The sequence below is a fragment of the Nakamurella deserti genome (assembly GCF_003260015.1).
Lineage (GTDB): Bacteria > Actinomycetota > Actinomycetes > Mycobacteriales > Nakamurellaceae > Nakamurella > Nakamurella deserti.
Window position 1 is genome coordinate 2,755,416 of record NZ_QCXS01000002.1, and the last position, 183,400, is coordinate 2,938,815.

General features: G+C 72.6%; 162 protein-coding genes and 1 tRNA gene (1 of these 163 running past the window's edge). 74 read left to right on the top strand and 89 right to left on the bottom strand.

What is annotated here, in order from left to right; genetic code table 11:
* The 3 genes in view from DB033_RS12600 to DB033_RS12610 are tightly spaced (each overlapping or abutting the next) and all read right to left on the bottom strand, a layout consistent with a single transcriptional unit that may run on beyond the window.
* A protein-coding gene (locus tag DB033_RS12600; protein ID WP_205843787.1) for a DUF885 domain-containing protein crosses the window boundary here: on the bottom strand, nucleotides 1-354 show its beginning. 1,296 nt of this gene lie to the left of the window's left edge; the window shows 354 of its 1,650 coding nt (coding positions 1-354); its start codon is at nucleotides 352-354; its stop codon lies off the left edge, out of view.
* Nucleotides 351-1,355, bottom strand: a complete 1,005-nt coding sequence (locus tag DB033_RS12605) for an LLM class flavin-dependent oxidoreductase (RefSeq protein ID WP_205843788.1) — start codon at nucleotides 1,353-1,355, stop codon at nucleotides 351-353. Before DB033_RS12605 ends, DB033_RS12600 begins: the two co-directional genes overlap by 4 nt.
* A complete protein-coding gene (locus DB033_RS12610) occupies nucleotides 1,355-1,717 on the bottom strand; it encodes a TIGR04076 family protein (protein WP_111766981.1) in 363 nt (120 codons plus the stop codon). Before DB033_RS12610 ends, DB033_RS12605 begins: the two co-directional genes overlap by 1 nt.
* A 114-nt stretch (nucleotides 1,718-1,831) precedes the next feature.
* On the opposite strand from DB033_RS12610, the gene DB033_RS12615 reads away from it, so the two are divergent.
* Nucleotides 1,832-2,668 (top strand): alpha/beta fold hydrolase, encoded by an 837-nt coding sequence (locus tag DB033_RS12615; RefSeq protein ID WP_111766982.1) that lies wholly within the window; start codon nucleotides 1,832-1,834, stop codon nucleotides 2,666-2,668.
* Nucleotides 2,669-2,707: 39 nt separating this feature from the next.
* Here DB033_RS12615 and pdxA read toward each other — a convergent pair whose 3' ends face one another.
* Entirely contained in the window at nucleotides 2,708-3,718 is a 1,011-nt protein-coding gene (gene pdxA, locus DB033_RS12620; RefSeq protein WP_111766983.1) for a 4-hydroxythreonine-4-phosphate dehydrogenase PdxA, read from the bottom strand.
* Nucleotides 3,715-5,124, bottom strand: coding sequence for a four-carbon acid sugar kinase family protein (locus DB033_RS12625; protein WP_157970661.1), 1,410 nt, complete (start codon nucleotides 5,122-5,124; stop codon nucleotides 3,715-3,717). Before DB033_RS12625 ends, pdxA begins: the two co-directional genes overlap by 4 nt.
* Nucleotides 5,125-5,367: 243 nt before the next feature.
* On the opposite strand from DB033_RS12625, the gene DB033_RS12630 reads away from it, so the two are divergent.
* The 10 genes from DB033_RS12630 (at nucleotide 5,368) to DB033_RS12675 (ending at nucleotide 15,751) form a co-directional block, all read left to right on the top strand.
* A complete protein-coding gene (locus tag DB033_RS12630) occupies nucleotides 5,368-7,032 on the top strand; it encodes an ABC transporter substrate-binding protein (RefSeq protein ID WP_111766985.1) in 1,665 nt (554 codons plus the stop codon).
* 3 nt (nucleotides 7,033-7,035) lie between these two features.
* Nucleotides 7,036-7,968 (top strand): ABC transporter permease, encoded by a 933-nt coding sequence (locus tag DB033_RS12635; protein ID WP_111766986.1) that lies wholly within the window; start codon nucleotides 7,036-7,038, stop codon nucleotides 7,966-7,968.
* 114 nt (nucleotides 7,969-8,082) lie between these two features.
* The gene (locus DB033_RS12640) at nucleotides 8,083-9,066 is read left to right on the top strand and encodes an ABC transporter permease (protein ID WP_111766987.1); all 984 of its coding nucleotides are present in this window, start codon (nucleotides 8,083-8,085) and stop codon (nucleotides 9,064-9,066) included.
* 156 nt (nucleotides 9,067-9,222) lie between these two features.
* The gene (locus DB033_RS12645; protein ID WP_111766988.1) at nucleotides 9,223-10,134 is read left to right on the top strand and encodes an ABC transporter ATP-binding protein; all 912 of its coding nucleotides are present in this window, start codon (nucleotides 9,223-9,225) and stop codon (nucleotides 10,132-10,134) included.
* Nucleotides 10,131-11,048, top strand: coding sequence for an ATP-binding cassette domain-containing protein (locus DB033_RS12650; protein WP_111766989.1), 918 nt, complete (start codon nucleotides 10,131-10,133; stop codon nucleotides 11,046-11,048). The genes DB033_RS12645 and DB033_RS12650 overlap by 4 nt, the downstream gene beginning before the upstream one ends.
* Nucleotides 11,049-11,137: 89 nt before the next feature.
* Entirely contained in the window at nucleotides 11,138-12,115 is a 978-nt protein-coding gene (locus tag DB033_RS12655) for an aldo/keto reductase (RefSeq protein WP_111766990.1), read from the top strand.
* Nucleotides 12,112-12,921 (top strand): HpcH/HpaI aldolase family protein, encoded by an 810-nt coding sequence (locus tag DB033_RS12660; protein ID WP_111766991.1) that lies wholly within the window; start codon nucleotides 12,112-12,114, stop codon nucleotides 12,919-12,921. Before DB033_RS12655 ends, DB033_RS12660 begins: the two co-directional genes overlap by 4 nt.
* On the top strand, nucleotides 12,918-14,114 hold the full coding sequence (locus DB033_RS12665; protein ID WP_205843789.1) for a sialidase family protein: 1,197 nt from the start codon (nucleotides 12,918-12,920) through the stop codon (nucleotides 14,112-14,114). Before DB033_RS12660 ends, DB033_RS12665 begins: the two co-directional genes overlap by 4 nt.
* A 24-nt stretch (nucleotides 14,115-14,138) precedes the next feature.
* On the top strand, nucleotides 14,139-15,062 hold the full coding sequence (locus DB033_RS12670) for an AEC family transporter (RefSeq protein WP_111766992.1): 924 nt from the start codon (nucleotides 14,139-14,141) through the stop codon (nucleotides 15,060-15,062).
* A 17-nt stretch (nucleotides 15,063-15,079) separates the two neighbouring features.
* The gene (locus tag DB033_RS12675) at nucleotides 15,080-15,751 is read left to right on the top strand and encodes an SDR family NAD(P)-dependent oxidoreductase (protein ID WP_111766993.1); all 672 of its coding nucleotides are present in this window, start codon (nucleotides 15,080-15,082) and stop codon (nucleotides 15,749-15,751) included.
* 478 nt (nucleotides 15,752-16,229) lie between these two features.
* Here DB033_RS12675 and DB033_RS12680 read toward each other — a convergent pair whose 3' ends face one another.
* On the bottom strand, nucleotides 16,230-16,721 hold the full coding sequence (locus DB033_RS12680; protein WP_111766994.1) for a DUF1453 family protein: 492 nt from the start codon (nucleotides 16,719-16,721) through the stop codon (nucleotides 16,230-16,232).
* A 353-nt stretch (nucleotides 16,722-17,074) separates the two neighbouring features.
* On the opposite strand from DB033_RS12680, the gene DB033_RS12685 reads away from it, so the two are divergent.
* The 3 genes from DB033_RS12685 to DB033_RS12695 all read left to right on the top strand — a co-directional run bounded on the left by DB033_RS12685 (nucleotide 17,075) and on the right by DB033_RS12695 (nucleotide 20,209).
* Nucleotides 17,075-17,683, top strand: a complete 609-nt coding sequence (locus DB033_RS12685; RefSeq protein WP_111766995.1) for a TetR/AcrR family transcriptional regulator — start codon at nucleotides 17,075-17,077, stop codon at nucleotides 17,681-17,683.
* A gap of 161 nt (nucleotides 17,684-17,844) precedes the next feature.
* Nucleotides 17,845-18,549 (top strand): GntR family transcriptional regulator, encoded by a 705-nt coding sequence (locus DB033_RS12690; RefSeq protein ID WP_111766996.1) that lies wholly within the window; start codon nucleotides 17,845-17,847, stop codon nucleotides 18,547-18,549.
* Between the two features lie 205 nt (nucleotides 18,550-18,754).
* Entirely contained in the window at nucleotides 18,755-20,209 is a 1,455-nt protein-coding gene (locus DB033_RS12695; RefSeq protein ID WP_111766997.1) for a mannitol dehydrogenase family protein, read from the top strand.
* A gap of 63 nt (nucleotides 20,210-20,272) precedes the next feature.
* Here DB033_RS12695 and uxuA read toward each other — a convergent pair whose 3' ends face one another.
* The 5 genes from uxuA to DB033_RS12720 form a co-directional block, all read right to left on the bottom strand.
* The gene (gene uxuA, locus DB033_RS12700) at nucleotides 20,273-21,394 is read right to left on the bottom strand and encodes a mannonate dehydratase (protein WP_111766998.1); all 1,122 of its coding nucleotides are present in this window, start codon (nucleotides 21,392-21,394) and stop codon (nucleotides 20,273-20,275) included.
* Between the two features lie 61 nt (nucleotides 21,395-21,455).
* On the bottom strand, nucleotides 21,456-22,121 hold the full coding sequence (gene eda, locus DB033_RS12705) for a bifunctional 4-hydroxy-2-oxoglutarate aldolase/2-dehydro-3-deoxy-phosphogluconate aldolase (RefSeq protein WP_111766999.1): 666 nt from the start codon (nucleotides 22,119-22,121) through the stop codon (nucleotides 21,456-21,458).
* On the bottom strand, nucleotides 22,118-23,077 hold the full coding sequence (locus tag DB033_RS12710; RefSeq protein ID WP_111767000.1) for a sugar kinase: 960 nt from the start codon (nucleotides 23,075-23,077) through the stop codon (nucleotides 22,118-22,120). Before DB033_RS12710 ends, eda begins: the two co-directional genes overlap by 4 nt.
* Nucleotides 23,074-24,102 (bottom strand): L-idonate 5-dehydrogenase, encoded by a 1,029-nt coding sequence (locus tag DB033_RS12715; protein ID WP_111767001.1) that lies wholly within the window; start codon nucleotides 24,100-24,102, stop codon nucleotides 23,074-23,076. The genes DB033_RS12710 and DB033_RS12715 overlap by 4 nt, the downstream gene beginning before the upstream one ends.
* On the bottom strand, nucleotides 24,099-25,502 hold the full coding sequence (locus DB033_RS12720) for an MFS transporter (protein WP_111767002.1): 1,404 nt from the start codon (nucleotides 25,500-25,502) through the stop codon (nucleotides 24,099-24,101). The genes DB033_RS12715 and DB033_RS12720 overlap by 4 nt, the downstream gene beginning before the upstream one ends.
* A gap of 424 nt (nucleotides 25,503-25,926) precedes the next feature.
* Here DB033_RS12720 and ald point away from each other — a divergent pair, with 424 nt between their 5' ends.
* From ald to DB033_RS12740, 4 genes are all read left to right on the top strand, one after another.
* On the top strand, nucleotides 25,927-27,051 hold the full coding sequence (gene ald / locus DB033_RS12725; RefSeq protein WP_111767003.1) for an alanine dehydrogenase: 1,125 nt from the start codon (nucleotides 25,927-25,929) through the stop codon (nucleotides 27,049-27,051).
* Between the two features lie 473 nt (nucleotides 27,052-27,524).
* Nucleotides 27,525-28,733: a GNAT family N-acetyltransferase gene (locus DB033_RS12730; RefSeq protein ID WP_111767004.1), complete on the top strand. Its 1,209-nt coding sequence runs from the start codon at nucleotides 27,525-27,527 to the stop codon at nucleotides 28,731-28,733.
* Nucleotides 28,720-29,922, top strand: a complete 1,203-nt coding sequence (locus tag DB033_RS12735) for an MFS transporter (protein ID WP_205843790.1) — start codon at nucleotides 28,720-28,722, stop codon at nucleotides 29,920-29,922. Before DB033_RS12730 ends, DB033_RS12735 begins: the two co-directional genes overlap by 14 nt.
* 52 nt (nucleotides 29,923-29,974) lie before the next feature.
* Nucleotides 29,975-30,343: a hypothetical protein gene (locus tag DB033_RS12740; RefSeq protein WP_111767006.1), complete on the top strand. Its 369-nt coding sequence runs from the start codon at nucleotides 29,975-29,977 to the stop codon at nucleotides 30,341-30,343.
* A gap of 142 nt (nucleotides 30,344-30,485) precedes the next feature.
* On the opposite strand, the gene DB033_RS12745 is transcribed toward DB033_RS12740, so the two are convergent.
* Entirely contained in the window at nucleotides 30,486-31,148 is a 663-nt protein-coding gene (locus DB033_RS12745; protein WP_111767007.1) for an FMN-binding negative transcriptional regulator, read from the bottom strand.
* Between the two features lie 46 nt (nucleotides 31,149-31,194).
* The gene (locus DB033_RS12750) at nucleotides 31,195-31,629 is read right to left on the bottom strand and encodes a hypothetical protein (protein WP_111767008.1); all 435 of its coding nucleotides are present in this window, start codon (nucleotides 31,627-31,629) and stop codon (nucleotides 31,195-31,197) included.
* 75 nt (nucleotides 31,630-31,704) lie between these two features.
* Between DB033_RS12750 and DB033_RS12755 the strand changes: the two genes are divergently transcribed.
* The gene (locus tag DB033_RS12755; protein WP_111767009.1) at nucleotides 31,705-32,001 is read left to right on the top strand and encodes a hypothetical protein; all 297 of its coding nucleotides are present in this window, start codon (nucleotides 31,705-31,707) and stop codon (nucleotides 31,999-32,001) included.
* 117 nt (nucleotides 32,002-32,118) lie between these two features.
* Nucleotides 32,119-33,222, top strand: a complete 1,104-nt coding sequence (locus tag DB033_RS12760) for a pepsin/retropepsin-like aspartic protease family protein (RefSeq protein ID WP_111767010.1) — start codon at nucleotides 32,119-32,121, stop codon at nucleotides 33,220-33,222.
* Nucleotides 33,223-33,288: 66 nt separating this feature from the next.
* On the opposite strand, the gene DB033_RS12765 is transcribed toward DB033_RS12760, so the two are convergent.
* The 3 genes from DB033_RS12765 to dcd all read right to left on the bottom strand — a co-directional run bounded on the left by DB033_RS12765 (nucleotide 33,289) and on the right by dcd (nucleotide 37,227).
* Nucleotides 33,289-34,296: an aldo/keto reductase gene (locus DB033_RS12765; RefSeq protein ID WP_420814064.1), complete on the bottom strand. Its 1,008-nt coding sequence runs from the start codon at nucleotides 34,294-34,296 to the stop codon at nucleotides 33,289-33,291.
* Nucleotides 34,297-34,298: 2 nt separating this feature from the next.
* Nucleotides 34,299-36,500 carry a (Fe-S)-binding protein gene (locus tag DB033_RS12770; protein ID WP_240615855.1) on the bottom strand — a complete coding sequence of 734 codons (2,202 nt, stop codon included), beginning with the start codon at nucleotides 36,498-36,500 and terminating at the stop codon, nucleotides 34,299-34,301.
* A 145-nt stretch (nucleotides 36,501-36,645) separates the two neighbouring features.
* Complete coding sequence (gene dcd, locus DB033_RS12775; protein WP_111767011.1) at nucleotides 36,646-37,227, bottom strand: dCTP deaminase; 582 nt, start codon at nucleotides 37,225-37,227, stop codon at nucleotides 36,646-36,648.
* Between the two features lie 109 nt (nucleotides 37,228-37,336).
* Here dcd and DB033_RS12780 point away from each other — a divergent pair, with 109 nt between their 5' ends.
* The 5 genes from DB033_RS12780 (at nucleotide 37,337) to DB033_RS12800 (ending at nucleotide 40,342) form a co-directional block, all read left to right on the top strand.
* Nucleotides 37,337-37,558, top strand: coding sequence for a hypothetical protein (locus DB033_RS12780; protein ID WP_111767012.1), 222 nt, complete (start codon nucleotides 37,337-37,339; stop codon nucleotides 37,556-37,558).
* A 114-nt stretch (nucleotides 37,559-37,672) separates the two neighbouring features.
* Entirely contained in the window at nucleotides 37,673-38,191 is a 519-nt protein-coding gene (locus tag DB033_RS12785) for a gamma carbonic anhydrase family protein (protein ID WP_111767013.1), read from the top strand.
* Between the two features lie 3 nt (nucleotides 38,192-38,194).
* Nucleotides 38,195-38,587 (top strand): CidA/LrgA family protein, encoded by a 393-nt coding sequence (locus DB033_RS12790; RefSeq protein ID WP_205843791.1) that lies wholly within the window; start codon nucleotides 38,195-38,197, stop codon nucleotides 38,585-38,587.
* 5 nt (nucleotides 38,588-38,592) lie between these two features.
* Entirely contained in the window at nucleotides 38,593-39,282 is a 690-nt protein-coding gene (locus DB033_RS12795) for an LrgB family protein (RefSeq protein ID WP_205843792.1), read from the top strand.
* Nucleotides 39,283-39,286: 4 nt separating this feature from the next.
* The gene (locus DB033_RS12800; protein WP_111767015.1) at nucleotides 39,287-40,342 is read left to right on the top strand and encodes an extracellular catalytic domain type 1 short-chain-length polyhydroxyalkanoate depolymerase; all 1,056 of its coding nucleotides are present in this window, start codon (nucleotides 39,287-39,289) and stop codon (nucleotides 40,340-40,342) included.
* A 4-nt stretch (nucleotides 40,343-40,346) separates the two neighbouring features.
* Here the strand turns inward: DB033_RS12800 and DB033_RS12805 are convergent, their stop codons facing one another.
* From DB033_RS12805 to DB033_RS12820, 4 genes are all read right to left on the bottom strand, one after another.
* On the bottom strand, nucleotides 40,347-41,546 hold the full coding sequence (locus tag DB033_RS12805) for a cysteine desulfurase-like protein (protein WP_111767016.1): 1,200 nt from the start codon (nucleotides 41,544-41,546) through the stop codon (nucleotides 40,347-40,349).
* Between the two features lie 32 nt (nucleotides 41,547-41,578).
* Nucleotides 41,579-42,760, bottom strand: a complete 1,182-nt coding sequence (locus DB033_RS12810) for an acetyl-CoA C-acetyltransferase (RefSeq protein ID WP_111767017.1) — start codon at nucleotides 42,758-42,760, stop codon at nucleotides 41,579-41,581.
* 546 nt (nucleotides 42,761-43,306) lie between these two features.
* The gene (locus tag DB033_RS12815) at nucleotides 43,307-43,930 is read right to left on the bottom strand and encodes a hypothetical protein (protein WP_111767018.1); all 624 of its coding nucleotides are present in this window, start codon (nucleotides 43,928-43,930) and stop codon (nucleotides 43,307-43,309) included.
* Between the two features lie 66 nt (nucleotides 43,931-43,996).
* Complete coding sequence (locus DB033_RS12820; protein ID WP_111767019.1) at nucleotides 43,997-44,764, bottom strand: mechanosensitive ion channel family protein; 768 nt, start codon at nucleotides 44,762-44,764, stop codon at nucleotides 43,997-43,999.
* Between the two features lie 669 nt (nucleotides 44,765-45,433).
* Here DB033_RS12820 and DB033_RS12825 point away from each other — a divergent pair.
* Nucleotides 45,434-46,675, top strand: a complete 1,242-nt coding sequence (locus DB033_RS12825; protein WP_111767020.1) for an MFS transporter — start codon at nucleotides 45,434-45,436, stop codon at nucleotides 46,673-46,675.
* Between the two features lie 69 nt (nucleotides 46,676-46,744).
* Here the strand turns inward: DB033_RS12825 and DB033_RS12830 are convergent, their stop codons facing one another.
* Nucleotides 46,745-47,575 (bottom strand): alpha/beta fold hydrolase, encoded by an 831-nt coding sequence (locus tag DB033_RS12830; protein WP_111767021.1) that lies wholly within the window; start codon nucleotides 47,573-47,575, stop codon nucleotides 46,745-46,747.
* A 196-nt stretch (nucleotides 47,576-47,771) separates the two neighbouring features.
* Here DB033_RS12830 and DB033_RS12835 point away from each other — a divergent pair, with 196 nt between their 5' ends.
* A complete protein-coding gene (locus tag DB033_RS12835) occupies nucleotides 47,772-50,030 on the top strand; it encodes a helix-turn-helix domain-containing protein (protein WP_111767022.1) in 2,259 nt (752 codons plus the stop codon).
* 16 nt (nucleotides 50,031-50,046) lie between these two features.
* On the opposite strand, the gene DB033_RS12840 is transcribed toward DB033_RS12835, so the two are convergent.
* Nucleotides 50,047-50,418: a hypothetical protein gene (locus tag DB033_RS12840; RefSeq protein ID WP_157970662.1), complete on the bottom strand. Its 372-nt coding sequence runs from the start codon at nucleotides 50,416-50,418 to the stop codon at nucleotides 50,047-50,049.
* Nucleotides 50,419-50,611: 193 nt separating this feature from the next.
* Nucleotides 50,612-52,339, bottom strand: coding sequence for a PHA/PHB synthase family protein (locus DB033_RS12845; RefSeq protein ID WP_205843793.1), 1,728 nt, complete (start codon nucleotides 52,337-52,339; stop codon nucleotides 50,612-50,614).
* A gap of 153 nt (nucleotides 52,340-52,492) precedes the next feature.
* On the opposite strand from DB033_RS12845, the gene DB033_RS12850 reads away from it, so the two are divergent.
* Nucleotides 52,493-54,505, top strand: coding sequence for a sugar phosphate isomerase/epimerase and 4-hydroxyphenylpyruvate domain-containing protein (locus tag DB033_RS12850; protein WP_111767024.1), 2,013 nt, complete (start codon nucleotides 52,493-52,495; stop codon nucleotides 54,503-54,505).
* Here DB033_RS12850 and aroQ read toward each other — a convergent pair.
* Both aroQ and DB033_RS20965 read right to left on the bottom strand, forming a co-directional pair.
* Nucleotides 54,471-54,923, bottom strand: coding sequence for a type II 3-dehydroquinate dehydratase (gene aroQ, locus DB033_RS12855; protein WP_111767469.1), 453 nt, complete (start codon nucleotides 54,921-54,923; stop codon nucleotides 54,471-54,473). The two genes, DB033_RS12850 and aroQ, sit on opposite strands and share 35 nt — an antisense overlap.
* Nucleotides 54,924-55,114: 191 nt before the next feature.
* On the bottom strand, nucleotides 55,115-55,387 hold the full coding sequence (locus DB033_RS20965; protein ID WP_170315533.1) for a hypothetical protein: 273 nt from the start codon (nucleotides 55,385-55,387) through the stop codon (nucleotides 55,115-55,117).
* 126 nt (nucleotides 55,388-55,513) lie between these two features.
* On the opposite strand from DB033_RS20965, the gene DB033_RS12860 reads away from it, so the two are divergent.
* Nucleotides 55,514-57,754: an FUSC family protein gene (locus DB033_RS12860; protein WP_170315534.1), complete on the top strand. Its 2,241-nt coding sequence runs from the start codon at nucleotides 55,514-55,516 to the stop codon at nucleotides 57,752-57,754.
* Nucleotides 57,755-57,835: 81 nt separating this feature from the next.
* Here DB033_RS12860 and DB033_RS12865 read toward each other — a convergent pair whose 3' ends face one another.
* Nucleotides 57,836-58,582 (bottom strand): SDR family oxidoreductase, encoded by a 747-nt coding sequence (locus DB033_RS12865; protein ID WP_157970663.1) that lies wholly within the window; start codon nucleotides 58,580-58,582, stop codon nucleotides 57,836-57,838.
* A gap of 647 nt (nucleotides 58,583-59,229) precedes the next feature.
* On the opposite strand from DB033_RS12865, the gene DB033_RS12870 reads away from it, so the two are divergent.
* Nucleotides 59,230-59,303, top strand: a tRNA-Gly gene (locus tag DB033_RS12870).
* 222 nt (nucleotides 59,304-59,525) lie between these two features.
* Here DB033_RS12870 and DB033_RS12875 read toward each other — a convergent pair.
* From DB033_RS12875 to DB033_RS12885, 3 genes are all read right to left on the bottom strand, one after another.
* Nucleotides 59,526-59,819, bottom strand: coding sequence for an antibiotic biosynthesis monooxygenase family protein (locus DB033_RS12875; RefSeq protein ID WP_111767027.1), 294 nt, complete (start codon nucleotides 59,817-59,819; stop codon nucleotides 59,526-59,528).
* Complete coding sequence (locus DB033_RS12880; RefSeq protein WP_111767028.1) at nucleotides 59,816-60,082, bottom strand: hypothetical protein; 267 nt, start codon at nucleotides 60,080-60,082, stop codon at nucleotides 59,816-59,818. The genes DB033_RS12875 and DB033_RS12880 overlap by 4 nt, the downstream gene beginning before the upstream one ends.
* A 105-nt stretch (nucleotides 60,083-60,187) precedes the next feature.
* A complete protein-coding gene (locus DB033_RS12885) occupies nucleotides 60,188-60,721 on the bottom strand; it encodes a DinB family protein (protein ID WP_111767029.1) in 534 nt (177 codons plus the stop codon).
* 118 nt (nucleotides 60,722-60,839) lie between these two features.
* Here DB033_RS12885 and DB033_RS12890 point away from each other — a divergent pair, with 118 nt between their 5' ends.
* Nucleotides 60,840-61,466, top strand: coding sequence for a DedA family protein (locus DB033_RS12890; RefSeq protein ID WP_157970664.1), 627 nt, complete (start codon nucleotides 60,840-60,842; stop codon nucleotides 61,464-61,466).
* Between the two features lie 45 nt (nucleotides 61,467-61,511).
* On the opposite strand, the gene DB033_RS12895 is transcribed toward DB033_RS12890, so the two are convergent.
* A complete protein-coding gene (locus DB033_RS12895; RefSeq protein ID WP_157970665.1) occupies nucleotides 61,512-63,206 on the bottom strand; it encodes a bifunctional 3'-5' exonuclease/DNA polymerase in 1,695 nt (564 codons plus the stop codon).
* A 173-nt stretch (nucleotides 63,207-63,379) separates the two neighbouring features.
* On the opposite strand from DB033_RS12895, the gene DB033_RS12900 reads away from it, so the two are divergent.
* Nucleotides 63,380-65,245: an acyl-CoA dehydrogenase gene (locus tag DB033_RS12900; protein WP_111767032.1), complete on the top strand. Its 1,866-nt coding sequence runs from the start codon at nucleotides 63,380-63,382 to the stop codon at nucleotides 65,243-65,245.
* A 62-nt stretch (nucleotides 65,246-65,307) separates the two neighbouring features.
* Here the strand turns inward: DB033_RS12900 and DB033_RS12905 are convergent, their stop codons facing one another.
* The 4 genes from DB033_RS12905 to DB033_RS12920 all read right to left on the bottom strand — a co-directional run bounded on the left by DB033_RS12905 (nucleotide 65,308) and on the right by DB033_RS12920 (nucleotide 72,187).
* Nucleotides 65,308-65,949, bottom strand: a complete 642-nt coding sequence (locus DB033_RS12905) for a winged helix-turn-helix transcriptional regulator (RefSeq protein ID WP_111767033.1) — start codon at nucleotides 65,947-65,949, stop codon at nucleotides 65,308-65,310.
* A gap of 2 nt (nucleotides 65,950-65,951) precedes the next feature.
* On the bottom strand, nucleotides 65,952-66,386 hold the full coding sequence (locus tag DB033_RS12910; RefSeq protein ID WP_111767034.1) for a VOC family protein: 435 nt from the start codon (nucleotides 66,384-66,386) through the stop codon (nucleotides 65,952-65,954).
* 147 nt (nucleotides 66,387-66,533) lie between these two features.
* The gene (locus tag DB033_RS21675; protein ID WP_111767035.1) at nucleotides 66,534-70,646 is read right to left on the bottom strand and encodes a glycoside hydrolase; all 4,113 of its coding nucleotides are present in this window, start codon (nucleotides 70,644-70,646) and stop codon (nucleotides 66,534-66,536) included.
* A gap of 608 nt (nucleotides 70,647-71,254) precedes the next feature.
* A complete protein-coding gene (locus DB033_RS12920) occupies nucleotides 71,255-72,187 on the bottom strand; it encodes a LysR family transcriptional regulator (RefSeq protein ID WP_111767470.1) in 933 nt (310 codons plus the stop codon).
* Between the two features lie 72 nt (nucleotides 72,188-72,259).
* Between DB033_RS12920 and DB033_RS12925 the strand changes: the two genes are divergently transcribed.
* The 5 genes from DB033_RS12925 (at nucleotide 72,260) to DB033_RS12945 (ending at nucleotide 76,215) form a co-directional block, all read left to right on the top strand.
* Entirely contained in the window at nucleotides 72,260-73,255 is a 996-nt protein-coding gene (locus tag DB033_RS12925) for a DMT family transporter (protein ID WP_111767036.1), read from the top strand.
* 188 nt (nucleotides 73,256-73,443) lie between these two features.
* Nucleotides 73,444-74,169 (top strand): septum formation family protein, encoded by a 726-nt coding sequence (locus DB033_RS12930; RefSeq protein ID WP_111767037.1) that lies wholly within the window; start codon nucleotides 73,444-73,446, stop codon nucleotides 74,167-74,169.
* Entirely contained in the window at nucleotides 74,166-74,885 is a 720-nt protein-coding gene (locus DB033_RS12935) for a hypothetical protein (protein WP_111767038.1), read from the top strand. The genes DB033_RS12930 and DB033_RS12935 overlap by 4 nt, the downstream gene beginning before the upstream one ends.
* Before the next feature lie 146 nt (nucleotides 74,886-75,031).
* Nucleotides 75,032-75,793: a hypothetical protein gene (locus DB033_RS12940; RefSeq protein WP_111767039.1), complete on the top strand. Its 762-nt coding sequence runs from the start codon at nucleotides 75,032-75,034 to the stop codon at nucleotides 75,791-75,793.
* Nucleotides 75,794-75,966: 173 nt separating this feature from the next.
* A complete protein-coding gene (locus DB033_RS12945; RefSeq protein ID WP_111767040.1) occupies nucleotides 75,967-76,215 on the top strand; it encodes a DUF4287 domain-containing protein in 249 nt (82 codons plus the stop codon).
* 10 nt (nucleotides 76,216-76,225) lie between these two features.
* Here DB033_RS12945 and DB033_RS12950 read toward each other — a convergent pair whose 3' ends face one another.
* Complete coding sequence (locus DB033_RS12950) at nucleotides 76,226-76,762, bottom strand: CGNR zinc finger domain-containing protein (RefSeq protein ID WP_111767041.1); 537 nt, start codon at nucleotides 76,760-76,762, stop codon at nucleotides 76,226-76,228.
* A gap of 88 nt (nucleotides 76,763-76,850) precedes the next feature.
* On the opposite strand from DB033_RS12950, the gene DB033_RS12955 reads away from it, so the two are divergent.
* On the top strand, nucleotides 76,851-77,843 hold the full coding sequence (locus DB033_RS12955; RefSeq protein ID WP_111767042.1) for an EamA family transporter: 993 nt from the start codon (nucleotides 76,851-76,853) through the stop codon (nucleotides 77,841-77,843).
* Nucleotides 77,844-77,868: 25 nt separating this feature from the next.
* On the opposite strand, the gene DB033_RS12960 is transcribed toward DB033_RS12955, so the two are convergent.
* From DB033_RS12960 to DB033_RS12980, 5 genes are all read right to left on the bottom strand, one after another.
* Nucleotides 77,869-78,357, bottom strand: a complete 489-nt coding sequence (locus DB033_RS12960) for an SRPBCC family protein (protein ID WP_111767043.1) — start codon at nucleotides 78,355-78,357, stop codon at nucleotides 77,869-77,871.
* Nucleotides 78,354-78,719, bottom strand: a complete 366-nt coding sequence (locus tag DB033_RS12965) for an ArsR/SmtB family transcription factor (RefSeq protein ID WP_111767044.1) — start codon at nucleotides 78,717-78,719, stop codon at nucleotides 78,354-78,356. Before DB033_RS12965 ends, DB033_RS12960 begins: the two co-directional genes overlap by 4 nt.
* Nucleotides 78,720-78,853: 134 nt before the next feature.
* Nucleotides 78,854-80,065, bottom strand: coding sequence for a saccharopine dehydrogenase family protein (locus tag DB033_RS12970; protein WP_111767045.1), 1,212 nt, complete (start codon nucleotides 80,063-80,065; stop codon nucleotides 78,854-78,856).
* A gap of 121 nt (nucleotides 80,066-80,186) precedes the next feature.
* Nucleotides 80,187-81,233, bottom strand: a complete 1,047-nt coding sequence (locus DB033_RS12975; protein ID WP_111767046.1) for a LacI family DNA-binding transcriptional regulator — start codon at nucleotides 81,231-81,233, stop codon at nucleotides 80,187-80,189.
* Nucleotides 81,234-81,270: 37 nt separating this feature from the next.
* Nucleotides 81,271-81,576: a hypothetical protein gene (locus tag DB033_RS12980; protein WP_111767047.1), complete on the bottom strand. Its 306-nt coding sequence runs from the start codon at nucleotides 81,574-81,576 to the stop codon at nucleotides 81,271-81,273.
* Between the two features lie 202 nt (nucleotides 81,577-81,778).
* Between DB033_RS12980 and DB033_RS12985 the strand changes: the two genes are divergently transcribed.
* Entirely contained in the window at nucleotides 81,779-84,778 is a 3,000-nt protein-coding gene (locus DB033_RS12985; protein ID WP_111767048.1) for a fibronectin type III domain-containing protein, read from the top strand.
* A gap of 10 nt (nucleotides 84,779-84,788) precedes the next feature.
* On the opposite strand, the gene DB033_RS12990 is transcribed toward DB033_RS12985, so the two are convergent.
* The 4 genes from DB033_RS12990 to DB033_RS13005 all read right to left on the bottom strand — a co-directional run bounded on the left by DB033_RS12990 (nucleotide 84,789) and on the right by DB033_RS13005 (nucleotide 87,807).
* Entirely contained in the window at nucleotides 84,789-85,058 is a 270-nt protein-coding gene (locus DB033_RS12990; protein WP_111767049.1) for a type II toxin-antitoxin system antitoxin, read from the bottom strand.
* Nucleotides 85,059-85,061: 3 nt separating this feature from the next.
* Complete coding sequence (locus DB033_RS12995) at nucleotides 85,062-86,039, bottom strand: SPFH domain-containing protein (RefSeq protein WP_111767050.1); 978 nt, start codon at nucleotides 86,037-86,039, stop codon at nucleotides 85,062-85,064.
* 82 nt (nucleotides 86,040-86,121) lie between these two features.
* Nucleotides 86,122-87,204 (bottom strand): Gfo/Idh/MocA family protein, encoded by a 1,083-nt coding sequence (locus DB033_RS13000; protein WP_111767051.1) that lies wholly within the window; start codon nucleotides 87,202-87,204, stop codon nucleotides 86,122-86,124.
* 57 nt (nucleotides 87,205-87,261) lie between these two features.
* The gene (locus tag DB033_RS13005) at nucleotides 87,262-87,807 is read right to left on the bottom strand and encodes a hypothetical protein (RefSeq protein ID WP_111767052.1); all 546 of its coding nucleotides are present in this window, start codon (nucleotides 87,805-87,807) and stop codon (nucleotides 87,262-87,264) included.
* Nucleotides 87,808-88,315: 508 nt separating this feature from the next.
* Between DB033_RS13005 and DB033_RS13010 the strand changes: the two genes are divergently transcribed.
* The gene (locus tag DB033_RS13010) at nucleotides 88,316-89,728 is read left to right on the top strand and encodes a dihydrolipoyl dehydrogenase family protein (protein ID WP_111767053.1); all 1,413 of its coding nucleotides are present in this window, start codon (nucleotides 88,316-88,318) and stop codon (nucleotides 89,726-89,728) included.
* Between the two features lie 137 nt (nucleotides 89,729-89,865).
* Nucleotides 89,866-90,720 carry an SDR family oxidoreductase gene (locus tag DB033_RS13015; RefSeq protein WP_111767054.1) on the top strand — a complete coding sequence of 285 codons (855 nt, stop codon included), beginning with the start codon at nucleotides 89,866-89,868 and terminating at the stop codon, nucleotides 90,718-90,720.
* A gap of 112 nt (nucleotides 90,721-90,832) precedes the next feature.
* Here DB033_RS13015 and sthA read toward each other — a convergent pair whose 3' ends face one another.
* The 3 genes from sthA to DB033_RS20970 form a co-directional block, all read right to left on the bottom strand.
* Nucleotides 90,833-92,251, bottom strand: coding sequence for a Si-specific NAD(P)(+) transhydrogenase (gene sthA, locus DB033_RS13020; protein ID WP_111767055.1), 1,419 nt, complete (start codon nucleotides 92,249-92,251; stop codon nucleotides 90,833-90,835).
* Nucleotides 92,252-92,419: 168 nt separating this feature from the next.
* Nucleotides 92,420-97,627 (bottom strand): Ig-like domain repeat protein, encoded by a 5,208-nt coding sequence (locus DB033_RS13025; protein ID WP_157970666.1) that lies wholly within the window; start codon nucleotides 97,625-97,627, stop codon nucleotides 92,420-92,422.
* Between the two features lie 425 nt (nucleotides 97,628-98,052).
* Nucleotides 98,053-98,202 carry a hypothetical protein gene (locus DB033_RS20970; protein WP_170315535.1) on the bottom strand — a complete coding sequence of 50 codons (150 nt, stop codon included), beginning with the start codon at nucleotides 98,200-98,202 and terminating at the stop codon, nucleotides 98,053-98,055.
* A 402-nt stretch (nucleotides 98,203-98,604) separates the two neighbouring features.
* On the opposite strand from DB033_RS20970, the gene DB033_RS13030 reads away from it, so the two are divergent.
* On the top strand, nucleotides 98,605-99,249 hold the full coding sequence (locus DB033_RS13030) for a TetR/AcrR family transcriptional regulator (RefSeq protein ID WP_111767057.1): 645 nt from the start codon (nucleotides 98,605-98,607) through the stop codon (nucleotides 99,247-99,249).
* Between the two features lie 178 nt (nucleotides 99,250-99,427).
* Nucleotides 99,428-99,841, top strand: a complete 414-nt coding sequence (locus tag DB033_RS13035; protein WP_205843795.1) for a DUF1707 domain-containing protein — start codon at nucleotides 99,428-99,430, stop codon at nucleotides 99,839-99,841.
* A 16-nt stretch (nucleotides 99,842-99,857) separates the two neighbouring features.
* Here DB033_RS13035 and DB033_RS13040 read toward each other — a convergent pair whose 3' ends face one another.
* Genes DB033_RS13040 through pdhA form a run of 3 tightly spaced genes read right to left on the bottom strand, consistent with a single transcriptional unit; the run spans nucleotide 99,858 to nucleotide 103,632 of the window.
* Nucleotides 99,858-101,399, bottom strand: coding sequence for a dihydrolipoamide acetyltransferase family protein (locus DB033_RS13040; RefSeq protein WP_111767059.1), 1,542 nt, complete (start codon nucleotides 101,397-101,399; stop codon nucleotides 99,858-99,860).
* The gene (locus tag DB033_RS13045) at nucleotides 101,396-102,373 is read right to left on the bottom strand and encodes an alpha-ketoacid dehydrogenase subunit beta (RefSeq protein WP_111767060.1); all 978 of its coding nucleotides are present in this window, start codon (nucleotides 102,371-102,373) and stop codon (nucleotides 101,396-101,398) included. The genes DB033_RS13040 and DB033_RS13045 overlap by 4 nt, the downstream gene beginning before the upstream one ends.
* The gene (pdhA, locus tag DB033_RS13050) at nucleotides 102,373-103,632 is read right to left on the bottom strand and encodes a pyruvate dehydrogenase (acetyl-transferring) E1 component subunit alpha (protein WP_111767471.1); all 1,260 of its coding nucleotides are present in this window, start codon (nucleotides 103,630-103,632) and stop codon (nucleotides 102,373-102,375) included. Before pdhA ends, DB033_RS13045 begins: the two co-directional genes overlap by 1 nt.
* 187 nt (nucleotides 103,633-103,819) lie before the next feature.
* On the opposite strand from pdhA, the gene DB033_RS20730 reads away from it, so the two are divergent.
* Complete coding sequence (locus DB033_RS20730) at nucleotides 103,820-104,632, top strand: SRPBCC family protein (protein ID WP_170315536.1); 813 nt, start codon at nucleotides 103,820-103,822, stop codon at nucleotides 104,630-104,632.
* A gap of 124 nt (nucleotides 104,633-104,756) precedes the next feature.
* Here DB033_RS20730 and DB033_RS13060 read toward each other — a convergent pair whose 3' ends face one another.
* Both DB033_RS13060 and DB033_RS13065 read right to left on the bottom strand, forming a co-directional pair.
* Nucleotides 104,757-105,947, bottom strand: coding sequence for a 4-hydroxybenzoate 3-monooxygenase (locus DB033_RS13060; protein ID WP_111767061.1), 1,191 nt, complete (start codon nucleotides 105,945-105,947; stop codon nucleotides 104,757-104,759).
* Nucleotides 105,948-106,321: 374 nt separating this feature from the next.
* The gene (locus tag DB033_RS13065) at nucleotides 106,322-107,536 is read right to left on the bottom strand and encodes an ROK family transcriptional regulator (protein ID WP_170315537.1); all 1,215 of its coding nucleotides are present in this window, start codon (nucleotides 107,534-107,536) and stop codon (nucleotides 106,322-106,324) included.
* Nucleotides 107,537-107,643: 107 nt separating this feature from the next.
* On the opposite strand from DB033_RS13065, the gene xylA reads away from it, so the two are divergent.
* Both xylA and xylB read left to right on the top strand, forming a co-directional pair.
* Nucleotides 107,644-108,831 carry a xylose isomerase gene (xylA, locus tag DB033_RS13070; RefSeq protein ID WP_111767062.1) on the top strand — a complete coding sequence of 396 codons (1,188 nt, stop codon included), beginning with the start codon at nucleotides 107,644-107,646 and terminating at the stop codon, nucleotides 108,829-108,831.
* 13 nt (nucleotides 108,832-108,844) lie between these two features.
* Nucleotides 108,845-110,215: a xylulokinase gene (xylB, locus tag DB033_RS13075; RefSeq protein WP_111767063.1), complete on the top strand. Its 1,371-nt coding sequence runs from the start codon at nucleotides 108,845-108,847 to the stop codon at nucleotides 110,213-110,215.
* Nucleotides 110,216-110,322: 107 nt separating this feature from the next.
* Here the strand turns inward: xylB and DB033_RS13080 are convergent, their stop codons facing one another.
* The 4 genes from DB033_RS13080 to DB033_RS13095 form a co-directional block, all read right to left on the bottom strand.
* The gene (locus DB033_RS13080; RefSeq protein WP_111767064.1) at nucleotides 110,323-112,506 is read right to left on the bottom strand and encodes an MMPL family transporter; all 2,184 of its coding nucleotides are present in this window, start codon (nucleotides 112,504-112,506) and stop codon (nucleotides 110,323-110,325) included.
* A gap of 401 nt (nucleotides 112,507-112,907) precedes the next feature.
* Nucleotides 112,908-114,782: a phosphoenolpyruvate carboxykinase (GTP) gene (locus DB033_RS13085; protein WP_111767065.1), complete on the bottom strand. Its 1,875-nt coding sequence runs from the start codon at nucleotides 114,780-114,782 to the stop codon at nucleotides 112,908-112,910.
* A 450-nt stretch (nucleotides 114,783-115,232) separates the two neighbouring features.
* The gene (locus DB033_RS13090) at nucleotides 115,233-116,603 is read right to left on the bottom strand and encodes a TldD/PmbA family protein (RefSeq protein WP_111767066.1); all 1,371 of its coding nucleotides are present in this window, start codon (nucleotides 116,601-116,603) and stop codon (nucleotides 115,233-115,235) included.
* Between the two features lie 49 nt (nucleotides 116,604-116,652).
* Nucleotides 116,653-118,191, bottom strand: coding sequence for a TldD/PmbA family protein (locus DB033_RS13095; RefSeq protein WP_111767067.1), 1,539 nt, complete (start codon nucleotides 118,189-118,191; stop codon nucleotides 116,653-116,655).
* A 132-nt stretch (nucleotides 118,192-118,323) separates the two neighbouring features.
* On the opposite strand from DB033_RS13095, the gene zwf reads away from it, so the two are divergent.
* From zwf to DB033_RS13125, 6 genes are all read left to right on the top strand, one after another.
* The gene (zwf, locus tag DB033_RS13100) at nucleotides 118,324-119,820 is read left to right on the top strand and encodes a glucose-6-phosphate dehydrogenase (RefSeq protein WP_170315538.1); all 1,497 of its coding nucleotides are present in this window, start codon (nucleotides 118,324-118,326) and stop codon (nucleotides 119,818-119,820) included.
* 84 nt (nucleotides 119,821-119,904) lie between these two features.
* Nucleotides 119,905-120,975: an alpha/beta fold hydrolase gene (locus DB033_RS13105; protein WP_111767068.1), complete on the top strand. Its 1,071-nt coding sequence runs from the start codon at nucleotides 119,905-119,907 to the stop codon at nucleotides 120,973-120,975.
* On the top strand, nucleotides 120,972-121,937 hold the full coding sequence (locus DB033_RS13110; protein WP_111767069.1) for an alpha/beta hydrolase: 966 nt from the start codon (nucleotides 120,972-120,974) through the stop codon (nucleotides 121,935-121,937). Before DB033_RS13105 ends, DB033_RS13110 begins: the two co-directional genes overlap by 4 nt.
* A 66-nt stretch (nucleotides 121,938-122,003) precedes the next feature.
* On the top strand, nucleotides 122,004-122,660 hold the full coding sequence (locus tag DB033_RS13115; RefSeq protein WP_157970668.1) for an LON peptidase substrate-binding domain-containing protein: 657 nt from the start codon (nucleotides 122,004-122,006) through the stop codon (nucleotides 122,658-122,660).
* A 214-nt stretch (nucleotides 122,661-122,874) separates the two neighbouring features.
* Nucleotides 122,875-123,831 carry an ABC transporter ATP-binding protein gene (locus DB033_RS13120; RefSeq protein WP_111767071.1) on the top strand — a complete coding sequence of 319 codons (957 nt, stop codon included), beginning with the start codon at nucleotides 122,875-122,877 and terminating at the stop codon, nucleotides 123,829-123,831.
* A gap of 4 nt (nucleotides 123,832-123,835) precedes the next feature.
* Nucleotides 123,836-124,585 carry a hypothetical protein gene (locus tag DB033_RS13125; protein ID WP_111767072.1) on the top strand — a complete coding sequence of 250 codons (750 nt, stop codon included), beginning with the start codon at nucleotides 123,836-123,838 and terminating at the stop codon, nucleotides 124,583-124,585.
* 69 nt (nucleotides 124,586-124,654) lie between these two features.
* On the opposite strand, the gene DB033_RS13130 is transcribed toward DB033_RS13125, so the two are convergent.
* The 10 genes from DB033_RS13130 to DB033_RS13175 form a co-directional block, all read right to left on the bottom strand.
* Nucleotides 124,655-126,163, bottom strand: a complete 1,509-nt coding sequence (locus tag DB033_RS13130; RefSeq protein WP_111767073.1) for an aldehyde dehydrogenase family protein — start codon at nucleotides 126,161-126,163, stop codon at nucleotides 124,655-124,657.
* Nucleotides 126,164-126,203: 40 nt separating this feature from the next.
* Nucleotides 126,204-127,298, bottom strand: coding sequence for a LacI family DNA-binding transcriptional regulator (locus DB033_RS13135; RefSeq protein ID WP_205843796.1), 1,095 nt, complete (start codon nucleotides 127,296-127,298; stop codon nucleotides 126,204-126,206).
* Complete coding sequence (locus DB033_RS13140; RefSeq protein ID WP_111767474.1) at nucleotides 127,295-128,491, bottom strand: fumarylacetoacetate hydrolase family protein; 1,197 nt, start codon at nucleotides 128,489-128,491, stop codon at nucleotides 127,295-127,297. The genes DB033_RS13135 and DB033_RS13140 overlap by 4 nt, the downstream gene beginning before the upstream one ends.
* A 26-nt stretch (nucleotides 128,492-128,517) precedes the next feature.
* Nucleotides 128,518-129,318, bottom strand: coding sequence for an enoyl-CoA hydratase/isomerase family protein (locus tag DB033_RS13145; RefSeq protein WP_111767074.1), 801 nt, complete (start codon nucleotides 129,316-129,318; stop codon nucleotides 128,518-128,520).
* A 1-nt stretch (nucleotide 129,319) separates the two neighbouring features.
* Complete coding sequence (locus tag DB033_RS13150; protein WP_111767075.1) at nucleotides 129,320-130,444, bottom strand: type 2 periplasmic-binding domain-containing protein; 1,125 nt, start codon at nucleotides 130,442-130,444, stop codon at nucleotides 129,320-129,322.
* On the bottom strand, nucleotides 130,441-131,733 hold the full coding sequence (locus DB033_RS13155; RefSeq protein ID WP_111767076.1) for a CaiB/BaiF CoA transferase family protein: 1,293 nt from the start codon (nucleotides 131,731-131,733) through the stop codon (nucleotides 130,441-130,443). The genes DB033_RS13150 and DB033_RS13155 overlap by 4 nt, the downstream gene beginning before the upstream one ends.
* 87 nt (nucleotides 131,734-131,820) lie before the next feature.
* Nucleotides 131,821-132,957, bottom strand: coding sequence for an aldose 1-epimerase family protein (locus DB033_RS13160; protein WP_111767077.1), 1,137 nt, complete (start codon nucleotides 132,955-132,957; stop codon nucleotides 131,821-131,823).
* Nucleotides 132,942-133,682 carry an SDR family NAD(P)-dependent oxidoreductase gene (locus DB033_RS13165; protein WP_111767078.1) on the bottom strand — a complete coding sequence of 247 codons (741 nt, stop codon included), beginning with the start codon at nucleotides 133,680-133,682 and terminating at the stop codon, nucleotides 132,942-132,944. Before DB033_RS13165 ends, DB033_RS13160 begins: the two co-directional genes overlap by 16 nt.
* A 31-nt stretch (nucleotides 133,683-133,713) precedes the next feature.
* Entirely contained in the window at nucleotides 133,714-134,628 is a 915-nt protein-coding gene (locus tag DB033_RS13170) for a sugar phosphate isomerase/epimerase family protein (RefSeq protein WP_111767079.1), read from the bottom strand.
* Nucleotides 134,629-134,771: 143 nt separating this feature from the next.
* Nucleotides 134,772-135,872 carry a Gfo/Idh/MocA family protein gene (locus tag DB033_RS13175; protein WP_205843797.1) on the bottom strand — a complete coding sequence of 367 codons (1,101 nt, stop codon included), beginning with the start codon at nucleotides 135,870-135,872 and terminating at the stop codon, nucleotides 134,772-134,774.
* A gap of 159 nt (nucleotides 135,873-136,031) precedes the next feature.
* Here DB033_RS13175 and DB033_RS20735 point away from each other — a divergent pair, with 159 nt between their 5' ends.
* The 6 genes from DB033_RS20735 (at nucleotide 136,032) to DB033_RS13205 (ending at nucleotide 142,599) form a co-directional block, all read left to right on the top strand.
* Nucleotides 136,032-137,111, top strand: coding sequence for a substrate-binding domain-containing protein (locus DB033_RS20735; protein WP_157970669.1), 1,080 nt, complete (start codon nucleotides 136,032-136,034; stop codon nucleotides 137,109-137,111).
* Nucleotides 137,112-137,186: 75 nt separating this feature from the next.
* Complete coding sequence (locus tag DB033_RS13185; protein ID WP_111767082.1) at nucleotides 137,187-138,671, top strand: sugar ABC transporter ATP-binding protein; 1,485 nt, start codon at nucleotides 137,187-137,189, stop codon at nucleotides 138,669-138,671.
* Nucleotides 138,668-139,666: an ABC transporter permease gene (locus DB033_RS13190; protein WP_157970670.1), complete on the top strand. Its 999-nt coding sequence runs from the start codon at nucleotides 138,668-138,670 to the stop codon at nucleotides 139,664-139,666. Before DB033_RS13185 ends, DB033_RS13190 begins: the two co-directional genes overlap by 4 nt.
* A gap of 5 nt (nucleotides 139,667-139,671) precedes the next feature.
* Nucleotides 139,672-140,655, top strand: coding sequence for an ABC transporter permease (locus tag DB033_RS13195; protein ID WP_157970671.1), 984 nt, complete (start codon nucleotides 139,672-139,674; stop codon nucleotides 140,653-140,655).
* Nucleotides 140,656-140,741: 86 nt separating this feature from the next.
* On the top strand, nucleotides 140,742-141,695 hold the full coding sequence (trmB, locus tag DB033_RS13200; protein ID WP_205843798.1) for a tRNA (guanosine(46)-N7)-methyltransferase TrmB: 954 nt from the start codon (nucleotides 140,742-140,744) through the stop codon (nucleotides 141,693-141,695).
* Nucleotides 141,696-141,750: 55 nt separating this feature from the next.
* A complete protein-coding gene (locus DB033_RS13205) occupies nucleotides 141,751-142,599 on the top strand; it encodes an SDR family oxidoreductase (RefSeq protein ID WP_111767085.1) in 849 nt (282 codons plus the stop codon).
* Nucleotides 142,600-142,634: 35 nt separating this feature from the next.
* Here DB033_RS13205 and DB033_RS13210 read toward each other — a convergent pair whose 3' ends face one another.
* Nucleotides 142,635-142,994, bottom strand: a complete 360-nt coding sequence (locus DB033_RS13210) for an ArsR/SmtB family transcription factor (RefSeq protein WP_240615857.1) — start codon at nucleotides 142,992-142,994, stop codon at nucleotides 142,635-142,637.
* Between the two features lie 86 nt (nucleotides 142,995-143,080).
* On the opposite strand from DB033_RS13210, the gene arsM reads away from it, so the two are divergent.
* The 4 genes from arsM (at nucleotide 143,081) to DB033_RS13230 (ending at nucleotide 146,719) form a co-directional block, all read left to right on the top strand.
* Nucleotides 143,081-143,911, top strand: a complete 831-nt coding sequence (gene arsM / locus DB033_RS13215; protein WP_111767087.1) for an arsenite methyltransferase — start codon at nucleotides 143,081-143,083, stop codon at nucleotides 143,909-143,911.
* A complete protein-coding gene (arsB, locus tag DB033_RS13220; protein WP_111767088.1) occupies nucleotides 143,908-145,044 on the top strand; it encodes an ACR3 family arsenite efflux transporter in 1,137 nt (378 codons plus the stop codon). The genes arsM and arsB overlap by 4 nt, the downstream gene beginning before the upstream one ends.
* Before the next feature lies 1 nt (nucleotide 145,045).
* Nucleotides 145,046-145,456, top strand: coding sequence for an arsenate-mycothiol transferase ArsC (locus DB033_RS13225; RefSeq protein ID WP_111767089.1), 411 nt, complete (start codon nucleotides 145,046-145,048; stop codon nucleotides 145,454-145,456).
* 192 nt (nucleotides 145,457-145,648) lie between these two features.
* Complete coding sequence (locus DB033_RS13230; RefSeq protein WP_111767090.1) at nucleotides 145,649-146,719, top strand: ArsO family NAD(P)H-dependent flavin-containing monooxygenase; 1,071 nt, start codon at nucleotides 145,649-145,651, stop codon at nucleotides 146,717-146,719.
* A 31-nt stretch (nucleotides 146,720-146,750) separates the two neighbouring features.
* On the opposite strand, the gene DB033_RS13235 is transcribed toward DB033_RS13230, so the two are convergent.
* Nucleotides 146,751-147,920: an MFS transporter gene (locus DB033_RS13235; protein ID WP_157970672.1), complete on the bottom strand. Its 1,170-nt coding sequence runs from the start codon at nucleotides 147,918-147,920 to the stop codon at nucleotides 146,751-146,753.
* A gap of 129 nt (nucleotides 147,921-148,049) precedes the next feature.
* Here DB033_RS13235 and DB033_RS13240 point away from each other — a divergent pair, with 129 nt between their 5' ends.
* The gene (locus DB033_RS13240; RefSeq protein ID WP_111767092.1) at nucleotides 148,050-148,595 is read left to right on the top strand and encodes a hypothetical protein; all 546 of its coding nucleotides are present in this window, start codon (nucleotides 148,050-148,052) and stop codon (nucleotides 148,593-148,595) included.
* A gap of 9 nt (nucleotides 148,596-148,604) precedes the next feature.
* Here the strand turns inward: DB033_RS13240 and DB033_RS13245 are convergent, their stop codons facing one another.
* From DB033_RS13245 to ilvA, 7 genes are all read right to left on the bottom strand, one after another.
* Nucleotides 148,605-149,363: a LamB/YcsF family protein gene (locus DB033_RS13245; protein ID WP_205843799.1), complete on the bottom strand. Its 759-nt coding sequence runs from the start codon at nucleotides 149,361-149,363 to the stop codon at nucleotides 148,605-148,607.
* An 8-nt stretch (nucleotides 149,364-149,371) separates the two neighbouring features.
* Nucleotides 149,372-150,367 carry an aldo/keto reductase gene (locus DB033_RS13250; RefSeq protein ID WP_111767093.1) on the bottom strand — a complete coding sequence of 332 codons (996 nt, stop codon included), beginning with the start codon at nucleotides 150,365-150,367 and terminating at the stop codon, nucleotides 149,372-149,374.
* Between the two features lie 205 nt (nucleotides 150,368-150,572).
* Nucleotides 150,573-151,889, bottom strand: coding sequence for an NAD(P)/FAD-dependent oxidoreductase (locus DB033_RS13255; RefSeq protein WP_111767094.1), 1,317 nt, complete (start codon nucleotides 151,887-151,889; stop codon nucleotides 150,573-150,575).
* Nucleotides 151,890-152,138: 249 nt separating this feature from the next.
* Nucleotides 152,139-153,002, bottom strand: coding sequence for a sugar phosphate isomerase/epimerase family protein (locus DB033_RS13260; protein WP_111767095.1), 864 nt, complete (start codon nucleotides 153,000-153,002; stop codon nucleotides 152,139-152,141).
* Nucleotides 152,999-154,381, bottom strand: coding sequence for an NAD-dependent malic enzyme (locus tag DB033_RS13265; protein WP_111767096.1), 1,383 nt, complete (start codon nucleotides 154,379-154,381; stop codon nucleotides 152,999-153,001). Before DB033_RS13265 ends, DB033_RS13260 begins: the two co-directional genes overlap by 4 nt.
* Nucleotides 154,382-154,516: 135 nt before the next feature.
* Entirely contained in the window at nucleotides 154,517-155,983 is a 1,467-nt protein-coding gene (locus DB033_RS13270) for a protein adenylyltransferase SelO (RefSeq protein WP_111767097.1), read from the bottom strand.
* Nucleotides 155,984-156,016: 33 nt separating this feature from the next.
* On the bottom strand, nucleotides 156,017-157,270 hold the full coding sequence (gene ilvA, locus DB033_RS13275) for a threonine ammonia-lyase IlvA (protein WP_420814065.1): 1,254 nt from the start codon (nucleotides 157,268-157,270) through the stop codon (nucleotides 156,017-156,019).
* 332 nt (nucleotides 157,271-157,602) lie between these two features.
* Here ilvA and DB033_RS13280 point away from each other — a divergent pair, with 332 nt between their 5' ends.
* Both DB033_RS13280 and galE read left to right on the top strand, forming a co-directional pair.
* A complete protein-coding gene (locus DB033_RS13280; protein ID WP_111767098.1) occupies nucleotides 157,603-158,412 on the top strand; it encodes a DeoR/GlpR family DNA-binding transcription regulator in 810 nt (269 codons plus the stop codon).
* A gap of 105 nt (nucleotides 158,413-158,517) precedes the next feature.
* A complete protein-coding gene (galE, locus tag DB033_RS13285; protein WP_111767099.1) occupies nucleotides 158,518-159,477 on the top strand; it encodes a UDP-glucose 4-epimerase GalE in 960 nt (319 codons plus the stop codon).
* Nucleotides 159,478-159,486: 9 nt separating this feature from the next.
* Here galE and DB033_RS13290 read toward each other — a convergent pair whose 3' ends face one another.
* Nucleotides 159,487-160,488 carry an NAD-dependent epimerase/dehydratase family protein gene (locus DB033_RS13290; protein WP_157970673.1) on the bottom strand — a complete coding sequence of 334 codons (1,002 nt, stop codon included), beginning with the start codon at nucleotides 160,486-160,488 and terminating at the stop codon, nucleotides 159,487-159,489.
* A 115-nt stretch (nucleotides 160,489-160,603) separates the two neighbouring features.
* Between DB033_RS13290 and DB033_RS13295 the strand changes: the two genes are divergently transcribed.
* Nucleotides 160,604-161,047: a GNAT family N-acetyltransferase gene (locus tag DB033_RS13295; protein WP_111767478.1), complete on the top strand. Its 444-nt coding sequence runs from the start codon at nucleotides 160,604-160,606 to the stop codon at nucleotides 161,045-161,047.
* A gap of 29 nt (nucleotides 161,048-161,076) precedes the next feature.
* A complete protein-coding gene (locus DB033_RS13300) occupies nucleotides 161,077-162,114 on the top strand; it encodes a hypothetical protein (protein ID WP_157970674.1) in 1,038 nt (345 codons plus the stop codon).
* On the opposite strand, the gene DB033_RS13305 is transcribed toward DB033_RS13300, so the two are convergent.
* The 5 genes from DB033_RS13305 to DB033_RS13325 all read right to left on the bottom strand — a co-directional run bounded on the left by DB033_RS13305 (nucleotide 162,098) and on the right by DB033_RS13325 (nucleotide 168,427).
* Nucleotides 162,098-163,750, bottom strand: coding sequence for a glycoside hydrolase family 13 protein (locus DB033_RS13305; protein WP_111767102.1), 1,653 nt, complete (start codon nucleotides 163,748-163,750; stop codon nucleotides 162,098-162,100). The genes DB033_RS13300 and DB033_RS13305 overlap by 17 nt on opposite strands.
* A gap of 55 nt (nucleotides 163,751-163,805) precedes the next feature.
* Nucleotides 163,806-164,825 (bottom strand): LacI family DNA-binding transcriptional regulator, encoded by a 1,020-nt coding sequence (locus DB033_RS13310; protein ID WP_111767103.1) that lies wholly within the window; start codon nucleotides 164,823-164,825, stop codon nucleotides 163,806-163,808.
* A 46-nt stretch (nucleotides 164,826-164,871) separates the two neighbouring features.
* Nucleotides 164,872-165,810, bottom strand: coding sequence for a carbohydrate ABC transporter permease (locus tag DB033_RS13315; RefSeq protein WP_111767104.1), 939 nt, complete (start codon nucleotides 165,808-165,810; stop codon nucleotides 164,872-164,874).
* Nucleotides 165,807-166,844 carry a carbohydrate ABC transporter permease gene (locus DB033_RS13320; protein ID WP_111767105.1) on the bottom strand — a complete coding sequence of 346 codons (1,038 nt, stop codon included), beginning with the start codon at nucleotides 166,842-166,844 and terminating at the stop codon, nucleotides 165,807-165,809. The genes DB033_RS13315 and DB033_RS13320 overlap by 4 nt, the downstream gene beginning before the upstream one ends.
* Before the next feature lie 101 nt (nucleotides 166,845-166,945).
* The gene (locus DB033_RS13325) at nucleotides 166,946-168,427 is read right to left on the bottom strand and encodes an ABC transporter substrate-binding protein (protein ID WP_111767106.1); all 1,482 of its coding nucleotides are present in this window, start codon (nucleotides 168,425-168,427) and stop codon (nucleotides 166,946-166,948) included.
* A gap of 309 nt (nucleotides 168,428-168,736) precedes the next feature.
* On the opposite strand from DB033_RS13325, the gene pdxY reads away from it, so the two are divergent.
* The gene (gene pdxY / locus DB033_RS13330; protein ID WP_111767107.1) at nucleotides 168,737-169,669 is read left to right on the top strand and encodes a pyridoxal kinase; all 933 of its coding nucleotides are present in this window, start codon (nucleotides 168,737-168,739) and stop codon (nucleotides 169,667-169,669) included.
* Nucleotides 169,670-169,889: 220 nt separating this feature from the next.
* Here pdxY and DB033_RS13335 read toward each other — a convergent pair whose 3' ends face one another.
* Entirely contained in the window at nucleotides 169,890-170,516 is a 627-nt protein-coding gene (locus DB033_RS13335; protein ID WP_111767108.1) for an SIMPL domain-containing protein, read from the bottom strand.
* Between the two features lie 289 nt (nucleotides 170,517-170,805).
* On the opposite strand from DB033_RS13335, the gene DB033_RS13340 reads away from it, so the two are divergent.
* A complete protein-coding gene (locus tag DB033_RS13340; protein ID WP_111767109.1) occupies nucleotides 170,806-171,684 on the top strand; it encodes an extracellular catalytic domain type 1 short-chain-length polyhydroxyalkanoate depolymerase in 879 nt (292 codons plus the stop codon).
* A gap of 66 nt (nucleotides 171,685-171,750) precedes the next feature.
* Here the strand turns inward: DB033_RS13340 and DB033_RS13345 are convergent, their stop codons facing one another.
* From DB033_RS13345 to DB033_RS20740, 4 genes are all read right to left on the bottom strand, one after another.
* On the bottom strand, nucleotides 171,751-172,497 hold the full coding sequence (locus DB033_RS13345) for an SDR family oxidoreductase (RefSeq protein WP_157970675.1): 747 nt from the start codon (nucleotides 172,495-172,497) through the stop codon (nucleotides 171,751-171,753).
* 110 nt (nucleotides 172,498-172,607) lie between these two features.
* Nucleotides 172,608-174,383: a PHA/PHB synthase family protein gene (locus DB033_RS13350; protein WP_111767111.1), complete on the bottom strand. Its 1,776-nt coding sequence runs from the start codon at nucleotides 174,381-174,383 to the stop codon at nucleotides 172,608-172,610.
* 33 nt (nucleotides 174,384-174,416) lie between these two features.
* Nucleotides 174,417-174,809 (bottom strand): helix-turn-helix domain-containing protein, encoded by a 393-nt coding sequence (locus DB033_RS13355; protein WP_111767112.1) that lies wholly within the window; start codon nucleotides 174,807-174,809, stop codon nucleotides 174,417-174,419.
* A gap of 213 nt (nucleotides 174,810-175,022) precedes the next feature.
* Nucleotides 175,023-176,036: a hypothetical protein gene (locus tag DB033_RS20740; RefSeq protein WP_157970676.1), complete on the bottom strand. Its 1,014-nt coding sequence runs from the start codon at nucleotides 176,034-176,036 to the stop codon at nucleotides 175,023-175,025.
* Between the two features lie 331 nt (nucleotides 176,037-176,367).
* On the opposite strand from DB033_RS20740, the gene DB033_RS13365 reads away from it, so the two are divergent.
* Both DB033_RS13365 and DB033_RS13370 read left to right on the top strand, forming a co-directional pair.
* Nucleotides 176,368-176,565 (top strand): hypothetical protein, encoded by a 198-nt coding sequence (locus tag DB033_RS13365; protein WP_111767113.1) that lies wholly within the window; start codon nucleotides 176,368-176,370, stop codon nucleotides 176,563-176,565.
* A 100-nt stretch (nucleotides 176,566-176,665) separates the two neighbouring features.
* Complete coding sequence (locus tag DB033_RS13370; protein ID WP_157970677.1) at nucleotides 176,666-177,595, top strand: hypothetical protein; 930 nt, start codon at nucleotides 176,666-176,668, stop codon at nucleotides 177,593-177,595.
* Between the two features lie 49 nt (nucleotides 177,596-177,644).
* On the opposite strand, the gene DB033_RS13375 is transcribed toward DB033_RS13370, so the two are convergent.
* Both DB033_RS13375 and DB033_RS13380 read right to left on the bottom strand, forming a co-directional pair.
* A complete protein-coding gene (locus DB033_RS13375; RefSeq protein WP_111767115.1) occupies nucleotides 177,645-178,547 on the bottom strand; it encodes an MSMEG_6728 family protein in 903 nt (300 codons plus the stop codon).
* A gap of 44 nt (nucleotides 178,548-178,591) precedes the next feature.
* A complete protein-coding gene (locus DB033_RS13380) occupies nucleotides 178,592-179,218 on the bottom strand; it encodes a TetR/AcrR family transcriptional regulator (protein WP_111767116.1) in 627 nt (208 codons plus the stop codon).
* Nucleotides 179,219-179,290: 72 nt separating this feature from the next.
* On the opposite strand from DB033_RS13380, the gene DB033_RS13385 reads away from it, so the two are divergent.
* The gene (locus tag DB033_RS13385; protein WP_205843800.1) at nucleotides 179,291-180,118 is read left to right on the top strand and encodes an alpha/beta fold hydrolase; all 828 of its coding nucleotides are present in this window, start codon (nucleotides 179,291-179,293) and stop codon (nucleotides 180,116-180,118) included.
* A 45-nt stretch (nucleotides 180,119-180,163) separates the two neighbouring features.
* On the opposite strand, the gene DB033_RS13390 is transcribed toward DB033_RS13385, so the two are convergent.
* Nucleotides 180,164-181,180 (bottom strand): LacI family DNA-binding transcriptional regulator, encoded by a 1,017-nt coding sequence (locus tag DB033_RS13390; protein ID WP_205843801.1) that lies wholly within the window; start codon nucleotides 181,178-181,180, stop codon nucleotides 180,164-180,166.
* A 185-nt stretch (nucleotides 181,181-181,365) separates the two neighbouring features.
* Between DB033_RS13390 and DB033_RS13395 the strand changes: the two genes are divergently transcribed.
* Entirely contained in the window at nucleotides 181,366-182,817 is a 1,452-nt protein-coding gene (locus DB033_RS13395; protein ID WP_111767117.1) for a sugar porter family MFS transporter, read from the top strand.
* 93 nt (nucleotides 182,818-182,910) lie between these two features.
* The coding region (locus tag DB033_RS13400) for a sugar phosphate isomerase/epimerase family protein (RefSeq protein ID WP_157970678.1) at nucleotides 182,911-183,400 on the top strand (490 nt) is incomplete at its 3' end.

Sequence of the window (183,400 nt, forward strand, 5' to 3'; positions counted from 1 at the left end):
TTCCCAGTCATCAGGGGTCCCGGCGGGGAGATCATCGAAGGTCTCCCGGATCAGGTGCACCGGAGTCGCCAGCGGAGCCAGCAATCTCGGGGTGAATCCGCTGTCATACAGAGCGATCTCGCTGGCGGTGCGCTCGGCCAGCGCGGCCGCGAGCGTGCGGTCGGCGATGTCGCCGGGCTCCACCGCGGCCAGGGCGGCGTGCGCCCGGCGGGCGGCCTGCTCCCGGCTGTCGACGGCGTCGGGTGACGTCTGCGGCACCGACCATGCCGGTTCGCGGCCGACGAGGGCCGCCGCGTCCCCGTCGGTGGCGGCGAGGTCGGCCAGGTAGCGGTCGGCCACCGCGGCCGCGGTCACGAGCGCCACTCCGCCAGCGCCGGCAGGACGGCCGTCCCCAGCAGCTCCACACCGCCGAGATCGGTGAGACCGTGCGGCGTTCCGAATTCGACCCGGGCGGCACCGGCTTCGAACAGTCCGGCCGCCTGTGCCGCGACGTCGTCCGGGGCGCCCGCGAAGGCGAAACGGTCCAGCACGTCGTCCGGGATGAGCGCGCCGGCGGCGTCGGCGTCACCGTCGCGGAGGGCGCTGCGCACACCGGTCAGCAGCTCGTCGGCCAGGTCCACGGTCGGGTCGAGCGCGCCGACGACGTCGAGGTACATGGCGACCTCGGTACGAGCCCGGCGGCGTGCCGCCCGCCGGTCCCGGTCGACCACCGTCACCGCACCGGCCACCACCCCCACCGCGTCCGGCGTCCGGCCCGCGGCGACCGCGCCGGCCGAGAGCCGCTGCCGCATCACGCCGACCATGTCCGGGTTGGCCGAGCCGCCGATCTTGACCTCGTCGGCGTACCGGGCCGCCACCGCCGACGCCTTCGGTCCCCACACCCCGAACAGCAGCGGCATTCGCGGGCGGCGCCGCGGGAACGCGAAGCCGAAGCCGGGCTCGATGCCCAGAACCGCGCCGCGGTAGCCGGTGTCGTCACCGGCGAGCAGCCGCCGGATGATCTCGGCGCTGTCGGCGAGCCGGTCCAGGCCGTCGGCGGTCGAGATGCCGACCCGGTCGAGCCAGGAGCCGCGGGCCAGCCCGACGTATCCGCGTCCGTCACTGGCGATGTCGAGAGCGGCCGCCTGCCCGGCGATCTCGACGGGGTGGGTGGTGAACGGGTTCCAGCAGGCCGCGCCGATCCGGATCCGTCGGGTCGCCGCCGCGATGGCGGTCAGCGCCATCAGCGGCGGCTGGTAGCCCAGGTCGGAGAACACGCTCATGCCGTCGAAGCCGAGTTCCTCGACGCGTGCCGCGAGCCGGGCGTAGTCACCCGCGGTCTTGTCGGTCTGCACGGCGATGCTGACGGACCCCATCAGGTCAGCTCGTCGGTGAGGTGCTCGACCAGCGGCCCGCGCTCGATCCGCATGATGAGCCGCTCCTCCGGGTCGGGGCAGGCCACCTCGCTGTCCCGGCTCATCCAGTCACCCGGATCGGTGGCTCGCTGCTTGGCGGCGATCATCGGCAGCACGCACGAGAGCGCGTAGAAGCAGAAGTGGCCGCCGTTCTCCACCCGGAGTTGGTTGCTTCCGGTCACGGTGAAGGCGTCGCCGGGCCGGTGGCCGCAGACCGAGCGGCCCTCGATGCGGTCGACGACGACCCGCAGGTCGTGCAGCGCGGTCACCGCAGCGGTGGATGGATCGGGGGCCGGAGCGGGTACCGGGTCAGGTCGGGACATGCGCCCACCCTAGGAGGCCGATCCCGGCCATCCGCGGGCGGGACCGCACCGAACCACCACCACCGGACTGCAGCAGCGTCGGTCCGGATCGCACCACCGACGGAAGGCACACCCATGCCCGAGATCACCGCGCACCACGGCCTGTTCAAGAACACCGACCTGCACGTCGACGACACCGGCGGCCCCGGCCGTCCGGTCGTCCTCATCCACGGCTGGCCGCTCTCCGGCGAGTCGTGGAAGAACCAGGTACCCGCCCTGGTCGACGCCGGCTACCGCGTCGTCAGCTACGACCGGCGGGGCTTCGGCCGCAGCGACAAGCCGCTGACCGGCTACACCTACGACACCCTGACCGAGGACCTGCACACCCTGCTCACCGAGCTCGACCTGACCGACGTCACCCTGGTCGGATTCTCGATGGGCGGCGGCGAGGTCGCCCGCTACTTCTCGCTGTACGGCGACGAGCGCCTGCACAGCGTCGTCTTCGCCTCCGCCGTCCCGCCCTTCCTGATGCAGGGCGAGGACAACCCGGACGGCCCGTTGACCGCCGCGGCCGCCGCCGGGATGAGCACCGGCCTGGCCAAGGACGAGGACGCCTTCTACGACCGGTTCACCACCGAGTTCTTCTCCGCCGACGGCGTTCTCAAGGTCACCGAGGAGCAGCGCCAGGAGGCACTGGCGCTCGCGCACCAGGCCGACAAGCGGGCCGCGCTGGCCTGCATGGAGGCCTTCGGCACCACCGACTTCCGGGAGGACCTGACGAGGGTGACGGTGCCGACCCTGGTCATCCACGGCAGCGCCGACGCCACCGTGCCGTTCGAGGGGTCCGGGCAGCGCACCCACGCCGCCATCCCGGGCAGCGAGCTGCACGTGATCGACGGTGCGCCGCACGGTTGCACGGTCAGCGACGCCGACGAGTGGAACCGCGTCGTCATCGGGTTCCTGGCACGGTGATCCGGGCGGGCGCCCGGTCCCCCCGGGCGCCCGCATCCGTCAGGCGACCGCCGGTTCCGGCGCCATCTCGACGGCCTGGCGCAGCGCCTCGAGCATGCTGCCCGGATCGGCGATGCCCTTCCCGGCGATGTCGAAGGCGGTCCCGTGGTCCACGGACGTCCGGATGACGGGCAGCCCGACGGTGATGTTGACGCCGGCCTCCAGACCCAGCACCTTCACCGGGCCGTGCCCCTGGTCGTGGTACATCGCGACCACCAGGTCGTAGTCACCGCGGCCGGCCAGGAAGAAGGCGGTGTCGGCGGGAACGGGCCCCCGGGCGTCGATCCCGTCGGCCTGGAGCACCTCGATGGCCGGGGTGATCTTCTCGGCCTCCTCGCCACGGCCGAACAGGCCGTTCTCGCCGGCGTGCGGGTTGATCGCGCACACCGCGATCTTCGGGTTGCTGATGCCGGAGTCGACCATCGCCCGGTGGCCGCGGCGCACGGTGCGCTCGACCAGGCCCGGCTCGATCTTGGCAATGGCGTCGATGAGCCCGATGTGCGTGGTCACGTGGATGACCTTGACCTTGGGCGTGGACAGCATCATCGACACCTCACCGGTGCCGGTCAGCGCGGCCAGCAACTCGGTGTGCCCCGGGTAGAGGTGGCCCCCGGCGTGCAGCGCCTCCTTGTTCAGCGGCGCCGTGCAGATGGCCTGCACCTTGCCCGACATCGCCAGTTCGGAGGCGATACGGATGTACTGGAACGCGGCGTCACCGGCGATGGGCGACAGCACGCCGAACGGGAGGTCCGCGGGGATCAGGTGCGGGTCGATGACGTTGATGCGGCCCGGCGTGAACTCGGCCTGCCCGATGTCGTCGATCTCGACGAGCGTCACCGCGCCCGTGAGCCCGCACAGGTCGGCGGCCCGCTGCAGCCGGGCGGTGTCGCCGATGACGACGCAGCGGGCGTTGTCGACGACCTCGGTGGCCAGCAGGGCCCTGACGACCACCTCCGGGCCGACGCCGGCCGCATCGCCCATCGTGACGGCGATGAAGGGGTTCTTGGTCATGCGGACTCCTCGGGAGGGTGGGGTGGAGCGTCTTCACGGATGGGACGAGCAAGGGGGCCGACCGGCGGGACTGCGGCGGTCGCACCGACCACGGCGCGGACGGCGGAGACGAGGTGGCGCAACGAGTCCCGGTCGCCGAAGCTGCCCGGTCGGGTGGCGACGGCGCGGCCGGCGTCGTCACGGCACACCACGGCACCGTGGTGGACCTGCGACAGTGGCCGGAGCCTGGTGACGCCCAGGCGGTCGAGGACCGCACGGGCGGTCTCACCGCCGGTGAGCACCAGCCCCGCCGCCCGCTCCGCGGTGGCGGCGACCACGTCGGTCAGCGCGCGGGAGATGGTGCGGGACGCGGTCGCGTCCACGGGACCGGTCGCGTCCACGGCGACCACCACCTCGGGGCCGTCGGCGGCCGCGATGCGCGCCGCGAGGGCGTCGCGCACCGCGGGGTCGCCGGCCGCGGCGATCAGCTCGGCCGGGGACAACAGCACCACGGTCGACCCCGGCCCGAGAGCGGCCAGCTGAGCGGCGATCCCGGGTGCGGCACTGCCGACGACGGCGAGCACGGTGCCCCCGGCACGCCGACGGCCGGTGGTGTCGGAGCCGGCCCGAGCGGTGGTGTCAGCCGTGTTCTGCGCGTCGGCGGCGGCGGTGTGGTGGGCGGCGTCCGGTCCGGGCGACTGCGGTCGCGCGGCCAGGGTGCGGGCGGCGGCCGCGGTGATGCCGGCGCTGCCGACCAGCACCGGGCGGTCCAGGTGCGCCACGGCCGCCGCGATCCGGTCGAGGTCGTCGTCGGTCTCCGCGTCGCACACCGGAACCGCTCCGGCGGCGAGGATCTCGCCGATACGGGTGTCGAGATCCCCGCCCCGGACGGTGTCCAGGGTCAGGGTCTCGGTGTTCATCGGTGCGAGGGCGTGCGCGACCGTGAGCGGCCCTGGGCCGACTTCGGCGCGCCACACGTCGGTCTCGTGCAGCAACCGGTCACCCACCCACACCCGCCCCGCGCGGACGGTGCGGCCGGCCGCCGGGAGCGCCGGCGCCACGACGAGATGCGGACGCGTGTCCCGGACGGCCTGGAGTTCGGCGGCCACGTTGCCCCGCAGCAGGGAGTCGATCTTCTTGACCAGGACCGGGACCCCGCCCAGGGTGGCCATCGCGTCCGCCACCCGCCCGGCGGCGACGTCGCCGGCGACCTGGCGGCTGTCGGTGTCCACGACGTGCACGTCGACCGGACCAGCCGGGGCGGTCGGGTGGGCCGGGCCCGCGGGACGGGCCGGATGGGCCACGGCAGCCGCTCCCGCTCGCGCACCGAGACTGACGGTGATGCGCGTTGTGCGCAACAAGAAGCCCGCTGCGGACTCGACGGCACCGGACAGGTCGTCTGCGATGACAGCGATGGTGGGCGTCACGCGGGACCTCCTGTCAGCGTCGATCGGAGTGGAGAGGCGGTATAACGACTCGGTAAAGGGGGTCAGGTGCGGTGGAGCCCCTGCCGGGGACGGAACACGGACCTGCACGGTCCGCTGCACGTCTTGCGTGGAAAACGCTACGGCACTTGCGCATTGTGCGCAAGGGTGTGATGATGGACGCATCACGGCAATGGGGCCCGTCCGGGTCGGCCGTCCACACTCACATCTGATGGGTAGGTTTCGATGACTTCCACTGATCCGACGGCCGTGAACACCACGAACCCGTTGCTGTCGCGCCGGTCCCTGCTGCGCTACGCCGGCCTCGCCGGCGCCGGCGCCCTGTTGGCCCCGACCCTCGTCGCCTGCGCGGGTGCCACCGGCACCACCCCCAGCTCGACCCCCAGCGCCGCGGCGGCGACGGGCTCGGCCACCGGCGGCGGCGCGGCCGGCGGCACCGGTGTCCTCAACATCGCGCTCAACCGCAACCTGGTCAGCCTGGACAACAAGCTCAACCAGTTCGACGCCGCGGTCACCGTGCAGCGGGCGGTCCGCCAGGCGCTCACCGCCATCGGCGACGACCTGAAGCCGCAGCTGGTGCTGGCGGAGTCGTTCGAGGCCACCAGCCCGACGGTGTGGACGGTCAAGCTGCGCTCCGACATCAAGTACAGCGACGGCACTCCCGTCACGGTCGAGGACGTCGAGACCGCCCTGAAGCTGTACTTCGAGGTGCCCGCCGGGTACGTCGCCACCCAGTTCACCGAGCAGCCGGCCTTCGCCAAGGTCGACGACACCACGTTCACGCTCACCACCAAGGTCCCGGTCGTGACGCTGGACAGCTCGATGAGCAACATCCTCATCACGCCGGCCGCGGCCAACAAGGCGGAGGAACTGCAGACCGGCGTCGGCACCGGCCCGTTCGTCGTGGCGTCCGCCGACTCCGGCACCGGCACCTACAAGCTCACCCCGAACCCGAACTACTGGGGCACCGACAAGGCGCAGGCCTCCGAGGTCAACGTCAGCTACAACGAGGACGAGTCGAGCCGCGTCATCGCCCTGGAGACCGGCCAGATCGACGTCATCGACACCATCACCCCGGACTCCGCCACCTACCTCAAGGGCAAGGACGGCATCGAGGTCATCGAGACCCCGGGCACCCGGCTGATCCACCTCTTCTACAACTTCCGGTTGCCGGCCGACCACCCGATCTCCAACCCCAAGGTGCGGGAGGCGCTCTCCTACGCCGTGGACAGCGAGACCCTGATGTCGACGCTGATGAGCGGTCAGGTCTCCAGCGCCGAGGGTGTGGTGCCCAAGACGCTGGCCGGGTTCGCCCAGACCGGCACCTACTCCTACGACCCCGAGAAGGCGAAGTCGATGCTGGCCGCGGAGGGCGTCAGCGACCTGAGCCTCGTGGTCATCTGGGAGGAGTCGGAATTCGCCGGCGCCGCCCAGGTCATGGAGGCCCTGGTCACGATGCTGGGCGAGGTCGGCGTCACCCTGCAGCTCACCCAGATCCCCAAGGGTGGCGAGATCGCCGCCTGGCGCTCGGGCGAGAAGTCCGGTGACTGGCACATCCTCGGCAACGGCTACGGCAACCAGACGGGTCTGGCGTTGACCAACCTGGTCGGCATGTACGCCGGCACCGCGGAGAAGGAGGCGAACAAGGAGAGCTACCACGGCTTCGTGTTCCCCGAGATCACCGAGGTCATCGCCGCCGCCGGTGCCGAGTCCGACGAGACCAAGCGCGATGCGCTGCTCGCCGACGCCCAGGAGAAGATCTGGGCGGAGTGGCCGGCGATGTGGGCCTGGACCCCGAACAACGTGCTGGCCAAGCGCACCACGGTCGGTGGGCTGAACCTGCGGGCGATCAACTCCTACGACCTGTCCTCCGTGACGGTCTCGAGCTGACCCATGGCCCGGTACCTGCTCAAGCGGCTCGGTCAGAGCCTGCTGACGGTGTTCCTCACCGTCACCACGGTCTTCGTCCTGCTGCGGCTGCCGGGCGGCGACATCGCCTACAACTACGCACCTCCCAACCCGACGCCGGCGCAGCTGGACACGGTGCGCCGTGCGTTCGGGTTGGACCAGAGTGTGCTCAGCCAGTACTGGACGTTCCTCACCAACCTGGTGCAGGGCAACGTCGGTGACTCGTTCAAGTTCCGCGAGTCCGCCCTGACGGTGGTGCTGGACCGACTGCCCTACACCATCACGCTGGCGGTCGCGGCGATCGTGGTCACCGCGATCGTCTCGATCCCGCTGGGTGTCTGGATGGCGCGGCGCAACAACACCGCCCGCGAGACGACGGCGAACATCTTCACCATCGCCGGACAGTCCATGCCGGACTTCTGGATCGCGTTCATGTTGATCATCGTGTTCTCGGTCAATCTGGGCTGGTTCGACTCGTCCGGCTTCGCGCAGACCTCGTCCATCGTGCTGCCCACCATCACCATCGCCATCCTGCAGATCGCGCTGATCAGCCGGCTCGTGCGCCGCGAGATGGTCAGCAACCTGCAGGCCCCCTTCGTCAACATCGCCCGGGCCCGCGGGGTCAGCGAACGGAGACTGACCTGGGGCTACGCGTTTTCCAACTCGGCCATCCCGGTCGTCACCGCACTGGGCACCCGGTTCGCCGCCATGCTCAACGGTGTCGTGATCGTCGAGGTCGTCTTCCAGTGGCCCGGCGTCGGATCGCTGGTCGTGGAGGCCCTCAAGACCCGGGACCTGCCCCTCATCCAGGCCACCGTGCTGGTCACGGTCATCCTGGCGCTGATCGTGCAACTCGCCGTCGACCTGTTGTACCCGGTGATGGATCCGCGCGTCCGACTGGGAAAGGCCGCCCGATGAGGACCGCACGACGACACGAGCGCAGCCAGGCCCGCAGTGCGCGACGAACCGGGTGAGAGGACGCCGCCTGATGACGAACCCCCCGTACACGCCGATCCTCCGAGGAGGGCACCGATGAGCACCGCTGACATCAGCCCGCAGGTCACCGAGGATCCCGATCTCGGCCGGCCGATCACCGACCCGGCCGCGGCCCCGTCGACGTCGGCCCTGCAGGGCCGCACCGAGCGCCCCTCCGTGGTGTCGAAGAAGCAGCTGAAGCAGTCGGGCGCGGCACGTAAGAGCCGCTACGCCTCGATCAAGATGTGGATCGGCGCGTTCTGCGCCGGGGTGGTCATCATCCCCGTGGCGCTGGCCCGGGTGCTGCCGCTGAGCGACCCGACCAAGACCAACCTGCGGGAGTCGATGCTGCCGCCGCTGACCGGCGGGCACCTGTTCGGCACCGACAAGAACGGCCGCGACCTGCTGGCCCGTGTCCTGTTCGGTGGCCAGACCTCGCTGCTGATCGGCATCCTCGCGATCGTGGTGTCGGGCATCGTCGGCATCTGCGCCGGTGCCGCGGCCGGCTACTTCGGCGGCTGGGTGGACACCCTGATCTCGCGGTTGCTCGAGGCGCAGATGGCGCTGCCGCTGCTGCTGATGCTGCTGCTGGTGGTCGCCCTGTTCGGTCCGTCGATCCCGGTCATCACCATCGTCATCGCCTTCGCGCAGTGGCCCGAACCCGCCCGTATCACGCGCGCCCTGGTGCTGGTGGAACGCGAGAAGCCCTACGTGGCAGCGGCGCGCGTGCTCGGACTGAGCCGGCTGCTGATCATCCTGCGCCACATCATCCCGAACATCCTGAGCCAGGCGATGGTCGTGGTCTTCCTGCTGCTGGCCCAGGCCGTGCTGCTGGAGAGCTCACTGTCGTTCCTCGGCGCCGGCGTGCAGCGGCCGTACCCGACCTGGGGCGGCATCATCGCCGACGGTCAGGGCCAGGTCGTCCTCGGCGGCTGGTGGCTCGTGACGATCCCCGGTCTGATCATCGCCCTGCTGGTGATCGGCGTGAACCTGCTCGGCGACGGTCTGCGTGACCGCAGCCGCAAGCTCAAGGCGGCCTGACATGCGAGTCGACGACAGGGCGAGGACACGAGCGAGCGCCCGATGGCGCCGATCCGATGAGGACATGAGCGAGCGCCAGCGAGCGAGGGCCGGAATCGGTGAGAAGCCGAGCAACGGGCACAGCGAGCGAGGCCCGGAGCACCGAGGAGCGAGCCGATGAGCACAGTCCTGAGCACCGAGACCGATTCCAGCGCCCCCGTCCTCGACGTGCGGGAACTGCAGGTCGAACTGATGACCAACCGCGGCGTCATCCGCGCGGTGGACGGGGTCTCGTTCTCCATCCACCGCGGTGAGACCGTCACGCTGATCGGCGAGTCCGGTTCGGGCAAGTCCACCACCGCCATGGGCATCCTGCGGTTGCTGCCCGACGAGCTGGCCGTGATCTCCGGCCACGCGACGATCAAGGGCCACGACGTGGTCGGCAGCCGCAAGGAGATCGACCAGCTCCGGGGCCGTAGCGTCGCGCTCATCCCGCAGGATCCGATGACCGCGCTGAACCCGATCCGCACCGTCGGCCGGCAGATGGTCGAGGCCATCCGCATCCGCCGTCCCGAGCTGAGCAAGGCCGCGGCGTCCGACCGGGCCTTGGAGCTGCTCACCCAGGTCCACATCCGGGAGCCGCAGAGTCGGCTGAAGGCCTACCCGCACGAACTGTCCGGCGGCATGCTGCAGCGCGTGCTGATCGCGATGGCCATCTCCGCCGAGGCGGAGCTGCTGGTCGCCGACGAGCCGACCTCCGCGCTGGACGTCACCGTCCAGGCCGGAATCCTCGACCTGCTGCTGGAGCTGCAGGAAACCACCGGCGTGGCGATCATGATGATCACCCACGACCTCGGCGTCGCCCGGCTGATGAGCGACCGCATCCACGTGATGCGGGCCGGGAAGTTCGTCGAGAGCGGCGAGGCCGAACAGATCGTCGACTCCCCCGCCGAGCCCTACACCCAGGCGTTGCTGGCCGCCATCCCGGACCTCGGTCCGTGGAACGACCCGGCGCTGGAGCACCCCGAACTCGCGGCCGAGGCCGCCGCGGCGGCCGTCCGCGCGCACGCCCAGGAGGCTTCGGTATGAGCACCCCCCTGCCCGCCGCCGCACCGGCCGACAACCTGCTGACCGTCGAGGACCTCGTCGTCGAGTTCCCGGTGGCGGCCGGCACCTTCCGCGCCGTGGACCGGGTCAGCTTCACCGTTCCCCGCGGCGGCACGCTGGCCGTCGTCGGGGAGTCCGGCTGCGGCAAGTCCACGATCGCCCGCACGCTGGTCCGGCTGAACAAGCCGACCTCGGGCACCATCACGTTCGACGGCCAGGAGATCGGCGGTCTGACCGAGAAGCAGCTGCGGCCGATCCGGCACCGCATCCAGATGGTGTTCCAGGATCCCTACGGCAGCCTGGACCCGCACCTCACGGCGCAGCAGATCGTCGCGGAGCCGATCCGGATGCGCGGCGGTGCGAGCAAGAGCGACATCGCCGCGAAGGCGGCGCATCTCATCGAGCGGGTCGGTCTGCCGATGACCGCGCTGGCCCGCAAGCCCGCCGAGTTCTCCGGCGGCCAGCGGCAGCGCATCGGCATCGCCCGGGCGCTCGCGTCCGAGCCGGACCTGCTGGTCTGCGACGAGGCCACCAGCGCGCTGGACGTCTCCGTCCAGGCCCAGGTGCTGGACCTGCTCGCCGACATCCAGCGCGAGACCGGGCTGACGTACCTGTTCATCTCACACAACCTCGGCGTGGTGCGGGCGATCTCGCAGCAGACCGTGGTGATGCGGTCCGGCCGCATCGTCGAGTCCGGACCGACCGACCAGGTGCTGTCGTCGCCGCGCGAGGAGTACACCCAGCGGCTGCGGCGGTCGGCGCTGGAGCCGTCCACCATGCTCGGGCGCAAGCCGAGGGCCGTGGTCCGCGCGATCGCACTGGCCCGCGCCGCCGAGAACGAGACGCTGGCCGCGGAGGACGCCGCCACCGCCGTCACCACCGCCAAGGCGTCCTGAGCGCCCTGACCACCCGCCGGTCCCCGACCGGCGGACTCGACGTCGCGCCACGACCCCGGGGTCGCGGTACGACAGGAAACGAGGACCGAATGAAGTACCTGGATCTCGCCGGTGTTCCGGTGCGGCAGTCCCAGCTCGTGCTGGGCACCATGACGTTCGGCGACACCGCCGACGCCGACCTCGCCCAGCGGATGGTCGACGCGGCCCTCGCCGCGGGCGTCACCTCGCTCGACACCGCCAACGGTTACGCCGGCGGGAAGTCCGAGGAGATCGTCGGTGACCTGCTCAAGGGCCGCCGCGACAAGGTCGTGCTGGCCACCAAGGCCGGCATCTACGAGGGCGACGCCGGCGGTGCGCCGCTGTTGTCCGCCCTGGGCCTGCGGCGCTCGCTCGAGGGCTCGCTGCGCCGGCTCGGCGTCGACGACGTCGACGTCTACTACCTGCACAAGCCCGACCGCTCGGTGCCGCTGGCCGAGACGCTCTCCACGCTGGCCGATTTCGTCCGCGAGGGGACCGTCCGGTCCATCGGCGTCAGCAACTACTCCGCCTGGCAGATCGCCGAGATTCTGCAGATCTGCGACGAGGTCGGGGCGCCGCGACCGGTGCTGGCCCAGCAGATGTACAACCTGATCGCGCGTCGCCTCGAGGACGAGTACGTCGAGTTCTCGATGACCCACGGTGTCGGCACCATCGTCTACAACCCGCTCGGCGCGGGGCTCCTGACCGGCCGGTACTCCCTGGACACGCTGCCGACGGAGGGCCGGTTCGGCTCCGCGGCGATCGCCGGGATGTACCGCGACCGGTACTGGAACAAGGAGAACTTCGAGGCGGTGGACAAGCTCTCGCGCATCGCCGCCGACCTCGGCGTCGGCCTGCCGGAGCTCGCCATCCGCTGGTTGCTGTCCAAACCGGTGGTGACATCGGTCCTGATCGGAGGATCCAGAGTGGAACAGATCGAGGCGACCATCGCCGCGGCCGACAACGGCCCGCTGCCCGACGACGTCATCACGGCGTGCGACCAGGCGGGCGAGCCGCTCAAGGGCACGATGCCGGCGTACAACCGATGACCGGCGGCGGATACGAGGCGGCGACCTCGCAGGTGTCGTCGGTGCACCAGTCGTTCGCGGCCCGGTTGCGCAACCGCGAGCAGATCGTCGGATACTGGATCACGCTCGACTCACCCGTCTCCACCGAGCGGATCGCGCGGCTCGGCTACGACTACGTCGCCTTCGACGCCCAGCACGGGCTGCTCGGCTACAACGGGCTGCTGACCGGCCTGATGGCCGTCGACGCCGGCCAGCGGGCCGTCGGCGTCGTCCGCGTCGGCAGCAACGACCTGTACCAGATCGGCCGGGCGCTGGACGCGGGCGCCGCCGCGGTCATCGTGCCGCTGGTGGACAACGCCGAGCAGGCCGCCGCCGCGGTCAGCTACACCCGGTACGCACCGGGCGGGCTGCGCTCGTACGGCCCGATGCGCTCCGCGCTGCGGATCGGCCCCAACCCGGCCGACGTCCAGGACCAGGTCGCGGTGATCGCCATGATCGAGACCGCCGACGGCCTGGCCAACGTGGAGAGCATCTGCGCCACGGCAGGTCTCGCCGGCGTCTACATCGGACCGTCGGACCTGACGCTGTCGTTGGGTGGTACCAGCTCCACCGACACCTCGGTGTCCGAGGAGTTCGAGGCGGCCCTGACCCGGGTGCGGGAGGCGGCGGCCGCCGCGGGCATCGCGGCCGGCATCCACAACCCCACCGGTGAGGCCGCCGCGAAGCGGCTGGCGCAGGGCTTCACCTTCGTCTCGGTGGCCTCGGACCTGACCCACCTGGAGCTGATCGCCAAGAGTCATCTGGGCGCCGCGCGGGGCGGGCAGTGACCGCCGCCGCGACGCTGCCCGGCACGACCGACGGGGTCGTCCGCGACGCCGGTCCGGGCCGCCGGGAGGCCTACCTCCCCACGGCGACGGTGCAGAGCCACGCCGCGAACCTGATGCAGCTGCCCGACGGCACCCTGGGGTGTGTCTGGTTCGGTGGTACCCAGGAGGGCGTGCCCGACATCTCCGTCTGGTACTCCCGTCTCGTGCCGGGCTCGGATCGGTGGACGCGACCCGAGCAGCTCTCGGACGACTCCACCCGCTCCGAGCAGAACCCGATCCTGTTCGTCGCCCCGGGCGGCGACGTCTGGCTGATGTACACGGCGCAGTTCGCCGGCAACCAGGACACCTCCGAGGTGCGGTGCCGCGTGTCCACCGACGGTGGCCTGACCTTCGGCCCGGTCCGCACGATGATCCCGGCCGGTGCCGGCGGCGGCGTCTTCGTCCGGCAGCCGCCGGTCGTGCTGCCGGACGGCCGCTGGGTGCTGGGCGTCTTCAACTGCGTCAGCGTGCCCGGCGAGCGGTGGGTCGGCAACGTCGACACGAGCTCGGTGTACAGCTCCGCCGACCAGGGTGCGACCTGGACCGAGACGCCGGTGCCGGACAGCGTCGGCGCCGTGCACATGAACCCGGTGCCGCTCGCCGACGGCGACTTCCTCGCCGTCTACCGCAGCCGCTGGGCCGACCACGTCCACGCCAGCTGGTCGACCGACGGGGTGCAGTTCTCCGCGCCGGTGCCGCTGGCGCTGCCCAACAACAACAGTTCGGTGCAGGCCGTGGCACTGGCCGACGGCCGGGTGGCGATGGTGTTCAACAACTCCAGCGCCGCCGACGCCACCGACCGGCGGGTCTCGCTCTACGACGAGATCGACGACGACGGCCTGGCCGACGTGGCCGAGCCGCAGGTCCTGACCGACGCCGGATCCGCCGAGCGGACGGCGTTCTGGGGTGCACCGCGGGCCCCGATGACGCTGGCGATCTCCTCGGACGGGGGCCGGACCTGGCCGCTGATGCGCGATCTCGAGGTCGGCGACGGCTACTGCATGACCAACAACTCCCGGGACGGCCTGAACCGGGAGTTCTCCTACCCGTCGATCCGGCAGGGCGACGACGGTTCGCTGCACATCGCGTTCACCTACTTCCGGCAGGCGATCAAGTACGTGCACGTCGACCTCGACTGGATCGATCAGGGCTGAGGTCGACACGAGGACGAGCGCGACGTGGGCGGCGTCCTCAGCGGTTTCGCGGTCATCGGGACGGTGGTCGGGATCGGCTACCTGCTCGGCCGGTGGTCGGTGCTCGGCCCGCACGGCCGGGACGTGCTGTCGGCGTTGACCTTCAACGTCGCCAGCCCGGCCCTGCTGTTCCAGCTGATGTCCGCGTCCGATCTCGGCGTGATGCTGTCCACACCGCTGCTCGCGCTGGTCATCAGCACGCTGGTCTGCGCGGCGGTGTACGCGACGGTCGGGGCGGTGCGGCGCTGGGGCGTCGGCCGCACCACCATCGGCGCCCTGCTGGCCTCCTACGTCAACTCGGGCAATCTCGGCATCCCGATCGCGGTCTACGTCCTCGGTGACGCGACCCTGGTGGCGCCGGTGATGCTGTTCCAACTCGTCGTCTACACCCCGATCGCGCTGACCGTCATCGACGCCGCGCAGAGCGGGGCACGGCGCACGTCGATCTGGAAACTGCTGTCCACGCCGCTGCGCAATCCGGTGGTGATCGGCGCGTTCGCCGGGGTCGTCGTGTCGGCCACCGGAGTGCCGTTGTGGCATCCGCTGGCCGACGCGGTGGAGCTCATCGCCGCGATGAGCGTGCCGGCGATGCTGCTGGCGTACGGCATCTCGCTGCGCGGCGCGGAGGCCCCCGGGCGCGGCGGCAACCGCGGGCCGCTGTGGCTGGCGGTCGGGCTCAAGACCGCCGTGCAACCCACGGTGGCCTGGCTCATCGGGTCCCTGGTGTTCGACTTCGACGCCCGCACCCTGCTCGGGGTGGTGGTGCTCGCGGCGCTGCCCGCCGCGCAGAACATCTTCACCTACGCCTGGCGGTACGACACCTCGCTCACGTTGGCCCGCGACGGCATCCTGCTCACCACCACCCTCGCCCCGATCGCGCTCACCGCGGTCGCGGCGCTGCTCGGCTGACCCCTCGGAGGCCCTCCTTGACCGACACACGCACCCTGGTGACCGGGGTCAGCTCCGGCATCGGCCGGGCGATCGCCGAGCGGCTGATCGCCGACGGCCGCCGGGTCGTCGGGATGAGCCGACGTCGCGGCGACCTGCCCGGCGACCACCTGGCCGTCGATCTCACCGACACCGCGGCGGTGCGGACCGCGACCGCCGACCTCGGCCCGCTGGACGCGATCGTGCACGCGGCCGGGTTACAGCACTCGGCCCGGCTCGGCGCACTGGACGACGCGGCGTTCACGGCCATGTGGCAGGTGCACGTGGCCGCCGCGGCGGCGCTCGCCGACAGCGCGGCGGCGTCGGTCGTCGACGGCGGCCGGATCCTGCTGATCGGCTCCCGCACCGCGGTCGGCGTGGCCGGCAAGAGCCAGTACGCCGCGACGAAGGCGGCGCTGCAGGCGATGTCGCGAGCCTGGGCGGCCGAGTTGGCGCCACGACGCGTCACCGTGAACGTGCTCGCGCCGGGGCCGACCCGCACCCCCATGCTCGACGATCCGCACCGGGCCGCCACTCCCCCGCTGTCGCCGCCGCTGGGCCGGCTGGTCGAGCCCTCCGAAGTGGCCGACTACGCGGCGTTCCTGCTCGGCCCGGGCGGGGCGATGATCACCGGCCAGCACCTGGTGATCTGCGGGGGCGCGTCGCTCTAGGGCGCGCGACCGGCAGCCGGTCGAGGCGTCGGTGGCGGACGGCCCGCAGGACGGCCCGCAGGACGGCCCGCAGGACGACCGCGACGACGACCGCCGTGCTGCCGAGGGCTCTGGGTAGCCGATCCGCTGGACGTCGGGGAACGGGGTGAGGTACCGGCCACCGGCCGGCTCCGGACGAGGGTGCAGGCGATCCAGGCGGCCGGCCCGGCGAAGGCCCAGCTGACGGTGCGGCGGTCCGGCCGCGTCCGGGGCGGAGGAGCCGTGCCTGACGAGGGACGCCCGGGGCGATGTCGTGGAAGCCGCGACTGGCCACCCGTTGCCCACCGTCCGGGGCAGGTCGTGGATGAGCACCGGTTCGGAGACGAGCCCCGTCACGATGAGTGTGAGGAGAGCGCGAACCCCGGGACACGCCAGAACCCCCGGTACCACCGACGGGACGCCCGTCCGTGGCGCTGGATGCGGTCAGCAGGTCATCGGGTCATCGGGTGACGCCCGCGATTCCGCCCGCGGGCTGTTGCGCGGCGAGGCGCTGGGCGCGGCGGTGGATGAGCTGGGCCTGGATGGCCATCATGACCGCGAGCATCAGCAGGACCTCGCCGATCCCGCCGTTCTCGCTGACGTGGGCGAAGTAGGCGACGGTGCCCAGCACGAACTTCGAGGCGATCAGCGCGAGGAACAGCGACACGGTCAGCGTGGTGCCCTGGCTCCAGATCCGGCCGTCCTCGACCCAGAGCCGGGTGAGACGGCCGCGGACCTGCCCGACGATCAGGCTCAGCAGGAGGCTGATGACCAGGAACGTCACGGCGAGGCCGGTCGGCGGCAGGTGCAGGCCGCCGCTGATCACCCCGGCGACGCCGTAGATCAGCGCCAGCGTGAACCGGGTGCGGGCGACGACCTGGTGCCGGCGGGTCTGCTGGTACACGGCGTAGCCGGTGAGGGCGAGGACGCCGAGCAGTTCGTAGATCGACATGGCAGCTTCCGGGTGGCGGGTGGGCGGCGCCGCGCGCTGCGGTGTCGCGTGTGTCGCGGTGGTGGCCCCGGCCCCGCCGGCCGGGACCGACGACGTTGACCGAAGGGTGTTTAGGTTAGCAACCGCGGGCGCCGGCGGACAGAGGCCGATGCGACCTGCGACCCGGCTGACGCACGCGTGCACCGCGGGGGACCCGCCGACCACGGACGACTCCGGCGCTGGGCCTGCCGGCGGGGCCGGACAGCCGTCGGAGTCGGCTTGGATGGGGTCATGCACCGTGACGCCGCCCGCGCTCCCACCGCTCGGGCGGCGCGCCCGCTCCGCCGTCCCGGGCCGGCCGCCGGTGGTCGACGGTGACCGCGGACGGGTCGGGAACGCCGCGGCGACGGCGCAACCCCCGGGGACGCGGTGGCCAGCTGGCCGAGGACATCCTCGACGCCGGCCGGCAGATCATCGAGGAGACCGGCGACGAGGCGCGGGTGACGCTCAGCGAGATCGCGCGCCGGCTGGGCATCGCCGTGCCGTCGATCTACGACCACTTCCCGGGGGTCGGCGAGATCTGCCGGCAGGTGGTGGTCCGGGCGTGGGCCGAGCACGATCGGGCCGTGACCGCCGGTGATCCCGGCGCGCCGCCGCGCGAGCAGATCCGCGACTTCGCCCACGCCTACGTCGCCTTCGCCCGGGAGCGGTGGGGTCTGTACCGCGTGCTGCACTCGCGGTCGTCGCCGTCGGCGATCGTGGAGGTCGGCGAGGCAGCGCTGGCCGGCTTCTCGCGGTTGGTCGACGCGGTCGCACTGGTCCTCGCCGTCGACGCGCGCTCGGCGCAGGCCTGGGACGCCGCGGTGGGGCTCTGGATCCAGCTGCACGGGATCGCCAGCCTGCCACCGGTGCACCCCCGCTTCCCCTGGCCCGACGACGACCGTCTCATCGAGGCCGCCCTGCGCCGGTCGTGTGTGGACTGACCGACCGCCGTCCGCACCCGGGCAGCCGGACGCGGGCGGGGAGCAGCCCGGGCGGAGCCGTCGGGCGGACGCCGGCGTACCGCGTCCCGGCGGCGGACGGCCCCGCTCCCACCCTCCCGGGCGCCGCCTGCACATCAGCGCTGGCGTACTAAATTGACGGGATGGCCGGCGCTTCCCGCAGCAACCGACGGATCGTCTACGAGACGCTCCGCCGCAGGATCCTGACCCTGGAACTCCCGCCCGGGGCGGCACTCTCGGAGAACGAGCTGGCCGCCGGACTGGGCGTCTCCCGGACGCCGATCCGCGAGAGCCTGATCCTGCTCGCCGACGAGGGCCTGGTCCAGGTCTTCCCCCAGGTGGGAACCTTCGTGTCCCGGGTCGACGCGGCCAAGGTGGTCGACGCCCAGTTCATCCGGGAGGCCATCGAACTCGCCTCGTTGGAGGACATGCCCGACGAGCCGGATCCGGACGCGGTCGCCCGGCTGCGCGCCAACCTCGCGCAGCAGCACTCCCCCGACCTCCCCGTGGAGGACTTCTTCGCCCTCGACGAGCAGTTCCACCAGGGACTCCTGGGCCTCAGCGGGCACGCCAGCGTCTGGCCGACGGTCGTCGCGGCCAAGGGACACCTCGACCGCGCCCGCCGACTGGGGCTGCAGGCCAACGAGTCGACCATCCGCTTCGCCGACGAACACGCCGCCGTGCTGGACGCGGTGCTCGCCGGCGACCGACCCACCGCCCAGGACCGCCTGCGGGTGCACCTGCGGTCGGTGTTCGGTGACATCGAGACCATCCGACGGCGCTCGCCCGAACTGTTCGCCGTCTCCGACGCGGTACCCGTCCGGCGGAGCGTCGCCGTCTGGGAGTGATCCCGCGCGGTTCGCCGCCTCCGACGCGGTACCCGTCCGGCGCAGCGTCGCGATCCCGACGACTTTTCAGTGGCAGGGCTGGCCCCCACTTGTATACTAGCTCTGTATATCTCACGCGCCCTGCGCGATCCGGCGCGAGACCCTCGACGACGAAGGTGGACATGACCCGCACCCCTCGACGCCCCGCAGCGACCCGGCGCCCGGCATGACCCCCGCGCTGGGCCTGGCCGCCCTCTCCGCGCTGACCACGGCACAGCGGCCGCTGGTCGACCCACGCGAACTCCGCTCCCGCGTCCTGCACATCGGACTCGGCGCCTTCCAACGGGCCCACCAGGCCGTCTACACCGAGGCCGCGACGGCCGCCGCCGGTGTCGGCTGGGGCATCGCGGGCGTCGCCCCCGGATCGGCGGCCACCGTCGAGGGCCTCCGGGCGCAGGACAACCTCTACAGCGTCACCGATCTCGCCCCCGACGGGGCCAGCACCCGTGTCGTCGCCGCCTTCACCGAGGCACTCCGGCTGCAGCCGGACGCCGACCGCGTCCGGGCGCTGTTCACCTCCGACGACCTCACGACGGTCACCCTCACCATCACCGAGAAGGGCTACCACCGCCGCGGCGACACCGGCGGTCTGGATCTGACGTCGGCGGCGATCGCGGAAGACCTGGCCCGCACCGCCGACGACAGGTCCGCGCACACCGTCGTCGGGGCGCTCGCCGCCGGGCTCGTCGCCCGGTACCGGGCCGGCGGCGCACCGATCGACATCGTGTCCTGCGACAACATGACGGCCAACGGGGCCGCCACCGCGCGGGCGGTCCGCGAGTTCCTGACCGCCTCGTCGTTCGCCGACCGGGACGCCGTGCTCGCCTGGTCGCAGACATCCGTCGGCTTCCCGAACACGGTCGTCGACCGCATCGTGCCGACCACCACCGACGACGACCGCACCGCCGTCGCGGCCGCCCTGGGGGTGACCGACCGGATCCCGGTGGTCGGAGAGCCGTACCGGCAGTGGGTGCTCGAGGACTCCTTCGCCGCACCCCGGCCCGCCTGGGAGCTCGCCGGCGCGGGCTTCGTCGACGACGTCGCGCCCTATCAGCTGATGAAGTTGCGGATGCTCAACGGATCCCACTCGGCCATGGCCTATCTGGGGCTCGCCGCCGGCTGCCGGACGGTGGCCGACGTGCTCTCCACGTCGTGGGGCGAGAAGCTCGTGCGCGGGCTGGCCGCCGAAGTCGCCCCGACGCTGCCCGGCGCCCTGGACGTCCCGGCCTACACCGACGCACTGGTGGCCCGGTTCTCCAACCCGTCGATGCGGGACCAGCTGCGCCGCATCGGTTGCGACGGCTCCCTCAAGGTCGGTGAGCGCTGGTTCGGGGTGCTGCGCCGGCTCGGTGCGTCCGGTGCGCCGGTGTTGACCCTCGCGCTGGCCGGATGGGTCAACGCGACCCGCCCCGCCGCCGACGGCGGGCAGTGGTTCGGCACCACCGACCCGGCGGGTACCGCACTGGCCGAGAACTGGCGCGACGCCGACGATCCCGTAGCCGTCGTGGCCGCCCTGCTCCGCACCGCCGGCGCCGACGACCTCGCCGGCGACGCCGAGCTGGTCCGCACGGTCGCCGCGCTGCTGCCGGCCGTGCAGGCCGGGCGCATCGACCTCCCCTGACCGGGGCCGGAACGACGGAGGGCGCGCACTCCGCGGAGTGCGCGCCCTTCGGATGTCGGCGGATCAGCCGCGGTGGTTCACCGTGTCCCAGACCCCGAGCAGGTACTGGATGCCCAGCGCCCGGTCGTAGAGGCCGTACCCGGGACGTGGCCGCCGCGTGGTGTTCTCGTCCCACAGATGGCGTCCGTGGTCGGGCCGGATGTACCCGGTGTAGCCCGCCTCCGCGTAGGCCTTCATGATCCCGACGGTGTCGACGCTGCCCTCGCACGCCCGGTGCGCCACCTCGGTGAAGTCGCCGTTGTCGAAGTGCTTGATGTTGCGGACGTGCGAGAAGTGGATGCGGTCCATGTAGGTCTTCACCGCGTCCACGGCGTCCTGCTCCGGGTTGGCCGAGAACGACCCCAGGCACAGCGTCAGCCCGTGGTACGGACTGTCGTTGAGCGACAGCACCGTCGCCAGATCCTTCTTCGACGACACCACCCGGGGCCAGCCGAAGAGGTCGAACGGCGGGTCGTCCGGATGCACGCCCATCTTGACGCCGAACTCCTCGCACGTCGGGATGATCGCGTCCAGGAAGTACCGGTAGTTGCGGTACATGTCGTCGTGGGTGACGCCCTCGTACGCCGCGTTGAGCTCGCTGAACCCGGCCAGCCGCTCGGGCTCCCAGCCGGGCAGGGTCAGACCGCCGGCGTTGAGCTCCATCTCGGCGATCAGGCTCTGCGGCGACATCTTCTCCACGACGGCCTTCTCGTAGAACAACGCCGTCGAGCCGTCCGGCAGCGGGTGCCAGAGGTCGGTGCGCAGCCAGTCGAAGACAGGCATGAAGTTGTAGCAGACCACCCTGACCCCGGCCCGTCCGAGCCGCTGGAGAGTGGTGATGTAGTTGGCGATCGCCTCGTCGCGGCTGATCCCGAGGACGGTCCTGCCGAGTTTGATCGACTCGTGGACGTTGACCGACTCGACGACCTCCGCGTCGAAGGTGCGGGTCACCCCACGGGCTGCGGCCGCGTCCGTGATCGTGGTGATGCGCCGCATCTCGGCCTCGATCTCGGCGGTCTCCCACACTTCGCCGGCCGCCTTGTGGTGCAGGCTCCAGACGATCGTCTCGACCCCGGGGATCTGCCGGATCTCGTCCAGCGTCACCGTGTCGTTGCCCTCGCCGTACCAGCGGAAGCCCATCTTCATCGTCGTGTTCCTCGCAGTCTCGGGTTCCGCCGCGTCGTCGCGACGGGAAGGTCGGATGGCGTCAGGACGCCGCGACGGCCGCAGCGGCCGTGTCGACGGCGGCCCGGGACCGCCGGGTGATCTCGGCCCAGTCGCCCGCCCGGATCAGCGCCGGGTCGACCATCCAGCTGCCGCTGACCGCGGGAACGCAGTCCAGGCCGAGGTAGTCGGCCATGTTCGCCGGGCTGACCCCGCCCGACGGCAGGAACTGCAGCCCGGGGAACGGCGCCGACAGTGCCTTGATGGCGGCCGGCCCGCCGAGCAGCCCCGCGGGGAAGAACTTGACCACGTCGAGGCCGAGGTTGACCGCGGTCATCAGCTCGGACGCGGTGGCCACCCCCGGCAGCGCCGGGACCGAGAGCTCCCCGCACCGCTGGACGACCGGGGTGAAGAGACCGGGGCACACCACGAACCGGGCGCCCTGGTCGACGACCCGGTCGACGTGCGCGGGGGTGAGCACCGACCCGGCGCCGACGGTCAGCTCCGGCAGCGCCCGCCCGGCCAGGCCGATGGCGGCCAGTCCGGCGGCGGTGCGCAGGGTGATCTCGATGCCGGTGATGCCACCGGCCAGCAGTGCCTCTCCGAGCGGAACGGCGTCCTCGGCGCGGTCGAGGACCACGACGGGCACGACGGGACAGCCGGCGAGCAGGTCGGTGGAGGTCGGTGCGGCAGGTTCGGTGGTGGTCATCGGACGACGTCCTCGAGGTGGGAGCCGAGTCGTTGCAACTCGTCTCGGGTGGGCAGGCCCTCCCAGTCGCCGGGCACGCGGCAGACCGCGCCGCCCAGCTGGTTGCCGCGTCGCAGGCAGACGTCGACGGGACGGCCCCCGGTCAGGGCGCTGAGGTAGCCGGCGACGAACGCGTCCCCGGCGCCGACCGGGTCGACGACCTCGATCGGCTCGGCCGCGGCGCGGAGCGTGGCGCCGTCGGTACGGGCCAGCGCACCGGCCGCACCGAGCTTGAGCACCACGGTCGCCGGTCCGAGGTCGGCCAGCCCGGCGGCGAGCGCGTCCTCACCAGCGGATCCCGACGGAGTCCCCAGCACCAGCTCGGCCTCGGTCACCCCGGCGAAGACCAGGTCGGCCTGTCCGCAGAGCGCGCGCAGCACCTCGGCGGCCCGCTCGGTCGACCACAGCGCGACCCGGTGGTTGACGTCGAAGGACACGAGAGTGCCCGCGTCGCGGGCGATCCGGATGGCTTCCCGCACGGTCTCGAGTGCGGTGGGACTGAGGGCCGCGGTGATGCCGGACAGGTGGAGTACCTGCGCACCGGCGATCAGCGGCGTGTCCAGGTCCGCCGGCGAGAGCCGGGACGCGGCACTTCCGGCACGGTAGTAGCGCACCCGCACCGGAGTGCCGTGCAGGTGTTCCTTGACCATCAGTCCGGTGGGTGCCGTGGTGTCGACGGCGGCCACGACACGGACGCCCTCGGCCCGGATCTCCCGCGTGACCATCGCCCCGAAGGCGTCGTCGCCGACCCGGCTGATCCAGGTGACCGGCACGTCCAGACGGGCCAGTCCGATGGCGACGTTGGACTCGGCGCCGCCGATGCCGATGGGCAGCTGCGTGCCGCCCCGCAGGTGCCGGCCCGAGGGCGCCGTCAGCAGCGCCATCGTCTCGCCGAGGGTGACGACAGCGGCCGTCATGCGGACAGCCGGAGCAGTACCTTGCTGCTGCCCGTCGTCCGGTCGCCGGCGACGGCCAGGGCGGTCGCCGCCTCCTCGATCCCGAAGGTGTGGGTGATCAGCGGTGAGACGTCGATCCCGTTATCCAGAGCGACGACGGCGTCGGTGATCTCGTCGACGAAGCGGTACGAGCCGAGCCAGCTGATCTCGCGGGTGACCAGGTCCCCCAGCACCGCGGACACCGCGGAACCGGGGAGGTTGCCGACCTGGACCAGCGTGCCGCCGCGGGCCGTCGCGTGCAGCACGGCGCCGAGGGCACCGGCCGCACCGGACGCCTCGAAGACGAGTTCGGAGTCCGCCGGGAGGATCTCGCCGTCGGCGAGGTTGACGGTCTTGTCGGCGCCCATCGCCCGGGCGACGGCCAGCGACGACTCGGACAGATCGGCGGCGGTGACCCGGGCGGCGCCGCGGTACTTCGCCGCGGCGACGACCAGACTGCCGATCGGGCCCGCCCCGTTGACCAGGACCTCCCGCCCGGTCAGGTCACCGGCCCGGGACACGGCGTGCAGCGCCACGGCCAGCGGCTCGGCGAGCGAGCCGTGCCGGGTGCTGACCGTCTCGGGCAGTACCCGGACCTGTGCGGCCCGGACGACCTTCAGGGAGCTGAAGCCGCCGTCGGTGTGCGGGTCGAACGCCGCCGACCCGCAGTAGCGCACCTCGGGGTACAGATTGGTGCGACCGGCGATGCGCTCGGGCAGGACGTGGTCGCCGACCAGGGTGGCCGGATGCACGGTGACCGCGGCGCCCACCTCGAGCCCGGCGACGCCGGGTCCGAGAGCGGCGACGCGACCGGCCATCTCGTGGCCGAGGACCAACGGCTGCCGCAGCACCGCGGTGCCGGAGGAGCCGTACCGGTGATAGGCGAGGTCGGAGCCGCAGATGCCGCCCCACTCCATCGCGATCAGCACCTCACCCGGTCCGGCGACCGGATCGGGCAGGGTGTCGACACGGACGTCACCGGCCCCGTGGACGACGACGGCTCTCATACCGCGTCCTCGAGCCGGACCAGGTCACGACCGCGGGTCTCGGGCGCGAGCCAGGCGGTGACGAAGGTGATGGCGGAGTAGACGACGAGCATCGCGGCGATCGGCCACCACGAACCGGTGACCGCGGTCAGGGTCGCGGCGAGCAGCGGGCCGATGGCGGTGGCCAGGATGCCGCCGATCTCCTTGGCCAGCGCGAGCTGGGTGAACCGGGTGCGGGAGCCGAACATCTCCGCCATGGTCACGCTCTCCAGCGAGAACAGGCCCAGCACGCCGATGTTCAGCGCGATCACCATCGCCAGCAGCAGCGAGACGTTGTCGCCGCTGGTGACCATCAACAGCAGCGGGAAGGCCAGCACGGCGGTGGTCAGGCTCAGCGCCATGTACATCGGACGGCGGCCGAAGCGGTCACCGAGGATGCCGACGACGGGGACGGTGATGAAGCCGACGAGCGAACCGTAGAGGATCGCCTCGGTGGCGACGGCGCGCTCGATGAGCAGCGTGGTGGCGATGTAGCCGACCAGGAACGTCTGGATCAGGCCGGAGTTGCCGGCCTGGCCGAACCGCAGCCCCAGGGCGATGAAGAACGCCTTGCCCTTGCGCTGCTTGAGTCCGGCCTCCAGGACGCCGGCGTGGGTCGCGGCGGCCTGCGCCTCGAGCTCCTGACGGGTCAGGGCGACGCCGTCGACGACGTCGGGGCGCTCCTCGAAGACCGGGCTCTCCTTGAGGTTGGTCCGCAGCCAGAGCGCGAAGATCAACAGCACGAAGCTCAGCAGGAACGGCAGGCGCCAGCCCCACGACAGCAGCTGCTCCTCGGTGAGGATGCTCAGCAGCAGCGCCCACAACCCGGACGCGGCGAGGGTGCCGGAGTTGGTGCCGAGGGAGACGAGCGAGGCGACCAGGCCGCGGCGCCTGACCGGCGCGTACTCGGCGAGCATGACCGTGGCACCGGCGATCTCGGCGCCGGCCCCGAAGCCCTGCACCAGCCGCAGCGCGACCAGCAGGATGGGCGCCAGGATGCCGATGGTCGCGTAGGTGGGCAGCACGCCGATCAGCGTGGTGGAGCCGCCCATCAGCGCGATCGTGATGAACAGGACCTTCTTGCGGCCGATCCGGTCGCCCATCCGGCCGAAGTAGACGGCACCCGCGAGGCGGGCGACGTAGCCCACGCCGTAGGTGGCCATCGCCGCGATCAGGCCGATGGCCGGGCTGACGTTGGGGAAGAAGATCTTGTTGAACACGATGGCCGCGGCGAGCGAGTAGAGCTGGAAGTCCATGAACTCCATGGCGGTGCCCAGCCAGCCGGACACCGCCGCCTTCGTCAGGTCCTTCGTGCTGCGATGCGCTGAACCGTCTGCCGGCGGGTCCCCGGCGCCGTGCTGGCGTGACTCTGCCTGGGTCATTTCTGTGCTCCTTTGCGCAGGACTTCTGTGGATGCGACCGCCACCGCCACGTCGTGGTGGGGAGGGGGCCGGGAGCTCTCGCTCGGTGTCCGACTGATGGGTCCAGGGACGCCCACCGGATCGGCCGGACGGCGGGTATCGCTGTATGCGGCACTAATATACAAGTGTCCGTCGGCCAGAGGCAAGACCCAGTTCGACGACGGAGCCCGGGCCGTCCGACGCGGTGGGCCGAGGTCGCGGCCGAGGTCGGTGCCCGTCGACCGTGGTGCTCCGCCGTGAGACCAGCCGGTCGCGGCAGGCGGCGACCGCGTGGGCGCCCGCACGGCCCGGAGGGCAGGATGCAGCCAAGCCCCGTCGGCGCGGTCGGATCCCGACCGGTGGGGAGGCCCGGCGCGCGCCGCCACCGACCCGTGAAGGAGTTCCCGTGTCAGCACTCATCGTTGGTGTCCCGAAGGAGATCAAGGACAACGAGAACCGGGTCGCCGTCCAGCCCGACGGGGTGGCCGAACTGGTCCACCACGGGCACCGGGTGCTGGTGGAGACCGGCGCCGGGAACGGCTCCCGCTTCCCCGACGCCGAGTACGCCGCCGCCGGCGCCACCGTGGTGGCCACCGCCGACGAGGTGTTCACCGGCGCCGACCTCATCGTCAAGGTCAAGGAACCCATCCCCGCCGAGTACCACCGCTTCCGCGACGGCCAGCAGCTGTTCACCTACCTGCACCTGGCCGCCGACCGGGAACTCACCGACTTCCTCCTCGAGCGCCGCATCGACGCCATCGCCTACGAGACCGTGCAGACCCCCGACCGCAAGCTGCCGCTGCTGACCCCGATGAGCGAGGTCGCCGGCCGGCTCGCCGTCCAGGCCGCCGCCCATGCCTTGGAGAGCCCCGCCGGGGGCGCCGGTCTCCTGCTCGGCGGCGTCCCCGGCACCCCCGCCGCCAAGGTCACCATCATCGGCGGCGGCGTCTCCGGCACCGAAGCCGCCAAGATCGCCATCGGCATGCGCGCCATCGTCCGCGTCTTCGACACCAACCCCAGCCGCCTGGCCTACCTCTCCGACATCTTCGAGGGCCGCGTCGACCTCGTCACCCCCAACCGCGCCCGGATGGCCGCCTACATCGCCGACTCCGACGTCGTCATCGGAGCCGTCCTCGTCCCCGGCGCCAAAGCACCCAAACTCGTGTCCCGCGAGATGGTGGCCAGCATGCGACCCGGCAGCGTCGTGGTCGACATCGCCATCGACCAGGGCGGCTGCATCGAGACCAGCCGCCCCACCACCCACTCCGACCCGACCTACGTCGAGGAAGGGGTCGTGCACTACTGCGTCGCCAACATCCCCGGCGCGGTCGCCCGCACCTCCACCCTGGCGCTGACCTCGGCGACCCTGCCCTACCTGGTCAAGGTCGCCGATCTGGGCATCGCCGGTGCGGCCACCGCGGACCCCGCGCTGAGCCACGGACTGTCCACCCTGCGCGGACACCTCGTCACCGAACCCGTCGCCGCCGCCCACGGCATGCCGTACACGGACGCCGCGGACGTCCCGGCATAGGTCCCGGGACGGGTCACGCGCGATGGTGGCCCCCAGCTCGCCACGCTCCGGCAGGTCGATGCGGTGGCGCAGGTGCCCGACGCGTCCGGCACCGGCCCGGCCACCGGCGGCGTCGGGCCCGGGTCGGTGCCGGACCCTCGTCCGACGCCACCTGGACCGGACACCGCGTCCGGTCGGAAGGGGCACCGCCCGACCACGTCACCACCGGGGCCGGGTGCCCCCGATGACCGGCGCCGCCTCGGCGGGCAGTCGCGCGAGCCGGGGCCGGATCGGGTCGCGCCGGTCGATCAGGTTCCGACGACGACGGTGCGCAGACGCGGGCGGGTTCCGTCGACGGTGCCCGCCGGGAGCATCGGTCGACGGTGAACCGGCGGCTGCCCCCACCGACCGGACCGCGTCCCGTCCGTGGGGCCGGTGGCACCCTTCCCGCCGCGTAGCGTGACCCCGACCGACCACGGCGGAGAGGACGCACCATGACCCAGGCGACCGGCAGCGCCCGCACGCTGCGCAAGCTCACCCCCGGCGACTTCGACCGCACGATGGCGCTGGGGCTGGAGGCGTTCGGCGACCTGCCGCCCGGCATTCCGCGACCGACCGCGGAGCGCGTCTTCGCCGAGGGCCGCGACTCGTGGGGCGTCTTCGACGGGGAGCGGCTGCTGGCCCGCGTCGTCGGGCTGCGCCGCGCCTCCTGGTGGGGTGGCCGGGAGCTCGCGATGTGCGGCGTCGCCGGGGTCACCGTCGCCGCGGAGCACCGGGGCGAGGGACTCCTGCACGACCTGTTCGCGGCCCTGCTCAGCGAGGCCGTCGACCGCGGCGACGTGCTGTCGGCGCTGTACCCGACCGCCCCGGGCATCTACCGGCGCAACGGCTACGAGCTGATCAGCTCCTACGACCTGGTCGAACTGCGCACCGCCGACCTGACGACCGTCCGGGCCCCGGCCGGGGTGGGCACCCGCCGCGCGACCCTCGACGACATGCCCGTGGTCCGCGCGGTGTACGACACCTGGGCCGCCGCCCAGAACGGTCCGCTCACCCGGCGCGGCCTCACCTTCGCCGCCACCGACCGTGAGCTGCTCGATGACGTCACCGCCGTCACCCTCGCCGTCGACGCCGACGGAACGGTCGTCGGATACCTGTCGTGGAACCGTGGCACCGGCTACGACGACACCGCCGTCATCGAGGTCGACGACCTGATCGCCCTCACCGCCGACGGCTACCGCGCCCTCTGGCGGATGCTGGGCACCTTCGCGCCCGTGGCACCACATGTCCGGCTGTGGACCTCCGGCGACGACACCGCCCGGCTGGTGCTGCCGGCCGCCCGCTGGACGCCGGTGGACCGCCGCCCCTACATGCTGCGCATCCTCGACGTCGCCGCCGCCCTCGCCGTCGTCCCCGGCGGCACCCCCGCCGAGATGACCTTCGACGTGGTGGGCGACGGCGTCGCCGGTACCGACGGCGGCTACCGGGTCCGGCGCGACGCCGACGGCACCACCGCCACCCGCGTCGACGCCGGGTCCGATCGCCCGACATTGACCCCGAACGGTCTGGCCCTGCTCTGGACGGGATCGCAGAACGCGGCGAGCCTGCGGTTCGCCGGCCTGCTCACCGGCCCCGCGGACACGGACACCCGGCTCGACCTCCTCGCGCTGCACCGGCCGCGGCACGTACGTGACTACTTCTGAGCCGTTCCGCCGCACCCCGGTCGGCCGGCAGCCGGCGTTCGTCGGCCTGATGTTGTTCGCGCTCGTACTGCGCGGGCCGTTCGTCGTCGTCTCGACGGTCAGCACCGACCTCCGCGAGGACCTGCAGCTGTCGGCCACCGCCATCGGACTGCTGACCAGCCTGCCGGTGCTGTGTTTCGGCCTCGCCGCGCCGGGCGCGTCGCGGCTGATCGGTCGGATCGGCGTCGAACGGTCGATCCTGCTGTCGCTGGCCGGGGTGTTCACCGGGGTCCTGGTGCGCTCGGCCGGCGGTGTCGCCCTCGCCGTCGTCGGGACCGTGCTGATCGGGGTGGCCATCACCATCGGCAACGTGGTCAGCCCCGTCCTCATCGGCCGGGACTTCCGGCGCCAGCCCGCCGCGGTCACCGGCAGCTACACCGCGGCGCTCAACATCGGGTCGATGATCACGCTGTCCGGCGGCGGCGCGCTGTTGGAGGCGTGGGGGTGGCGCGGCACCCTGGCTGTGTGGGCGGTCCTGCCGGTGATCGCGGTCGCGCTGTGGATCCCCCTGGCCCGCCGCCGCGCCGCCCTCCCCGCCCCGGCCCGGCCGGCCACGTCCGACCGGCCCGCGGTGCCGATCGGCACGTTGCTGCGCCGCCCGACCACCTGGATGCTCACCCTCGCGTTCACCGGCCAGGCCTTCGCCTACTTCGGGTTGACCGCCTGGCTGCCGACCCTGCTGGCCGACGAGCAGGGCATGAGCCGGGCGGGGGCGAGTGCCGCCTCGTCGGTGTTCCAGATCTGTGCGGTCCTCGGCGCCGTCGCCACCCCGGTGCTGATCAACCGGACCGGCGGGCCGTTCACCGCCTTCCTGGTCAACGGGGTCCTGTGGATCTCGCTGCCGCTCGGGCTGCTGGCCGACCCGGACCTGTGGCTGCTGTGGAGCGCGCTCGGCGGCATCGCCCAGGGCGGCGGCTTCACCGCGGTGTTCACCGTCGTCGTGCTGCGGGCGACGAGCCTGCGGGAGAACCGGCAACTGTCGGCCGTCGTGCAGACCGGCGGCTACGTGATCGCCAGCGTCGGGCCGGTGGTCATCGGCGGGCTGCACGAATCCACCGGCTCGTGGACGCCGCCGCTGCTCGCCGCGGCGGCCTCACTCGCCGTGCTCACCGTGCTGGGCGCGGCGTCGAGCCGGGGACTGCGGCGCTGACCCGGCGGGGCACGCACGCCAGGGGTGCGACGGACCGTCGTACAGTACGACCGTGCAGCCCCTCGAGCCGCTCGGCCTGACCGAACTCCTCCGCGGCCGGCCGCAGTTCGCCGTCTTCACCTCGCGGAGCCAGATCGCCGCGGCGCTGTGGGACTTCGGTGAGGACGGCCTGGCGGCGCGGGCGCTGTCGTTCGACGACTCCGAGCTGGCCGCGGTGGAACGCATCGCGTCCTGGTACGAGCACCCCGGTTATCCGTTGCCGGTCACCGGGCGGGTGACCCACCGGCACGTCGGCGCGCTCGCCGCGGTCACCTTCTGCGAGGGACGCGTGCGAGCACTCGCGCGGAGCCGCCGCCGACCGGAACGGAACCGCCCCGCCGCCTACACCCCGCTGCCCCCCGACCCCGGCCGGCTGATCTGACGCGTCGGCGGACGACCACCCCGACCCCGGCCGGCTGATCTGACGCGTCGGCGGACGGCCTCCCCGACCCCGACCCCGACCCCGGCGCCGACCCGGCGCCGTCGCCGCTCGCCGTTCGCCGGGCGGCCGGTGACCGCCACGATCAGCGGTCCGGGACCGCCTCGGGGGCCCGGCTCTCCGGGCCGTCCAGCCGCGACGCCATGATGCGGCCGATCTCGGCCGCGTCCGCATCGTCCTCGCCGGCCAGGCCGTCGGCCACCCCGCGCCGGTCGGCCGCCGAGCGGTTCTGGCTGTACTTCTCCTTGCCGATCACCCCCTCGACGGTGATCTCGACGCCGACGATGGCGCGCAGCTGACCGGTGATGTAGCGGTCGGGGGCGTCGGCGCTGCTCCACGGATCGGGGCGCGACGCCTCGTGCCGGGTGACGAGCTCGTCGACCGCCTGCCGCAGCCACTCCGGGTCGTGGTGCACCCGGGCCCGTCCGGTGAGCTGCACCGCGGCGTAGTTCCAGGTCGGGACGACACGGCCGTGCTCGGCCTTGGCGGGGTACCAGGACGGCGAGACGTAGGCCTGCGGACCGGACACCACCAGCAACGCCGGGCTGTCGTCGGCGATCTCGCGCCAGTGCGGGTTGGCCCTGGCGAGATGGCAGACGACGGTGTCACCGGTCCAGATCACCGGCAGGAGCGTGGCCCGCGGGTACCCGTCGGCTCCGACCGTGACGAGTTGCGCGGAGCCGACCGCGGCGACCATGGCCCGGAGGGCGGCCTCGTCGTCGAGGGCGTTGAAGTGCGGGACGTACATCGGTCGGCCTCTCCAGTGGTGGGACCCGTCGATTCTCCCACCGGAGTCAGCCCGAGAGCAGCCGTGCCGCCCGGGCGGCGACCGCTGCGTGGACGGCACGGTCGACGGCCGGCGCGGCGGGGTCGAGCAGTCCCGGACCGCCGCGGAGGGCGTCCCCGTCACGGTGCGGCGCGAGATTGACGTGCAGGTGCGCGACCCGCTCGCCGAAGACGTACGCGTAGGTCAGGTCGGCCCCGGCCGCGTCGCGCAGGGCCCGGGTCGCCCGGGCGAGCGCCGGACCGAAGGTCGCCGCCTCCGGTCCGTCCAGGTCGGTGATCGCCGGGATGTGCCGTCGGCTCTCGAGGTGGGCGAACCCCGGGACCGGTCCCGCCGTCACGGCGGACAACCGCCAGTGCGCGTCCTCCCACAGCCGGACGCGGCCGAAGTGGGCGTCGGCGAGGGCGGGGCGACACAGCATGCACACCTGTCCACCGTCGGCCATCGTCGGAGTCTGCCACCCGGGGACCGTCCGCGGCGCCGCGTAGCCTCGGACGGACCACCAGCGAAGGAGGGCCCGATGTCGGCCACCGAGGACCACGGAACCGGAGCGGGCCGCCCCGACGGACCGGACGCCGAACTCACCACCGTCGGGCAGGACAGCGCCGGCGAGGAACTCGGCCGGACGGACTGGACGGTCCCGACGATGGACGACATGCGGGCCAAGATCGACGCCCGCTCCGCCACCGCCGCCGGTCAGGCCGAACTCGACGAGCTCAGTGGCGCCGGTCGGCAGCAGGCGATGACCGCTGACGAACGCGACAAGGCCGCACAGGACCGCCTCGCGGCCATCCGCGCCGCGATGAAGGACGACTGACCGGCCCGGCGTTGTGGCGGCCGCCACGGCACGAAGTCGCCGAACACCCTGCCCGACCCGTCGACAGCTGTTTACTCTCAGCCTGTCAATGACAACTGTGAGTAATTGGGGTCGGCCATGAGGCGACGTACGAGAGGCATCACCGGACTCCTGGCGGCGGTCCTGCTCGGCGCCTGTGGCACGACCGCCGACACCGGCACGGCCGCGTCCATCGGGTCCGCCACCCCCGCTCCGGCCGGCACTCCCGGCACCACACCGGTGGCGGCGAACGCCGCGGACGTCTCGCCCGCTCCCGCATCCGCGGCCCCCGCCACCGCCGGCCCTGCCGAGGCGGCGACGTCGGGCACCGCCACGGCCCCGCTGACCGTCCCGGTCACCACGGTGGACGACGCCAACGGACTGCCCCGGGTGGTCGTGGAGATCAGCGTCGGTGGTGGCGCCCCCGTGCCGGTCATCCTCGACACCGGCTCGTCCGGCCTGATGATCGACGCGAGCGTCCTCGGGTCGGACGTCGACACCAGCGGTGCCGTCCCGTTCACCAAGAACTACGTCAGCAGTTCGATCCAGGGTTCGGTCGTCCAGGCCCCGGTGAGCATCGGCGGGGTCAGCACGCCGGCGATCGGCGTCGTGGCCTACCAGAGCTCCCAGGGCGCCAACGACCAGCTCACCGGCGGTATCGCCAAGGGGCTGATCGGCATCGCGTCCGAGGGGCAGACCGGTACCGCCGCACCGGTCTGGTCACCGAGTCTGCAGCTGCCGGCTCCGTACGACACCATGTCCACCCTCGAGGTCGCCACCAGCGATGCGGGGACGTGGACGCTCGGGCCGGTGCCCTCGGCCGCGGACGCGGTGACGGTTGCGCTGACCGCGGTGACCGGTGCACCCGACAACGCCGGCCGGTGGGGCAAGGACATGAACCTGTGCTGGACGTTCGCGGGCGGGTCCCCCGCCTGCGGGGCCACCGATCTGGACACCGGCGCCCAGGACCTGCTGGTGAACAGCGACGTCGCCGGGGTGTCCCCCGCCGCTGGTCAGGCCGTCACCGTCGCCGCGAGCCAGGGCGGAACTCCGCTGTGGACCACGACCACCGGGCAGGCCCTGACCGGCGTGCACCAGGCGAGCCTGGGGACCACGCAGTTCAACACCGGGCTGTCGTTCTTCTTCGACCACCTCGTGACGTTCGACTACGGGCAGGGCCGGGTGCTGCTCAGCCCCCGTTGACCTCCCGCTCCGACACGCCACTGCCCCCGTCGCCGGACGGCGACGGGGGCAGCACCGTAGGGAGACCTACCAGCGGGGGTGGATGTCGGCGCGCAGCTTCTCGTCGTAGACCCTGCGGACGGCGTCGCCGAACCCGGCCGGCAGCTCCGACCGCCCGGCGGCGGCGTTGCGCTGCGCCTGCGAGGGGTTACGGGCGCCCGGGATCACCGTGGTGACTCCCGGCTGCTCGATGATCCAGCGCAGCGCCGCCTGCGGCAGCGGCACGTCGTCGGGCAGCGCCGCCTTGAGCTCGTCGACGGCGGCCAACCCGGTCTCGTAGTCGACCCCGGAGAAGGTCTCGCCGACGTCGAACGCCGCGCCGTGACGGTTGTAGTTGCGGTGGTCGTTCTCGGCGAACGCGGTGTCGCGGGAGTACTTGCCCGACAGCAGGCCACTGGCCAGCGGCACCCGGGCGATGATCCCGACGCCGGCCTCGGCGGCGGCGGGCAGCACCTCGTCCAGCGGCTTGAGCCGGAACGCGTTGAGGATGATCTGGATGCTGACCACGCCGGGCCGGGCGATGGCCTTCAGCGCCTCCTCGGTGGTCTCGACCGAGACGCCGAACCCGGCGATGGCCTTCTCCGAGCGCAGCTCGGCGAGGGTGTCGAACACCGGGTCCATGTCGTAGACGGCCGGCGGCGGGCAGTGCAGCTGCACCAGATCCAGGGTGTCCATCTGCAGGTTGGTCCGGCTGCGCTCGACCCAGGCCCGCAGATTGACGTCGGTGTAGGTGTCGGCCACGAACGGGTCGGCGCGGCGGCCGACCTTGGTGGCGACCATGATGTCGCCGGCGGCGTCCCCCAGCTCGGCCCGGAACCGGGCGATCAACTGCTCGCTGCGACCGTCGCCGTAGACGTCGGCGGTGTCGAAGAAGGTCACACCCTCTTCGTGCGCGGCGCGCAGCACGGCCAGCGCGTCGTCCTCACTGACGTCGCCCCAGTCGGCGCCGAGCTGCCAGCAGCCCAGACCGACCACCGAGGCGTCGGCGTGCCAGGCCCCGGACAACTTCAGCCGGCCGAAAGTGCGTTGTTGCAAGCTCACGCGGTGGTTCCCTTCATCGAGGCCAGCAGCATGCGGGCCACGTCCATGGTCTCTGTCGTGTCACTGGCCTGCCCGGTGCCCTGCCGGTTGGTGATCCCGTCGTTGAGCATGATCGAGCAGAACGGGCAGCCGGTGATGATCTTCCCGTCGCCGCCGTCCGGTAACACCGACAGCGCCTCGTCCACCCGTTCGAGGTTGATCCGCTTGCCGGTCTTCTCCTCCATCCACATCCGCGCGCCACCGGCGCCGCAGCAGAACGAGCGGGCGCTGTTGCGCGGCATCTCGGCCAGCGTCGCGCCGGTCGCCTCGATCAGCTCCCGCGGCGGGGTGTAGACGCCGTTGTGGCGGCCCAGGTAGCAGGGGTCGTGGTAGGTGACGGTGCCCGTCTTCGAGCCCACGGCGCGGTCGACGGGGGCGACGGCGACGAGCTTCTTGTCGCGGACCAGCCGGTTGAGCAGCTGGGTGTGGTGGACCACCTCGTACTCACCGCCCAGTGACGGGTATTCGTTGAGCAGGGTGTTGAAGCAGTGCGCGCAGCTGACGACGACCTTGCGGCGGGTCCGCTCACCGAACGCGGCGTTGATGACCTCGACGTTCTGCTGGGCCATCATCTGGAACAGGAACTCGTTCCCGGCGCGGCGGGCGGGGTCGCCGGTGCAGGTCTCCTCGGTGCCCAGCACCGCGAACGTCACGCCGGCCATGTGCAGCAGCTCGGCGACCGCGCGGGTGGTCTTGCGGGCCTTGTCCTCGAACGCCCCCGCGCAGCCCACCCAGAACAGGTACTCGGTCTCGTCGTCGAGTTCGCCCTGCACGACCGGCACGTCGAAGTCCAGGCCCTTGGCCCAGTCCATCCGGTCCCGGTTGTTCTGGCCCCACGGGTTGCCCTTGTTCTCCAGGTTCTTGAACAGGCCGCCCAGCTCGGTGGGGAACTCGGACTCGATCATCACCTGGTAGCGGCGCATGTCCACGATGTGGTCGACCTGCTCGATGTCCACCGGGCACTGCTCCACGCACGCGCCGCACGTCGTGCAGTCCCACAGCACCGACGGGTCGATGACGCCGTCCAGGTCGGCGCCGGCGACCAGCGGCCGCTCGGCCTCCAGCAGGGCCGCCGCCGGCACCTTGGCCAGCTGCTCCGCGGTGCCGGTCTCGTTGCCCTCGGCGTCCTTGCCGCCGCCGGCCGCCAGGTACGGGGCCTTGGCGAAGGCGTGGTCGCGCAGCTGCAGCATGACGATCTTGGGGGACAGCGCCTTGCCGGTGTTCCACGCGGGGCACTGCGACTGGCAGCGGCCGCACTCGGTGCAGGTGTTGAAGTCGAGCCAGCCCTTCCACGAGAAGTCCTCGACCTTGCCGGCGCCGAACGTGTCGGTCTCCGGGTCGGCCTCCTCCAGGTTGAGCACCTCGCCGCCCGACATCATCGGCTTGAGCGCGCCCAGCGCCACGGCGCCGTCGGGCTCGCGCTTGAAGTAGATGTTGAAGAAGGCGGTGAAGCGGTGCCAGGCGATGCCCATGGTCAGGTTCCGGGCGATGACGATCGCCCACACCATCGACACCAGCACCTTGACGAACGCCACGACCGAGATCGCCGCGAGCGACGCCGGCAGGACGGCGCCCAGCGCGTGCGAGATCGGCGCGGCCCACACCGGGTAGGGCAGCAGGCCGTTCGCGTCTTTGAAGCCGCGGATCAGGAAGATGCAGACCCCGATGGTCGCGATGACCGACTCGACGAAGTACGCCTGCGCGAAGTTCGACCCGACGAACCGGGACTTGCGCTCCGCCACCCGCGGGTGGTTGCGCTGCCGGACCACGATCAACGTGCCGATGCCCAGGATGGTGGTGAGCGCGATGAACTCGACGAACAGCCCCCACAGCGCCCAGTGCCCGATGATCGGCAGCTCGTAGTCGGGGTAGAACGTCTCCCCGACCGCCTCGACCAGCGTCAGCACCAGCGCCCCGAAGCCCACCATGACGAACCAGTGCGCCACCCCGACGATGCCCCATTTCAGCATCCGGGTGTGACCCAGCGACTCGATGAGCACGCGCTTCAGGCGGGGGCCGACCGGTCCGTTGCGGGTCGGGTCGGGTGCGCCCAGCTGGACCGTCCGCATCATCTTCCAGGCGGCCCGGCCGAGCATGGCGAAGCCCACGATGATCAACACGATCGCCAACGGCGCCAGGATGTAGGACAACAGAGTCACGAACGACGACCTTCCGGCAGCACCGGCGGGGCGGACGCCGGCGGTGATCGGCGTCCGGACGCTCCCGGGTCGGGAACGGACGGACGCACCTGATCACGACCGTACCCAGTCGCCGGGCCCGCTCCCACCGCGTGGCGGCGGCCGGTCAGCGGGCCGTGGAGTCCCGGCGGAAGTTCAGGAACGCCCGGGACGGCGTGGGGCCGAGCTGGCCCTGGTAGCGCGAGCCGTACACGGTCGATCCGTACGGGTGCAGAGCGGCGCTGGTCAGCCGGAACAGGCACAACTGACCGATCTTCATCCCCGGCCACAACGTGATGGGCAGGTTGGCCACGTTGGACAGCTCCAGGGTGATGTGGCCGGAGAAGCCGGGGTCGACGAAACCGGCGGTGGAGTGCGTCAGCAGGCCCAGCCGGCCCAGCGACGACTTGCCCTCGAGCCGGCCCGCGAGGTCGTCGGGCAACGACACCGACTCGAACGTCGAGCCGAGCACGAACTCGCCCGGGTGCAGCACGAACGGGTCGTCCCCCTCCGGCTCGACCAACGAGGTGAGGTCGTCCTGCTGCTGGGAGGGATCGATGTGGGTGTACCGGGAGTTGTTGAACACCCGGAAGAAGCGGTCCAGCCGGACGTCGATGCTGGACGGCTGGATGAGCGTCGGGTCGAAGGGGTCGATGCCCAACCGCCCGTCGTCGATCTGGGCCAGCAGGTCACGGTCGGACAGCAGCATCGTCGGAGCATAAGGGGCGTGGGCTGCGCGATCGTTACCCGGTCACAGGGCGGTGCGGCCGCCGCGCGGGTAGACACGAGGTCAGACAACCCCTCCCGAAGGAGCTGCCGTGTTCGCCCGACTTCTCGCCCGCATCGTCGTCCTCGCTGTCGTCTGCGGCCTGATCGGCCTGGCCGTGGGCCTGGTCGGCAAGTACGCCCTGGACTGGTCGACGTTCGAGAACCCGTTCTGGGCGGTCGCGGTCGGCGCGGCGGTCGGCGCCGTCCTCGGGGTCGTCGCCTCGATCCGGGTCGAATCGGCCCGCAGGCGCGCAGCGGCACCGCGGCGGTGATCCGGTGCGGGCCGCGCCGCGGCCCGGCGGTCGAATCGGCCCGCAGGCGCGCAGCGGCACCGCGGCGGTGATCCGGTGCGGGCCACGCCGCGGCCCGGTGACAGGATCGACGGCATGAGCACCGTGCTGACCTTCGACGGGCACACCCCGCAGATCGATCCGGACGCCTGGCTCGCCCCGACGGCCACGGTCGTCGGGCAGGCGACGATCGCGGCCGGTGCCAGCCTGTTCTACGGTGCCGTCGTCCGCGCCGACACCACCGCCATCACGGTCGGGCGGCGCACCAATCTCCAGGACAACGTGGTCGTGCACGCCGACCCGGGACACCCGGCGGTCATCGGCGACGACGTGACGGTCGGGCACGGCGCCGTCCTGCACGGCTGCACCGTCGAGGACGGTGTGCTGATCGGGATGGGGGCGATCGTGATGAACGGTGCGGTCATCGGCACGGGTTCGCTGGTCGCGGCCGGCGCGCTGGTGCTGGCGGGGTCGACCGTGCCGCCGCGCAGCCTCGTCGCCGGATCGCCGGCGAAGGTCCGCCGCGAGCTGTCCGACGCCGAGGTCGCCGCCGCCGTCGACAGCGCCGACCGGTACCTGGCCGTCGCCGCCCGGCACCGCGCCGCCGCCGGCTGAGCGGTGCATCCCGACCGCCGGGTCACCGTGGCCGGCTGGCTCGGGTCGTTCGCGGTGCTCGTCGTCTTCCAGCTGCTGGGGACGGCTGTCGTCGCGCTGACGGGGGTGGACCTGCCCGGCACCGTCGTGGGGCTGGCGCTGCTCGGGCTCGCCCTGACGGTCGGCGCACGCGGCCGTACCTGGCGCCGGCAGCGGGTCGAACCGGCCGCGGACACCCTGCTGGAACTGCTGCCGCTGCTGTTCGTGCCGGCCGGGGTGGGCGTCGTGGCCTACCTGCCGGTGCTGGGCGACCATCTCGGCGCGGTGGTCGTCGCGCTGGTGCTGTCGTTCGCGGCGACGCTGCTGACCACCGGCGGGATCCTGGAGCTGCTGGTGCGTCGCCGGGCGAGCGGGTGAACGCGGTGACCGGCTCGCCGGTGTTCGGTACCGGGCTGACCGTCGGGGTCTACGCCGGAGCGTTGTGGCTGCACCGCCGCTGCGGACGGCACCCGCTGCTCACCCCGGTGATGGTGACGATCGTCGTGGTCGCGCTGGTGCTGCAGGCGATCGGCGTCGACTACGCGACGTACGCCGCCTCCGCGGCCCCGGTGAGCATGCTGCTGGGGCCGGCCACCGTGGCGCTGGCCCTGCCGCTGGTCCGGGCCGGCCGGGGCCTGCAGGCGGACTGGCTGCCCGTGCTCGTGTCGGTCGCGGTCGGCTGCCTGGTCGGGATCGGCTCCGTCTGGGTGCTCGCGTCGGTACTCGGCGCCGACGATCCGCTCGTGCTGGCGCTGCTGCCGAAATCGACGACGACACCGTTCGCCATCGGTCTGGCCGAGGCGATTGGCGGGCCGGCACCGTTGGCCGCGGTGTTCGCGATCGCCTCCGGGGTGGTCGGCGCGGTCGTGGGTCCGTCGCTGCTGGACCTCGTCCGGGTGCGCGACCCCCGGGCCCGGGGACTGGCCATCGGGGTGTCGGCCCACGGCATCGGGACGGCCCGGGCGCTACAGGAGAGCACCACCACCGGCGGCTGGTCCAGCGCTGGGATGGTGCTCAACGCGTTGGCCACCACTGCGGTGCTGCCGGTGCTGGTGCACCTGATGCGGGGCTGACCGGGTGGCCCGACGCCGGAAGTCCCTGTTCGCGGCGATGCTGCCGACCCCGAAACGTCGCCCCACCCGTCGCAACGCCGCAGCGCCGAAGGTCCCCACGATGGCGGTGTTCACGCCCGGTGGATCGTCCCGGCCGGCCGCGGCGAGCCGACCCGGCGGTAAGGGCAGTTGGACCGAACACCGCCATCTCGGTCCGGCCGGCACCCGCGGCTACGCCCTCTACATCCCGTTCGGACTGCACCGGGCCACGGTCGCTCCGCTGGTGATGATGCTGCACGGCTGCACGCAGACCCCGGCCGAGTTCGCCGCCGCCACCCGCTTCAACGTCCTCGCCGACCGGCACGGGGTGGTGGTCGTCTATCCGCACCAGACCGCGACCCACAACCTGAACCGCTGCTGGAACTGGTTCGACCCGCGGCACCAGTCCCGGCTGGCCGGTGAGCCGGCGATCCTGGCCGGGTTGGCCCGTTCGCTGTTGACCGACAGCCGCTTCACCCTCGATCCGACGCGGATCTACGTCGCCGGGATCTCCGCCGGTGGCGGGATGGCGTTGACCCTGGGCGCGACGTTCCCGGACGTCTTCGCCGCGGTCGGCGTGCACTCCGGTCCGCCGTTCAAGTCGGCCTCCGGCGGGCGCGACGCGCTGGCCGCGATGGCCGGCCGCACCGCGCTGCCGGGCCTCGGCGAGATCCCCGCCCGCACCCTGGGACTGCCGCCGACCATCGTCTTCCAGGGCACCCGGGACACGACCGTGCGGCCCGCCGCCGCCGAGCAGGTCACCGCCCAGTGGCTCGAGGTGTCCGACGCCGCCGCCGGCCCGGGCGACCCGCGCCGGGTGGCCCGCACCCGGACGACGACGAGCACCACCGGCGGCCGCACCGCCACGGTGACCCGTTGGTACTCCGCGCGGGGCCGGACGGTGCTGGAGAGCTGGCTGGTCTCGGGGCTCGGTCACGCCTGGTCGGGTGGGCTCGCACAGGGGTCGTTCAGCGATCCGGTGGGGCCTCGGGCGACCACCCAGCTGTGGCGGTTCCTGTCGACGCAGCGGCTGGGCAGCTGAAGCGTCAGCCCAGGAAGGCGCGGAGCCCGTCCAGCAGCCGCTGCACGTCGTCGCGGTCGGTGTAGGGCGCGAGGCCGATCCGCAGCCCGCCGGCGAGCCCGAGCCCGAGCGCCTTGGACGGACCCATCGCGTAGAACGAGCCGGCCGGCGCGTTGACCCCGCGACCGGCGAGGAAGCGGTGGGCGTCCCCGGGATCACGGCCGTCGAAGGTGACGAGCAGGGTCGGCGTGCGCCGCGCCGCGCGGGAGTACAGGGTGACGCCCGGCAGCCCGGCCAGCCCCTCCTCCACCACACGCCGCAGACCGTCCTCGTGGCGCTCGACCGCGGTCATCCCGGCCACCACCCGCTCCCGCGGCGTGCCCGTGCCGCCACCGAGTCCGGCGAGCACCCCGATCGCCGCGGTCGTGCCGGCCAGCAGCTCGTAGGGCAGGGTGCCGAGCTCGAACCGCTCGGGGACGGCGTCGGAGGAGGCGAGCAGCTTGTCGGGACGCAGGCTCTCGAGCAGGGCGGGCCGACCGGCGAGAATGCCGCAGTGCGGGCCGAGGAACTTGTACGGCGAACAGGCGAACAGGTCCGCGCCGAGCTCGGCGACGTCCACCGGGGCGTGCGCGGCCAGATGGACCCCGTCGACGAAGAACAGGGCGCCGACCGCGTGCACCCGCTCGGCGATGCGGGCCAACGGTGGCCGGGTGCCGATCAGGTTGGACGCGCCGGTGAGCGCGACCAGCCGGGTCCGCTCCGAGAGCACCTCGGCGACGTGCTCCTCGGTGAGCTCCCCGGTCGCGGCGTCGAAGCCGGCGAACCGGACGACCGCGCCCACCGCCTGGGCGGCCAGCACCCACGGCCGGACGTTCGCGTCGTGGTCAAGCGTGGAGACGACGACCTCGTCGCCGCGGTGCCAGGTGCGCGACAGCGTGCGGGCCAGGTCGAGGGTCAGCGCGGTCATGCTGCGGCCGAAGACGATGCCGGCCGGATCCGCGCCCAGGAGGTCGGCAGCGGCCTGGCGGGCGTCGACGACCACGGCGTCGGCGCGGCGTTCGGCCTCGGTGACCCTCCCCCGGTTGGACAGGCCCGCGGTCATCGTCCGGGCCACCGCGTCTGCCACTGCCGACGGCACTTGCGAGCCGCCGGGCCCGTCGAAGAAGGCGGTGCCGGCGGCGAGGGCCGGGAATCCGGCACGGAACGCGCTCACGTCATAGGTCATGGCCGCCGACCCTACCGGCGGCGCCGGAGCGCTCAGCCGACGCTGAGGATCAGGGCCTCGCCCTGGCCGCCGCCGCCGCACAGCGCCGCCGCACCGAGGCCGCCGCCCTGCTCCTTGAGGGCGTGCGCGAGGTGCAGGACCAGGCGCGTGCCCGACGCTCCGAGCGGATGCCCGACGGCGATCGCGCCCCCGTCGACGTTGACCCTCTCCGGGTCCACGCCCAGCGCCCGGGTGCTGGCGATACCGACGGCGGCGAACGCCTCGTTGATCTCGATGGCGGTCAGGTCGGTGGGGACGACGCCCTGCCGCTCGCAGGCCTTGGCGATGGCGTTGGACGGCTGCAGCTGCAGCGTGGAATCCGGGCCGGCGACGGTCGCGTGCGCGCCGATCTCGGCCAGCCAGGACAGGCCGTGCTGCTCGGCGTAGGCGCGGCTGGTGACGACCACGGCGGCGGCGCCGTCGGAGATCGGCGAGGCCGAGCCCGCGGTGATGGTGCCGTCCTTGCGGAACGTGGGCTTCAACCGGGACAGCGTCTCCACGGTCGTGTCGGGGCGCACACCTTCGTCGTGGCTGACGGTGATCGGCTCGCCGCGACGCTGCGGGACCTGGACCGGGACGACCTCGGCGTCGAAGCGCCCCTCCTTCCAGGCCAGCGCGGCCCGGCGGTGACTGGTGGCGGCGAACTCGTCCTGGTCGGCGCGGCTGACCTGGTAGGTGTCGTTGGCGTCCTCGGTGAGCTCGCCCATCGACTTGTCGGAGAAGTAGTCCCACAGGCCGTCACGCTCGAGCGCGTCGTGCATGGCGACGTCGCCGTAGGTGAGCACCGACGGCAGGACGTGGGGCGCCTGGCTCATCGACTCCATGCCGCCGGCCACCACGACGTCGTAGTCGCCGGACCGCACCAGCTGGTCGGCCAGCACGATCGAGTCGACGCCGGACAGGCAGACCTTGTTGATGGTGATGGCGGCGGTGCTCATCGGGATGCCGGCGTTGACCGCGGCGATGCGGGCCGGGTTCTGCCCGGTGCCGGCGGCGACGACCTGGCCCATGATCACGTAGTCCACGGCCGCGGCGTCCACCCCTGCGCGCTCGAGAGCGGCGCGGATCGCGGCGGTGCCGAGGTCGGCGGCCGTCAGCGACGACAGTCCTCCGCGGTACTTGCCGATCGGGGTACGCGCACCGGCGAGGATGACGGAGGGGGACGGAGCGGTCATGACGGTCCTTCGGGGTCCGAGACCGGCGGCGGCCGATCAGGAGGGACGGTGCGGGAGCGCGGGCGGCGGAGAGCGCCGGGTCGGACGGCCCGGCCGGGAGCGGGTCGGCCACCATCCTGACGGGCGGCGGGAGGGGGCGGAACGGCCCACCCAGCGGCGATCGATGGTGACCGGCCGGTCGACGTCCTCGGCACGGGGTGATGCTTCATCGTCGATGATACCCGTCGGTAGCCGCGTTCATCGCGGTATCGGCCGACCGGGCTACTGGAAGCACGTCACTACTCCCCGACGGACCTGACGGCCGGATCGGTTACCGAGCAACGACTCTGACCGCAGGAGGCGGCGTGTCCGGGTTCCGGTGCCCGTTCCCCGCCGTCCGGCGCTGGCACTACTGAGGAGTACCCAGCACGGACTCCGTGGCTGCCCCCGGAGCCACCACCGGGGCCCGACCCCGCGGTGCCGCCCCCGCCGGGCCGGCCCACGACGACCGACGACCCGCCGGCCGCCCACTCGGGACGGCCGACGGGTCGCCGGGACCTCTTGCGATCAGGCGGACAGGCCGGCCCTGTCGATCGCGCGGTGGTAGCGCATCCCGGCCGCGCCACCCACGATGCCGCCGAGCAGGGTGACCACCACGATGGCGACCAGGGCGATGATGCCGGCGGTGCCGAGGGTTCCCTCGTCGATGGGCAACCGCGGCAGGTTCAGCGACGTCAGCACGTTGTAGCGGCTGCCGAACACGGCCGCGGCGATGGCGACGACCACCGCGACGACGATGCCCCAGATCCACACGGCGACGCCCTGCTTGACGCCGTTGAAGCGGGCCATCCGGCCGGCGACGTAGCCGCCGGCGACGTAGGCGAGGAACAGGACCACCAGCAGCGCGATGCCGCCGACGAGACCGATGGTGCGGGCCGCTCCGGTCGCCTGCTGCGCCTGGTTCGCCGCGTCCTGCACGGTGGTGTCACCGGCCAGGCTCAGCCCGACGCCGGTGGCGGCGAGCACGGCGCCGAGGATGGCGGTGATGCCGGCGGCGGTCAGCCAGCCGAAGAAGGCACTGCCGAATCGCATGCCGCCGAAGCGGTCCTCCTGGCGGGCCTGCACGGCTGCGGGATCGATGCGGGCCGGTGAGACGGTGGAACGTGCGTCCTGAGCGGACGGTCGGGTCATGGGGACTCCTGGAGCGAGCGGCCGGACGGGCCGGGGTTCGGACGAGGTGGGGGGAACGAGCTCCGGTCAGCGACCGGACGGGCCGGCGGACCGGCCGTGGTCGCTCACCGCGGAGCGCGCCCGGTCGGCGGTGCGCTCGGCGATGTCCTTCGCACCCGGCGCCGAGGCGGCGTGGGCCCGCAGCTTCGGCGCTTCTTCCTCGGCCCTGCTCAGGTAGCCCTCCCAGCGCTGCTGCATGGGCTTGATCAGCCCGCCCCCCGCGCCGACGACGATGACGCCGCCCACGGTGGCGAGGATGGCGACGAGCACCGGGGTGGTGACGGTGGTGGCCACGCCGATCTGGTTCAGCGCCGCCACGACACCCAGGAAGAGGATGAAGATGCTGGCCAGGTTGGCGACGGTACGGCCGTAGGACAGGCCGCCGATGGTGCCCTGGATGAGCGTCTTGACCGCGGCGGCGATCGCGGCGGCGACGACCACGATGATGATGGCGACGACGAGCGACGGCAGGAACGCGATGATCCGGGTCAGCAGGTCACTGATCGGGTTGGCCCCGAACACCCCGAACGCCAGCTGCAGAACGAACAGGGCCAGCGCGTAGTAGACGATCTTGGCGACGATGTCGCTGGCGTCGAGCGTGCTGCTCGCGAGCGCCTTCTTGATGCCGCCGCGCTCGACCGCACGGTCGAAGCCGACGCGCTCGAGCACCTTGTCGACGGCCTTCGAGATCGCCTTCACGACGAGCAGACCGATGATCAGGATGGCCAGGAAGGCCAGCAACCGGGGAACGAAGGTGATGACGGCGTCGAGGCCGTTCTGCAGTGACTCTTGCACCGGGACTCCTGGGGGACGGGGACAGCAGGGGACGCGCCGTCGGGGTGACGGCGTCGCATGAACAGGGGGTACGGCGGGGAACGGTCATCGAGCGCGCCGTCGGGGTGAGGGCGTCGCATGAGCAGCGGGTACGGCGGGGAGCGGCGATCGGGCGAGCCGACCACCACCGCCGCCGGCGCGGAACTCCCGACGAACGGGGCCCGACCGGAACGGACGCCTGTTCGCCGACAGCACCGGGAGGGGCCGTCGTCGACGACGGTCCTGGCGCGGCTCCGGTGCCACGGTGTCGAACGGTGCGACCGGACGCGCCGTCGACACCTCATCTCTAACCGGACGAGTGACGACACAACCCGAGGCCGGTCCACTACGTAGTAAGACAACCCGTTTGCCCTGCCAGTCGGCGCACAAGGGTCATCCACACCGGCGGACGATTCGATTCGCACGCATGGAGTTGTCGCTGCGTCAGTGACCGCGTCGCCTTTTGCCCGCATCGGAGGGTTCCGTCGGCCCCGACGGGAACAACCATGCGGTGTGCAACGTTGCGCTCTGCACTGCGGCTCCGGCCGCCGTCACGCGGACGTCCGACCACGACCGTCCATCCACGACCACGCCCACCGGCGCGCGGGTCCACACGTCGTCCGGTCCACCGGACCGGGTCCGAGGAGACCGATGACCACGCCGACGCCCGTGTCGATCGCCGCCCCGTCCGATGCCACCCCGGCCCGCCGGCTGGGCCACGCCCGGGCCTTCGTCGCGATCGCCGCCGTCTTCGTGCTGTTCATGGCCGCCTCGAGCGCACCCTCGCCGCTGTACGTGGTGTACCAGCAGCTCTGGCAGTTCTCCGCGACCACGCTCACGCTGATCTTCGCCGTGTACGTGGTCGGCCTCGTCGCCTCCCTGCTCACGCTGGGCGCCCTCAGCGACCACATCGGCCGGCGTCCGGTGCTGGCGGCGGCGATCGCGCTGGAGGCGATCTCGCTGGCGCTGTTCGCCGTGGCCGGCGACGTCGGCGTGTTGCTGGTCGCCCGGGTCCTGCAGGGCATCGCCACCGGCGCCGCCATGACGACGCTCGGCGCCGCGCTCATCGACCTCAACCCACCGCACGCGCCGCGCCGGGCCGGCGTGGTCAACGGGGTGGCGCCGCTGGCCGGCCTGGCGATCGGCGCCCTGGGTTGCGGCGCGCTCGTCCAGTACGGCCCGGCTCCGACGCATCTGGTCTACGAGTTGCTGCTCGGCGGCATGGTGCTGGCGGCCGTCGCGGTCGCGATCCTGCCCGAGACGTCGGCCCGGCGCCCCGGGGCCCGGCACTCGCTGATCCCCAGGCTCGGGGTACCGCCACTGATCCGCAGTCATCTGATCGCCCTGGTGCCGATCCTGCTGGCCAGCTGGGCGCTGGTCGGGCTGTACCTGTCGCTCGGACCGTCGATCGCGTCGGGCCTGCTCGGGTTGCGGTCGCACCTCATCGGTGGGCTCGTGGTGACGTTGTTCTGCGGGACGGGCGCACTCACCGCCTTCGCGTTCCGCGCCGCCGATCCGCGTCCCGTCCAGCTGTGGAGCCCGGCACTGCTGACCGTGGGCACCGCGATCTCGCTGGTGGGCGTGCAGACCGGCACGGTGTGGGCGGCGGTGGCCGGCACCGTCGTGGCCGGTCTCGGTTTCGGCGGCTCGGCGCTGACCAGCTTCTCGACCCTGGTGAGACTGGCCGCCCCCGAGCAGCGCGGCGAGTTGCTCGCGGTCGCGCTGGTGATCTCCTATGTGGCCTTCAGCGTGCCCGCGGTGATCGCCGGTCTGGCGAGCACCGCGTACGGCCTGCACCCCACCGCGGTGGTCTACGCCGGCGTCGTGATCGGCTTCAGCGCACTCGCCCTGGTGGCCAGGATCATCCGCGGCCGGCGCGAGCGACGGGACTGACATGCCCGCCCCGCACCGCGCCGGCGCCCGGACCCGTGGGCCCGGGTGCCGGCGGTCGGCCGGGACGGCTCAGGAGGCGAAGAACGCCAGCAGATCCTGGTCCAGAGCCTGCTGGTAGGGACCCGCGATGCCGTGCGGGGCACCCGGATAGACCTTGAGCTGCGCCTGCGGCACCAGCTCGGCCGTCCTGCGGGCCGCGGCGGCGATCGGCACGATCTGGTCGTCGTCGCCGTGCGCGACGAACATCGGGGTGCCGCGCTCGGCCAGGATCTCCAGGTCCGCGGTGAAGTCGGTCTCGGAGAACGCCTTCACGCAGTCGTACGCGCCGGCCAGACCGACCTGCATGCCGAGCCGCCAGAACTGGTCGCGGTCGGCCTGCGGGATGATCGAACCCTCGCGGTTGGTGCCGAAGAACGCCGCCGACAGCTCCTGGTAGAACGCCGACCGGTCGCCGAGCACCCCCGCCCGGATGTCGTTGAACGCCGACAGCGGTGTGCCCTCCGGGTTCGCGTCGGTCTGCACCATCAGCGGCGGCACGGCACCGGCCGTGGCGACCTTGGCCACCCGGGCCTCGCCGTGCCGGGCGGCGTACCGGACGACCTCGCCACCGCCGGTGGAGTGCCCGACGACGATGACGTCGGTCAGGTCCAGCGCCTCGACCAGCGCCGCGAGGTCGGCGGCGTAGGTGTCCATGTCGTTGCCGGTCCAGGTCTGCTCGGACCGGCCGTGGCCGCGACGGTCGTGGGCGATGGCCCGGTAGCCGGCGTCGGCGGCGAGCTTGAGCTCGACGTCCCAGGCGTCGGAGTTCAGCGGCCAGCCGTGGCTGAACACGACCGGCCGACCGGCGCCCCAGTCCTTGTAGAACATCTGGGCGCCGTCGGGCAGGGTCACGTAGGGCATGGAGCTCCTCGGTTCGGTGGGGTCCCGACCGGGAGCTGCGTGCGGACGTCGATCGTCCGGCGGCCGTGGTGGCGCCCGGAGCGGGATGACCGTCGGTGGTCGACGACAATCCAACGTGCCGCGACGCCGCCGCACCACGAACAACCGCACGAACAACTGGCGTCCGTCCCGGGCGCGCCGCTGAGAGGAGGCACGGATGGAGGACGACACCGCCGGTGGGTTCGGCGCGCTGCTCCGCCGGCTCCGCCGGGAGCGGCACCTCACCCTCGAGCACCTCGCGGGGAAGGCGCAGATCAGCGACCGCGCGATCAGCAACATCGAGCGCGGACGCAGCCGCGGTCCGCAGGCGCGCACGGTCGACGCCCTCGCCGACGCGTTGGGGCTGGACGCATCCGAGCGCGCGGCGCTGCTCGCCGCGGCCGCGGCCGGCCGGGTCCGGCCGTCACCGGTCCCCACCGGCCGCTGTGTGCTGCCCGATCCGGTCGCCGACTTCACCGGCCGCACCGCGGAGCTCGCCACGGTCGCGGGGATCGTGGCCGACCGGGACCGGCGGGCCGGCCACCCGCGGGCCGTGGTGATCTCCGGCGCGGCGGGCCTGGGCAAGACCTCGCTGGCGGTGGCCGCGGCGCACCACGTCGCCGGGGCGTTCCCGGACGGGGTGCGCTACCTCGACGTGCGGGGACTGGACGCCGCACCGTTGCCGCCCGATCGCATCCGGTGGTTGCTGCTGGGCTCGCTGGGGGTCCCCGACCGGCACGTCCCGACCGATCCGACCGGACAGCGGGACGCTCTGCGCGGCGCCCTGCACGACCGCCGGATGCTGCTGGTGCTGGACAACGTCGCCGACGAGGCGCAGGTCCGCGACGTCATCCCGGATGCGGGGCCGTCGCTGACCCTGATCACCAGCCGGCGGCTGCTGTCGGGTCTGGACCACACCCACGGGATCCCGCTGACCGGCCTGAGCACCGGCGAGTCGGTGGCGCTGCTCCGCGGCATCGTCGACGGCGACCCCGATCCGGCCGTGCTGGCCGAGATCGCCCGGCTGTGCGGACACCTGCCGCTGGCGCTGCGCATCGCCGGCAACCGGGTGCACGCCCGCCCGGGCTGGACGGCCGAGGCGCTGGCCGCCCGGCTCGCCGCGGAGACGTCGCGGCTGCAGCGGCTCACCGCAGGAGACCGGCAGATCTCGACCGCGTTCGCCCTGTCCTACCGGCAGCTGAGCCCGGCGGCGGCGGCGGCGTTCCGCGGACTGTCGGCGATCCACGGCCCCGAGTTCGGGGTGGGTTCGGCCGCCGCGGCGCTCGGTCTGGGTCCCGACGACGCCGAGACGGTGCTGGACGAGCTCCTGGAACTCGGGCTGCTGCATCCGGTCCCTGGCGACCGCCACGGATTTCACGACCTGTTGCGGCTCTACGCCCGGGATCGCGCGGTGGCCGAGGACCCACCGTCGGTGCGGGCGGCCACGGTGTCGGCGCTGGACGACTGGCTGTTGGACACGACCGTGCACGCCGGACGATGGTTCGAGCCGGGACACGGCCGCGGGCCCGCCGTGCCCGACGACCGGGCACCACTGCCGTCGGCGGCGGCCGCGGAACGGTGGCTGGTCACCGAGCGGCCGCATTGGCTGGCCGCCCTGCACGCCGCGGCCGCGGCCGGTCGGCACACCCGGGTGGTCGAGGTCGTCGAGGCGCTGCACTGGTTCTCCGACCGCAGTTACAGCGACCGGACCTGGTACGACGTCTTCCGGCTCGGTGCCGACGCCGCGATCGCGCTGGGCGATCCGCTGCTGTCGGCGGTGCACCTGAACTACCTGTCGTGGGCCGAGTCGATGTGTCTGGGCGAGCACGCCACCGCCGTCGCGACCGCGGAGCGGGCGGCCGCCCTCGCCCGCCGGATCGGTGACGGCCGGCAGGAGGCCTGGGCCTGGCTGTACGCGGCGTTCGCCGCCCGCCGCGACGGCGACGGCCGCACCCTGCGCGACAACGGCGACCGCGCCGCCGCGCTGTTCCGCCGGGTCGGCGACGCGGAGGGCTGGTCGCAGGCCAGGCTCTGCAGCGCGGCCGGCCGCCGGATGCTGGGTGAGTCGACGGCGGCACTGGAGGTGCTGGCGGAGCTGCTCACCGCGACGGCCGACCCGGCCACCGCGCCCGCGCCGGGGGTGGCCCGGCACACCGTCGTGCAGGCCGAGCTGATGGCGGGCTCGGTGCTGGCCGACGACGGGCGGTGGGCCGCGGCCGCGGACCGCTTCGCGGCCGCGTTGACCGCCGAGGACGGCGACGGGAGTCCTCTCATCCGGGCGCGGCTGGAGGACGAACTCGGGACGGCGCTGCTGCACCTGGGGCGTCCCGAGGGAACGGCCCACCTGGACCGGGCGGCGGTGTTGCTGGCCGGCGCGGGCGAGACGGCGGCCGCCGACGCCGTCCGGGAACGCCTCTCCCGGTGGCGGCCCGCCTGAGCGGCGGGGCGCAGCCTCAGACGGAGGCTTCGCGCACGTCCGCGGCGATCGTGTCGGGGCCGGCCTCGCCACGGTGCAGCGCGAACACCGCGGCCGCGATACCGGTGACCACCTCGGCGTCGTCGATCCGGGTCAGCAACCGGATGGCGGTCGTCCCGTCGCTGGCCAGGTGCAGGAACCGGTTGATCGGGACCACCGACCAGCCGCCGGCGCGCAGGTGCGCGGTGACGTCGCGGCGTTCGGTGAACGTCCAGTCGCGGGGGTAGAGCAGCATCCCGGTGCCGGTGTCGGGCTCGAGCAGCCAGGACCCACGGGCTTCGAACCCGGCGGCGGCCGCGTCCAGCGGTGCCATCGCCCACCCGGGTCCCTCGGCGGCGGGTCCGGTCACGGCGAGCTCCAACGAAGAGTGCGGCAACGTATTCCTGACGTGGGCGGGCGGACGGTGTCGACCGCTACATCGCCCGCCGCCCGCCGGTCGTTACCGAATCACCCCGAGGAGTCCGTGGCGATCTGCGTCACGCCGGAACGGCCGACCCCGACCGGGGGAAGGACCGCCCGTCCGGAGGATTCCGGGATTCCGATCAGGTGTGCACGTAGGTGCCCGGAGCGTCACCCGACGGCGGGTGCGCGGCGCTGCCGAGCTGCGGCGGCGGCACGGACGGGCCGGCCGACGCACGGCCCCATTCCGTCCAGTCCTCCCACCACGACCCCTCCCGGCGGGTCGCCGCGGCCCGCCACTCCCCCGGCGTGCCGGGCAGCTCGGCGTCGGGATCCACGACCTCGTGCCAGGCCTTCGGTCCGGGCGGGCTGACGATGCCGGCGATGTGGCCGCCGTTGCCCAGCACGAACCGCACCGGGCCGCTGACCAGGTTGACCGTCTCGTACGCGGCCTCCCACGGCACGATGTGGTCGTTGATCGCGCTGACCACGTAGGTCGGCACGGTGATCGCGGACAGGTCGATGCGCCGACCGGCCAGTTCCAGCGTTCCCCGCGCGAGGTCGTTGCGCACGTAGAAGTGGCGCAGGTAGAAGGCGTGCATGGCGGCGGGCATCCGCGTCGAGTCGGCGTTCCAGGCGAGGATGTCGAAGGCCGGCGGCTGCTGGCCCATCAGCCAGTTGGAGACGACGTAGTTGAAGATGAGGTCGTTGGCCCGCAGCACGTCGAAGGTGCCGGCCATCGACTCGCCCTCCAGCACCCCGGTCCTGGCCATCTTCTTCTCCAGCCGCTCCACGGTGCGCTGGTCGGTGAACGCCTTGAGCGCGCCGGGCTCGCGGTAGTCCAGCATCGTGTTCAGCAGGGTCAGGGTGCCCACCCGGGAGTCACCGGCGCCGGCCAGCCAGGCCGCGGTGACGGCGGTCATCGCGCCGCCCAGGCACAGCCCCACGATGTCGACGGTGGCGGCGCCGGTGATCTCGCAGACCACGTCGAGGGCCGCCTGCGGACCGTGCACCAGGTAGTCGTCCATCGTGGTGGCGGCCATCTCGCGTGAGGAGTTGCGGTAGCTGATGGCGAACACCGTCCGGCCGTGGCGGACGGCCCACTCGATGAAGCTGCGCTGCGGCGCGAGGTCCATGATGTAGTACTTGTTGATCCAGGGCGGGCTGCACAGCAGCGGTACCGCCTGCACCTCGTCGGTCTGCGGGGCGTACTGGATCAGCTCCATCAACGCGTTGCGGTGCACCACCCGGCCGGGGGTGCACGCGAGGTTGCCGCCGACGGTGAAACCCGAGGTGTCGACCTGCCGCGGCCGACCGCCGTGGTGGACCAGGTCGTCCAGGAACGTCCGGGTGCCCTGCACGACGCTGGCACCGCCGGTCTCGAACGCCCGGATCAACGCGGCCGGGTTGGTGGCCAGGAAGTTGGTCGGGGCCAGCGCGTCGATCAGCAGATCCACCATGATGCGCGCCTTCCGGGCGTCGTCGGCGTCGATGTCGGCACCGGTCACGACGTCCCGGGCGAACTCGGCGCCGGCCAGGTAGGCCAGCCGCAACGCGTAGAACGCGGGGTTGGCGTCCCAGGCGACGGCGGCGAACCGGCGGTCCCGGGCATCGACGGCCACCGGCGGCTGTGCGTCCTGGCCGAGGAAGCGGCGGGTGGCGGTCAGCGGGATCCGGGCGAGCCGGCTGCCCAGCGACAGCGCCGCGCGGGCCGGACCCACCGGGTGCAGCGCGGCGGCCCGCAGCGCGCTCGTCAGCGCGGCGCGCAGGCCGGCGGCGTCGGAGTCCTCGAACAGGTCGGTCTCGGGGGCCAGCACAGCGGCGGCCCGTTCGGCGAGCTCCCGGGTCATCTCGAGCGGGTCGGTCGGCATGGGGTCAGTCTGACGCCTGCCCCGGCCGGTGCGCACGGCGACGGACCCACGCCGGTGCGTGCCGACCGGTGGTCGGCGGCCACCGCACGCCGCCACCGCGACATACTGGGTCCGCAACGCAGCCACCGGGGGACGGACGACGGAAGAAGGCGGATGTCCACGACGACGCGACCGGCCGGCGCGACGCCGCCGCCGGTACGGACCTGGCGCAACAGCATCGCCACCGTCTGCATCTCCGGCACGCTCGAGGACAAGCTCGCGGCGGCCGCGGCGGCCGGGTTCGACGGTGTCGAGATCTTCGAGCCGGATTTCATCGGCTCGCCGCGCTCGGCCGCGGAGGTCCGCTCCCGCTGCGCCGATCTCGGCCTCGGCATCGACCTGTACCAGCCGTTCCGTGACTTCGACAGCACCGACCGCGACCGGGCCGCGCGCAACCTGCGCCGGTTGCACCGCAAGTTCGACGTGATGGAGCAGCTCGGCGCCGGGCTGATGCTGCTCTGCAGCAGTGCCGCCGACGACGCCGTCCGGGACGACGACGCACTCACCGAACAGCTGGCGGTGCTCGCCGCCGCGGCCGGCGAGCGGGGTCTGCGGGTCTGCTACGAGGCGCTGGCCTGGGGCAGCCACGTCGACACCTACCAGCACTCGTGGCGGCTGGTCGAGGCCGTCGACCATCCGGCGCTCGGTGTGTGTCTGGACAGCTTCCACATCCTGTCCCGCGGCTCCGACCCGGCGGGGATCGAGGAGATCCCGGCGGACAAGCTGTTCTTCCTGCAACTCGCCGACGCCCCGCACCTGACCATGGACGTGCTGCAGTGGAGCCGCCACCACCGGCTGTTCCCCGGTCAGGGAGCGTTCGACCTGCCGGCGTTCCTGCGGCACGTCATCGCCGCGGGGTACACCGGGCCGTTGTCGCTGGAGGTCTTCAACGACGTGTTCCGGCAGGCCGAGCCGCAGCGGGCGGCCGTCGACGCCCTCCGGTCGCTGTTGTTGCTGCAGGAGCACGCCGTCGGCCGGCTCCCCTCCGGGCCGCGCGCACCGGTCGACGTGCCGCCGGCACCCCCGTCGCCGCAGCTGGGCGGGTACGCCTTCGTCGAGCTCGCGGTCGGGGCCGGCAGCGGGCCGGCGGTCGCCAACGCCCTCGCGGCCCTGGGCTTCCAGCACGCGGGCCGGCACCGGACCAAGCCGGTGCAGCTGTGGCAGCAGGGCAGTGCGCGCATCCTGCTCAACGCCGGTGGACCCGAGGTCGACGGGCCGGTCGACGGCGGCGGCCCCGGACACGGCGCCGCCGTCGCCGCCATCGGCGTCGAGACCGCGGACCCGGGTGCGGCTCTCGCCCGCGCCCGGGCGCTGCTGGCCCCCGTGCTGTCGCGGACCCGCGGCCCGGCGGAGGCCGACCTGGCCGCGGTGGCCGCACCCGACGGCACGGAGGTGTTCTTCTGCCGCACCGGCGCCGCGGCCGTGGACGGCTGGCTTGCCGACTTCCCGCCGGTCGCCACCAACGGGGGCGGGCCCGACGGGCCCGGCGGGCCCGGTGACGGTGACCTGGACGGCATCGACCACATCGCCTTGACGCAGCCCTACGACCGTTTCGACGAGGCGACGCTGTTCTACCGGGCGGTGCTGGGGATGCAGACGCGGATGAACGTCGAGATCGCCGCGCCCTACGGGCTCGTCCGCAACCGGGTCGTCGCGGATCCGGCCAACCGGGTGCGGGTGTGCCTGAACGTCTCGGTGCTGCGGCGCGGGGCGGACTGGCGGCCCGGGGTCGTGGAGCCGCAGCACGTGGCGTTCACCACCCGGGATGCGCTGGGCGCCGCGGAGGCGGCCCGGGAGGCCGGCGCACCGCTGCTCAGGGTGCCCGACAACTACTACGACGACCTGGACGCCCGGCTCGAGCTGCCCGCCGAGGTCCTGCAGCGGATGCGGCGGCTCGGGGTGCTCTACGACGAGGGCCCCCAGGGGGCGTACCTGCACTTCTACACCGAGGTGCTCGGCGGCCGGGTGTTCCTCGAGGTGGTGGAGCGGGTGGCCGGTTACACGGGGTACGGCGAGAGCAACGGGCCGATCCGGATGGCGGCGCACCGGGCCCAGCGGGAGTCGCGGCCCAGCGACGGCCGTGACGGCCGAGCTACTGAGCGCGAGTCAGCTCGTACAGACCGGTGATGGCCAGCGTGTAGCCCAGCACGCCGAAGCCGACGACGACGCCGGCCGCCACGGGCGACACCACCGAGTGGTGCCGGAACTCCTCCCGGGCGTGCACGTTGCTGATGTGGGTCTCGATCACCGGCAGCTGCACCGCCTCGATGGCGTCGCGGATCGCGTACGCGTAGTGGGTGTGTGCGCCGGGGTTGTAGACCGCCCCGATGGACTCGCCGCGCTGCACCGCCGCCCCCGTCTCGTGGATCCAGTCGATCAGCCGGCCCTCGTGGTTGGACTGCCGGAACACCAGCTCCAGCCCGAGCCGACCGGCGTGCTCGCGGCAGCGGTCTGCGACGTCGGCCAGCGTGGTGTGCCCGTACACCTCCGGGCGCCGCGTCCCGAGCAGGTTGAGGTTGGGTCCGTTGAGGACGGTGACCGACAGTCGGCCGGTAGCGGAGGGCGCCACGGCGGCGGGCGCGGTGGTCGCGGCCGGTCCGGTGCTCACGGAGTGCTCGGGCGTCTCGGGGTTATCGGGGCTCTCGGGGTTCTCGGGCGTCACAGTGGTCCATCCTGCGGCATCGGGACCTCCGCCGGATGCCGGGCGCGGGACGGGTGTCCCGCGCCCGGCCGGGGTCAGCCCTTGAGCTGGCGGGTCATGGTGGAGAAGAACACCTCGGACGTGGCCCGCACGAAGTTGGCGTGCGTGGTCGCCAGGGTCGTGGCGAGCTCGTTGCCGGTCTGCCTGGCCGCCTGCTCCTCGAGGTCGAGCATGTTGGCGAGGACCTTCTCGTAGCCCTCCAACCAGGCCAGGCCGTTCTTCTTGGCCTGCTCGACCACCTGGTCGCTCAGCTCCTGGACACGCTTGGTCGCGGCTTCCATCTCGGCACTCATGTCCGGCATGGTCATGGGAACTCCTTTCGTGGGGCCTTCCCCGGCGGGCGCCGGTGTGCGGTGCGGGACCGCCCTCCCATGATGACGCCGCCGCTGCGAACCCGCTCCGCCGCCGCCGCGCGGGCAGACGAGAATGAGCCGGTGACCAGCCCCGTGGACCAGGCCCGTACCCGGGTGCGTGCGGGCGTGGGAGCCGGCCTGGACCGCGTGGTCCAGGAGGTCCGCGACGCCCGGGACCGCTTCGTGGCCTCCGACCCGGGGCGGGCCCGGCAGCGCATCGCGGTCCGGGTGTTCGTCGCGGTCGGCAGCACCCTGCTCGTCGAGTGGGCGCTCGCGGCGTTGCTGCGGCAGCCGCCTCGACTGCTCATCCTGTTCGGCGGCGTGCTGGCGATGCTGCTGGCCACCGGGGTGAAGGACGCCGGCCGTCGCGGCGCGGCCGTCACGGTGCTGATCGGCACCGGTCTCGCGCTGCTGTCGGCGTCCATCGGTGTGCTCATCGCGCCACACCACCTGGCGTCCCTGATCGGCTTCGTCTCGATCTCGTTCCTGGCGGTGTGGCTGCGCCGCTTCGGCCCCCGGTGGTTCGCCCTGGGTTTCGTGTTCTGGCAGAGCTACTTCTTCACCCTGTTCCTGCAGGCGCCGCGGTCCGAGCTGCCGGTGCTGTGGGTGGCGCTGCTGGTCGCCGCGGGATGGGTGGGCCTGCTGCTGGTGACGGTGCTGCACCCCGATCCCCGGCGCACCCTGGACCGCACGGTCGTCGCCCTCCGCGCGCGGGCGCGGGCCGCCATCTCGGCCGCCCTGGACGTGCTCGACGAGCCCGACAACGCCCGGACGCTGCGCCGGCTGAGGCGACAGCTGGTACAGGTCGACGAGGTGGCGTTGCTGCTGGACGGCCAGCTCGCGGAACCGCGGGCGTTGCCGGCCGGGGTGCCGCCGGGCCGGCTGCGCCGGTGGACGGTCGACGTGCAGATCGGGTTGGACGCCGTCTGCGGAGCCGTCCGCGACATCGCCGCCCGACGGGACGCCCTGCCGGCCGCCGCGGTGGGTGACGTCCGTGCCGTGCTGACCGCCCTGGGCTGGGGCGACCGCGCGGGCGCCGACCGGGTGGCGCACGCCCTGGCCGCGCCGGACGGCCGCGACGTGCCGGCGCTGCGCCGGCTGGGCAGCGCCGCCCTGTTCCTGCTGGACACGGTGGGTGCCTGGGACTCCGGTGCGCTCACCGACCCGGCCAGAACGGACGGCTCCCCCGATCCGCTCGACGTCGAGGAGGACGATTTCGAGCCGGCCGTGACGCTCGTCGGTGGGGCACTGCCCGGCTCCGCCTCACTGGCCGAGCGTTCCCTCGACCAGCCAGACGCGGCGCGGTTCGCCCCCTCCCGCTGGCGGCTGACGACGCGGCAGGCGGTGCAGGCGGCGGTGGCGGCGGCGCTGGCCATCGTGGCCGGCGAGCTGATCTCGCCGCAACGCTTCTACTGGGCCGTCATCGCCGCGTTCGTGGCGTTCGCCGGCGCGGCGACGTCCGGCGAGACGGTGTCCAAGAGCGCGTCGCGGATCCTCGGGACGGTGCTCGGGCTGTTCGGTGCGGTGGCGCTGGGCGAGGTCACGCGGGGACACCCGGTGTGGGCGGCGCTGGCCGTGCTGGTGTGCATCGCGGCGGCGTTCTTCGTGCAGGTCGTGTCCAACAGCGCGATGGTCTTCTTCTTCACGGTGATGCTGGGCCAGCTGTACACGCTGCTCGGCACGTTCTCCGACCGGGTGCTGATCCTGCGTCTCGAGGAGACCGCGGTCGGCGCGTTGATCGGCATCGGGGTCTCCCTGCTGGTGCTGCCGACGCACAGCCGGGCGACGCTGCGGGTCGCGCGGCAGACCTTCTTCACGGCCCTGGCCGATCTGCTGGACGCGTGCGGGACGACCCTGCGCGGGGAGCCGGTCGACCGCTCGGCGCTGACGTTGACCGTGCTGGTGGAGGACGCCGGCCGCCAGGTGGTGCGCGCCCGCAAGGCACTGACCCGCGGACGGCTGTTCGGCGCGAACCGCCTGGAGCTGCGTCACCGGGTGTCGGTGCTGGGCGCGTGCGGGGCCGCGGCGCGGGCGTTGGCCGCCGCCATCCTGGACCGGGGCCCGGACCCCGCGCTGGCCGCCGTGTGTGCAGAGCTCGCGGAGGCGGCGCGTGAGCTGGCCGCGGCTCCGACGCTGCGCGGCACCACCCCGCCCGGGGACGGCGAGGCCCGGCCGGGCGACGGAGTGCGGGTGCTCCTCGACGCGGTGGCCTCCGCCACGGACGGGCGGCGGGATCCCGCGTACCGGGCCGCGGCCCGGCTGAACGAGGCCCTGGAGCTGCTGGGGCCGCGGTCGGCCCGGGAGACGGTGCCGAGTTCCTGAACCACCCGACGTCCGGCGGCCGGAACGACAGAGGGCCCCGGGGAACGATTCCCCGGGGCCCTGTCCGTGGCAGGCCCGGTGTTACAGAGCCATCCCGCCGTTCACATCCAACAGATGCCCCGTCACGAACGACGCATCATCACTGCACAAGAACGCCACCGCACCCGCGATATCCCCCGGCTGACCCGCCCGACCCAACGGATTCGCCGTCATCACCGCCTGCGCCGCCTCCGGCATCGCCGCCGTCATCGGCGTCTCGATGAACCCCGGCCGAACACCGTTCACCGTCGTGTCAAACCGCGCCAACTCCAACGCCCCCGACCGCACCAGACCCACCACACCCGCCTTCGCCGCGATGTAATTCATCTGACCCAGATTCCCCGCCTTCGCCACCACCGACGACACCAACACCACCCGACCCGGCACCCCCGGCGTCCGCAACCACGGCGCCGCCGCCCGCAACCCGTTGAACACCCCCGTCAGATTCACCGAGATCACCCGATCCCAGTCATCCTCACTCAACTTGTGGAACATCCCGTCCCGGGTGATCCCCGCATTACCGACATAGGTGTCCAGACCCCCCATCGCCCCCGCCGCCGCCGCGAACACCTCACCCACCTGCTCACGATCAGTCACATCACACCCGAACCCGAACACCTCACCCCCGGTCTCGGCTGCGATTCGCTCCGCCGTCTCCTTCGCCCCGACATCGTTGACATCCAGGATCGACACCACCAGACCCTCCGACGACAACCGACGCGCGATCGACGCACCGATCCCCTGCGCACCACCGGTCACCACAACCCTGGACACACTGAACGCACTCACGACGGAACTCCTCTGGAAAGGGGGGAAACGGGAAGAGGGAGGGGTCGGACGCATTCGCGACCCTCTCGACACCGCCCATGGTGCATCCGCCGGGAGCGGTGTGGCAAATCTGACACGCTATTTCTCCGGGGCCGAGATGCGTTGGCAGCGGGACGATTCCACTGCGCGACGGCCCGAGGGGCGGTTCCGCGGGTCACCGGCGAAGTGTCCGATCGTCAGTAACCGGTCCACCGACGGGGTCACGCGACGCCGCCCTGCCGGAGGTCCGGGCCGGTCGGGAACGACGTCGGACGGCGCGCCACGAGAGCGCGACAGGTGGCGGTCGACGCCCTCGCGGCGGTCGATCCAGCCGCAGGGCCGGGATCGGCGGTGATCGGAAGTTGCGGTCCCCGGTGGCGATCCAGCGTCGTCGGGCGACGCGAGCCACCGGGCCGGAGCGGGTGACCGACCCACGGCACCCAACGGGTCGCCCCACGGAGGCCGAACGGCCCGACCGGCAGATTTTTTCAACCGGTCGGGCCTTGCGTTCAACCGCTCCGGATACGACTGAATCGCCACTACCTAGCTACCCAAACCTCTCCGGGCCAACCACCGACCGGCAGATTGGTGAACGGGGGCCGCTCTGCTAGCGTCGAGGCGCAGATCCTGCGGGTGTAGTTCAGTGGTAGAACTTCAGCTTCCCAAGCTGATAGCGCGAGTTCGATTCTCGTCACCCGCTCCATGCCGTTCCGCCGGTCACCGTCGGGCCGGTCCTCCCGGTACGCCGGACGGCCATCCGAGCGCCCTGTCCAGTGACCGACGACGTCGCGTCTCCCCTGCCCGACGACGTCGCGCGCGACTCCTCCGGTGGCAGCGGCACCGAGAAGCCCTGTGCCGTCGGCCATCCGGATGGCCGCAGCGGGTGAGCCGCGGTCAGTTGTGGGGCGGCGGTGGCGCCGCCCGCTCAGGCCGGTACGTCGACGAAGTGTCCGACCTCCGGGAACGGCCGGTAGAAGCGGTGCAGCAACGCCTTCCACCGCTGGTACTCCGGCGAGCCGCGGAACCCGACGGTGTGGTGCTCGAGGGTGTCCCACTCGACGAGGAGAATAAACAGGTGCGGCGCCTCCACCGACCGTGCGAGCCGGACGGCGCGACACCCGGGCATCCCGACGATGATCGGCCGCGCCTGCGCGAAGGCGGCCAGGAATTCCTCCTCCCGCCCCGGGACGACCGGCAGCACCGCGTGTTCCAGGATCACCGGTCGGTCCGGCGCCAGCCGATCCAGTTGCTGCGCGACTCCATCGGCGCGACCCTCAACCGGCTCGCCCGGAGGAACAGCACCAGCAGCAGCGCGGTGCCGGCGACATAGGCCACGGTCAGGATCCAACCCGGGACGCTGGTGCCGCCGCTGGCCAGCAGCACCACGACGCCGAAGACCCCGGGGACGGCCAGGAACAACCAGGCGCAGCCCAGCGCCTGCCGCCGCGCCCGCAGCTGGTCCACCCGGATGTCGTCGCTCATGGCCGCGACGCTACCGGCCGGCCCGCGGCGACGGCACGGACCTCACGGAGCACACGCGCCCGCACGGACCGCACCGACCGCACCGACCGCACCGACCGCACGGGGTCAACCCTGCACGTCGACGAGGTGGTGCACGCCGTCGTGCAGGAAGTACCAGGCCAGCGTCTCCACGGTGAAGACGCTGCCGTTGCTGCGGCGGCCGGTGCGCTCCCAGGCGTCGTCGGGCACCGCCGCGAACGCGTCGGAGATCGCGTTGCCCGCCTCGATCAGCTCCGTCCGCACCCGGTCCGGATCGGCCTCCCAGTACCGCTGCTCCACCGCGGTCGCATCCTGATCCCAGTTGGCGAAGGCGGGGTCGTCCTCGGTGAGCATCCGCCGCAACCGCTCTCCGAACACCCGGTACACGTCGCGGACGTGACAGGCGTACTCGAGGTCGGACCACACGGTGGGGGCCGGCCGGACCCGGACGTCGTCCCGTCCGAGCACGGCCGACCACCGGTCCAGATGACCACGCACCAGCACCGGCACCGCCGCGTGCGGGGTGTCGGCGCGGTAGCCGCAGTCCGGGCAGGGGGCGTCCAGCACCCAGGTCCAGTCCTTCTCGTCCGGGGGCGGCACGGCCGGGGTGTCGTTGCTCATGTCGGCAGCCTAGAGCCGCTCGAGTAAAGCCCAGGCAAAGGAAGGTCGGTACGCTGGCGGATTCCACCGTACGAACCGGACCGCCGAGGCAGGCCGTCCCGGAGCAGAGGGAGCCGTGGTGCTGGACGGGATCACCGCCTGGGCCGAAGCCCTGATGGGCATGCCGTGGATCTACCTGATCATCCTCGGCACCGCCGTCGTGGACTCGTTCCTGCCGCTGATCCCGAGCGAATCGCTGATCATCGCGGGCGGCGCGTTCGCCGCCACCCAGGACGACCCGAACCTGTGGCTGCTGGTCCTGGCCGGTGCGTGCGGCGCCTGGATCGGCGACAACGTCTCCTACGGCATCGGTCGCTGGGGCACCGGGCCGGTGGTGCGCTGGTCACTGCGCGGCCACCGGCGTGAACGCAGCTACCGGTGGGCCCGCCACCACATCGAGCGGCGCGGCGGCACCGTCCTGGTGCTCGCGCGCTACCTGCCCGCCGGCCGGACCGCCACCACGATGACGATGGGCGTCGTCCGTTGGTCGCACCGTCGGTTCCTGGTCTTCGACGCGATCGCGGTGTCCGCCTGGTCACTGCAGGCCGGCGTGCTCGGCTACCTGGGCGGGCGGATCTTCCAGGACAACCCGCTGCTGGCAACCGCCCTCGGCATCGGGGTCGCCGTCGGGCTGGTCTTCGTCATCGAGCTGGTCCGACGGATCCGGGGCTCCCGGCAGGCCCGCAGCGGCGTCCCCGTCGGCTGAGCCGCGCCCGCTGAGCACCCGACGCCCGGGCCCGGGGGTCGTGGGCTACTTGGCGTCGGCGTAGCAGCGCACCACGGTGGGGCGGACCGGCACCCGCCAGCCCCCGGCGGCGTGCGGGAACACCAACCGTCCGGCCTCCGCGGCGGTCGCGGCGACCAGCGCGGCGACGTGCCCGGCGTCGGCCTCGGCGACGTGCACCATCAGCTCGTCGTGCTGGAAGAACACCAGCTCGGCCGCCGGCACCTGCGCGGTCAGATCGCGCCGCAGGCACGACAACCAGACCGCCGCCCAGTCCGCGGCCGACCCCTGGATGACGAAGTTGCGGGTGAAACGGCCCCAGGCCCGGGCGGTCTGCCGACCGCGCTGTTCCTCGGCCGGCGAGGCGTCGGGGGCCGCACCGCGGTCCACCGTCGCCCACCACTGCGGCCCCGGCCGGTTCGAGGTCCGGCCCAGCACGGAGCTCACCAGCCGGCCCTGCTCGCCCCGGCGGGCGGCCCGTTCGACGTGGTCCATGGCCACCGGGAACTGCTGGAACAGAGTGCCCAGGAGCTGACCGGCGGCTCCGGACGTGGCGCCGTACATCGCGCCGAGCATGGCCATCTTGGCGTTCTCGCGGCGGCCGGCGAACCCGACGTCGGCGAGGGCGGCATAGAGATCGTCGGCGGCGGCGAGCGCACCCAGCCGCTCGTCACCGCTCACCGCGATGAGCACCCGGGGCTCCAGCTGGGCCGCGTCGGCGACCACGAGGACATGACCCGGGTCGGCGATGACCGCGCGCCGCACGACCTTGGGGATCTGCAGCGCCCCGCCACCGCGGGTCGCCCAGCGCCCGGACACGACCCCGCCCGCCACGTAGTCGGCACGGAACCGACCGGCGCGCACCCACTGCTGCAGCCAGTTCCAGCCGTTCGCGGTGAACAGCCGGTGCAGTTCCTTGTAGGCCAGGACGGGCGCGACCGCCGGGTGGTCGAGCTGCTGCAGCGTCCACGAGCGTGTGCTGTCGATGTCGAACCCGGCCCGCCGGAACGCCGCCCGCAGGTCGGTGGCGGAGTCGGGATTGACCGGATGGCCGAAGGCGGCACGGATGTCGTCGGCCAGCCGCACCATCACCGCCGGCCGCTCCCCCGCCGCGGGCCGGGGCCCGAGCAGTCCGGAGAGGATGTCGGAGTGCACGCCCACGTCCCACGGCATGCCGAGGTGACCCATCTCGGCCGCGACCAGGGCACTGGCCGACTCCGCGGCGAGCAGCAGCCGCAGCGCCGCCGGATCGACGTCCACCGCCTCGCCCGCCGGCGAGCCGGCGGCCGCGGCGAGCCGGTCCTGCTGGTCGCGGTGCGCGGCGAGCAGGTCCCCGGGGGTGGCGGCCGGATTGACCGGTCCGTCGTCGAACAGGCCGGGTTCGGCGGCCGGGGCGAGGGCGACGTCGGGCGGTGCGGGTCGGCCGTCCCGTCGTGCGAGCACCGCGGCCGTCGACACCGGCTCGCCGTACCGGCCGGCCCGGGCGATCAGCACCCGCTCGTGCTGGGTGATGTCGACGCACCGGTGCAACCGCACCCCGGCCGCCAGCAGACCCGGGTACACGACGGCGGCCGCGTCCCACAGCCACCGTGGGCGCTGCTCCCGCTCGAGCGTGGCGACGTCCGCGGCGACCACCGGGACCACGGCGCCCGAGGGGACACCCGCGTCGTCGGCGCACTGGACGGACCAGCCGGGGCCGGAGCGGGAGAGGGCGGCGAGCACGCCTGCATGCTGCCACCCGCCACCGACACCGCGACGCACTCCGATCGGGTCTTGCGTCGGTTACCCGCCGGTAATACCGTGCAAGTTACTGGCCGGTAACCCACGGGCGGTACCGCTGCGCCGGAACGGTCGGTCGTGTCCGGGCGGCCGAACCCGACGCTGGAGCGTGCGCGATGTCTGACCGAAGCGGGTCCCACTACAAGAGCAATCTGCGTGACCTCGAGTTCAACCTGTTCGAGGTCTTCACCGACGACGTCCGGATGGGCCGCGGCCCGTTCCAGGAGATGGACCCGGAGACCGCCCGCGGGGTGCTCACCGAGCTGGAGACGGTGGCCACCGGCCCACTGGCGGCGTCGTTCATCGACGCGGACCGGAACCCGCCGGTGTTCGACCCGGCGACGCACAGCATCCGGCTCCCGGAGTCGTTCAAGAAGAGCTACCAGGCGATGATCGACGGTGAGTGGTTCCGCCTCGAAGCCCCTGCGGGCGCGGGAGGTCTCGGTGCGCCGCCGTCACTGCGCTGGGCGGCCGCCGAGCTCGTGATGGGCGCCAATCCGAGCGTCTTCATGTACCAGTCCGGGCCGGGGATGGCCAAGGTGCTCGATCAACTGGGCACCGAGGAGCAGCGCCGGCTCGCCTCGATCATGGTCGAGAAGCACTGGGGCTCCACGATGGTGCTGACCGAGCCGGACGCCGGCAGTGACGTCGGGGCGGGCCGGACGAAGGCCACCCGGCAGCCCGACGGCACCTGGCACCTGGAGGGCGTGAAGCGGTTCATCACCTCCGGCGACCAGGACATGACCGAGAACATCGTGCACTTCGTGCTGGCCCGCCCGGCGGGAGAGGGCATCGAGAGCCGCCCCGGCACCAAGGGTCTGAGCCTGTTCGTGGTGCCCAAGTACCGGTTCGACTGGACGTCCGGCGAGCTCGGCGAGCGCAACGGGGTCTTCGTCACCGGCGTCGAACACAAGATGGGGTTGAAGGTCTCGACGACGTGCGAGCTGTCGTTCGGTCTGAACGGCGCGCCGGCCGTCGGCTACCTGCTCGGCGAGGTGCACGACGGGATCGCCCAGATGTTCCACGTCATCGAGTACGCCCGGATGCTGGTCGGCACCAAGGCGATCGCGACGCTGTCCACCGGGTACCTCAACGCGCTGGAGTACGCCCGGCAGCGGGTGCAGGGCGCGGACCTGACCCGCGCGGCGGACAAGAACGCGCCGCGGGTGACGATCATCCACCACCCCGACGTGCGGCGGATCCTGATGCGGCAGAAGGCCTACGCCGAGGGCCTGCGGGCGGTGTACCTCTACACCGGCACCTGGCAGGACCGCATCGCCTGTGCCGACATCGACGGCGTCGACGTGGGTCTCGCGACCCGCGTCAACGACCTGCTGCTGCCCGTCGTCAAGGGCGTCGGCAGCGAGCGGGCCTACGAGAACCTGGCCCTGGCGTTGCAGGTCTTCGGCGGTTCCGGCTACACGCAGGACTACCCCATCGAGCAGTACATCCGGGACGCCAAGATCGACACCCTGTACGAGGGCACCACGGCGATCCAGGCGCAGGACTTCTTCTTCCGCAAGATCGTCCGCGACCAGGGTGCCGCGCTGGGGGTGGTGGCCGGTGAGATCGCGGCGTTCGTCGGGACCGCCTCGGCCACCGCGGACGGCCGGCAGAAGGAGGAACTGGCGCTGCTGGCCACCGCACTGGACGACGTGCAGCAGATGGTCGCCTCGATGGTCGGTTGGACGATGGCCGCGGCGAAGCAGCCGGCGTCGGTCTACAAGGTCGGCGAGCACGCGGTGAGCCTGTTGATGTCCGCCGGCGACCTGCTCATCGGCTATCTGCTGGTGCGCCAGTCGCTGGTGGCGCAGGCCGCGCTGGACGCGGGCGCCGCCGGCCGTGAAGCGGACTTCTACACCGGCAAGCTGGCCTCGGCCCGCTGGTTCGCCCGCAACGTGCTGCCCGAGCTGACCGCGCGGCGCGCCGTGGTGCAGGCCGCCGACCTGTCGCTGATGGAGGTTCCCGAAGCGGCCTTCTGACCCCGACGTTCCGGCCCGCCGCCCGCGACGGGCGGCGGGTCGTGTCGCGTTCCCGGAGTACGTCAGGCGGCCAGCCGGAAGGTGCTCGCGAATCGGTCCAGCAGGTCGCCGCGGCCGCCGAGCACGGTCACGGCTCCGCTGGCGATCGCGCGGTCCGGGGCGAGATGGCCGGAGATGATCCGGTACAGACCGGCGTCGGCGGCGACGGCGAGGTCGACCGGACCGTCCCCGGAGGTCACGGAGAGCTCGGCGCGATCGACCCGGATGTGCAGTGCGGCGGGACCGAGGTGCGCGGCGTAGGCGGTCGGCGGCAGCGTCAGCGACACCTCCGGCCGGAAGGCGCTCCGCAGGTCCATGGTCATCGACGCGGGCGTGATGATCTGCTCCTCCCGTGGGTCCTCCATGGCCCGGAAACCCCAGGCTCCGAGCGCCAGTACGACCGGCTCCAACTCGCGCCCGTAGGGCGTCAGCTCGTAGACGATCACCCGGGAGCGGGGCGCCCGCCGCAGCACGCCGGCCGCCTGCAGCTCCTTGAGCCGGGTCGCGAGGATGTTGGTGGGGATCCGCGGCAGTCCGGCGGCGAGCTCGCCGTAGCGGCGGGGCCCGACCAGCAGGTCCCGGACGATGAGCATCGCCCAGCGTTCCCCGACGAGCTCCATCGCGCGCGAGATCCCGGAGTACTGGCGGTATTCGCGCGGCGGCACGGTCAGCCCTGCTGTTCGGCGAACGCCGCCGGTCCCTGCGCGGCGGCGACCGGATCCATCCAGCCGAAGTCGATCGGGTTGCCGTCGGGGTCGGTGAGGCCGGACTGGTACATGAATCCGAAGTCCTGCGGCGGCCCCACCCGGTTGCCGCCGGCGGCGAGTCCGGCGGTGACCGCGGCGTCGACCTCCTCGCGGCTGTCCAGGAAGATCGCCGTCGACGAGGCGGGGTTGACCGCCGGGTCGCCGATCGGCAGCTCGGTCATGGTCTGGAAGAAGTCCCGCACCAACAGCATGAAGTAGCTGTGGTCCTCCTCGACGACGACGCAGGCGGCGTTGTGGTCGGTGAACTGCGGGTTCACCCGGAAACCGAGGGCCGTGTAGAACGCTTTCGCGCGTTCCAGATCGGTCACCGGCAGGTTGACGAACATCGAGGTCATGGTGGCTCCTCCGGTCGGTTCCGTGGTGGTGTGCGATGACACTTGCAAAAAGCAAGTTCGACGTCAAGACCGGGCCCCTCGGCGGACACGACAGCGGCCCGCCTCCCCTGCCGAAGCAGGAGGGACGGGCCGCGTGACGTAGGGACTTCAGGGTACGAGCGTGATCTTCACCGTCGCCGTGAGGTTCCCGCCGGTGGCGGTCACGGTCTGGACCCCGGCGCCGGCCGACGCCGGCAGGGTCACGGTCACCTTGGCGGTGCCGTTGACGTCGGTGAGCACCGAGGCCAACGGGCTGTCGCCGACGGTCAGGTCGACCGTCGAGTAGCGGCTGAAGCCGGTCATCGTGAACGTGACGATCGATCCGACCCTGGGCTTGGCCACATTCGACTTCACCGTCGTGGCCGGGTCCGGGTTGACCGTGGCCGTGGTGCTCCGGGAGGCGCCGACGTTGCCGGCCACATCCGTCGCCCGGTACTCGATCGAGTAGGCGCCGACGGTGGACAGCTCGACCCGGTCGCCCGTCGTCCAGCCGCCGCCGTTCATCCGGTACTCCGTGACCGGCGAGCCGGACACGGCGTCGGTCGCGGTGAACTGGAGGGAGACCGGGTTGCGTGGGGTGCCGGAGCGGGTGGACGGTGACGCGATCAGGCCGACCGCCGGTCCGGTCCGGTCGATCTTCACGGTGGCGACCGCCTCCGACCCCGCCACCACCAGCGACGACCGGAGAAGTCGGGTGGACAACCGGTTCTCGCCCTGCGTCGAGAGCGTGAACGCGGTGCCGTAGGCCTTCCAGCTGCCGTCTCCGAGCTTGTACTGGATCTTCGTGCCGGCCGGCCCGGTGAGCCCGACGATGACGTTGGAGCGGTACCAGCCCTGCTCGGTGGCCGGCATCGCGGCGGTGAGGGCCACCGTCGCCTTCTCCGCGGGGGCCACGAAGGTGACCTGGTAGGACTTCGTGGTGGTGCCGTCCTCGGCGGTCACGACGACCGTCGCGGTGGGGGCCGCCGCGGTGGCCTGGGTGACCGACACCCGGCCGCGGGAATCGGCGGCGGTGGCGGTGACGGTCGGCGGGGTCGCCGCCGCACTCTCGACGCGGTACGTGGTGGTCGCCGGATCGAAGCCGGCCACCGGCGCGCCCGCGACCCGGATGACGCCGGCGTCGGCCAGGTTCGCCCGGGCGGGCACGGCCGCGTTGATCTGCGTCTCCGACACGACCATGTGGGTGTTGGGGGTGGCGGTGAGCACGAACCGCACGCCGGTGGCCCGCACCCCGCCGAGCGGCAGCGTGGCGGTGGGGGCGGCCCCGTCGGTCGGCACCACCGTGGTGACGGTGCCGCCGGTGGCGGTCCACTGTCCGGCCGGGGTGCGGTACTCCGCGCGGACGGTGGCCGCCCAGCTGCTGCCGCCGTCCCGGAAGAACGTCATCACCGCGTCGGACAGCAGCTGCTCGCCGAAGAGGTAGGTGAGGGTGTCCGTCGTGCGTTTGGTGCCCGACAGCCAGTTCGACCAGCCCTTGTCGGTGAGGTCGCCGTTGCGGGTGCGGTCGACCGGATAGCCGTTCTCGGTGTAGGTGGCCGAGGCGGTGGTGGTCGGGGCGGTCGCGGTGTTGGACGTGGTCGGGGCGGTGACGACGACCCGCAGCGTGGCCGGGAGGCCGGGCGCCCCGGTGGTGTTCGAGGCGGCGGTACCGGGCACCAGGACGACGCCCGGCTGGGCGAGGGCGGCGTCCGTGACCGGCGTGAAGTCCCAGGTCACCGCGGTCGGGTAGGACGCGGAGCCGTCGGCGGTGCGGGCCGCAACCGTGGTCGGTGCCGCGGCGGTGACGCCCGCCGCCCCGGCCCCGGCGTAGGTGGTCACGCTGACGGCGTCCGTGCCGGTGAAGCTGCCCACCTCGACGGTGGCGGTGACACCGGTGAGGACGGTGCCGAAGACGTCCGTCGCCGCGCCGGACACGGTGCGCACCCCGGGGGAGGTCCAGTCCAGGCCCGCGGTGTTCCAGGTGACGGCAGCCGGCGCGCCGGGGCCGTCGGCGTAGAGCGGGGTGATCGTGGCGGGCAGGGTCGGGGCCGTTCCCGGTGGGGTGGCGATCCGGATCGGAGTGACGCCGGTCGGGGTGGTGGCGCGGACCCGGAACAGCTGGTTGGCGCCGTTGTTGGAGCCGTAGATGCCGACGGAGGCACCGCTCACCGTCGACTGGCCGTTGACATCCAGGCTCTTGGCCTGCCCGACGTTGACCAGGCTCCAGGTGATGCCGTTGGTGGTCGTGCCGATCCACTGCGCCGCGGGGGTGGTGCGGGCGGCGGCGACGGAGACGGCGCCGAGCTGGGTACCGGCGGCCTGGGCGGACAGCACGCGTCCGTCGGCGGCCTGCACGAGGTAGCGCTCGTCGGAGGTGCCGCCCCCGGTGAGCCGGGTCACCGTCCACTGCTGCGGGCCGGCCGCGCCGGCGGTGGTGCCGGGGGTGGTCATCGTGGTGGCCGTGCCGGCGGCTCCGGGCGCGGCGGCGGTGAGGGCGTTGCCGCTCTGCACGCCGACGAACTGGAAGCGGCCGTCGGACAGCGTCGCCGCACCCGCGGCGGCGCCGGTGGTGTCGCTGACCAGGAAGGTGGTCACGGACTTCGCCGGGACGGTCAGGGTGGCGGTCTTCGTCGCGGCGTCCACCGCGACCGGGGTGCCCTGGATCAGGGCGTTGGAGCTCGGGGTGGCCGCGGGCGACTCGGTGGTGACGACCGGGGTGACGGTCGCGCCGGCACCGACGGTGCCGAACTTGCGCAGGTCGACGGTGACGGTCTCGGCGACGGCGTTGTTGTTGCTGTGCACCATCACCACGCCGGAGCCGTCGGCCTTGACCGCGGAGGTGGTCTTGGTGTCGTCGGTCGGGATGATGTGGTCGCCCTCGCCGATGTAGTGCGTGAAGTTCCGGGTGGTGTCGTACTTGGTGTTGCTCGCCAGACGGCAGGTCGGGTCGGCCTCACCGGCGGCGATCCGGCGTTCGGACAGGCCCGCGGCGTTGCAGTCGAAGTCGATGAAAACGCTGCCCCAGTTGAGCTTCTCGGTGCGCTGCATGTTGTAGTAGTCCTCGACGGGCTGCCAGAACACCCAGGCCGACGGCTCGAGCTCGCGCAGGTCGTCGGTGATGCGGCCGGCGAGGCCCAGGCCGTTCTCGATGGAGGTCGGGTTCCAGCCCGCGCCGCCCCAGTTGCCCTCGACCTCGCTCATCCAGAGGCTCTTGCCGTTGGCCTTGGCGATGTCGCGGGCCTGCGGGCGGTCGGCGGTGCCGTAGGTGTGCACGTTGAGCTGGGCGACGGCCTGCCGGGCGGCGTCGGTCCAGCCGTACCAGTCGGTGACGAAGATGGACGGGTTGGTCTCGTCGGGTCCGGAGACGACGGCAGGCGTGGTGGTGCCCGGTCTGTCGAGCTCGGCCTTCATCGCCTCGAGCAGCGTGGCCTGCAGGCCCGGGCCGGCGTGGGCACCTTCCTGCCGACAGCAGCTGGGCGTGCCGTTCGCGCCGAGGTCGGTCCCCCAGTACGGGGTGTTCGGCTCGTTCAGCGGGTCGATCGAATCGAAGGTGATGCCCTCGGTCTGCTCGATGTGCTCGCTGACCGTCTTCAGGTAGGCGGCGAACTTCGCGGCCGCGGCCGGCTTGATCTGGTCGGCGGAGGAATTGAAACCACCGGTCACGTAACCGCTCTCGGTCATGAAGTAGGGCGGCGAGTTGCTGAACGCCTCCCAGCGGTCGACCCGGTCCTTGATGGCTGAGATCCACCAGCGCTGGTTGGCGTCGGCGTCGAAGTCGTAGGCGGCCGGGTCGGCGGGGTCCCAGGCGGCCAGGTAACGGTCACGGTCGGCGTAGCCGGAGGTGATGGGTCCCTGTGCGTCGGCGGCGGCGTAGTCGGGGTTCCACCAGCCGGGCACCGCGCCGCCCTTGCGGAAGTAGTCGTCGCCGACGTCGGTGGCGTTGCCGCCGCCGATGTTGTAGCGGGCGATGTTGAGGTTGAGGCCGTCGTCGCCGAACACCATGTCCGCCAACTGGTTCCGCAGCGCGTCGGGGTAACCGCCGGTCGCGTTGGCGAACCACACGAGGCTGGTGCCCCACCCCTGGAAAGCGGGACCCCGGTAGGCCGGGTTGGGCGTCAGGGTGACGGCCACGGTCGGATCCGCGGCATGCGCGGGAAGGACGGGCCCGAAGGTCAGACCGGCGACCGCGGTGATGGCCGCCGTCGCACCTCTGAACGCCCGGGTGAATCGACGTGACGTCATCAAATCCTCTTCCGTCATTGGAAAGGGCCCTGCACGGCGGCGGTTGCGCCTCGTGTTTGCGTTCACATCATGGGTGGTGACGTAAACATAAGTCCAGAGCGCTGACCCAAGTGCGGCCGAACGGGGCAGGGCCGCCACGGCCGGGCGATACTGGAGCGCCGGACCACCGGGCCGGACGACCGACGAGGAGGCCCGCGGGGTCGCGCGGACGGCCACGTCGAGGCGGAGCGGGAAACGCCGCGCCGCGAGCGGCTCCGCGACAGGTTCGACGTCTTCGCGACACGTCCGGGCAGCCGCAGCTGTCGCGAAGTGGACGCAGCTGTCGCGAAGCGGCCGCAGCTGTCGCGAAGCGGACGCCGCTGTCGTTGACTGGACCCGGCTGGCGCTGTCGCAAGGCCGACGCAACCGCCGCGACGCCGACGCAGCCGCCGCGAGGCGGACGCAGCCGTCGCGAGGCGGACGCAGCCGTCGCGAAGGGGACACAGCCGTCGCGAAGCGGACACAGCCGTCGCGAAGCGGACGCAGCCGCCGCGAGGCGGACACAGCTGCCGCGCAACGAAAGTCGGGGGCGGGCGGACCACCTCCGCGCCACCCCGGTCGCGACCGGATCAGCCGGAGTGCCCCTGGACGGTGCGGAGATCGTCGAGGTGTTCACCGACCGCGGCGAGGAACGCGGTCAGCGCGGGACTGCGCGGACCCTCCCGGGTGTAGGCCAGCAGACGCCGGTGCAGCCGCGCTCCGGCGATCGAGCGGAACGCCAGGGTCGGGTCGTGGGTCGGGAGGGTCAGCGCCGGCAGCAGCGCGATCGCGCCGGCGCTGCGTACGAGGGCCAGCTGGATGTCGGCGTCGGTGGCCTGGTGGCGCACGTCGGGCTCGTAACCACCGAGTGCCCGACAGGTGCCGACGACCATGGCGTGGTGCCCGGTGCCCTCCGGCGAGGTCACCCACTGCTGGTCGCGCAACGCCGCCGGGGCGATCGGGCCCGACCCCGCGGCGAGGGGATGGTCGGGCGCGAGCACCAGATGCAGCGGCTCGTCGTGGACGGACTCGCAGGACAGCCCGGCCGGCCGCGGGCGGGGGTGGCCGTCGTACTCGTCGCTGATGGCGATGTCCATCGCACCGAGCCGCAGCTCCGGGAGCGCCTGCTCGAGTTCGAGTTCGGCGACCTCCCACCGCACCCGCGGGTGCCGTGTCCGCAGCTGCGCGACGGCCGGCACCAGCAGGCGGCGGGTGACCGACTGCAGACCGCCCGCGCGGACGGTGCCGCGCACCTCGCCGCCGAGTCCGGCCAGTTCGACCGCGGCGGCGTCGGCGGCGGCCAGCAGCGCCCGCGCGTGGTCGGCGAGCAACCGGCCGGCCTCGGTCAACCGGACGTTGCGACCCGCCTTCTCGAAGAGCGCGGTGCCGACCTCGCGTTCGAGCACGGCCAGCTGCTGCGACACCGCCGACGGACTGAAAGCCAGCGCCGAGGCCACCGCACCGAGCGTGCCCCGCTCCTCGAGTTCGCGGAGCAGTCGCAGACGGTGCAGATCGAAGATCATGCACATCAGCTTACCTTTGACGTGCACGATTCGTCGCTTGACCTGATCGGTCGACCACCCCAGGCTCGGGTCATGGGTCTGCTGTGGTGTCTGGTGTCCGCCGCGTGCTTCGGCGCGATGGGCGTGTTCGGCAAGCTGGCGTTCGCGGCCGGGGTGTCTCCGGACGCGCTGCTGCTGATCCGGTTCACCCTCGCGGCGGTCATCCTGGGGACGGCCGCGGCGCTGCGTCCGGGGCGGCGTCGCCGGTCCGGTGCCGCCCCGTCCGGGCGGCGGGCCGGGCGCCCGGCCGCCGTCGTGGCCGTGGCGATCCTGCTGGGTGCCGTCGGCTACGCCGCGCAGGCCGGGCTGTACTTCGCCGCCCTGCAGCGGATGGACGCCTCGCTGCTGTCGCTGCTGCTCTACACGTATCCGGTGATGGTGACCGTCGCCGCGGTGGCCCTGGGGCGGGACCACCTGACCCGGCGACGCACCGTCGCCCTCGTCGTGGCGTCCGCGGGCACCGTGCTGGTGCTGGTCGGCGCCGGTACCGGACGCCTCGACGGGTGGGGCGCCCTGCTCGCGGTCGGCAGCGCCGCGACCTACACGGTCTACATCCTGGTCTCCGACACCGTGGTGGACCGTCTCGCCCCCGTGACACTGTCCGCGCTGGTGATGGCGGGTGCGGCCGGGACGTTCGGGATACGGGCGGTACTCACGGGCGGTGTGGAGCTCGGCTTCGGCCCGGCCGGCTGGGTGTGGCTGGCCGCGATCGCGGTGGTCTCGACGGTGGTGGCGATGCTGGCGTTCTTCGCCGGCCTGCAGAGCACCGGACCGTCCACCGCGGCCATCCTGTCCACCTTCGAACCGGTCGTGACCACCACCCTGGCCACCCTCACGCTCGGCGATCAGCTGACCCCGTTGCAGCTGGTCGGCGGCCTGCTGGTGCTCGCTGCCGTCGTGGTGCTGCAGCTGCGGACCGCGCGTCCGACTCCGCCGCGCGCCCCCGGCACGCCGCGCGTCGACCGCGCGTCCGGGGCCCCGGCGGCCGGAGACGGCGGCCCGGGCACGTCGGTGGCCGGCTCGCGGTGAGCGCTCCGGCGCACCCTGCGACCGGGCCGGGACCTCCGACCGGGATCCGTACGGGGTTCCGTACCGGACGGGCACGATCCCGTACCCGGTACGGTGCCGCTCCCGAGAGCCGCTCCATACCGTCGATCCCGTCCTGAAACGCCGCCGGAGCACCACGACCGGCCACCCTCTCCCTGGAGTCGTCGACGATGCCCAGCAGCACCCGCACCTCCCTCCCCGCGGCCGCACCGGTGCGCCGCCACCGCTTGGCCGGGGCCGTCGTGGCCGCCGGCCTGACGTTGTTCCTCACCGGCTGTGGCAGTGGCCCCGACCCGGCCGATCCCGCCGCCGGGGCGGCCGCCGAGGTCGACGTCGTCGAGGCCGTCCAGAGCCTGGACGCGGCCTTCGGCACCGCTGACGCCCCGTCGCCGGAGGAGGCCCGCCGGGAGTACGAAGCCTGGCTCGCCGGGAGGACCGCCGCAGCCGACCCCACCGACCCGGCCTCCGGCGACCCCGCGTCCCACCCGAATGGGGCCACCGAGCGCCCCGGCGAGACCGCACCGCAGCCGGCCACGGCGCTGGCCGTCGGCGACTGCCTCGACCACCTCCCGACCGGGGCCGAGGACACCGCCGCCGACATCGCCGCCGTTGATTGCGCCGGTGAGCATCTGGTCGAGGTGTACCGGGCGGTGACGCTCGCGCCGCTCGGCCCGGACTACCCGGTCTTCACCGACCTCGTCGAGGTCACCCAGGAAGGGTGTGGGAACGGTTTCCTGGAGTACGTCGGCGGCACCGTCATCGACACGGCCGTCGCCTTCGACGCGGTCACTCCGTCCAAGGACAGCTGGGCGGACGGCGACACCACCGCTCTGTGTTACGCCTATCCGGTATCGCTGGCTCCGTTCACCGGCACCCTGCAGGGATCGTCGCAGTGAGCGCCGGCATCCGGTCCGCGTCGATCCCGGAGGTCCGTCCGGAGTCCCCGGCGCACCACTCCACCCTCGTCGGACGTTCCCTGCACGCCCTCGCGCTGGGCGTCGCGATCGGCGGTGTCGTCGGCATGGTCGCCGATCCGCGGGGGCGGTACGTGCTCGCCTTCGTCGTCGGCTTCGTCCTCTGGCTCCTGCTCACGCTTGTGCGCACCGTCGCGGCGGTCCGCGCCACGTCGCCGGCCCCGGTGGGTCGGGGCACCGCCGCACCGGCGGAGGCGGCGCTGGCGCGGGTCGAGTCCCTGCGCCGTACCGGGTTGGAGCTGAACGGACAGCCGCAGTGCGACCTGCTGCTCGTGGTGAGCCCCCCGCCGGGACACGGCGCGGCGTACGCGACCACCACGCGGGCGATCCTGGACGTGGTGACGCTGGCCGACCACCGGCCGGGGGCCGTCGTCGTCGTCGCGCGACCCGACCCGGCCCGGCCCGACGTCCGGCTGATCGCGGAGCCCCCCGCCGACCTGGCGGCGGCCGCGCGGGCCGAGGCGCGACTCGAGCCGGGCGAGGGGACCATCCCGCCGCTCGACCGGGTGCCGGTGCGCGAGTCCACCCGGACCACCGCGACCGGCTTCCGGGCGCCGACGGCAGGGTCGCTGCTGTGGGCGCTGCTGCTGACCGCCGGCGCGGCCGGCGCGGTGCTGCTGCCCACGCTGATCGGATGACCCGGACGGGTGGTCGGGCCCCCGAACGGCGGTGCGGGTCGAGGTCGTCGATGCCGTCGCCGAGGCCCGGGGACCCACTGTTGCCAGTGGTGTGACCCACCCGTATTGTCCGGTTTTCCATCGTGTGTGTGTCCTGAGGAGGACCTGTGAAGTCAAAGCTGCTCGCGTCGATGATCGCCGCGACGGTCGCCACGGTCGGATCGGTGCTCGTCGCCGCCCCGGCATCCGCTGCGGTCGCTGTCTACCAGCCCGCCTACACCGACGACATCTACGCCGTCAGTGACGGCACCACCACCCAGCTCACGCTGGACGAGTGGCTCGCTCTCGGCGCTCCGGCACCGCAGCCGGCCCCCACGGTGTACGTGAAGTACAGCTGGGACGACACCGTCTACGCGATCAGCACCTTCACCCCCGACGCGAAGATCATCAACTCGATCAACAGCGCGGAGTGGGCCCGCGCGGGCTGGCCGGCCCCGACCGTCGCCGGGTTCATCGCGGGCACCCTGATCTACCAGTGGGGCAGCTCCCCCGAGCTGTTCGCCGCCTTCCCCAGCGAGGACGGCAGCGGCAGCATCCACAAGCTCACCTACAACCAGTGGGCCAAGACCGGCTTCAAGACGCCGGAGCTCGCCGGACCCGGGTTCTTCACGCTGGCGTGGGTGGACACCCCCGGTATCGCGTTCCAGGCCGTCGATCAGCAGGCGGCCGTGGAGATCAGCTACGACGAGTGGTCGCTGCTGGACTTCCCGACCCCGGCCGCGGTCGACCGCATCGCCGGTGACGGCTTCTTCCAGGTCGCCGGTAGCGCCGACATCGTCTACAGCGGACCGACACTGACCGACTACACGCTCTCCTACGAAGAGTGGGAGGCCGCCGGGTTCCCGCAGCCCGAGGTCATCAACGGCTGAGTCGGGCCCCGCATCACCACCGGAGCCGCCGCGATCCGTCGCGGCGGCTCCGGCGCGTCCGGCGCCGGTTCGCGCGGTGGCCGGTGGCGTCCGGTCCCCGCGCACGACCACCTGCGCCCAAGTGGCCGGAAGGCCGACGTCCGGCGGGACAGGGCCGTGGCTATCGTGAGCCGATGCCCCCGAGCCGCGTCACCGCTCCCGTTCAGCCGACCGACGGCACCTCGCTCCCGGGGCCGGCGTCGTACTTCCCGTCCATCGAGAAGACCTACGGCCGCCCCGTCCAGGAATGGTTGGACCTCGTCGTCGACAGACTCGGCAGCGAGCGGCACATGGCCGTGGTGTCCTGGCTGAAGTCCGAGCACGGGATGGGTCACGGCCACGCCAACGCGGTCGTCGCGTACGTGAAGAAGGCGCTGGGCTGACCCGGCTCGCTCAGGCTCCGGCCGAGCGGGAACGGTAGGCCCGCACCGCCGCCCGGTTGGTGCAGGTGAGGTCGCAGTACCGCTTCGAGCGGTTCCGCGACAGGTCCACCAGCACGTTCGTGCAGTCGTCGTTGCCGCAGATGCGCAGCCGGCCGAGTTCGTCGGCGCGCACCACGTCGACCAGCGCCATCGCCGCCTCCACGGCCATCCGGTCGGCCAGCGGTGCGGTGTCGGAGGTGGCGTGCAGGTGGTAGTCCCACCGGTCGTGGCGCACCAGTTGCGGCAGCGCCCGGAACTCGGCGAGCAACTCGTTGACGAGCACCACCACCGCGTCGCGGTCCGAGGTCCAGAACCGCCGCAGCCGGGGCCGGAGTGCCTGCACCGCCGCGAGTTCGGTCGCGCCCCGCCGACGGCTGCCGGTCCAGCTCCACCGCTGGACGAAGGCGTCGAGGGCGTCGACGTCGGGTAGCTGCTCGCCGTCGGCGCCGGAGTTGACCAACGCGGCCAGCGCCGCCAACGACAACTCGGTGTCATCAGTGAAAACCATCTTGACTCCTGCCCGCGGCGACCTCTACCGTCATCAGCATAGGTGCATCTGACTGATGACACACGGGGGCGACCGAGAGGGTGCCGCAATGGCGAACCGAGACAGCGCTGCGGTCGGACTGGTCTTCGCGGTGCTGTCGGCCGCGTCGTTCGGGACCTCCGGCACCTTCGGCAGCTCGCTGATCACCGCCGGCTGGTCGCCACCGCTGGTCATCCTCATCCGCATCAGCCTCGGCGCCCTGGTGCTGGCCCTTCCCGCCGCACTGGCGCTGCGCGGGCGCTGGCGACAGGTGTGGGCGAGCCGGCGCACCGTGGTGCTGTACGGCGTCCTGGCGGTGGCCAGCGCCCAGGTCTTCTACTTCAACGCCGTCCAGCGGCTGTCGGTCGGAGTGGCGTTGCTGCTGGAGTACCTGGGCGTCGTACTCGTGGTGGTCTGGATGTGGCTGCGGCACGATCGCCGGCCGCACCGGTTGACCGTGTGCGGTTCGGTGCTGGCGCTGGTGGGGCTGGCGCTGGTCCTGGACCTGCTGGGCGGCACCCGGATCGACCTCGTCGGCGCCCTGTGGGGACTCGGTGCCGCCGTCGGCCTGGCGGCGTTCTTCGTCATCTCGGCCCGGTCCGACGACGCCCTGCCGCCGGTGGCGATGGCCGCGCTCGGGATGGGCGTCGGCGCGGTGGTGCTGCTGGTGCTCGGCCTGGCTGGCGCCCTGCCGTTCCGGGCCGGCGGGTCCACGGTGGTGCTGGCCGGCGCCACCGTCGCGTTCTGGGTGCCGTTCATCGGGCTGTCGGTCGTCGCCGCCGCGTTCGCCTACGCGGTCGGAGTGGTCGCCGCCCGCCGTCTGGGCGCGACCGTGGCGTCCTTCGTCGGGCTCACCGAGGTGCTCTTCGCGGTGCTGTTCGCCTGGTTGCTGCTCGATCAACTCCCCGGACCGATCCAGTTGGTCGGCGGGGTGTTCATCGTCGGCGGGGTCGCCGTGGTGCGCATCGACGAGTTGCGCCGCGACCGCCGGGCCGCGGCCGTCCTGGTCGGGCCGCCCGGGTCGGCCGCGCCCGCTTCCGTCCGTCCCGGGGACCGGGAATGACGGCACCCGCGCGGCCCGGCGGCCGTCAGGCGTGGGTGGCGCGGGCCGGGTCGGTCACGTAGGCGGCGAGGTTGCCCAGGGTCTGCTGCCCACCCTCGACGGCGTGGTACTTCTCGACCGCCTCGTCGCGGAACTCCCTGCTGGGGAACACCGTTCGCATCTCGAGGTGGGTCGCCCCACCGTCGGCGGTCAAGGTCAGCACCGACTCGAACGCGTTCGGGTCGTCGCGGGACTCACCGTGCAGCAGGGCGATCCGCTGCGGGGGCGCGATCTCGGTCCAGGTGATCCACTCCTGGTAGTCCGTCCCGTCCGGCCCGTGCAGCACGAAATCCCAGTGGCCGCCGACGGTGAAGGCGAACCCCCGCGTGGTGGTGGTGAAACCGTCCGGACCCCACCACCGGGACAGGTGCCGCACCTCGGTGAACGCTTGGAACACCCGCTCCCGGGGGGCGTCGATCCGCCGCGAGATGACGATCTCGCGGTCCTGGGTGGTCGATCGGGCCGCTGTACTCATGAGTGCTCCTCGTCGGTTGGTGGTGCCGTGGTCGACGTGCGTCCGAGGTCCCGGACGTAGGCGTCGAGTCGGTCGAAGCTCGCGTTCCAGTACCGCTCGAACCCGCCGGTCCAGGCGTGGACCGGCTGCAGCCCGCCGGCGTCGAGGCCGTAGAGGCGCTGCCTGCCCGCCTGGCGGTCCCGGACCAGCCCCACCTCCCGGAGCACCCGCAGGTGCTTGGAGGCTCCCGGCTGGGTCATGCCGAGCTCGTGGGCCAGGTCCGTCACCGAACCCTCCCCCGCCCGCAGCAGGACGAGGATCTCGCGGCGCTGGTGTTCGGCGATCGCGTTGAAGACGTCGGTCGTGGTCGCTGCTCGTGCCATGCCGCTATCATATTCCCATATCGGCATGCGTCAAGGGTCATCCCGGATAGCCGGCGGGACGGATACGCTCCAGGAATCCGAAACGGCAGCGGGACCAGGGTTTTCCAGCGGACGCCGGGGTCCGCGCGGGCCCGTCAGCCGGTCGGCTGCACGGTGAACGTGAAGCCCGCGGCGCGCAGCCGCTCCGTGAGCGCGGAGCCCATGGCCACCGCCGGGGTGAGTACCCCGCTGCGGTCGGGCAGGTCGTCCTGGGCCAGCGACAGCCCCGACTGGGCCAGCATGACCGACGTCGCCGCGTAGCCGGGATCGCCGGGTGCGGCGACGGTGCCTGTGTAGCGGGCGCCCGTGGTCGTGACCGCCCGCAGCTCCAGCCGGAACGAGCCCGCCTGCTGGGCCTGCGGGCTGGGACCTTCGCCGGGGTCGGGCAGGATCCGGTCCAGCAGCGGTCGCACCACCGGCGTCCGCAGCCCCGCCGCCACCGCCGCCGTACCCAGCGCCACCCCGCCGGCGAGCACGGGTGACCACGGCGCACGACCGGTCCGGACGGCCTCGGCGTAGCGCAGCTCCCGACCCCAGGCGTGGCCGAGCAGCGCGTTGGAACGCCGGACCACGCGGGTGTTGAACGGCGCCATCACGAACGGCGCCGTCCAGGTGCCGTCCTCGAGCCGGCGGGCCAGGAACGCGTCCGGCTGCGGGCCGAGATCGGGTTCGGCGTCCCGATCCGGACTCAACAGGTACGGGTCCGCGAGCCGCCGGGCCAGCGCGGGGTCGCGACGCACACTGTCGACCTGTCCGCGCAGCGAGTCGACGGTGCCGCCACTGACGCCACCGGCGGCCGCGACGACCATCAACAGCACCTCGGACAGCTCTCCGGCGCCGTCGGCCGCGGCCCGTTCGGCGACCATCTGCACGCCGAGATCGGACGGCACGGAGTCGAAACCGCAGGAGTGCACGATGCGCGCGTCGCTCGTCCGGGCGAGAGTGTCTGCGGTGTCGATGCTCTCGCGGACGAAGAGCGCCTCGCCGGTCAGATCGCCGTACGCGGTGCCCGCTCGGGCGCAGGCGAGCACCAGGGGCAGTCCGTGCCGCGCGTACGGCCCGACGGTGGTCAGCACCACCCGGGTGGAGCCGGCGAGGTCGGCCAGGGCGGCCGGGTCGCCGGAGTCGGTGACGACCACCGGCCAGTCGACCCCGAGGTCGTCGGCGACCGCGACCAGCCGCTCCCGGGAGCGTCCGGCGAGCGCGATCCGCAGCTCCGTGCGCGCCTCGGCGAGCCGCCGGGCCACCAACCGCCCGACGAAGCCACTCGCCCCGAACACCGCCAGGTCGTACTCACGATCGCTCACCGGCCCAGGCTACGAGGGCGGGCGCCCGGACATCCGCCGCCCACCGGCCGACGCCTCGCGGGGTACCGGAGGGATCGCGCACTGCGGGCGTCCCGGTGACCGCACCTCGCGGTCGGGGCCGTCAGCGGGGTGCCGGACCGGTGCTGCCCCGGACGACGAGCCGGGTGGGGATCAGCCGGTGTTCGCGGCCGGCGACGCCGGTGTCGATCTGGTGCACGACCATGGCGACGAGCTCCCGGCCGATGGCCAGGAAGTCCTGGGCGACCGTGGTCAACGGTGGCCAGAGGTAGGCCGCGACCGGAATGTCGTCGAAACCGACGACCGACACCTCGGCCGGTACCGCCCGGCCGTGCTCGCCGAGCGCCCGGATCAGCCCGGTGGCCATCTCGTCGTTGGCGCAGAAGACCGCGGTGACCGTGTCGTCGGCGGCGATGAGCAGACCCTGCTCGTAGCCCGACCGTGCCGTCCAGTCGCCCTGGAACACCGGCGGCGGCTCGACCCCGGCCCTGCGCAGCGTCCGCCGCCACGACTCGCTGCGCATCTCCGCGGGACGGGACCCGACCGGACCCGCGAGATGGTGCACCGTCGGATGCCCGAGTTCGAGCAGGTGCCGCACCGCCCGGCGGCTGCCCGCGGTCTGGTCGGATCCGACACCGGGGTGGTGACCGGTGAAACGTGAGTCCGACACCACCACCGGCAGCCGGGCCGGGAACGACACCGCGGCCGCCGGGTAGGTCTCGGCCCGGATGATGATCAGCCCGTCGAGCGCCTGGTTGTTCAGCCGCACCACCGCGTCGCTGACGTCGTCGGCCGAGGGGGTCTCCAGATCCACGAGGGTGACCGTGTAACCGGCCTGTTGGGCCGCCTCGACGACCGCCTCCACCGTCTTGGCCTCCCCCGTGCGCCCGAGCTGGTGGGCGATCAGGCCGATGGCACCGAAGCTGCCGTTGCGCAGTGCCCGCGCCGCGCGGTTGGGCGAGTAACCGAGCTCGGCCATCGCCGCCAGCACCCTGGCCTTCGTCTGCGGACGCACCTTGTCGGCGCCGGTCGAGACCCGCGAGACGGTCTGCGGTGAGACCCCGGCGAGGGTGGCGACATCGGCGATCGACGGACCGGGCCGACGGCGGCGGCCCGGTCCCGGCCCCCCCTGGTCGCCGGCTGTCGTCATCCAGGGAGCATAGGAGACGCCTTACGGCGCGGTCCGCTCAGCCGGCGTCCCCCGGCCCGCGGGCGGCCAGGACGATGGCGGTGACGGCGGCGGTGAACCCCTGCTCGGCGAGGGCGCCCTGGCGTCCGCGATGGTGCGCGCGGCGGGCGCGGCACAGTTCGAGCCGGAGCCGGCCCGATCGCTGTGGATCGGATCGCTGCAACGCCGCCAGTTCCCGGAGGGCGAGGAGCAGGATCTCCACCGCGACGGCGGACGGCGCGACGGTCACCGGGGACGGCGCGACGAGGGCCGGGGACGGCGCGACGGTGACCGGGGACGGCGGGACGAGGGCGGCGACGGGCATCCGGGAAGCGTTCCACGCCTTGATGAATCAGCCGTGAACGGCGTCTGCACGGCCGGATGCGGCGACCGGCGGGTGCGGCGCAGTCGTGCACTGCGCCGATCGGGTGCACTTCGGTGAGGTGCTCACGAAACGTAGCGGACGGCGGGATCGGCGGGCGATAGTCAGCGCCGAATGTCCCTTTTCTCCAGGTCTGGATCCGACGATGCGGCTCTTCCGTGTGTTCCTCGCTGTGCTGTTGACGGCGACCGCCGTCAACGTCGTCTCCGTGGTCCGGGCACCCGATGCCGGGGCCGCCGTGCCGGCCGCGTTCTCCGACACGCTGGTCGCGTCGCTGAGCTACGCCCTCGACACCGCCGCCCGCCCCGACCGGTCACTACTGGTGGCGACCAAGTCCGGTGTCGTGCGGACCGTGCGCAACGGCGCCCTGGTGAGCACACCGGCGCTGGATCTGACCGCCAAGGTGTGCAGCAACTACGAGCGCGGGCTGCTCGGCATCGCCACCGATCCCACGTCGGCGACCTACCTCTGGGCGTTCTACACCGCACGCGACGCGGGGGGCACCTGCGCGGCCGCCTCCGGCGCCCCCAACCCGTCGACCGCACCGCGGAACCGGGTGTCTCGCTTCACCTTCCGGTCGGACGGCACCGTCGACCCGGCGTCGGAGCGGGTGCTGCTCGACGGCATCTTCTCGACCTCCGGCTACCACAACGCGGGTGACCTGGAACTCGGCAAGGACGGGAACCTCTACATCTCCACCGGCGACGGCCAGTGCGACTACCTGGGTGGTCCGGCCAACCCGGGCGGCAGCGGCTGCAACGGCGCCAACGACACCGCCCGTGACCGCAACGTGCTCAACGCCAAGGTCCTGCGCATCACCCGCGACGGCGGCATCCCGACCGACAACCCGTTCACCGGCGCCGGAACCGCGCGGTGCGCGACCGGGCCGTCGGCGCCGGGGACGATCTGCCAGGAGACGTGGGCCTGGGGCCTGCGCAACCCGTACCGGATGGCCTTCGACCCGAACGCGACCGGAACGTCCTTCCGCATCAACGATGTCGGTCAGGACGTCTGGGACGAGATCGACCAGGGCAGCAAGGGCGCCGACTACGGCTGGAACGTCCGCGAGGGTCACTGCGCCCAGACCGGCCCCGGCACGGCCTGTAGCGGGTTGCCGACCCCGACGGGCTTCACCGACCCGGTGTACGACTACGACCAGAGCGACGGCTGCGCCTCGATCACCGGCGGCGCCTACGTGCCCAACGGCATCTGGCCGTCCCAGTTCACCGGCAGCTACCTGTTCGCCGACTACGTCTGCGGGAAGATCTTCGCCCTCGCCCCGGACAACCGGACCCGGACGGACTTCGCCACCGGGATGGGCGCCGTGCTGTCGATGTCGTTCGGCCCGGACACCGCCGGCAGCGGGACCGCGCTGTACTACACGGTTCCCGACGGACTGCGCAAGATCAGCTACACCGCGGCCGCCAACCGGGCACCCACCGCACGGATCACCGCCGCCCCGGCCGCCGGTACCCCCCGGGCGTACACCTTCGACGGCTCCGCGAGCTCGGATCCCGACGGCGGCGCTCTCAGCTACACCTGGGCGTTCGGTGACGGCACCCCCACGGTGACCACCTCGACACCGGGGACCAGCCACACCTACGACCGCGACGGCACTTTCACCGCCACCCTGACGGTGACCGATCCGGGAGGGCTGACGAACACCGCCGGCACCACGCTGCAGGTTGGCGACGACGCACCGGTCCCGACGATCGTGGCACCCGCGGCCACGGACCTGTTCTCGGTCAACAGCAGCTACACCCTGCGCGGGACCGCCACCGACACCGAGGACGGCACCCTGCCCGGGTCCTCGTTGAGCTGGACGGTCATCAAGCACCACGACACCCACACGCACCCGGTGCTCGGACCGGTCACCGGCGCGACCGCCACCATCACCGCACCGCCGCCGGAGGACCCGTCGTCGACCACCACGACGTTCCTCGAGATCCGCCTGACCGCCACCGATTCCCGCGGGGCCAGCACCACCGTCACCCGGGAGTTCCGCCCCCGCACGGTGCCCGTCACCGTGGTGACGGCCCCGGCCGGGCTGCAGGTCACGGTGAACGCCACGCCGGTCAAGGCGCCCAGCACCTTCACGTCCTGGGCGGCGTGGGCGGTGCCGGTGGCGGCGGCCGCCCAGAACGACAGCACCGGCCGGCCCTACACGTTCACCCGATGGTCCGACGGCGGCGCCGCCGCCCACGCGTTCGCCACCCCCGCGGCGGCGGCCACGCTCACCGCGACCTTCACCGCAGCCGGCCCGGCGTCGCCGACCGCGGTGACGGCGCAGCAGACCGCGGCCGGGACCGCGACGCTCACCTGGTCGCCGCCGCCGGTGGCGACCGGGGAGACGATCACCGGGTACCGGGTGTCGCGGGACGGGAAGGACAGCACCGGCTACGGCGCCTACAGCACCGTCGTCCCCGCGACCCAGCGTCAGTTCTCCTTCGGACGGTTGGTGACCGGCAGCGCCTACAACCTGACCGTGCAGGCGGTGACCGCGGCGGGCACCAGCGCGACCCGGGGCGGCGCGGTGACCGTCCGCGCCTGGACGGCGCCGGTCGCCCCGACCGCCGTCACGGTCGCCCCGACCACCACGGCGGGGTCCGCCGCGATCACGTGGTCACCGCCCGCCGACACCGGGGGGCAGCCGGTCACCGGGTACCGGGTGTCGCGCAACGGCACCGACAGCACCGGCTACGGCGCCTACAGCACCGTGGTGCCCGCGAGCCAGCGCTCCTTCACCTTCGGCCGCCTGGTGCCGGGACAGACCTACACGGTCACGGTGGCGGCGGTCACCGCCGCCGGGACCTCGCCGGCGCACGGTGCACAGGTGCGGGTCGGCACCGGGGCCGGGATCCCGGCCCCGCGGCAGGTCTCGGTCGTGCAGGTCTCGTCCACCAGCCAGAGCATCAGCTGGCAACCGCCGACCGTGCCCGCGGGCACCACGATCACCGGCTACACGGTGACCCGGGACGGCAAGGGCGCCACCGGTTACGGCCCGTACACCACAACGGTTCCGGCGTCGCAGCGCTCGGTGACGGTCACCAACCTGGTCCCCGGGACGACGTACACGATGACGGTCAAGGCGAACGTCGGGAGCACCGTGGCGGGCGTCGCCTCCGGCGGCGTGCTCATCCGCTGATCGCGGCGGCTCAGTTCACCTTCGCGCCGCCGCCCTCCACGAGCCCCGGCGGCTCCGGGGACGGTTTGCGGGGCCGTCCCCGGCGCGGCACCGGACCGGCGTCGCCCGGCAACCGGCCGGCGTCGGACAGCGCGCGCCGCAACAGGAGTTCGACCTGGGCGTTCAGGCTGCGCAGATCGTCGGCGGCCCATCGGGCGAGGGCGTCGTGCACCGCGGGATCGAGCCGCAGCAGGACGGCGTGCCGCCCCGGGCCGCGTGCCGGCGGCTGTGCGTCGGCCACCGGTCAGGTGTAGAGCGAGCCGGTGTTGACCACCGGCTGGGCCCGCTGGTCGCCGCACAGCACCACCAGCAGGTTCGACACCATGGCGGCCTTGCGCTCTTCGTCGAGGCGGACGACGTCGTCGCGTTCGAGGCGCTCCAGGGCCATCTCCACCATGCCGACCGCCCCGTCGACGATCCGCTCCCTGGCCGCCACCACCGCGCCCGCCTGCTGACGCTGCAGCATCGCGCCGGCGATCTCGGGGGCGTAGGCCAGGTGGGAGATCCGGACCTCGACCACCTCGAGGCCGGCCACCGCGACACGGGCCGCCACCTCGTGGGCGAGTTCGTCGGAGACGACGTCGGTGGAGCCGCGCAGCGAGGTGCCGTGTCCGTGCTGGTCGTCGTAGGGGTGCGTGGTCGCGACGTGCCGCAACGCGGCTTCGGACTGGACGGTCACGAAGTGGGTGTAGTCGTCGACGGCGAACACCGCCCTGGCCGTGTCGGCCACCTGCCAGACGACGATGGCCGCGATCTCCACCGGATTGCCGTCGGCGTCGTTGACCTTGAGCCCGTTGGTCTCGAAGTTGCGCACCCGCACCGACACCCGCCGGTGGGTGCTCAAGGGCACCGTCCAGACCAGGCCGGTGCGCCGGATGGTGCCGATGTAGCGGCCGAAGAACTGCACGACGCGGGTCTCGCCGGGGGCCACCACCACCAGTGGCGACGCGGTGACCAGTGCCAGCACGACGAACACCGCACCGCCCAGGATGCCGGGGAGCCCGTGCCCGCCGCGGTTGCCGGTCACGATCCCCGACGCCAGCAGCCAACCGCCGATGCCGAGCATCGCCAGCGCGACGAGCAGGGCGAGGAAGCCGCTCACCGCCCAGGCCCGACTCTCGGTCACCTCGACCCGGGTTCCGTCATGGCCGACCGGGGCGGTGGCGGGTGGTTCGGCGATGGGGTCCCTGGTGACGTGGGTCGTGGGATCGAGGTGCACCATGACGGCCTCCTGTCGGTCGGCGGACGCTGAAGTGATATCTATGTGATATCACTTTGATCCGCCGTCCGCCACCGGGCCGGGGTCAGCGGGCCGCCCATGCCTCCGTCCCGGTGCGGACCGGCCGACCGGTGCGCACCGCCTCGTCGACGGCGAGCGCGACCAGCTGGTCCTGGCACGCCTCGGCCAGGGAGTAGGGGCCAGGTCCGTCACCCACCGCCCAGCGGGCGCTGTCCCGCAGGACGGTGGCGATGGCGATCTCCTCGTCCATCCAGCGCTGCCCCAGGAACGGATTGCGCCACAGCACCTGTCCGTCGAAGGACAGGTGTTCGGTGTCGTGCCCGTCGAGGTTGAGGTCCTGACCGAGCTGTGACCGGGAGATCGACGAGTGCAGGACGGTCCGCGGCGCGGCCAGCCGGACCACCGTGTCGTCGGCGAGTTCGCCGGCACTGCCGCGGACGACCACCCGGCGCAGACGCAGCCGGTTGTGCCACTGGTTGTCGGTGAAGTCGTACAGGCCCGAGCGGCCGTCACCGAAGTCGACGGTGGCCAGGGTGGTCCCGGCGGGGCGGGGTCGCGGGTCATCGGTCCATCCCGCCCGGTTCAGCGGATCGACCAGCGGCGCGGTGAAACGGACGCCCCGCACCTCGGTCGGCCCGGTGCCGACGCCCAGGAACCCACGCATCATTGCGACGGCGTGGTAGTCGTGCGTGGACGAGACCTGCACCGAGGTGGGTTCGCCGATCGTGCCGCGGCGGACGAGCTCCCGGCGGGCGGCGTGACCCGGCATCATCAGGTACTGCTCGGCGACCTGGACGCCGCGGGTGGCACCGACGGCGGACCACAGGGCGCGGAGTCCGTGCAGGTCGGGCGCCGGCGGCGTCTCGCACAGCACCTTGACCCCGGACAGCGCGAGATCCTCGACCACCGCGGCGTTCTCGGACTTGCCCACACAGACGACGACCAACGCGGGCCGCTCGTGGCGGACCAGCGCGGCGGGCGACAGATGGGCGGGGACGCCCCACCGGGCGGTGGCGGCGGTCGCCGCGTCCGGCCGGCGGGCGGCGATGCCGACCGTGCGGAGGTCGGGCAGGGCGGCGGCGATGCGGAGGAAGAACTCCGCCCGCCACCCCGTCCCGACCACTCCCAGGGTCACCGGTCCGCTCATGGCACCTCTTCCGCGTCGGGGACGCGCCGAACGGTACCGGCGGCCGGCGAGGCCAGGTCAGCCGGTGACGCGCTTGACCAGTCCGGACAGCACCGCGGTGGAGCGCTGCTGCTCGCCGGCGATCGCGCTGATGACCACGAGCGCACCGGTGAGCGCGGGAATCGCCCACTGCAGCGCGCTGAGCTGCGACTGCGCACCGGCCACCTCGGGCGGGGTGGCGGCCGAGGGCGTGGTGCCGTCGGTGACCGGTACCGCACCGTGCTTGTCGATCTTCTTGCCGAGCACGCGGGCGTAGGCGGTGGCACCGAGGGCGGCGACCGTGGTCACCGTCTTCACGACGGCCATGGTGCCCACCCCCTTCTGGTTGGCCACGCGGCTGCTGTTGCCGGCGAGCTGGCCGACGCTGCCGACCAGGTGGGCGCCGATGGCGGCGGCGTTGACCGGCGTCCAGCGGTCCCAGCCGGCGTTGGCGACCGCACCGGAGTCGGCGCGCGACGTCGTCTCGGCCGCTGCGGCGTTGAGGGCGACGGCGTTGCTGAGGGTGCCACCGAACCAGGCGGCGAGGCCGACGTCGTGGAGGATGCGGCTGACGGGGTTGACCATGTGGAGCTCCCTGGATCTGGGGAATGGATGATCCGTCCGCAGTGCAGCCGTGACGTGAACGCCTGCGGTTGCGCACACCTGCTGTGTCGGCGACGGCTGCGCAGCGGCAACCGGTCGACGCAGGACCGGTGCGGCGGACGTGGACCCGGGTTCGGGGCCCGGAGCGACCGCCGGGCGGCCGCTCTGGTGTGGGTGGTGCCCACGTCCCGCGCGGAGGAAACCCACGGCACGCCCGGACGGCGCGGTCGACGGCGGTTCCGGCACGGGGTCGCGGCGGACCGGACGCCGAGCCGCCCGCCGACGCCGCCCCGACGCCGACCCATGGGCCCCGGCGGGTCGATACGGGGAACCGTCCCGCCGAGCCGCCCGCCGGCGCCGGCCCCGAGCCCGTCCGGTGGCTGTGCGGCACCGTCCGCGGCCTCACTCCGCCGCCGCCGGATCACCGGATCCCCCGGGGCCGCCGGCGGCCCGGTGCCGGTCGGCACCGGCCCTGGAGCAGACTGGGGCCATGTCCGACAGTTATGACGTGATCGTGATCGGTGCCGGCCCCGTGGGCGAGAACGTCGCCGACCGCGCCGTCCAGGGCGGCCTGACCGCCGTCATCGTGGAGAACGAACTGGTCGGCGGTGAGTGCTCCTACTGGGCGTGCATGCCGTCGAAGGCGTTGCTCGGGCCGCCGTTGGCGCTGGCCGCGGCGCGGGCGATCGACGGCGCGAAGCAGGCCGTGACCGGCTCGCTGGACGTCGAGGCGGTGCTGGCCCGCCGGACCTGGTTCACCGGCGACGGCGACGACAGCGGTCAGGTGCAGTGGCTGGAGAGCGCGCACATCGATCTCGTCCGCGGCCACGGCCGGCTCGCCGGCGAGAAGACGGTCGAGGTCACCACCCCCGACGGGAGCGTCCGGACGCTGACCGCCCGGCACGCGGTCGCGGTCTGCACCGGGACCACCGCCACGGTCCCGCCGATCGACGGGCTGGCGGACGCGCGACCGTGGACCAGCCGGGAGGCCACCAGCGCGAAGACGGTGCCGGCGTCCCTGGTCGTGGTGGGCGGTGGCGTCGTCGCGACCGAGATGGCCACCGCCTACAGCTTCTTCGGCAGCAAGGTCACCATGCTCGTCCGGTCCGGGCTGCTCGCCGGACTCGAGCCGTTCGCGGGAGAGATGGTCGCGGACTCCCTGCGCGAGTTGGGCGCCGACCTGCGGCTGGGCGTCTCCCCCACCGCCGTCCACCGCGACGGCAGCGGCGTCCACGTCACGCTGGACGACGGCTCGACGATCGACGCGGCCGAGATCCTCGTCGCCACCGGCCGCACCCCCGCCACCTCCGACGTCGGCCTGGACACGGTCGGCCTCCCCGCCAAGGGCTACCTCACGGTCGACGACACCCTGCGCGTCGACGGTCTGGACTGGCTCTACGCCGTCGGCGACGTCAACGGCCGGGCGCTGCTGACCCACCAGGGCAAGTACGAGGCCCGGGCCGCCGGCGACGTCATCGCCGCCCGGGCGGCGGGCGCCGCGGTGGACGACGCCCCCTGGGGGAAGCACGTCGCGACCGCCGACCACGCCGCCGTCCCCGCCGTGGTGTTCTCGCATCCGGAGGTCGCCTCCATCGGTCTGACCGAGGCCAAGGCCCGTGAGAAGTACCCCCACGTCAGGGTCGTCGACTACGACCTCGGCCAGGTCTCGGGCTCGAAGCTGCACGCGGACGGCTACCGCGGTCAGGCCCGGATGGTCGTCGACACCGACCGCGAGGTGGTCGTCGGGCTGACCCTCGTCGGCGCCGAGGTGGGCGAGATGATCCACGCCGCCACCATCGCGGTCGTCGGCGAGGTGCCGATCAGCCGGCTCTGGCATGCCGTCCCGTCGTACCCGACCATGAGCGAGATCTGGCTGCGTCTGCTGGAGAGCTACGGTCGCTGACCGCGCGTCCTGACCACGGATCACCGCACGCCCGACGTGTGACGGCGGTCACCGGCAGCCCCGGAACAGGCGTCGTCGCGAATTGTTGAACGCTCATAGAGTGCTGAACGCACAGCACCCAGAGCGAGAGGACCGCCATGACCATCGTCGTCACCGGAGCCACCGGACACCTGGGCCGCCACACCGTCGAGGCCCTGCTCGACCGGGGAGTGCCCGCGGGCGACATCGTCGCCACCGGTCGCAACACCGATGCGCTGGCCGCCCTCGCCGAGCGCGGCGTGCGCACCGCCGTCGCCGACTTCGCCGACCCCGCCTCGTTGAAGGAGGCCTTCGCCGGCGCCGACGCCGTGCTGCTGGTGTCCGCCGACGTCCCGGGCACCCGGGTGGAGCTGCACCGCAACGCCGTGGAGGCCGCTGCGGCCACCGGTGTGCAGCACCTCGTCTACACCAGCGCGCCGAACGCCCGCGAGACCGAGCTGATCCTGGCGCCGGAGCACAAGGCGACCGAGGAGATCATCGAGGCGTCGGGCGTTCCGGCGACCATCCTGCGCAACGGCTGGTACACCGAGAACTACCTGCCCACCGTCGAGCAGGCCCGCGCCACCGGCCAGCTCGTCGCCAGCGTCGGTGAGGGCCGGGTCGCCAGTGCGTCGCGCCGCGACTATGCCGAGGCCGCCGCGGTCGTGCTCACCACCCCCGGTCACCAGGGTGCGGTCTACGAGCTGTCCGGCGACACCGCGTGGCACTTCGACGATCTCGCCGACGCCATCGGCCAGGTCGTGGGCCGCCAGGTCGAGTACGTCCGCGTGACGCCCGACGAGCAGCGCGCGGCGCTGATCGCCCACGGCCTCGACGAGGGCACCGCGGGCTTCGTGGTCGCCCTGGACGGCGACACCCGCAAGGGCCTGCTGGGTGTCGTGACCGGCGACCTGTCCCGCCTGATCGGCCGTCCCACCACCCCGCTGCTCGAGGGCCTGCGCGCCGCCGTGTGACCACCCGCGCCCGACCCGGGCATCCCGGACTCCGGTCCGGGGGCTCGGGGCGGGCGGGTGCGCGGCGGGCGGCTCCGCGCCGCCCCCGGCGGCGAGGCGCAGCGGCCCGGGCTCAGAAGACGAAGCCGCTGGTGACCCGCTCGATGTTGCGCATCTTGTTGACCGCGTCCAGCGCCGCGACCTTGTACGACTCGGCGAGCGTCGGGTAGTTGAAGACGGCGTTCACCAGGTAGTCGACGGTGCCCTCCAGCCCCATCACGGTCTGGCCGATGTGCACCAGCTCGGTGGCGTTGGTGCCGAAGACGTGCACCCCGAGCAACGTGCGGGTCTCCGCGTGCACCAACAGCTTCAGCATCCCGTACGAGTCGCCCAGGATCGCGCCGCGGGCGAGCTCGCGGTACCGCGACACCCCGACCTCGAACGGCACGTTGCCCTCGGTGAGCTGCTCCTCGGTCGCCCCGACGTAGGAGATCTCCGGGATCGTGTAGATGCCGATGGGCTGCAGGTCGCCGAGCTTGTCGCCGACCGGCTCACCGAAGGCGTCGTAGGAGGCGCGGCGCCCCTGTTCCATGGCGGTGGCCGCCAGGGCCGGGAAGCCGATGACGTCACCCACCGCGTAGATGTGGTCGACCCCGGTGCGGAAGTGCTCGTCGACCGTGATCCGGCCGCGGCCGTCCGCGGACAGTCCGGCGAGATCGAGGTTCAGCTCGTCGGTGACGCCCTGGCGGCCGGCGGAGTAGAGCACCGTGTCGGCCGGGATGCGCTTGCCGGACTCGAGGATGGTCAGGGTGCCGCCCTCGTGCTTCTCGACGGTGCGCACGCTCTCGCCCATCCGGAACGTCACCGCGAGGTCGCGCAGCTGGTACTTCAGCGCCTCGACGATCTCCAGGTCGCAGAACTCCAGCATCCGCGGCCGCTGCTCCACCACCGTCACCTTGGTCCCGAGAGCGGCGAACATCGACGCGTACTCGATGCCGATGACCCCGGCGCCGACCACCACCATCGAACGCGGGATGTGTTTGAGGTTCAGGATCTGGTCGGAGTCGACGATGGTGGCGCCGTCGAACTCGACGGTGGCCGGCCGGGCCGGCCGGGTACCGACCGCGATGACGACCTTGTCGGCCTTGACGACCTTCTTCTCGCCCTCGGCCTCCTCGATCTGCACGGTGTGCGGATCGGTGAAGGAGGCGGTGCCGGTGTAGAGCGCGACCCGGTTGCGCGACAGCTGGCTGCGGATCACGTCGGTCTCACGGTTGATGACGTGGTTGGTCCGGGCCATCAGATCGGCGATGGTGATGTCGTTCTTGAGGCGGTAGGCCTGCCCGTACATCTCCCGCTGGCTGAGACCGGTCAGGTACATCACGGCTTCGCGCATCGTCTTGGACGGGATGGTGCCGGTGTTGATGCAGACCCCGCCGACCATCAGGGGGCGCTCGACGATCGCCGCCCGCTTGTGCAGCTTCGCCGCGGCGATCGCCGCCTTCTGCCCGGCTGGCCCGGATCCGATGACGACCAGGTCGTACTGTTCCATCGCGTTGTTCCCCTCACGGCGGTGGCTGCCGCTGCAACCGGGGGCATCGTCACACATCGGTGTGACCACCGGGTGAAGACGACGATGTCCGCCGGGGACGCGCCCCGACACCCGACCGGCCCGGCACCGACGGGGTGGTCGGTGCCGGGCCGGTCGGAGCCGCTCGGATCAGTGGCCGCGGGTCCCCGGTCGACGTCGGGAGCCCAGCAGCAGCAGACCGCCGACGACCAGCAGCAGCGCGCCGCCGGCGATGCCGCCCGACAGCGACGTGCCGGTGTAGGCGAGTGGCTGGTGCGGGATCAGCGGGTTGGATCCGCCGCCGGCCGGCACCACCGGGGTCACCGGGGTCACCGGATCCGGTACGTCGGTGGTGACGGTCAGCCGGGTCACGGTCTCCGACGGCGCGTAGTTCCCGTCGCCGGCGTACAGCACCTGGACGTCGTAGTCACCCGGCGGCAGCGCGGTGCTGGCCTGGCAGGTGCGCTCCGGCAGCGCGACGGTGCACAGCACCACCCCGTCGACCACGAACGTCACGGTGCCCGTCGCGTCGGCGGGAACGTCAGGCCCCACGGTCAGCGTGGTGGTGCCACCGCTGACCACCGGACCGGTCGCCCCGCCCACGACGGCCACCGTCGCCCGGGTCACCTGGAACGTCGTCGTGGTGGCGGACGGCAGGTACCGGGCGTCGCCGGAGTAGCGCGCCGTCAGCGTCACCGGGCCGACCGCGCCGGCCACGAGACCGGCGCACCCCGAACCGTCACCGAGATCGATCACGCAGACCACGCCGTCGCCGTCGGTGATGGTGACGGTGCCGGTGGCGTCGGCGGGCAGCCCGGACACCGTGGGCACGATCGCGCCGCCGTAGGCGGCGTCGGGCACCGTCAGCGCCACCGCGGTGGGCGCCGGCGACACCGTGAACGCGACGTCGGCCGATGCGGGCAGGTTGTCGCGGTCGCCGGAATAGGTGGCGACGTAGGCGTAGGCACCCGGTTGCAGGCTCGCCAGCACCTCCGTGCAGCCCTGTCCGGTCACCACGTCCACCGTGCACACGACCTGGCCGCCGGCGGTGACGGTGATCGTGCCGGTGGCGCCCTCCGGCAGCCCGGACACCACCGGAACGGGGACCGTGCCGTAGGCCACGTCGGCGACCGCGACGGTGAACGAGGTCGCCCGCGGCGCGACGGTGAACGAGGCGGTGGCCCGGGAACCGGCGTGGTTCCCGTCGCCGCTGTACTCGGCGACGACCGTGTAGTCCCCGGCCCGCAGACCCGCGACGGCCAGGCATCCTTCGCCGTCGGCGGCGTCGAACTCGCACAGGACACCGGTCGGCCCGGTCAGGGTGACCGTTCCCGTCGCGCCCGCCGGGATCCCGCCGATCCGCGGCGCCGCCTCCTCGCCGAAGGTGAGATCGGCGACGGTGAGGCTGATGTCGGTCGGCGCCTGCTCGACCACGAAGAGTCCCGCCGCGGAGGAGCCGAGGTGATCGGCGTCGCCGGACCAGACGCCGGTGACCGGGTAGCTCCCGGCGTCGAGGTCGGCCGGCACCGCGCAGTCGGGCTGGGTCGAGACGTCGGCGATGGTGCACAGCACCCGGTCGCCCGAGGTGAAGGTGGCCGAGCCGGTGGCATCCACGGGCAGTCCGGTGAGCGCGAGGGTGGTGCCGGCGCCGTAGACCGGGCTGGTGTCGGCCACGACGACGGTGACCGCGCTGGTCGCCTTGTCGACGCCGAGGGTGACCGCCGCACTCGTCGCGGCGGTGTAGGAGCCGTCCCCGCTGTAGGCGGCGACCACCGGGTAGACGCCGGCCGGCAGGTCCGCCGGCGTCAGGCAGGCCGCCGCGGCGGTCACGTCGGCGACGGTGCACAGCACCCGGTCACCGGCGGTGAAGGTGACCGAGCCGGTCGCACCCGACGGCAGCCCCGTGACGCTGAGGGTGGTCGTGTCGCCGAACGTCACGGCCGGGCGGCCCGGCGAGACCACCGGCACGACGGTCGCCCTGACGACCCGGAACGCGGTCCCGGCGACGGCGGGCGCGTGGTTCGGGTCGCCCCCGTACACCGCCTCGACCGCATGGTCACCCACCGGCAGGCCACCCGTCGCCGTGCAACCGGTCGAAGTGACGACATCCTCGACGGTGCACAGGGTCCGGTCACCGGCCCGGAAGACGACGGTGCCCGTGGCGCCGGGCACGAGGCCGACGAAGGACAGCACCGTCGGGGAGCCGAACGGGATCTCCGCCGGAGTGACCGCCGCCGCGAAGTCCGGGCTCGGCGCCGGGACCACGGTGACCACGGCCTCCGCCGAGGATCCGAGGTGGTCGGCGTCGCCGCTGTAGGTGACCGACACCGGGTAGGTGCCCACCGCGAGACCGGCGTCGCCGAGGCAGCCGGTCCGCTCCGAGGTGACGTCGACCGTGCAGCCGGCGCCGGCGCCGGCGTAGGTGACCGTCCCCGTCGCGCCGCTCGGCAGGCCGGTGAACCAGACACCGACCGGGGTGCCGTAGGTGGTCTGCGCCGCCGACACCGCCGCCACCACCTGCGTCGCCGCCCGCAGCACGGTGAACGCGGTCGTCGCCGTCGCCGGCGCGTGGTTGCGGTCGCCGGAGTAGGAGGCCTGCACCGGGTACGGGCCGGCGGGGAGGTCGGCCGTGGTGGCGCAGCTCGCCGCGGCCGTCACGTCGACGATCTCGCACAGCACCGACGTGCCGCTGCGGAAGACCACCGCACCGGTGGATCCGTTGGGCAGGCCGGAGAACGACAGCGTCACCGGCGAGCCGTACACCGGTTCCGCGTCCGAGACCCCGGCGGCGAAGGACGGGACCCCCGCGGGCGTGACGTCGAAGGACGTCGTCGCGGTGGAGCTCTCGTGGTCGGCGTCGCCGGAGTACACCGCGGTGACGTCGTAGGCGCCGGCCGTCAGCGTGACCGGGGTGGCGCAGCCGGTGCCGGCCGTGACGTCGACCGTGCAGAGGGCCACGTCACCGGCGGTGAACACCACCGTGCCCGTCGCGCCGGCCGGGACCCCCGAGTAGCTGACGGTGGTCGCGGTGCCGAACGGCACCGCGGCGTCGCTGACGCCGGCGGCGAGCACGGTCGGGTACGGCGACACGGTGAAGGACGTCTCGGCGGTGGACCCGAGGTGACGGCTGTCCCCGGAGTACGTGGCCAGCACGGGGTAGGACCCGGCGGGCAGGTCGGCGGGTGCGACGCAGTCCTGGTCGGAGGTCACGTCGGCCACCGTGCAGAGCGTGGTCTCCCCCGCGGTGAACACCACGCTGCCGGTCGCTCCGGCGGGCAGGCCCGCGAAGGACACCAGGGCGGCGGTGCCGAACACGACCGGGTCCGCGGCCACCGCGGCGGTGATGTCGGTGGCCGCCCGCACCACGTCGAAGGCGAAGGGGGCGGCGGTCGCCCCGGCGAAGCGGGTGTCGCCGGCGTACTCGGTCGTGACCCGGTAGGTCCCCGGCTCGAGTGCGGCGGGTGCGGCGCAGCCGGCGCCCGCGGTGATGTCGGCGATGGTGCACAGCACGGTGCCGTCGGCCGCCCGGAAGCTCACGGCCCCGGTGGCACCGGACGGTGCGATGGACGCGGTCAGGGTCTGGGCGGTGCCGTACGGAACGGAGGCGGAGCTCGCCGCCCCGGTGACGACCGTCGCGGCCCGGCCGACGGTGAAGGTGGTCGTCGCGGACGCGGCCGGATACCTGGCGTCCCCGGCGTAGGTGGCGGTCACCGGATAGGTACCCGGCAGCAACGTCGACGACGGTGTGCACCCTGTCGCCGGCAGTGCGACCGTGCACAGCTCGGTGGTCCCGCTGCGGAAGACGATCGTGCCGGTGGCGTCGGACGGCAGCCCGATGCCGCTGAGCGTGGTGGCGGTGCCGTAGGACACCGACGCGGGCGTCGCCGAGGCGGTGAAGGCGACGACGCTCACCGTCCGGGTGGCGGTCTGCGGGTTGGCGTCCGTCGAGGACACCTTCGCCGTGATGACCGGCGACGACCCGGCGGCGGCGCCGACCGTCACCGGGATCTGCAGGGTGGGCAGCGCCGCACCCGCGGGGATCGGCGTGGCGGGGGTGTAGCGGCAGCTGACGACCTGGCCGGTGGTGGTGCAGACGTAACCGGGGGTGGTGGGGTTGGTCGGGGTGAGCCCGACCGGGAGCGTGGTCGTGACCGTGGCCGGCTCGCGCTCCACGCCCTGCGCCGGGTCCAGGGACGGGGTGACGGCGATGGTCGCTCGGCCGCCGGTCAGGAGACGCCCGCCCTGGTCGTCGTCGACGGCCAACCGGTACGACGGCAACTGTCCGGTCAGCGTGGTGGCGCTGAGCCGGTTGATCTCGTGGATCTCGGTGGAACCGCCGGTCGACGCCGACCACCCGAAGGTCAGCTGATACGGCAGACCGGTGGCCGGGTCGTAGTACGACGCCGGGAAGCCCAGTCCGGCCAGGGTGGTGGCGGTCGGAAGCGGCCCGGTGAGCAGCTGGCGGGGCGCGCCGAGCGACGTCCACGACACGAGCCAGCTACGGGCCGGCACGGTGAGGCCGCTCGCCGTGGTGGCCGGCACCGGGTCCGGGTTCAGGGCGACCTGGACGGGCACGGCCGCCGGACGGGGGCCCGCCGCCAGGCGGTCCAACCGACCCGAGGACGTGGCGGTACCGAGGATGCAGTACCCCCGGTTGCCGTTGCCGGGACCGCGGACGGTGACGTTCTGCGCCGAGAACGAGCTGCTGGCACAGTCCACCCCGCCGAAGGCGGAGTTGCGGAAGTTGCCGAAGACGTCGAGCCCGAAGCCCATGTACCCGAAGCTGACCCCCTGCTGGCCACCGCCGGTGGCGCTGTACCCGAGGGAACCGCCGGCCGGCCCGGTCACGACCGGCGGGCTCGGATTCGTCGGATCGGTCGCCGCGAGGACGAACGCGATGCCGTCCGCCCCGCTGCCGCTGTACTGGTAGGTGTTGAAGACGACGTCGATGCCCTCGGTCGTCGGGATGCTGGTGCTGTTGTAGACGGTGCCGACCTGGCCGGTGGCGTTGGTGGTGAGCCGCAGCGTGCCGGAGCCCGGCGCGTCGATCGCCGGCGACGCACAACCACCGATGGGCAGCTGGGTCGCGTCCGTGCCGGCGGTCAGGCAGGCGCGCGTACTCGAGCCCTCACCCACGACCCGCCAGTTCGGTGACGCCGTCGTCGCGTCGGCGAAGTTGTCCGCGCCCAGCGGCGTCACCGTGACGGCGGCGGCGCTCGCGAGCGGGGTCGAGATCAGCACCGTGCTGCCGACGAGGGCGAGGACGGCCGCGAGGGCCGCTCCACGGCGTACGGAGGAACGGGCGGGACCGGGCGGCCTCGGACGCATCGACGCGAACTCCACTTCGGGACTGGTCACCGTCCACCGGAGCTCTGAGCGCGTCCGGGAGGCAACTGACTGTAGCTGCCTGAGTGCGCAGCGTCTCGACAGTAGCTCAACCAACACGCTCAGTTACTGAGCTGTCCGGGCGGTTCTCCGTCGTGGCGGGCGTCACCCGTTACCTCGAAAAGCCCATCGACGGACGGGTTCCGGTCACCGTCAGTGAGAACCGGGACGACCCCGTCGGGACATGGAATCCCTGGTGGGGGCGGTCGACGACGCTCCCGGGAGTGCGCAGCGCCGCCGGGACAGAGAAAGACCCCGGGCTGCTGCCACGTCGGGGGTCTGGCAGCAATCCGGGGTCATGCTCTCTATCGCCGTCCCCCCGCCGGGCGTTACACACGGTCAGGAGAACTTCCGGCGCACCTCGCCGCGGCCGCCGGGTCACGACCGAGGCCAGGTCGTCAGTCGAAGATCCGACCCTGACGCTGGGCGATCACGATCAGCTCGTCACGCATCGACGCCGTCGGAGCGGAGTCGATCGCCCGGGTCACCAGGCGACGGGTACGGGACGTCTCACGGCGGCTGCGAATGGCCTTCGCGAGGTTACTCATTCAAAACACCTTCTCTGCTCGATCCGCCCGGCCGGGCGGGGGCGCCGTCTGATGACGACTGGTTCTCTCGTTGCATTGATACAGACGCCCCAGTACCCGCAAAGATGCCCGATTCGTCGATGAAGTGGCTCACACGCCGTCGATCGTCCGGCGGCGGCGCCTCCGGACGCCAGATCCCGGCGTCCGGTCCGGGTGAGTCCGTAGCCGACGGGTGCCCCCGCAGCGGCCGGCCACCCGGTCACGCGGTCCGGCGCCCCAGCCGGCGGCAGCCCTTCGGCGCCACGGCGGCACGGCCGGCTCCCCCGGGGACGCCGCACCCGCCCAGCCGGGTGTCGCCTCGCGGCGCCGCCCGGGCCCGGAGGCCGAGTTGACTGCACCGGTGCCGGTCACGACCATCGCCGCATGACCACTTCCGCGACCCCGCCGGGCGGACGCCGGGCTCTGGTGGCCGCCGCTCACGCCGAACTCGCCGAACACGGCCGCTCCGCGATCAGCCTGCGGGCGGTCGCCCGGCGGGCCGGCGTCTCCCACGCCGCACCCAAGCACCATTTCGGCGACCGGGCCGGGCTGCTCACCGCGGTGGCCACCGACGGCTTCGACGCGCTCGCCGACACCCTGCGACGGATCCTCCCCGCCGAGGGCCCGCCCACCGCGGCGACCCTCGCCGAGCTCGGCCGCGCCTACATCGACTTCGGCCTCGCCCATCCCGCGCTGTTCGACCTGATGTTCCGACCCAGCGAGCTGCGCGGCGACGACCCGGACCTGATCCGGGCCGAGCGCGCGGCGATCGGGGTGCTCAGCGACACCGTCGCCGGACTCGCTCCGGACGCACGGGCGCCGGGTACGTCACCGGACGCACCGTCGGCGGCGGCGCTGAGCAGTTGGGCCCTGGTGCACGGCCTGGTGGTACTCACCCGCGACGGCGCCCTGCCCGGCATCGCCGGCGTCGCCGACCCAGCGGCCGCCGCCCGACTCGCCCACGACCTGCTGCTCAGCAGCGGCACCGCCGCCACGGTCGCACCACCCGACCCGCCGCTCGTTCCTTGACACTGTCAATCCACCGCCGCACACTGGGTGACACCACCCGTCGACGGAGGTTCCCATGTGTGGACGACCGCACCAGCACCCGGCCCCGTTCGCCTCAGCTGGTCCCGACCGGGCACCGGGCGACACCCCGCCTCCGGCGGCAGCCGACCGCGCCGGTGCGTCCGCACCCGGTGCCGGCGTGCGGCGACACATCCGGATCGGTGATGCGCAACGTCGCAGCACGGACGCGGTCCTGGCGCAGGCGATGGCGTCGGGGTACCTGACCTGGGACGAATGGCACGACCGGACGGCGTCCGTGCGCACGGCGACCACCGTCGGCGCACTGGATGCGGTCACCGCGGATCTCCCCGTCGACAGGCTCCGCCGGCAGGACCCGGTCGCGCGGTCCGAACGCACCGCCGCCACCCGGCGTGACCTCCGCACCCGCACCGCGGGCTGGCTCGGTCTCGCCGCGCTGCTGATCACCATCTGGCTCGCCGTCGCCATCCCGACGGGCGCCTGGTACCCCTGGCCGGTCTGGCCGATCCTCGGCACCGGCATCGGCCTGGTGTCACACGTGCTGCCGGCCCGCGCCGCCCTGCGCAGCAGCTGACCGGCACCGGCCGGCGTCACCAGGCCAGGGCGAGACCCGGATCGGTCAGCAGGGCGCCGACGTCGGACAGGAACCGCGCCCCCTGCGCGCCGTCGACCAACCGGTGGTCGAAGGTGAGCGAGAGCTGACAGACCTGCCGGACGGCGAGCTCACCGTCCACCACCCAGGGAGCGGCCTTGACGGCCCCCATCGCCAGGATGCCCGCCTCCCCCGGGTTGAGGATGGGCGTCCCGGCGTCGATACCGAAGACGCCGATGTTGGTGATGGTGAAGGTGCCGCCGCTCATCGCCGCCGGCGAGGTGCGCCCCGCCCGCGCCGTCTCGACGAGGTCGGCGAGGGCGAGGGCGAGCCCGTGCAGATCCAGCGCGTCGGCGTCCCGGATGTGCGGCACCACCAGCCCGCGGGGCGTGTCGGCGGCGATCCCGAGGTTGACGTAGTCGGAGAAGACGATCTCCTGGGCGGCCTCGTCCCAGTGCGCGTTGAGGTCGGGGGCGCGGCGCAGGGCGAGGCAGACCGCCCTGGCCGCGAAAACCAGCGGGGTCAGCTTCACGTCGGCGAACTCGCGTCGGTCCCGCAGCCGTTGACGCAACGCCATCAGCTCGGTGACGTCGATGCTCTGGAAGACGGTGACCTGGGGCGCGGTGAAGGCGCTGCCGACCATGGCGGCCGCGGTGGCCTTGCGGACGCCCCGGATCGGCACCCGGGTCTGGCGGGAGGTGTCAATGCCGGACCGCGGCGGGGCGGCTGTCGCCGGGGCCGGGGTGACCGGCGCGGCGGCCTGCCGGACGTCGTCCCGGGTGATGACGCCACCGGGGCCGCTCCCGGTCACGGTGTGCAGGTCGACGCCCAGCTCACGGGCGAGCAGCCGGACGGGCGGCGCCGCCAGCGGCACGCCCCGGGTGGGTGCACCGGCCACCGCGGGTGCCGCCGGGGCCGGGTGCGGATCGGTCGCGACCGGAGCGGGCCGGGCGGGGGCCGGAGCGGGCCGGGCGGGGGCCGGAGCGGGCGGGACGGCCGGGGCGGACGACGACGCAGCGGGAGCGGCCGGCGCCACCGCGGCCGGTCCGACCTGCGCCGACGCGGCGGCCCCGTTCACCGGCGCCGTTCCGGGCACCGGCGCGGCAGCGGGGGTACGGCGCGGACGTCGACCGGACGCCGCTCCCGCCGACACGAAGCCGACCAGGGTCGCGATCCGTCCGTCGGCGGTCATCTCGCCGATCTTGGTGCCCGCCTCGTCGTCGCCCGGTCCCGCCGCGGCGGCGCCGGCCGGACCGGTGGCGACGGCCGCGACCGGTGTCGCCGGGTCCGACCCCGGATCGGTGTCGATGGTGATGATGGGCACGCCGACGTCGACCGTCTGTCCCGGGGTGACCAGCAGTGACGTCACCCGGCCGGCGTACGGCGACGGCAGCTCGACCGCGGCCTTGGCCGTCTCGATCTCGACCAGGATCTGGTTGACACCGACCTCGTCCCCCGGCGCGACCCGCCAGTCGAGGATCTCGGCCTCGGTGAGGCCCTCCCCGACGTCGGGCAGCGCGAAGGTCTCGACGTGACTCACCGGTACTCCAGACTGCGGTCGACCGCGTCGAGGACGCGGTCCAGGGTGGGCAGGAACTCGTCCTCGAGCTTGCTCGGCGGGTACGGGACGTCGAGGCCGGCGACCCGCAGCACGGGTGCCTGCAGCGAGTAGAACGCCTCCTCGGTGACCCGCGCGGCGATGTCGGAGGTGATCGAGCTCTCCCGCGGCGCCTCCGACACGACGACGAGATGCCCGGTGCGGCGGACGGATTCGACCACCGGCGCGAGGTCCAGCGGCGACAGCGCACGCAGGTCGATGACCTCCAGCGAGCGGCCCTCGGCGGCGGCGGCCTCGGCGGCGGCGAGGGCGATCGACACCGACGGGCCGTAGGTCACGACCGTGCAGTCGCTGCCCTCCCGACGCACCCGGCTGGTGAACCAGTCGCCCTGATGGTTCGCGGTCTCGACCTCGGCCTTCTCCCAGTAGCGGCGCTTCGGCTCGAGGAAGACGACCGGGTCGTCGGACGAGATGGCCTGGCGCAGCATGTGGTAGCCGTCGGAGGCGTTGGAACACGACACCACCCGCAGACCGGCGATGTGGCAGAAGAACGACTCCGGCGACTCCGAGTGGTGCTCGACCGCCCCGATGCCGCCCCCGAACGGGATCCGGATGACCAGCGGCACCGTCCAGGCGCCGCCGGAGCGGAAACCCATCTTGGCGACCTGCGAGATGATCTGGTCGAAGGCCGGGAACACGAACCCGTCGAACTGGATCTCCACCACCGGGCGGTACCCGCGCATCGCGAGACCGACGGCGGTGCCGACGATCCCGGACTCGGCCAGCGGGGTGTCGATGACCCGGTCCTCGCCGAAGTCCTTGTACAGCCCGTCGGTGATGCGGAAGACGCCGCCGAGCCGCCCGACGTCCTCACCCATCACGAGAACCTTGCGGTCGGCGGCCATCTCGTCACGCAGGGCGGTGTTCAGGGCTTTCGCCAGGGTCATCGTGGCCATCAGTGCCGACCTCCCGTGCGGTCCCCGCCGGTCGTCGCGTCGGTGTCGGCGAAACCGGCCAGGTACTCCTCGAACGCGGCGCGCTGGGCCTCGACCTGCGGGTGCGGCGTCGCGTAGACGTGGTCGAACATCACCGACGGCGACGGCGCGGGCAGGTTGACCACCCGGGTGCGGAAGTCCGCGGCCAGCGCGTCCGACTCGGCGGCGACGGCCTCGAAGAACGCGGCGTCGGCGAGGCCGTTGCGCGCCAGGTAGGCCTTGACCCGCTCGATCGGGTCGAGCAGCTTCCAGGCCTGCGTCTCGTCGGCCATCCGGTAGCGGGACGGGTCGTCGGAGGTGGTGTGGGCGTCCATCCGGTAGGTGAACGCCTCGATCATCACCGGCCCGTTGCCCGACCGGCATTCGTCGAGCGCCCAGGCGGTGACGGCCAGACACGCCAGCACGTCGTTGCCGTCGACGCGGATCCCCGGGAAGCCGTATCCGGCGGCCCGCTCGTACAGCGGCATTCGCGCGACCCGGTGGATCGACTCCGAGATGGCCCACTGGTTGTTCTGGCAGTAGAACACCACCGGGGCGTTGAACGCCGCCGCGAAGACCATTCCCTCGTGGACGTCGCCCTGGGACGTCGCCCCGTCGCCGAAGAACGCGATGGTGGCCTCGGCGGTGTCCTCGTCGCCCATGGCGCCGTCCAGGCGCTGGCCCATCGCCCAGCCCACGGCGTTGATCACCTGGTTGCCGATGACGATCGCGTAGGAGTTGAAACGCTTCTCGCGCGGGTTCCAGGATCCGAAGTCGATACCGCGGAAGATCGACGCGATCTCCACCGGCGGGATCCCGCGGCAGTGCGCGACACCGTGCTCGCGGTAGGACGGGAAGGCCATGTCCTGCGGCCGCATGGCGCGACCGGCACCGATCTGGGCGGCCTCCTGACCCAGCAGCGGCGCCCACAGGCCGAGCTGCCCCTGGCGCTGCAGGGCGTTGCCCTCGCGGTCGACGCGACGGACCAGCACCATGTCGCGGTACAGGTCGCGGACCAGGTCGGGGGTGACGTCGAGCGGGAACCGGTCGGAGGGGGTGTACTCACCCTCCGGGCTGAGCAGGGAGAAGATGCCGGGGGCACTGACCGTGGCGCGCAGACCGGCCATCACCTCGTGGGGTTGCGGCAGTGACGAGGTACCGGCCGCCCCCCGTGCGGCAGCCGCACTGGCGGTCGCGGTGCTGTCGGTGTCGGTGGTGTGGGTGGACGGCTGCGATGGCATGGACCTCTCCTCAATTCCTCCCATAGTGGCACGGATCAGGGGGCGGGGTGACCTGCGCCACCCCGACTGTCGGACCCGCGACGGTCGGGATATGCGCAGGTCGGGCGACGCCGTCGCGACCGGCGACGGGACCGTCACGCCGTGCTGGCGGGGCCGGCCATACCGGCGACCTCTACGATCATCGCCAGTGCCGGCCACCGATTCCGGCGGCACGTCGATCACCGTCTCGTCTGCGTCCTGGAGGTTCGTCGTGGAACTGGAACACCGCTTCGAGCTGCCCGTGGGGGTCGACCGGGCGTACCCGGCGCTGACCGACCTGGACCTGGTCGCGCAGTGCTGGCCGGGGGCCACCCTGGACAAGGCCGAGGGCGACACGTTCTCGGGCTCGCTGAAGATCAGGATCGGTCGCATCCCCCGGACGTTCAAGGGCACCGGACGCTTCGTCGAGCGCGACAGCGCTGCCCACCGCGCGGTCATCGAGGCGACCGGCGGCGCCACCCGGTCGGGCAGCTCGGCGACCATGCTGGTGAACGCCTCGGCCACCGCGGTGACGCCCAACCGCACGGCGGTGGTGCTGCTGACCACCCTGTCCATCACCGGCCGCGAGTCGTCCTTCAGCCGCCAGGTGATGATCGACGTCGGCAACGAGTCGGTGACCCGGTTCGCCGAGGCGATGGCGCAGAAGCTGGCCGGCAAGTCCGCTCCCGAGGCGGAGCTGCTCAGCGTCCTCAACCCCGACGAGGTCGCGGCCGAGGTGGTCGCCGACGAGTTCGAGGAGCCGGTGCAGCCGGCCGCGGAGGCCACCACCCCGCTCGGCGGGCTGCCGGCCGACGCACCGCGGGCGACGCACGCCCCGGCTCGGTCCGCCGGCGGCGGCAGTCAGCCGGTCGAGGTGCTGACCGCGGCCAAGGGACCGTTCCTGCAGCAGATCGCTCCGGTTATCGGAGCCGTCGTGCTGGCCGTGCTCATCCTGCGCAAGAAGCCGAAGAAGCAGGTCTGACCGGTCGCGCCGGCGGACCGTCTCCGCCGGGGTGAGCCCGACCCCCGCGCCTCGGAGCGCCGCTCGACCGGAGGCCCTGCCGGGATGCCCGGGGTGCGCTCGAGCGGCGACTCGAGCGGACGGCTCAGCCGGTCGGCCAGCCCGTGTAGCCCTCCGCGAGGTAGCGCGACCCGGCCTCCGACGACGTCACCGCGTCCAGTTCGCCGAGCTGCCGCCGCAGGTCGAAGGCGTCCGCCCCCGCCGGGGTGTGCAGCATCGTGGTCATCCAGTACGAGAAGTGCTGTGTCTTCCACACTCTGGCGAGAGCGCGCTCGGTGTAGCCGTCCAGTCGGTCCGGGTCCCGCTCACCGACCGCCGCCGCGAGATGCTCAGCCAGCACGCGCACGTCGGCCAGGGCCAGGTTGAGCCCCTTGGCCCCGGTGGGCGGGACGGTGTGCGCGGCGTCGCCGGCCAGCAGCAGGTTGCCGTACCGCATCGGCTCCTGGACGAAGCTGCGGAACGGCAGCACCGTGCGCTCCAGGATCGGCCCCTCCTGCAGCCGGAACCCGTCGGGTCCGGCGAGGCGCCGTTGCAGTTCCTCCCAGATCCGGTCGTCGGGCCAGTCGGCCACGTCGGTCGCCGGGTCGCACTGCAGGTACATGCGTTGGACGGTGTCGGTGCGCCGGCTGATCAGCGCGAATCCTTGGTCGGAGCGGGCGTAGATCAGCTCCGGGGCGCTCGGCGGCGCCGCGCAGAGGATGCCCAACCAGCCGAACGGATACTCCCGGGCGTAGCGGCGGCGGTCCGTCTCGGGGAACAGGTGCCGGGTGACGCCCCGGGATCCGTCGGCGCCGACGACGTAGTCGCAGGAGATCTCCCGGCGGACCCCGTCGGCGTCGGTGAAGGCCATCCGCGGACGGTCGAGGACGTCGGTCACCTCCGTGTCGGCGACCCCGAAGCGGACGTCGCCGCCGTCGCGGTCGGCGGCGTCGGCGAGGTCGAGGAACACGTCGGTCTGCGGATAGAGCCAGACCGACGTTCCCGCCAGTGCCGTGAAGTCGATGCGGTGACTCTCCCCGCCGTAGCGCAGGTCGATGCCGCGGTGTTCGTGCCCGTCGGTCAGCACCCGGTCCGACACCCCCGAGTCGACCAGCAACCGCGCACTGTCCCGCTCGAGGATGCCGGCGCGGTGGGTGGTCCCGATCTCCGTCCGCGGCCGGGTGTCGATCACGACGGAGTCGATGCCGTCGCGGCGCAGCAGGTGGGCGAGCATCAGTCCGGCGGGGCCACCGCCGACGATGCCGACGGCGGTCCGGGACGGGGACGGCGCTCTCATGACGGCGACCGTACGGCCGGCCGGTCGCGACCGTCGAGTCCGGACTCCCGTCCGGCGGTCAGGGTCGACGGATGCCGGCCCACCGCCGCGGGCCGCGGCCGACGGATGCCGGCCCACCGCACCGGGTGTGCGGTCGCCGGCCGGAGGGGTGGTGGCGACAGGTCAGCCGGGTGCCGCGAGCCGGGGCCGGGCGCCGCGGTGCGCGCCTCCTCGACCGGCGGGGCCGTGCCGAGGGGTGGACGGCGAACGCGGGCCGGCGGTCGACGGGCGACGGGCCGGGCGGCCCGGGTCGGCGGTCGACGGGCGGCGGGCCGGGCGGCCCGGGTCGACGGGTTACGGGTGACGGGTGACGGGCGAGAAGGCCGCCCCGGAGCTCAACGTTCGATCCAGGCCAGCGGGTCGCGGACGATCTCGGACCGTATCGACAGCGCGGCCCCGGCGAGGGCGGCCCCGCTGGTCACCAGCGCCGGCCGCACGGCGACCGGCGCCCACGCGTCCCACAGCACCCGGCTCCGCAGCTGCTGTTGCAGCGGCTCCCGCAGGTGGTCGACCAGCGCGGCGAAAGTCCCGCCCAGCACGACGGTGTCGACGTCGAGCAGGTTCACCGCGGTCGACAGGGCCAGGCCCAGGGCGTGCCCCGCGGCCTGCAGGGCGGCCACCGCTCCCGGCGCGCCGCGTCCGGCGAGGGCGCTGAGCTCCCCGACCCCGCGGTCGATGGGCAGCCCGGCCCGGCGCCGGAGGGCGTCCGTGCCGGCGTACTGCTCCAGGCACCCGCTGGCCCCGCACCCGCACCGCGGACCCGCGGGATCGACCAGGGTGTGGCCGATCTCGCCGCTCCAACCGTGGCTGCCGGCCACGATCCGGCCGTCCCGGACCAGGGCACCGCCGATGCCGATCTCACCCGAGACGTAGAAGAAGGAGGTCACGCCGGACTCCCGCAGCGCCCGCGCCTCGGCCTGTGCGGCCAGGGTCGCCTCGTTGGCCTGCACGACCCGCAGTCCCGGCCGGTCCAGCAGCCCGCTCAACGCCCCCACCACGTCCACGTCCCGCCACCCCAGATTGGGCGCGATCCGCAACCGGCCGGCTCCGCTGTCGACGAGTCCGGGCAGGGCGACGCACAGTCCGGCGACCGGCAGGTCGGCCGCGGCCGCGGCCACGACGTCCCGGCACAGCGCGGCGAGGGCGGCCAGTACCGGTGCCGGATCGCTGGACCGGTGGTCGCCGGGCACGATCCGCTCGCCGAGCGTCGCGCCGGTCAGGTCGACCACGCGCACGGCCAGGTGATCGACGTCGATCTCCGCCCCCACCGCGGCCAGCGTCCCGGCGGCCGGCACCAACGGAGCCGCCGGGCGGCCGGCGGAGACGGCGCGCACCGTGGGCAGCACGGTCACCAGCCCCGCCGCGAGCAACCGGTCGGTCAGCGCCGACACCGTCGCCCGGGTGAGGCCCGTCAGCTGGGCGAGATCGGCCCTGGATGGTGGCGTCGTGCTGTCCACGACGGCGGCGAGCAGCACTCCGAGGTTGTGGGCGCGCAGCGACGCCTGGCGGGCCGGGCTGCCGGGCGACAGGCTGCGCGCACTCTCGGTCATCTCTTGACCCTAGACGGGCAGGTGTATATGTTCAACGGACTGACAAATTGGTCGGCCATCCTCCGGACCGCCGGCCTCCGCCCAGAACCGTGACAAGGATGTCCGCCATGAGCCCCACCCCCACCCGCGACGACCACTTCTCCTTCGGCCTCTGGACCGTCGGCTGGCAGGGTCGCGACCAGTTCGGTGACGCCTCCCGGACCGCCCTGGATCCGGTGGAAGCGGTCGAGAAGCTCGCCGCCCTCGGCGCCTGGGGCATCACCTTCCACGACGACGACCTGATCCCGTTCGGTTCCGACGCCGCCACCCGCGACCGGATCCTGGGCAGCTTCCGACAGGCCCTGAGCGCCAACGACATCGTCGTGCCGATGGTGACCACCAACCTGTTCTCGCACCCGGTCTTCAAGGACGGCGGGTTCACCTCCAACGACCGTGGCGTGCGCCGGTTCGCGCTGTCCAAGGTGTTGCGCAACGTCGACCTGGCCGCCGAGCTGGGGGCGGCCACCTTCGTCATGTGGGGCGGCCGCGAGGGTGCGGAGTACGACGGGTCCAAGGACCTGTACGCCGCGCTGGACCGCTACCGCGAGGGTGTCGACACCGTCGCGTCCTACATCAAGGCCAAGGGCTACGACCTGCGGATCGCGCTGGAGCCCAAGCCCAACGAGCCCCGCGGCGACATCCTGCTGCCGACCGTCGGGCACGCGCTGGCCTTCATCGCCACGCTCGAGCACGGCGACATCGTCGGCGTGAACCCCGAGACCGGCCACGAGCAGATGGCCGGCCTGAACTACACCCACGGCCTCGCGCAGGCGCTGTGGGCGGGCAAGCTGTTCCACCTGGACCTCAACGGCCAGCGGTCCATCAAGTACGACCAGGACCTGGTCTTCGGACACGGGGACCTGCTGTCGGCCTTCTTCACCGTCGACCTCATCGAGAACGGCTTCCCGGGGGGCGGCGCCCGCTACGAGGGTCCGCGCCATTTCGACTACAAGCCGTCGCGCACCGAGGACTACGACGGGGTGTGGGCGTCGGCGAAGGCGAACATGGCCACCTATCTGCTGCTCAAGGAGCGGGCGCTGGCGTTCCGCGCCGACCCCGAGGTGCAGGAGGCCCTGGCGGCCTCCGGCGTGCTGGACCTGGCCACCCCGACGCTGGGTGCCGGGGAGACCGCCGCCGACCTGCTGGCCGACGCGTCCTCCTACGACGCCTACGACGCCGACACGTCCGCCGAGCACGGCTTCGGCTTCGTGCACCTGAACCAGCTGGCCGTCGAGCACGCGCTCGGCGCCCGCTGACCACTCACCGCTGATGTCGGATTCGACGCTGGTCGCGGGGATCGACTCCTCCACCCAGTCGGTGAAGATCCTGCTCGTCGACGCCGCCGACGGGACGGTGGTCGACGAGTCGTCGGCACCGCACCCCGGCGGTTCCGAGGTCGACCCGGCCGCCTGGTGGACCGCGCTCCGGGCCGCCGACTCCGGTCTGCTGCGCCGGGCCGCGGCGATCGGGGTGGCCGGTCAGCAGCACGGCATGGTCTGCCTCGACGGAGCCGGTGCGGTGGTGCGCCCGGCCCTGCTCTGGAACGACCTCCGGTCCGCCGACGAGATCCCGGCTGTGGTCGAGCATCTGGGCGGACCGCAGCGGTGCGCCGACGCCATCGGCTCGGTGCCTGCGGCGTCGTTCACGGTGACCAAGCTCCGCTGGCTCGCCGCACACGAACCGGCCGCCGCCGCCCGCACCGCGACGGTGGCGCTGCCGCACGACTGGCTGACCTGGCAGCTCACCGGAGCCCCGGTGGGCGGGGTCACCACCGACCACGGTGACGCCTCCGGGACGGGCTACTACTCCCCCGCCGACCGCGCCTGGCGACCGGACGTCGCGGCGTGGGCGCTGGGTCACGAGCCGGCCCTGCCCCGGCTGGCCGACCCGGGCGCGGTCGTCGGCGAGACGTCGTGGGGGGCGCTGCTGTCCGCGGGCACCGGCGACAACATGGGGGCAGCACTGGCTCTCGGGCTCGGCCCGGGCGACGTCGCGGTGTCGATCGGCACCTCGGGGACGGCGTTCTGCGTCACCGACACCCCGGCGGCCGACCCGTCCGGTGAGGTGGCCGGGTTCGCCGACGCCACCGGGCGCTACCTGCCGCTGGTGTGCACGGTCAACGCCTCGCGGATCCTGTCGGTGGTGGCCGGCCTGCTGGGTGTGGACTTCGACGGGCTGACCGCGCTCGCGTTGGCGGGTACGCCGGGCAGTCACGGGTTGACCCTGCTGCCCTACCTGGACGGCGAGCGCACCCCGAACCGACCGGACGCGACCGGCGTCCTGAGCGGGATCACCTCGGCCACGACCCGGGAGGATCTCGCCCGGGCGGCGGTCGAGGCCCTGCTGTGCTCGCTGGCCGACGCGGTGGACGCCCTCGGCGTGACGCCGCGGCGGCTGGTGCTGATCGGCGGCGGCGCCCGCAACGCGGCCGTCCAGCAGCTCGCACCGGGCATCTTCGGCACCGCCGTCGAGATCCCCGCCCCGGCCGAGTATGTCGCCCTGGGCGCCGCCCGGCAGGCGGCCTGGGCACTGACCGGCACGCTGCCGGAGTGGCCGGTCGTCGGTGGCCGCCGTGTCGAGGGCGACACCGCCCCGGAGGTGCGCCACCAGTACGGCCGGCTCCGCGAGAACCTCGCCTGATCCGTCCGCGCCCGGGGCGGGGAACGACCGCGTGCGGTCGTCCTCGGTCCGGGACGGCGGGCCGGGCGAGCGTCCGGCGGACGCCGCCGGGAGCTCGGTGACGACGGTCAGCGCAGTGCGCCGACCGGCTGCGGACGTCCGTCGTCCACAGCGGCGTGCTCCTGCAGCGCCGAGCCCTCGACGTCGAGCACCGGGAGCCACCGCAGCCAACCCGGCAGCCACCACGCCTTCTCGCCCAGCAGCGCCAGCGCCGCCGGGACCAGCACCATCCGGACGACGAACGCATCGACCAGGATGCCCACGGCCAGCGCGAAGGCGATGGACTTCAGCGTCGGGTCGTCGCCGGAGGCGAACCCGGCGAAGACCCCGAACATGATCAGCGCGGCGGCGACCACGACCGGCGCCGCCTGCCGGAAACCGTTGCGGATGGCGGCGACCGGCGCGTCGCCGTGACCGTGGGCCTCGTGCATCCGCGACACCAGGAACACCTGGTAGTCCATCGCCAGCCCGAACAGGATGCCGATGACCAGGATCGGGGCCAGCGCGATCAGCGGCCCGGTGGTGGTGACGCCCATCAGGCCGGCGAGCCAGCCCCACTGGAAGACCGCGACCGCCGCGCCGAGGGCGGAACCGAGGGTCAGCAGGAAACCGAGGACGCCGACCAGCGGAACCAGCAGCGACCGGAAGACCAGCACCAGCAGGATGAACGCGAGACCGACCACGAGCACCAGATAGACGGGGAGCGCGCCGTCGACGGCCGCGGTCACGTCGACGCTGACCGCGGTGGTTCCGGTGACCGAGACGGTGACACCGGGCGTTCCGGCGAGGGTGTCGCGCAGGGCGCCCACCAGCGTCTCGGTCTCGGTCGTGCTCGGTCCGGACTTCGGGACGACCGTGAGCAGCGCGGCGGTCCCGGCCGCGTCGGGGACCGGGGGTGAGACCAGGGCGACGTCGGGCAGCGCGGTGATGGCGGCCGTGGTGGCGGTGGCCGCCGCGGCGGCACCGGCACCCTCGAACAGCACGGTGAGCGGGCCGGTGAAGCCGTTCCCGAACGCGCCGGTGAGGAGCTGGTCGGCGCGGGCCTGCGTGGTGTCGGCCTCGGCGGCGGGCACCAGCGTCGTCTGCATCGACAGCACCGGCACGCTGAGGACACCGAGGGTGGCGACGGTCAGCACGACCGCGAGCACCCGGTGGCGGGTCACCCCCTGGACCCACCCGGCGAGGACACCACGGTCCTTGCGGATCGGCGCCGAGGCCCCGGCGGTGCCGGTGCGCTCCCGTTTCGGCAGCGCCCGGCGCCCGAGGAAGCCGAGGGCGGCGGGAACCAGGGTGACGGCGACGAGGACCGCGACGACGATGGTCGCCGCGGCCGCCAGGCCCATCTGGGTCAGGAAGGGGATGCCGACCACGGCCAGACCCGCCAGCGCGATGACCACCGTGACGCCGGCGGTGACCACCGCGGAGCCCGCGGTGCCGACCGCGGTCGCGATCGCGGCGCCGACGTCGGAGCCGTGCCGCAGCTCCTGACGGAACCGGCTGACGATGAACAGCGCGTAGTCGATGCCGACGGCGAGGCCGAGCATGCCGGCCAGCGCCGGGGTCGTGCTGGCGAGGTCGATGAACCCGGTCGCGATGGTGATCCCCGCGACGCCCAGGCCGACGCCGACCCCGGCGGTGAGCAGGGTCATCCCCGCGGCGACGAGCGAGCCGTAGGTGAGTGCGAGCACCAGCAGCGCGACGACGATGCCGAGCGATTCGCCGACCGGCTGGTGCGCGGGCCCGGCGGCGACGGCCTGTCCGGTGACCTCGGCGGTGAGGCCCGTGGTCCTGGCCTGGTCGACGGCGGCGGTCAGGGCGTCCTGGTCGCTCGCGCTGACGTCGCCGGCGGCGGCGACGAAGGTGACTGTGGAGTACGCGGTGGTCCGGCCGGGATCGATCGCCGGCGCGGTGGGCGACAGCGGGTCGCTGGCCGCGACGACGCCGGGCAGCTTGCCCAGGGCGTCGACGACACCGGCCACCTTGGCGGCGTTGTCGGGCGTGGTCAGCGTCTGCCCGGCGGGCGCCTGCAGGACGACGGTGGCGGTCGCTCCCGAACCGGTGCCGAACTCGGAGGTGATCCGGTCCAGCGCGATGGTGGATTCCTGGCCGGGGATCGAGAAGGTGTTCGACGTCGTCCCCGCCAGCGTCGTGGCGCCCACCGAGGCCGCGATCAGCAGGAACAGCCAGACGAGGACGACCGCCAGGCGGTTGCGGTGCGCGAACGCGCCGAGTCGGGAGAGCAGGCGAGCCATGGGTTCAGGCCTCCGGGGAAGGGAACAGCGCGGAACGACGCGGGATCTGGCGGGGCACCAGGTACCGACCGGCCGGCCGCCTTCGGCCCGCCCGTCACGGAGGAGACGCCGTCGGTCACGTTCCGTCACGCGAGACCGATCGGTTCCTCACCCGGTGACCGGCACGCCGCGCCCGCGGCCGCGGTCACGGCCGGAGTCGTCGGCGACCGGCCCGCGGGTCCGGATCCGAGCGCCCGGGCTCCCGCGACCGGCCCGGAACGCGCGAAACCGGGCCGACGACGGTGTCGGCCCGGTTTCGCGGGTCACGTGTCCGGGCCGACGACGGTGGCGGCCCGGTCACGGGTGGGGGGTGTGTGTCCGGAGCGGCGGCGCTGACGCCCCGGGTCACGACACCCGGCGGGCTACTCTGCCAGCCGGGACTCCAGTGCCGCCAGTTCCTCGCGCAGCGCGCCCGGAACCGTGTCACCCAGGAACTGGAACCACTCCTTGATGAGCGGTACCTCGGCGCTCCACTCGGCCCTGTCGACCCGGGTCGCCTGCTTGACCTGCGCGGAGGTCAGGTCGAGTCCGTCGACGTCGAGGCCACCGGGCGTGGGGATCTTCCCGATGGCGGTGGGCTCCGCGTCGGCGGTGCCGTCGAGACGGTCGACGATCCACTTCAGCACGCGGGAGTTCTCGCCGAACCCGGGCCACAGGAAGCCGCCGTCGGCGTCGCGACGGAACCAGTTGACGTAGAACACCTTCGGCAGCAGCGCGGCGTCGGTGCGGTCGGCCATGCTCAACCAGTGGTCCAGGTAGTCGCCGGCGTCGTAGCCGATGAACGGCAGCATCGCCATCGGGTCGCGCCGCACCACACCCACCGCGCCGGTCGCGGCCGCCGTCGTCTCCGACGACAGGGTGGCGCCCATGAACACGCCGTGCTGCCAGGAGTAGGCCTCGGCGACGAGCGGGATGGTGGTCTTGCGGCGGCCGCCGAAGATGATCGCCGAGATCGGCACGCCCTGCGGCGAGTCGTACTCGTCGGCCAGGATCGGGCACTGCGTGATGGGCGTGCAGAACCGCGAATTCGGGTGCGCGGCGGGCTGTCCGGCCGAGGGCAGGGTGTTGCCGTCGGTATCGAGGCCGGAGGGGGTCCACTCCCGACCCTTCCAGTCGGTGAGGTGCGCGGGCGCCTCCTCGGTCATGCCCTCCCACCAGACACCGCCGTCGTCGGTGGCGGCGACGTTGGTGAAGACGGAGTTGCCGGCGGCGATGGTGCGCATCGCGTTCGGGTTGGTGTGCCATCCGGTGCCCGGCGCCACCCCGAACAGGCCGAACTCGGGGTTGGTGGCGTAGAGCCGGCCGTCCTCGCCGAAGCGCATCCAGGCGATGTCGTCACCCAGCAGCTCGGCCTTCCACCCCGGGATGGTCGGCTCGATCATCGCCAGGTTGGTCTTCCCGCACGCGCTGGGGAACGCCGCCGCCACGTAGCGGACGTCGTTCGTCGGCCCGGTGAGCTTGAGGATCAGCATGTGCTCGGCCAGCCAACCCTCGTCGCGCGCCATCGCCGAGGCGATCCGCAGCGAGTAACACTTCTTCCCCAGCAGCGCGTTCCCGCCGTACCCGGAGCCGAACGACCAGATGGCGCGCTCCTCGGGGAAGTGCGAGATGTACTTCGTGTCGTTGCAGGGCCACGGAACGTCCTGCTCACCCTCGCCCAGCGGGGCGCCCAGCGAGTGCAGCGCCTGGACGTAGGGGCCGGTGCGCTCGATGACGCGCAGCGCCTCGGTGCCGACACGGGTCATGATGCGCATCGAGCCGACGACGTACTCGGAGTCCGTCAGTTCCACGCCCAGCTTCGGGTCGGCCGCGTCCAACGGGCCCATGCAGAACGGGATGACGTACATCGTCCGGCCGGCCATGCACCCGCGGTAGAGCTCGGTCATCAGCGACTTCATCTCCGCCGGTGCCATCCAGTTGTTGGTCGGACCGGCGTCCCGCTCGGCGACCGAGCAGATGAACGTCCGGTCCTCGACCCGGGCGACGTCCGTGGGATCGGACTCGGCCAGGTACGACCCGGGGATGGTCTCCAGCTCGGTGAAAGTCCCTGCCGCGACCAGCTTCTGCGCCAGGGTCCGCCACTGCTCCTCGCTGCCGTCGACCCAGACGATCGCCGCCGGCGTCGTCAGCGCGGCGACCTCGGCCACCCACTGCGCGAGTCCCTCGTGGGTGGTGCCGGTGACGGCGGGTGCCGGGGCGTTCGCGGTGGACTGGGGCGAGGCGATGACAGCGGTCATGGCGAAGGTTCTCCTCGGTGGCGGGGGTACGGGATGGCGTGCCCGACGTCGTCGGCGGGGGAGCGGGAGGTCCGGGCGGTGTTCTACCGGAGGTGATGAACGACCTAACCACGTCGAATGGCGCACCACGATGCCTGAATATGTCGGACAGCCCACAGAATCGAGAAAGTAGATCGATTCAGAACGTCATGTTCGATTTTGTTTGTTCGCTTTCGTTTGATCTTGGGCTGGGATGTCCGACCTGCGGTAACGACTGTGGGCCAGCTCGCAGTCACACATCAACGACCACAACGGACACAAGTCGGCGCCCGTCGGTCATCCTGTGGCAGCATCCCGTTCACCATCTTTGTCAGGACAAAGAATGGGCACGCCGAAATGCTCGCGGATTCTCGCGGGCCATTCGGGAATGATCCGGAATCATTTCCGGATCGTGGGTGGGCCGGGACCGGCTCAGCGGGCCTGTGACACCGAGGACATGTTGAACCCGTCGACCCGCACGGCGGGCATGGATGTGCGGGTGAACCAGTCCGACCACTCGCGCGGCAGTGTCCGCTCCGACGCGCTGACCTGCCGCGCCTGCCGGAGGACGTCCAGCGGCGACATGTTGAACCGGAAGTTGTTCACCGCGCCGACGATCTCGCCGTTCTCCACCAGGAAGACGCCGTCCCGGGTCAGTCCGGTGAGCAGCAACGTCATCGGGTCGACCGTGCGGATGTACCAGAGCGAGGTCAACAGCAACCCACGTTCGACTCCGCGGACCAGGTCGGTGGGCGACAGCGCCGGGTCGCCGCCCGTCAGCAGCAGGTTGTCGGCGGGCGGCCGGAACGCCGCACCGTATTCGCGCGCCGATGCCCGGGTGTGGATCAGGCCGCTGATCACCCCGTCGGAGACGAGCTCGGAACGGTCCACCGGCGCGCCGTTGTCGAACACCGAGACCTCGTCGCCCGACCCGGCCGCGACCACGAACGGCGCCGACCGGATCGGATCCACGGTGGGATCGGAGAACAACGTCAGCGGCAGCCCGGTGAGCCGCTCCCCCAGCTTGGTACCGCCACCGGGGGCCGAGAACGCGGAGCGCCCCTCGTACGCGGGCCGCGCACCGGCCGACCACGCCTGGTAGATCAGCAGATCGGCCACCGCGGTGGGCGGCAGCACGGTGTCGTACCGGCCCGCCGGCAGGTCGATCGCCCGCTCGGCCCAGCCCAGCCGCTCCGACAGCGCATCGGCCAGCCCGGCGACGTCCACGTCGGTGAAGTCGTCGGTGGACCGGCCCGCCCACGCCGAGCGGGCCAGATCGGCCGACTTGGCGTTGACCTCGACGGTGCCCGTGGGCTGGACCCAGCGCCGGCGCAGACCCGTCGACGACCCCAGGTACAACGTCGCCGTCTCGTGCCGGGCGAACCCGTAGAGGATCTGACCACGGCTGGTGGCCGCGTCGAAAGCCGTTGCCAGCGAGGGGATCAAGGTGTCGTAGACGCCGAACCCGGACGGCGCCGGCGGCAACCCGAAGTCGTCGTCGGCGGACCCGGTGACCAAGTCCGACGCGTCCCGGGCCGGACCGGCGTCGCGGGCCGACCGCTCCGCGGCACGGACGGCCGCCTCGATGTCGGCGGGGTCGGCGGACGTGGACTCGACGGTGCCGGCGGACTCCCCCACCACGGCCACCACGAACCAGCTCAACGCCTCGGTGGCGCCACTGGTGGTCACCGTGTTGTTGGCCCACCGGATGTTGGCCGTCCGGAGGCTGGTGACCACCACGATGCAGCCGTCGGTCCGGGACGCAGCCAGCGCGCGTTCGACGATCTCCTGGGGGGTGCTCACGGCCGGCTCACCTTCGTCTGAATGGGTCACTGCTCGACTCCCGGCCCGCTCACGCGGCACCTTCCTCGACGGTGTTGAGCACGTTGATCCCGCGGAACCGGGCCGACGGAGTGCCGTGCGACACCGCGGCGACCTGGCCCGGCTGCCCCTTCCCGCAGTTGAAAGCACCGCCGAGCACCCACGTCTCGGGTCCACCCACGCCGTCCATCGACCCCCAGAAGTCGGTGGTGGTGGCCTGGTAGGCGACGTCCTTGACCTGGCCGGCGAGCTCGCCGTTGCGGATCCGGTAGAACCGCTGCCCGGTGAACTGGAAGTTGTAGCGCTGCATGTCGATCGACCACGACTTGTCGCCCACCACGTAGATGCCGTCCTCGACGTCGGCGATCAGGTCGGCGGTCGAACCGCCGTCGGGGCTCGGCGCGAGCGAGACGTTGGCCATCCGCTGGATCGGGGTGTGCCCGGGCGAGTCGGCGAAGGCGCAGCCGTTGGACCGGGGCAGACCGAGCCGGCGGGCGAAGACGCGGTCGAGCTGGTAGCCCACCAGCGTGCCGCCGCGGATGATCTCCCACTGCTGGCCCGCGACGCCGTCGTCGTCGAAGCCCACGGTGGCCAGCCCGTGCGGGACGGTCCGGTCGCCGGTCACGTTCATCAGAGCGGAGCCGTAGGCGAGGCTGCCCAGCTGGTCGGGCGTGGCGAAGGAGGTCCCGGCGTAGGCGGCCTCGTAGCCGATCGCCCGGTCGTACTCGGTGGCGTGACCGATCGACTCGTGGATGGTCAGCCACAGGTTCGACGGGTCGATCACCAGGTCCGTCCGGCCCGCCACCACGGTCGGCGCCTTCGTCTTCTCCGCGAGGTGGCCGGGCAGCGTGGCGATCTCGGCGTCGAAGTCCCAGCCGCCCGCGCCGGTGACGTACTCCCAGCCGCGGGCCGTCGGGGGTGCCGTCGACGCCATCGTCTCGAACGCACCGGAGTCCGGATCGACCGCGACGGCCTCGAGCTCGGGCTGCACCCGGACCCGCTGCTGGGTGGTCACGGTGCCCGCGAGGTCGGCGTAGAACTTGTTCTCCTTGACCAGCTGCACCGCGGCGGTGGCGTGCGCCACCCCGTCGGCCGCGGCGAGCCGCTCGGTCCGGTCGATCAGCAGCGCGACCTTGTCCGCGGTCGGGATGCTCCACGGATCGATCTCGTAGGCGCTGACCCAGCTGACGTCGGCGTACACCGGCTCGTCCGCCCGCTCGACACGCTCCCCGACCACCGATCGCAGCGCCCGCGCGACCTCGACGGCCTGCCGGCCGGCGGCGCGGACCGCGTCCGGGTCCAGCCGGTGGCCGGCGGCGAACCCCCAGGTGCCGTCGACGACGACCCGCACCGCATAGCCGACGGTGACACTGTCGGCGGCCGTCTCGACCTGACCGTCCCGCACCGAGATGTGCTGCGAACACAGACGTTCCAGCCGGAAGTCGGCGTGCTCGGCGCCGGCGGCCCGGGCGGTGGAGAGGGCGGCGTCGGCGAGCCGGCGGAGCGGCAGGGCCAGGAACTCCGGGTCGACGTCGTGCTGCGAGGGCGTGCGGGGACGGTCGGGAGCCACGGACCCACCCTAGCCACCGCGTCCCGGCCCGGCGCGGCGGCGACACCGGGCGGCGGCCCCGGACGGCGGACCGGGCACCGGCGTGCCCAACCCCGGGAACCCGGACCGCCGTCCAGGTGGGACCATCGGTACATGGCTGAGATAACCGCGCAGACGATCGCCTACCCCGCCCTCGGATCGCGGCCCTCGCGCCGGGACGCCGAGCACATCGACCCGCACGTCGTCACCCTGTTCGGCGCGACCGGCGACCTGGCCCGCCGCAAGCTGCTGCCCGGGCTCGCCCACCTGGCGTTGTCCGAGCTGGCCCCGGACATCCAGGTGGTGGGCACGTCGCTGGAGGAGTTCGACGACGCCAGCTTCCGCGCCTTCGCCCGGCAGGCCATCACCGAGTTCGGCACCCACACGCTCAGCGAGGAGCAGTGGGAGACCTTCGCGGCCAAGCTCTGCTACGTCCCGCAGTCGGCCGGTCCCGAGGCGCTGGCCGCCGCGGTCGAGCAGGCCGAGGCCGCCCTCGGACCCGACGTGCGGCGGCTGCACTACCTGAGCGTCCCCCCGAAGGCCGCACTGGCGGTGATCACGATGCTGGAGGACGCCAAGCTCGTCGAGCGCTCCCGCATCGTCATGGAGAAGCCGTTCGGCACCGACCTGGAGAGCGCCGTGGCGCTCAACGCCGAGGTCCACCAGACGTTCAAGGAGAGTCAGGTCTTCCGGATCGACCACTTCCTGGGCAAGGAGGCCGCGCAGAACATCCTGGCGTTCCGCTTCGCCAACGGCCTGTTCGAGCCCATCTGGAACCGCAACTTCATCGACCACGTGCAGATCGACATCCCCGAGCAACTCGGGCTGGACCGCCGGGCGGGTTTCTACGAGTCGACCGGCGCGTTCAAGGACATGGTGGTGACGCACCTGTTCCAGGTGCTCGCCTTCGTCGCGATGGAACCACCGACGGCGCTGGAGCCCCGGGCCATCAGCGAGGAGAAGAACAAGGTCTTCCGCTCGATGCTGCCGATCAACCCCGCGGAGGTGGTCCGCGGGCAGTACCAGGGCTACCGCCGCGAGGACGGCGTCGCCCGGGAGTCCGACACCGAGACGTTCATCGCCATGAAGGTGGCCATCGACAACTGGCGCTGGGCGGGGGTGCCGTTCTACCTGCGGACCGGCAAGAAGATGGCGGAGGGCCAGCGGATCATCTCCATCGCCTTCAAGGAGGCGCCGAAGTCGATGTTCCCGGCCGGCTCCGGTGTGGGGTCACAGGGGCCCGACCACCTGACCTTCGATCTGGCCGACGAGAGCAAGGTGTCGCTGTCCTTCTACGGCAAACGGCCGGGCCCGGGGATGCGGCTGGACAAGCTGTCCATGCAGTTCTCCACCCACGACACCGAGCGCGCCGGTGACGTCCTGGAGGCCTACGAGCGGCTCATCCTGGACGCCATGCGCGGGGACCGGACGCTGTTCACCACCGCCGAGGGCATCGAGAGCCTCTGGGAGCGGTCGATGCCGCTGCTGGACGACCCGCCCGAGGTCAAGATGTACCCGCCGGGCAGCTGGGGACCGAACGCCATCCACCAGCTGATCGCCCCGCACGCCTGGCGGCTGCCGTTCGAGCGGGCCTGGCGCGGACCGCGCTGACCGTCGCCGCCGGGCGGACGGCCGGCGTCCGCCCGGCGGCGGGCACCCTTGACCGGCCGCACCGGCCCGGCCAGGATGCAGCGCATGGATCTGCTGCCCGGTGTGCGCTCCGTCCAGGTCGACACCGAGCGGCTGCGGGTGCACCTGCTGGAGAGCGGTCCCGCGGACGGGGTGCCGCTGGTGCTGCTGCACGGGAATCTGTCGACCGGCCGGTTCTACGAGCACCTGATGCCCCGGATCCCGGACACCTACCGGGTTCTCGCGCCGGACATGCGTGGCTTCGGCGACACCGAGCCACTGCCGCTGGACGCCACCCGCGGCCTCACCGACTGGGCCGACGACCTCGCCGCCCTGCTGGACGCTCTCGGGATCGACCGGCCACCGCATCTGGTCGGCTGGTCGACCGGAGCCGCCGCCATCACCGCGTTCGTCCGGACCCGGCCGGCCGCGTCGCTGACCTTCCTGGATCCGGTGTCGCCGTACGGCTACGGCGGTGTCCGCCGCGACGGCACACCGAACGCCGACGACCACGCCGGGTCGGGCGCGGGCAGCGTCAACCCGCAGCTCGTCGCGTCGCTGGCCCGCCACGACGACGACCCCGGGAATCCGTTCTCCATCCGCAATGTCATGCGCTCGCTGTTCTTCGCGCCCGGGTTCACGCTGCCGGCCGAGCGGGAGGACGTCCTCGTCGCCGAGATCCACAAGACGCTGCTGGGTGACGACGGCTATCCCGGTGACGCCGCCACCTCACCGCACTGGCCGGGGGTCGCGCCCGGGGTCCGCGGGATCGCCAACGCGTTGTCGCCGAAGTACTGCCGCTGGGACGACATCGTGGACCTCGACCCGAAGCCGCCGGTGCTGTGGACGCACGGCGCCCTGGATCTGGTCGTGTCCGACGCCTCGCCGTTGGACTTCGGGGTCCTGGGTGCGCAGGGCCTGGTGCCCGGCTGGCCGGGTGCGCACGAGTTCCCCGTGCAGCCTCAGGTCACCCAGATCCGGGACGTGCTGCAGCGCTACGCCGCCGCCGGCGGCAGCGTCCGCAGCGAGATGTTCGAGGGTTCCGCCCACGGCCCGTGCATCGATGCCGAGGACCGCTGGCTCGCGGTGCTGCTCGCCTTCCTCGCCGACGTCCGCGCCGTGGACACCGTGTCGTGACCGGGACGGACCGGTACCGCACCCTGGACGTGCCGGTGCGCGGCGGTGAGCTGCGGCTGGGCGTCTGGGAACCGGCCGGCGCCGACGGCCGGGCACCCACGGTCGTCGCCGTGCACGGGGTGACCGCGTCGCACCGCTGCTGGTCGATGGTGGCCGACCGGCTGCCGCAGGTGCGGATCGTCGCTCCCGATCTGCGCGGCCGTGGCCGCTCCGCCGGCCTGCCCGGGCCGTACGGGATGGCGGGTCACGCCGACGACATCGCCGCCGTGCTGGACGCGCTCGAGGTTCCGACGGCCACGGTGGTCGGCCATTCGATGGGCGGTTTCGTGGCGGTCGCGCTGCGCAGCCGGCACCGGGCGCGGGTCCCGGCGGTCGTGCTGGTGGACGGGGGCCTACCGCTGCCGCCCGGCCCGCCGGGTCTCACCGACGACGAGCGGTCGACCGCGCTGCTCGGACCGGCCAAGGCCCGGTTGACCATGACCTTCCCCGACCGCGCGAGCTACCGCGACTTCTTCCGCGCGCACCCGGCGTTCGCCGGTGGGTGGAACGACGCGGTGGCCGACTACGTCGACTACGACCTCACCGGTGCCCCGCCCGAGCTGCGGCCGTCCACCCCGGTCGCGGCGTTGACCGCGGACACGGCCGACCTGTGGGGCCGGTGGTTGCCGGCCGCGCTGGACGACCTGCCCGTCGGTACCACGGTGTTGCGGGCACCCCGCGGTCTGCAGGGTGAGGAGCCGGGGATGTACCCGCCGGAATGGGCCGGCTCGGTCGTCGCCGGCCGGCCCTCGCTGACCCTGCGCGACGTGCCGGGCGTGAACCACTACACGATCCTGTTCAGCGACCGCGGCGCCGCGGCGGTCGCGGACGCCGTGCGGTCGGCCGTCGGTACGGTCTCCGCGGCTGAGCGCGGAGCCGGCGAGCCGTCGGCGTGGGACTCTTCACCGGCCCCGGACCCGTGACGCACAGCTGACGTCTCCCGACGAGCGACCCCCGACGCCCACCGGCCGACGAGGCACACTGGATCCGTGGACCTGCCCATGTTCCCGCTCGGCAGTGTCCTGCTGCCCGGCCAGCTGCTGCCGCTGCACATCTTCGAGGCGCGCTACCAGGCGATGCTCGAGCACTGCCGGGAGCACGGCGACGAGTTCGGCGTGGTGCTGATCGAGCGCGGGCACGAGGTGGGCGGCGGGGACATCCGGTCCGACGTCGGCACCGTGGCCCGCATCCTGGACGCGCACCTGGCCGCCCCGGGGCACTGGACGGTGGTCGCCGCCGGTGTCCGCCGCATCCGGGTCCGCCGCTGGCATCCCGACGAACCGTGGCCGCACGCCGACGTCACCCCGCTGGTGGACACCGACGAGGGACCGGTGGACGCCCTCGGACGCAACGTCGGCGAACGCTGGACGGGGGTGCTGAACCGGCTCACCGTCGTCGCCGACATCGCCACGACCATGGGCGACGAGTCCTACGCCGGCATGCCCGACGTGGCCGACGACCCCCGGCTGGGCAGTTTCCAGGTCGCGGCGCTGTCGCCACTGGGCGCGTTCGACCGGCAGAAGATCCTGGCCACGACGAGTCTGGACCGGCGCATCGACCTGCTGATCGAGATGCTCGACGACGTCATCGTGACGCTGCGGGCGGCGCGGACGCTGGGTGGCGACGCCAGTCCCTTCGCGGGCTGACCCCGCAGGGGTGGTCCCTGACCACGGGTCGGTGCGCCCCCGACGGCGGCCGGGGTCGTCTCCCCCGCGCGGCGGACACCACGACACGACCTTCGACCGATGAAACCCCGGCGCCGATACGGCAGAGTTCTCGCCGGTGACGGACCCGGGAACGGAACGGCACCACACCGACCGGCACTCCCGCCACCGATCACCTCGCAAAGGGGATGACACCATGATCGAAGCCGTAGGCCTCACGAAGAGGTACGGCGCCACGCTGGCGGTGGACGACCTGTCGTTCAGCGTCCGACCGGGAGTCGTCACCGGCTTCCTCGGACCCAACGGCGCGGGCAAGTCCACCACGATGCGGATGATCCTCGGGCTGGACAACCCGAGCGCCGGCCGGGCGCTGATCGACGGCGTCCCCTACTCCCGGATCAAGAACCCGCTGACCCGCATCGGCTCACTGCTCGACGCCAACTGGATCCACCCCAACCGCAGCGGCGGTGCCCATCTGCGCTGGATCGCCGCCTCCAACGGCATCCCGCGGTCGCGGGTCGACGAGGTGCTCGACACCGTCGGTCTCACCGCGGTGGCCGGCAAGGGCGCCGGGAAGTACTCGCTCGGCATGAAGCAGCGCCTCGGCATCGCTGGTGCCCTGCTGGGCCGCCCCGAGATCCTGATGTTCGACGAACCGGTGAACGGCCTCGACCCCGAGGGCATCCTCTGGATCCGCAACTTCATGAAGTCGCTGGCCGCCGAGGGCAAGACCGTGCTCGTCTCGAGCCACCTGCTGTCCGAGATGGCCCTCACCGCCGACCATCTCGTCGTCATCGGCCGGGGGAGGCTGATCGCGGACTCGTCGACGAAGGACTTCATCGCCAACGCGACCTCGAGCTCGGTCCGGGTCCGCTCCCCGCAGCTGGCCCGGTTGCAGGAGGTCCTGGCCGGTGCCGGCATCCAGACGACCGCCGACGCCGACGGTCTCACCGTCGGCAACGCCCCGATCGAGCGGATCGGTGAGCTGGCCGCCGCGAACGGCCTGACTCTGCACGAACTGTCGATCCGACGTGGTTCGCTGGAGGACGCCTTCATCAGCCTCACCGGTGGCGCCGTGGAGTACGCCGCCCACCCCGACGCCGGTCACGGCACCACCGCAGCCGCGCTGCCCGGCTCGCCCGAAGGAAGGTGAACCGATGTCGCTGATCACCGTCGAACGCATCAAGCTCTTCTCCACCCGCTCGCCCTACTGGTGTCTCGCGCTGGTGCCCGTGCTGGGCCTGGGCATCACGCTGCTGGTCTCCCTGGTCGACCGCGGCTCGGCGGCGTCGTTGGAGACCAGCCAGGCCTGGGTCAACTTCGCCATCTCGATCGTGATGGTGATGGCCGCGCTGTCCGTCACGACCGAGTACCGGTTCGGCACCATCCGCAGCTCGTTCCTCGCGGTGCCCTCGCGGTCGGGCCTGCTGCTGGCCAAGTGCGTGCTCCTCGCCGTCCTGTCTTTTCTCATCGTCGAAGTGACGTCCGTGGCCAGCTACCTGCTGGCCCGGGCGGTGCACGGCCCGGGCTCGACGGACGCGGCGTTCGCGTTGACGTCCTCCACCGACTACCGGGTGATCTGGGGTCCCGGGGTGATCGCGGCGGTCGCGGCGGTCCTGGCGATCGCGGTCGGCATCCTCATCCGGCAGTCCGCCGGCGCCATCGCGGTCGTGCTGCTGTGGCCGTTGCTCGTCGAGAACCTGTTCAACCTCTTCGGCGACTTCGGCCGGGACCTGCAGCCGTGGCTGCCGTTCAGCGCGTCGACCGCGTTCTACAGCGGCGACAGTGGCTTCGGGCGGGCCGCCGACGCGGCGCCCAACTGGTGGCAGGGCGGCCTGGTCTTCCTCGGCACCGCCGTCGTGCTGCTCATCCTGGCCCTGGCGTCGGCGAAGCGCCGCGACGCCTGAGTCGGACACCGCCGCGATGCCCGCCCCCGGAATCCTCCGGGCGGCGGGCATCGTCGTGCCGGGACCCGATCAGACCGGCAGCGTCAGCACGCCGTCGATCCGGCGCGGGATCCCCGCGTCCGCGTCGCGCAGCTCCCGCGGCAGCGCCGCCTCCGGGGCGTTCTGCCAGGCCAGCGGGCGCAGCCAGCGGCGCACCGCGGTCACGCCCACCGACGTGTGCTGGGAGTTGGTGGCCGGCCAGGGGCCGCCGTGCTGCTGGGCCCAGGAGACGCGCACCCCGGTCGGGTAGCCGTTGTGGACCAGCCGGCCCGCGAAAGGCGCCAGCGCCTCGAAGAGGTCGGCCACCACGTCGGTCTCGGTGGGCTCACCGTGGACCGTGGCGGTCAACGACCGCGGGATCCGGCCCACCGCCGCGGTGACCTCGCCGAGGTCGGCGTACCGCGCGACGACCAGCAACGGCCCGAAGCACTCCTCCGCCACCTCGGCGGTCATCGCCACGGCCGTGGTCTCCAGGAGCGTCGGCGGCACCGTGAACCCGCCGTCCGCCGCCGGTTCCGCGGCGCGGGCGAGCGGCTCGGCGCCGGCTCCGCGCAGACGGTCGGCGATGTCGTCGAAGGACGAGCGGATCCGGGCGTTCAGCAGGATGCCGGGATCCGCCGCGGTGGTACGGGTCGCGAGCTCGGCGACCAGCGCGTCACCCGCCTCACCGTCGGGCACGAACGCGATCCCCGGCTTCGTGCACAGCTGGCCGGCCGAGCCGGTGTAGGAGGTGAAGAGGCCGGCGGCGATCTCGGCGGGCCGGGCCGCGGCGGCCCCCGGGGTGACGATCAGCGGGTTGATGCTCGAGAGCTCGCCGAAGAACGGGATGGGCTCGTCCCGGGTGCCGATCGCCGCCTGCAGCGCCTCCGCCGCACCGAGGGATCCGGTGAAGCCGACGGCCCGGATCGCGGGGTGCTTCACGAGCTCGGTCCCGGCCTGCTGGCCGTACACGATGCCGACGGTGCCCGCCGGGGCGCCGGCGGTCCGGCACGCCGCCGCGAGCGTCTCGAAGGACAACTGCGACGTGCGCGGGTGCGACCCGTGGGCCTTGGCGACCACCGGGCAACCGGCCGCGATGGCCGACGCGACGTCCCCACCGAGCACCGAGAACGCGAACGGGAAGTTGCTGGACCCGAACACGGCGACCGGCCCGATCGGCACCAGCATCCGCCGCACGTCGGGCTGCGGGCCGAGCGGGGTGTCCGCGGCGTGGTCGATGGCCGCCTCGACGTACGAGCCCTCACGGACGGCGGCGGCGAAGAGCCGGAACTGGAAGGCGCTCCGGCTGAGCTCGCCGTTCAGCCGGACCGGTCCGAGACCGGTCTCGGCGTCCGCAACCGCGACGAGTTCGGTCCGGGCGCGTTCGACGGCGGTGCCCATCGCGTCCAGCAGGTCGGCGCGGAACGCCCTCCCGCGCCACGAGAGTGACGCCGCCGCCGCAGCGGCGGCCTCGGCGATGACGGACACCGACGCCGTCGGGGTCGGCTCGATCGTCGTGGCAGCGCTGACACCGGAGCGCGGATCGGTGGTGGTCAACATGGTGGTCTCCTGACAGGGGGGGCGCGCGGGGGCGCGGGGTTCACGCGCTCTCGCGCGCGACGATCGAGAAGTCGAGGTCGACGATGCTCACGTCGGAGGTCCGTCCGGACATCCGGTCGAGCAGGACGGTGCCGGCCACGGTGCCGATCCGCCGGTTGGGCACCGAGACCGTGGTGAGGGTGGGCAGCAGGTGACGGGCCAGCTCGAAGTCACCGAAGCCGGTGACCGCGAGGTCGTCGGGGATCCGGATGCCCCGGCGGGCGGCCTCCAGGATGGCGCCGGCGGCGAAGACGTCGCTGGCGAACAACAGCACGTCGGTCTCCGGGTGCAGTGACCGGGTCATGTGCAGCAACAGCCGCCCGGTGTCCAGGTCCACTTTCTGGGTCCCGGAGTCGACCACCCGGACGGGCTCGCCGGGGAACAGCTCGGGAACCGCCTCGATGAACGCGTCCCGGCGGCGGGCCGCGCGGAAGTCGCCGGTCTGCAGCGACCCGGCGAAGGTGGGATGGCGGTAGCCGCGGTCGGCGGCGTACTGGACCACGGCCCGGGCGGCGTCGCGGTTGGAGAAGCCGACCACGGAGTCGATGGGCGTCTCGCTCATCTCCCAGGTCTCCACCGTGGGCACCCGCGACTCCTGGAGCATCCGGGTCGTCCGGTCGGTGTGGGTGGTGCCGACGATGAAGAAGCCGTCCGGCCGCCGGCCCAGGAACGCCCGGACGAGGTCCTCCTCGTGGTCGGGCCGGTATCCGGTGGAGCCGATGAACAGGTGGTAGCCCGACGGCGCGAGCACCTCCTCCAGGCCGTGCAGCGCGTCGGCGAACACGCTGGCCGAGACGTCGGGGACGATGGCCGCCACGGTCATGCTGCGGTTGGACGCCAGGTTGGAAGCGGCCAGGTTCGGGACGTAGCCGGTGGCGATGATGGACCGCCGCACCCGCTCCAGGGTGTGCACCGAGACCTGCTCGGGGGCGCGGATGGACCGGGACACCGTCTGCGGGGACACCTGCGCGTGCCGGGCGACGTCGTCGAGGGTGACGACGTGGGTGGAGCGCCGGGTGGGTCGGGAGGCGTCGACCGGCTCGTCGGTCGCCGCCGGCCCGGGGGCGGTCACCGGACCGGTCACCGCAGCGGTCACAGCAGGCTTCGCGCGGCGAGGTTGCGCATCAGGGACCCGATCCCGAACTCCCACGGGTCACACTCCTCGCTGGCCTGGACCTGGTTGACCAGCGTACCCAGCTCGGCCGACGAGATGGCGACCACGTCGCCCTGCCGGTGGGTGAACCCGCGTCCGGGCTCGGCACGGTCGTCCACCGGCGCGAACATGGTTCCCAGCATCAGGATCGCGCCGTCGGGGTACTGGTGGTGGCGTCCCATCAACTGGGCGACCAGGTCGGCGGGGTCGCGGCTGATCTGCGACATCCTGCTGGTGCCCCGGACCCGGAACCCGTCGACGCCGAGGATGTCCAGGGACACCACCATCGAGCGCACCGTGTCCAGGTCGAAGGTCGCGTCGAAGAGGCGGATGAACGGCCCGATGGCACACGAGGCGTTGTTGTCCTTGGCCTTGCCCAGCAACAGCGCGGAGCGCCCCTCGATGTCGCGCAGGTTCACGTCGTTGCCCAGGGCCGCACCGCGGATGCGCCCGCGTGAGTCCACGACGAGGACGACCTCGGGTTCGGGGTTGTTCCAGCTCGACGTGGACAGCACCCCGACCGCGGTGGCCGTGCCGACGGCCGCCATCACCGGCGCCTTGGTGAAGATCTCGGCGTCGACGCCGATCCCCACCTCCAGGTACTGACTCCACAGGCCCTCGGCCACGAGATACTGCTTCAGCGACTGGGCCTCCGCCGACCCCGGGGTGAGATCACCGAGCTCGACACCGATCTCGGACAGGATCTGATCACGCATGGCGGCGGCGGCGTCCGGGTCGCCGTGCACCCGCTCCTCGATGACCCGCTCGATCATCGACACCGCGAAGGTGACCCCGGCGGCCTTCACCGCCTGCAGGTCGATGGGCGCCAGCAGCCACGGCCGCTCCGGGTTCCGGCCGGCGGGCGGGGTGTTGGCCAGCAGCTCCGCCAGCGAGCCGATCCGCTCCCCCGCCGCGCCGCGGGCCGCTGCGGCGGGGTCGTCGGTCTCCATCAGGTCGCGGACCGTCGCGAACGAGGCTGCCAGGTCGAACACCCCGTCCGCCCGGATCAGCACCGGTGACGGGCCACCGTGCTCGGGTCGCCAGACCCGGCCGACGAGGGTGCCCGCGCAGCCGTCGTCGGGCAGGGTGGTCGGGATGTCGGGGGCGAGAACCGGTCGGTCGGTGGTGGTCGTCATGGGGGCGGACTCCTCGGTGGGCACGGTCAGCGGCGGTGGAACGTGGCCGGACGCTTCTCGGCGAAGGCGGCGCGGCCCTCGTCGGCGTCGGCCGTGGCGAAGGTGACGGTCTGCAGGTCCCGCTCGTACCGGATGGCCTCCTCCTGCGGCAGGTTGTACGCCGCGCGGAGGTTGGCCTTGGCGGTCTCCGCGGCGATCGGCGGCCGGGAGGCGATGACGGCGGCCAGTTCCCGGGCCCGCGGCAGCAGCCGCTCCGGCGGGACGATCTCCGAGACCAGTCCCCAGGTCAGCGCGCGGGCGGCGTCGATCGGATCACCGGTCATCAGCATCACGGCCGCGTTACTGGCACCGATAGAGTGCGCCAGGAAGGTGCTCATCCCGCCGCCGCCGATCCAGCCGAGCTTGATCTCGGGGGCGGCGAAGGACGCCGTCTCGGAGGCGATCCGGATGTCGCAGGTCATCGCGGTCTCGAGGCCGCCGCCGAAGGCGTAGCCGTTGACCGCGGCGATCAGCGGCTTGCGCAGCCGGCGCAGGGCGTCGCAGTAGTCCTCGCGGTTGCGGAACTGCCAGGGCGTGGCGTACTTGTCCAGCGTCCGGATGTCCGACCCGGCGCAGAACGCCCGGTCGCCGGCCCCGGTCAGGATGACCGCGCGGACGTCGTCGTGGTCGTTGGCCCAGGTCATCGCGACGACCAGCGCGTCGGACATCTCCTGGGTCACCGAGTTCAGCTTGCGCGGCCGGTCGATCGTCACCACGGCCACCAGACCGTGGAGTTCCAGCCGGATCTCGTCGGTGCCGAGATCCGGGAGCGCGGGGTCAGTCGTCATGTCAGACCTTCTCGGGGAGGGTGCGGGCGAGGCTGTGCCGGTACCGGTCGCGCAGTGCGGCCAACCCGGCCCGCGGCGGGGTGGTGCCGTCGACGATGTCGCGGACGACCGCCGACGCCTCCGTCTGGAAGCGGATGAACCCCGCGTGCCGGGGGCGGACCCAGGCGTCGGAGACGGTCGCCAGGGTTGCGCGGTAGAACCCCGCGGCGGATTCGTCGAGGTCGGGATCGAGCCACGCGAGGCGGGCGCTCGGCTGGCCGTCGTGCTGTGGGATGAACCGGGTCTGGGCGAGATCACCCATCAGCCACTCGATGTGGCGCACCAGCTCGGGAGTGACCACCGCCCGGCGGGACAGCGCGAGCCCCGTACCACCCAGGGTGGACCCGTGCCGGCCACCGGCCGTGGCGACCGGCGCGTCGCTGAACCGGACGTCGGCCGAACTGTAGGTGACGTAGCCGTAGACCAACGGGCAGTAGGCGATGTCGGTGGTGCTGCGCAGCCGTTCGAGCAGGGCGATGGGGTTGGCGACGGCGGTCCCGGCGGGCGCCCGCCGGGCGAGCTCCGACATCAGGTCCAGCACCGTCAGGGCGACCTCGTCGGAGACGAGATCGTCTCCGTCGCAGGGCTCGTCGTGGGCCGCACAGATCGAGGCGAAGGTCAGGTAGGCGTGCGGGCCGGCCAGCGACAGGGCCACCGGCACCTCCGCCGAGAGCGCCCGGACCTCCTCCCAGGTGTGCGGCGGCGCAGCCAGCAGCGCCGTCCGGCTCACCGCGACCTGGGTCGCGGCGTCCAGCGGCACCGCCCACTGCGCCCCGGCCACCGCATAGGACGCGAACGACGGCCCGACGGCGGCCGACCGCCACCGGGCCAGCACCGCCGGATCGACCACGGTGTCCAGGGCGATCAACGAACCGTGCTCCAGCGCCTCCCCGAGATGCGGGTGATCGAGCACGATGAGGTCGTGATCGCGGGCCAGCTCGTCGATCGGGAACGACTCGAAGTGCTCGAGACTGTGCGCCTTCCAGACGATGTCGAGGCCGGAACCGGCGGCACGCTCGCGGTCGGCGGCGGCGACCAGGGCGTTGCGCCCCCGCGGGTGGTCCCAGGTGATGCCCGCGTACCTCACGCGGGCCCGCCCTGGCCGGCCGGGGCGACGCCGGCGGCCGGCATCGTGTCGGGCGTGGCCTCGGCGGCCGCCGGTTCCGCGGCGACCACCCCGCCGTCGACCAGCTGCTCGATGCGCTCCGGGGCCACCCCGAGCTCGGTGAGGATCTCCCGGGTGTGCTCGCCGGCCAACGGTGCGCCGCGGTCGATGCGCGGCGGGGTGACCGACATCCCGTACGGGAACCCGGGGGTCCGGATCCGGCCCTCGGTGGGGTGGTCGTACTCGATGAACGTACCGTTGTGGACGATCTGCGGATCGTCGACGAGGTCCTGGTAGTCGTACACCGGACCGGCCCAGATGCCGACCGCGTCGAACGCCTCCAGCCACTCCGCGGTGGCCCGTTCGACCAGCCGGGCGGCGGTCCGCTCGTAGATCTCGTCGCGGTGGGTCCAGCTGTCCACCTCGGTGTCCATCGACAGGAACGAGTCCTCACCGATGACCTTGCCGAGCAGCGGGAGCTCGGGCATCGCCAGCGCGAGAAAGCCGTCGGAGGTGGCGAAAGCGCCGTAGGGGGCGCGGATGTAGACGTGGGCGTGCGGCTGCTGCCCACGGGTCTGCGCCACCTGGCCGACGGTGAACACCGACAGCTCCTGCATCTGCAGCGTGGTGATGGCGTCCAGCATGTTGACCGTGACGAGCTGGCCCTGGCCGGTGCGCTCGCGGTGGAACAGGGCGGCGAGCACCCCCTCAAACGCCGTGGAGGCGGTGACGGCGTCCACGAGGTACTGCCCGGCCGGCTGCGGCGGCGTCCCGTGGCTGCCCGCGGAGAGCATCGCACCGCTCATCGCCTGCAGCAGCAGGTCCTGCCCCGGACGGTTGCGGTACGGGCCGTCCTCGCCGTAGCCGGACATGCTGACGTAGACCAGGCCCGGATTGATCGCCCGCAGCGTCTCGTAGTCGACCCCGAGCCGACCCGCCACTCCGGGGCGGTAGTTCTGCAGGAAGACGTCGCTGGTGGCGACGAGGTCGTACAGGATCGACCGCCCCTCGTCGCTCTTCAGGTCGACCGCGATGGACCGCTTGTTCCGGTTCAGCGACAGGAACGACACGTTGATCCGGTTACCGGTGGCACCACCGGCCGCGGCGTGCCGCTGCCACTCGCCGGTGATGGGCTCGACCTTGATCACGTCGGCGCCGAGGTCGCCCAACCGCTGTGCGGCGAACGGCCCGGCCATCGCGATCGAGCAGTCGAGCACGCGGACGCCCGACAGGACCTCCGGGGCGGCGGTCGGTGCGGCAGGTTCAGTCATCTGATGTCCGTTCGGAGCAGGTGTTCGGAAGCGATGGCAGCGCTGCCATCGCGGTAGCAGCGCAGGGGCGGAGGTCCGCCGGGTCGGTCAGGCCGGTTGATCACCGGCGGCGCGGACCGCCGCCCGCACGGCGTCGACCTCGGCCGCACCGTCGAGGAAGCGGATCGTCGTCCGGTACTCACGGGCGTCGCCGTGCTCGAGCCAGATCATCGATCCGTCCTCGCGGGCGGCGGAGTCGCCGGCGACGTGGTGCGTCGAGGGCTCCAGGCCGACGGCGTACTGCCCACTGCGCAGGTTCTGCCACTCGAAGAAGCACGGCATCCCGGCGGCGTCCCAGGCGACCTCGACCCCCAGCGTGCGGTCACCGCGCAGCAGCGCGACCCGGTGCCGACCGTCCGGCCCGGCCACGAGCTCGTGCTCGCTGACCTGTTCGACGAAATGCAGCTGCGGTGCGGGCATGGTCCGGTAGGAGGTGCCCTGTTCGGCGACGGAGTCCGAGGCCCACAGGTGCCGGCGGATCGGGGCCACGAACTCCGTGCCCTCGTCCACGATCGGCCACCCGAAGTTGAAGTGGTACAGGAACATGTGGGGCGTTGGCTCGAAGCCGAGGTTGTCCACCACGTCGTGCAGCCGCAGTTCGCGGCCGTCGATGTCGACCTCGATGGTCCGGGTGAGGCGCAGGTGTTCGCCGAACGAGGTGGCCTGGACGACCTCGCCCACCACACGCAGCACCCACCGGTCGCCGTCGACCACCTCCCTCGCCTCCAGCAGGCGGGCCGGGATCGCGGTCAGCCTCCCGTGCAGGCCGTGGGACACCGTGTCCTTCGGCGGGTAGGCGTACCGGGTGGCGTCCACCGTCCCACCGAAGAGCGTGTGGTCCAGCCCCCCGGACACCAGCAGCCCGTCCACGGCGCGCAGCCACGACAGGCCGCCCTCGTCGGAGTGTTCGTGCAGCCCGGGATGACGGAAGCCGTTACCCGACCGCCAGCCGAAGGGCACGCCCCGCAGCCGCGCCGAGCCGAGATCCATGGCCCGGTCGATCAGCACCTCGATCTCCAGACCCGACGAGGTGCGCAGGTCGATCGCGCGCACCCCGCGCTGCACCCCGTCGTCCAGGACCACCGAGCGGATCCCGGCGACCGCGGACACGTCACCGGTGCGGGCGGCGAGTTCCCGCCGGCTCAGCCGGTTCCCGAAGACCTCGTACGTCACTCCATCACCCATCCACCGTCGACGTTGATCGTCTGGCCGGTCACGAAGCTCGCGTCCGGCCCGACGAGGAAGCTCACCACGGCGGCCAGTTCGGCGTCGGTACCGCGCCGCTTGATCGCCTGGTGCTCGATGACGTGCGCGGCGTACTCCGCCGCGTCGCCCTGGATCTCCTCGGCCTTCGTCGGGAACGCGCCCGGGGACACCGCGTTGACGCGGACGCCGAACGGGCCCAGCTCCCGCGCCAGCGCACGGGTCAGCGCGACCGCGGCGCCCTTGGTCGAGACGTAGCTGGCCAGGTTGGACCAGCCGCCGTGCCAGGTGATGGAGCCGACGTTGACGATGGCACCCTCGCGCCGCTGCACCATGCCGCGGGCGGCCACCTGGGCGGCGTGGAAGTACCCGCGCTGGTTGACCGTCACGACGTCGTCGTACTCGGTCAACGGGATGTCCAGGAACGGCGTGCTGGGATAGATCGCCGCGTTGTTGATCAGCGCCCCGACCGGGCCGAAATCCCGGTCGGTGGCGGTGATCGCGGACTCGATCGACGCGGCGTCGCGCAGATCCACCTCCAGCACGCGCACCGGCACGCCGGCTTCGTCGAGCAGCTGGGCGGTCTCGTCCAACGCCGCACCGCGGCGGCCGAGCACCGCCACTCCGAAGCCGTCCGCACCCAGTCGCAGCGCGGTGGCGCGGCCGAGCGCACCGCCCGCTCCGGTGACGATCGCCGATCTGTCCATCCTCTTCCCTCCGTCGAGCCGGTACCGCAGCTCAGATGCTGTAGGCCTTGAGTGTGTCGGTCACGAACTTCTTCGCGCGCGGCACGTCCGATTCGTCGAGGTGCTCGATGATCAGCGGCACGTTGGGGTTGCGCTCGGACAGCCGCTGGAGGTACAGGTCGTAGTTGAGCGACCCCAGACCGGCAGCGGGCAACTCGATCTCGCCGACGCCCCGGAAGGTGTGCGACGCCAGGGCGTCGTCGTCGCCGATGTCGGCGTGCTTCTCGCTCTTGTCGTCCCCGGCGCGCTTGACGTCCTTGGCGTGGGCGATGCGCACCCGGTCGCCGAGGGTGTCGAACACCTCGTTGAGCACGGCGTCCATGTCGTCGATGTTGTTCTCGTCGAAGTAGTTCGTCGGGTCCGACACCAGATCCAGTCCAGGACTGCGGATGTCGTTGAAGACCCGGACGGTCTCGCGGACCGAGCCGATGACGTTGTTGACGTAGGTCTCCAGCAGGAACGTCGCCCCGTGGTCGTAGGCCTCCTGGGCGAGCTCGGCCAGCACGTCCCGGACCTGCTCGTAGGCGTCCTCGGTGCGGTTGTGCGGATCGTGGTCCCACTCGCTGTCCGGGTTGAAGGTGCCGGACTCGCTGATGACGTAGGCGCTGCCGAAATCACGGGCGTTGCGGATGATCTCCTTCAACCGCTCGACGTTGCTCCGTCGGTGCTCGAGGTCGGGGTGCACGATGTTGGTGTAGCCGGAGATGGCGCAGACCGGGAGGTCGTGGTCGCGGAAGGTGTCGGCGACCCGCTTGGCCTTCTCCTTGGTGATCTGGCCCGCCGACAGGTCGACGTCCTTGAAGTGCAGGTCCAGCTGAACGGTGTTGAAGCCGAGGTTGCGGATCGTCTTCGCAGTGGTCTCGAGGTCGTAGGGGAAGTACCCGCTGAAGATTCCTACCTGGATCATGGGCGTCGTCACTCCTGTGTGAGGGTCGTCGGGGCCGGGCGGTGGTGGTACGGCGGTGCCGGTTCGGGGTGCTGCGGGTGGGGTGCTGCCGGGGGCGTGCGGTACGGGCGGGATCGACGGTGGTGCGGGCGGGACCGCCCGGCTCAGACGGGGAACTCGCTGAGCGGAACGGGCCGGCGCTCGGCGATGGACCGGTAGCCGGCCTCCACCAGCGCCATGGTCCGTACGTTGTCGGCGACGGACAGTTCGGCCGCGGTGCCGGTCGCGACCGCGTACTGCACCTGCTCCATCACCCCGACGAAGGCGTGCGGGAACCAGTGGGTGTCCCAGGTGGGGGTGATCCACCGACCGCCGGTGGTGTCGGCCGAGGCGTAGGCCAACGTCGACGGGGAGCCGTCGGGCCAACCGATGGTGCCCTTGGCGACACCGCGGGTGCCTTCGACGCGCCACGAGATGTACTCGTCGGACGGATAGCCGTCCTCCCGCGGACCGCTCCAGACGTCCTCCAGGGACAGCGCGAGCAGGTTGCCCGGGAAGCGCAAGGTGGACACCACGATGCCGTCGGTGTGCTCGAATTCGGTGCGGGGGTCCTCCCGCACGACGGTCGAGATCTCGGTCGGCTCGCCGAAGAGGTGACGCAGGGCGTCGAGGTGGTGGACGCTCATGTTGGCCAGGGTCAGGCGGTCGTAGGCGGCGAGGAAACCCTGCCAGTGCGGGATGGCGTGCATCTCGATGGACGCGAACACCGGCTCGCCCAGGTCGCCGCGGTCCAGGAGCTGCTTGAGCACCCGGATCGACTGGTCGAACCGCATGTTCTGGTTGACCGACAGGATGGTGCCGGCCGCCGCCGCCTCGTCGCGGAGCGCGATCGCCTCGTCGAGGTCCAGGGCCAGCGGCTTCTGGGCCAGCACGGCCTTGATGTGCGGACGGGCCAGCGCCGCCCGGATGAGGGCCGGCTGCTGGTCGGGAGGGTAGGCGATGTCGAGGATCTCGACGCGCTCGTCGTCCAGCAGGGCGATCGGGTCGTCGTGGACGGTCCCGATCCCGTGCTGTGCGGCCACCCGGCGGGCGTTGGCCGGCGTCCGGGACGCGATGGCCACCACCGGGAACCCGGCGTGCCGGTAGGCCACCAGATGCTGCTCGGCCATGATCATGCCGGCACCGAGGCAGCCGATCCCGTGCCCCCGGGCCCGGATCTCGACATCCGGCTCGAACCGCGCGGTGTCGGTCTCGGTAGTGGTCACGCCAGTCTCCTTTCGCGTCGTTGCGAGTATCACCGGATCCCTCGTCACCTCGGACCGGTGCAATCTGATAGCGCTACTGGCAGCGCTGCCAAACCTACGCTATCGTCAGCGCCACTCGTTCGTCAATGTTCGTCGGAGCTGGGTTTCAAAGGAGAAACTGTGCACAGAACACCGCGCGCTACAAGCACTCTCACCGGTCTGACCGCCCTCGTGTGTATCGCCGCGGTGACCGGCTGCTCGAGCGCACCGGCACCGTCCACCCCCGCCGCCGCCTCCGGATCGGCGGCGGCCGGCAAGTTCGTGATCGGGTTCGAGCAACCGCTGGGCGGCCAGGCCTGGCGCGAGATGGGCCTGGCGTCGCTGCAGGCGCTCGCCGCCTCCCCCGCCTACAAGGACAAGGTCGAGCTCAAGATCGTCCGCACCAACGACAACGATGCCGCCCAGCAGAACGCGGCGATGCAGAACCTCATCGCCGACGGTGTCGACCTCATCCTCTTCGATCCCGCTTCGTCCAGCGGTGCCGACGCCGCGATCACCCAGGCCGCCGCCCAGGGCATCCCGGTGATCGCCAACGGCGGACCCTACGACGGGGACGACGTCTACATCGTGTCCACCGACTGGGCCAACGCCGGCACCATCGGGGCCGACTGGCTGCTGGAGAACCTCGGCGAGAACAAGAACGTCGCGGTGCTCGAGGGACTCGCCGGGGTGCCGCTGAACGAGGGGTCGATGCCCGGCGTCATCGAGCGGCTGGAGGCCGGGGGCGCCACCGTCGTCGCCCAGGACACCAACGGCTGGAACGAGGCCACCGCACAGGAGGCCATGTCCAACATCCTGCGATCCAACCCCGACATCGGTGGCGTGTACTCCTTCCTCACCGGCGGTCAGGGGGTGCCCGAGGCGTTCAGCGCCGCCGGTCTGCCCTTCGTCCCGGTCGTCGGCGGCTCCGGGTACAACGGCGAGGCCTGCGAACTGGTGGAGAGCGGCCCGAAGGGCCTGTCGGGCGACATGGTCTTCGGCCAGCCGGCCATCTACGCCAAGGGGCTGGAGCAGGCGGTCAAGCTGCTCGAGGGCGGCACCATCGAGAAGGCCCAGTACTTCCCGCCGCTAGAGATCACCAACGACAACGCCGCCGACTACTGCCTGGCGGACAAGCCGGCGAATTTCCAGCTCGGCTACGACTTCCCCGGTCTCGACCTCAGCCTGGACGAGGTCCTGAAGTACTACTCCGGGTCGTAGGTCCCCGTGATCCCATCCCGGGCGGACGTCGCGGCCCCGGCCGCGACGCCCGCGTCATCCACAGGCTCCGCCCCGATGCTGGTGGCGACCGATCTGGTCAAGAGCTACGGCCCGGTGACCGCGGTCAAGGGCGTCAGCTTCGAGTGCCGGCCCGGCGAGGTCCTCGCCCTCGTCGGCGAGAACGGCGCCGGCAAGAGCACTGTCGCCAAGATGCTGGCCGGCGCGGTCGCCCCGACCGCGGGGTCGCTGACGGTCGACGGGGCGCCGCTGGCGTCGGGGAGCGTACGGCTGTCGCGGCAGTCGGGTGTCCGGTGCGCCTTCCAGGAACTGGCCCTGGTACCCGAGTGGACCGTCGCGGAGAACCTCGGCCTCCCCGACGGCGCGGCCCTGCGCCGGTTCTCCCAGCGGCTCTCCGTGGACGCCGCGGCCGCCCTGCTGGCGGAGCTGGACCTGCCGCACATCGACCCGCGCGCCACGGTGGCGACCCTGTCGCTGGCCGACCGGCAGCTGGTCGAGATCGCCAGGGCCCTCGCCGGCCGGCCGCGGCTGCTGATCCTCGACGAGGCGTCGTCGGCCCTCACCCCTCCGGGGGTCGCGTGGCTGTTCGCCCGCATCCGCGACCTCACGGCGCGCGGCGGCAGCGTCATCTACGTCTCGCACCGGCTCGGCGAGATCGCCGAGATCGCCGACCGTGGCACCGTTCTCCGTGACGGCCTGGTGGCCGGTGAATTCGTCCGGGGCGGCTGGACCGAGGACGAGCTCATCTCGATGATGGCCGGTCGGGAGGCGGAGCGCTTCTTCCCGGCACCACCGGCGCGCACGTCCGACGCCGTCGTACTGTCGGTCGAGGGACTGCGGGCCGACGGTCTGCAGGGTCTCACGCTCTCGCTCGGCGCCGGGGAGATCCTCGGCGTCGGCGGGCTCCAGGGACACGGCCAGGCCGAGCTGCTGCGGGCCCTGTTCGGTGCGGTACCCGCCACCGCCGACCGCTGGACGGTCGGCGGGGTCACGATCCGCCGGACGACCCCGATGCGTTCGGTCCGCCTCGGCCTCGGCTACGTCCCGGAGGACCGCAGGCGGGAGGGCCTCGCCCTGGAGATGAGCGTCGGAGAGAACCTCCTCGCCCCGTGGTTGCGCTGGTGGCAGCTGGGTGGCCGTCCCCGGGAGGCACGCGAAGGCCGGTGGATCAGCGGTGTGCTGTCCGCGCTCGCCGTCCGCACCCGTGGCCCGCTGGAGCGCTCCGGGGCGCTGTCGGGCGGCAACCAGCAGAAGCTCGTGTTCGGCCGGTGGCTCGACCGCAGCCGCACCGTCATCCTGCTGCACGACCCCACCCGGGGCATCGACGTCCGGGCGAAGCAGGAGCTGTACAACGCCATCGTCGCCCTCGCCGGCCAGGGGGTCGGCGTGCTGTGGTTCTCGACCGAAGTGGAGGAGCTCGTGCACGTGTGTCACCGCGTCGTGGTGCTGTACCAGGGCGCCGTCGCCGACGAGCTCACCGGGGACCGGCTCACCGCCGACGCCGTCATCGGCGCCGCGGTCGGCGCGAAGGTCGCCCGGTGAGCACCCTGGTCACCCCGCGGCGGCTGCTCGACCGCAGCGGCGTCGTGCGACTGCGCCGGGAGGGTGCGATCCCGCCCATCGGGGCGTTCCTGCTGTTCCTGCTGGTCTACGTGATCATCAATCCGAGCCTGCTGACCCGGTTCCAGCTGCAGACCGCGGTCAACCTGGTCGTGCCGCTGGCGCTGGTCGCACTGGGTCAACTGATCATCGTGCTGGTCGGCGGGATCGACATCTCCATCGGCGCCACGATGAGCCTGGCCAACGTGGTCTTCGCGTCGCAGACCGAATCGCTGCCGACGGCGGTGGCGATGGTGCTGGCGCTGCTCGTGGGGCTGGCCTGCGGGGTGTTCAACGGGCTTCTCGTCGCCTACGGCGGGCTGCCGGCCATCGCGGTCACCCTGGCGAGCGCGTTCATCTTCGGCTCGCTCGCACGGGAGGTGCTGGACCGGCCCGGTGGCGACATCTCCAAGGAGTTCTACCTGGCCACCTCCGGCGAATTCGTGCCGTTCGTGCCGATCGCGCTGGTCTGGCTGGCCGTCGTCGCGGTCCTGCTGTGGCTGCTGCTGCAGCGCACCGCCCTCGGGCGTCACATCTACGGGGTCGGGTCGAGCATGGACAGCGTCCGGGCCGCCGGTCTCGACGACCGGCGCACCACGTTGATCGCCTTCGGGCTGGCCGGGCTCGTGACCGCGATGGGCGCCATCCTGCTGGCCGGATCCACCCTCACCGGTGATCCCCGCAGCGGCGACTCGTACCTGCTGAGCTCGATCGCCGCGGTGGCGCTCGCCGGCGCGGCCTTCACCGGCGGTCGCGGCAGCATCATCGGGACCATCCTCGCCGCCTGCACCCTCGGGTTGATCGGCAACCTGCTCTTCTTCGCCGGCGTCAACTCCTACTGGCAGTACGTCATCAGCGCGCTCATCATCGTGGCCGTCGTCGGCGTTCCCGTGGTGTGGCGGATGCTGTCGTTCCGGATGAAGGGCGGCCGGTCGTGACCGCCGTGACCACTGCTGTCGACGCCGCGCCGGAGACCTCCAGCGGCCGCTCGGTGCTCGCCCGGGTACCGCGCCCGGTGTGGCCGCTGCTCGCCTTCGTGGTGCTGTTCGCCGTGGGCGGCCTGATCCGGCCCAACCTGGTGTCGGTGGACTCCCTGATCGGCACGGCGACCTTCGCGCTCATCCTGTCGATCGCCTCCTTCGGACAGACCGTCGCGGTGATCCAGGCCGGCATCGACCTGTCGGTGCCCAACACCATCGGGTTCGCGGCCCTGTCGTTCCTGGCCTGGGTGGGACCGCTCGGCCCGGTCGGCGCCTTCGTGGCCGCACTGCTGTCCGGCGCGCTCATCGGGCTGGTCAACGGCGTGGTCATCGCCAAGCTCGGGCTGACCCCCATCGTCACCACGATCGCCATGAACGGGCTGCTGTTCGGCGCCATCCTGTTGGCGTTCAACTTCTCCGAACTCACCGTGGTGCCCGACTTCGTCATCGGCCTGACATCGGCGAAGGTGGAGATCCTCGGTGTCCAGATGGCCGCGGTCCTGCCGCTGGGGCTGGCCCTGATGCTCGTGCTGCAGCTCGTGCTGTCGTTCTCGGGCTGGGGTCGCTCGCTCTTCGTGGTCGGATCGGCCGCCGAGACGGCCCGGCTCGCCGGGTTGAACGTGGACCGCATCCGCATCTCCGGCTACCTGCTCTCGGGCGTCCTCGCCGCCTTCGCGGGGATCGTCATCGTCGGCTACTACCAGCAGGCGTCGGCCACCATGGGCGCCAACTACCTGCTCTCGTCGGTGGCCGCGGTGGTCGTCGGCGGCGCCTCGATCTTCGGTGGCCGCGGGTCCGTGGTGGGCACCGTCGGAGGTGCCCTGGTGCTGGGCCAGGTCTCCACGCTGGTGACCGTGCTCAACCTCGGCGCCAACATCCAGCAGCTCATCTACGGGGTGATCATCCTCGTGGTCATCTCGCTGTACGGGCGCCGCAGCACCGCATGACCGGGGCGGTGGCGCGTCGCGGACCCCGCCGAGGTGACCGGCCCGCGATTCGCCACCCGTCGCCGGGCGGCCGTAACCTGGGGCCGATGTCCACCGAGCAGCCGTCCCCCGTCGGCACCGACGACCGCGCCGACGCCACCGGTCCCCTCGACACCGTCGACACCGTCGCGGTCACGGACCGGCCGGATCCAGCCGACGGGGCCGGAACGGCGGACGGGGCCGGAACGGCGGATCAGGGGGATGCGGTGGACGACGGGGATGCGGCCGCCGCCGTCCTGGACCCGCAGCCGATCCCGTTCGACGACGACGAGGACGTCCCGGCCGGCGACACCCGCCTGCCGCACCTGACGGTCCCCGACGACGGCCTGCCGCTGCACTTCCGCCGCGTCGTCAGCTTCCACCCGCGGGGCGGCCGACTGAACCCGGTGCAGCGCAAGGCGTGGGACACCTACGCCGACCGCTGGAACGTCGACCCCACCCAGGGCCTGCCCGACCTGAAGTCGCTGTACGGCCGCAGCGCCCCGCTGGTCGTCGAGATCGGCTCCGGGATGGGCGAGGCGACCGCGGGGATGGCGGCCAACCGGCCCGAGGTGAACATCCTGGCCATCGAGGTCTACAAGCCCGGGGTGGCCCAGACGTTCCATCACCTCGGCAAGGCCGGCGCCGACAACGTCCGGCTGATGCGCGGCGACGCCATCGAGGTGCTCGAGGCGCTGATCCCGCCGGGCTCGGTCTCCGAGGTCTGGTTGTTCTTCCCGGATCCGTGGCCCAAGGCGCGGCACCTCAAGCGCCGCCTGGTCAACCCGGCGTTCGCCACGTTGGTGGCGTCCCGGTTGAAGAAGGGCGGCATCCTGCGGATGGGCACCGACTGGGAGCCCTACGCCGAGCAGATGCTGGCCGTCTGCACGAACGAGCCGAAGCTGAAGAACCGGCACGCCGGCTGGGCGCCGCGCCCGGACTTCCGCCCCCGCACGCGGTTCGAGCGCCGTGGGCTCACCGCGGGTAGGGAGATCTTCGACCTGGAGTTCGTCCGGCGTTGAGCTCCCGGGCCGGCGTCGACCGGCGACCCCGCCCCACCGAGAGGTTGGTACGCGCATGACCGTCGTCGTCACCGGTGCGACCGGACAGCTGGGCGGGCGCGTCGTGCGCCTGCTCGACACCGCCGGGGTCCGCCAACGCCTGGTGGTCCGCGATCCCGCCCGGGCACCCGACGTCGCCCACGTCGAGCTGTCCACGATCGGCTCCTACACCGACGCCGACGGGCTGGCCCGCGCCCTGGCCGACGCCGGACCGGTGCTGATGGTGTCGGCGGCGGAGTCGGCGGACCGGCTCGACCAGCACCGCTCGTTCGTCGACGCGGCGGCCGCCGCGGGGGTGCCGCACCTGGTCTACACCAGCTACTACGGTGCCTCCCCGGACGCGACGTTCGCCCACGGCCGGCTGCACGCCGCCACCGAGGACCACATCCGGGCCAGCGGTGTGCCGTTCACCTTCCTGCGGGACAACCTGTACCTGGACTTCCTGCCGGACCTGGCCGGCACCGACGGGGTCATCCGCGGTCCGGGCGGCAGCGGTGCGGTGTCGGCGGTGGCCCGCGACGACGTGGCCGAGGTGGCGGCGGTCGTCCTGCAGCACCCCGCCGACCACGCCGGCCGCACCTACGACCTGACCGGCCCGGAAGAGCTCACGCTGGCCGGCATCGCCGACAAGCTCACCGCGCTGACCGGTCGGGACGTCCGGTACGAGGAGGAGACCCTCGACGAGGCCTTCGCCTCACGCGCCTCCTACGGCGCGCCCGACTGGCTGGTCGACGCCTGGGTCTCCACCTACACCGCCATCGCCGCCGGCGAGATGGCCGGCGTCAGCGACGCCGTCCCCACCCTCATCGGACACCCCGCCACCTCACTGGCCGACCTGATCGCCCGGCAGCGGCACGAGGGCTGACCCCGGAGCCCCTGTGGCGGCGTCGCGCGGGCACGTCAGCCGGCGGCCCGCACCCCACCGGCCAGGACGGCGGCCACCGCCTCGAGCGCGCCGGGCACCAGGGCGAAATAGGCCCACACGCCGCGCTTGTCGCGGGTGAGCAGCCCGGCGTCGACGAGCACGCGGAGATGGTGCGAGACGGTGGGCTGCGACAATCCGAGCGGCTCGGTGAGGTCGCAGACGCACGCCTCACCGCCGTCGTGGGCGGCCACCATCGACAGCAGCCGCAGCCGGGCCGGGTCGGCGATCGCCTTCAGCGTGCGAGCCAGCTCCGTCGCCGCCGCGGCGGAGAGCGGCTCGCGCGTCAGGGGCGCACAGCAGGCCACTCCCGCGGAAGGCGCATCGGACGTCGTCACCGCCCCAGTATGCGTGAGACATTGACAATCGTCTATGTCTGCGGTGATGCTGGAAGACATCGACATCCGTCTATGGGAGGTGTGCCTTGTCCGACGCCGATCTGCTGCGCGACCAGGTCCGCAACCGCTACGCCGCGGCCGCGACCGCGGTGAGCTCCGGTTCCGGGTGCTGCGGTCCGACCGACGCGCTGACCGCGCTCGGTGATCCCGGCGACCCGGGCACCGCCGACGACGCCGAGATCTTCGGCGCCGCGCTGTACCGCGCGGCCGACACCGCCGACCTTCCCGCGGAAGCGGTGCTGGCCAGCCTCGGCTGCGGCAATCCGCTGGCCGTCGCCGACCTGCAGGAGGGCGAGCGGGTGCTGGATCTCGGGTCCGGGGGCGGCATCGACGTGCTGCTGTCGGCACGCCGGGTGGGCGCGACCGGCTTCGCCTTCGGTCTCGACATGACCGACGAGATGCTCGCACTCGCCCGGAGCAACGCGGCGAAGGCCGGTGCCACCAACGTGGAGTTCCTGAACGGCCGGATCGAGGCCGTCCCGCTGCCCGACGACGCCGTCGACGTGGTCATCTCCAACTGCGTCATCAACCTCTCCACCGACAAGCCGGCCGTCCTCGCCGAGATGTTCCGGGTCCTGGTCCCCGGCGGCCGCATCGGGATCTCCGACGTCGTGGCCGAGGACCACCTCACCACCGCCGAGCGCGCCGAGCGCGGCTCCTACGTCGGGTGCATCGCCGGCGCCCTGTCCCGCACCGAGTACCTCGACGGCCTCGCCACCGCCGGATTCGTGGACGCCGAGGTCACCTTCACCCACGAAGCCGCGCCCGGCATGCACGCCGCCATCATCCGCGCGAGCACACCCGCGCAGTCGACCGCACTCCCCACCACCGCAGCCGAGGATCCCTCCACCGCATGACGCACACCGCCACGACGCCCACCGCCACCGGCGAGGCGCCGGTCCTGGCCCGCCTGTCCACCCTCGACCGCTTCCTCCCGGTGTGGATCGTCGCCGCGATGGCCGCCGGACTGCTCGCCGGTCGCTTCGTCCCGGGGATCGCCGACGCCCTCGGCGCGGTCACCATCGGGTCGGTGTCGCTGCCCATCGCCGTCGGGCTGCTGGTGATGATGTACCCGGTGCTGGCGAAGGTGCGCTACGACCGGACCCGTCAGGTCGCCCGCGACCGCCGACTGCTGATCTCATCGCTGGTGATGAACTGGCTCGTCGGGCCGGCGTTGATGTTCGCCCTCGCCTGGCTGATGCTGCCCGACCTCCCCGAGTACCGGACCGGCCTGATCATCGTCGGGCTGGCGCGCTGCATCGCGATGGTGATGATCTGGAACGAGCTGGCCTGCGGCGACCGGGAGGCCGCTGCCGTCCTGGTCGCCATCAACTCGGTCTTCCAGGTGGTGGCGTTCGGGGCGTTGGGCTGGTTCTACCTGCAGGTGCTGCCCGGCTGGCTCGGCCTCGCCACCACCAGCGCCGGGTTCTCCGTCGGGGCCATCACCGCCAGTGTGCTGATCTTCCTCGGGGTCCCCCTGCTCGCAGGGTTCCTCACCCGCACCGTGGGCGAACGCAGGCTGGGCCGCGATCGGTACGAGTCCCGGGTGCTGCCGCGGCTCGGGCCGTGGGCGCTGTACGGATTGCTGTTCACCATCGTCGTGCTGTTCGCCCTGCAGGGTGACCGCATCATCGACCGGCCGTGGGACGTGGCCCGCATCGCGCTGCCGCTCGTCGTCTACTTCCTGGTCACCTTCGGGCTCGCGTTCGCACTGGGGCCCCTCCTCGGGATGACGTACCCGCGGACCACCACGCTGGCGTTCACCGCCGCCGGCAACAACTTCGAGTTGGCGATCGCCGTCGCCATCGGCACCTTCGGCGTCACCTCGGGGCAGGCCCTCGCCGGCGTCGTCGGGCCACTCATCGAGGTTCCCGCCCTGGTGGCCCTGGTCCACGTCGCGCTGCGGCTGCGCCGCAGGTTCCCCACCGTCCACCCCCAGCCGGCGGCCCTGTCGGCCGCTGTCACCACCGCCGTCCCGAGGAGCAACTGACATGTCCCCCACGCCTCACGTGCTGTTCGTGTGCGTCAAGAACGGCGGCAAGTCGCAGATGGCCGCCGGCCTGATGCGGAAGTCCGCCGGCGACACCGTGACCGTCGATTCCGCCGGAACGCGACCCGGGACCGCGGTCAACGCGCTGTCCGCCCAGGTGCTGCTGGAGGTGGGCGTCGACATCACCGACCGGACCACCCAGCAGTTGACCGACGACATGGTCGCGGCCGCGGACCGGGTCGTCGTCCTCGGCCGCGACGCGCAGGTCACCTCCGTCGGCGGCACTCCGGTGGAGGTGTGGGACACCGACGAACCGTCCGAGCGGGGCATCGAGGGCGTCGAGCGGATGCGGCTGGTCCGCGACGACATCGCCCGCCGGGTGGACGAACTCGTCGCCGAGCTGCGGCGCTGACGCGATCGGACCCGCGCCTGTCCGGGTCGGACCGGACCGCGCCGGGTCCAGTCGGATCGGACCCGCCGCGTCGGTCCGGGCCGAGTCGGACCGGGCCGGACCGGGCCGGACCGGGCCGGACCGGGCCGGGCCGGACCGGACCGGCCGACGCTCCGGCAGGATCGACGGCGTGACGACCCTGCCGCGCCGCCCGTGACCGCCCGCACCCGGGTCGCGGTCATCGGTGCCGGGCAGGCCGGTCTGGCGGCCGCCTTCCATCTCCGCCGGGCCGGGTTCGAGCCGGGGCGGGACTACATGGTGCTGGACCGCAACCCGGGGCCGGGTGGAGCCTGGCAGCACATGTGGCACAGCCTGCGGCTGTTCTCCCCCGCCGAGCACTCCTCGTTGCCCGGCAGGCGGATGCCGCCGTCGCGAGACGGGTTCCCGACCGCCGGCCACGTCCGCGACTACCTCGCCGACTACGAGCAGCACTACGGGCTGCCGGTGCGACACGGGGTGACCGTGGACGCCGTCCGCGCCGCCGGCCGCACCGGACCGCTCGAGGTACACACCGATCGCGGGATGCTCCTCGCCGACACGGTCCTCAGCGCGACCGGGAGCTGGGACCGTCCGTTCCGGCCCCACTACCCCGGGATGCGCGACTTCAGGGGCCGGCAGCTGCACGCCCGCGACTACCGCGACCCGGCGGAGTTCGCCGGCCACAGCGTCGTCGTCGTCGGTGGCGGCAACTCCGCGGCCCAGATCCTCGCCGAGGTGTCCACCGTGGCGCGGACCACCTGGGTCACCCGGCGGCCGCCGCGGTTCATGCCCGACGACGTCGACGGCCGGGTGCTCTTCCAGGTCGCCACCCGACGCATCGCCGCCCGCGCCGCCGGCACCGCCGACAGCGCCGGCCCGCTCGGCGACATCGTCATGGTGCCGTCGGTGCTCGACGCCCGCGACCGCGGCGCGCTGGTCGCCCACCCGCCTCTCCTGCGGATCGTCCCCGACGGGGTCGTCGGGGCCGACGGTGGTGTCGTCGTCGCCGACACGATCATCTGGTGCACCGGGTTCCGGCCGGCGCTGCACCACCTCGCCCCGTTGCGGCCGGCCCGCGACGGCGACCACCCCGCCGTCGACGGCACCCGCCTGGTCTCCGACCCGCGCCTGCATCTGCTCGGTCACGGGGACTGGACGGGTCCCGCTTCGGCGACCCTCATCGGCGTGGGCCGGACCGCCCGGGATGCGGTCGCCCGGCTCGTGGCCGCGCCGACGTCGGCGTGACCGACGAGCGCCACGGCCGTCCCGGCGTGGATCAGGCGCGGTGCACGGCGACGTCCGGCTCGTGGATCCGCCCGGCGAGCACCGCCACGGCGATGCCGGCGACCACCGTGACCCCGAGCGCCCCGCGGAGCCCGGTCAGGCCGGCCAGCGCACCGATCAGCGGGGGACCCACGAGGTAGGCGGGCCACTGCCCGAACGACACCACGGCCACCCCACGGCCGGGCGGCAGTCCCGGCTGGTTACCGGCCAGGCCGTAGACGGTCGGCACCAGGCAGGCGCAGCCGACGCCGAGCAGGAGGAAGCCCACGAAGGCCCCCCAGGTGGTGCCGACCCCCAGGCCGACCGCCATCCCGACGGCGGCGGTGAGCGCCGACGCGCGGATGAAGCGGACCTGTCCCAGCCGACCGACGACGCGGTCACCGAACAGCCGGGACGTGGTCATCGCGATCGAGAAGCAGCTCAGCACCAGCGCACCGACACCCGCGCCGGCACCGACGGTGACCGCGCCGTACTGGGCGCTCCACTGCACCGCGGCCCCTTCGCTGATCGACGACAGCAGCGCGATCGCGGCGAGCAGGACGAGTTGCGGAGTCATCGTCCGCGGGCCGGCCGCGGCCTTCGCCGCCCGGACCGGCGGTGCCGTGGGACGGTCCTGCGGGATCCAGCGCCGGGTGGCGGCGAAGGCCACCAGCATGACCAGCGCGGTGGGCAACAGTTGCCGCACCGGGCTCACCCCCAGCGCGGCGGCCGCCGCACCGATCCCGGCGCCACTGAGCTGACCGAGGCTGAAGCAGGCGTGGAAGGTCGACATGATGCGCCGTCGGGCGGCCCGTTCGACGTGGACGGCCAGGGCGTTCATCGGCGTCACCACGAGTCCGGCCGCGAAACCCTGCAGCAGCAACAACGTCATCAGCACCCAGACCTGCTGGGAGGCGGTGGTGGCGGGCACCACCAGCAGCACCAGCAGCGCACCGGTCAGGGCGGGGAGCCGGGAGCCGACGCGCGGGATCAACCGGGTGACCACCACCAGTGCGGTCAGCGTGCCCAGCGGCGCGGCCAGCAGGATCAGCCCCCACTGCGCGTCGTCGACCACGACCTGGGACCGGACGCCGGGGATGCGGGCGGCCCAGCTCCCGATCATCAGACCGACCAGCAGGAACAGGACACTGACCGCGAGACGGGCGCGGCGGTTCGAGGTCACTCCCGCCATGCTGCCCCGCCGCGGGGGTCGGTGACCACTCCGGGCACGACGTCACCGCCCGCCGCGACGGTCCGGCAGCATGGTCCCCCTGGACGCACGGACGCGTCACGGTCACGGGGGTGGGTGGGCATGGGCGGCAGCGCGGTGCGTCGGTGGGTGGTGCCGGGGGTGCTCGGTGCCGTGCTGGGTGGGGCGGCGCTGGGGCTGGTCGCGGTGGTCAACGGTCAGCCCGTGCGCGATCTGGTCGTGCTCGGACTCGGGGTCGGCGCGCTGATGGGCGTCCTCGCCGGCCTGCTGCGGCGGACCGTGGATCCGACGGTTCCGCCGATGGGGCCGGGTGACCCGTACGTCGACACCCTGCACCGGTCGCAGCTGTCCGACTTCCGCCGCGAGGCGTTCCGCGGACCGGTGCCCGCCGACCCGGAGCGGCGGGCGGCCGCCATCCGGTTGCTGCGGCGGACGCTCGACCACGAGAGCGCCGAGCGGTTCTCGTCGCTGGTCTTCTACGTCGTCGCGTTGCTCTTCGGCGTGGTCGACAGCCTCGACAACACCTGGTCGCTGATCCTCGTCGTCCTGGGAGCGGGATTGCTGATCTGGACGCTGGTCCGGCCGGGTCGCATCCGCCGCCGCATCGCCGAGCTCCGGGCCGCCGGCGATCCGTCCGCGGCCCGCTGACCGGGCAGCTCAGCCGGCGAACGGCACCACCTCGACGTCGGCGGCTGCGAGCGCCTCCCGTACCGCCCGCGCCATCGCCACCGCGCCCGGGGTGTCACCGTGCACGCACACCGATCCGGCGGTGACGGCGACCGGTCGGCCGTCGATGTCGTCCACGATCCCGTCGAGCACCATCCGGCGCACCCGGTCGGCGACCACCGCCGGGTCGTGCAGCACCGCGCCGGGCCGGTCCCGCGGCACCAGCGTGCCGTCGGCGGTGTAGGCGCGGTCGGCGAAGGCTTCCCCCACCACCCGGAGACCGGCCTCCGCCGCCAGTGTGAGGAACCGCGAACCCGGCAGCCCGAGCACCGGCAGCCCACCCGGCCAGGCCGCCACCGCCGAGACCACGGCGGCGGCCTGCCGTTCGTGGTGGACGATCGCGTTGTACAGCGCCCCGTGGGGTTTGACGTAGGCGACCCGCCCACCGACGGAGCGGGCCAGTCCGTCCAGGGCGCCGATCTGGTACAGCACGTCGGCCCGCAACGCCGCCGGCTCCACGTCGACGAACCGCCGGCCGAAACCGACGAGGTCGTGGTAGCCGACCTGCGCCCCGATCACGACACCACGTTCGACCGCGGCCTGCACCGTGCGGAGCAGGGTGAGTGGATCCCCGGCGTGGAAGCCGCACGCGACGTTGGCGCTGCTGACCACGCCGAGCATCGCCTCGTCGTCGCCCAGCGTCCAGGCGCCGTAGCCCTCGCCGAGGTCGCTGTTGAGGTCGACGTCCAACGCCGCGGTCAGCGGTCGATGCTCGACAGGTCCGGGTAGCGCTCGCCGCGCACCTCCGACGGCGGGATCGCGGCCGTCAGTGCGTCGAGCTCCTCGGCGGAGAGGGTGACCTCCGCGGCGGCCACGTTCTCCTCCAGGTAGGCGATCCGCTTCGTGCCGGGGATGGGCACCACGTCGTCGCCCTGAGCGAGCACCCACGCCAGCGCGAGCTGCCCGGCGGTGACCCCCTTCTGGTCGGCCAGGGCGCGGACCGCGGCGACCAGGGACAGGTTGTGTTCGAGGGCGTCGCCGGTGAACCGGGGGTTGCGGCGGCGGAAGTCGTCCGGGGCGAGGTCGGCGGTGGTGGTGATCGCGCCGGTCAGCATGCCCCGGCCGAGCGGCGCGTACGGGACCAGCCCGGTGCCGAGCTCTCGCAGCAGCGGCAGGATCTCGTCCTCGACGTGCCGGGTCCACAGCGAGTACTCGGTCTGCAGGGCGGTGATCGGGTGGACCGTGGCGGCGCGCCGGATGGTCGTCGCCGACGCCTCCGACAGGCCGATCGCCCGGACCTTGCCGGCCGCGACGAGTTCGGCCATCGCCCCGACGGTGTCCTCGATGGGCACCGACCTGTCGACCCGGTGCTGGTAGTACAGGTCGATGTGGTCGACCCCGAGCCGGGCGAGGCTCGCGTCGCAGGCGGCGTGCACGTAGGCCGGGCTGCCGTCGATACGTCGGGCGGTCGGGTTCTCGGGATCACGGACGTTGCCGAACTTGGTGGCCACGACGACCTCGTCGCGGCGGCCGGCGATCGCGCGGCCGACGAGTTCCTCGTTGACGAACGGGCCGTACATGTCGGCGGTGTCGAGCAGGGTGACGCCCAGGTCGAGGGCGCGCCGGATGGTCGCGGTGGACGTGGCGTCGTCGGAGTCGCCGTAGAACTCGGACATGCCCATGCAGCCGAGGCCCATCGTGGAGACGACGAGCGCCGCGTCGCCGGTGCCGAGGGTGCGCGTGGAGAGAGTCATGGCTCGATTGTTCACCCCCCGACCGGGACGTCGGCTCCCGGCGTGGTCATCACCGGATTCGGTGCGGGTCGAGCCCACCGTCGTGGGTCGGCCCCCGTCACCGCCACTGCGGCGTGGACCTCACCGGATCCCGGCGATTCCCACGCCGGACGCGGCCGGTCCGGGACCAGCGGCCGGGCGCCCGCTCACGCTCGCTGCGGCACCCTCACTCCCCCTCGGCGCGCGCGATCAGCGCCTCCTCACGGTCCACCACACCGAAGGAGACGTCGTCGGGACGGGAGCCGGTGAGCAGCCAGTCGGCGGCGACCCGGGCCCGGCGGCGCAGGGTGGGCATCGCCAGCAGGTGGTAGCCGCGGGTGACGACCTTGGCCGGCCGGCCCTTCAACCGGATGCCGAGCGGGGTGGCGGCGGCGTCCGGCCCGCCGAGGTCGACCACCAGGCCCAGGTCGTGGTGCGTGTACGGCGTCACCCGGTCGCCGGCGAGGTCCGCGCGGATGTTCCGTGCCGCCGCGGTGGCCTGCCGGGTGGCGTGCTGCGCGGTCGGCGGGCACAGCGGCCGGTGCCCGTCGTCGTCGACCGGCTTGGTCAGGTCGGGGACCGCCGCCGCGTCGCCGATGGCGTAGACCTCGGGGTGCCCGGGCACCCGCAGGTCGGCGTCCACGACCAGCCGGCCCTTGACCGTCGGCAGCCCCAGGGTGGCGATCAGCGGGTTCGCGGTCACCCCGGCACACCAGACGACGGTGCTGCAGTCCAGCCGGGCCCCGTCGGTCAGCGTCACCGCGTCGTCGGTCACCGACTCGATGCTGACGCCCAACCGCACGTCCACCCCGCGCCGCCGCAGCAGGGCCAGGGCGTCGGCGCCGAGGCTCTCGCCCAGCTCCGGCATCACGGCCTCCGCGACGTCGACGAGCAGCCAGCGGGCGTCGGCCGGGTCCAGGCCGGGCCGCTCGGCGAGCAGCCGGCGGGTCAAGCGGGCCATCTGCGCGGTGAGCTCGGTGCCCGCGTAACCGGCCCCGACGACGACGAAGGTCAGCGCGGCGGTGCGGGTCGGTCCGGCCGGGAGCACCGCCGCCAGCTCGACCCGGCCGAGGACGTGGTCACGCAGCCAGAGCGCCTCCGTGACGGTCTTCAGGCCGATGGCGTGGTCGGCCAGACCGGGGATGTCGAGCATCCGGGTCACGCCGCCGGGCGCCAGGAGCAGCCGGTCGTAGCCGAGCTCGTGATCGGCGTCGTCGGGGCCGGTGAAGCGCACGACGCGGCGCTCGAGGTCGACGTGATGGGCCCGTCCGCGGACGACGGTGACGTCGCCGAGGGTGCCGGTCAGCGGCACCACCGCCGAGCGCGGGTCCACGGCACCGACCGCCACGTCCGGCAGCAGCGGCGCGTACAGCATCCCGTCGGTGGCGGACAGCAGGGTGACGTCCAGCGCCGGCCGGCGCAGCGCCCGCGCCGCGCCGTACCCTCCGAAGCCGGATCCGACGACGACCACCCGCCGTGCTGATCCGCGGTCCTGTCCCACCATGCGATCCTCCGTCCGACACACTCCGTCGCGGGTCCGGTACCCGGCGCGCCGGACCCGGACACGGTGGACGGCGCCGGGGCAGCGGACCGGACCGGCCGATGTGGCGCGGTGCCTGCGTCCCGGCGGTGCCTGCGACCCGGCGGTGCCCGCGTCCCGGCGGTGCCCGCGTCCCGGCGGTGCCCGCGTTCCGGCGGTGCCCGCGTTGCGGCGGTACCCGCGGGATCGGCCGTCGGTTCCGCGCCTGCCGCCTCAGAGCGTGGCGAACACCGCCCGGGTGCCGGCCGCGGCCGCCGCCAGCGCCTCGTCCAGCGGCTGCGACCGGTGTGCGTCGGACAGCATCTCCACGCCCCAGGGCCCGGCGAAACCGCCGTCGGCGAGCACCCGAACGAAACCGGCCACGTCGAACACCCCGTCGCCGGGGAGCACCCGGCGCCGGATGGTGTCGTCGAACAGGTGGCCCTGCGGGGTGCCGGCGTCGTTGAGTTCCACCACGAACACCGATCCCGCCGGCAACGCGGCCACGTCGGCGAGCGTCGACGGGCCCCGCTCCACGTGCCAGATGTCCACCGTCAGCCCGGCCGCCGGGTGGTCGGCCGCCCGCACCAGCTCACCGGCCAGCCGGAAGTCGGCCACGTTGGAGAACGGCAACGGCTCCAGGGCGATCCGGCTGCCGACGTCGGCGGCCTGACCGGCCAGGGTGTGCAGCTCGGCCGCCCACCGCGCGACGTCGGCCGGCGGCGGCAGCGGCGAGTCGTCCAGGACGACGTCCGGGCCGACCTTGATCGACCGCGCGCCCAGCACCTCCGCCGCGACCAGCAGCCGCGACCGGACAGCGTCGGACGTCCGGCGTCGCTCCCCTGTCGCCCACCAGTCCTCCAGCAGCTCGACCTCGCGGTGCACCAGACCGAGATCGTCCAGCAGCACGGCGAAATCGGCCAGCGGCAGCGGCGACGCCTCGAGGTCGTCGATCGTGACACCGATCCCGGTGTAGCCGGCGCGGGCCACCGCCTCGGCCCGGGTCCGCAGGTCGTACGGGCTCAGGTGGGCGCCGGGCAGCGGCAGCGCCCCGGAGTGCGTCCAGCAGGTCGCGAGCAGCTCGACCGGTGCGCTCACGCGGTGGCCGCCTTCTCAACGGCGGCGGCGACCGCGGGCGCGACGTCGGCGTCGAACACCGACGGCACGATGTAGTTGGCGTTCAGCTCGCCCGGCCGCACACAGTCGGCGATGGCCGTGGCGGCGGCGATCATCGCCCCGTCGGTGATGGTGTGGGTGCCGGCGTCGAGCATCCCGCGGAAGAAGCCGGGGAAGGCGAGCACGTTGTTGATCTGGTTCGGATGGTCCGACCGGCCGGTCGCCACGATCGCGGCGTGTTGGGCGGCGGCGAACGGATCGACCTCCGGATCGGGGTTGGCCAACGCGAAGACGATCGCCCCGGGCGCCATGGTGGCGATGTGGTCACCGGTCAGCAGGTTCGGCGCGCTCACCCCGATGAAGACGTCGGCGCCCTCGAGCACCTCGACCAGGGTGCCCTGCCGTCCGCGGGGGTTGGTGTGGTCGGCGATCCACCGGCGGTACTCGTCCAGGTCGGCGTTGTCGGGGCGGACCGCGCCGTGCCGGTCACAGCCGATGATGTCCCCGTAGCCCTGTGCCGACAGCAGCCGGATGATCGCGTGCCCGGCCGCCCCGACGCCGCTGACCACCACCTTCACGTCGGCCGGCGCCTTCCCGACCACCTTCATCGCGTTGGTCAGCGCGGCGAGCACCACGATGGCGGTGCCGTGCTGGTCGTCGTGGAACACCGGGATGTCGAGCAGGTCCCGCAGCCGCCGCTCGATCTCGAAGCAGCGCGGCGCGGAGATGTCCTCCAGGTTGATCCCGCCGTACACCGGGGCGATGGCCCGCACGATCTCGACGATGGCGTCGGTGTCGGTGGTGTCCAGACAGACCGGCCAGGCGTCGACGTCACCGAACTGCTTGAACAGCGCCGCTTTGCCCTCCATCACCGGCAGCGCCGCGGCCGGTCCGATGTCGCCCAGTCCCAGCACCGCGGTGCCGTCGGTGACGACGGCGACCGTGTTGCGCTTGATGGTGAGGCGGCGGGCGTCGGCCGGGTTCTCCGCGATCGCCAGGCACACCCGGGCGACCCCGGGCGTGTAGGCGCGGGACAGGTCGTCGCGGTGGCGCAGCGGGACCTTGGGGGTGACCTCGATCTTGCCGCCGAGATGCAGCAGGAACGTCCGGTCGGAGACCGTGCGGACCTCGAACCCGTCCAGGGCGCGCAGGGTGTCGGTGATCTCCACGGCGTGCCCGGCACTCCGGGCGTCGCAGGTGACGTCGACGACGATGGTCTGCCGACCGGACTCCACGACGTCCAGGGCGGTCAGTGAGCCACCGGCCTCGATCACCGCGGAGGCGAGCTGCGCGGTGGCGCCGATGACGGGCGGCGCGGCCACCCGGATGGTGATCGAGTAGCCGGGACTGGTCGAGGCCATGGGCGCTCCAGGTGACGTCGCTGTCGGGAAGGATCGCCGCTGATCCTTCCCGAGCGGGTCGGGAGGGGGCCAGCTCCGACCCGCGCGCATGGTCGAGATCACCTCCGGTGCCCCGCCGGGCCGGCGCCGGGCGCGTCAGGTGCCGCAGAACGTCCGGAATCCGGCGCTGAACTCCGCCGGCGCCGGCGCGGCGTACCGCTCGAGTCCGGGCCGCTCGTCGAAAGGCCGGGTCACCGCGTCCAGCAACGGCCCGAGCGGTCCGAGGTCGCCGCCGGTCGCGGCGTCGAGCGCCTCCTCGACGAGGTGGTTGCGCGGGATGTACGCCGGGTTGGTGCGGTCCATCAGCTCCGGGTCGGGGTTCAGGGCCCGCCACCGCTCGAGCCAGGCGTCGAAGCCGGCGAGGTCGACGAACAGCTCGCGCACCGGCTCCGCGTCACCCCGGACGGCCCCCGACAGCCGCCGGAAGAACCGGGTGTGGTCGACACGGCTCTGCTCGAGGGAGCGGAACAGCTCGTCCACGACCGGCGCGGTCGCACCCTCGGGCAGCGCGCCGGCCAGCCCGAGCTTGGCCCGCACGCCCGCCGACCAGGCGACGCTGTACCGCTCGCGGAACACGCCCAGTGACGCGACCGCCCGTTCGACCGCGGCGTCGGCGTCGTCGTCGATGAGCGGCAGCAGCGACTCCGCGAACCGGGCCAGGTTCCACTCGGCGATGACCGGCTGGTTGCGGTAGGCGTAGCGGCCTCCGGTGTCGATCGAGCTGAAACTGGCCGTCGGGTCGAAGGCGTCCAGGAAGGCGCACGGGCCGTAGTCGATCGTCTCGCCCGAGAGGGTCATGTTGTCGGTGTTCATCACGCCGTGCACGAAGCCGACCAGCATCCAGCGGGCGATGAGCGACGCCTGGACGTCGCGTACCGCCTCGAACAGGGCCAGATAGGGGTTGTCCGCGTCGGCCGCGGCCGGGTGATGACGGCGGATCGCGGCGTCGGCCAGCCGCCGGAGCAGGGCCACGTCGCCGGTGCCGCGGGCGTACTGGAAGCTGCCGACCCGCAGGTGGCTGGACGCCACCCGGGTGAGGACGGCGCCGGGCAGCACCTCCTCGCGCTGCACCGCCCGGCCGGTGGCCACCACCGCCAGCGACCGGGTGGTCGGGATCCCGAGGGCGTGCATCGCCTCGCTGACGACGTACTCCCGCAGCATCGGACCGACGACGGCCCGGCCGTCGCCGCCGCGGGAGAACGGCGTCCGTCCGGAGCCCTTGAGGTGCAGATCGCGCCGCGTGCCGTCGACCGCGGTGATCTCCCCGAGCAGCAGTGCCCGACCGTCACCGAGGCGCGGCGAGTAGCCGCCGAACTGGTGGCCGGCGTAGGCCTGCGCCACCGGGGTCGCCCCCGGCGGCACGGTGTTGCCGATCAGCAGCCGGACCCCGTCCGGGGTGCGCAGCGCCGCCGGGTCGAGCCCGAGCTCGGCGGCCAGCGGCTCGTTGAGCACCAGCAGCGCCGGATCGGGTGCGGTCTCGGCCGTCCACGGCATCGACAGCTCGGGGAACGCGGCGGCGAAGTCGCGGTGCAGCACCAGGTCCTGGACCGAGAGGACGCTCATGTCCCCAGCGTACGGACGGCGGCGCGACCGGGGTCAGGTCAGGAAGCGGAAGGTCGGGGACCCGGGATCCAATTTCTCGATCTCCAGCGGACTGTCGGCCATCCGCCGCAGCAGCGAGGGCAGTCCGTCGGCCGAGCCGAGCTCGATCCCGACCAGTGCCGGACCGGTCTCGCGGTTGTTGCGCTTGACGTACTCGAACAGCGACACGTCGTCGTCGGGACCCAGCACGCCGTCGAGGAAGCGCCGCAGCGCGCCCGGCTCCTGGGGGAAGTTCACCAGGAAGTAGTGCTTGAGTCCGTCGTGCACCAGGGAGCGCTCGAGGATCTCGCCGTACCGGGAGACGTCGTTGTTGCCGCCGGACACCACGCAGACCACCGTGCTGCCGGGGCGGACCACGACCACTCCGGGGTCGCTGGCGGTACCGAGAGCGGCGCTGGCCAGCGCTCCCGCGGGCTCGGCGATGATTCCCTCCGTCTGGTACAGGGCCAGCATCTCGGTGCAGATGGCGCCTTCCTCGACGGTCAGCACCCGGGTCCCGCCGGCCGCCACGATGGGAAAGGTGACGTCGCCGACGCGGCGCACGGCGGCGCCGTCGACGAACGGGTCGATGGCGGCCAGCGTGACCGGCTCCCCCGCCCGTAGCGCGGCCGTCATCGACGCCGCCCCGGCCGGCTCGACGCCGATCAGCTCCGCGTCGGGGGCGTGCGCACGCAGGTAGGTCACCATCCCGGCGGCCAGACCACCGCCGCCGACGGGCATCACGACCACGTCCGGCGCGGCACCGAGCTGGTCGAGCACCTCGCGGGCCACGGTGCCCTGCCCGGCGATGGTCCGCGGATCGTCGAAGGGGGCGACCATCGTGGCCCCGCTCTGCGCGGCGTCGGCCTTCGCGGCGGCCGCGGCATCGTCGTAGGTGGCCCCGATGAGCACCAGCTCGACCCAGTCGCCGCCGTGGAAGCGGATCCGGTCACGCTTCTGCCGTGGGGTGCTGCGGGGCAGGTAGATCCGGCCGAAGATGCCCAGCGTCCGGCAGGCGAAGGCGAAGCCCTGGGCGTGGTTGCCGGCGCTGGCGCACACCACCCCGGCATCACGTTCGTCCTGGCTGAGCCCGCTCATCAGGTTGAACGCGCCCCGCAGCTTGTACGAGCGGACCACCTGCAGGTCCTCGCGCTTGAGCCAGATCTCGGCGCCGGTCATCGCCGACAGCCGCTCGCTGCGCTGCAGCGGGGTCCGCACGACCACCGTCTCGAGCAGCCGCGCCGCCCGGTCGACGTCCTCGGCGGTCACGACGGGATCCGCGCGGACGGGGGTGGTGGCGTCGACGTGGGGGCCGGTGGTCGCCGCCGGGATCAGCGCATCGGCGGTCTCGGGCACCGATCCATCGTGCCACCCGCCGGGCGCCGCCCCGGCCGCCCCGGATGGGACGCCGGTCACCGGCGCCGGCCGGCCGACGACCCGACCCGGAGCAACCGCACACAAACCCACACCGATGCGTTCGATTGCGTTGACTCGTCCCCGCCGGTGGCGGACACTGATCCCCACGGCGCCGAGGGTCGCGGGGGACAGCGGGGCGGCGTCGGCTGCGTCATCGACACTGGTCACAACGGGGGGAAGAAACCGTGCTCGCACCGCAACGCCAGGCCAGGATCCTGGAGGAACTGCACCGCACCGGAGGGGTGCGGGTGTCCAACCTGACCGAGATCCTGGGTGTTTCCGACATGACGATCCGGCGCGATCTGGACGTCATGGCCCGCAAGGGCCTGCTGTCGAAGGTGCACGGCGGCGCGACCGTGGTCGACACGGCCTCCGCCGACGAGCCGGGCTTCGAGGCCAAGAGCGTCCGGGAGACCGCGGAGAAGCAGGCCATCGCGGCCCGGGCGGCGTCGCTGGTACGGCCGGGCATGGCCATCGCGATCACCGCGGGCACCACCACGTGGACGCTGGCCACCCACCTGGCCGCGATCGCCAACCTCACCGTGGTGACCAACTCCCTCAAGGTCGCCGAGGTCCTGCACGGGCAGGGCCGGCGCGACCTGACCGTGGTGCTCACCGGCGGCATCCGCACCCCCTCCGACGGGCTCGTCGGACCGATCGCGGTGCACGCGATCCGTTCGCTGCACGTGGACATGACGATCATGGGGGTGCACGGCATCGACGAGCGGGCCGGCCTGACCACGCCCAACCTGCTGGAGGCCGAGACCAACCGGGCCTTCGTCGACTCGGCGCGCCGCCTCGTCGTGATCGCCGACAACACCAAGTGGGGTGTGGTCGGCCTGTCCCAGATCGCGCCGCTGGAGTCGGTGAGCACCCTCGTCACCGACGACAAACTCCCCCATTCCGCGGTCTCGCAGCTGCGCGACCGCGTCGGCGAGGTCATCTGCGTGTCGAAGGAGAGCTCGCTGTACCTGAGTGAGGCGGCTGTGTACTGAGCCTCTTTTCCCCCCGTGCGGGCCCCCGGCGGGCGTCCGGGATGGGACGATCTGCGACGGACGTTCTCCGCCGCCGCGAGGCGGCCTGACGACAGGTGGTGTGCAGTGCGGGTTCTGGTGCTCGGTGGTGCGGGATACATCGGCTCGGTGGTGGCGCGGTTCGTGCTGGAGGCCGGTCACCGGGTGACCGTGCTCGACGACCTGTCGACCGGGCACCGCGACGCGGTGCCGGACGGGGTCGACTTCGTGCAGGGCGACATCTCCTCCGCCGGCGACCTGTTCGCCGACGGCGGGTACGACGCGGTCATCCACCTGGCGGCGAAGTCGCTGGTCGGCGAGTCGGTGGTGAACCCGTCGCTGTACTGGCACACCAACGTCGAGGGCAGCCGGGCGCTGCTGGACGCGATGACGGCGCACGGGGTGCCCCGGTTGGTCTTCTCCTCGACGGCCGCGACCTACGGCGAGCCCGACGAGGTGCCCATCACCGAGGACTTCCCGACGAAGCCGACGAACACCTACGGCGCCACCAAGCTGGCCGTGGACATGATGATCACCGGCGAGTGCATCGCCACCGATCTCGCCGCGGTGTCACTGCGGTACTTCAACGTGGCCGGCGCCTCGCACGGCGCCGGCGAGCGGCACGGCACCGAGACGCACCTGATCCCCATCGCGCTGGAGGCGGTGCTCGGCAAGCGGGACAAGCTGACCGTCTACGGCGACGACTGGCCCACCCCGGACGGCACCCCGCTGCGCGACTACGTGCACGTCGCCGACCTCGCGCGGGCGCACGTGCTCGCGCTGACCGCGGCCGATCCGGGCGAGCACCTGATCTGCAACCTCGGCAACGGCAACGGGTTCTCGGTGCGCGACGTCATCACCACGGTCGAGAAGGTCACCGGCATGGAGGTCCCGCACGCCGTCGGCCCGCGCCGCGCCGGCGATCCCACCCGGCTCGTCGCCTCCGCCGCGCGGGCCAAGGAGCGGCTCGGCTGGGAGCCCGAGCTGGATCTGGAGGCGATGGTCTCCGACGCCTGGGCCTTCCTGCAGAGCCGCCAGCAGGCCTGAGACCCGGGGTCAGGTCAGCCGGGCCAGCAGCTCCGCCTCCCGGTCGGCGGTGAGGACCCGACTGCTCGCCCGGGTCCCGTAGTCCGCCGACACCCGCTGGCCCCCGGCCGCCCACGCGACGACGTCGCGCAGGGTGTCGACCAGCGGCCGGCTGGTCAGCCCCGCGGCGAACGCCCGGTCGACGGTCATGTCCAGCACGCCGGGTGCGCTCCACGCCGTCGGCACCCAGAGCGGCAGCTCGCTCCACGGCTGCACACCCGCCCCGATCAGCAGCTGCTCGTCGACCCACCGGACGTCCGGACGGGACACCCCGGCGGCCGCCGCCGCCTGCTGCAGGAACTCCCCGAAGGTCCACGCCCGCCGGGGCCCGGAGGCGTTCATCGTCCCGGTGACCCGGTCGGCGGCCGCCCGCACCATCCAGTCGGCGAGGTCCCGGGCGTCGAGGAACTGCACCGGGTGCGCCGCGACCGCGGGGGCGAGCACGGGGCCGGGACGACCGAAGCGCGTGGCCCAGTAGGTGAAACGGTCGGTGGCGTCGTGCGGCCCGACCAGCAGGCCGGCGCGGACGACGAGAGCGGTGTCGCCGCGGACCGCCCGCAGTGCGCGCTCGCAGCCTGCCTTCTGCGGTCCGTACAACTCACCGTGGACGTCGGTCACCTGCGGACCCGGGGGCTCCAGGACCGCGGTGTCCTCCGTGACCGGCGCCGTCGCCAGGTCCGCGTACACCGAGGCGCTGGACACGAAGACGTAGGAACCGGCGGCGATCCCGCGTGCGCTGCGCTCCACGTCGGCGGGCAGGTAGCCGCAGGTGTCGATCACCGCGTCGAAGTCCCGGCCGGCGAGGGCGGCGAACCCGGCGGTCCGGTCGCCGAGCGCCTCGCAGACGTCGGCGGCCCGGGGGGCGGGGTGCCGTCCGCGGTGGAAGATCGTCACGTCGTGACCGTGCGCCAGCGCGGCGTCGACCACGTGACGTCCCAGGAACACGGTGCCGCCCAGCACGAGCAACCTCATGGCCCGACTCCCTCCGCGCCGGACCTGCGCCGGCCACTCCCTTCCTGCCACACCCGGCCACCGCCCGCCCAGCCGGTTTCGCCCACAGCGCACCCGGACGGTTAGGTTCGGATCCGTGCGCATCGACCGCGTGACCGAGGCCGCCCAGGTGCACCGCGCAGCCGACCTGTTCGACCGGCCGCCGCGGTCCGCCGCGACCGCCGTCTTCCTGGCCGCACCCGGCCATCACCTCCTCGTCGCCTACGACGACCACGACGACCCGGTCGGGATGGTCACCGGCGTCGAGCTGACGCACCCGGACAAGGGCACCGAGATGTTCGTCTACGAGTTGGGGGTGGCGCCGTCGGCCCGCCGCCGGGGCGTCGCCACCGCCCTGCTGCACGCCCTCGGCGCCCTCGCGAGGAGCCGGGGCTGCTACGGCATGTGGGTGGCCGTGGACACCGACAACGACGCCGCGCTCGCCACCTACGCCCGCGCCGGCGCGCGTGACGAGGGCGACTGCACGGTACGCGGCTGGACGTGGAATCCCGACGACCGGGTACCGTCCGCGCCGGCGTGACCGGCGTCACTGCGGCGTAACCTGGTGGCATGCGGGCACCCTCCGGTGCGGCCGGTCGTCCCCGGGAAGTCCCAGCCGTTCCCGTCCCCGTCCCTCCTCCCGACGCCGGGTCGGCGCTGACCCGGCGCCGGTCCGTCGGGCTGATCGTCCTCGTGCTCGCCGTGGTCGCCGCCCTCGGCGGCTCCCAGCTGGTGGGGGTGGGCGTGATGGGGCGTGCGGCGGCCACCGCGGTGCCGCTGCCACCGGCCGTCGGCAGTTGCCTGCAGATCGCCGAGGACGACAGCGCCACGGTCGTGTCCTGCGCGGAGCCGCACGCCGGCGAGCTGGCGATGACCTGGCGGGCCGGGGTGCCGCCGGTGGCGGCCGGGGCGCTGGTCCGCTACCCGCACTTCAGCGTCACCCGGCCGATGAGCCACCCCGACATCGACACCCGCTGCATCGGGTGGGCCGAGCGGTACACCGGCTGGGACCGCTACATCGCCCGGCACGACGACGACCTCTGGCTCGCCCCCCAGCCGCTCGTCGCGGGACGGATGGTCCACGCGCCTCTGGACGAGGCCGTCGCCACGCTCGGCTGGACCGGCTGTGCGGTGGTGACCGGTGAACCGACCTACGTCGGATCCGTCCGCGACACCGCCTTCGCACCCCGTTTCGGATCCACCGCCGCCCGCCCGGACGCGGTGTCGGTCTGCCTGCAGGTGACCGGGTCCGGCCTGGACTTCACCGACTGCACGGCGGCCCACAACACCGAGATGATCGGCTCGGTCAACCTCACCCAGCGGATGATGGCCGGCCGTTCGGTGACCCTGGACCGCACCGCCGACGAGGTCGCCGCGGCGTGCCGGGAGCTCGCCGTCGAGCGCATCGGCCGGGCGGACCCCACGTTCGGCGGTCAGGTGGAGATCGTCGCCGAGTCGGTGTGGCAACGGTCGCTGCAGGACCACAAGCCGACGTCGTCGGCGTGGCTGATCCCGGACTGCCTGGCCCGGGTGGTCGGCGACGGGACCGTGCGTCGCAGCCTCGTCGAATGGGGTGAACAGCCGCTGCCGCTCAGTCCGACGCGCTGATCCCCGTCGTGCGCGACCAGACCGCCGACTCCCCCGGCAGCGCACCGTCCAGCGGCGCGGACGCGAGCAGCACCTCGCCGGCCGGCAGCGCCGTGGGGGTGGTGCCGAAGTTGACCGCGCACTCCCAGCCGTTGGACCGGCGCAGGTGCAGCACCTGCGGGTCCGGGTGCGCGACGGTGGTGACCTCGTTGTCGTGGGTCTGCAGGGTCCGGCGCAGCCGCAACGCCGCCCGGTACAGCTCCAGCGTCGAGCCCTCGACACCGTCCTGGGCCTCGACGGACAGGTCCGCGAACGCCGGCGGCTGCGGCAGCCAGCCGGCAGCGGCGCCGAAACCCAGCGACGGGCCGGTGCGCGACCACGGCAGTGGCACCCGGCAGCCGTCGCGGCCCTTGAGCGCGTGCCCGGTGCGCTCCCAGATCGGGTCCTGCAGCACCTCGGCCGGCAGGTCCGCGACCTCGAACAGGCCCAGCTCCTCCCCCTGGTACAGATACGCCGACCCCGGCATCGCCAGCATCAGCAGCGTCGCGGCCCGGGCCCGCCGCAGACCGGCCGCGCGGTCGATCGTGGGATCGGTGTCGCCGGAGGTCACCCAGGCCATCGGGTCCACCCCGGCCGGCAGGGCCAGTCGGGACGCGTGCCGCGGCACGTCGTGGCTGGACAGCACCCAGGTCAGACCGCCCTCCGTGCCGGCGTACTCGAACTGGTCGGCCAGCGAGGTCCGGATCACGTCCGCGACGGTGTCCCGGTCCCAGGGTGCCTTGGAGAGCGCGAAGTCGAAGACCTGACCCAGCTCGTCCGGCCGGGCGTAGAGGTAGTTGCGGAAGCTGGTCGGCGTCCAGGTCTCGGCGACCGCCATCCGCGGCGGGTCGTAGGCGTCGAACACCCGCCGCCACGAGCGGTAGATCTCGTGCAACCCGTCACGGTCGTACAGCGGGTCGCTGCCGTCCAGCGGCAGGGCGGTGTCCAGGGTGGTCTGGCTGCGCAGCGGCTCGGTCATGTCCTTGACCAGGGCGTGGGCCACGTCGATGCGGAACCCGTCGACTCCGCGGTCGGCCCAGAACCGCAGCGTCCCCTCGAACGCCTCACGCACCTCGTCGTCGTCCCAGTTCAGGTCGGGCTGTTCGCGCGCGAACAGGTGCAGGTACCACTGTCCGTCGGGCAGCCGCTCCCAGGCGGAGCCGCCGAAGTGCGACACCCAGTCCGACGGAGGTTCGGCGCCGTCGGGTCCGGTGCCGTCGCGGAAGTGGTACCGCTGCCGCGGGCGCGAGCCGGGCGCGGCCGCCAGCGCTTCGACGAACCAGGCGTGCCGGTCGGACGTGTGGTTCGGGACGATGTCGATGATGAGGCGCAGCCCCGCCGCGTGCGCCGCGGCGATCAACGCGTCGGCGTCGGCCAGGGTGCCCAGCCGCGGATCGACGTCGCGGTAGTCGGCCACGTCGTAGCCCCCGTCGGCCAGCGGCGACGGGTAGAACGGCGTCAGCCAGAGCGCGTCCACCCCGAGCGCGGCGAGGTGCGGCAGCCGGGCGGTCAGGCCGGGCAGGTCACCGATCCCGTCACCGTCGGCGTCGGCGAAGCTGCGCGGGTACACCTGGTACACCACGGCGGTACGCCACCATTCGGTGCCGGCCTGGGTCACGGTCGTCGTCCGTCCTCGAGGGTGTGCGGGCCCGGCAGACCGTACCGGAACGGGGTCAGCGGGCGGCAGCCGCCGTGGTGCCGCGCACCACCAGGCGGGGGTCGACGAACTCGTGTCGCGCCGCGACCCGGGGATCGGCGATGCGCTCGAGCAACAGCCGGGAGGCCATAGCCCCCTGCTCGCGGACCGGCTGCCACACGGTCGTGAGGTCGTACAGGTACGACAGGTCGTGGTCGTCGACGCCGATGACCGACAGGTCCTCCGGGACACGCAGCCCCAGGCCGCGGGCGTGGTGGATGATCCCCATCGCGACCTCGTCGCAGACCGCGAAGATCGCCGTCGGCCGGGGTACCCGCCCGGCCTCGACCGCACTCCACAGCCGCCGGAAGCTCTCGGCTCCGCCCTGGGTGGAGAAGCCGGTCGTCTCGATCAGGCGCTCGTCGACCTCGTGGCCGGCGGTGGTCAACGCGCGCCGGAAGCCGGTCAGCCGGTCGGCGGCCGTGGTGAAGCCGTAGAGCCGGTCCGGGTCCTGGCCGAGGAACGCGATGGTCCGGTGACCGAGCGACAGCAGGTGCTCGGTGGCCGTCTCGCCGACGCACACGTCGTCGACCGACACCGCCGAGATACCCGGGTAGTGGCTCCCCAGGGTCACCACCGGGACCCGGAAGTCGGCGAACTGCTCCACCGAGATCGGCACGTTGATGGCGATGACGCCGTCCACCCGTTTGTGGATGGACCGCAGGTTGACCCGGTGCACGTCCGCGCTGACGGCCAGCGTCGCGGGATACAGCAGCAGGTCGTAGGTGTGGGTGAGGACCTCCGACTGCACGCCCTCCACGGCGGAGGCGAAGAACCAGCGGGAGAACCACGGTGAGATGACGCCGAGGGCGCCGGCCCGTCCGGTGGACAGGCTGGCCGCGCTCGGGGAGGCGACGTATCCGAGCTGCTCGGCGGCGGCGCGGACAGACGAGCGGGTGGCCGCGGCCACTCCGGGGATCCCCCGGAGTGCCCGCGACACCGTCGCCGGTGACACGCCCGCCAGGGCGGCCACCTCGGCAATCCCGATCGACTCCATCGTCGGGGCGGGAGTGCCTGTGCTCAGCGCAGCGACCGAGCGGCCATCAGCCCTTGACGCCACCGGCCAGCAGCCCGCGGACGAAGTACCGCTGCAGGCTGAGGAACACGATGAGCGGCACGATGATGGAGATGAACGCACCGGAGGACAGCAGCTCCCACTGCGTCCCCTTGGTGCCGGAGAGCTCGGCCACGGCCGCGGTGAGCGGCTTGAGGTTCGGGCTCGGGGCGAAGACCAGCGCGACGAGCAGGTCGTTCCAGACCCACAGGAACTGGAAGATCGCGAACGCGGCGATGGCCGGGATGAGCAGCGGCATCAGCACGACGAAGAAGATCTTGACGTGCCCGGCGCCGTCGACCCGCGCGGCCTCGATGATGGAGCGCGGGATCTCGGTCATGAAGTTGTGCAGCAGGAAGATCGCCAGCGGCAGACCGAAGATGGTGTGCGAGATCCAGACCGGCCAGAACGAGTTCTGCAGGTCGAGGCTGACGAAGATGGTCTGCAGCGGGATCAACGTGACCTGGATGGGCACGATCTGCAGCGCGAAGACCGCCACGAACAGGATGTTGCGGCCCTTGAACGGGATCCACGCGAACGCGTAGGCCGCCAGCAGGGCCAGGCTGATCGGGATGATCACGGCCGGGATCGTGATGACGAAGGTGTTGAGGAAGAACCCGCCCAGACCACCGTTGGTCGTGGACAGCGCTCCCTCGTAGTTGTCCAGGGTGACGTGGAAGTTGGTGAACCAGTTCCACCACCCGGTGTCGCGCAGGTCCTCGACGGGCCGGAAGGACGTGATGAACAGACCCAGCGTCGGGATGGACCACAGGATCGCCAGGATGATGGCGACGCCGGACGCCCACGGGGACGACAGCTTGGTCTTCGCGTCCTGGGCCCGCAGCTGCGCCTTGAGCTTGCGCGCGGAGACCGGCTTCTCGTCGACGGCCTCGATGCGCGGGGGGATAACTCCGGAACCGGCGGTCATCGCATTTCCTCCGAGAGCCGCATCTGACGGACGTTGTACATGATGACGGGGATGATGATGATGAACAGGATGACCGCGAGCGCGGCGCCGATGCCCTGGCCGGCGTCACCCTGTCGGAAGGTCTGGGTGTAGAACTCGTTCGCCACGACCGAGGTGTTGAAGTTTCCGCCGGTCATGGTGCGGACGACGTCGAAGGCCTTGAGCGAGCCCATCGCGATGGTGGTGAGCACGACGACCACGGACGGCCTGATGCTCGGCACGGTGACCCTCATGAACAGCTTCAGGCCGGTGGCGCCGTCGAGCTGGGCGGCCTCGATGATGTCGTCCGGAACGGCCTTGATCGCCGCGGACAGCACGGTCATCGCGAAGCCGGCCTGGATCCAGACCATGACGATGATGAGGAACAGCGTGTTCCACGGGTCGGCCTGCAGGAACTGGACCGGCTCGAGGCCGAGCCACACCAGGAGCTGGTTGGCCAGGCCGGTCTGGGTGGTGCCCGCCTGGCGGTAGTCGTAGACGAACTTCCAGATGATGGAGGCGCCCACCATGGAGATGGCCATCGGGAGGAAGACGAGCGCCTTGGCGGCCTTCTCGAACCGGGTGCGGTCGACCAGGACGGCGTAGATGAGGCCGAAGCTGGTGGCCAGCAGCGGTACCAGGATCACCCAGGCCACGGTGTTGAGCAGGACGCGCTGGAAGCCGTCCTCGGTGAAGATGCGGGAGTAGTTGTCGAACCCGAAGACCTTCTCGGTCGTCACCTTGCCGTTGACCAGGATGCGTTTGCCGTCCGGGCCGATGACGTTCTGGATCTTCTGGAACGAGCGGATCACGGTGCCGACCGCGGGATAGAGCAGACCGCCGGCCAGCGCGATCGTCACCGGGCCGAGGAAGCCGACCACGACGACCCAGTTGGGGATCTTCGGCCGGTCGATGGCCCACAGGATGATGCCGACAATCGCGACGAAAATGAGGATCGCCACCACCATCACCAGCAATTTCTCGCCGGCCGAGGTGGGACTCATGAACCAATCCACCTGCAACGCCCCTTTCTTTGGTGCTCGTGTCGAACGAAGCGGGGGCGGCTCCCGTGACGCTGCTGGGAGCCGCCCCTTGCTTCAGCGGACCGGTCGGAGGATTACTCGGCCGGCCAGGCGTTGTCGATGTTGGCGAGCGTGGTCGCGTCGTCCTGACCGGTGATCCACGCGGTGAACTGCTTCCACTCGGCGTCGGCGCCGACGGCGGCCGGCATCAGGTCGGAGGCGTCGAAGCGGAAGGTGGCCTCCGGGTCCTGCAGCGTCTCCAGGGCCTCCTGCTGCACGACGACCGGCACGTTGACCGGGTCGAGACCGCGGTTGGCCGAGATGTAGTTACCGGCCTTGGCCCGGGTGTTCGCGTACTCCGGGGTGGTCAGGTAGTACATGAGGGCGTTGACCTCGTCGCGGTCGGCGAAGGCCGCCGTGAAGGTGCCACCGCCGAGCACGGTCTGCCCGAAATCCTCGCTGATCGGCGGGAAGTAGAAGGCGTTGACGTCGCCGTCCTCGCCGACCTTGACGCTCGCGTCGTAGTTGGAGCCGAAGTTGGCGGCCTGCCGGGTCAGCGTGCAGGTGCCGTCCAGGATCTTGGCCGACGGGGCGTTGAACTGGGTGGAGGCGATGGAGCTGACGTCACCGAAGCCGGCGTTGACCATCTCCGGGTTCTTCACGACCTGGCCCATCTGGGCGAGAGCGTCGGCGATCTGCGGATCCTGGAAGGTCACCTCGTGGCTGATCCACTGGTCGTAGACGTCCGGGCCCGCGGTACGCAGGACGTACTCCTCGAGCCAGTCGGTCAGCTGCCAGCCGGTGGCCTCGCCGGACTCGATGCCGATGCACCACGGCTTCTCACCGGCGGCGACGATCTTGGCCTGCAGGTCCTGCAGCTCCTGCCAGTTGGTCGGCACGGTGTAGCCCTTGGCCTCGAAGGTCTTGGGCGAGTACCAGACCAGCGACTTGAAGTCGGCGTTGTTGGGAATCCCCAGGAACTGGTCGTTGATGGTGCCGTAGTTCGTCCAGTCCTCGGGGAAGTACTTCTTCGCGTTCTCGGCGACCTCGGGCTTGAGCTCGAGCATGGCGCCGGAGGACTCCTGCACCTGCCGCATCAGACCGGGCTGCGGGAAGACGGCGACGTCCGGCGGGTTGCCCGACGAGACGCGGACGCCGATCTGGGCCTCGAACTCCTTGGAGCCCTCGTAGTTCACGGTGGCGCCGGTGCACTCGGTGAACGACTTGAACGTCTCGATGTAGGGGGTGTCCTCGGGCGCGGTGATGACCGTGTAGAGGTTCACCGTCTTGCCGTCGGTGTCGGGGTACAGACCCTTGACGGTGTTGCACCAGTCGGACTCGGCACCGACGTCACCGCCGCCGCCGCTGCCGGTCTCGGTCGCCTCGGTGCTGCCGCCCTCGCTGGTGGCACCGCCCGACGTGGCCGGCGCCGAGGTCGAGCTCGTCGCCGACGACGTCGACGTGCCGGCGTTGGTGGTGGTCGTGGGTGAATCGCCACCGCAGGCCGCCAGGAACAGCGACAAGGCGCTGATGCCCGCGACCGCGGTGATGGACTTACGTGCAGATGTACGTGACACCCGGCAGCCTCCCGGTCTCTCGGTCCCATGTGAGGGGCCTCACAACGATGTGAACCTCATGTATGAAAGCGCTTGCGAAGACCGTTTGCAAGCCCGGAGTGCCCGGACACGGATAACGATCCCGTAACCGGATCGGTCGCGTGCCGATGTGAGCGCTCACACGGCGGACGGACGATCGTCCCCCGATGGGTGGATTGCCAACTCGGATTAGCAGCGACGTCATGGGTCCGTCGCTGGGCCGGGCGGGTGACCGGGGTGCCCGTCGGAGCACGGTCCTCGGACGAACACCGGAGCCTCTAGGGTGGGCCCATGCGGATCCTGTCGATCCAGTCCTCCGTCGCCTACGGCTACGTCGGCAACAGCGCCGCCACGTTCCCACTGCAGCGTCTCGGCCACGAGGTCTGGCCCGTGCTCACGGTGCACTTCTCCAACCACACGGGCTACGGGAGCTGGCGCGGCGCCGTCCTCGATCCGGCCGTCGTGGGTGAGGTCGTCGAGGGCATCGCCGATCGAGGCGTGCTGGACACCGCCGACGCCGTGCTCACCGGCTACCAGGGCTCCCCCGGCGTCAGCGAAGTGGTCCTGTCCGCGGTCGCGCGGGTGCGGGCGCTGAACCCGGCGGCGGTCTACTGCTGCGACCCCGTGATGGGTGACGTGGGACGGGGCTTCTTCGTCGCTCCCGGCATCCCGGAGCTCATCCGCGACCGGGTCGTCCCGACGGCGGACATCGTCACTCCCAACGCGTTCGAGCTGGCCTTCCTCGCGGGCGTGCCGGGCACCGGCGACCGCACCGGCGGCGGCTTCGACGCCGCGGCCGGTACCGCCCCGGTGTTCGACCCGGCGGGCTACGACCCGCCTCCCTTCGACAGCGCCGTCGCGGTGGTCGCCGCCGCGGAGACGGTGCGGGCCCGTGGACCGCGCACCGTCCTGGTCACGTCGGTCGAGTACCCGGAGCTGGCCGGCCGGATCGGGATGATCGCCGTCGGCGCGGAGGGCGCCTTCGAGGTCAGCACCCCCCGGCTGCCGCTGTCGGTGAACGGCGCCGGCGACGTCACCGCCGCTCTCTTCCTGGCCCACCTGAGCACCGTCGGCATCGAAGCGGCGCTGGCGCGCACGGCGTCCACCGTCTACGCGATCCTGGCCGAGACCGACCGCGTGGGGGCCCGCGAGATCCGGTTGGTCGACGCCCAGCAGTCGATCGCCGAACCCGCCTGCGAGTTCGAGGTCCGCCGGATCGGCTGAGCGAGTTCGAGGTCCGCCGGATCGGCTGAGCGAGTTCGAGGTCCGCCGGATCGGCTGAGCGGCGCTTCGACGTCCGCCGGATCGGCTGAGCCGCGCGCTGAGCGCATCGGACCGCGGACCGTCGACGCCGTCGACCGACGCACCCGCGGCCCGTCTCCGTGCGATCCGAAGGGGGTGTGCCTGGACGTCCGGGCCCCGGGGCCGGCCCGGCACGCACCGGTCAGCGCAGCGCGTACACGACCTGCACGCTGACGACCGAGGTGGTGTCGCCGGCGCCGACGGGCATGCTGGCCGCCTTCGACAGGTAGGCGGCCTCCGGGATGTGGGTCGGTCCCCCGCCGTGCAGCGACTCGCTCACCGACAGCACCTGACCCAGTCGGCGGTCCGCCAACTGCGCGTACTGCTCGGCCTTCCCTCGCGCGTCGGCCATCGCCTGCTCCCTGGCCTGCCTCAGGTGGTCCGTCGGGTCGGAGGTGGAGAACGAGATGCCGTCGAAGCGGACACCCTCGATGCCGGTGGTGGCGAGGTCGCCCAGCAGCCGCGACACCCCGTCCAACCCCTGCAGGGTGGCGATGAGCCGTTGGCCGGAGGTGTAGCCGAGCACGACCTCCCGGTTGTCCTGGTAGCTCATCCGGGGTCCGAGCCGCAGGTCGGCGGTCCGGACGTGCCGTGAGTCCACCCCGGCGTCGGCGAGCACCCCGAGGACGGTGGCGACCGAGGCGGCCGCCGCCTGGAACGCCGGACCGGGCTCGGGACGGTTCACCTCGACACCGATGCTCAGCTCGACGCGGTCGACCGGCGTCCGCACGCTGCCGTGGCCGATGACGGTGATGCCGTGGCTGTCCATCCTCCGAGGTTAGGTGCCGTCCGCGGCACACCGCCGGCCGCACCGCGCCCGGGTCGGGGACGTACCCGGCCGGGACGGCTGCGGGGCCCACCGGCGGCGGCCGGCCGGCCGGCCGGGGTGACGCAACCGTCCGGTCGTCATCATCACGCCCTGACGACGCACACCACAGGGCCACCACCGGTCCGGGTGCCGGGCGGGATGGGAGAATTGCAGGAGCGCGGCCGACTCCGGCCCTCGCCCGCACGACGTCCGTTCGACGTCGGAGCTCTCCGACGGATCGGACCCCTCCTTGTTCCAGCACGACACCACGGTCGGCGCCGGTTCGGCGTCGCGCACCGTCACCGCCGCCGGGACCACGTCCTCGCGCAGCCACTCCGGTCCGACCGGGACCCGCAGCTACGGGCTGTACGTCCCCGCCGCTCTCGACGGGCCGGCTCCGCTGCTGGTGATGCTGCACGGCGGCACGCAGAACGCCGCCGACTTCGCCGTGGGCACCGGGATGAACCGGCTCGCCGACCTGCACGGCTTCGTCGTCGCCTACCCGGAGCAGTCGCGGTCGGCCAATGCGGCGGGCTACTGGAACTGGTTCCAGCCGGAGGACCAGCGGCGCGACAGCGGGGAACCCGCCGTGATCGCGGGCATCGTCGGCGACATCGCAGCGGCCCACGAGATCGACCCGGCACGGATCTTCGTCGCCGGGCTGTCGGCCGGCGCGGCGATGGCCGAGGTGATGGCCGCGACCTATCCGGAGCTGTTCGCGAAGGTCGGGGTGCACTCGGGGCTGCCCTACGCGAGCGCGTCCGACGTGGGTTCGGCGTTCGGCCAGATGTCCTCGGGCGGCTTCAGCCCCGCCCCGCACCCGACCCCGGTGCTGGTCCTGCACGGGGACCGCGACTCGACCGTGGCGGCGGCCAACGCCGCCGCGGTGATCCGGGCCCGGTTGCTCGCCCATCCGCGGGCCGGCGCCCCCGAGGTGACCCGCAGCAGTGGTGGCGGGCGGTCGTACGTGCGGACCCGGCACGTCGTCGACGGCCGGACGGTCGCCGAGTCGATCATCGTCACCGGCGGCGGCCACGCGTGGTTCGGTGGTGACCCACGGGGGTCCTACACCGATGCGAGCGGTCCGGACGCCTCGGCCGAACTGGTCCGCTTCTTCCTCCACGACTGACGCCCGATCGTGACAGAGGGCCCCGGGGAACGATTCCCCGGGGCCCTGTCCGTGGCAGACCCGGTGTTACAGAGCCATCCCGCCGTTCACATCCAACAGATGCCCCGTCACGAACGACGCATCATCACTGCACAAGAACGCCACCGCACCCGCGATATCCCCCGGCTGACCCGCCCGACCCAACGGATTCGCCGTCATCACCGCCTGCGCCGCCTCCGGCATCGCCGCCGTCATCGGCGTCTCGATGAACCCCGGCCGAACACCGTTGACCGTCGTGTCGAACCGCGCCAACTCCAACGCCCCCGACCGCACCAGACCCACCACACCCGCCTTCGCCGCGATGTAGTTCATCTGACCCAGATTCCCCGCCTTCGCCACCACCGACGACACCAACACCACCCGGCCCGGCACCCCCGGCGTCCGCAACCACGGCGCCGCCGCCCGCAACCCGTTGAACACCCCCGTCAGATTCACCGAGATCACCCGATCCCAGTCATCCTCACTCAACTTGTGGAACATCCCGTCCCGGGTGATCCCCGCATTACCGATATAGGTGTCCAGACCCCCCATCGCCTCCGCCGCCGCCGCGAACACCTCACCCACCTGCTCACGATCAGTCACATCACACCCGAACCCGAACACCTCACCCCCGGTCTCGGCTGCGATTCGCTCCGCCGTCTCCTTCGCCCCGACATCGTTGACATCCAGGATCGACACCACCAGACCCTCCGACGACAACCGACGCGCGATCGACGCACCGATCCCCTGCGCACCACCGGTCACCACAACCCTGGACACACTGAACGCACTCACGACGGAACTCCTCTGGTCAACGGGACAGACACGGGCGCCGATCGGCCCCGGATACAGCTCCGGCGTGAGAGCGGCCGCGAGGCGGGCACTCTCACGCCGGGCTCGACGATCTAGCCGAGGACATAGGTGCCGGGCGCGTCGCCCAGCACCGGGTGCTCGTCGTTGCCCAGCGGCGGCGGCGGCACCTGCCCGCCGGCGCGGGCGCCGATCCAGTCGGCCCAGTCCAGCCACCAGGTGGTCGGGACGAGCGTGGCCTCGGCGCGCCACTCGGCCGCCGACTCCGGCAGCTCGCGCTGCTCACTGCGCGCCTCCTCGGCGAGCACCCAGTGCTTGGACTTCGGGTTCGGCGGGTTGACGATGCCGGCGATGTGGCCGGCGTTGGACAGCACGAACCGCACGTTCCCCGCGGTCAGGCGGGCCCCCGCGTAGGAGCTCTGCCACGGCGCGATGTGGTCCTGCTCGGCAGCCAGGAAGTACAGGTCCTGCTCGACCTTGCTGATGTCGAGCTGCTGGCCGGCCAGCGTCATGGTGCCCTGGGCGAGCCGGTTGTCGAGGTAGCAGCTGCGCAGGTAGAACGAGTGCATCGCGGCCGGCATCCGGGTGGAATCGGCGTTCCAGGTGAGGATGTCGAACGCCGGCGGGTCCTGACCGAGCATCCAGTTCGACACGACGTAGTTCCAGATCAGGTCGTTGGCCCGCAGCGCGTCGAACGTCTTGCGCATGCTGTCGGCCGACAGGAAGCCGGTCTTGCGCATCGACTTCTCCAGCTTGGTCACCGACGCCTCGTCGGTGAACACACCCAGCGCACCGGGGTTGGAGAAGTCGATGAGGGTGTTCAGGAAGGTCGCCGCGTTGATGCGGTCGTCGCCCTGCAGGTCGAGGTAGGCCAGCGTGGCCATGGTCAGGGTGCCGCCCAGGCAGAGTCCGAGCAGGTTGACCTTCTCCGCGCCGGTGATGTCGGTGACGACGTCCAGCGCCGCGCGCGGCCCGGAGATCAGGTAGTCGTCCATGTTGACGTCGCGCATGGATTCGTCGGGGTTGCGGTAGCTGATCAGGAACACGGTGTGGCCGTTGTTCACCGCGAACTCGACCAGACTGCGGCCCGGGGCGAGGTCCATCACGTAGTACTTATTGATCCACGGCGGGCTGAACAGCAGCGGGATCTCGTGCACGGTGTCGGTGGTCGGCGAGTACTGGATGAGCTCCATCAGGTCGTTGCGGAAGACGACCTTGCCGGGGGTGATGCCGAGGTTGCGGCCGATCTCGTGCACGCCGGTGGCCACCTGGCGCGGCTGGCCCTCGTTGTGGCGGATGTCGTCGACCATGTTCTGCAGGCCCTTGACCAGCGACTGCCCGTTGGTCTCGAGAGCGCGCTTGAGCACGGCCGGGTTGGTACCGGGGAAGTTGGTCGGCGCCATCGCGTCGAGCAGGCCCTGCACGATGAACCGGGCCTTCTCGCGTTCCTTGGCGTCGAGGTCGGCGGCGTCGAGGAGGTCGTGGGTGGCCTTCTGCCACAGCTCGAACTGCTCACGCAGCCAGAAGAAGCCGGCGTTGTCGGTCCAGGAGGCGTCGGCGAACCGCTTGTCCCGCGTCAGTGGGACGCCGTCGACCTTGGTGCCGAAGGCGCGGGCCGTGGCGGCGTAGGAGCTCTTCCACAGGCCCAGCGTCCAGTCGGTGGCGACCTTCATCGTCGCGGCCGGCATCCCGGCGAGCGAGGCGGCGGCCTTGAACAGCACCGGGGCGGCGCTGATCGCGTCGGAATCACCCAGTGGTCCCTTGGCGATCCGGGCGGCGGCGGCATCGATGATGTCGGCGCGCAGCCGGTCGGCGACCCGGGTGTCCAGCGGGTCCCACGACGGGGTGTCGCGCTTGTCGGCAGTCGTCATCGACGGCTCTCTTTCCTGCCCACGATGGAGCGTCTAGGTACGACGCTGGCGGCCCTTGGCCCGCCGGCGCTCGATGGTCACTTCGCGGAAAGCCTCGTACGTCTCCTGCAGCGCCCGGCGCTGCTGGGGTGTCAGGTCGGCGTCGGCCTGGATGGCGTCCAGGACCGCCGATCCGGCGGCACCGTCGACCCGTTCCGCGTCGTCCTCGTCGGTGGACCGCAGGGTCTCCGCGGAGACCTGCAGCGAATCGGCGATGGCGTGCAGGACGTGCTCGGACGGCTCTCGCAGACCCCGCTCGATCTGCGAGAGGTACGGGTTGGAGATACCCGCCATGGCGGCGAGCTGACGCATCGGCAGCGACGCGAGTTCGCGCTGCCGACGGATGATCTCGCCCAGCGTCGACGACTCGGGCCAGGTGTTGCTCATCCCGCCATCCTACTCGGGGGTAGGCGGCTGAATGGGGCAACGCCCACCCGAAGGCGTGGACCGCGGAGCGCCGGATCGCGCACCCGGCACACCCCCGTGAACCCCGGAACCGCCCGGACGCGGCCGCTCCCGCAGGAACGACCGCGTCCGGGCGGTGTCACCGGTGCGCGGCCGTCAGGGCCGCGCACCGGAGGCCTCGGGCGAGGCCGGTGCTCACTTCAGCAGGTCGCGGACGGCCTTGGTGTACGCGGAGTTCAGCTCGACCAGCGCGCGGTTCTGGGCGCGGGACAGCTCGGCGACCCAGGAGACGTCGGTGGCGGCGGCCAGGTCCTTCTGCAGGTCCAGGTAGGCGGCGAAACCGGCGTCGTAGGCGTCCAGCCATGCCAGACCGGCGACCTTGCCGTGCGCGGTCATCGTCTGGGCGACGGCCTGCACCTTGTGGGTGGCGTCCTCCATGGCCGGGCGCGCCGACTCGGCGGCCTTGGTCAGGTAGCCCGCGACCGCGGTGGAGTTGTCCAGGGCGGTCTGGCCGTACTCGTGCGCCTTGGTGGTCATCTCGTCCAGCGACGGGGTGTAGGCGGTGAGGTAGTCCTGCGCGCGCTTGGCGGCGTCCTCCATGGCCGGCACGAACGACTGCGCCAGCTCCTGCGCCTTGCGGGTCGCGTCCTCGATCGCCGGGCGGAAGGTCTCCGCGGACGACGTCCAGTACTCGACGACCTTCTTGTTGGCGTCCTCGACGACCGGGACCATCGACGCGGCGAGGTCCTGGGCCTTCTTGGCGGCGTCCTCCATGGTGGGGACGAACGACCCGGCGGCCTTGGTCATGTACTCGGTGACGGCGGCGGTGTTGTCCTGCGCGGTCTTCACACCCGCCTCGTACCCGGCGCGGGTGTGGTCGGCGGCGGCCTGCGCGGCCTCGGTGACCGACTTGGTGACCTCGGCGGTGGTGGCCTTGGCCTCCTCGGTGGCCTTGGTGCCGGCGGCCACGAGGTCGCTGGTCAGGTCCTGGGCGACCTTGGTCGCGGAGGCGGTGGCGGAGGTGGTGGCCTCCTGCGTGGTGTCGGCGACCGAGGTGGTGGCGTCGGCGGCGGCCCTGGTGGCGGTCGCGGCGGCGGCCTTGGTGGCCTCGGCGGTGGCCTTGGCGGCCTTCGCGGTGGCGGCGCTGGTGGCCTTGCCCGCGTCGACGGCCTTGGCGAACTGGGCGGTGCCGTTGGTGGTCTCGGCCATGAGCTGCTCCTCGTGTGCGATGGGTCCCGGTGACGGGCTGATGCGTCGTTCCGTGGCCGTTGGTGCTGATCGGCCCTGTTAGCAGGTTAGCCAGCAGGCCCGGCTAACTGCAAGCACGGGTGAGTCATCGCACACCGCACGGACCGCAGGGTCCGACGAGGCGGCGGCGGCGGCGCAGGGATGTGTCGCAGGCCATGCCGGCGACCTGGAACGTTCTAGGCCGCCACCGCGTCTGTATGGGTGGAAGGAACACCACGGTCCGCCGGGCCGCACCCTTCCAGGCAGCCCTACGACAGCGATGCCTCCATCCCACTCTCTGGAGGAGAACCACATGAGCCCCAAGGACATCCGACGCCCCGCCACGCTGACCCGGGTGCTGTCGCGGGCGACGAAGCGTCGCACGCTGGCCCGCGAGCTGGCCGGCTTCACCACCGCCGCGGACCGTCTCGAGCTCGAGACCCTGCTCGAGGCCCAGCCGTCCGCCGACACCCGTGAGGTCCGCGCGATCCTGGCCCGTCAGGCCGCCTGAGCCGCCCGCCCCGGAAGGCCGTCCCGCGATCGGGGCGGCCTTCCGGCGTCTGTGGGCTCGTGCGCCGCGGCCGGAACCGGCCCGCGTAGCGTGCGCAGGCATGACGCGCCGGAGCGGAGTGCTGGTCCTGCTCGCCGCCCTGCTGGTGCTGGTCGTCACCGCGCTGCGTCCAGGGCCCGTCGCCGGCACCGCAGCAGCCGAGCCCGTGCCCGGCCCCCCGGCCGCGGGCGAGTGCGTGTCGGAGCCGGTGCAGCAGTACCCCGGATACGGCGGGGGCACCGGTCAGACGTATGTCTATCCCCAGCTGACGGTCGCGCCGTGCACGGGCCCCCGCTTCGCGGAGGTCGTCTCGGTGCTCGACGCACCGGCCCAGCCGCAGATCGTCGCGCAGGGCTCGTCGCTGAACATCTCCGATCCCAACCAGGCGGCCTGTCGGACCGCGGTGCACGACTACCTGGGCACCGCGGTCACGGTCGACCCGGCCGGAGTCATCTGGTCTACCGTGACCACGGTCGAGGTGTCGGTCACCCGTCCCGCGTCGCGGCAGGAGGCCGCTGGGCAACGCTGGTTGGCGTGCCTGGCCGCGGCCCGCGGCCCGACCCTCCCCGGACAGGAGCCGGCACCCTACGACGGGACGCTGCGGGACGCGATCGCCACCGGCGCTGCGCGGGACCGCATCGGTGCGTGCGCCACCGCGCCCGACCTCGACACGGCCTACCCGGCGGCGGCCTGCAGCCGCCCGCACACCGTGCAACTGCTGGCCACCACCCGCGACCTGCCGGCCGGCACCCCGATCGCGACGGTGTCCGACGGCTGCCGCTGGACCGCCGAGCGGCTGACCGGTCTGCCCGACGTCACCGCGGCCGGCGCCCTGACCGTCCGCGTCGTGGTCAGCGTCGACGGCCGCACCGTGACCGGTGACGTCCTACCGGCGGACGCGGCGGTGGCGTGCGGCCTGGGCACCGTGGGTGGCCGCACGCTCGGCGGCGGACTGGTCGGCCTGGGCGCCGCGCCGCTGCCGTGGATCTGACCGGTCGGGACACCCGGCGTCGGGACGTCTCGGACACCGGGGGCCGGTGTCAACCCGTCGGAGTCCGCAGCCGTACCCGGAACAGCGGCCGCACGTCCTGCAGTGAGGCGGGCGGGTCGACGTCGGACCGGACGAGGACGCCGTCGAAGGCGACCGGGCGCTGGTGGTGCAGACCGTGCTCGGCGGTCCTGGCCCAGCGGTAGTCCCCGGTGACGGTGCCCACCAGCAGCCGGGCCCGGTGCTCGACGAAGACGGCGACCCGGTCGCCGGTCCGGATCTCGTTGACGAAGCGGGCCAGCGCGACCAGCGGCTTGGTCCGGCGCCGGGTGAGACCCAGGGCGGCCTGCAGGTCCTCGATCTCGTGACCGGTGGCGTCGCCGGTCATCCCCGACTCGGTGCCGAGCGCGATCATGCCCTGCTCCAGGCAGGTGCCGAGCCGGGCGGAGGATTCCGCCGGCACGACCCACAGGGTGTCCCCGGTCCGCACCGGCGCCGGCGGCGGCGCCGGATCCGGCCCGGGCCAGTGGTAGTCGAGGTCCGTCGGGGTGCCGCGGAACCGTGCGCCGTAGAACGCCGGATCCTTGGCCAGCAGCTTGCTGCGGTGGGACAGGTGCAGCTGCGGGTCCCCCAGCCAGGACGGCAGCTGCCCGCGTGCGGCGAGGTCGTCCTGGTCGAGACCGGCGACGTCGGGCGCGAACTCGGCCATCTGGTCGTAGGTGGTGTCGGCGTGGCCGAGCCGGGTCCAGGCGCGGGCGCAGATCAGCCCGTACAGCACCAGGGCGGGGACGTGGTGGCGCCACATGACGACGGCGGGGTGGTTGGCCCAGCCGTACTCGGGCAGCTCGAGGGCCCGCAGGATCTGGAGGGTCTCGACCCGCTGCTTGCCGAGGCGGGGCGCGTCCAGCGACGCCGCGGACTCCTCGAAGTCGGGGTAGGGCAGGAACGTCTGCATGCAAGACGCTGTGCCCGATCGGAGCGTTCTCCCTGCGGTCCGGGTCACCGGGCGACGACGTCCGAGGCATGGTGGCGATGCAGGGCGGTGGTGGCGACGAACCACTCCTGCCACTGCGCGCCGGTCCAGCCGCGTCCGGCGAGCCGGAGCCAGACGTCCCGCGAGGCGGTCGTCCACACCGCATCGATCACCGCGGTCGGTGGATCCGGGCGGCGCAGCACCAGCGTCATGGCGAAGCGGACCTCCTCCCACCGGGTCTGCTCCCGGACGACGAGCCGGGCGGCGGCCGCCGGATCGGTCACCGCGGCCTCGTCGAGGACCCGCTGGATGCGGGCCGAGCGCTCGTGGGCGCCGGCCAGCCACCGGGCACCGGCGGCGAGCCGGGTGTCGAGATCGCCCTCGGCCATCAGCCGGTACTCGGGCATCTCGCGGACCCGTACTCCGGCCCCGGCCGACAGCGCGGTGTCGATGCACGCGTCCAGCAGCGCCAGCTTGCTGTCGAACAGCGTGTAGACCGTCTGGCGCGCGACACCGGACGCGGCGGCCACCCTGGCCATCGTGGTGGCCACCCAGCCCTCGTCGAGGAACATCGCCGCGGCGGCCTCGAGCACGGCGGCCCGGGTGCGCCGCGACCGTGCGGTCCGTACGTCGGAGCTGTAGGTCCTGGGCACGGTCGCATGGTAGTTGACATTGACTGGACGCTGCGTACAGTCAATCCGATCCACCGCCGAGAGGTCCCCGCCATGGCTGACACCGACGTCCGCACCCGGTTCGTCCCCACCCCACTGGGCCGGCTGAGGGTCCGCGCCGTCGGCCGCGGTGCGCCGGTGGTGCTGTGGCACAGCATGTTCGTCGACGCGACGAGCTGGGACCGGGTCGTGCCGGCGCTGGCCACCGACCGGCGGCTGCTGCTGGTGGACGGGCCCTCATCCGGCGGCAGCGACCGCCTCACTCGCGCCTCCGACATCGCCGGCTGCGCCCTGGCCGCCGGCGCCCTGCTCGACGGCCTGGCCGACGAGATCCACGGCCCGGTCGACTGGATCGGCAGCGCGTGGGGCGGTCACGTGGGGATGCAGCTCGCCGCCACCCAGCCCGAGCGGATCCGCCGACTGGTCGCCATCAGCGCACCGACCGACCCCATCGACGCCGGCCTGCGCCGCAGGCTGCGTGTGTTGCTGCCGTTGTTCCGGGCCGTCGGCGCCCGCGGCCCGGTGCGATCGGCGATCCTGGACACGCTGTTGACCGACGCCAGCCGTGCGAGCGACCCGGTGGCGGTCGAGCTCATCCTGGGGCCGCTGCGCCGGGCCGACCGCGAGGGCATGGCCCTGGCCGTCGAGACCGCCATCGTCAACCGGACCGATCTGGCCTGGGCCGCCGCCCGCATCCGCCGGCCCGTGCTGTTCGTGACCACCGACGACCGGGGCGAATGGACGCCGGAGCGGGCCCGCGAGGTGTCCGCCGGGATGACCGACGCCCGGGAGGTCACCGTGTCGGGCTCCCGGGTGCTGCCGGCGGTCGAGCAACCGGACGCCCTGGTCGCGGCGATCCGGGAGTTCTGGGCGTCGACCTGACCGGGGCCGGGGGGTACCCCGGGTGGGACGGGCCGGTGCGACGGGTCACGGACCCGGCGGCGGACCCGTCGTGCTGCCGACGACCAGGTGCGGCGCGACGACGACCTCGCGTGGCGCGGTCCGCCCGCCCTCGAGGCGTTCGATGAGCATCAGGACAGCTTCCTCGGTCAACCGCTCGGTGTCCTGCCCGACGGTCGTCAGATCCACAGACCTCAGCCGCGCGACCGGACTGTCGTCGTAGCCGATGACCGACACCGCCGCCGGGACCACCACACCGGCCCGCTCGAGGGCGTCCACGAGCCCGATCGCGCTCCGGTCGTTGAACGCGACGACCGCGGTCGGCAGCCCCCCGTCGCGCAGCGGCCCTGCCGCGGCGGCGCCGGCCACCTCGGTGTCACCACCGCCTACCACCCTGATCTGGTCCCCGAGTCCGTGCCGGCGCATCGCGGCGCGGTAGGCCCGGCGCCGCAGCACCGACACCTCCCCGCGGCCGCCGTCGACGTGGGCGATGCGCCGGTGCCCGAGGCCGACGAGGTGACCGACCGCCTGCTCGAACGCGACCCCGTCGTCGGTACGCACGACATCGACCGCGGTGGAGTCGATGTGACGGCCGACGAGGACGACGGGCACGCTCGCCGCGATCCGGTCGACCTGGGCGACCGGAGCGGTGGGGCCGAGCAGCACGAGCGCCTCGCACCGCGAGTCGAGCAACGTCTCGACGGCCTGCCGCTCGTCGTGGCCCGGCGCGACGGTGCTCAGGATCAGGTGGTACCCGTGCCGGTGCGCGGCGCCGTAGACGTCGCGGACCAGGCGCGCGTGGAACGGGTTGCTGATGTCCAGCGCCACCCCGATGAGCCGGCTGCGGCGGCTGGCGAGCACGCTGGCCGCGCGGTCCGGCCGGTATCCCAGCCGCGTCGCCGCCTCCGACACCCGCTGCCGCGTCGCCGCACTCGGCCCACCCACACCCCGCAGCACCAGCGACACGGTCGCACTGGACACGCCCGCCGCCGCGGCGACGTCGTCCAGCCGCACCCGTCGGGGTGGCGTCGCTTCGGACATCATCCGCCTACTTTGTCTTGACAACAGCACCGTGGTCGCCAACACTGACGGTACTCATTGAAGCGCTTGAAAACCAGTGGCCGGGGTCGTTCGACACGCCCGCCACGGGCCCACGCGGCGCCCGGCAGCAGCGGGCCGCCGCCACCGCGCACGACGACGAGATCCGTTCACACCGAGGAGGAGCCCCAATGGCGGGGATCACGGCATCGCGCCCCCAGGGACCGGCGACGAGAGAGCACAACCGTTTTCTGGTCAAGCTGACGGTCATCTCGACCCTCGGGGGTCTGCTGTTCGGCTACGACACCGGCGTCATCTCCGGCGCGCTGCTGTACATGAAGGACGATCTCGGTCTGACCACCACGTCCGAGGCGATCGTCGTCAGCTCGCTGCTGTTCCCGGGGGCCGCGATCGGCGCTCTGCTCGGTGGCCGGCTCGCCGACGTGCTGGGACGCAAGGGCAGTCTGCTGGTCTGCGCCGGCCTGTTCCTGGTCGGCGCCCTGGCCTGTGCGCTCGCCCCGAACGTCACCGTCATGGTCGCGGCCCGCATCGTCCTGGGCCTCGGCGTGGGTGCGGCCGCCGCGACCTGTCCGCTGTTCCTCGCCGAGATGGCCCCGGCGCACCGCCGCGGCCGGATGGTCACCATCAACGAGCTGATGATCGTCAGCGGCCAGATGCTCGCCTTCATCATGAACGCGGTGCTGGACCAGCTCATCGACGACACCCACGTCTGGCGCTGGATGCTCGGCGTCGCGTCGATCCCGGCCGTCGCGCTGTTCGTCGGCATGTTCTTCCTGCCGGACTCCCCCCGCTGGTACGCCCTGCGTGGCCGCCACGACGAGGCCGAGCGGACGCTGCGGCTGAGCCGCGGCGACGCCGAGGCCACCGGCGAGTTCGCCGTCATCACCGAGCACGCCGAGCGCGAGCGGTCCGCGGACCGGGGCGACGCCTTCCGGCAGCTCCGCGAACACCCGTGGATGCGGCGCACCCTGTGGATCGGCATCGGCCTGGCCACCGTGCAGCAGGCCACCGGTGTCAACACCGTCAACTACTACGCACCCACGATCCTGCAGTCGACCGGTCTGGGCACCAGCGCCTCGCTGATCGCCACCATCGCGGTCGGCGTCACCTCCGTGGTCATGACCATCGTCGGCATCGTCCTGCTGGGGAAGTTCAACCGACGTCCGTTGCTGCTCACCGGCTTCACCGGGGTCGTCGTCGCCCAGGTGGTGCTCGCGCTGACCTTCCAGCTGCCCGAGTCGACCGTGCGCAGCTACCTGATCCTCGGCGCGATGCTGCTGTTCGTCGCCTTCGTCCAGGGCTTCATCGGCACGCTGGTCTGGCTGCTGCTGTCGGAGATCTTCCCGATGGCCATCCGCGGCTTCGCCATGGGTATCGCGGTGTTCTTCCTGTGGTGCGTCAACGCCCTCATCTCGTTCGTCTTCCCGCTGCTCGTCGAAGCCGTCGGCGCCACCGTCACTTTCGGTGTCTTCGCGCTGATCAACGTCGGCTCCCTCGTGTTCGTCACGAGGTTCGTCCCGGAGACCCGCGGCCGGACGCTCGAGGAGCTCGAGGACGACTTCCGCGACCACGACGCCACCCACCTGATCACGACCGCCCCCGCCGGCGTCGTCGGCTCCTGAACCCGCCGCGCCCTGCGCGACGACCCGTTCCACAATGGGGACCCTGCCCGGCGCTCCCCCTCTCCCTGCCCCCCTGCGCTCGAAAGGCCTGATGTGACCGCGAGAGTCCCCACCGAAGACGTCTCCCAGCTGGTCCTGGGCACCGCCCCGGATTCGTGGGGGGTGTGGTTCGCCGCCGACGAGCACCAGGTCGGGTGGAAGCAGTACCTCGACGAGGTCGCGAGGGCGGGCTACGTGTGGACCGAGCTCGGCCCGCAGGGGTTCCTGCCCCAGGACCCGGCCCAGCTCCGCGACGAGCTCGGATCCCGCGGCCTCGAGGTGGCCGGCGGCACCGTCTTCGCCGGGCTCCACAAGGGCAAGGAGGGGCTGGACAAGGCGCTGGCCGACTTCGGCCGCGAGGCCCGACTGCTCGCCGCGGTCGACGCGAAGTACCTGGTCCACCTACCCGAGCAGTACACCGATCTGCACACCGGCGCCGCCACCGGCACCGCCGACCTCGACCCCGACCAGTGGCGCCACCTCGTCACCGGCACCGACACCCTCGGCAAGGCCATCTACGAAGAACACGGCGTCCAGCTGGTCT

Coding starts and splice junctions, on each gene's coding strand:
- DB033_RS12605 (WP_205843788.1), bottom strand. CDS start 1,355: ATGGGGTCCGTCAGCATCGCCGTGCAGACCGACAAGACCGCGGGTGAC.
- DB033_RS12610 (WP_111766981.1), bottom strand. CDS start 1,717: ATGTCCCGACCTGACCCGGTACCCGCTCCGGCCCCCGATCCATCCACC.
- DB033_RS12615 (WP_111766982.1), top strand. CDS start 1,832: ATGCCCGAGATCACCGCGCACCACGGCCTGTTCAAGAACACCGACCTG.
- pdxA (WP_111766983.1), bottom strand. CDS start 3,718: ATGACCAAGAACCCCTTCATCGCCGTCACGATGGGCGATGCGGCCGGC.
- DB033_RS12630 (WP_111766985.1), top strand. CDS start 5,368: ATGACTTCCACTGATCCGACGGCCGTGAACACCACGAACCCGTTGCTG.
- DB033_RS12635 (WP_111766986.1), top strand. CDS start 7,036: ATGGCCCGGTACCTGCTCAAGCGGCTCGGTCAGAGCCTGCTGACGGTG.
- DB033_RS12640 (WP_111766987.1), top strand. CDS start 8,083: ATGAGCACCGCTGACATCAGCCCGCAGGTCACCGAGGATCCCGATCTC.
- DB033_RS12645 (WP_111766988.1), top strand. CDS start 9,223: ATGAGCACAGTCCTGAGCACCGAGACCGATTCCAGCGCCCCCGTCCTC.
- DB033_RS12650 (WP_111766989.1), top strand. CDS start 10,131: ATGAGCACCCCCCTGCCCGCCGCCGCACCGGCCGACAACCTGCTGACC.
- DB033_RS12655 (WP_111766990.1), top strand. CDS start 11,138: ATGAAGTACCTGGATCTCGCCGGTGTTCCGGTGCGGCAGTCCCAGCTC.
- DB033_RS12660 (WP_111766991.1), top strand. CDS start 12,112: ATGACCGGCGGCGGATACGAGGCGGCGACCTCGCAGGTGTCGTCGGTG.
- DB033_RS12680 (WP_111766994.1), bottom strand. CDS start 16,721: ATGTCGATCTACGAACTGCTCGGCGTCCTCGCCCTCACCGGCTACGCC.
- DB033_RS12690 (WP_111766996.1), top strand. CDS start 17,845: ATGGCCGGCGCTTCCCGCAGCAACCGACGGATCGTCTACGAGACGCTC.
- DB033_RS12695 (WP_111766997.1), top strand. CDS start 18,755: ATGACCCCCGCGCTGGGCCTGGCCGCCCTCTCCGCGCTGACCACGGCA.
- uxuA (WP_111766998.1), bottom strand. CDS start 21,394: ATGAAGATGGGCTTCCGCTGGTACGGCGAGGGCAACGACACGGTGACG.
- eda (WP_111766999.1), bottom strand. CDS start 22,121: ATGACCACCACCGAACCTGCCGCACCGACCTCCACCGACCTGCTCGCC.
- DB033_RS12710 (WP_111767000.1), bottom strand. CDS start 23,077: ATGACGGCCGCTGTCGTCACCCTCGGCGAGACGATGGCGCTGCTGACG.
- DB033_RS12715 (WP_111767001.1), bottom strand. CDS start 24,102: ATGAGAGCCGTCGTCGTCCACGGGGCCGGTGACGTCCGTGTCGACACC.
- DB033_RS12720 (WP_111767002.1), bottom strand. CDS start 25,502: ATGACCCAGGCAGAGTCACGCCAGCACGGCGCCGGGGACCCGCCGGCA.
- DB033_RS12730 (WP_111767004.1), top strand. CDS start 27,525: ATGACCCAGGCGACCGGCAGCGCCCGCACGCTGCGCAAGCTCACCCCC.
- DB033_RS12745 (WP_111767007.1), bottom strand. CDS start 31,148: ATGTACGTCCCGCACTTCAACGCCCTCGACGACGAGGCCGCCCTCCGG.
- DB033_RS12750 (WP_111767008.1), bottom strand. CDS start 31,629: ATGGCCGACGGTGGACAGGTGTGCATGCTGTGTCGCCCCGCCCTCGCC.
- DB033_RS12755 (WP_111767009.1), top strand. CDS start 31,705: ATGTCGGCCACCGAGGACCACGGAACCGGAGCGGGCCGCCCCGACGGA.
- DB033_RS12760 (WP_111767010.1), top strand. CDS start 32,119: ATGAGGCGACGTACGAGAGGCATCACCGGACTCCTGGCGGCGGTCCTG.
- dcd (WP_111767011.1), bottom strand. CDS start 37,227: ATGCTGCTGTCCGACCGTGACCTGCTGGCCCAGATCGACGACGGGCGG.
- DB033_RS12785 (WP_111767013.1), top strand. CDS start 37,673: ATGAGCACCGTGCTGACCTTCGACGGGCACACCCCGCAGATCGATCCG.
- DB033_RS12805 (WP_111767016.1), bottom strand. CDS start 41,546: ATGACCTATGACGTGAGCGCGTTCCGTGCCGGATTCCCGGCCCTCGCC.
- DB033_RS12810 (WP_111767017.1), bottom strand. CDS start 42,760: ATGACCGCTCCGTCCCCCTCCGTCATCCTCGCCGGTGCGCGTACCCCG.
- DB033_RS12815 (WP_111767018.1), bottom strand. CDS start 43,930: ATGACCCGACCGTCCGCTCAGGACGCACGTTCCACCGTCTCACCGGCC.
- DB033_RS12825 (WP_111767020.1), top strand. CDS start 45,434: ATGACCACGCCGACGCCCGTGTCGATCGCCGCCCCGTCCGATGCCACC.
- DB033_RS12830 (WP_111767021.1), bottom strand. CDS start 47,575: ATGCCCTACGTGACCCTGCCCGACGGCGCCCAGATGTTCTACAAGGAC.
- DB033_RS12835 (WP_111767022.1), top strand. CDS start 47,772: ATGGAGGACGACACCGCCGGTGGGTTCGGCGCGCTGCTCCGCCGGCTC.
- DB033_RS12845 (WP_205843793.1), bottom strand. CDS start 52,339: ATGCCGACCGACCCGCTCGAGATGACCCGGGAGCTCGCCGAACGGGCC.
- DB033_RS12850 (WP_111767024.1), top strand. CDS start 52,493: ATGTCCACGACGACGCGACCGGCCGGCGCGACGCCGCCGCCGGTACGG.
- DB033_RS20965 (WP_170315533.1), bottom strand. CDS start 55,387: ATGACCATGCCGGACATGAGTGCCGAGATGGAAGCCGCGACCAAGCGT.
- DB033_RS12880 (WP_111767028.1), bottom strand. CDS start 60,082: ATGAGCGACGACATCCGGGTGGACCAGCTGCGGGCGCGGCGGCAGGCG.
- DB033_RS12885 (WP_111767029.1), bottom strand. CDS start 60,721: ATGAGCAACGACACCCCGGCCGTGCCGCCCCCGGACGAGAAGGACTGG.
- DB033_RS12900 (WP_111767032.1), top strand. CDS start 63,380: ATGTCTGACCGAAGCGGGTCCCACTACAAGAGCAATCTGCGTGACCTC.
- DB033_RS12910 (WP_111767034.1), bottom strand. CDS start 66,386: ATGACCTCGATGTTCGTCAACCTGCCGGTGACCGATCTGGAACGCGCG.
- DB033_RS21675 (WP_111767035.1), bottom strand. CDS start 70,646: ATGACGTCACGTCGATTCACCCGGGCGTTCAGAGGTGCGACGGCGGCC.
- DB033_RS12920 (WP_111767470.1), bottom strand. CDS start 72,187: ATGATCTTCGATCTGCACCGTCTGCGACTGCTCCGCGAACTCGAGGAG.
- DB033_RS12925 (WP_111767036.1), top strand. CDS start 72,260: ATGGGTCTGCTGTGGTGTCTGGTGTCCGCCGCGTGCTTCGGCGCGATG.
- DB033_RS12930 (WP_111767037.1), top strand. CDS start 73,444: ATGCCCAGCAGCACCCGCACCTCCCTCCCCGCGGCCGCACCGGTGCGC.
- DB033_RS12945 (WP_111767040.1), top strand. CDS start 75,967: ATGCCCCCGAGCCGCGTCACCGCTCCCGTTCAGCCGACCGACGGCACC.
- DB033_RS12950 (WP_111767041.1), bottom strand. CDS start 76,762: ATGGTTTTCACTGATGACACCGAGTTGTCGTTGGCGGCGCTGGCCGCG.
- DB033_RS12955 (WP_111767042.1), top strand. CDS start 76,851: ATGGCGAACCGAGACAGCGCTGCGGTCGGACTGGTCTTCGCGGTGCTG.
- DB033_RS12960 (WP_111767043.1), bottom strand. CDS start 78,357: ATGAGTACAGCGGCCCGATCGACCACCCAGGACCGCGAGATCGTCATC.
- DB033_RS12965 (WP_111767044.1), bottom strand. CDS start 78,719: ATGGCACGAGCAGCGACCACGACCGACGTCTTCAACGCGATCGCCGAA.
- DB033_RS12975 (WP_111767046.1), bottom strand. CDS start 81,233: ATGACGACAGCCGGCGACCAGGGGGGGCCGGGACCGGGCCGCCGCCGT.
- DB033_RS12980 (WP_111767047.1), bottom strand. CDS start 81,576: ATGCCCGTCGCCGCCCTCGTCCCGCCGTCCCCGGTCACCGTCGCGCCG.
- DB033_RS12985 (WP_111767048.1), top strand. CDS start 81,779: ATGCGGCTCTTCCGTGTGTTCCTCGCTGTGCTGTTGACGGCGACCGCC.
- DB033_RS12995 (WP_111767050.1), bottom strand. CDS start 86,039: ATGGTGCACCTCGATCCCACGACCCACGTCACCAGGGACCCCATCGCC.
- DB033_RS13000 (WP_111767051.1), bottom strand. CDS start 87,204: ATGAGCGGACCGGTGACCCTGGGAGTGGTCGGGACGGGGTGGCGGGCG.
- DB033_RS13005 (WP_111767052.1), bottom strand. CDS start 87,807: ATGGTCAACCCCGTCAGCCGCATCCTCCACGACGTCGGCCTCGCCGCC.
- DB033_RS13010 (WP_111767053.1), top strand. CDS start 88,316: ATGTCCGACAGTTATGACGTGATCGTGATCGGTGCCGGCCCCGTGGGC.
- DB033_RS13015 (WP_111767054.1), top strand. CDS start 89,866: ATGACCATCGTCGTCACCGGAGCCACCGGACACCTGGGCCGCCACACC.
- sthA (WP_111767055.1), bottom strand. CDS start 92,251: ATGGAACAGTACGACCTGGTCGTCATCGGATCCGGGCCAGCCGGGCAG.
- DB033_RS20970 (WP_170315535.1), bottom strand. CDS start 98,202: ATGAGTAACCTCGCGAAGGCCATTCGCAGCCGCCGTGAGACGTCCCGT.
- DB033_RS13030 (WP_111767057.1), top strand. CDS start 98,605: ATGACCACTTCCGCGACCCCGCCGGGCGGACGCCGGGCTCTGGTGGCC.
- DB033_RS13045 (WP_111767060.1), bottom strand. CDS start 102,373: ATGGCCACGATGACCCTGGCGAAAGCCCTGAACACCGCCCTGCGTGAC.
- pdhA (WP_111767471.1), bottom strand. CDS start 103,632: ATGCCATCGCAGCCGTCCACCCACACCACCGACACCGACAGCACCGCG.
- DB033_RS13060 (WP_111767061.1), bottom strand. CDS start 105,947: ATGAGAGCGCCGTCCCCGTCCCGGACCGCCGTCGGCATCGTCGGCGGT.
- DB033_RS13065 (WP_170315537.1), bottom strand. CDS start 107,536: ATGACCGAGAGTGCGCGCAGCCTGTCGCCCGGCAGCCCGGCCCGCCAG.
- xylA (WP_111767062.1), top strand. CDS start 107,644: ATGAGCCCCACCCCCACCCGCGACGACCACTTCTCCTTCGGCCTCTGG.
- xylB (WP_111767063.1), top strand. CDS start 108,845: ATGTCGGATTCGACGCTGGTCGCGGGGATCGACTCCTCCACCCAGTCG.
- DB033_RS13080 (WP_111767064.1), bottom strand. CDS start 112,506: ATGGCTCGCCTGCTCTCCCGACTCGGCGCGTTCGCGCACCGCAACCGC.
- DB033_RS13085 (WP_111767065.1), bottom strand. CDS start 114,782: ATGACCGCTGTCATCGCCTCGCCCCAGTCCACCGCGAACGCCCCGGCA.
- zwf (WP_170315538.1), top strand. CDS start 118,324: ATGGCTGAGATAACCGCGCAGACGATCGCCTACCCCGCCCTCGGATCG.
- DB033_RS13105 (WP_111767068.1), top strand. CDS start 119,905: ATGGATCTGCTGCCCGGTGTGCGCTCCGTCCAGGTCGACACCGAGCGG.
- DB033_RS13120 (WP_111767071.1), top strand. CDS start 122,875: ATGATCGAAGCCGTAGGCCTCACGAAGAGGTACGGCGCCACGCTGGCG.
- DB033_RS13125 (WP_111767072.1), top strand. CDS start 123,836: ATGTCGCTGATCACCGTCGAACGCATCAAGCTCTTCTCCACCCGCTCG.
- DB033_RS13130 (WP_111767073.1), bottom strand. CDS start 126,163: ATGTTGACCACCACCGATCCGCGCTCCGGTGTCAGCGCTGCCACGACG.
- DB033_RS13140 (WP_111767474.1), bottom strand. CDS start 128,491: ATGACGACCACCACCGACCGACCGGTTCTCGCCCCCGACATCCCGACC.
- DB033_RS13145 (WP_111767074.1), bottom strand. CDS start 129,318: ATGACGACTGACCCCGCGCTCCCGGATCTCGGCACCGACGAGATCCGG.
- DB033_RS13155 (WP_111767076.1), bottom strand. CDS start 131,733: ATGACTGAACCTGCCGCACCGACCGCCGCCCCGGAGGTCCTGTCGGGC.
- DB033_RS13160 (WP_111767077.1), bottom strand. CDS start 132,957: ATGGGTGATGGAGTGACGTACGAGGTCTTCGGGAACCGGCTGAGCCGG.
- DB033_RS13165 (WP_111767078.1), bottom strand. CDS start 133,682: ATGGACAGATCGGCGATCGTCACCGGAGCGGGCGGTGCGCTCGGCCGC.
- DB033_RS13170 (WP_111767079.1), bottom strand. CDS start 134,628: ATGATCCAGGTAGGAATCTTCAGCGGGTACTTCCCCTACGACCTCGAG.
- DB033_RS13185 (WP_111767082.1), top strand. CDS start 137,187: ATGCTGGTGGCGACCGATCTGGTCAAGAGCTACGGCCCGGTGACCGCG.
- trmB (WP_205843798.1), top strand. CDS start 140,742: ATGTCCACCGAGCAGCCGTCCCCCGTCGGCACCGACGACCGCGCCGAC.
- DB033_RS13205 (WP_111767085.1), top strand. CDS start 141,751: ATGACCGTCGTCGTCACCGGTGCGACCGGACAGCTGGGCGGGCGCGTC.
- arsB (WP_111767088.1), top strand. CDS start 143,908: ATGACGCACACCGCCACGACGCCCACCGCCACCGGCGAGGCGCCGGTC.
- DB033_RS13225 (WP_111767089.1), top strand. CDS start 145,046: ATGTCCCCCACGCCTCACGTGCTGTTCGTGTGCGTCAAGAACGGCGGC.
- DB033_RS13240 (WP_111767092.1), top strand. CDS start 148,050: ATGGGCGGCAGCGCGGTGCGTCGGTGGGTGGTGCCGGGGGTGCTCGGT.
- DB033_RS13250 (WP_111767093.1), bottom strand. CDS start 150,367: ATGACTCTCTCCACGCGCACCCTCGGCACCGGCGACGCGGCGCTCGTC.
- DB033_RS13255 (WP_111767094.1), bottom strand. CDS start 151,889: ATGGTGGGACAGGACCGCGGATCAGCACGGCGGGTGGTCGTCGTCGGA.
- DB033_RS13265 (WP_111767096.1), bottom strand. CDS start 154,381: ATGGCCTCGACCAGTCCCGGCTACTCGATCACCATCCGGGTGGCCGCG.
- DB033_RS13270 (WP_111767097.1), bottom strand. CDS start 155,983: ATGAGCGTCCTCTCGGTCCAGGACCTGGTGCTGCACCGCGACTTCGCC.
- DB033_RS13290 (WP_157970673.1), bottom strand. CDS start 160,488: ATGAGGTTGCTCGTGCTGGGCGGCACCGTGTTCCTGGGACGTCACGTG.
- DB033_RS13300 (WP_157970674.1), top strand. CDS start 161,077: ATGCGGGCACCCTCCGGTGCGGCCGGTCGTCCCCGGGAAGTCCCAGCC.
- DB033_RS13310 (WP_111767103.1), bottom strand. CDS start 164,825: ATGGAGTCGATCGGGATTGCCGAGGTGGCCGCCCTGGCGGGCGTGTCA.
- DB033_RS13315 (WP_111767104.1), bottom strand. CDS start 165,810: ATGACCGCCGGTTCCGGAGTTATCCCCCCGCGCATCGAGGCCGTCGAC.
- pdxY (WP_111767107.1), top strand. CDS start 168,737: ATGCGGATCCTGTCGATCCAGTCCTCCGTCGCCTACGGCTACGTCGGC.
- DB033_RS13335 (WP_111767108.1), bottom strand. CDS start 170,516: ATGGACAGCCACGGCATCACCGTCATCGGCCACGGCAGCGTGCGGACG.
- DB033_RS13350 (WP_111767111.1), bottom strand. CDS start 174,383: ATGACGACTGCCGACAAGCGCGACACCCCGTCGTGGGACCCGCTGGAC.
- DB033_RS13355 (WP_111767112.1), bottom strand. CDS start 174,809: ATGAGCAACACCTGGCCCGAGTCGTCGACGCTGGGCGAGATCATCCGT.
- DB033_RS20740 (WP_157970676.1), bottom strand. CDS start 176,036: ATGGCCGAGACCACCAACGGCACCGCCCAGTTCGCCAAGGCCGTCGAC.
- DB033_RS13365 (WP_111767113.1), top strand. CDS start 176,368: ATGAGCCCCAAGGACATCCGACGCCCCGCCACGCTGACCCGGGTGCTG.
- DB033_RS13370 (WP_157970677.1), top strand. CDS start 176,666: ATGACGCGCCGGAGCGGAGTGCTGGTCCTGCTCGCCGCCCTGCTGGTG.
- DB033_RS13375 (WP_111767115.1), bottom strand. CDS start 178,547: ATGCAGACGTTCCTGCCCTACCCCGACTTCGAGGAGTCCGCGGCGTCG.
- DB033_RS13385 (WP_205843800.1), top strand. CDS start 179,291: ATGGCTGACACCGACGTCCGCACCCGGTTCGTCCCCACCCCACTGGGC.
- DB033_RS13390 (WP_205843801.1), bottom strand. CDS start 181,180: ATGATGTCCGAAGCGACGCCACCCCGACGGGTGCGGCTGGACGACGTC.
- DB033_RS13395 (WP_111767117.1), top strand. CDS start 181,366: ATGGCGGGGATCACGGCATCGCGCCCCCAGGGACCGGCGACGAGAGAG.